The 230,686-nt window shown below is 40.8% G+C and carries 221 protein-coding genes, 16 tRNA genes and 2 pseudogenes (1 of these 239 cut by a window edge); 167 read left to right on the forward strand and 72 right to left on the reverse strand.

Translation table 11 applies throughout. The annotated features are described in order from the left end of the window. Positions 1 to 129: 129 nt before the first annotated feature. The 12 genes from O3640_RS06970 to O3640_RS07025 all read left to right on the forward strand — a co-directional run bounded on the left by O3640_RS06970 (position 130) and on the right by O3640_RS07025 (position 1,184). Positions 130 to 202: transfer RNA gene (locus O3640_RS06970), tRNA-Val, on the forward strand. A 7-nt stretch (positions 203 to 209) separates the two neighbouring features. Further along, positions 210 to 280 (forward strand) — tRNA-Gly (locus O3640_RS06975). A 36-nt stretch (positions 281 to 316) separates the two neighbouring features. Then, a tRNA-Ile gene (locus O3640_RS06980) sits at positions 317 to 390 on the forward strand. 15 nt (positions 391 to 405) lie between these two features. Then, positions 406 to 477: transfer RNA gene (locus tag O3640_RS06985), tRNA-Glu, on the forward strand. 8 nt (positions 478 to 485) lie between these two features. Further along, positions 486 to 575, forward strand: a tRNA-Ser gene (locus O3640_RS06990). A 19-nt stretch (positions 576 to 594) separates the two neighbouring features. After that, a tRNA-Met gene (locus O3640_RS06995) sits at positions 595 to 668 on the forward strand. Positions 669 to 671: 3 nt separating this feature from the next. Then, positions 672 to 744, forward strand: a tRNA-Phe gene (locus tag O3640_RS07000). 16 nt (positions 745 to 760) lie between these two features. Further along, positions 761 to 841, forward strand: a tRNA-Tyr gene (locus tag O3640_RS07005). A gap of 8 nt (positions 842 to 849) precedes the next feature. Next, a tRNA-Trp gene (locus O3640_RS07010) sits at positions 850 to 920 on the forward strand. A gap of 12 nt (positions 921 to 932) precedes the next feature. After that, a tRNA-His gene (locus O3640_RS07015) sits at positions 933 to 1,005 on the forward strand. Between the two features lie 13 nt (positions 1,006 to 1,018). Beyond that, positions 1,019 to 1,090 (forward strand) — tRNA-Gln (locus tag O3640_RS07020). A gap of 10 nt (positions 1,091 to 1,100) precedes the next feature. After that, a tRNA-Leu gene (locus O3640_RS07025) sits at positions 1,101 to 1,184 on the forward strand. A 96-nt stretch (positions 1,185 to 1,280) separates the two neighbouring features. Here O3640_RS07025 and O3640_RS07030 read toward each other — a convergent pair. Genes O3640_RS07030 through O3640_RS07050 form a run of 5 tightly spaced genes read right to left on the reverse strand, consistent with a single transcriptional unit; the run spans position 1,281 to position 4,771 of the window. Continuing rightward, positions 1,281 to 2,414 (reverse strand): site-specific integrase, encoded by a 1,134-nt coding sequence (locus O3640_RS07030; RefSeq protein WP_061599442.1) that lies wholly within the window; start codon positions 2,412 to 2,414, stop codon positions 1,281 to 1,283. Positions 2,415 to 2,417: 3 nt separating this feature from the next. Beyond that, positions 2,418 to 2,612 carry a DUF3173 domain-containing protein gene (locus tag O3640_RS07035; RefSeq protein ID WP_000598356.1) on the reverse strand — a complete coding sequence of 65 codons (195 nt, stop codon included), beginning with the start codon at positions 2,610 to 2,612 and terminating at the stop codon, positions 2,418 to 2,420. Positions 2,613 to 2,671: 59 nt separating this feature from the next. After that, positions 2,672 to 3,058, reverse strand: coding sequence for a hypothetical protein (locus tag O3640_RS07040; RefSeq protein WP_061599443.1), 387 nt, complete (start codon positions 3,056 to 3,058; stop codon positions 2,672 to 2,674). A gap of 2 nt (positions 3,059 to 3,060) precedes the next feature. Then, on the reverse strand, positions 3,061 to 4,257 hold the full coding sequence (locus tag O3640_RS07045; RefSeq protein ID WP_111724188.1) for a replication initiation factor domain-containing protein: 1,197 nt from the start codon (positions 4,255 to 4,257) through the stop codon (positions 3,061 to 3,063). Between the two features lie 40 nt (positions 4,258 to 4,297). Then, positions 4,298 to 4,771: a hypothetical protein gene (locus tag O3640_RS07050; RefSeq protein WP_000182279.1), complete on the reverse strand. Its 474-nt coding sequence runs from the start codon at positions 4,769 to 4,771 to the stop codon at positions 4,298 to 4,300. 319 nt (positions 4,772 to 5,090) lie between these two features. Between O3640_RS07050 and O3640_RS07055 the strand changes: the two genes are divergently transcribed. Continuing rightward, positions 5,091 to 5,537 (forward strand): helix-turn-helix transcriptional regulator, encoded by a 447-nt coding sequence (locus O3640_RS07055; RefSeq protein WP_000287814.1) that lies wholly within the window; start codon positions 5,091 to 5,093, stop codon positions 5,535 to 5,537. Positions 5,538 to 5,700: 163 nt separating this feature from the next. Here the strand turns inward: O3640_RS07055 and O3640_RS07060 are convergent, their stop codons facing one another. After that, positions 5,701 to 6,027, reverse strand: coding sequence for a multidrug efflux SMR transporter (locus tag O3640_RS07060; RefSeq protein ID WP_049518302.1), 327 nt, complete (start codon positions 6,025 to 6,027; stop codon positions 5,701 to 5,703). 172 nt (positions 6,028 to 6,199) lie between these two features. Between O3640_RS07060 and O3640_RS07065 the strand changes: the two genes are divergently transcribed. From O3640_RS07065 to O3640_RS07110, 10 genes are all read left to right on the forward strand, one after another. Next, positions 6,200 to 6,598, forward strand: a complete 399-nt coding sequence (locus O3640_RS07065; RefSeq protein ID WP_049496811.1) for a hypothetical protein — start codon at positions 6,200 to 6,202, stop codon at positions 6,596 to 6,598. A gap of 844 nt (positions 6,599 to 7,442) precedes the next feature. Beyond that, on the forward strand, positions 7,443 to 7,886 hold the full coding sequence (locus O3640_RS07070) for a zinc-dependent MarR family transcriptional regulator (protein ID WP_060553784.1): 444 nt from the start codon (positions 7,443 to 7,445) through the stop codon (positions 7,884 to 7,886). Next, the gene (locus tag O3640_RS07075; RefSeq protein ID WP_371586805.1) at positions 7,883 to 8,593 is read left to right on the forward strand and encodes a metal ABC transporter ATP-binding protein; all 711 of its coding nucleotides are present in this window, start codon (positions 7,883 to 7,885) and stop codon (positions 8,591 to 8,593) included. The genes O3640_RS07070 and O3640_RS07075 overlap by 4 nt, the downstream gene beginning before the upstream one ends. Further along, positions 8,586 to 9,392 carry a metal ABC transporter permease gene (locus O3640_RS07080; RefSeq protein ID WP_371586806.1) on the forward strand — a complete coding sequence of 269 codons (807 nt, stop codon included), beginning with the start codon at positions 8,586 to 8,588 and terminating at the stop codon, positions 9,390 to 9,392. Before O3640_RS07075 ends, O3640_RS07080 begins: the two co-directional genes overlap by 8 nt. 9 nt (positions 9,393 to 9,401) lie before the next feature. Further along, the gene (locus O3640_RS07085; RefSeq protein WP_371586807.1) at positions 9,402 to 10,904 is read left to right on the forward strand and encodes a zinc ABC transporter substrate-binding protein AdcA; all 1,503 of its coding nucleotides are present in this window, start codon (positions 9,402 to 9,404) and stop codon (positions 10,902 to 10,904) included. 148 nt (positions 10,905 to 11,052) lie between these two features. Further along, positions 11,053 to 11,484: a CopY/TcrY family copper transport repressor gene (locus O3640_RS07090; RefSeq protein WP_008810077.1), complete on the forward strand. Its 432-nt coding sequence runs from the start codon at positions 11,053 to 11,055 to the stop codon at positions 11,482 to 11,484. A gap of 7 nt (positions 11,485 to 11,491) precedes the next feature. Continuing rightward, a complete protein-coding gene (locus O3640_RS07095; RefSeq protein WP_371586809.1) occupies positions 11,492 to 13,738 on the forward strand; it encodes a heavy metal translocating P-type ATPase in 2,247 nt (748 codons plus the stop codon). A 20-nt stretch (positions 13,739 to 13,758) separates the two neighbouring features. Beyond that, positions 13,759 to 13,968, forward strand: coding sequence for a heavy-metal-associated domain-containing protein (locus tag O3640_RS07100; protein ID WP_008810075.1), 210 nt, complete (start codon positions 13,759 to 13,761; stop codon positions 13,966 to 13,968). Between the two features lie 136 nt (positions 13,969 to 14,104). Next, entirely contained in the window at positions 14,105 to 14,716 is a 612-nt protein-coding gene (locus O3640_RS07105; protein WP_008810074.1) for a DUF6287 domain-containing protein, read from the forward strand. Between the two features lie 95 nt (positions 14,717 to 14,811). Continuing rightward, the gene (locus O3640_RS07110) at positions 14,812 to 15,357 is read left to right on the forward strand and encodes a DUF6287 domain-containing protein (RefSeq protein ID WP_371586810.1); all 546 of its coding nucleotides are present in this window, start codon (positions 14,812 to 14,814) and stop codon (positions 15,355 to 15,357) included. 25 nt (positions 15,358 to 15,382) lie between these two features. On the opposite strand, the gene O3640_RS07115 is transcribed toward O3640_RS07110, so the two are convergent. Then, positions 15,383 to 16,243 carry a putative RNA methyltransferase gene (locus O3640_RS07115; protein ID WP_008810072.1) on the reverse strand — a complete coding sequence of 287 codons (861 nt, stop codon included), beginning with the start codon at positions 16,241 to 16,243 and terminating at the stop codon, positions 15,383 to 15,385. A gap of 82 nt (positions 16,244 to 16,325) precedes the next feature. Further along, positions 16,326 to 16,634, reverse strand: coding sequence for a YciI family protein (locus O3640_RS07120; RefSeq protein WP_008810071.1), 309 nt, complete (start codon positions 16,632 to 16,634; stop codon positions 16,326 to 16,328). Positions 16,635 to 16,721: 87 nt separating this feature from the next. Between O3640_RS07120 and O3640_RS07125 the strand changes: the two genes are divergently transcribed. Next, entirely contained in the window at positions 16,722 to 17,036 is a 315-nt protein-coding gene (locus tag O3640_RS07125) for a helix-turn-helix domain-containing protein (RefSeq protein WP_020992694.1), read from the forward strand. Positions 17,037 to 17,130: 94 nt separating this feature from the next. On the opposite strand, the gene tyrS is transcribed toward O3640_RS07125, so the two are convergent. Beyond that, the gene (gene tyrS, locus O3640_RS07130; RefSeq protein WP_008810069.1) at positions 17,131 to 18,387 is read right to left on the reverse strand and encodes a tyrosine--tRNA ligase; all 1,257 of its coding nucleotides are present in this window, start codon (positions 18,385 to 18,387) and stop codon (positions 17,131 to 17,133) included. Positions 18,388 to 18,564: 177 nt separating this feature from the next. Here tyrS and pbp1b point away from each other — a divergent pair, with 177 nt between their 5' ends. The 24 genes from pbp1b to O3640_RS07250 all read left to right on the forward strand — a co-directional run bounded on the left by pbp1b (position 18,565) and on the right by O3640_RS07250 (position 43,836). After that, positions 18,565 to 21,105: a penicillin-binding protein PBP1B gene (gene pbp1b / locus O3640_RS07135; protein WP_020992695.1), complete on the forward strand. Its 2,541-nt coding sequence runs from the start codon at positions 18,565 to 18,567 to the stop codon at positions 21,103 to 21,105. 422 nt (positions 21,106 to 21,527) lie between these two features. Continuing rightward, on the forward strand, positions 21,528 to 25,094 hold the full coding sequence (gene rpoB, locus O3640_RS07140; protein WP_045634166.1) for a DNA-directed RNA polymerase subunit beta: 3,567 nt from the start codon (positions 21,528 to 21,530) through the stop codon (positions 25,092 to 25,094). A gap of 40 nt (positions 25,095 to 25,134) precedes the next feature. Next, positions 25,135 to 28,782 (forward strand): DNA-directed RNA polymerase subunit beta', encoded by a 3,648-nt coding sequence (gene rpoC / locus O3640_RS07145; RefSeq protein ID WP_227221512.1) that lies wholly within the window; start codon positions 25,135 to 25,137, stop codon positions 28,780 to 28,782. Positions 28,783 to 29,033: 251 nt separating this feature from the next. Continuing rightward, positions 29,034 to 29,393 (forward strand): DUF1033 family protein, encoded by a 360-nt coding sequence (locus tag O3640_RS07150; RefSeq protein WP_223344597.1) that lies wholly within the window; start codon positions 29,034 to 29,036, stop codon positions 29,391 to 29,393. 112 nt (positions 29,394 to 29,505) lie between these two features. Continuing rightward, the gene (gene comGA / locus O3640_RS07155; protein ID WP_223344595.1) at positions 29,506 to 30,444 is read left to right on the forward strand and encodes a competence type IV pilus ATPase ComGA; all 939 of its coding nucleotides are present in this window, start codon (positions 29,506 to 29,508) and stop codon (positions 30,442 to 30,444) included. Next, the gene (gene comGB, locus O3640_RS07160) at positions 30,377 to 31,411 is read left to right on the forward strand and encodes a competence type IV pilus assembly protein ComGB (RefSeq protein WP_223344610.1); all 1,035 of its coding nucleotides are present in this window, start codon (positions 30,377 to 30,379) and stop codon (positions 31,409 to 31,411) included. Before comGA ends, comGB begins: the two co-directional genes overlap by 68 nt. Then, positions 31,408 to 31,725, forward strand: a complete 318-nt coding sequence (gene comGC, locus O3640_RS07165) for a competence type IV pilus major pilin ComGC (protein ID WP_012130940.1) — start codon at positions 31,408 to 31,410, stop codon at positions 31,723 to 31,725. The genes comGB and comGC overlap by 4 nt, the downstream gene beginning before the upstream one ends. Next, positions 31,685 to 32,113 (forward strand): competence type IV pilus minor pilin ComGD, encoded by a 429-nt coding sequence (comGD, locus tag O3640_RS07170; RefSeq protein WP_045634161.1) that lies wholly within the window; start codon positions 31,685 to 31,687, stop codon positions 32,111 to 32,113. Before comGC ends, comGD begins: the two co-directional genes overlap by 41 nt. Beyond that, positions 32,085 to 32,378: a competence type IV pilus minor pilin ComGE gene (comGE, locus tag O3640_RS07175; protein ID WP_045504498.1), complete on the forward strand. Its 294-nt coding sequence runs from the start codon at positions 32,085 to 32,087 to the stop codon at positions 32,376 to 32,378. The genes comGD and comGE overlap by 29 nt, the downstream gene beginning before the upstream one ends. Further along, complete coding sequence (gene comGF / locus O3640_RS07180; RefSeq protein ID WP_125365539.1) at positions 32,362 to 32,799, forward strand: competence type IV pilus minor pilin ComGF; 438 nt, start codon at positions 32,362 to 32,364, stop codon at positions 32,797 to 32,799. Before comGE ends, comGF begins: the two co-directional genes overlap by 17 nt. Next, entirely contained in the window at positions 32,780 to 33,211 is a 432-nt protein-coding gene (gene comGG, locus O3640_RS07185) for a competence type IV pilus minor pilin ComGG (RefSeq protein ID WP_037622427.1), read from the forward strand. Before comGF ends, comGG begins: the two co-directional genes overlap by 20 nt. 30 nt (positions 33,212 to 33,241) lie before the next feature. Continuing rightward, entirely contained in the window at positions 33,242 to 34,195 is a 954-nt protein-coding gene (locus O3640_RS07190; protein ID WP_125365541.1) for a class I SAM-dependent methyltransferase, read from the forward strand. 49 nt (positions 34,196 to 34,244) lie between these two features. Then, entirely contained in the window at positions 34,245 to 35,435 is a 1,191-nt protein-coding gene (locus O3640_RS07195; protein ID WP_045634156.1) for an acetate kinase, read from the forward strand. 171 nt (positions 35,436 to 35,606) lie between these two features. Then, a complete protein-coding gene (gene folP / locus O3640_RS07200; RefSeq protein WP_371586811.1) occupies positions 35,607 to 36,572 on the forward strand; it encodes a dihydropteroate synthase in 966 nt (321 codons plus the stop codon). 4 nt (positions 36,573 to 36,576) lie between these two features. After that, complete coding sequence (locus O3640_RS07205) at positions 36,577 to 37,908, forward strand: folylpolyglutamate synthase/dihydrofolate synthase family protein (protein ID WP_371586839.1); 1,332 nt, start codon at positions 36,577 to 36,579, stop codon at positions 37,906 to 37,908. Next, on the forward strand, positions 37,889 to 38,701 hold the full coding sequence (gene folK, locus O3640_RS07210) for a 2-amino-4-hydroxy-6-hydroxymethyldihydropteridine diphosphokinase (RefSeq protein ID WP_223344592.1): 813 nt from the start codon (positions 37,889 to 37,891) through the stop codon (positions 38,699 to 38,701). Before O3640_RS07205 ends, folK begins: the two co-directional genes overlap by 20 nt. A gap of 93 nt (positions 38,702 to 38,794) precedes the next feature. Beyond that, a complete protein-coding gene (locus O3640_RS07215) occupies positions 38,795 to 39,502 on the forward strand; it encodes an ABC transporter ATP-binding protein (RefSeq protein ID WP_223344591.1) in 708 nt (235 codons plus the stop codon). A gap of 1 nt (position 39,503) precedes the next feature. After that, entirely contained in the window at positions 39,504 to 40,292 is a 789-nt protein-coding gene (locus tag O3640_RS07220) for a lantibiotic ABC transporter permease (RefSeq protein ID WP_227955554.1), read from the forward strand. After that, positions 40,292 to 41,014 carry an ABC transporter permease gene (locus O3640_RS07225; RefSeq protein WP_125365552.1) on the forward strand — a complete coding sequence of 241 codons (723 nt, stop codon included), beginning with the start codon at positions 40,292 to 40,294 and terminating at the stop codon, positions 41,012 to 41,014. The genes O3640_RS07220 and O3640_RS07225 overlap by 1 nt, the downstream gene beginning before the upstream one ends. 12 nt (positions 41,015 to 41,026) lie before the next feature. Continuing rightward, a complete protein-coding gene (locus tag O3640_RS07230; protein WP_125365554.1) occupies positions 41,027 to 41,725 on the forward strand; it encodes a response regulator transcription factor in 699 nt (232 codons plus the stop codon). Continuing rightward, positions 41,692 to 42,729, forward strand: coding sequence for a sensor histidine kinase KdpD (locus O3640_RS07235; protein ID WP_125365556.1), 1,038 nt, complete (start codon positions 41,692 to 41,694; stop codon positions 42,727 to 42,729). The genes O3640_RS07230 and O3640_RS07235 overlap by 34 nt, the downstream gene beginning before the upstream one ends. Positions 42,730 to 43,027: 298 nt before the next feature. After that, positions 43,028 to 43,231: a helix-turn-helix transcriptional regulator gene (locus tag O3640_RS07240; protein ID WP_125365558.1), complete on the forward strand. Its 204-nt coding sequence runs from the start codon at positions 43,028 to 43,030 to the stop codon at positions 43,229 to 43,231. After that, on the forward strand, positions 43,228 to 43,392 hold the full coding sequence (locus O3640_RS07245) for a hypothetical protein (protein ID WP_169791776.1): 165 nt from the start codon (positions 43,228 to 43,230) through the stop codon (positions 43,390 to 43,392). The genes O3640_RS07240 and O3640_RS07245 overlap by 4 nt, the downstream gene beginning before the upstream one ends. Before the next feature lie 9 nt (positions 43,393 to 43,401). Beyond that, positions 43,402 to 43,836, forward strand: coding sequence for a hypothetical protein (locus O3640_RS07250; protein WP_223344587.1), 435 nt, complete (start codon positions 43,402 to 43,404; stop codon positions 43,834 to 43,836). A 53-nt stretch (positions 43,837 to 43,889) separates the two neighbouring features. Here the strand turns inward: O3640_RS07250 and O3640_RS07255 are convergent, their stop codons facing one another. The 5 genes from O3640_RS07255 to O3640_RS07275 all read right to left on the reverse strand — a co-directional run bounded on the left by O3640_RS07255 (position 43,890) and on the right by O3640_RS07275 (position 47,255). Further along, positions 43,890 to 45,374, reverse strand: a complete 1,485-nt coding sequence (locus O3640_RS07255; RefSeq protein WP_223344608.1) for a DUF1846 domain-containing protein — start codon at positions 45,372 to 45,374, stop codon at positions 43,890 to 43,892. 178 nt (positions 45,375 to 45,552) lie between these two features. Beyond that, positions 45,553 to 45,948, reverse strand: a complete 396-nt coding sequence (locus O3640_RS07260; RefSeq protein WP_012130920.1) for a single-stranded DNA-binding protein — start codon at positions 45,946 to 45,948, stop codon at positions 45,553 to 45,555. Between the two features lie 62 nt (positions 45,949 to 46,010). Then, entirely contained in the window at positions 46,011 to 46,637 is a 627-nt protein-coding gene (ytpR, locus tag O3640_RS07265; RefSeq protein WP_125365562.1) for a YtpR family tRNA-binding protein, read from the reverse strand. Positions 46,638 to 46,653: 16 nt separating this feature from the next. After that, positions 46,654 to 46,971 carry a thioredoxin family protein gene (locus O3640_RS07270; protein WP_061597042.1) on the reverse strand — a complete coding sequence of 106 codons (318 nt, stop codon included), beginning with the start codon at positions 46,969 to 46,971 and terminating at the stop codon, positions 46,654 to 46,656. Continuing rightward, positions 46,971 to 47,255, reverse strand: coding sequence for a DUF4651 domain-containing protein (locus O3640_RS07275; protein WP_111724166.1), 285 nt, complete (start codon positions 47,253 to 47,255; stop codon positions 46,971 to 46,973). Before O3640_RS07275 ends, O3640_RS07270 begins: the two co-directional genes overlap by 1 nt. Before the next feature lie 180 nt (positions 47,256 to 47,435). On the opposite strand from O3640_RS07275, the gene pepA reads away from it, so the two are divergent. From pepA to O3640_RS07350, 15 genes are all read left to right on the forward strand, one after another. Further along, the gene (gene pepA / locus O3640_RS07280) at positions 47,436 to 48,503 is read left to right on the forward strand and encodes a glutamyl aminopeptidase (RefSeq protein WP_223344584.1); all 1,068 of its coding nucleotides are present in this window, start codon (positions 47,436 to 47,438) and stop codon (positions 48,501 to 48,503) included. A gap of 279 nt (positions 48,504 to 48,782) precedes the next feature. Then, the gene (locus tag O3640_RS07285) at positions 48,783 to 49,736 is read left to right on the forward strand and encodes a sugar ABC transporter substrate-binding protein (protein ID WP_371586812.1); all 954 of its coding nucleotides are present in this window, start codon (positions 48,783 to 48,785) and stop codon (positions 49,734 to 49,736) included. Further along, positions 49,736 to 51,052, forward strand: a complete 1,317-nt coding sequence (locus O3640_RS07290) for a sensor histidine kinase (protein ID WP_223344581.1) — start codon at positions 49,736 to 49,738, stop codon at positions 51,050 to 51,052. Before O3640_RS07285 ends, O3640_RS07290 begins: the two co-directional genes overlap by 1 nt. Next, complete coding sequence (locus O3640_RS07295) at positions 51,045 to 51,728, forward strand: response regulator transcription factor (RefSeq protein ID WP_012130913.1); 684 nt, start codon at positions 51,045 to 51,047, stop codon at positions 51,726 to 51,728. Before O3640_RS07290 ends, O3640_RS07295 begins: the two co-directional genes overlap by 8 nt. After that, a complete protein-coding gene (locus tag O3640_RS07300; RefSeq protein WP_223344579.1) occupies positions 51,725 to 53,008 on the forward strand; it encodes an ABC transporter substrate-binding protein in 1,284 nt (427 codons plus the stop codon). Before O3640_RS07295 ends, O3640_RS07300 begins: the two co-directional genes overlap by 4 nt. Positions 53,009 to 53,224: 216 nt before the next feature. After that, on the forward strand, positions 53,225 to 53,662 hold the full coding sequence (locus tag O3640_RS07305) for a PTS sugar transporter subunit IIA (protein ID WP_008810036.1): 438 nt from the start codon (positions 53,225 to 53,227) through the stop codon (positions 53,660 to 53,662). Between the two features lie 20 nt (positions 53,663 to 53,682). Then, entirely contained in the window at positions 53,683 to 54,177 is a 495-nt protein-coding gene (locus O3640_RS07310; RefSeq protein WP_008810035.1) for a PTS sugar transporter subunit IIB, read from the forward strand. Positions 54,178 to 54,207: 30 nt separating this feature from the next. After that, positions 54,208 to 55,059, forward strand: a complete 852-nt coding sequence (locus tag O3640_RS07315) for a PTS sugar transporter subunit IIC (protein WP_008810034.1) — start codon at positions 54,208 to 54,210, stop codon at positions 55,057 to 55,059. A gap of 1 nt (position 55,060) precedes the next feature. Then, a complete protein-coding gene (locus O3640_RS07320; protein ID WP_048777245.1) occupies positions 55,061 to 55,891 on the forward strand; it encodes a PTS system mannose/fructose/sorbose family transporter subunit IID in 831 nt (276 codons plus the stop codon). 11 nt (positions 55,892 to 55,902) lie between these two features. Continuing rightward, positions 55,903 to 56,193: a hypothetical protein gene (locus O3640_RS07325; protein WP_012130909.1), complete on the forward strand. Its 291-nt coding sequence runs from the start codon at positions 55,903 to 55,905 to the stop codon at positions 56,191 to 56,193. Between the two features lie 403 nt (positions 56,194 to 56,596). Next, entirely contained in the window at positions 56,597 to 58,570 is a 1,974-nt protein-coding gene (locus tag O3640_RS07330; protein WP_223344578.1) for an ABC transporter substrate binding protein, read from the forward strand. After that, the gene (locus O3640_RS07335) at positions 58,570 to 59,373 is read left to right on the forward strand and encodes an ABC transporter ATP-binding protein (RefSeq protein ID WP_008810030.1); all 804 of its coding nucleotides are present in this window, start codon (positions 58,570 to 58,572) and stop codon (positions 59,371 to 59,373) included. Before O3640_RS07330 ends, O3640_RS07335 begins: the two co-directional genes overlap by 1 nt. A 159-nt stretch (positions 59,374 to 59,532) precedes the next feature. Beyond that, complete coding sequence (gene groES, locus O3640_RS07340; RefSeq protein WP_020992701.1) at positions 59,533 to 59,814, forward strand: co-chaperone GroES; 282 nt, start codon at positions 59,533 to 59,535, stop codon at positions 59,812 to 59,814. Between the two features lie 22 nt (positions 59,815 to 59,836). Beyond that, a complete protein-coding gene (gene groL, locus O3640_RS07345; RefSeq protein ID WP_008810028.1) occupies positions 59,837 to 61,459 on the forward strand; it encodes a chaperonin GroEL in 1,623 nt (540 codons plus the stop codon). A gap of 137 nt (positions 61,460 to 61,596) precedes the next feature. Further along, positions 61,597 to 62,355: an epoxyqueuosine reductase QueH gene (locus tag O3640_RS07350; RefSeq protein ID WP_020992702.1), complete on the forward strand. Its 759-nt coding sequence runs from the start codon at positions 61,597 to 61,599 to the stop codon at positions 62,353 to 62,355. A 93-nt stretch (positions 62,356 to 62,448) separates the two neighbouring features. Here the strand turns inward: O3640_RS07350 and O3640_RS07355 are convergent, their stop codons facing one another. Together O3640_RS07355 and folE are read right to left on the reverse strand one after the other, a co-directional pair. After that, positions 62,449 to 63,270: a PrsW family glutamic-type intramembrane protease gene (locus tag O3640_RS07355; RefSeq protein WP_008810026.1), complete on the reverse strand. Its 822-nt coding sequence runs from the start codon at positions 63,268 to 63,270 to the stop codon at positions 62,449 to 62,451. Between the two features lie 47 nt (positions 63,271 to 63,317). Beyond that, positions 63,318 to 63,881, reverse strand: coding sequence for a GTP cyclohydrolase I FolE (gene folE / locus O3640_RS07360; protein WP_008810025.1), 564 nt, complete (start codon positions 63,879 to 63,881; stop codon positions 63,318 to 63,320). Between the two features lie 212 nt (positions 63,882 to 64,093). Between folE and rpsF the strand changes: the two genes are divergently transcribed. From rpsF to O3640_RS07395, 7 genes are all read left to right on the forward strand, one after another. Beyond that, on the forward strand, positions 64,094 to 64,384 hold the full coding sequence (gene rpsF, locus O3640_RS07365; protein ID WP_002896497.1) for a 30S ribosomal protein S6: 291 nt from the start codon (positions 64,094 to 64,096) through the stop codon (positions 64,382 to 64,384). A 16-nt stretch (positions 64,385 to 64,400) separates the two neighbouring features. Continuing rightward, complete coding sequence (locus tag O3640_RS07370) at positions 64,401 to 64,892, forward strand: single-stranded DNA-binding protein (RefSeq protein ID WP_008809864.1); 492 nt, start codon at positions 64,401 to 64,403, stop codon at positions 64,890 to 64,892. Between the two features lie 38 nt (positions 64,893 to 64,930). After that, complete coding sequence (rpsR, locus tag O3640_RS07375; RefSeq protein WP_000068664.1) at positions 64,931 to 65,170, forward strand: 30S ribosomal protein S18; 240 nt, start codon at positions 64,931 to 64,933, stop codon at positions 65,168 to 65,170. A gap of 53 nt (positions 65,171 to 65,223) precedes the next feature. After that, a complete protein-coding gene (locus O3640_RS07380; protein ID WP_084624310.1) occupies positions 65,224 to 65,880 on the forward strand; it encodes a TetR/AcrR family transcriptional regulator in 657 nt (218 codons plus the stop codon). A gap of 140 nt (positions 65,881 to 66,020) precedes the next feature. Next, on the forward strand, positions 66,021 to 66,734 hold the full coding sequence (locus O3640_RS07385) for an ABC transporter ATP-binding protein (protein ID WP_008809862.1): 714 nt from the start codon (positions 66,021 to 66,023) through the stop codon (positions 66,732 to 66,734). Further along, the gene (locus O3640_RS07390) at positions 66,661 to 68,271 is read left to right on the forward strand and encodes a hypothetical protein (RefSeq protein ID WP_051312038.1); all 1,611 of its coding nucleotides are present in this window, start codon (positions 66,661 to 66,663) and stop codon (positions 68,269 to 68,271) included. The genes O3640_RS07385 and O3640_RS07390 overlap by 74 nt, the downstream gene beginning before the upstream one ends. Then, the gene (locus O3640_RS07395; protein ID WP_008809860.1) at positions 68,271 to 68,465 is read left to right on the forward strand and encodes a DUF1648 domain-containing protein; all 195 of its coding nucleotides are present in this window, start codon (positions 68,271 to 68,273) and stop codon (positions 68,463 to 68,465) included. Before O3640_RS07390 ends, O3640_RS07395 begins: the two co-directional genes overlap by 1 nt. A gap of 121 nt (positions 68,466 to 68,586) precedes the next feature. Here the strand turns inward: O3640_RS07395 and O3640_RS07400 are convergent, their stop codons facing one another. Genes O3640_RS07400 through O3640_RS07410 form a run of 3 tightly spaced genes read right to left on the reverse strand, consistent with a single transcriptional unit; the run spans position 68,587 to position 70,842 of the window. Next, a complete protein-coding gene (locus tag O3640_RS07400; protein ID WP_008809859.1) occupies positions 68,587 to 69,054 on the reverse strand; it encodes a hypothetical protein in 468 nt (155 codons plus the stop codon). 2 nt (positions 69,055 to 69,056) lie between these two features. Continuing rightward, positions 69,057 to 69,872 carry a hypothetical protein gene (locus tag O3640_RS07405; protein ID WP_008809858.1) on the reverse strand — a complete coding sequence of 272 codons (816 nt, stop codon included), beginning with the start codon at positions 69,870 to 69,872 and terminating at the stop codon, positions 69,057 to 69,059. Then, the gene (locus tag O3640_RS07410) at positions 69,844 to 70,842 is read right to left on the reverse strand and encodes a hypothetical protein (protein ID WP_371586813.1); all 999 of its coding nucleotides are present in this window, start codon (positions 70,840 to 70,842) and stop codon (positions 69,844 to 69,846) included. The genes O3640_RS07405 and O3640_RS07410 overlap by 29 nt, the downstream gene beginning before the upstream one ends. Positions 70,843 to 70,961: 119 nt before the next feature. On the opposite strand from O3640_RS07410, the gene O3640_RS07415 reads away from it, so the two are divergent. The 3 genes from O3640_RS07415 (at position 70,962) to O3640_RS07425 (ending at position 74,359) form a co-directional block, all read left to right on the forward strand. Continuing rightward, a complete protein-coding gene (locus O3640_RS07415; RefSeq protein WP_371586814.1) occupies positions 70,962 to 72,632 on the forward strand; it encodes a hypothetical protein in 1,671 nt (556 codons plus the stop codon). After that, complete coding sequence (locus O3640_RS07420; protein ID WP_371586815.1) at positions 72,633 to 73,652, forward strand: hypothetical protein; 1,020 nt, start codon at positions 72,633 to 72,635, stop codon at positions 73,650 to 73,652. Between the two features lie 197 nt (positions 73,653 to 73,849). Then, a complete protein-coding gene (locus tag O3640_RS07425; RefSeq protein WP_270654622.1) occupies positions 73,850 to 74,359 on the forward strand; it encodes a GNAT family N-acetyltransferase in 510 nt (169 codons plus the stop codon). 38 nt (positions 74,360 to 74,397) lie between these two features. On the opposite strand, the gene O3640_RS07430 is transcribed toward O3640_RS07425, so the two are convergent. Genes O3640_RS07430 through O3640_RS07445 form a run of 4 tightly spaced genes read right to left on the reverse strand, consistent with a single transcriptional unit; the run spans position 74,398 to position 76,988 of the window. Next, positions 74,398 to 75,072, reverse strand: coding sequence for a DUF1129 domain-containing protein (locus O3640_RS07430; RefSeq protein ID WP_270654623.1), 675 nt, complete (start codon positions 75,070 to 75,072; stop codon positions 74,398 to 74,400). Positions 75,073 to 75,092: 20 nt separating this feature from the next. Then, positions 75,093 to 75,521, reverse strand: a complete 429-nt coding sequence (locus O3640_RS07435) for a hypothetical protein (RefSeq protein ID WP_118106169.1) — start codon at positions 75,519 to 75,521, stop codon at positions 75,093 to 75,095. A 1-nt stretch (position 75,522) separates the two neighbouring features. Further along, on the reverse strand, positions 75,523 to 75,996 hold the full coding sequence (locus O3640_RS07440) for a hypothetical protein (RefSeq protein WP_125444537.1): 474 nt from the start codon (positions 75,994 to 75,996) through the stop codon (positions 75,523 to 75,525). Between the two features lie 47 nt (positions 75,997 to 76,043). Beyond that, positions 76,044 to 76,988 carry a magnesium transporter CorA family protein gene (locus tag O3640_RS07445; RefSeq protein WP_008809852.1) on the reverse strand — a complete coding sequence of 315 codons (945 nt, stop codon included), beginning with the start codon at positions 76,986 to 76,988 and terminating at the stop codon, positions 76,044 to 76,046. A 129-nt stretch (positions 76,989 to 77,117) separates the two neighbouring features. Here O3640_RS07445 and uvrA point away from each other — a divergent pair, with 129 nt between their 5' ends. After that, on the forward strand, positions 77,118 to 79,943 hold the full coding sequence (uvrA, locus tag O3640_RS07450; protein WP_270654624.1) for an excinuclease ABC subunit UvrA: 2,826 nt from the start codon (positions 77,118 to 77,120) through the stop codon (positions 79,941 to 79,943). 37 nt (positions 79,944 to 79,980) lie between these two features. On the opposite strand, the gene O3640_RS07455 is transcribed toward uvrA, so the two are convergent. Next, positions 79,981 to 80,736, reverse strand: coding sequence for a hypothetical protein (locus O3640_RS07455; RefSeq protein WP_223350270.1), 756 nt, complete (start codon positions 80,734 to 80,736; stop codon positions 79,981 to 79,983). A gap of 146 nt (positions 80,737 to 80,882) precedes the next feature. Here O3640_RS07455 and O3640_RS07460 point away from each other — a divergent pair, with 146 nt between their 5' ends. The 5 genes from O3640_RS07460 to O3640_RS07480 all read left to right on the forward strand — a co-directional run bounded on the left by O3640_RS07460 (position 80,883) and on the right by O3640_RS07480 (position 84,469). After that, a complete protein-coding gene (locus tag O3640_RS07460; RefSeq protein ID WP_371586816.1) occupies positions 80,883 to 81,944 on the forward strand; it encodes a M24 family metallopeptidase in 1,062 nt (353 codons plus the stop codon). 61 nt (positions 81,945 to 82,005) lie between these two features. Beyond that, positions 82,006 to 82,566, forward strand: a complete 561-nt coding sequence (gene efp / locus O3640_RS07465; RefSeq protein WP_008809846.1) for an elongation factor P — start codon at positions 82,006 to 82,008, stop codon at positions 82,564 to 82,566. Between the two features lie 19 nt (positions 82,567 to 82,585). After that, positions 82,586 to 82,975 (forward strand): Asp23/Gls24 family envelope stress response protein, encoded by a 390-nt coding sequence (locus O3640_RS07470; RefSeq protein WP_008809845.1) that lies wholly within the window; start codon positions 82,586 to 82,588, stop codon positions 82,973 to 82,975. Then, complete coding sequence (gene nusB, locus O3640_RS07475) at positions 82,968 to 83,393, forward strand: transcription antitermination factor NusB (RefSeq protein ID WP_045504424.1); 426 nt, start codon at positions 82,968 to 82,970, stop codon at positions 83,391 to 83,393. Before O3640_RS07470 ends, nusB begins: the two co-directional genes overlap by 8 nt. A 218-nt stretch (positions 83,394 to 83,611) precedes the next feature. Continuing rightward, positions 83,612 to 84,469 (forward strand): 5'-nucleotidase, lipoprotein e(P4) family, encoded by an 858-nt coding sequence (locus O3640_RS07480; protein ID WP_008809843.1) that lies wholly within the window; start codon positions 83,612 to 83,614, stop codon positions 84,467 to 84,469. Between the two features lie 75 nt (positions 84,470 to 84,544). On the opposite strand, the gene O3640_RS07485 is transcribed toward O3640_RS07480, so the two are convergent. Further along, positions 84,545 to 85,510 carry a LacI family DNA-binding transcriptional regulator gene (locus O3640_RS07485; protein ID WP_223350268.1) on the reverse strand — a complete coding sequence of 322 codons (966 nt, stop codon included), beginning with the start codon at positions 85,508 to 85,510 and terminating at the stop codon, positions 84,545 to 84,547. Further along, positions 85,491 to 86,945, reverse strand: a complete 1,455-nt coding sequence (locus O3640_RS07490; protein ID WP_371586840.1) for a sucrose-6-phosphate hydrolase — start codon at positions 86,943 to 86,945, stop codon at positions 85,491 to 85,493. Before O3640_RS07490 ends, O3640_RS07485 begins: the two co-directional genes overlap by 20 nt. 197 nt (positions 86,946 to 87,142) lie before the next feature. Between O3640_RS07490 and O3640_RS07495 the strand changes: the two genes are divergently transcribed. The 8 genes from O3640_RS07495 (at position 87,143) to O3640_RS07530 (ending at position 97,556) form a co-directional block, all read left to right on the forward strand. Continuing rightward, a complete protein-coding gene (locus O3640_RS07495; RefSeq protein ID WP_061593964.1) occupies positions 87,143 to 89,053 on the forward strand; it encodes a sucrose-specific PTS transporter subunit IIBC in 1,911 nt (636 codons plus the stop codon). A gap of 251 nt (positions 89,054 to 89,304) precedes the next feature. Then, positions 89,305 to 91,419: an ATP-dependent Clp protease ATP-binding subunit gene (locus O3640_RS07500; RefSeq protein ID WP_061593963.1), complete on the forward strand. Its 2,115-nt coding sequence runs from the start codon at positions 89,305 to 89,307 to the stop codon at positions 91,417 to 91,419. A 173-nt stretch (positions 91,420 to 91,592) separates the two neighbouring features. Continuing rightward, complete coding sequence (gene yajC / locus O3640_RS07505) at positions 91,593 to 91,925, forward strand: preprotein translocase subunit YajC (RefSeq protein ID WP_012130881.1); 333 nt, start codon at positions 91,593 to 91,595, stop codon at positions 91,923 to 91,925. 259 nt (positions 91,926 to 92,184) lie between these two features. Then, entirely contained in the window at positions 92,185 to 92,934 is a 750-nt protein-coding gene (locus O3640_RS07510) for an isoprenyl transferase (protein WP_048777228.1), read from the forward strand. A gap of 8 nt (positions 92,935 to 92,942) precedes the next feature. After that, positions 92,943 to 93,746, forward strand: coding sequence for a phosphatidate cytidylyltransferase (locus tag O3640_RS07515; RefSeq protein ID WP_061593962.1), 804 nt, complete (start codon positions 92,943 to 92,945; stop codon positions 93,744 to 93,746). Between the two features lie 156 nt (positions 93,747 to 93,902). Beyond that, a complete protein-coding gene (gene rseP, locus O3640_RS07520; RefSeq protein ID WP_268723150.1) occupies positions 93,903 to 95,159 on the forward strand; it encodes an RIP metalloprotease RseP in 1,257 nt (418 codons plus the stop codon). Positions 95,160 to 95,234: 75 nt separating this feature from the next. After that, on the forward strand, positions 95,235 to 97,085 hold the full coding sequence (locus tag O3640_RS07525) for a proline--tRNA ligase (RefSeq protein ID WP_268723138.1): 1,851 nt from the start codon (positions 95,235 to 95,237) through the stop codon (positions 97,083 to 97,085). A 90-nt stretch (positions 97,086 to 97,175) separates the two neighbouring features. Next, positions 97,176 to 97,556: a PH domain-containing protein gene (locus O3640_RS07530; protein ID WP_045773451.1), complete on the forward strand. Its 381-nt coding sequence runs from the start codon at positions 97,176 to 97,178 to the stop codon at positions 97,554 to 97,556. A gap of 103 nt (positions 97,557 to 97,659) precedes the next feature. Here O3640_RS07530 and O3640_RS07535 read toward each other — a convergent pair whose 3' ends face one another. Both O3640_RS07535 and O3640_RS07540 read right to left on the reverse strand, forming a co-directional pair. Continuing rightward, positions 97,660 to 98,127 (reverse strand): hypothetical protein, encoded by a 468-nt coding sequence (locus tag O3640_RS07535; protein WP_268723137.1) that lies wholly within the window; start codon positions 98,125 to 98,127, stop codon positions 97,660 to 97,662. 112 nt (positions 98,128 to 98,239) lie between these two features. Continuing rightward, positions 98,240 to 98,794: a hypothetical protein gene (locus O3640_RS07540; RefSeq protein ID WP_061599115.1), complete on the reverse strand. Its 555-nt coding sequence runs from the start codon at positions 98,792 to 98,794 to the stop codon at positions 98,240 to 98,242. 166 nt (positions 98,795 to 98,960) lie between these two features. Here O3640_RS07540 and O3640_RS07545 point away from each other — a divergent pair, with 166 nt between their 5' ends. The 7 genes from O3640_RS07545 (at position 98,961) to O3640_RS07575 (ending at position 110,336) form a co-directional block, all read left to right on the forward strand. Continuing rightward, entirely contained in the window at positions 98,961 to 103,349 is a 4,389-nt protein-coding gene (locus tag O3640_RS07545; protein ID WP_268723136.1) for a PolC-type DNA polymerase III, read from the forward strand. A 151-nt stretch (positions 103,350 to 103,500) separates the two neighbouring features. Continuing rightward, a complete protein-coding gene (locus tag O3640_RS07550; protein ID WP_008809826.1) occupies positions 103,501 to 103,650 on the forward strand; it encodes a hypothetical protein in 150 nt (49 codons plus the stop codon). 174 nt (positions 103,651 to 103,824) lie between these two features. Beyond that, positions 103,825 to 106,674, forward strand: coding sequence for an AAA family ATPase (locus O3640_RS07555; RefSeq protein ID WP_227955531.1), 2,850 nt, complete (start codon positions 103,825 to 103,827; stop codon positions 106,672 to 106,674). Positions 106,675 to 106,900: 226 nt separating this feature from the next. Further along, positions 106,901 to 108,142, forward strand: coding sequence for an aminopeptidase (locus O3640_RS07560; protein WP_008809824.1), 1,242 nt, complete (start codon positions 106,901 to 106,903; stop codon positions 108,140 to 108,142). Position 108,143: 1 nt separating this feature from the next. After that, entirely contained in the window at positions 108,144 to 108,392 is a 249-nt protein-coding gene (locus O3640_RS07565; RefSeq protein WP_020992713.1) for a hypothetical protein, read from the forward strand. Positions 108,393 to 108,395: 3 nt separating this feature from the next. Then, positions 108,396 to 108,626 carry a GlsB/YeaQ/YmgE family stress response membrane protein gene (locus tag O3640_RS07570; RefSeq protein ID WP_008809822.1) on the forward strand — a complete coding sequence of 77 codons (231 nt, stop codon included), beginning with the start codon at positions 108,396 to 108,398 and terminating at the stop codon, positions 108,624 to 108,626. Positions 108,627 to 109,286: 660 nt separating this feature from the next. Next, entirely contained in the window at positions 109,287 to 110,336 is a 1,050-nt protein-coding gene (locus O3640_RS07575; protein WP_008809821.1) for a TIGR00341 family protein, read from the forward strand. 108 nt (positions 110,337 to 110,444) lie between these two features. Here O3640_RS07575 and O3640_RS07580 read toward each other — a convergent pair whose 3' ends face one another. The 5 genes from O3640_RS07580 to O3640_RS07600 all read right to left on the reverse strand — a co-directional run bounded on the left by O3640_RS07580 (position 110,445) and on the right by O3640_RS07600 (position 112,398). After that, positions 110,445 to 110,648: a CsbD family protein gene (locus tag O3640_RS07580; protein WP_008809820.1), complete on the reverse strand. Its 204-nt coding sequence runs from the start codon at positions 110,646 to 110,648 to the stop codon at positions 110,445 to 110,447. An 83-nt stretch (positions 110,649 to 110,731) separates the two neighbouring features. Then, positions 110,732 to 111,322, reverse strand: coding sequence for an Asp23/Gls24 family envelope stress response protein (locus tag O3640_RS07585; RefSeq protein WP_008809819.1), 591 nt, complete (start codon positions 111,320 to 111,322; stop codon positions 110,732 to 110,734). Between the two features lie 17 nt (positions 111,323 to 111,339). Next, positions 111,340 to 111,510 (reverse strand): DUF2273 domain-containing protein, encoded by a 171-nt coding sequence (locus O3640_RS07590; RefSeq protein ID WP_002899156.1) that lies wholly within the window; start codon positions 111,508 to 111,510, stop codon positions 111,340 to 111,342. An 11-nt stretch (positions 111,511 to 111,521) separates the two neighbouring features. Then, positions 111,522 to 112,103: an alkaline shock response membrane anchor protein AmaP gene (gene amaP / locus O3640_RS07595; RefSeq protein WP_371586817.1), complete on the reverse strand. Its 582-nt coding sequence runs from the start codon at positions 112,101 to 112,103 to the stop codon at positions 111,522 to 111,524. A gap of 55 nt (positions 112,104 to 112,158) precedes the next feature. After that, positions 112,159 to 112,398: a GlsB/YeaQ/YmgE family stress response membrane protein gene (locus O3640_RS07600; protein WP_045773459.1), complete on the reverse strand. Its 240-nt coding sequence runs from the start codon at positions 112,396 to 112,398 to the stop codon at positions 112,159 to 112,161. Positions 112,399 to 112,669: 271 nt separating this feature from the next. Between O3640_RS07600 and O3640_RS07605 the strand changes: the two genes are divergently transcribed. Continuing rightward, positions 112,670 to 114,151: a M protein trans-acting positive regulator PRD domain-containing protein gene (locus tag O3640_RS07605; protein ID WP_371586841.1), complete on the forward strand. Its 1,482-nt coding sequence runs from the start codon at positions 112,670 to 112,672 to the stop codon at positions 114,149 to 114,151. Between the two features lie 457 nt (positions 114,152 to 114,608). Here O3640_RS07605 and O3640_RS07610 read toward each other — a convergent pair whose 3' ends face one another. After that, the gene (locus O3640_RS07610) at positions 114,609 to 115,754 is read right to left on the reverse strand and encodes a low temperature requirement protein A (RefSeq protein ID WP_371586818.1); all 1,146 of its coding nucleotides are present in this window, start codon (positions 115,752 to 115,754) and stop codon (positions 114,609 to 114,611) included. Positions 115,755 to 116,558: 804 nt separating this feature from the next. Between O3640_RS07610 and O3640_RS07615 the strand changes: the two genes are divergently transcribed. Then, on the forward strand, positions 116,559 to 117,848 hold the full coding sequence (locus O3640_RS07615) for a membrane protein (RefSeq protein WP_032915016.1): 1,290 nt from the start codon (positions 116,559 to 116,561) through the stop codon (positions 117,846 to 117,848). Between the two features lie 9 nt (positions 117,849 to 117,857). Beyond that, positions 117,858 to 118,946, forward strand: a complete 1,089-nt coding sequence (locus tag O3640_RS07620; RefSeq protein ID WP_001055021.1) for an AI-2E family transporter — start codon at positions 117,858 to 117,860, stop codon at positions 118,944 to 118,946. Between the two features lie 140 nt (positions 118,947 to 119,086). On the opposite strand, the gene O3640_RS07625 is transcribed toward O3640_RS07620, so the two are convergent. From O3640_RS07625 to O3640_RS07640, 4 genes are all read right to left on the reverse strand, one after another. After that, positions 119,087 to 119,159 (reverse strand) — tRNA-Lys (locus O3640_RS07625). Positions 119,160 to 119,221: 62 nt separating this feature from the next. Beyond that, positions 119,222 to 119,737, reverse strand: coding sequence for a DUF308 domain-containing protein (locus O3640_RS07630; RefSeq protein WP_000672740.1), 516 nt, complete (start codon positions 119,735 to 119,737; stop codon positions 119,222 to 119,224). A gap of 334 nt (positions 119,738 to 120,071) precedes the next feature. Further along, a tRNA-Lys gene (locus O3640_RS07635) sits at positions 120,072 to 120,144 on the reverse strand. 265 nt (positions 120,145 to 120,409) lie between these two features. Beyond that, on the reverse strand, positions 120,410 to 121,678 hold the full coding sequence (locus O3640_RS07640; protein WP_371586819.1) for a replication-associated recombination protein A: 1,269 nt from the start codon (positions 121,676 to 121,678) through the stop codon (positions 120,410 to 120,412). An 87-nt stretch (positions 121,679 to 121,765) separates the two neighbouring features. Between O3640_RS07640 and O3640_RS07645 the strand changes: the two genes are divergently transcribed. From O3640_RS07645 to dtd, 7 genes are all read left to right on the forward strand, one after another. Continuing rightward, on the forward strand, positions 121,766 to 122,236 hold the full coding sequence (locus O3640_RS07645) for a DUF3013 family protein (RefSeq protein WP_371586820.1): 471 nt from the start codon (positions 121,766 to 121,768) through the stop codon (positions 122,234 to 122,236). A gap of 9 nt (positions 122,237 to 122,245) precedes the next feature. After that, positions 122,246 to 122,698, forward strand: coding sequence for an NUDIX hydrolase (locus O3640_RS07650; protein ID WP_060970775.1), 453 nt, complete (start codon positions 122,246 to 122,248; stop codon positions 122,696 to 122,698). After that, entirely contained in the window at positions 122,695 to 123,165 is a 471-nt protein-coding gene (locus O3640_RS07655; protein ID WP_247938380.1) for a GNAT family N-acetyltransferase, read from the forward strand. Before O3640_RS07650 ends, O3640_RS07655 begins: the two co-directional genes overlap by 4 nt. A gap of 142 nt (positions 123,166 to 123,307) precedes the next feature. Further along, complete coding sequence (gene prmA / locus O3640_RS07660; RefSeq protein ID WP_060970773.1) at positions 123,308 to 124,261, forward strand: 50S ribosomal protein L11 methyltransferase; 954 nt, start codon at positions 123,308 to 123,310, stop codon at positions 124,259 to 124,261. Beyond that, entirely contained in the window at positions 124,262 to 125,005 is a 744-nt protein-coding gene (locus O3640_RS07665) for a 16S rRNA (uracil(1498)-N(3))-methyltransferase (RefSeq protein ID WP_371586821.1), read from the forward strand. A gap of 142 nt (positions 125,006 to 125,147) precedes the next feature. Then, the gene (locus tag O3640_RS07670; protein WP_125376270.1) at positions 125,148 to 127,364 is read left to right on the forward strand and encodes a bifunctional (p)ppGpp synthetase/guanosine-3',5'-bis(diphosphate) 3'-pyrophosphohydrolase; all 2,217 of its coding nucleotides are present in this window, start codon (positions 125,148 to 125,150) and stop codon (positions 127,362 to 127,364) included. 67 nt (positions 127,365 to 127,431) lie between these two features. Beyond that, the gene (gene dtd / locus O3640_RS07675) at positions 127,432 to 127,875 is read left to right on the forward strand and encodes a D-aminoacyl-tRNA deacylase (RefSeq protein WP_061601755.1); all 444 of its coding nucleotides are present in this window, start codon (positions 127,432 to 127,434) and stop codon (positions 127,873 to 127,875) included. Positions 127,876 to 127,968: 93 nt separating this feature from the next. Here the strand turns inward: dtd and O3640_RS07680 are convergent, their stop codons facing one another. After that, complete coding sequence (locus O3640_RS07680) at positions 127,969 to 128,766, reverse strand: DUF4037 domain-containing protein (RefSeq protein WP_371586822.1); 798 nt, start codon at positions 128,764 to 128,766, stop codon at positions 127,969 to 127,971. Positions 128,767 to 128,965: 199 nt separating this feature from the next. Here O3640_RS07680 and O3640_RS07685 point away from each other — a divergent pair, with 199 nt between their 5' ends. Continuing rightward, on the forward strand, positions 128,966 to 129,580 hold the full coding sequence (locus O3640_RS07685; RefSeq protein WP_227221492.1) for a CPBP family intramembrane glutamic endopeptidase: 615 nt from the start codon (positions 128,966 to 128,968) through the stop codon (positions 129,578 to 129,580). Between the two features lie 120 nt (positions 129,581 to 129,700). Here O3640_RS07685 and O3640_RS07690 read toward each other — a convergent pair whose 3' ends face one another. The 3 genes from O3640_RS07690 to O3640_RS07700 form a co-directional block, all read right to left on the reverse strand. Further along, on the reverse strand, positions 129,701 to 130,126 hold the full coding sequence (locus tag O3640_RS07690) for an EVE domain-containing protein (RefSeq protein WP_227221491.1): 426 nt from the start codon (positions 130,124 to 130,126) through the stop codon (positions 129,701 to 129,703). Continuing rightward, entirely contained in the window at positions 130,119 to 130,580 is a 462-nt protein-coding gene (locus O3640_RS07695) for a MarR family winged helix-turn-helix transcriptional regulator (protein ID WP_227221490.1), read from the reverse strand. The genes O3640_RS07690 and O3640_RS07695 overlap by 8 nt, the downstream gene beginning before the upstream one ends. Positions 130,581 to 130,670: 90 nt before the next feature. Beyond that, complete coding sequence (locus O3640_RS07700; protein WP_008809799.1) at positions 130,671 to 131,318, reverse strand: metal-dependent transcriptional regulator; 648 nt, start codon at positions 131,316 to 131,318, stop codon at positions 130,671 to 130,673. Positions 131,319 to 131,508: 190 nt separating this feature from the next. Between O3640_RS07700 and O3640_RS07705 the strand changes: the two genes are divergently transcribed. Both O3640_RS07705 and O3640_RS07710 read left to right on the forward strand, forming a co-directional pair. Then, entirely contained in the window at positions 131,509 to 132,573 is a 1,065-nt protein-coding gene (locus O3640_RS07705) for a DUF3114 domain-containing protein (RefSeq protein ID WP_061600930.1), read from the forward strand. A 221-nt stretch (positions 132,574 to 132,794) separates the two neighbouring features. Beyond that, positions 132,795 to 135,836: an AAA family ATPase gene (locus O3640_RS07710; RefSeq protein ID WP_268709858.1), complete on the forward strand. Its 3,042-nt coding sequence runs from the start codon at positions 132,795 to 132,797 to the stop codon at positions 135,834 to 135,836. Between the two features lie 64 nt (positions 135,837 to 135,900). On the opposite strand, the gene O3640_RS07715 is transcribed toward O3640_RS07710, so the two are convergent. The 9 genes from O3640_RS07715 to O3640_RS07755 all read right to left on the reverse strand — a co-directional run bounded on the left by O3640_RS07715 (position 135,901) and on the right by O3640_RS07755 (position 146,814). Next, positions 135,901 to 136,890, reverse strand: coding sequence for a formimidoylglutamase (locus tag O3640_RS07715; RefSeq protein ID WP_020992718.1), 990 nt, complete (start codon positions 136,888 to 136,890; stop codon positions 135,901 to 135,903). Positions 136,891 to 136,996: 106 nt separating this feature from the next. Further along, positions 136,997 to 137,500, reverse strand: a complete 504-nt coding sequence (locus O3640_RS07720; protein WP_045504357.1) for a hypothetical protein — start codon at positions 137,498 to 137,500, stop codon at positions 136,997 to 136,999. 295 nt (positions 137,501 to 137,795) lie between these two features. Further along, positions 137,796 to 139,337, reverse strand: coding sequence for a histidine ammonia-lyase (gene hutH / locus O3640_RS07725; RefSeq protein ID WP_061603366.1), 1,542 nt, complete (start codon positions 139,335 to 139,337; stop codon positions 137,796 to 137,798). Positions 139,338 to 139,353: 16 nt separating this feature from the next. Continuing rightward, positions 139,354 to 140,688, reverse strand: coding sequence for an APC family permease (locus tag O3640_RS07730; protein WP_046164658.1), 1,335 nt, complete (start codon positions 140,686 to 140,688; stop codon positions 139,354 to 139,356). Between the two features lie 87 nt (positions 140,689 to 140,775). Further along, positions 140,776 to 141,375, reverse strand: coding sequence for a HutD family protein (locus tag O3640_RS07735; protein WP_371586823.1), 600 nt, complete (start codon positions 141,373 to 141,375; stop codon positions 140,776 to 140,778). A 12-nt stretch (positions 141,376 to 141,387) separates the two neighbouring features. Further along, entirely contained in the window at positions 141,388 to 143,061 is a 1,674-nt protein-coding gene (locus O3640_RS07740; RefSeq protein ID WP_371586824.1) for a formate--tetrahydrofolate ligase, read from the reverse strand. Positions 143,062 to 143,127: 66 nt separating this feature from the next. Further along, positions 143,128 to 143,754 carry a cyclodeaminase/cyclohydrolase family protein gene (locus tag O3640_RS07745; protein ID WP_221738312.1) on the reverse strand — a complete coding sequence of 209 codons (627 nt, stop codon included), beginning with the start codon at positions 143,752 to 143,754 and terminating at the stop codon, positions 143,128 to 143,130. A gap of 14 nt (positions 143,755 to 143,768) precedes the next feature. Next, entirely contained in the window at positions 143,769 to 144,668 is a 900-nt protein-coding gene (gene ftcD / locus O3640_RS07750; RefSeq protein WP_012130840.1) for a glutamate formimidoyltransferase, read from the reverse strand. A 115-nt stretch (positions 144,669 to 144,783) separates the two neighbouring features. After that, on the reverse strand, positions 144,784 to 146,814 hold the full coding sequence (locus tag O3640_RS07755) for a urocanate hydratase (protein WP_048775499.1): 2,031 nt from the start codon (positions 146,812 to 146,814) through the stop codon (positions 144,784 to 144,786). 203 nt (positions 146,815 to 147,017) lie between these two features. Between O3640_RS07755 and hutI the strand changes: the two genes are divergently transcribed. Further along, the gene (gene hutI / locus O3640_RS07760; protein WP_061599523.1) at positions 147,018 to 148,283 is read left to right on the forward strand and encodes an imidazolonepropionase; all 1,266 of its coding nucleotides are present in this window, start codon (positions 147,018 to 147,020) and stop codon (positions 148,281 to 148,283) included. A 200-nt stretch (positions 148,284 to 148,483) separates the two neighbouring features. Here hutI and tpx read toward each other — a convergent pair whose 3' ends face one another. The 4 genes from tpx to O3640_RS07780 form a co-directional block, all read right to left on the reverse strand. Then, on the reverse strand, positions 148,484 to 148,975 hold the full coding sequence (gene tpx, locus O3640_RS07765; RefSeq protein ID WP_012130838.1) for a thiol peroxidase: 492 nt from the start codon (positions 148,973 to 148,975) through the stop codon (positions 148,484 to 148,486). A gap of 149 nt (positions 148,976 to 149,124) precedes the next feature. Further along, positions 149,125 to 150,057 (reverse strand): metal ABC transporter substrate-binding lipoprotein/adhesin ScaA, encoded by a 933-nt coding sequence (gene scaA / locus O3640_RS07770; RefSeq protein ID WP_105026629.1) that lies wholly within the window; start codon positions 150,055 to 150,057, stop codon positions 149,125 to 149,127. A 26-nt stretch (positions 150,058 to 150,083) separates the two neighbouring features. Next, positions 150,084 to 150,920 carry a metal ABC transporter permease gene (locus tag O3640_RS07775; RefSeq protein ID WP_061582746.1) on the reverse strand — a complete coding sequence of 279 codons (837 nt, stop codon included), beginning with the start codon at positions 150,918 to 150,920 and terminating at the stop codon, positions 150,084 to 150,086. 1 nt (position 150,921) lies between these two features. Beyond that, the gene (locus O3640_RS07780; RefSeq protein WP_012130835.1) at positions 150,922 to 151,641 is read right to left on the reverse strand and encodes a metal ABC transporter ATP-binding protein; all 720 of its coding nucleotides are present in this window, start codon (positions 151,639 to 151,641) and stop codon (positions 150,922 to 150,924) included. A gap of 147 nt (positions 151,642 to 151,788) precedes the next feature. Between O3640_RS07780 and O3640_RS07785 the strand changes: the two genes are divergently transcribed. From O3640_RS07785 to O3640_RS07820, 8 genes are all read left to right on the forward strand, one after another. Next, positions 151,789 to 153,681 (forward strand): M13-type metalloendopeptidase, encoded by a 1,893-nt coding sequence (locus O3640_RS07785; RefSeq protein ID WP_371586825.1) that lies wholly within the window; start codon positions 151,789 to 151,791, stop codon positions 153,679 to 153,681. Between the two features lie 222 nt (positions 153,682 to 153,903). After that, positions 153,904 to 154,506, forward strand: coding sequence for a hypothetical protein (locus tag O3640_RS07790; RefSeq protein WP_061584963.1), 603 nt, complete (start codon positions 153,904 to 153,906; stop codon positions 154,504 to 154,506). Next, positions 154,496 to 154,759 (forward strand): hypothetical protein, encoded by a 264-nt coding sequence (locus O3640_RS07795; protein WP_061584962.1) that lies wholly within the window; start codon positions 154,496 to 154,498, stop codon positions 154,757 to 154,759. Before O3640_RS07790 ends, O3640_RS07795 begins: the two co-directional genes overlap by 11 nt. Continuing rightward, positions 154,759 to 155,214 carry a protein-export chaperone SecB gene (locus O3640_RS07800; RefSeq protein ID WP_061584961.1) on the forward strand — a complete coding sequence of 152 codons (456 nt, stop codon included), beginning with the start codon at positions 154,759 to 154,761 and terminating at the stop codon, positions 155,212 to 155,214. Before O3640_RS07795 ends, O3640_RS07800 begins: the two co-directional genes overlap by 1 nt. A 255-nt stretch (positions 155,215 to 155,469) precedes the next feature. Beyond that, entirely contained in the window at positions 155,470 to 155,694 is a 225-nt protein-coding gene (locus tag O3640_RS07805) for a hypothetical protein (protein WP_061584960.1), read from the forward strand. A gap of 347 nt (positions 155,695 to 156,041) precedes the next feature. After that, the gene (locus O3640_RS07810; RefSeq protein WP_227221484.1) at positions 156,042 to 156,959 is read left to right on the forward strand and encodes an XRE family transcriptional regulator; all 918 of its coding nucleotides are present in this window, start codon (positions 156,042 to 156,044) and stop codon (positions 156,957 to 156,959) included. A 144-nt stretch (positions 156,960 to 157,103) separates the two neighbouring features. Continuing rightward, positions 157,104 to 158,033 carry an ABC transporter ATP-binding protein gene (locus O3640_RS07815; protein WP_227221483.1) on the forward strand — a complete coding sequence of 310 codons (930 nt, stop codon included), beginning with the start codon at positions 157,104 to 157,106 and terminating at the stop codon, positions 158,031 to 158,033. Further along, positions 158,026 to 158,904, forward strand: coding sequence for an ABC transporter permease (locus O3640_RS07820; RefSeq protein ID WP_227221482.1), 879 nt, complete (start codon positions 158,026 to 158,028; stop codon positions 158,902 to 158,904). Before O3640_RS07815 ends, O3640_RS07820 begins: the two co-directional genes overlap by 8 nt. Positions 158,905 to 158,978: 74 nt before the next feature. On the opposite strand, the gene O3640_RS07825 is transcribed toward O3640_RS07820, so the two are convergent. Together O3640_RS07825 and O3640_RS07830 are read right to left on the reverse strand one after the other, a co-directional pair. Beyond that, a complete protein-coding gene (locus tag O3640_RS07825) occupies positions 158,979 to 159,677 on the reverse strand; it encodes an ion transporter (protein WP_060970757.1) in 699 nt (232 codons plus the stop codon). 306 nt (positions 159,678 to 159,983) lie between these two features. Continuing rightward, a complete protein-coding gene (locus O3640_RS07830) occupies positions 159,984 to 160,760 on the reverse strand; it encodes a glycyl-radical enzyme activating protein (RefSeq protein WP_045504320.1) in 777 nt (258 codons plus the stop codon). Between the two features lie 124 nt (positions 160,761 to 160,884). Between O3640_RS07830 and O3640_RS07835 the strand changes: the two genes are divergently transcribed. The 8 genes from O3640_RS07835 to O3640_RS07870 all read left to right on the forward strand — a co-directional run bounded on the left by O3640_RS07835 (position 160,885) and on the right by O3640_RS07870 (position 169,245). Beyond that, entirely contained in the window at positions 160,885 to 161,628 is a 744-nt protein-coding gene (locus O3640_RS07835) for a DeoR/GlpR family DNA-binding transcription regulator (protein WP_041789904.1), read from the forward strand. A gap of 17 nt (positions 161,629 to 161,645) precedes the next feature. Next, entirely contained in the window at positions 161,646 to 162,611 is a 966-nt protein-coding gene (locus tag O3640_RS07840) for a sugar-binding transcriptional regulator (RefSeq protein ID WP_045773485.1), read from the forward strand. A gap of 225 nt (positions 162,612 to 162,836) precedes the next feature. Then, entirely contained in the window at positions 162,837 to 163,160 is a 324-nt protein-coding gene (locus O3640_RS07845; protein ID WP_045504315.1) for a PTS lactose/cellobiose transporter subunit IIA, read from the forward strand. Between the two features lie 20 nt (positions 163,161 to 163,180). Then, on the forward strand, positions 163,181 to 163,507 hold the full coding sequence (locus O3640_RS07850; RefSeq protein WP_045773626.1) for a PTS sugar transporter subunit IIB: 327 nt from the start codon (positions 163,181 to 163,183) through the stop codon (positions 163,505 to 163,507). A 2-nt stretch (positions 163,508 to 163,509) separates the two neighbouring features. Continuing rightward, positions 163,510 to 164,811 (forward strand): PTS sugar transporter subunit IIC, encoded by a 1,302-nt coding sequence (locus tag O3640_RS07855; protein ID WP_045773486.1) that lies wholly within the window; start codon positions 163,510 to 163,512, stop codon positions 164,809 to 164,811. 169 nt (positions 164,812 to 164,980) lie between these two features. Further along, the gene (locus O3640_RS07860; RefSeq protein ID WP_061582751.1) at positions 164,981 to 167,422 is read left to right on the forward strand and encodes a glycyl radical protein; all 2,442 of its coding nucleotides are present in this window, start codon (positions 164,981 to 164,983) and stop codon (positions 167,420 to 167,422) included. A gap of 14 nt (positions 167,423 to 167,436) precedes the next feature. After that, a complete protein-coding gene (locus tag O3640_RS07865; RefSeq protein WP_045773488.1) occupies positions 167,437 to 168,105 on the forward strand; it encodes a fructose-6-phosphate aldolase in 669 nt (222 codons plus the stop codon). A 45-nt stretch (positions 168,106 to 168,150) separates the two neighbouring features. Further along, positions 168,151 to 169,245, forward strand: coding sequence for a glycerol dehydrogenase (locus O3640_RS07870; RefSeq protein ID WP_045773489.1), 1,095 nt, complete (start codon positions 168,151 to 168,153; stop codon positions 169,243 to 169,245). A 67-nt stretch (positions 169,246 to 169,312) separates the two neighbouring features. Here the strand turns inward: O3640_RS07870 and O3640_RS07875 are convergent, their stop codons facing one another. Then, on the reverse strand, positions 169,313 to 169,876 hold the full coding sequence (locus O3640_RS07875) for an isoprenylcysteine carboxylmethyltransferase family protein (RefSeq protein ID WP_048775486.1): 564 nt from the start codon (positions 169,874 to 169,876) through the stop codon (positions 169,313 to 169,315). A gap of 164 nt (positions 169,877 to 170,040) precedes the next feature. Between O3640_RS07875 and leuS the strand changes: the two genes are divergently transcribed. The 13 genes and pseudogenes from leuS to O3640_RS07940 all read left to right on the forward strand — a co-directional run bounded on the left by leuS (position 170,041) and on the right by O3640_RS07940 (position 183,612). Further along, positions 170,041 to 172,542: a leucine--tRNA ligase gene (gene leuS, locus O3640_RS07880; protein WP_048775484.1), complete on the forward strand. Its 2,502-nt coding sequence runs from the start codon at positions 170,041 to 170,043 to the stop codon at positions 172,540 to 172,542. A gap of 195 nt (positions 172,543 to 172,737) precedes the next feature. Beyond that, complete coding sequence (locus O3640_RS07885) at positions 172,738 to 173,364, forward strand: hypothetical protein (protein ID WP_227955505.1); 627 nt, start codon at positions 172,738 to 172,740, stop codon at positions 173,362 to 173,364. Further along, the gene (locus tag O3640_RS07890; protein WP_223350260.1) at positions 173,361 to 173,978 is read left to right on the forward strand and encodes a hypothetical protein; all 618 of its coding nucleotides are present in this window, start codon (positions 173,361 to 173,363) and stop codon (positions 173,976 to 173,978) included. The genes O3640_RS07885 and O3640_RS07890 overlap by 4 nt, the downstream gene beginning before the upstream one ends. Beyond that, positions 173,975 to 174,604 carry a hypothetical protein gene (locus O3640_RS07895; RefSeq protein WP_223350259.1) on the forward strand — a complete coding sequence of 210 codons (630 nt, stop codon included), beginning with the start codon at positions 173,975 to 173,977 and terminating at the stop codon, positions 174,602 to 174,604. Before O3640_RS07890 ends, O3640_RS07895 begins: the two co-directional genes overlap by 4 nt. A 281-nt stretch (positions 174,605 to 174,885) precedes the next feature. Further along, on the forward strand, positions 174,886 to 175,923 hold the full coding sequence (locus O3640_RS07900) for a zinc-binding dehydrogenase (RefSeq protein ID WP_223350258.1): 1,038 nt from the start codon (positions 174,886 to 174,888) through the stop codon (positions 175,921 to 175,923). A 411-nt stretch (positions 175,924 to 176,334) separates the two neighbouring features. Beyond that, the gene (locus O3640_RS07905) at positions 176,335 to 176,934 is read left to right on the forward strand and encodes a nitroreductase family protein (RefSeq protein WP_223350257.1); all 600 of its coding nucleotides are present in this window, start codon (positions 176,335 to 176,337) and stop codon (positions 176,932 to 176,934) included. A 158-nt stretch (positions 176,935 to 177,092) separates the two neighbouring features. After that, positions 177,093 to 177,263 (forward strand): annotated as a pseudogene (locus O3640_RS07910) (short-chain dehydrogenase/reductase); the annotation flags it as partial. A gap of 18 nt (positions 177,264 to 177,281) precedes the next feature. Beyond that, positions 177,282 to 178,262 carry an AraC family transcriptional regulator gene (locus O3640_RS07915; protein WP_045773504.1) on the forward strand — a complete coding sequence of 327 codons (981 nt, stop codon included), beginning with the start codon at positions 177,282 to 177,284 and terminating at the stop codon, positions 178,260 to 178,262. A gap of 154 nt (positions 178,263 to 178,416) precedes the next feature. Continuing rightward, complete coding sequence (locus O3640_RS07920) at positions 178,417 to 179,133, forward strand: ABC transporter ATP-binding protein (RefSeq protein ID WP_002901579.1); 717 nt, start codon at positions 178,417 to 178,419, stop codon at positions 179,131 to 179,133. 1 nt (position 179,134) lies between these two features. Further along, positions 179,135 to 180,217 carry an ABC transporter permease gene (locus O3640_RS07925; RefSeq protein WP_371586826.1) on the forward strand — a complete coding sequence of 361 codons (1,083 nt, stop codon included), beginning with the start codon at positions 179,135 to 179,137 and terminating at the stop codon, positions 180,215 to 180,217. A gap of 39 nt (positions 180,218 to 180,256) precedes the next feature. Then, entirely contained in the window at positions 180,257 to 180,880 is a 624-nt protein-coding gene (locus O3640_RS07930; protein WP_268724782.1) for a TetR/AcrR family transcriptional regulator, read from the forward strand. 168 nt (positions 180,881 to 181,048) lie between these two features. After that, on the forward strand, positions 181,049 to 181,738 hold the full coding sequence (locus O3640_RS07935; protein WP_061585734.1) for a VIT family protein: 690 nt from the start codon (positions 181,049 to 181,051) through the stop codon (positions 181,736 to 181,738). A gap of 173 nt (positions 181,739 to 181,911) precedes the next feature. After that, a complete protein-coding gene (locus O3640_RS07940) occupies positions 181,912 to 183,612 on the forward strand; it encodes an alpha-L-fucosidase (protein ID WP_371586842.1) in 1,701 nt (566 codons plus the stop codon). Positions 183,613 to 183,647: 35 nt separating this feature from the next. On the opposite strand, the gene O3640_RS07945 is transcribed toward O3640_RS07940, so the two are convergent. Further along, entirely contained in the window at positions 183,648 to 185,741 is a 2,094-nt protein-coding gene (locus O3640_RS07945; RefSeq protein WP_082307395.1) for a GH92 family glycosyl hydrolase, read from the reverse strand. Between the two features lie 169 nt (positions 185,742 to 185,910). On the opposite strand from O3640_RS07945, the gene O3640_RS07950 reads away from it, so the two are divergent. From O3640_RS07950 to O3640_RS08095, 30 genes are all read left to right on the forward strand, one after another. Then, on the forward strand, positions 185,911 to 187,200 hold the full coding sequence (locus O3640_RS07950; RefSeq protein ID WP_012130805.1) for a glycoside hydrolase family 125 protein: 1,290 nt from the start codon (positions 185,911 to 185,913) through the stop codon (positions 187,198 to 187,200). A 23-nt stretch (positions 187,201 to 187,223) separates the two neighbouring features. Next, a complete protein-coding gene (locus O3640_RS07955) occupies positions 187,224 to 189,857 on the forward strand; it encodes an alpha-mannosidase (protein WP_227955499.1) in 2,634 nt (877 codons plus the stop codon). 67 nt (positions 189,858 to 189,924) lie between these two features. Continuing rightward, positions 189,925 to 190,803 carry an ROK family protein gene (locus tag O3640_RS07960; protein ID WP_070493424.1) on the forward strand — a complete coding sequence of 293 codons (879 nt, stop codon included), beginning with the start codon at positions 189,925 to 189,927 and terminating at the stop codon, positions 190,801 to 190,803. Further along, positions 190,788 to 192,671, forward strand: coding sequence for a beta-N-acetylhexosaminidase (locus O3640_RS07965; RefSeq protein ID WP_061603340.1), 1,884 nt, complete (start codon positions 190,788 to 190,790; stop codon positions 192,669 to 192,671). Before O3640_RS07960 ends, O3640_RS07965 begins: the two co-directional genes overlap by 16 nt. Before the next feature lie 167 nt (positions 192,672 to 192,838). After that, on the forward strand, positions 192,839 to 193,774 hold the full coding sequence (locus O3640_RS07970; protein ID WP_008809751.1) for a sugar ABC transporter permease: 936 nt from the start codon (positions 192,839 to 192,841) through the stop codon (positions 193,772 to 193,774). A 13-nt stretch (positions 193,775 to 193,787) separates the two neighbouring features. Continuing rightward, the gene (locus tag O3640_RS07975) at positions 193,788 to 194,723 is read left to right on the forward strand and encodes a carbohydrate ABC transporter permease (RefSeq protein ID WP_061603339.1); all 936 of its coding nucleotides are present in this window, start codon (positions 193,788 to 193,790) and stop codon (positions 194,721 to 194,723) included. Positions 194,724 to 194,834: 111 nt separating this feature from the next. Then, the gene (locus tag O3640_RS07980; protein ID WP_012130800.1) at positions 194,835 to 196,295 is read left to right on the forward strand and encodes an ABC transporter substrate-binding protein; all 1,461 of its coding nucleotides are present in this window, start codon (positions 194,835 to 194,837) and stop codon (positions 196,293 to 196,295) included. 152 nt (positions 196,296 to 196,447) lie between these two features. Beyond that, positions 196,448 to 197,062 carry a YesL family protein gene (locus O3640_RS07985; RefSeq protein WP_061603338.1) on the forward strand — a complete coding sequence of 205 codons (615 nt, stop codon included), beginning with the start codon at positions 196,448 to 196,450 and terminating at the stop codon, positions 197,060 to 197,062. Further along, positions 197,059 to 198,693 (forward strand): sensor histidine kinase, encoded by a 1,635-nt coding sequence (locus tag O3640_RS07990; RefSeq protein WP_227221473.1) that lies wholly within the window; start codon positions 197,059 to 197,061, stop codon positions 198,691 to 198,693. The genes O3640_RS07985 and O3640_RS07990 overlap by 4 nt, the downstream gene beginning before the upstream one ends. Before the next feature lie 9 nt (positions 198,694 to 198,702). Next, on the forward strand, positions 198,703 to 199,986 hold the full coding sequence (locus O3640_RS07995; protein ID WP_227221472.1) for a response regulator transcription factor: 1,284 nt from the start codon (positions 198,703 to 198,705) through the stop codon (positions 199,984 to 199,986). 134 nt (positions 199,987 to 200,120) lie between these two features. Then, entirely contained in the window at positions 200,121 to 201,506 is a 1,386-nt protein-coding gene (locus O3640_RS08000; protein WP_227221471.1) for a glycoside hydrolase family 1 protein, read from the forward strand. 103 nt (positions 201,507 to 201,609) lie between these two features. Further along, positions 201,610 to 202,533, forward strand: a complete 924-nt coding sequence (locus tag O3640_RS08005) for an XRE family transcriptional regulator (RefSeq protein WP_268709864.1) — start codon at positions 201,610 to 201,612, stop codon at positions 202,531 to 202,533. Positions 202,534 to 202,859: 326 nt separating this feature from the next. Next, positions 202,860 to 204,671 (forward strand): glutamine--fructose-6-phosphate transaminase (isomerizing), encoded by a 1,812-nt coding sequence (gene glmS, locus O3640_RS08010; protein WP_061598903.1) that lies wholly within the window; start codon positions 202,860 to 202,862, stop codon positions 204,669 to 204,671. A gap of 115 nt (positions 204,672 to 204,786) precedes the next feature. Continuing rightward, positions 204,787 to 205,311 (forward strand): hypothetical protein, encoded by a 525-nt coding sequence (locus O3640_RS08015; protein WP_061596801.1) that lies wholly within the window; start codon positions 204,787 to 204,789, stop codon positions 205,309 to 205,311. A gap of 240 nt (positions 205,312 to 205,551) precedes the next feature. Beyond that, the gene (scrK, locus tag O3640_RS08020) at positions 205,552 to 206,451 is read left to right on the forward strand and encodes a fructokinase ScrK (RefSeq protein WP_045773521.1); all 900 of its coding nucleotides are present in this window, start codon (positions 205,552 to 205,554) and stop codon (positions 206,449 to 206,451) included. A gap of 48 nt (positions 206,452 to 206,499) precedes the next feature. Continuing rightward, the gene (locus O3640_RS08025; protein ID WP_118106262.1) at positions 206,500 to 206,910 is read left to right on the forward strand and encodes a peptide deformylase; all 411 of its coding nucleotides are present in this window, start codon (positions 206,500 to 206,502) and stop codon (positions 206,908 to 206,910) included. A 9-nt stretch (positions 206,911 to 206,919) separates the two neighbouring features. Then, positions 206,920 to 207,489, forward strand: coding sequence for a hypothetical protein (locus O3640_RS08030; RefSeq protein WP_371586827.1), 570 nt, complete (start codon positions 206,920 to 206,922; stop codon positions 207,487 to 207,489). Between the two features lie 270 nt (positions 207,490 to 207,759). Further along, positions 207,760 to 208,218 carry a MarR family winged helix-turn-helix transcriptional regulator gene (locus tag O3640_RS08035; protein ID WP_012130789.1) on the forward strand — a complete coding sequence of 153 codons (459 nt, stop codon included), beginning with the start codon at positions 207,760 to 207,762 and terminating at the stop codon, positions 208,216 to 208,218. After that, the gene (locus O3640_RS08040) at positions 208,211 to 209,977 is read left to right on the forward strand and encodes an ABC transporter ATP-binding protein (RefSeq protein WP_371586828.1); all 1,767 of its coding nucleotides are present in this window, start codon (positions 208,211 to 208,213) and stop codon (positions 209,975 to 209,977) included. The genes O3640_RS08035 and O3640_RS08040 overlap by 8 nt, the downstream gene beginning before the upstream one ends. Further along, positions 209,967 to 211,724 (forward strand): ABC transporter ATP-binding protein, encoded by a 1,758-nt coding sequence (locus O3640_RS08045; RefSeq protein WP_371586829.1) that lies wholly within the window; start codon positions 209,967 to 209,969, stop codon positions 211,722 to 211,724. The genes O3640_RS08040 and O3640_RS08045 overlap by 11 nt, the downstream gene beginning before the upstream one ends. Positions 211,725 to 211,884: 160 nt before the next feature. Beyond that, positions 211,885 to 212,829: a mannose-6-phosphate isomerase, class I gene (gene manA, locus O3640_RS08050; protein WP_227221467.1), complete on the forward strand. Its 945-nt coding sequence runs from the start codon at positions 211,885 to 211,887 to the stop codon at positions 212,827 to 212,829. A gap of 440 nt (positions 212,830 to 213,269) precedes the next feature. Continuing rightward, complete coding sequence (locus O3640_RS08055; RefSeq protein ID WP_227221466.1) at positions 213,270 to 214,883, forward strand: CTP synthase; 1,614 nt, start codon at positions 213,270 to 213,272, stop codon at positions 214,881 to 214,883. A 70-nt stretch (positions 214,884 to 214,953) separates the two neighbouring features. Continuing rightward, entirely contained in the window at positions 214,954 to 215,364 is a 411-nt protein-coding gene (locus O3640_RS08060; protein WP_227221465.1) for a GyrI-like domain-containing protein, read from the forward strand. 144 nt (positions 215,365 to 215,508) lie between these two features. After that, positions 215,509 to 215,594 (forward strand) — tRNA-Leu (locus O3640_RS08065). A 176-nt stretch (positions 215,595 to 215,770) separates the two neighbouring features. Beyond that, positions 215,771 to 216,652, forward strand: a complete 882-nt coding sequence (locus O3640_RS08070) for a class II fructose-bisphosphate aldolase (protein ID WP_008809690.1) — start codon at positions 215,771 to 215,773, stop codon at positions 216,650 to 216,652. Positions 216,653 to 216,937: 285 nt separating this feature from the next. After that, a complete protein-coding gene (locus O3640_RS08075; RefSeq protein ID WP_012130783.1) occupies positions 216,938 to 217,930 on the forward strand; it encodes an ATP-binding cassette domain-containing protein in 993 nt (330 codons plus the stop codon). Between the two features lies 1 nt (position 217,931). Next, positions 217,932 to 218,750: an ABC-2 family transporter protein gene (locus tag O3640_RS08080; RefSeq protein ID WP_125385608.1), complete on the forward strand. Its 819-nt coding sequence runs from the start codon at positions 217,932 to 217,934 to the stop codon at positions 218,748 to 218,750. Between the two features lies 1 nt (position 218,751). After that, on the forward strand, positions 218,752 to 219,537 hold the full coding sequence (locus tag O3640_RS08085) for an ABC transporter permease (RefSeq protein WP_045504209.1): 786 nt from the start codon (positions 218,752 to 218,754) through the stop codon (positions 219,535 to 219,537). A 50-nt stretch (positions 219,538 to 219,587) separates the two neighbouring features. Beyond that, complete coding sequence (locus O3640_RS08090) at positions 219,588 to 220,046, forward strand: GNAT family N-acetyltransferase (RefSeq protein WP_002902392.1); 459 nt, start codon at positions 219,588 to 219,590, stop codon at positions 220,044 to 220,046. A gap of 51 nt (positions 220,047 to 220,097) precedes the next feature. Then, a tRNA-Thr gene (locus O3640_RS08095) sits at positions 220,098 to 220,170 on the forward strand. A gap of 83 nt (positions 220,171 to 220,253) precedes the next feature. Here the strand turns inward: O3640_RS08095 and O3640_RS08100 are convergent. From O3640_RS08100 to O3640_RS08160, 13 genes and pseudogenes are all read right to left on the reverse strand, one after another. Further along, positions 220,254 to 221,384, reverse strand: coding sequence for a site-specific integrase (locus tag O3640_RS08100; protein WP_008809686.1), 1,131 nt, complete (start codon positions 221,382 to 221,384; stop codon positions 220,254 to 220,256). A 1-nt stretch (position 221,385) separates the two neighbouring features. Continuing rightward, entirely contained in the window at positions 221,386 to 221,571 is a 186-nt protein-coding gene (locus O3640_RS08105) for a DUF3173 domain-containing protein (RefSeq protein ID WP_002908784.1), read from the reverse strand. Between the two features lie 15 nt (positions 221,572 to 221,586). After that, on the reverse strand, positions 221,587 to 222,648 hold the full coding sequence (locus tag O3640_RS08110; protein ID WP_371586830.1) for a phage tail tip lysozyme: 1,062 nt from the start codon (positions 222,646 to 222,648) through the stop codon (positions 221,587 to 221,589). 8 nt (positions 222,649 to 222,656) lie between these two features. Further along, positions 222,657 to 222,881: a hypothetical protein gene (locus tag O3640_RS08115; protein WP_223344502.1), complete on the reverse strand. Its 225-nt coding sequence runs from the start codon at positions 222,879 to 222,881 to the stop codon at positions 222,657 to 222,659. A gap of 2 nt (positions 222,882 to 222,883) precedes the next feature. Then, positions 222,884 to 224,777, reverse strand: a pseudogene (locus O3640_RS08120) (conjugal transfer protein). A gap of 12 nt (positions 224,778 to 224,789) precedes the next feature. Next, positions 224,790 to 227,312: an ATP-binding protein gene (locus tag O3640_RS08125; RefSeq protein WP_371586831.1), complete on the reverse strand. Its 2,523-nt coding sequence runs from the start codon at positions 227,310 to 227,312 to the stop codon at positions 224,790 to 224,792. 11 nt (positions 227,313 to 227,323) lie between these two features. Further along, positions 227,324 to 227,740 carry a conjugal transfer protein gene (locus O3640_RS08130; protein ID WP_223344500.1) on the reverse strand — a complete coding sequence of 139 codons (417 nt, stop codon included), beginning with the start codon at positions 227,738 to 227,740 and terminating at the stop codon, positions 227,324 to 227,326. 1 nt (position 227,741) lies between these two features. Further along, complete coding sequence (locus tag O3640_RS08135; RefSeq protein ID WP_223344498.1) at positions 227,742 to 227,969, reverse strand: hypothetical protein; 228 nt, start codon at positions 227,967 to 227,969, stop codon at positions 227,742 to 227,744. A 17-nt stretch (positions 227,970 to 227,986) separates the two neighbouring features. Then, positions 227,987 to 228,979, reverse strand: a complete 993-nt coding sequence (locus O3640_RS08140; protein WP_223344497.1) for a conjugal transfer protein — start codon at positions 228,977 to 228,979, stop codon at positions 227,987 to 227,989. 9 nt (positions 228,980 to 228,988) lie between these two features. Further along, positions 228,989 to 229,540, reverse strand: a complete 552-nt coding sequence (locus tag O3640_RS08145) for a hypothetical protein (protein ID WP_008809678.1) — start codon at positions 229,538 to 229,540, stop codon at positions 228,989 to 228,991. A 6-nt stretch (positions 229,541 to 229,546) separates the two neighbouring features. Next, positions 229,547 to 229,999, reverse strand: coding sequence for an LPD11 domain-containing protein (locus O3640_RS08150; RefSeq protein WP_223344496.1), 453 nt, complete (start codon positions 229,997 to 229,999; stop codon positions 229,547 to 229,549). Between the two features lie 9 nt (positions 230,000 to 230,008). Continuing rightward, entirely contained in the window at positions 230,009 to 230,395 is a 387-nt protein-coding gene (locus O3640_RS08155; protein WP_061596963.1) for a hypothetical protein, read from the reverse strand. Next, positions 230,373 to 230,686, reverse strand: partial view of a replication initiation factor domain-containing protein gene (locus tag O3640_RS08160; RefSeq protein ID WP_371586832.1) — the end only. Its footprint extends 919 nt past the window's final position; only the last 314 of its 1,233 coding nucleotides appear in the window; the start codon falls outside the window, past its right edge — the gene reads right to left on this strand; its stop codon occupies positions 230,373 to 230,375. The genes O3640_RS08155 and O3640_RS08160 overlap by 23 nt, the downstream gene beginning before the upstream one ends.

The following is a 230,686-nucleotide window of genomic DNA, read 5'->3' on the forward strand; positions in this document are numbered from 1 at the left end:
GGATAGGAAGTTAGGATTAACTTCCTTTTTGGGAGTTTAGCTTAGTTGGAATTGAGAGGCATTCGAGATTCCAATCGGCGGATAAGAGAAACGCAGTTTCTCACCGTTGGCTGAGTTAAACGACCTCTTGGGAGTTTAGCTCAGCTGGGAGAGCATCTGCCTTACAAGCAGAGGGTCAGCGGTTCGATCCCGTTAACTCCCATATTCAAGCGGGTGTAGTTTAGTGGTAAAACTACAGCCTTCCAAGCTGTTGTCGCGAGTTCGATTCTCGTCACCCGCTTTGAACGAAAGGTTCATGCCAAGTTTTTTATAACTTGGGCGCGTAGCTCAGGTGGTTAGAGCGCACGCCTGATAAGCGTGAGGTCGGTGGTTCGAGTCCACTCGTGCCCATTTGAATATTATTATGGTCCGTTGGTCAAGGGGTTAAGACACCGCCTTTTCACGGCGGTAACACGGGTTCGAATCCCGTACGGACTATATTTATTGGAGGATTACCCAAGTCCGGCTGAAGGGAACGGTCTTGAAAACCGTCAGGCGTGTAAAAGCGTGCGTGGGTTCGAATCCCACATCCTCCTTTTTGTTGAATAATACTATCGCGGGATGGAGCAGCTAGGTAGCTCGTCGGGCTCATAACCCGAAGGTCGTAGGTTCAAATCCTGCTCCCGCAATAAGGCTCGGTAGCTCAGTTGGTAGAGCAATGGATTGAAGCTCCATGTGTCGGCGGTTCGATTCCGTCTCGCGCCATTTTACTTATATTTTTGGAAGGGTAGCGAAGAGGCTAAACGCGGCGGACTGTAAATCCGCTCCTTCGGGTTCGGGGGTTCGAATCCCTCCCCTTCCATAACCTTTACGGGCATAGTTTAAAGGTAGAACTAAGGTCTCCAAAACCTTCAGTGTGGGTTCAATTCCTACTGCCCGTGTTTGATAATATGGCGGGTGTGGTGAAGTGGTTAACACACCAGATTGTGGCTCTGGCATGCGTGGGTTCGATCCCCATCACTCGCCTATTTATTGATATTGGGGTATAGCCAAGCGGTAAGGCAAGGGACTTTGACTCCCTCATGCGTTGGTTCGAATCCAGCTACCCCAGTTAAACTTGAGCCGGCGTGGCGGAATTGGCAGACGCGCTGGACTCAAAATCCAGTGTCCTCACGGACGTGCCGGTTCGACCCCGGCCGCCGGTATAGCTTAAGTTTACTGAAGAGACAAGGTTTGTGGACCTTGTCTTTTTACTTTTATTCGTTTAATTTCTAATGCTGAGTTACTAGAAATTACTAATTTTATAACAAATCATCTAATTTATCCGCTAATTTTTGTTGTTTGCTTGGATACAAATGAGAGTATGTATCTATTGTGGTAGTTATAGAAGCATGGCCTAATCTTTCTTTTACGACAAGATAATCTTCTCCTTGATTTATTAGCAGTGAAGCATGTGAATGCCTGAAGTCATGAATTCTTATTTTTTTTAAAGAACTATCTCTTTGCAATATTTTTTTATATTGTTTTTCGATTGAATCTTTAGTTATCGTAATAGGGCTATTTTGAAATATCTGTAGATCATCTAGGTTAGTTGTGAATTCTTTTAATCTTTCATGCTGTGTTTGCCTCCATTCTTCTAGTGTCTCCACTAGTTTGGTGTTCATGATGATTCTTCGGGTTCCAGCTTTTGTCTTTGTACTACTAATGTGTTCTTCACCTTTTTTAACGTATATTGATTTACTTACATGGATTGTATTTGTAGAAAACTCTATGTCCTTCCACGTTAGAGCAAGAGCTTCTCCGAGTCTTAGACCAGTAAAAAATAGAACTGTGAATAGTAATTTTATATTGTATTCATCGTTGGTAAATAGTGTTAAGAAGTGCTTAAATTCTTTTACTGTCCAGTAATTTAATTTTGCTTTTTCTATTGGTAGTTTTTTCAGTAATCCTACGGGATGTTCCTTGTAAAATCCCTTTCTTAATCCAACATCCAGAATTTTCTTTAGTAAAATAATAATTTTATTAATAGTATTTGGACTTAGCTTTTTTTCTGAGTTTTGAGCATTTTTATCTCTTAGATGTTCTCTGAATTGATAGATATCTTCATAAGTTAATTTAGCTACATCATCAACTTTTTCAAAATAGTTTTTTATATGCCTGTTATAGTTGTTTTCTTGTGTATCTATATAGCTTTGTTTTCTGTTGTTTATTTTATCCTCTTCTTTTAAGAGATCATAAAGGATATCAATTGATATTTTTGAGTTGAAACTTTTTTCTTTAAGTTCGACACTTCGTAAGTATTGTTCGGCCTCCAATGCTTCTTTTTTAGTTTTGAATCCTTTTCTTACAATTCTACGTTGTTTTAGAGATATTGGATTTATACCATTGGAAACATCGACAATCCAAGTTCCGTCTCTACTTTTACGTAAAGCCATAAGCTACGCTTCTTTCTGGAGTTCAATTCCTAATAGTTCTTCTGCGACACTGGCTGGAATTGTACCAATCCGTTTGTTATCGTAGATGTTAAAACCACGATTCACTAATAGTAATTTGCCGGTATGGATAATCTTTCTTGCAGTTCCTGGAGCAAATCCAAGTTCGATAAGGTCATCTTTTGTTACAGTTTTAATCATGTGATCTCCTTTTCTAATTAGATTAAGTAAGGGGAGGATTAACTCCCCATGTCTGATACTTATTTTTGTTTTACATCTACTAAATGGATAGCATCCGCCTTGTAGTACATTGTCGTACTAATCATAGTAGCTTGTAAATTGTCAAATGTAACTGGTACTTCATCCATTGCTTGGATATAGTCATTATCAACTAATGCTTCTGGATTATCTACAGAGACTTGGGTTGATTTCTTTTTGAATTGTCCATCCTTGATCGTTACATTGTATTTCCAACCAATGATTTTATCGGTATTAAAACGTCTTTCGCTACCATCTCGGTTTTTGATAATTTCTCCGTTTGCATCTGCTCGGACTTCCGTTTCAAATTTTGGAATGACTTCATCCAATTCAAATTTTGTTCCAATGTTATTAAAATTCCAGTCATTTTGTGAGAGCATTTTTGCCATAGTTAATTTCTCCTTTTGATATTTTCTTTGATTGTAGGGATCAAATCCTCTCTTTTAAAGAGTATTGCCCTTTCTATTAATCCACTTGCTAAATCTGGTGGATATTCCATATTGTTGAGTGCGAGATAGTTAGATTTCTCATACTCATGCAGTAAATTATTGTCGTATAGAAATTTATAAGCTTTTAGAATAGCCCCTGAACCTTTATAGGTAAACCATTCTAATTTTTGTTCTAGTTCTGTTTTTGGTTTTGAAATAATGATAGAGACAGGTTTTGAGTGACCTAAAAACTTTTCCCAAGATCTCAAAGGTTTTGAGAAATGGCTATCACTATAGAATCTCACTTTTTCTTTGAGATATCCCTTGGTAAAGTTGAGAAGATCTATTTCTGAATGCAACCATTCTTGAATGAAGTAGTGAGCTTTTTCTTTCCTAAGTTCTAACTCAGTTCTTATCCAATTTTCTATATACCGCTTGCTGATACCGAGCTTTTCAGCTCGTTCTAAGCGCTTATCGTAAATTCTAAGTCTTTCATCATCATTGGGTTTTCTTAAATATAAGGTCTGGCCGATTGTTTCATCTCCGTAGGTATTGTAGTAGGTGCTTTTTCCATATATAAAGCGTTTCTTCTGACAAACCTTTAGAAGCTGATTAGGAGTGAAATAGGGTGTCTCATTAAAATCATCTATAGCAATATCAATTCGTCTGATTGAAAAACGATTGTAATTGTAGTAGAGATTGTTTAGAAACTGTCTTTCGGACAGACTATTTGGATCTAATATCATATCTCTAAAGAACTCGAGTGCCTGTCCTGACATGACAAGCATGTAAGACGACTCTTTCGCTCCATAGTAGATACGGATATTCCCATAATGAAGCTGGCTATCATAGTTATAGTATTTAAGGCTCCCTTTATTCTCAATAAATAGGTCATAGTCAAGAAATAGAATGTCTTCGATTATTTCTCTTGGCGAAAATTCAGTCTTATCAAACTGAATTTGAATCCAGTCAAATACAGAACGTAAATGTTCATTTTTTGCCATAGATTTTGATTCAACTTTTTGCCTAATTTTGCCATCCTTAAAATCTGCGAAACCCTTGGCAATACTGAATTCTTTCGATGGTACACCTGACTTGCAGAGGGTGGTGTTACTACACACCCTATCGGTCAAAAATGGTCCGTCCGCATCTACGCTCATTTTCGGCTTTCTGCCTCATGGCTCAGCCGAAAACTCGCTATTAGCCGAACCTATTTTTTGACCTCTTGTTAACAAACCCTAGTAAGCCGGTTTGCATCGACTCTTCAATATCTTGGATTTTCTTTTTTAGGTTGGAATTCTCAATTTTTATCAGTCGCATTTCTCGCTTAAATTCCTGTTTTAAGGCGCTCAGTTCATCGTAGAGCTCATCTATTACTTGGTTTAGGGATTCATGTTCATTGTCTGCTAGACTCCCAAATACGGCTTGTATAGCCTCTTTTAGACCTATTTCAAGTTTTAGTTTAGCTAACTTTTGAAATTGTCTAAGGTCTTCGTCTGTAAAATCATAGGCAACTGTATAACTTAATTGATGAGTTCTGGGATTTCTACTGATAGGAACTTTAATTTTCTTAAATTCCTTGCCACTTATCTCTTTAATCAGTTGAATCCAATTTTTAAGAGTAGAGGTAGAGTTTAGGCCAGAAATTTGATTGACTAACTCTTTATTGGTCATCTTTTTGTGAAACCTCCGAAATTTTCTTGTGCAACTGAAGAGTTTTCTGTGGTATAATTGTTACATAATATGTTTTGATCTTGGAACGAACGGCACATTTGTTTCAAGATTTTTTATTTTGTCGAATCCTACCTCCTTTATTAAAATTTTTTAAATCGACTACTAGTTACATACGCTTTTACCTCCTTTTATGCTATAATATTCTCAATGGAATATTCAATCTCAAAATAAATATTCCTTATGGAATAATTCTATTTTATACCGTTTAGAATATTTTGTCAAGCTAAAATATACGAATAAGAATATCTATAGGAGAATTATGTATACAGAGGATTATAAATTTTCAGAGAGGTTAAAAACTCTCAGAAAATCAAAAAAGTTAACTCAAGTACAAATATCGGAATTAATTGGAGTTCAACAAGGGACATATTCTCGGTGGGAGAATGGAACGTTAGAACCAGGATTAGAATTCGTTGTGAAATTAGCAAATATCTTTGGGACTACTACAGATTATTTGCTGGGACAAAAACCTTATTCAATTATCAGTAGTTTACCTCTAGAACAATTAGATCTTACCAATATTGCAAACTTTTCAAAGGATGAGTTTGATATTTTGAAACATTCAATAGCAGTTTCGGTGGCAAGAAATAAAATAAAGGCAACAGAACTAAAAGATAGAGTTATAGAAAAAAATCAGTTGTCAGAAAAAGATGCAGAACTTTTGAATAAGATTTTTGAAGAAGTTAAAACTTATTGGGAAAATTAGGAGGACGCTAGTCTTCAAAATTCCCTCCCAAAATGTGTCCAAAATATTGACAGAATTCTAGCTTTTCATTATAGTTCTTATGGAACTTTTTTTCTACAACAAAATAGGCTCCATAATATCCATAGGGGATTTACCCACTACAAATAGTATAGAGCCGGTTTTATTAATGTCCTGCATTTCCTAATAAGTTAACCATGACAACACCAATGATAATCAAAATTAAACCGATAATGCTATAAACATTTAGTGTTTCTTTGAAAATCATTACTGCGATAGAGGCTATCAAAACTAAACCGACAGCTGACCATGTTGCATAAGCTATTCCTACAGGAATTTTTTGCATTGCTAGTGATAAGAAATAGAAACAAACGCCATAGCTAAGTAGGGCAGAAACGGTTGGAATAGGCTTTGTAAAACCGTCTGATAATTTCAAAAGGTTAGTTCCCAATATCTCTCCTACAATGGCGATAAAAAGATAAAAGTATGACATGTCTTTAACCTCCTATATGTCATGTTTTTGCTCTAAGAGCTATTATAGCTATCCGTTTTTTATAAATCTTGGCACAAGTCATGAGAATTTGTAGTAAAACTGTGGCAGACACTTTTTCAGAACCAATAGCTGATAAGTTTAGTATATCATAAGATAAATTTTAAATAAAGTCTTGATTTATTTCAATGTCTTGCGTGGTCTCGATTTTACTGGTAAAATTACTTTTAAGAACTTTAAAAAAGAGGCTTCTATATTTGACAAAACAATGACTTGTTGTCCCGAATGTGGGCATCCTTTGGAGAAAAAATTTTTAAAAGATGAGGGAGATATTCCTTATTGTTCACAATGTGCGAGTTTTCGTTTTCCAGTCTTTAATACAGCAATTAGTGCGATTTTATTTAATGAAAAACATGATAAGATTCTCTTGATTAAGCAATATGACATGGCTGAGCATATTTTGCTAGCTGGTTATGTGTCTAATGATATTCACAACCAATTTCTACAATCATTAAAGGCAATTAATTTAGCCTCTCTTATTACGGATATGGGTAATAAAATTGCACAAAACTAGTCCAAAACTCTTTTTAATAAGGAGTATACTTTCTAGCATTTTATAGTTACTAAAAAGTATCTAAACTTTGGAAGTGATACTAAGTTTTAAAAAATATTATGGAAAAAAAGCTTATAAAATCAATATTTCTGAGATTTAAAACTAATAATATTAGACTCAAAATCCAGTGTCCTCACGGACGTGCCGGTTCGACCCCGGCCGCCGGTATAGCTTAAGTTTACTGAAGAGACAAGGTTTGTTGACCTTGTCTTTTTTTATTTTGATCTTTTTAACTTTGCATTCTTTTAAATAACTTATACTTTAAAACTTATTTATTTAATCTGTAAATTTTTTATTATTTGGATATATGTGCGAGGGGAAATTTGTAGTTCCATTTATAGAGGCGTGATTTTTTCAAGTTGATTATTTGTTGCTTGATTTAATATTAGTGAATTGTTTGAATCCCTGAGATCATAATTTCTTTTTTAAGAATCATTAGACGATGTTAGTATTTGAAAGATAAGAATGAGTTACTAGAAAGATCCTAGATGCTGAAAAAAGCCTTTTTTTGTGAATAACCAAAAGTTCTAGAAGTGTATTAAATCAACATGCTGCTACTTAGCAAGAATAGAGCTTGAAATCTATTGTCTTCATGGATGTGCCTTCGTTTGTCAGTATAGCTTAAGTTTATTCGAGTTTCTAGCTCTTTTTTACTGTGTTTACTTTGTTGGCTTTGAAGTAAATGATTCGGTTTGTAATAATTTTTTTGATTCTAGTTTGAACTTTTTATTTGCTTCTTTTTTTAATTGTGTTATAATTAACCAGTGAAACATTAACTGGTTAAGTAAAGAGAGGGAGGGAAATCATGTCACAGTTAGCTCATAAGATTGATTCTTTTTTAAATGAGATTATTTTGAAGGCTGAGAATCAGCATGAGATTCTAGTTGGTTCATGTACGAGTAATGTTGCTTTAACGAATACACAAGAACATATTTTGATGTTGTTAGCTGAAGAGATGTTGACCAACTCTGATTTAGCTAAAAAATTAAATGTAAGTCAGGCCGCTGTAACGAAGGCTGTTAAGTCTTTAATCAATCAAGGGATGTTGGAGACTTTCAAAGATAAGAAGGATGCTAGAGTAACTTTTTATCGCTTAACTGAATTAGCACAGCCAATTGCTTATGAACATGAGCATCATCACGCTCATACCTTGGAAACTTATCAAAGTTTACTGGATAGATTTTCTCAAGATGAACAGCAAGCAATTGAAAAATTTTTGGAGGCCTTAGTGGGAGAAATTGGGAAATGAGATATATAACAGTGGAAAATTTATCTTTCTACTATGATAAAGAACCTGTTCTAGAGCATATTCATTATTTTTTGGATAGTGGAGAGTTTGTTACGCTGACGGGGGAGAATGGTGCTGCTAAGACGACACTTATCAAGGCTAGTTTGGGAATTTTACGACCTAAGAATGGAGAGGTTAAGATTTCTAAGACAAATACTCAAGGAAAGAAATTACGTATTGCTTATCTACCTCAGCAGATAGCTAGTTTTAATGCTGGTTTTCCTAGTACGGTATATGAATTTGTCAAGTCAGGTCGTTATCCGCGTAAAGGTTGGTTTCGTCGTTTGAATGAGCATGATGAAGAACATATCAAGGCAAGTCTTGAATCTGTAGGGATGTGGGAACATAGGGACAAGCGGCTTGGCTCTCTTTCTGGCGGGCAAAAGCAGAGGGCTGTGATTGCTCGGATGTTTGCTTCAGACCCAGATATATTTGTCCTAGATGAGCCAACAACAGGGATGGATGCAGGCAGTAAAGATGATTTTTACAAGCTCATGCACCATAGTGCTCATAAGCATGGGAAAGCTGTCTTGATGATTACGCACGATCCGGAGGAAGTCCGTAAGTATGCTGACCGTAATATTCATTTGGTTCGGAATCAGGACTCACCTTGGCGCTGTTTCAATGTGCATGAAAGCGATAATGGACAGGAGGTGAGTCATGCTTAATCTATTTTCTTATGATTTTATGCAACGAGCCTTTTTGGCAGTTATTGCCATGAGCCTCTTCTCACCAATTCTGGGGACCTTCCTGATTTTACGTCGGCAGAGTCTTATGAGTGATACGCTTAGTCACGTTTCACTGGCAGGTGTTGCTTTTGGCTTGGTTCTGGGCTTGTCACCGACTCTCACAACGGTGATTGTGGTCATGATAGCAGCAGTCTTTTTAGAGTACTTGCGGACTATTTATAAGAATTTTATGGAAATCGGTACGGCTATTCTCATGTCTACTGGCTTAGCTATTTCTCTGATTGTTATGAGTAAGGGGAAGAGTTCTAGCTCGATGAGTTTGGATCAGTATCTATTTGGCTCCATTGTGACGATTAGTACGGAGCAGGTGATTTCTCTTTTTGTTATTGCCACTGTGGTACTTGTCTTAACCTTCCTCTTCATTCGGCCTATGTACATCTTGACCTTTGATGAGGATACGGCATTTGTGGATGGGCTGCCGGTGCGGACTATGTCTATTCTCTTTAATATTGTGACGGGAGTTGCAATAGCCCTCATGATTCCGGCTGCGGGAGCTTTGCTGGTTTCGACCATTATGGTCTTGCCGGCCAGTATTGCTCTGCGGATTGGGAAAAACTTTAAATCGGTTATTTTGCTAGCAAATATCATCGGTTTCTTTGGTATGATTGCTGGTCTGTATATTTCTTACTATGCAGAGATGCCAGCAAGCGCTAGTATAACAATTATTTTCGTCAGTTTGTTTTTACTGGTCAATTTGATCAAAAAATTTGTGAAATAGGAGTGAAAAATGAAGAAAATTAGCTTACTATTAGCAGGTCTACTGAGTATTTTCTTAGTCGCTTGTTCTAATCAGAAAAAAGCAGATGGCAAGCTAAATATTGTCACGACTTTTTATCCCGTTTATGAGTTTACCAAGCAGGTGGCTGGAGATGAAGCCAACGTTAATCTTTTAATTGGTGCTGGAACAGAGCCACATGATTATGAACCTTCTGCAAAGGCAGTTGCGACGATTCAGGACGCGGATGCTTTTGTTTATGAAAATGAAAATATGGAGACTTGGGTTCCAGATTTGCTAAAAACATTGAAGAATAAGAAGGAAACTGTAATCAAGGCGACTGGAAAGATGCTCTTACTTCCTGGAGGAGAAGAGGAAGACGACCATGATCATGGTGAAGAGGGACACCATCATGAGTACGATCCTCATGTTTGGCTGTCTCCAAAGCGGGCCATTCAAATGGTGGAGCACATCCGAGATAGCTTGAGCAAAGCTTATCCTGACAAGAAAGCTGCTTTTGAGAAAAATGCTGCAGCTTATATCAAGAAGCTAGAAGCCTTGGATAAGGAATATGAAGCTGGTTTGGCTAATGCCAAGCAAAAGAGCTTTGTTACTCAACACGCTGCCTTTAACTATCTAGCATTGGACTATGGTTTGAAGCAGGTTCCAATTTCTGGACTTTCACCAGACAGTGAACCATCGGCTTCACGCTTGGCTGAATTGACCGAGTACATCAAGAAGAATAAAATCAAGTATATCTACTTTGAAGAAAATGCTTCTCAGGCCTTAGCTTCCACTTTGGCTAAGGAAACAGGAGTAGAATTAGATGTCTTGAATCCACTGGAAAGCTTGACCGAAGAGCAGACAAAGGATGGGGCAGACTATATTTCGATCATGCAGGCTAATCTAAAGGCACTTAAGAAAACGACTGATCAAGAGGGAGCAGAGATTGCAGCTGAGAAAGAAGAAGATACTAAGACTGTTCAAAATGGCTACTTTGAAGACAGTGCCGTCAAGGATCGGTCCTTGTCTGACTATGCGGGCGAATGGCAGTCTGTATATCCTTATCTGAAGGACGGTACCTTGGACCAAGTCTTTGACTATAAAGCGAAGTTGACTGGAAAAATGACAGCTACTGAATACAAGGACTACTATGATAAAGGCTACAAGACAGATGTTTCCAATATCAATATCACAGATAAAACTATGGAATTTGTGGTAGATGGAAAATCCAAGAAATATACTTATAAATACGTTGGTAAGCACACTCTGACATACTCTAAGGGAAATCGTGGAGTTCGATTTATGTTTGAAGCGACAGATAAAGATGCTGGCCAGTACAAGTATGTTCAGTTTAGCGATCATAATATTGCACCGACCAAGGCGGCTCATTTCCATATCTTCTATGGTGGTGAAAGCCAGGAGGCCCTCTTTGATGAGCTGGAAAACTGGCCAACCTACTATCCAAGTAAGTTGACAGGTCAAGAAATTGCCCAAGAGATGTTGGCACACTAATATAGAAAAAGTTGAGAAGACGGGATTATCCCGCCTTCTTTTTTGTATCTCGGAAGGTATCGATAAAAATACTTGACAAATCTCGATTACAAATGTAAACTAATAAAGTATTGAATTACAAATGTAAATAATAAGGAAGTGTTAAACAATGGAACAGCAAAATATTAGCCAAGCAGAATGGCAAGTTATGCGCGTGTTATGGGCATATCCGCATAGCCGTAGCACAGAGATTATAGCGCGTTTGGAGGCAGACTTCTCATGGAAGCCGGCAACCATCAAGACCCTTTTGAATCGCCTCAAGACAAAAGAATTTATTGCCATGGAAAAGATAGAGGGTAAGTTCTACTATGATGCTCGTATTTTAGAATCAGATCATCTGGAAAGTACTTTGCAGGCTCTCTTTGATAATATCTGTAACACCAAGCATGGAGAACTTTTGATTTCGATGATTGAGAGAAGTCAGTTCAGCCAAGGAGATTTGCAGTTGCTTAGTCAGGCCATTGATAAGAAAAGGGCTTCAGCCCCACTAGAAATTGAATGCCATTGTCCGCAAGGTCAGTGTCGCTGTGGTCGTAGATAAGGAGATTATGATGGAGAAAAAAGAATACAAGCTATCAGGAATGACCTGTGCAGCTTGTGCTATGACAGTTGAGATGGCGGTCAAGGATTTAGAAACGGTCGAGGATGTTAATGTCAATCTAGCCACAGAACGTCTCAGTTTAGTTCCTAAGGCGGGATTTGATAGTCAGCAAGTTCTAGATGCGGTAGCTGAGGCCGGTTATCAGGCTGAAGAAAAAGGCATAGCCAAACCGTCTGATGTAAACGAAGAGGCTGTAGCCAGAGCGCAAGCATTACGAAGAAAGAAACAAGAGCTACTGATTCTTTTGCTTACGGCTCTGCCTTTGCTTTATATCTCTATGGGAAGTATGGTTGGCCTTCCCATGCCTAGCTTCTTTGATCATATGGCGCATCCCTTGGTCTTCGTTCTGTCACAACTGCTTTTAACGTTGCCAGCTGTGTGGATCGGTCGTGGCTTTTATCAGAGAGGATTTCGCAATCTTATCAAGCGCCATCCTAATATGGATAGTTTGATTGCGGTGGGGACCAGCGCAGCGTTTCTTTACAGTCTCTACTCGGTCAGTCAGGTTTTTCTAGGTCATCATCCCTTTGTCCATCAGCTTTACTTTGAGTCTGTTGCAGTGATTATTACCTTGGTTCTTCTGGGCAAATATCTGGAAAGTTCAGCTAAGGGGAGAACGTCTCAGGCAATTCAGTCTCTGCTTGAGTTGGTGCCTAGTCAGGCGACAGTGATTCGCTATGGTGAGGCTGTGACCATTGATACAGAGGATATCCGAGTTGGAGACATTATCCGTATCAAACCAGGAGAGCGTATGCCAGTAGATGGCCTTGTGACGGAGGGGCAGACCTTTGTGGATGAGTCCATGATGACTGGTGAAAGTGTCCCAATTGAGAAAAAGGTTGGCGATACCATTACCAGTGCAACGATCAATCAGAATGGAAGTATTGACTACCAAGCAACTAGGGTGGGTTCGGATACGACCTTAGCTCAGATTGTCAGATTGGTGGAGGAAGCGCAGGGGTCTAAGGCACCGATAGCGGCTTTAGCCGATAAGATTTCGCTCTATTTTGTTCCAATCGTGCTGAGCTTAGCTACTTTGTCTGCGCTTGGCTGGTATTTTCTAGCTGGTGAGAGTCTTAGCTTTTCTCTGTCAATCTTTATCGCAGTCTTGGTCATTGCCTGCCCTTGTGCGCTAGGATTAGCCACTCCGACAGCTATAATGGTTGGGACTGGTAAAGGGGCTGAAAATGGAATTCTGATTAAGTCTGGACAAGCTTTGGAAGCAGCATATCAACTGGATACTATTATTCTTGATAAGACTGGGACGATTACGGTTGGTAAGCCTAGTCTGACAGATCTACTACCCTTGGGCGATTTGAATCGGTCTGACTTGTTGCAGCTAATAGCTAGTGCTGAGCAGCATTCTGAGCATCCTTTGGCTCAGGCTATCTTGGAATCGGCTGAAGAGGAAGAGCTTAACTTACTGCCAGTCAGCCATTTTGAGGCCATAGTTGGACGAGGCTTGGCAGCTCAGGTCGAGGGCAGACGGCTTCTGGTGGGAAATGAGTCTTTGATGAAAGAAAAGAACATTGACTGCGGTGCTTTTCAAGAACAGTTGTTAGAGCTTTCCCAAGAAGGAAAGACAGCTATGTTTGTCGCAATAGATGGACAGCTGGCTGGTATTCTAGCGGTAGCAGATGAGATGAAGTCCAGCAGCCTGTCGGCGGTGAGTGAACTCCAGTCTATGGGGCTGGAAGTTATCATGCTGACAGGGGATCGTGAGGAAACAGCGAAAGCTATTGCCCAGAAAGCTGGCATCCAAAAAGTTATCGCAGGTGTATTGCCAGATGGTAAGGCCACTGCTATTAAGAGCTTGCAGGAAGCTGGGAAAAAACTGGCTATGGTCGGAGACGGTATCAATGACGCACCTGCTCTGGTTCAGGCAGATGTTGGGATTGCTATCGGATCAGGCGCTGATGTAGCTATCGAATCAGCAGATGTAGTGCTCATGCATAGTGACTTGCAGGATGTGGTCAAGGCTATCAAGCTTAGCCAGGCGACCATTCGCAATATCAAGGAAAATCTTTTCTGGGCCTTTGCTTATAATACATTAGGCATCCCGATAGCAATGGGTCTATTACATCTTTTTGGTGGTCCCTTACTCAATCCTATGTTGGCTGGTCTAGCCATGAGCTTGAGCTCAGTATCGGTTGTCGTCAATGCTCTGCGTCTAGGACGCTTTAAAATGAACTAAGTATACGGAGGAATAAATCTATGAAACAAACAGTCCAATTAGAAAACTTATCTTGTCAAAACTGTGTCAAACACGTCACCCAGCATTTCCTATCTATGGAGGGAGTGTCAGATGTGGCTGTGGACATAGAAAAACAGACAGCTCAAGTGACAACGGATAAACTTTATAGTGTATCTGACTATGAAGCGGCTTTAGCTAAAACGATTTATAAGGTCTTATCAGTTGATTAATGCTTAATTTAAGATAAGATCTCACTTTCTTTTGAACCTGCTTGGTCTCTCATTGTAATATTTTGTAAAACATCTTGACTTAATATTACAATTCTATTACAATGAAATAAAGAACCGGTTAAGGGGAGGAAATTATATGAGTAAGAAGCTACTTATTGGCTTAATCACAGCATTGTTTATCGTTATAGCAGTCGTGTTTATTTATTTTAAATTTTTTACCATTTCTGAAAATAAACCTTCCTCAACAACTTCACAGTCCAGAATTAGCACAAGTCAGTCTAGCCAAAGCTCAACCAAGAAGGAATCAAGTGAGGATTCTAGTAGCGTAACAACTAATTCGACCTCAGAGAAACCTTCAAATGAGACTGGAAAACCGAGTGACCAAGCAGAAGGTAAGGAGCAAATAAAGGCTCGTTCAACTGTATTTGATTTTAATGCGATGACTCATGGGAATTTTACAAGCGTAAAAGGGACATGGAAGAATGCTGAAGGTCAGACAATTACCTTTGATGAGAAGGGCATAGTGGCTGATGAAACTAGCATTTCTTCTTTCAACTATGATGCTGCAGGCAATTTGATCGTAAATGTTCAAACGGGATTAACAGGTTATTCAATCTGGTTTGTGATGAAGGGAAATGCCATTGTACCAGAAGGAGATACTTCTGATACAAATCGTGATAGAATTTTTGCAGGTCAAGGAATGCCAGAAGATATCGCAAGTGCAGCTTACTACCGAGTTGATCAGTAAGACGGTTGCTAAATTAATAGAAAAAAGATACAATAAGTCCTATACTAGAAAATAGAAAAGGGCTTATTTTTTAAGCCTGACAAATGAGGAAAAATATGAAAAAAAGAATATTGTTAACAACTATTTTAATAGCTTTAGGAGGAGGACTAGTCTTGTCAGGATGTTCTGGAAAAGGAGAAACAAAAGAGAGTTCAGCTTCTTCAAGTCAAATAGCATCTTCGAAGAGTTCAGTAACTTCGACCAGCTCTGAATCCAGTAAGACTTCAGAAAGTTCTACAAGCCCTAGTCAGGAAACGGAGAAAAAAATGAACATTAGTGAATTGGCTGATGGAAATTTTGCAAGTATCCAAGGGACTTGGCAAAATGATAAAGGGGAACAACTTGTATTTGATGAAAATGGTCTAGTTTCAGCTGAATATGAATTTGGCGGTGCTTCCTTAACCGACTACGGAACAGCAGCTGGCGGTGTATATGGTGGCCAAACAGGAGGTTTCTTGCTAGAATTTATTCCAAGTGGTGTCAAGCTTGCTGATACAGAAAACTTTAAAGATAGCTCTGATACTAGTCGTGACCGCCTTTGGACTGGGGTTGGTATCCAGTCCTTTGGTGAACAAGGTAGTTTTTACTATCGTATTAAATAAACGAAGATATTAAAAAGACAAGCTTTTAAAGCTTGTCTTTTTTGCTTTTTCCAATCAGAATGGTAGCAGAAATGGTAATTTCTGTGAGATCAGACCAATCAATTTCTTCCTGCTTAATATGAAAGAGGAGGGGGGTCATGCCAATGAGAGCTTCCTTTTGGATTTCATTGATTGGATAGGTGACAGTAACCTCTTTTTGTTCAAGAATTTCAAATGAAGTCTTAAAATGGTCTAGTATATCCTGGTTAGAATAATCTTGCTTTTGCAGTTGCCCAGCAACTTTTTTGCGGATTTCCTGAACATGCTGACTGGTAGGAATGACCTTGAGCAGGAGTCCTTGTTTAGTCAATACACGTTGGAATTCCTGGTAGTTTGCAGGAGAAAAAATATCTAAAATAAGATCAATACTATGATGTTTGATAGGAAGTTTGGCCAAATCTCCCACAAACCAATTGATAGAAAGGCTAGTATCAGTCTTGCTAGCTAGCTGGATGGAGTCTTTGGAAATATCAAAAGCATAGAAATCTTTGTCTGGGAAAACTTTTTGCAATTCCATACTATAGTATCCTTGGCCACAACCAACATCTAAAATAGTTTGAGTATCAGGTGATTGTTGCAAAAAAACTTCAATTTCCTGTAAAATATGTTGGTAAAAGCCAGCCTCTAAGATGATTTGGCGCTGAATAAAGTTGTCTTTATCATAGTCTTTTGATTGTCTTATCTGGGGTGCTAAGTTTACGTAACCGTATTTTGCAATGTCAAAAGAATGGCGGTTGCTACACTTGAGACTAGTCTCGACCAATCTCAGATTTTCTTGGCAGATGGGGCAGGCAAAGGCACTAGCAGAAGTAAAGCGCTGGAGTTTAGGTTTGAGGTTTGTATTCATACTAGTAGTGTAACAAAAGAGCATCTATATAGCAAACAATCTGACGATTTTGGATTTCTTTAATTGCGCTAGTTTATCAAATTTATTTATTTCCATCGACTTGATTGGTTAGTAAAGTTTTCAATTCAGGACAATATTTACTTGCCTCAAATTCAATGATATCATATTGGGCAATCTTATTTTTGTAGAATGGGTCTTGCCTAATGATTTCTTGAACAACTTCTTTATTCTTACCTTGCATAAGGATAATTCCTCCAGTTCTTGGATTTTTTCTACCAGATGCAATAAACAAACCTTCCGCATAATAATGGTTCAGAAAATTTATGTGTTCTTGTAAATATTTTTCAACTGCCTCAAGTGGCTCAATATAGGTAAGATTTATAATAAACATAAATAACTCCTTTAAAATAAATGATAAAAAGATTATAATGCTTTATAAATAAGTTGTAAAGTAGGCACATTTTTGTAAGGAGAAAAAATGTTAACAAATAAAAATTGGAACTGTAGTATGTCTCGGGTTTTAGATGTTGTTGGTGGAAAATGGAGGCTGAATATATTATGGGTTATAAACAAGAATAAGAAAGTCCGCTTCAATCAATTGAGAAGAGAAGTTGAAGGGATTACAACTATCAGTCTAACACGTGGACTAGATGTTTTGATAGAGAACCAATTGGTTGAGAAATTTGATTTTGAGACTATGCCACTCCATACAGAATATCAGCTAACAGAAAAAGGTAAATCACTGATGCCGATTTTAAAGGACTTAAATCAATGGGGAAAAGAATGGCTGTAATAACTTTTTAGCTGGGGAGTGACCTTACATAATTCTAGGGAAAAGTATATAAGAAAACCACGAAGTTCATACGAAACTTCGTGGTTTTACTTTCTTAATAAGTCAAGACAAAGTATTTTTTCTTACCACGGCGGATGACGGTCAATTCATTTTCTAATTTGTCTGCATCGCTCAAAGTATAGTCAAGGTCTTGGATGCGGTCTCCATTGACGTAGATAGCTCCGTTTTGGACATCTTCACGCGCCTGACGTTTGGAATTAACAACTCCAGCAGTAACAAGTAAATCAACAATGTTGAGGTTGTCTTCTGCTTGGACTTGATAATTTGGAACACCACGGAGTCCTTGTTTCAGCTCTTTAACAGAAAGGTTCTTAATATTTCCTGCAAATAGCTGTTCTGTAATATTTAAGGCTTCTTGGTAAGCTTTTTCGCCATGAACTAGAGTGACCACTTCACGTGCTAAGATTTTCTGAGCCAAACGTTCATGTGGTGCTGCCTCAAACTGCTTGCGGATCTCCTCAATCTCATCTAAGCTTAGGAAGGTGAAAATTTTAAGGAAACGAACGGCATCATCGTCCATGACATTCATCCAGAATTGGTACATTTCATATGGGCTTGTCTTGTCAGCGTTCAGCCAAACAGCATTTCCTTCTGATTTACCAAATTTCTTACCGCTAGCATCGGTGATAAGAGGAACAGTAATGACGTGTCCAGTCTTGTCAGCTTTACGACGCAAGAGTTCTGTTCCAGCAGTCATATTTCCCCATTGATCAGAACCACCAATTTGCAGAGTAACATTGTGTTTTTGATTTAAGATGAAAAAGTCGTATCCTTGCATGATTTGGTAGGCAAATTCAGTATATGAAATCCCTGTTTCAATCCGTTTTTTAACAGATTCTTTACTCATCATGTAGTTGACTGTGAAGTATTTTCCAACGTCACGTAGGAAATCGATAAAACTGATATCTGAAAACCAGTCGTAGTTATTAACCATTTCAGCTTTGTTCTGGCCGTTTTCAAAGTCAAGCAAGCCTGCAAGCTGCCCTTGGATGCTTTTAACCCAGCCTTCTACGGTTTCTTTGGTTTGTAAACTACGTTCAGCATCCTTAAAAGATGGGTCGCCAATAAGACCAGTTGCTCCTCCAACTAAGGCGTAAGGTTTGTGTCCAGCCAACTGTAGGCGACGGCTTGTTAAGATGGCTACAAGGTGACCAAGGTGCAGGCTGTCTGCTGTTGGGTCATATCCAGTATAATAAGAGACTTGACCTTCTTCTAGTTCTTGGCGCAGGGCTTCTTCATCAGTAGTTTGAAAAATCAACCCACGTTCTTTGAGCTCATCAAAAATGTGCATGTCTGTCTCTCCTTTTCAAAGTTTTAAATTCATTCTCCCATTGTATCACAAACCAGGAAAAGAGTGTAATAAAATTGCAAAAAAACTAGTAAAAAATCTTCCCAAGCTCTTGTAAATCGCGCTGTTCTTGTCATATGGACGAAGATTTTGATATAATAGGCAATACGAGGATATAATATGTTGGAACAAAAAGTAAAAAAGTTTCTTGAAATTTTAAAACCATTTATTAAAAAAATTCAGATCCTATGGAAAAAAGTGGCTGAAAAATCTCGCCTTTTCTTTGGGAAAATTTGGAAGTGGCTGGGGTCTAAGCTACAAACTGATGGAGAGCCTTGGTCTCCTATGGATATTGGGGCTACTGTCTTGCGAACAATCAAGCTTCTTTCGAATACCCTGTTCGTCCTTTTGTTTCTGGGATTTTTATTTGGTGCAGGGATTGCGACTGGCTATGCCTTAAATTTATTTAATAATGTAGCAGTACCCGAAAAAGATACTTTGATCCAGAAAGTTCAAGATATATCAGCTATTTCAGAATTAACGTATGCTGATGGTAGCCTGATTTCGACAATAGATAGTGACCTGATAAGGGTTACGGTGGGTAGCTCGGCGATTTCTGAAAATGTTAAGAAGGCTGTAATTGCAACAGAAGATGAGAACTTTATGAGCCATAAGGGAGTCGTTCCTAAGGCTGTTTTACGGGCCACTCTGGGGTCAGTAGTTGGAATTGGTTCTGCTAGTGGTGGTTCCACTATTACGCAGCAGGTTATCAAACAGCAAGTTGTTGGAGATGCTCCTACCTTTAATCGTAAAGCAACAGAAATCATTGACTCCTTAGCATTAGAGCGCTATATGAGTAAGGATGAAATTCTGACAACCTATCTCAATGTATCACCTTTTGGTAGAAATAATAAAGGCCAAAATATAGCTGGTGTTGAAGAGGCTGCTAAGGGAATTTTTGGTGTTAGCGCAAGTAAATTAACAGTGCCTCAAGCAGCTTTTATTGCGGGATTGCCTCAAAGTCCAATTGTATACTCTCCCTACACGGCAAAGGGGACTTTGAAAGATTCAAAGGACATGGCCTATGGTTTGGAGAGGGCTAAGGACGTTCTTTATAATATGTACCGGACAGGTGCTTTAAGCCAAGATGAGTACAATCTTTATAAAGATTATGATTTGACCAAAGATTTTTTACCTGCTGGAAATGTTGAAACGGCATCACGTGGCTATCTATATTATCAAGCCAAGTCTGAAGCTGAGGATGCCATGTATCAGTATCTCATCAAGAGAGATAATGTTTCCCAACAAGATCTGAAAAATACAGCCACTGTTAAGGCCTATAAGGAATTAGCAGCAAAAGAACTAAGTGAAGGTGGCTATACCGTTAAAACCACAATTAATAAGGCGGTTCATAACGCCATGCAAAATGCTGTTGCTGCATATGGTGGAATCTTAGATGATGGAACTGGACAGGTTCAAGTTGGGAATGTTCTTTTAAATAACCAGACTGGTGCTGTCCTAGGGTTTATCGGTGGAAGGAATTATGCCGAGAATCAAAATAATCACGCTTTTGATACGGAGCGTTCACCTGGTTCGACCATCAAGCCGATTTTAGCCTACGGGATTGCAATTGACCAAGGTCTGATGGGAAGTGCAAGTGTCCTATCAAATTATCCGACAACCTTCTCAAGTGGAGATCCTATCATGCATGCGGACAGTCGAGGGACGGGGATGATGGATTTGCAAGAAGCCCTGAATACTTCTTGGAATATTCCTGCCTATTGGACCTATAAGCTCCTGCGTGAAAAAGGAGTTAATGTCAAAGGTTACATGGATAAAATGGGTTATTCAATTCCTGACTATACAATTGAAAGTCTACCATTGGGAGGAGGGATTGAAGTCTCTGTTGCCCAGCATACCAATGGTTTCCAGGCGCTAGCTAATAATGGGACTTATCAGAAGCGCTATATGATTGAAAAGATCAGTGATAGATCAGGTAAAGTTATTTATGAACATAAGGCTAGCCCTGTCCAGGTCTATACACCAGCGACAGCGACTATTATGCAAAGCTTGATGCGAGGAGTCTTGGAATCTGGGTCTACAACGACTTTTAAATCACGACTAGCGCAAGTAAATGGTGGTTTGTTGAGTGCTGACTGGATTGGGAAAACAGGAACTACCAATGTCAATGGTGATATGTGGCTGATGCTTTCAACGCCAAAGGTAACTTTGGGAGGTTGGATAGGACACGATGACAATACTTCGATGGGGGCTCTAACTGGCTATAATAATAACGCAAGCTACATGGCCAATCTTGTAAATGCCATCTATCAAGCAGATCCAAACGTCTTTGGTATTAGCGATCGTTTTAACCTAGATTCTAGTGTTATCAGTTCAGAAGTTTTAAAAGCTACTGGAACAAAACCTGGTCGTACGACCGTTAATGGCCGTGATATTTCATTGGGCGGTCAAACAGTTACTAGCTACTGGGCTAAGAATGGAGCACCAGCTTTATCTTATCGTTTTGCTATCGGTGGCACAGATAGCGATTTACAGCAGGCTTGGGCGGCACTTGCTGGAAACCAAACTTCTGACCGTCGGGGCAAAGAAGAGAAAGAAAAAGAGAGCGAGACAAGAAACGAAAAAGAAACGAGCAGTTCGAGTAAAAAACAAGAAGATTCCTCTACAGATAAAAATTCTAGTCAAAGCCAGACAAATTAAAATAAAAAGGCTTTCATAATGCCGATAATCTTGCATTTTCAGGCAGAATAAGGTACAATATTATTAATAATTTGTCGTCTGCTTTTTTGAAATATTGTCCAAAAGAGCTTACAGCAGTTAAATCAAACTTTCATAAGTCAGATTTAGCTGCTCTTTTTGTGCCTATTTTTAGGAAAAACGAGTTATGTAACCATAATTTAATTTTTCTGAAAATTAAACAAGAGGGACTGATTGTAGCTGTTTTGCAGTTTGACAAAACAGAATAGGGGAATTGCCTCTGAAAAGATTTAATTGAACTCGCCCTAAAAGAGCCGGTAAGAAGTTCCTGGTTAGAACAAAATCATTTTCTTCTGAATCTAAAATCTGGAATTTCTTTAAGCTTTGTTGATGGGCTGCGTATCTTACTATAAAGGAGTAAAAACTTGGCAGGACATGACGTTCAATACGGGAAACATCGTACCCGTCGTAGTTTTTCAAGAATTAAGGAAGTTCTTGATTTACCTAACTTAATTGAGATTCAAACAGATTCTTTTAAAGACTTCTTGGATCATGGTTTGAAGGAAGTTTTTGAAGATGTGCTTCCAATTTCAAACTTTACCGACACTATGGAGCTGGAGTTTGTCGGTTATGAAATTAGGGAACCAAAATATACGCTGGAAGAAGCACGGATTCATGATGCCAGCTACTCAGCGCCAATTTTTGTGACTTTCCGTCTGATTAACAAGGAAACTGGTGAAATCAAGACTCAGGAAGTCTTCTTTGGTGATTTCCCTATTATGACTGAAATGGGAACCTTCATCATCAATGGTGGTGAACGGATTATCGTATCCCAGTTGGTACGTTCTCCAGGGGTTTACTTCAACGATAAAGTCGATAAAAACGGTAAAATCGGCTATGGATCAACTGTTATTCCTAACCGTGGAGCATGGTTGGAACTGGAAACAGATTCAAAAGACATTGCCTATACTCGTATTGACCGGACGCGTAAGATTCCATTTACAACTTTGGTTCGTGCGCTTGGTTTCTCAGGTGATGATGAAATCTTTGACATTTTTGGTGATAGCGACTTAGTGCGCAATACTATCGAAAAAGATATTCACAAAAACCCTATGGATTCCCGTACAGATGAAGCTCTGAAAGAAATCTATGAGCGTCTCCGTCCAGGTGAACCTAAGACAGCTGAAAGTTCTCGTTCACTTCTTGTCGCTCGCTTCTTTGATCCACATCGCTATGATTTGGCAGCTGTTGGACGCTACAAGATCAATAAGAAGCTTAACATCAAGACTCGTTTGCTGAACCAAACAATTGCTGAGCCTCTTGTGGATGCTGAAACAGGTGAAATCCTTGTTGAAGCGGGAACTCTTATGACTCGCAGTGTGATTGACAGTATTGCAGAGCAGTTGGACAATGGTTTGAACAAAATCACATATATTCCAAATGATTCAGCTGTTTTGACAGAGCCTGTAGAGCTTCAAAAGTTCAAAGTTGTGGCACCAAATGACCCAGACCGTGTTGTGACCATTATTGGGAACGCGAATCCATCTGATAAGGTTCGGACTGTAACCCCTGCTGACATTTTGGCTGAGATGAGCTACTTCCTCAACTTGGCAGAAGGTATCGGTCGTGTGGACGATATTGACCATTTGGGGAACCGTCGTATTCGTGCGGTTGGTGAGCTTTTGGCTAACCAAGTTCGTCTGGGACTTTCTCGAATGGAGCGTAACGTTCGTGAACGGATGTCTGTTCAGGATAATGAAGTTCTCACACCGCAACAAATCATTAATATTCGTCCAGTAACTGCGGCAATTAAAGAATTCTTTGGTTCTTCACAGTTGTCACAGTTCATGGACCAACACAATCCGCTGTCTGAGCTTTCTCACAAACGTCGTCTATCTGCCTTAGGACCTGGTGGTTTGACACGTGACCGCGCTGGTTATGAAGTGCGGGACGTGCACTATACTCACTATGGTCGTATGTGTCCGATTGAAACACCTGAAGGACCAAACATTGGTTTGATCAATAACCTGTCTTCTTATGGACACCTTAATAAATACGGATTTATCCAAACGCCTTACCGCAAGGTAGATCGTGAAGCTGGTGTGGTAACTAACGAAATCGTTTGGTTGACAGCTGATGAAGAAGATGAGTTTATCGTAGCGCAGGCCAACTCTAAGCTTAATGAAGAAGGTGGTTTTGCAGAGCCTATCGTTATGGGACGCCACCAAGGTAACAACCAAGAATTCCCATCAGATCAAGTAGATTACATGGATGTATCGCCTAAGCAGGTAGTTGCCGTAGCGACAGCATGTATTCCATTCTTGGAAAATGACGACTCCAACCGTGCCCTCATGGGTGCCAACATGCAACGTCAGGCCGTGCCTTTGATTGATCCAAAAGCGCCTTATGTTGGTACTGGTATGGAATACCAAGCGGCTCACGATTCTGGTGCTGCAGTCATTGCCCAGCATGATGGTAAGGTCACTTATGCAGATGCAGATAAGGTTGAAGTTCGTCGTGAAGATGGATCACTTGATGTTTATCATATTCAAAAATTCCGTCGTTCTAACTCAGGAACTGCATATAACCAACGTACCCTTGTTAAAGTTGGCGATGTCGTAGAAAAAGGTGACTTTATCGCCGACGGACCTTCTATGGAAAATGGAGAAATGGCCTTGGGACAAAACCCAATCGTTGCCTACATGACATGGGAAGGTTACAACTTCGAGGATGCGGTTATCATGAGCGAGCGTCTGGTGAAAGACGATGTCTACACCTCTGTTCACTTGGAAGAATACGAATCAGAAACACGTGATACAAAGCTTGGGCCTGAAGAAATTACCCGTGAAATTCCAAACGTAGGGGAAGATGCCCTACGCAATTTGGACGAAATGGGTATTATCCGTATCGGAGCGGAAGTTAAAGAAGGCGACATCCTAGTCGGAAAAGTAACTCCGAAGGGTGAAAAAGATCTTTCTGCTGAAGAGCGCCTCTTGCACGCTATCTTCGGAGACAAGTCTCGCGAAGTTCGTGATACGTCTCTCCGTGTACCTCACGGGGCTGATGGTGTCGTTCGTGATGTGAAAATCTTTACCCGTGCAAATGGTGATGAGCTACAATCTGGTGTTAATATGCTGGTTCGTGTCTACATCGCTCAAAAACGTAAGATCAAGGTCGGAGATAAGATGGCCGGTCGTCACGGAAACAAAGGGGTTGTATCCCGTATCGTTCCTGTGGAAGACATGCCATACTTGCCAGATGGAACACCAGTAGATATCATGTTGAACCCACTCGGGGTACCATCTCGTATGAACATTGGTCAGGTTATGGAGCTCCACCTTGGTATGGCGGCACGTAATTTGGGTATTCACATTGCAACTCCAGTCTTTGACGGAGCTAGCTCAGATGATCTTTGGGATACTGTTCGTGAAGCTGGTATGGATAGTGATGCTAAGACCGTTCTTTATGATGGTCGTACAGGTGAGCCATTTGACAACCGTGTCTCTGTTGGTGTTATGTACATGATCAAGCTCCACCACATGGTAGATGACAAACTCCACGCCCGCTCAGTAGGACCTTACTCAATGGTTACCCAACAACCACTCGGAGGTAAAGCTCAGTTTGGTGGACAACGTTTTGGTGAGATGGAAGTTTGGGCCTTGGAAGCTTATGGTGCTTCTAACGTTCTGCAAGAAATCTTGACTTACAAGTCAGATGATGTCAACGGACGTTTGAAGGCTTATGAAGCTATTACTAAAGGGAAACCAATTCCAAAACCAGGTGTGCCAGAATCCTTCCGCGTTCTTGTCAAAGAATTGCAATCTCTTGGTCTGGACATGCGCGTCCTCGACGAAGATGACAATGAAGTAGAATTGCGTGACCTAGATGAAGGAGAAGACGATGACGTGATTCACGTTGACGATCTTGAAAAAGCGCGTGAAAAAGCAGCTCAAGAAGCAAAAGCAGCTTTTGAGGCTGAAGGAAAAGAATAAGAATTCACACTGACTAGAAAATGAAGAAAGGTAAGAAATAGTGGTTGATGTAAATCGTTTTAAAAGTATGCAAATCACCCTAGCTTCTCCCAATAAGGTCCGTTCATGGTCTTATGGGGAAGTGAAGAAACCTGAAACAATCAATTACCGCACACTTAAACCAGAACGCGAAGGCCTCTTTGACGAAGTTATTTTTGGCCCAACCAAGGATTGGGAATGTGCTTGTGGTAAGTACAAACGGATTCGTTACAAGGGAATTATTTGTGACCGCTGTGGTGTTGAAGTAACCCGCGCTAAAGTTCGTCGTGAACGTATGGGGCACATCGAATTGAAGGCACCTGTTTCACATATTTGGTACTTTAAAGGAATTCCAAGCCGCATGGGACTCACTTTGGATATGAGTCCTCGTGCTTTGGAAGAAGTCATTTATTTTGCGGCTTATGTGGTCATTGATCCTAAGGATACACCGCTAGAGCACAAGTCAATTATGACTGAACGTGAGTATCGTGAACGTTTGCGTGAGTACGGTGCAGGCTCATTTGTAGCGAAAATGGGAGCGGAGGCTATTCAAGATCTCTTGAAACAAGTAGATTTGGAAGCTGAAATTGCTGTTCTCAAAGAAGAATTAAAAACTGCGACTGGACAAAAACGTGTGAAGGCAGTTCGTCGCTTGGACGTTTTGGACGCCTTCTACAAGTCTGGTAATAAACCAGAATGGATGGTTCTCAATATCCTGCCAGTTATTCCGCCAGATTTGCGTCCGATGGTTCAGCTGGATGGTGGTCGTTTTGCGGCTTCTGACCTTAATGACCTTTATCGCCGTGTTATAAACCGGAACAATCGTTTGGCGCGCTTGCTTGAGTTGAATGCACCTGGTATCATCGTGCAAAATGAGAAGCGGATGCTTCAAGAAGCAGTTGACGCTCTGATTGACAATGGTCGTCGTGGTCGTCCGATCACAGGACCAGGTAGCCGTCCACTTAAATCATTGAGCCACATGCTTAAAGGGAAACAAGGACGCTTCCGTCAAAACTTGCTCGGTAAACGGGTTGACTTCTCAGGACGTTCTGTTATCGCCGTTGGACCAACTCTAAAGATGTACCAATGTGGTGTGCCACGTGAAATGGCGATCGAGCTCTTTAAACCATTTGTGATGCGTGAAATCGTTGCGCGTGATATCGTTCAAAACGTAAAAGCTGCTAAACGCTTGGTAGAACGTGGAGATGAGCGTATCTGGGATATCCTGGAAGAAGTAATCAAGGAACACCCAGTGCTTCTTAACCGCGCACCGACCCTTCACCGTTTGGGAATTCAGGCTTTTGAGCCGGTTCTGATTGACGGTAAGGCTTTGCGTCTGCATCCATTGGTCTGTGAAGCCTACAATGCCGACTTTGACGGTGACCAAATGGCTATCCACGTACCGCTTTCAGAAGAAGCGCAAGCAGAAGCTCGTATCCTCATGCTAGCTGCTGAACATATCTTGAACCCTAAAGATGGTAAACCAGTTGTAACGCCATCTCAGGATATGGTTTTGGGGAACTACTACTTGACCATGGAAGAAGCTGGCCGCGAAGGCGAAGGTATGGTCTTCAAAGATATGGATGAGGCCGTTATGGCACTCCGCAACGGTTATGTTCACTTGCATACTCGTGTAGGTATTACAACCGATAGCCTGGCGAAACCGTGGACCGAGTCACAAAGACATAAAATTTTGATGACGACAGTTGGTAAAATTCTCTTTAACGCGATTATGCCGGAAGAATTGCCATATCTGCAAGAGCCAACCAATGCTAACTTGACTGAAGGTGTTCCAGATAAGTATTTCTTAGAATCAGGAAAAGATATCAAAGAAGCCATCCAAGCTCTTGAATTGAATGTACCATTTAAGAAGAAAAATCTTGGGAATATTATCGCTGAAATCTTCAAACGCTTCCGTACAACAGAAACATCTGCCCTGCTTGACCGCTTGAAGAACTTGGGTTACCACCATTCTACTCTGGCTGGTTTGACAGTGGGTATTGCTGATATTCCAGTTGTTGAAGACAAGGCTGAGATTATTGAAGAATCACACAAACGTGTAGAACAAATCACTAAACAATTCCGTCGTGGTATGATCACAGACGACGAGCGCTACAATGCTGTCACTGCTGAATGGCGTGCAGCCCGTGAAAAACTTGAAAAATGTTTGGTTGCCAACCAAGATCCGAAGAACCCTATCGTTATGATGATGGACTCTGGAGCGCGTGGTAACATCTCAAACTTCTCACAGCTTGCCGGTATGCGTGGTTTGATGGCTGCACCAAACGGACGTATCATGGAATTGCCAATCTTGTCTAACTTCCGTGAAGGTTTGTCAGTACTCGAAATGTTCTTCTCAACTCACGGAGCTCGTAAAGGTATGACGGATACGGCCCTTAAGACTGCCGACTCAGGTTACCTGACTCGTCGTTTGGTTGACGTTGCTCAAGACGTTATCATCCGTGAAGACGACTGTGGAACAGATCGTGGACTCCTGATCACTTCTATCACAGATGGTAAGGAAATGATCGAACCTCTTGAAGAACGTTTGGTTGGTCGTTATACTAAGAAATCTATTAAACATCCTGAGACAGGAGAAGTCCTAGTTCCTGCTGATGTTCTTGTAACTGAGGATATGGCACGTCAAGTTGTTAATGCTGGTGTGACGGAAGTCACAATCCGTAGCGTTCTAACATGTAACACTCGTCACGGTGTCTGCCGTCACTGTTATGGTATTAACTTGGCAACAGGTGATGCTGTAGAAGTGGGTGAAGCAGTCGGAACCATCGCTGCTCAATCTATCGGGGAACCTGGTACACAGTTGACCATGCGTACCTTCCACACGGGTGGTGTTGCTTCAAGCTCAGATATCACGCAAGGTCTTCCTCGTGTCCAAGAAATCTTTGAAGCCCGCAATCCAAAAGGGGAAGCGGTCATCACTGAAGTTAAAGGTGAAGTCACAGCTATCGAAGAAGATGCATCTACTCGTACCAAGAAGGTCTTTGTTAAGGGTCAAACTGGTGAAGGTGAGTATGTGGTGCCATTTACAGCTCGTATGAAAGTTGAAGTAGGCGACCAAGTGTCTCGCGGTGCTGCTTTGACAGAAGGTTCTATCCAACCTAAGCACTTGCTAGCTGTTCGTGATGTCTTGTCCGTTGAAACTTACCTGCTTGCTGAAGTACAAAAAGTTTACCGTAGCCAAGGGGTAGAAATCGGTGACAAGCACATCGAAGTAATGGTTCGTCAAATGATCCGTAAAGTACGTGTCATGGATCCAGGTGATACAGATCTCCTTATGGGAACTCTTATGGATATTACAGACTTTACAGATGCTAACCGTGATGTAGTTATCTCAGGTGGTGTACCTGCGACAGCTCGTCCAGTCCTCATGGGGATCACCAAAGCTTCCCTTGAGACAAACAGCTTCCTGTCTGCAGCTTCCTTCCAGGAAACAACTCGTGTCTTGACTGATGCGGCTATCCGTGGTAAGAAAGACCATCTGCTTGGACTTAAGGAAAATGTTATCATCGGTAAGATTATTCCAGCTGGTACAGGTATGGCTCGCTACCGTAACTTGGAACCACAAGCTATCAATGAAGTTGAAATCATTGATGAAGTTGTGGTGACTCCAGAAGATGTAGAGTCTACTGAAACACTAGTAACAGAGTAAGATGAAAGAAACTCGTTTTAAAAACGGGTTTCTTTTTTATCGGAGATAAGCTTGGTTGAGCCCTAAAAATATCAGGCTTTGGTATTTGCAAGGATGAGAGAAAATTCTCCATTTTAGCTGAATTGCTTGATTATAGAGTATAAAATAAAGCATCTCCATTGATTTTGTCTAAAATATAGAACTAACCATGAGCAAATTAGTTTCATTATCAAAGGATTTTGTATATAATATACGGTACAAAGGAAGAAAATATGTACCGAGTAGTAGAAATGTATGGGGACTTTGAACCCTGGTGGTTTTTAGACGGTTGGGAAAATGATATTATTCAAGAACAACGGTTTGAAAAGTACTATGATGCTTTGAAATTCTATAAAATTCAATGGCTAAAATTAGAAACAGAATTTAAAGAATATAAGAGTCGCAGTGATTTGATGACTGTCTTTTGGAATGAAAAAGATCAGAGATGGTGTGAAGAATGTGACGACTACATTCAGCAATATAGGTCAATTATATTGTTGGAAGATGAAAAGGTTATTCCAAAAAGCAAATACCGTCCGGGTTATGCTAAACAAAATGGGCTTGAGAAGCATCGATCATGCCGAATCAAATAAAATAAAGAAGAAAACCGATAAATTTAATCGGTTTTTTTGTTGTGTTTACGAATAAATAGTTGAAGAAAGGCTTGAAAAAACTTTTCAACAAAATTTATTTGAGGGAGGTCTTATGGTTCAAAAAATTGCCCAGGCGATTGTCCGGCAGGCTAAGGAAGAGTGTGCTCAGGATATTTATTTTGTACCCAAGGATGATTGCTATGAACTTTATATGCGGATTGGTGATGAACGGCGCTTTATACAAACTTATGATTTTGACCAATTAGCTGCTGTAATTAGTCATTTTAAATTTTTAGCTGGGATGAATGTAGGAGAAAAACGTCGCAGTCAGCTGGGGTCCTGTGATTATCGTTATGATGATAAGGAAACGTCGATTCGTCTGTCGACAGTAGGCGATTATCGTGGTTATGAAAGTTTGGTCATTCGACTTTTGCACGATGAAGAGACAGAATTGAAGTTTTGGTTTACTCATTTTCCTGAATTGAGAGAGAAGTTTAAGGACCGAGGGCTGTATCTTTTTTCGGGACCAGTAGGGAGTGGCAAGACCGCTCTCATGCATCAATTAGCTCAACTAAAATTTAAGGGTCAGCAGGTTATGTCCATTGAAGATCCTGTTGAAATCAAGCAAGAGGATATGCTTCAGCTTCAGCTGAATGAAACGATTGGTCTGACTTACGAAAGTCTGATTAAGCTTTCCCTGCGTCACCGTCCGGACTTGCTGATTATTGGAGAAATTCGAGATAGTGAAACTGCTAGAGCGGTGGTTCGAGCTAGCTTGACGGGAGCTACAGTTTTTTCAACGATTCACGCTAAGAGCATTCCTGGTGTTTACGAGCGTTTGTTGGAGCTGGGAGTCAGTGAAGAGGAGCTAAAAATTGTTTTACAGGGTATATGCTATCAGCGCTTGATTGGGGGAGGAGGTGTGATAGACTTTGCCAGCGACGACTACCAAGAACACGAGCCGACCATCTGGAATCAGCAGATTGATCACCTTCTTGCAGCAGGACATATCCATCCTGAGCAAGCAGAATCAGAAAAAATTAGGAACTAGCAAGCAAAAGCAGGTCATTGAACTGTTTAATAATTTATTCTCTAGCGGTTTTCATTTGGCTGAGACTGTAGATTTTTTAGGACGAAGCGCTCTTTTGGAGCAAAACTATGTTCAGCAAATGCGTCATGGCCTAGCTAATGGACAAGCATTTTCAGAGATTATGACTAGTCTAGGTTTTTCTGATGCGGTAGTAACCCAGCTGTCATTGGCTGAGCTACATGGGAATTTATCGCTTGCCTTGCTAAAAATAGAGGAGTATCTGGATAATCTTGCGAAGGTAAAAAAGAAGTTAATTGAAGTAGCAACCTATCCCATGATGCTTCTTGGCTTTTTGGTATTGATTATGATGGGCTTGAGAAATTACCTATTACCCCAACTCAGCAGTCAAAATTTTGCAACTCAACTCATTGGTCATTTGCCTACTATTTTTCTACTAACCGTCTTAATGTTACTTGGATTAACAGGAACGATTTATCTGATCTTCAAAGGTCAGAAACGGATCCCTGTATACTCTTTCTTAGCTCGCCTGCCTTTTGTTGGATCCTTTGTAAAGATTTACCTAACCGCCTATTATGCGCGTGAATGGGGCAATATGATTGGGCAAGGCTTGGAGCTCAGTCAGATTTTTCAGATTATGCAAGAGCAGCGCTCGGTTTTATTTCAGGAAATTGGTCAAGATTTAGGTCAAGCTTTACAAAACGGTCAAGAATTTTCAGATAAAATTGCTTCTTATTCTTTTTTCAAAAAGGAATTGTCTCTAATCATCGAATACGGGGAAGTCAAATCTAAGCTGGGAAGCGAACTAGAAATCTATGCTCTTAAGACTTGGGAAGAATTTTTTGGTAGGGTCAATCGGACCATGAATCTGATTCAGCCCCTAGTCTTTGTCTTTGTAGCCTTGATGATTGTCTTATTGTATGCGGCAATGCTATTGCCCCTTTATCAAAATATGGAGGTTCATCTATGAACAAATTAAAAAAATTACGTGTGAAAGCTTTTACTTTGGTGGAAATGTTAGTCGTTCTTCTGATCATCAGTGTCCTTATGCTCTTATTTGTTCCTAATTTAACCAAGCAAAAAGAGGCTGTTTCGGATACTGGAAATGCTGCGGTGGTTAAGGTAGTTGAGAGCCAGGCTGAGCTCTATGAACTCAAAAATACAGGAGATCAAGCAACCCTTAGCAAACTAGTCGCAGCTGGGAACATTAGTCAAAAGCAAGCAGACTCTTACAAGGCTTATTATGGTAAGAACAATAGTGAGACTCAGGCAGTTGCCAATTAAGGCCTTTACAGTTTTGGAAAGCCTCTTGGTCCTGATGATTAGCAGTTTTATCTTGCTGGCTTTATCAAGCTCTGTTCAAGCTACTTTTGAGCAGATTCAGGCAAAGATCTTCTTTTTAGAATTTGAGCATTTTTATCAGGAAAGTCAGAAGCTTAGCGTATCTTCTCAGAGAAAGCTGGTGCTAGAAATCTCAAACCAAGAGATTTCAAACGGCTATGCTCGTCTTCCAATTCCTAAAGGAATCCAAGCACCTGAATCTACACAGATCTATTTTGATAAGGCTGGAGGTAATTCTTCACTCAGTAAAGTTCAGTTTCAAACCAAGGAAGGACTGGTGACCTATCAACTCTATATTGGAAATGGCAAATTTAAGAAAACGACAAATTAAAGGGACCATCTTACTGGAAGCCTTACTAGCTTTGGGAGTTTTTGCTGTAATTGCAAGTTTGCTACTAGGTCAAATCACGCAATCACGCAAAGAAGCAGCTGTCATTTTACAAAAAGAAGAGGTCCTGCGGGTGGCCCAAATGGCCCTCCAAACAGGGCAGGACCATCTTTCCTTAAATGGCATTGAAATTCGGATTCAGAGAACAAAGGATCAGATTCGAGTGTTCCATCAGGGGGAGGAATTGATTGATGTTGAAAAAAGGTAAACTAGCAGCCTTTACCCTGCTGGAAGCCTTAGTGGCCCTCTTGGTCATCAGTGGAGGTCTCTTGGTTTTTCAAGCTATGACCAAGCTTCTAGCCAGCGAAATTCAGTATCAAGAGCAGACTAAGGCTAAGGAATGGCTCTTGTTTGCGGACCAGCTAGATGTAGAACTATCTCGTAGCCATTTTGAAAAGGTTGAGCAAAACAAGCTTTATGTTAAACAAGATGGTAAGTCGATTGCCTTTGGTAAGTCTAAAAGCGATGATTTTCGAAAGACGGATGCGAATGGCCGTGGTTATCAACCCATGATTTATGGCTTAGAAGCTGCTCAAATACATAAAGAAGGTCAGATAGTTCATTTGCTTTTGCAGTTTAAGGATGGCCTAGAAAGAGAGTACATCTATCGTGTTGAAGAAGAACATTAGGGCTGGGGTCATGCTTTATGCCCTGCTTATGGCTGCCGTTTTTAGTCTGCTGTTGCAGTTTTATCTCAATCGTCAGACGGCCCATCAGCGTAATCTTTTAGCCCAGCAAGAAAGACAGGAAGCTTACGCTATAGCCTTGCTGACAAAAGACCAGAAGCTAGCTGATAGTGGACAATTTTCTTTTAATAAAGGCCAAAGTCAATACCAGAAAGAAAAGGACCAGTTGGTTGTCAATGTAGTGATCTCTGACCGGACTTACGATTTTACCTTTGCTATCAAGGAGCCATCAGTCAGGTTGGATAAGGATCAGGATAAAGATAAAAAGTCTAAACTGGAAAAAGAAGAAAAGAAAGAAGCAGAGCCTGCCCGTGAAAAAGAGGAAGCCAAAGACGATAATGGCAAAAAAGATTAAATTTTGATAAGATAAGGAGCGGAGGAAACTATGAATTTTGAAAAAATCGAAGAAGCCTATACGCTCCTTTTAGAAAATGTCCAAGTCATTCAAAACAAGCTTTCAACTAATTTTTATGATGCCTTAATCGAGCAAAACGGTATCTATTTGGATGGGCAAACGGACTTAGAAATTGTCAAAAAAAATCATCAGACCTTGAAGAGCTTAAAGCTAAGCAGAGAAGAATGGCGGAGAGTCTATCAGTTCATTCTGATGAAGGCTTCTCAGACAGAACCTTTGCAAGCCAATCATCAGTTTACACCAGATGCCATTGGTTTTCTGCTGATTTTCATCATTGACCAGCTGATGGTAGCATCAGATATTACTCTTCTTGAGATGGGGAGCGGAACCGGAAATCTTGCAGAGACAATCTTGAACAATAGTCGGAAAGAGATTGATTATCTAGGATTAGAGATTGATGATTTACTGATTGACCTATCTGCCAGTATTGCAGAAGTGATGGGATCAAAAGCCCATTTTGCCCAGGGAGATGCTGTGCGCCCTCAAGTTCTAAAAGAGAGCGACTTGATTATTAGTGATCTGCCTGTCGGTTACTATCCGGATGATCAGATTGCCAGTCGCTACCAGGTAGCCAGTCAGATGGAGCACACCTATGCTCATCATCTATTGATGGAGCAGGCTTTAAAGTATTTGAAGGCCGATGGCTATGCTATCTTCTTAGCTCCTAATCACCTCTTAACCAGCCCGCAGAGCGACTTACTTAAATCCTGGCTCAAAGACAATGCCAGCTTGGTTGCGATGATTGCTTTGCCAGAAAAACTCTTTGCATCAGCCTCTCAGGCTAAGACGGTTTTTGTTTTGCAAAAACAAAAAAATATAAAAGCAGAACCTTTTGCCTATGCATTGACAGATCTACAAAATCATGATGAAATTACTCGCTTTCGCGAAAGTTTTCAAAAATGGCGCAAAGTTAGTGAAAACTGATCAAAATTCTGGTATAATGAGAACTGAAAACGCTTAAAAGAGGTAAATTATGTCTAAAACAATCGCAATAAATGCAGGAAGTTCTAGTTTAAAATGGCAGCTCTACTTGATGCCAGAAGAAAAAGTATTAGCTAAAGGTTTGATTGAGCGGATTGGACTCAAAGATTCTATTTCAACGGTGAAATTTGATGGTCGTACTGAAAAACAGGTGCTTGATATTACTGACCACACTCAAGCTGTAAAGATTTTGTTAGACGATTTGATGCGTTTTAATATCATAGCGTCTTTCGATGAGATTACAGGAGTAGGTCACCGTGTTGTTGCGGGCGGTGAGTATTTCAAAGATTCTGCTCTAGTTGATGAAGAGGTTATTCAAAAAGTTGAAGAACTTTCTCTCTTGGCACCTCTTCACAATCCAGCAAATGCTGCAGGGATTCGTGCTTTTAAGGAACTTTTGCCTGACATTACAAGTGTGGTAGTGTTTGATACTTCTTTCCATACGACTATGCCAGAAAAAGCTTATCGTTATCCATTGCCGACGAAATATTATACGGAAAACAAGGTACGTAAATATGGAGCACATGGTACTAGCCATGAGTATGTAGCGCATGAAGCAGCTAAACTTTTGGGCAAACCGATTGAGGAGTTGAAACTTATCACCTGTCATATTGGTAATGGTGCTTCTATTACGGCTGTTGATAAAGGTTTGTCTGTTGATACTTCTATGGGCTTCACACCTCTGGGTGGTGTCATGATGGGAACGCGGACTGGTGACATTGATCCTGCAATAATTCCTTATCTGATGCAACATACAGATGATTTTAAAACTCCCGAAGATATCAGCCGAATTTTGAATCGTGAATCTGGTTTACTTGGGGTTTCCGAGAAATCAAGCGATATGCGTGATATTCATGAAGCGATGCGGGCAGGTGATGCCAAGGCTCAATTAGCTAACGACATTTTTGTAGACCGGATTCAAAAATACATTGGTCAGTATCTTGCCGTTTTGAATGGAGCGGATGCCATTATCTTTACTGCAGGAATTGGCGAAAATTCTGTGACTATTCGTAGACTGGTCATTGAAGGAATTTCTTGGTTTGGTTGTGATATTGATCCAGAAAAGAATGTCTTTGGGCAATATGGGGATATCTCGACACCAGAAGCAAAGGTCAGAGTGTTAGTTATTCCAACAGACGAAGAGTTAGTCATTGCGCGTGATGTAGAACGTTTTAAAAAATAATAGGGGGCAAGGCGTTAGCCCCCCTTTTTTATAGATTGGGGAAGAAATGGAATTTGATTATTTTTTATGATATTTAGTAAATAATCAAGCTTAACGAGAAATTTTCTCGTCTTTTTTTCTGAGGAAAATATGATAAAATGTTAGTAATTAAGAATTAGTGAGAGAAATAAAATGGCTCAAAAAAAGATTGATGTTCGAAGACTCGTCCCAGACGGTAAGACAGGCTTGTGCGGGATTCTTAATGTAACCCCAGATTCTTTTTCGGATGGTGGCAAATATAACACTGTAGAATTTGCTTTAGAGCAAGCGCAGTATCTGATTCAAGAAGGTGCCCAGATGTTGGACATTGGTGGGGAGTCTACGAGACCCGGTAGCCATTATATTGAGGTTGAAGAAGAAATCGAGCGAGTGGTTCCAGTGATTGAGGCTATTCGCAAGCAAAGTGATGTCTTGATTTCAGTCGATACTTGGAAAGCGTCCGTAGCAAAAGCAGCCCTAGCAGCCGGTGCAGATATTGTTAATGATATCACTGGATTTTTAGGAGATGAAGGAATGGCGCAAGTGGTGGCTGAGTCTTCTGCTGGAGCTATTCTGATGTTCAATCCAGTTATGGCTCGACCTCACCATGCTAGCTCATTGATCTTTCCCAAGTTTGGCTTTCAAGATGTTTTTACAGACCAGGAATTATCAAGATTTGCTCATTCAGATATTGTAGATTTAATGTGGGCCTTTTTTGATAAGTCCTTGGCTAGAGCAAAAGCGGCAGGAATAGAGAAGAACAGTCTTATGTTGGATCCAGGTATCGGTTTTGGTCTTACCAAGCGGGAAAACCTAATTCTATTACAGCATCTGGAAGATATTCATCGGGCTGGTTTTCCAATCTTTCTTGGCGTTTCTCGCAAGCGCTTTGTTGTGAATATACTGGAAGATGCAGGCATTGAGGTTGATCCAAAGACAGATTTGGGTTACCAAAATCGTGATATAGCTTCCAGTCATTTGACCAGTATTGCGGCCAGTCAAGGGGTAGAAATGCTACGTGTTCACGATATTCCTTATCATAAAATGGCGGTGGAGATTGGTGATGCAATTCGTTTAGCCAATCGCGCTGAAGATTTAACCTTGGGGCAATACAAATAAGATGATAGATAGAAACGAAAAACCAGATTTGAGTTGGATTGCAAACTATCGGACGGATACTCCGAACTTTGGCTTAGAACGAATGGAAGCCATGCTGGCTCATAGAGGAAATCCTCATAAGCAACTTTCAGTCATTCATATAGCAGGAACCAATGGCAAGGGGTCAACGATTGCGACTCTTCGAGAACTTCTTCAGTTAAGAGGATTACGAGTTGGAACCTTTACCTCTCCGTATATTGTTTCTTATAATGAGCAAATTGCTATAAACGGACAGGCTATTTCCAATCAAAAATTGAACCAGCTCTTGCAGATTTATAAAGATTTATTTGTCCATCAGGGGCATCATTCGACATTCAAGGGAGTGACTGAGTTTGAAATCATCACGGCCCTGGCCTATGATTATTTTGCTCAGGAAGAAGTGGATGTGGCGATCATTGAGGTCGGTATGGGCGGGCTTCTAGACTCGACAAATGTTTGCCAGCCAGACCTTACTGCGATTAGTACGATTGGTTTGGATCATATGGCTCTTTTGGGGTCCACCCTTGGGGAAATAGCAGAGCAGAAAGCTGGAATCATCAAGACTTCAATTCCAATAGTCACTGGTAAGATTGATATAGAAGCCCTGAAAGTTATCCAGCGCGTGGCAACAAGTAAACAGGCTCCAACATATTTGTATGGACAGTCTTATCAGGTTGATTGGCTCAGAAGCGAAGAAGCTGGCGAAGTCTTTTCATTGGAAAATGAATGGCGAGAATCCAGTATTTACCAAACATCACTCCTAGGATCTTATCAAACAGATAATGCGGCCTTGGCTATTGAGATTTGTGATTTGTACTGTCAACAAAAGGGCTTGCCTCTTCTGACAAAAGAAGAAATCGACCGTGGACTTCTAGCAGTTGCTTGGCCAGCTAGGATGGAAAAAATTCTGGAGCAACCTTTGATTTTTTTGGATGGGGCACATAATCCGCATGCTTTAAGTCCTCTACTAGCTTCCTTCCAAGAACGCTTTGCTTCAAAAGATAAGAAGATTTTATTTACCTGTATTCGGACCAAAGCACTAGATGAGATGTTGCAGTTGTTTGCTCAAGCAGATGTATCTGTCACATTGACATCTTTTGCGGATGAGCGAGCAGTTTCTGAAGAGGAAATGAAGAGACAAGCCTTCCAAACGGGGCTAACCTATCAACCTTGGAAGCAGTATGTAGATAGCTATTTACAAGATGCGCATAAGGATCAAGAGGTGCTTCTGATTACTGGCTCCTTGTATTTTTTAGCTCAAGTTAGAGCCTATATATTGACAAAGAAAGAGGAAATAGATGGATCAGTTAAGGATTAAAGATTTGGAAGTCTATGCTTATCATGGGGTTTTTGCGGCTGAAAAAGAATTGGGTCAGCGTTTTGTGCTGGATCTGATTTTGGATTATGATATGACTCGGGCTGCTAAAACTGGTGATCTGACAGCTTCTATCCACTATGGTGAGCTGGCTCAGGAGCTAGTTAAGTGGTGTCAGGAAAGCAAGGAAGATTTGATTGAAACGCTGGCTTATCAGCTGATTGGCAAGATTTTTCAATCCTATGACCTGGTTGAGAAAGTCAGTTTAGAGGTCAAGAAACCTTGGGCTCCTGTTCCTCTACCTTTGGACACATGCTCAGTCAAGCTAGTTCGTCAAAAGCGGAAAGCTTTTATCGCTTTGGGAAGCAACCAGGGCAGTCCATCTGCCAATCTGGATGCTGCTTTAGAAAAAATGGCTGAGCAAAATATAAGGATTTTGCAGGCATCAAGTCGTATTGAGACAGAGCCCTGGGGTGGGGTTGAGCAGGATCCGTTTCTCAATCAAGTTGTTGAAGTTGAAACCTGGCTCAATCCTGAGGAGTTGATGCAGATGCTCTTGGCTATCGAAGCGGATTTAGGGCGCGTGCGAGAGATCAAATGGGGACCGCGCGTGATTGATCTGGATATCCTTTACATAGGGCAGGAGGAGATATACAGTCCAGATTTGATTGTTCCTCATCCTTATGTGGCTGAGCGAGCTTTTGTCTTGCAATCTTTGGTGGAAATCGCTCCACACTTTGTCGATCCGGTGCAGAAAAAAAGCATCTGCCAGCTCTGGGATGCGGTCGAAAAATGAGAAAAGAAACTTGTCGCAAGGCAAGTTTTTTATTGTCTGAACTTTCTCTGAACTTGCCCCTGTATACTAAAGAAAAATCAAAAGGAGTTCAATATGGAACATATGGTGAAAATAGAAGAAGTCTGCAAAAAGCATGGCAGCAAGCAGATTTTAGAAGATATTTCTTTTACAGCTAGAAGCGGTCGGATTACAGCTTTTCTGGGCCCAAATGGTGCTGGTAAAAGTTCGACCTTGAGGATTCTCTTGGGATTAGATCGGGCGACGTCTGGGATTGCGACTTTTGATGGGCAAACCTATCAGTCAATGACCTATCCGCTCAGAACGGTAGGTGCAGCCTTTGACGGCATTGGCGGTCTGCCAAATCGAAAGGTCTATGACCACTTGAGGATTATTGCGGCGAGTAATGCTATTTCCAAGTCTCGAATCGATGAGGTTTTAGAGATGACTGGAATTGCTCATAAGAGGAAGGACCTTTTGTCAAGCCTGTCTCTGGGGGAAGGTCAGCGGCTGGGTTTGGCAGCAGCTTTGCTGGGTGATCCTCAGTTTCTTATATTAGATGAGCCGACCAATGGACTGGATCCAAGCGGGATTAAGTGGTTTAGAAAGTTCATCCGTCAGCAGGCTGATTTAGGGAAAACGGTACTTCTATCCTCTCATATCCTGTCTGAGGTACAAATGGTAACAGATGATGTAGTCTTGATTCATCATGGGCAAATTATCGAACAGGGAACTCTAGAAGATGTATTACAAGGAACAGATAGTTTAGAAGAGCTCTTCTTCGACTTAACAGAGGAGGTTTAAGATGAAAGAGACGATGTCCTTATTGCATTCAGAGTGGTTGAAAATCCAATCAACCAAGGCTTTCAGGGTAAGCATGGTCTTTATGCTGTTATTGGTACCTGCCGTATCTTGGCTAGAGGGACGCCAGTATCTGTCTATCGGTTTAGATGCGGCCCCTGAGACGGTTCCCGGTCTGGCAGAAGCTATTGATCCTCTGGAATATCTAGGTCTTAATGGCGCTTCTATGGGTGGTATGGTTTTAGTCATCTTAGCTGGAATTTTGGGAGCAATGGAATTTCAGTCTCATAGCTTGCGAACCAGTCTATTGGCTTGTAATAACCGCTTGAAGCTACTTATGGGGAAAATATTGACCTTTGGCTTGTTTTCACTCATCATTAGCTTGTTGTCCATTTATTTGAGCTATATTGTCATGCACTTTGCTTTAGGAAAAGAAGGGCTACATCCAATTTTACTTAATCAAGCTGCCTGGAGTCATCTTTTATGGAAGGCACTAGCTACTGCATTGCTAGGTCTCCTGTCATTTTTATTGGGATTGCTTGGGCGGACGATGTTGCTTCCCTTACTCTTTCTTGTTCCCCAGATCTATAATTTGGGAAACTACCTGGCAGCTCACACAAGTTGGGGAGCTTATCTGCCACAGCCTGCTGGAGAGTTGTTTGTTGCAACGCCAACTTCCCAATATGCCAACAATCCCTTGCAAGGGCTGTTGATACTTGGTGCATGGTTGCTAGTCATCGGCGGCATGACCTCTCTGCGCTTTTTGAAGACGGATTTAGGAGGGCGGTACTAATGATAAAAGCTCTGCTTAGAAGTGAATGGATTAAGTTCCGTTCTTACTATCTCGCTCTTGGTGCCGCCTTGGTGGCTCTGGTAGTCGTTCCTTTTTTTCTGATGAATCTTGACTACAGTCAAACAGCAGTTGGCCAGACAAAGGCTCTGAGTGAGGCTTTGCATGCCCTCTATCTGGCACAGCCTGTCATTGTCATCTTTACTTCCCTCTATTTTGCCCAGGAGTTTGTCAAATCAGGGATGCGAACGAATTTTCTAACCGTATCAAATAGAAGGGCTTGGTTGGCTGGGAAATTCCTTTTTCTGGTCCTGCTGCTCTTGGTTCTCTATAGTGTCATTATAAGTAGCTGTTTCCTTGTTATGCTGGCTCGTTTTGACCTAGACTTTAGCTGGTCCTTACTGGGGAAATTCCTTTATTACAGCTCTTTTGGTCTTCTTAGCAATCTTTTTCTGGCTCTTTTAGCTGCCGGCCTCGCTTTGCTATTTCAATCTTGGGTTGTGCCGGTGTCGGTGCTCTTTCCTCTCTTGATTGGTCTTAGCCGTTTGTTGGCAACTTTCATCAAAGAAGCAAAATACTTGCCCGATCTGGCTACGCTCAATCTTTTTGAGTATGAAGGGCTTCAGCATTCAATAGATCTGTCAGGTCTGGGAATACAGCTGTTATGGTTAGCTTTGGTTTGGAGCTCTGCTATATTCTTAACCTTGAAACGAGACGTTCGCTAGAGGTATGCTATAATGGAACTCATGAGACAGTATCGTATTTTGGTGGTTGATGATGACCGGAGCATTTTGAAGCTGGTGAAAAACATCCTAGAGCTTGATGCTTATGATGTGATGACACTTGATCGGATAGAAGAGCTAGAGCTGACGCATTTTGTCGGATATGACTTGATTCTGCTGGATGTGATGATGGAGCCTGTTAATGGTTTTGAGTTGTGCTCCTACATTCGTCCTCATATTTCGTGTCCAATCATCTTTCTGACGGCCAAGGAGTTGGAGGCGGACAAAGTGGAAGGGCTCTTTCGTGGTGCAGATGACTATATTGTCAAACCTTTTGGGACCAAAGAATTGCTGGCGCGTGTCAGAGCTCATCTTCGGCGTGAGGAGAGGCGTGAGGAGCGCTATTCTGAGATTGCTTCTTGTCAATTTTATCCAGAGCGCTATGAAGTTGCCTGTTTTGGTAAAGTCTTGAAATTTTCAGAGCGAGAGTTTAAGTTGCTGCATTTACTAGCTAGTAATCCCAAGCAGACCTTTTCAGCTGAACGCCTGCATACCTTGCTTTACCCAGAAAGCTCAGAAACACAGCTTCGCTCCATCTCAGAATATGTCTATCAGATTCGTCAAAAATCTAAACAAGAAGGGCTGCAAGCAATCGCAACAGTGAGAGGAGTAGGCTATAGATGGCAATTAGAACCCGAAATTTCAAAAGTCTAGTCTGGACAACCAGTTTAAAAATCGTCTTTTTTCATGTTTTGATTTTTGTGCTTATAGGTTATGAATTTACGCAAGGAAGTGATCACGTTCTTTTCACCTTGTTCTTTTGGGCGGGGAGCTTGCTGCTGATTACTTTTTATCATATTTTGAAATTGCTCCGAAAAATCGACAGGGAAATAAAAATGCTAAAGAGCAAGAAGCTTTTAGAAGAAAATAAAAGTCGTCTTTTTCGGATTGAGGAAATGCTAGAAGTCTATAGCGATTTACGGAGCAGCCACCAAGAAAATGCTCGTCTTCTAGAAAGAGAGCAGCAGCATAATCAGGAGTTGATTTTACAGCTATCAGCGACATCGCACGATTTGAAGACGCCCCTAACTGTGATTAAAGGGAATGCTGAGCTCTTGGAGTTGGCGCAGTTAGACCAGCCACAGGCAGACTATGCTGCTGAGATTTTGCAGGCCAGTCACAAGATGGAAGAGTATTGCGGCTCTTTGATTGATTACGCTAAGACTTTTCAGATTGATTCTAATCAGTTCAGTCTGCTTTCCTTGGAGGATTTTTTGGCTGATCTCCAGGACGATTGGGCACTGTTCAGCAAACAAGAAAGCCATCGTTTTTCTCTCCAAGAAGATTGTGATCCTAGCTTAAGCTTGTCTATTCATTTGGACTATCTCAAGCGGGCCCTGCTGAATATCTTACTAAATGAGCTTGAACATGCTGACCAGGATCAAAAGGAAGTCAAGCTAACGGTATCAGTGCAGCAGGACCAGTTGGTTTTTTCTATCTGGAACAACGGCCCTGCATTTTCAGAGGAGATGCTGCTGGGAGCGGAACAGCTCTTTTATCAGAGTGACCAAAGCCGCAATTCAGCTAATCCCCATCATGGTATCGGCTTAGCCTTTTCTAAGCAGGTAGCTCTCTTGCATGGTGGCCGTCTGACCCTGCTCAATCCAGACCAAGGAGGAGCCTGTGTCGAGTTGACTGTTGCTTTAAAAGGCAAATAACAAAGGAAATCAATCAAGATGATAAAAGAGAGTGGGACAGAAATCGGTAATTCGTTAGAATTCGATTTCGTCGTCCCACCTCCGCACAGTTGAGTAGGGCTGTAAAAGCTGATGGAATCAGCGTAGTAGAGCCCACTCAACCACTGCGTCTTGCTCGACGATCCAAAGACAATTGAGAGGCTAGGACTTTTGTCCCAGCCTCTTTTTTTACCGCATTCTTCTTGACAAAAGATGTAAAGGAGACTATACTATACTTAAAAAAGTAAAGTTTGTTTTACATTATGTAAAGGAGGCAGCCTTGGAAAATCGAATTCAAGAATTACGAAAAAGAAAAAATATCAGCCAGGAGGAGCTGGCTGAGAAGCTAGAAGTTACGAGACAAACGATTATTTCTTTGGAAAAGGGCCGCTACAATGCTTCGCTCCTTTTGGCTCATAAAATTGCATCCTTTTTCAATTTAAGGATTGAAGAAGTGTTTCTCTTTGAGGAGGATGAATCATGAAATGGACTTATATGCTCAAATGGGGACTAGGTTTCTTAGTAGTCCTTGTCTTGATCTTTCTTCATTTACAGTTCGATTTTATCCCTAAGGAAATCCTGCCTATTGTGGGAATGATCTTGATTGTGCTGATCTTGAAAATTTTTCAAGCGTATGAAAAATAGGAGGCCGACATGGAAACATTAACTAAACAAGAATTTCGGAAAAAACTTCAAAGGAAAGTTATCGTGGGACGTATCTTAACCCTTATCATCTTGGTAGGATTGGCCTGGAGCCACTTTCATTCTCTGGATGATCTGCAGGAAGGAGTCATGGTCGGCATACTGCTGGGGCTTTCTTTGATGACTATTCGGTATAATCTTGCCCTAAGACGGGAGGAAAATTTTGAACGGCTCTACATTCTGGTGACTGATGAGCGCAATCGCATGATTGACGAAAAGACTCGCACTCTACTTTTTAATATTCTTTTGCTACTGGTAGCATGCTTGAGTGTCCTGTCCATGATTTTCCCAATCATCTTAAGTCTCAATCAGTTTCTGACCGTGACCATTATTCTGGTTTTGGGACTTTACTATCTCTTGCGTTTTATCCTGTCCAAGCGTTATTAAGAAAAAAGCTGGCGACGCCAGCTTTCTAAACAAGCTTTTAACAGAGCTTGTTTTTATTTTCTATAAAGTCGATCATACTGGTAAACGGGGTCCATGGTCACATGGATGCCTAGTTTGCGCAGGACGTTTTTGTCTTCATCAGTCAGAGTGACAGTGGAGTGGGCCTCGCTACCTTTGAGATTACCGAGTTGCTGCATAGCATTTGCTGCATCTTGATTTTCCATGGCTGTGATTGCTAGAGCCATCAAGATTTCGTTGGAGTGGAGGCGCGGATTGCGGCTGCCCAGATGGTTGATTTTTAAGCCTTGGATTGGCTTGACATACTCAGGCTCGATCAGCTTAGTCTCTTTGGCAATATTGGCTAATTTCTTAATGGCATTAATCAATACAGCAGCCGTAGGGCCAAAGAGTTCAGAGGTTTTACCAGTTACGATTTCACCGTTTGGCAATTCCAAGGCCAGAGCTGGTTCGCCAGTGCTTTCAGCCTTATCGCGTGCTACAACTGTTACCTTACGGTCCAGCGGTGTGATGACCAGATCGTTCATCAAAAGCTCGATTTTCTTGATAGCAGATTCAGAAACGCGCTCCGCCTTGAAGTCCAGAATAGTCTGGTAGTAGCGACGGATGATTTCCTGCTGAGATGCCTCGATAGCTGCATCATTATCTACAATAGCAAAGCCGACCATGTTGACGCCCATGTCCGTTGGAGAAGCATAAGGTGATTTGCCTAGGATGCGCTCCAGCATACGCTTGAGGACTGGGAAAATTTCGATATCACGGTTGTAGTTGACAGTGGTTTCGCCGTAGGTTTGCAAGTGGAAAGGATCGATCATGTTGACATCGTCCAAGTCTGCTGTCGCTGCCTCATAAGCTAAATTGACTGGATGGTGCAGGGGCAGATTCCAAACTGGGAAGGTTTCAAACTTGGCGTAGCCTGACTTGATGCCATTGATTTGGTCATGATACATATTGGATAGGCAAGTAGCTAATTTACCAGAACCAGGACCGGGTGCGGTCACTACGACTAGATTACGGCTGGTTTTGATGTAATCGTTTTTCCCCATACCTTCAGGTGAGATGATATGGTCCATGTCGGTCGGGTAGCCCTTGATTGGGTAGTGGATGTAGGATGCGATGCCATTCTTTTCCAGCTGGCTACGGAAGAGGTCAGCTGCTGGCTGGCCAGAATACTGGGTGATGACCACGGAGCCTACATAAATATCTAGCTCGTTAAAGGTATCGATTAGTCGTAGCACTTCCTGGTCATAGGAAATGCCCAAATCACCACGTGCCTTAGAGTGCTCAATGTTGTTGGCGTTGATAGCAATGACAATCTCCACTTGGTCCTTGAGCTCTTTGAGCAGTCTGATTTTATTGTCCGGCTCATAGCCTGGCAGGACACGGGCAGCATGGAAGTCTTCCAGCATTTTACCACCGAATTCCATGTAAAGTTTGCCCTCAAATTGATTAATGCGCTCCAAGATATGGTCGCGCTGCAGGTTTAAGTATTGTTCAGAATCAAAAGCAATTTTTTTCATTTTCATTTTTACCTCTGCTAAGCATTATAACAAAAAAGAGACATTTTTGGGAGCAAAAGTAGTATTTGAATATAAATAAAAACAAGCAATCAGAAGAAAAATTTTAAAATAGAACAATAAAAAAACCAAGGCTTTTCAGCCAAGGTTCTTAGTAGAAAAGAAAGGAAAAGTGGGAGTTTTAGAAAGGAAGTTCCTCTTCTTCCAAGACTAGGTCAGCCAAATCGGCTCCAGAATTATTTTCACGAATAGCACGCTGGGCACGACTTTCAAGAAGTTGGAAACCATGACCAAGCACTTCTGTGACATAGTGGGTTACGCCATCTTTCTCATAACGACGGGTCCGTAATTCGCCGTCCAGAGAAATTAAGCTTCCTTTGCTGGCATAACTAGCTAGAGTCTCAGCTGATTTGCCCCAAAGGACGATATTAATGAAGTCTGCCTCGCGCTCACCATTTTGATCCTTGTAACGGCGATTGACAGCAATCGTTGCGCGTGTGACAGATTTTTCATTGCTTGTTTTGTGCAATTCTGGTGTGGCCGTCAAGCGACCGATAATAATGACTTTATTGTACATGTAATTTCCTCCTACTTATTTATTCGTAAGAGAAAGAAAAAAATCGTGAAAATCACGATTTTTTATCCCTGCCAATGTTTTGCTGGATCAAACGCAGTTCCGACAACTTCAGAGTCGGCTAATTCGATAATACCCCGTTTTTGAGGAGCGTTTGGTAATTGCAATTCACGTGGACTGCACATCATGCCAAAACTTTTCTCACCCCGTAGTTCACCAGGGAAGATAAGGTTCCCCTTAGGCATCATAGCGCCAGGAAGGGCAACGATAGTTTTGAGACCTACTCGAGCATTGGGGGCGCCGGCTACGATTTGAAGAGTCTCATCTTCTGCGACCTGTACTTGACAGATGTTGAGGTGGTCGCTATCTGGATGAGCAATCATTTCGACGATTTCGCCGACGACAAATTTCGGTTGGAGATCATTGATCAGAGTTTCAGAGAAGCCTTCTTTAGCCAACTCTTGGTTGAGCAGGGCAACCTCTTCGTCAGTAAGAAAGATTTGGCCACTTTGTTGGATGTCTACAATATCTGATACTTGGAAAATGTTCCAAGCTACGGTTTCGGCTGTATCTTGTCGGAAAATACGAGCAACATTTCCTTTACGTTCAACAGAAAGTTTTGCATCTTCGTTGTTGGCAACAATCACCATCAAAACATCGCCAACAAATTCTTTGTTATAAGTAAAAATCATTCTTTTCTCCATTTGATTAGTTTAATGACGCTAAAAAATCATTGATTTCAGACTTGGTTTTTCGATTGCGATTGACCAACCGACCTATTTCGTGTCCTTTTTCCAGTACAACCAAACTAGGAATCCCATAGACATTCCAGCGTTTAGCAAGATCGAGATAGGCATCGCGGTCTACTTGGATGAAGGTGAAATTTGGATTCCTTGCCTCAATCTCTGGTAGGGAGGGCTGGATGAAACGACAGTCTCCACACCAGTCTGCTGTGAAAAAGAAGACAGTCCTCCCCTCTGACTGAACGTAAGTTGCCAATTCTTCTATATTTTCAGGAATAATCATCATTCTTCCTCATAAGTTAGCTGGCCGTTTTCGTAGACAAAGGTAAAGTGGCGGTCATCTTCAAGGACTACTCCACCAACCAGTGTATCTTCGCTGGACTCATAGAGTTGCACATAGACCGTGGCAATCTGTCCTTGACTAGCAAAGAAGCTACGGACCAGTTGAATAATCTCTTCTCTCTTTTTGGCTAGCTGTTGTTCTTTGACGACTTTTCGCGCGCCCAAGGCAAGACTTCCTGCTCCAAGAAGAGCAGCTGTTGTTAAAATGATTTTTTTAGCTTTCATGACAATATTTTAACACAAAAAAGAAGGGGGAACAATGGCCAAGATAGAAAAGAAAAAATTGACAAGCGAGAGGACTTAACTGAAATTTTTTTACTTGGATATTTCTCCTGTAGAGAGTTAGGCTTTTGCTACCTATCTTTCCCAAAAAGTGATAAAATAGGGGGCAGAAAGAAGGTAAATATGACAGACTTATTTTCAAAAATCAAAGAAGTAACTGAGATTTCTGCAATCTCAGCTCATGAAGGTCCTGTAAGGACTTATTTGCGGGAGAAAATGACTCCGCATGTGGATGAAATGGTGACGGATGGCTTGGGTGGCCTCTTTGGTATCAAGCATTCGAACCTAGCAGATGCGCCTCGAGTTTTAGTGGCCTCTCATATGGATGAAGTTGGTTTCTTGGTCAGTGAGATTAAAGCAGACGGTACTTTTCGTGTAGTTGAAATCGGTGGCTGGAATCCTCTTGTAGTCAGCAGTCAGCGCTTCAAATTGTTTACTAGAGAAGGTCGGGAAATTCCAGTGATTTCTGGCTCTGTTCCACCTCATTTCCTACGTGGAGCTGGTGGGACACCAACCCTGCCACAAGCAAGCGATATTGTCTTCGACGGTGGATTTGCCAATAAGGAAGAAGCAGAAAGTTTTGGAATTCGTCCAGGAGATGCTATTGTGCCAGATAGCTCAGCTATTTTAACAGCTAATGGTAAAAATGTTATTTCCAAATCTTGGGATAACCGTTACGGGGTTCTCATGGTCAGCGAACTGGCTCAGGCCTTATCAGGTCAAGCTTTAGGCAATGAGCTATATGTCGGTGCTAATGTCCAAGAAGAAGTTGGTTTGCGTGGAGCTCACGCTTCAACAACTAAATTTGAGCCTGAATTGTTCTTTGCTGTAGACTGTTCTCCAGCTGGTGATGTATATGGTGGTCAAGGTGCTATTGGTGACGGAACGCTAATTCGTTTCTTCGACCCTGGTCATCTCATGCTGCCTAATATGAAAGACTTCCTGCTAACTACAGCTGAAGAAGCTGGTATTAAGTACCAATACTATTGTGCAAAAGGTGGAACAGATGCTGGTGCAGCCCATCTCCAAAACGGTGGTGTGCCATCTACAACTATCGGAGTTTGTGCTCGGTATATCCACTCCCATCAGACACTTTATGCAATGGATGACTTCTTACAAGCTCAGGCATTCTTGCAAGCAATTGTGAAGAAGTTAGATCGTTCAACAGTCGATTTGATTAAAAATTACTAAACTGATAATTGTCTTTTGTGATACTGCAATCAGTCAATAAAACCGCTCCGCAGTTACCTGAAGCTCCATGATTCTATTTGGTCATGGGGCTCTTTTAGTGGGGAAGACTAGATTGGAAGTATAGAAAAATTTTGATTTTAGCGATGAAAGGATAGTTGGCTTTTTAGAGTAATTTTGATTTTTTCTCGCTTTGTAATATAATAATTCTGTATATAAGTGTAGCCTACTAGAAAGATTGGGGTATGGATGATAGCGAAAACAGAAATGCAAAGAAGTCGTATGCATTATAGAAATACTTTGTGGCCCCTCTTAGTTCTACTTGTAATGGCTTTATCTTTTGTGTATTTTAAAGGGATCCTTCCGGATCCAAAACAGGTCAAGATTGGGGTGACCTACATGACCATGAATAACGACTTTTACAAGACCTTAAATGCGGAGTTGGAGAAGAAAACTAACCAGCAGGGCAGCCGACTTTACGTTAGGGATCCTGAATTGGATGAGGGCAAGCAGAGCCAACAGATTGATTTTTTCGTTCGAGAAAAGGTAAATGTCATTGTGATTAATCCAGTGAAAAGCAATAGTCCAAGTATCATTTCCTCTCTTCAGAAGGCCAAGAAAGCTGGGATTAAAATCATCGTAGTGGATACGCCAGTCAGCAAGGAAGTGGCAGTCGATACGACAATTGTTTCAGATAATTACCAAGCTGGTGTTTTAATTGCTAAAGATATGATGAAACGTTTGCCAGCTGCGAATATCCTTCTGCTAGAACATCGAAATGCAGTTTCTGCTATGGACCGTATTCGAGGTTTTGTAGAGACAATAAAAAATCAACCTCAGTACAAGATTATTTCCCAAAAAGAGACGCTTGGACAGACTGAAGAAGCAATGCCTCAAGTAAAAAGTGCCTTAGATGAAGGAATGGACTTTAATGTGGTCATGGCTCTCAATGATCGGGCAGCGATTGGTGCCCTAGCGGCTATTAAAAATAACGGCTTGAACCGAAAGCTTTCTATTTATGGCGTGGATGGTTCGCCGGATATCAAAAACTTTTTGGCTACAACAAGCGATATAGAGGGAACTGTAGCTCAATCGCCCATTCAGATGGGACGCAAGGTGGCACAGGTAATTGAGCTGATGCAGGAGGGGAAATCCTACGAAAGCCAATATCTGATTCCAGTTCATCTGGTTAATAGGGATAATATTAGTCAATACACAGTTACAGGGTGGCAATAATGAGACCTCAAAAAAGTATATTTTACAGCAAAATAGCCCTGATGGTCATCAATCTGGTTGCCATTGTCTATAATGCCTCTATCTATCTCTTTGCGACCAACTATGTAGCGGCTAAGGGCTTCAGTCACTCGCTCTTGGAGCGTTTGGATGCCATTCCGGGCTCTCCCAGCTTGATTTTTTGGGTATCAATTAGCTTGTATGCCTGCCTGCTCTTGGTCATGTACTATCGCGAGCGCCACCCTAATCAGCTGTCCGTCTATGACAAGGCGACTATTATTGAAATCCTGCTCATGCTTGTCATCTTTTCTGTCTTGCACTCATCTTACAATGGCTTGATTCTTTTGGTGTTTGCGGATATTTTCTATGGCTCTAAAGAGTTCAATGCTTCTAAAGACAAGAAGTACTGGTTTTCTTTCATTATTTTGAGCTTTGGCATGCTGCTCTTGTCCAACTATGACCTCATGTCGCTCTTTATCAAGCTACCTTCGCTGGATACTTATATTCGTTTTTACCCAGAGTCCGTTCGTCTGTTACTGCTTTTTGGTAAGAACTTTCTCTACTCCCTCAATATCGTTGTCTTTATGATTTCCTTGCTCTTCTATATCTTGTCGGCTATTACAGAGCGTCATCGGATTGAGGAAGAGCTGCGCATGGCTTCTCAGGCCAATCGCGAGTTGAACTCATATCTAGCTTTGTCCGAAAAGATAGCAGAAGACCGAGAGCGGAAGCGGATTGCCAGAGAGATTCACGATACATTGGGCCATGCCCTAACGGGAATTTCAGCGGGTATTGATGCGGTCAAGGTCTTGGTTGATATTGATACCAATCGGGCTAAGGAGCAGCTCAATAATGTTTCAGTCGTCGTTCGGGATGGTATCCGTGATGTCCGAGGCTCGCTCAATAAGATGCGGCCGGGAGCTCTGGAAAATAACACTTTGAAGGAAGCTCTGATTAAGATTATTCGTGAGTATGAAGCCATCTCCAATTTGGAGATTCATCTCCGCTACGAATGGGATAATATTGACTTGGATATTGCAAAGGAAGACATTGTCTTCCGGGTGATTCAGGAGTCTATTACCAACTCTGTCCGCCACGGCCATGCCAAGACCATCTGGATTGAGCTACTGGAGGAAGAAGAAGCTTATGTAATGACCATTCAGGATGATGGTATTGGCTTTGATGAACTCCACTATGGCTATGGCCTCAAGCAGATGCAGGAGCGCCTAATGATTATTGGCGGAAGCGTCCGCTTTGAAAATCGGGACGGTTTCTACACGCATATCGAAATCCCAAAAATAGGAGGAAGACATGATTAAGGTTTTAATAGCAGACGATCAGGCCTTGATTCGCGAGTCTCTGCAAATCATCCTGTCAGCCCACGCAGATATTGAGGTGGTCGGGACAGTTGGAGACGGCAAGGAAGTGCTGGAAAAGCTTCATCGGGTACGCCCAGATGTGATTCTGATGGACATTCGCATGCCAGTCATGGACGGTGTTCTCTGTACCAAGGCTGTCAAGGAGCAGTATCCAGATGTTAAGATTATTATTCTGACGACCTTTGATGACGATGAATTTATCTTCTCCGCTCTTAAATACGGCGCGTCTGGTTATATTCTCAAAGGGGTTTCGACAGAAGAGCTTCACGAAGCCATTCAGACAGTCTATCGAGGCGGAGCTATGATCAATCCCAATATTGCCACCAAGGTCTTCAAAATCTTTTCACAGATGGCCCAGTCCAACTTTGCTATCACGGTGACTGAGGAAAATGTTGAGGATATGAGCCGGACAGAGTGGAAGATTATCCAGCAGATTGGCTTTGGGATTTCTAATAAAGAAATTGCAGCTAAGCTCTTTCTATCAGAAGGGACAGTTCGTAATTACCTGTCAGGTATCCTAGCCAAGCTCAACTTGCGCGACCGAACCCAGCTGGCTATCTGGGCTGTGCAGACCGGAGTCACCCAGAGAGATTTTAGTAAGGAAAGCGACAAATGAAGTGGAGATTGAGACATTTGGCCCTGCTGGTTGTCCTGATCATATCTGTTGCCCTAGCTTTTGTATTTTGGGCTTCAGCTCAGGAAAAAGTCCTGCGTATCGGCGTCTATGCTGGCTCCAGCTGGGATGTACCTAACAGCCGCGAAAACAGGGTCTTGGACAGCCTGATTAAAAAATATGAAAAGACGCATCCTCATGTCAAGGTCGTCTATGAAAGCGGGATTCCCAAGGATGATTATGCTGACTGGCTGGCAGAGCAAGTCCTGAAAGGCGAGCAACCAGATCTCTTTATGGTACCAGAAAACGATTTTAGCATGTTGGCTTCGACGGGCGCGCTTAAATCCTTGGATACCCTCTTAAAGGATGATGAACGAAGGGCCTTTTATCCGGTGGCTTATGAAGCCGGGCAATATCAGGGAGTCAGCTATGCTCTTCCTGTTGAGAGCAATCCTATCATGATGTGTGTCAATAAAGACTTGCTTGAAAAAGAAGGAATTAGCATTCCTGAGTCAGGCTGGACTTTAGAGGATTTCTATGAGATTTGCAAGAAAGTAACCAAAGACACCAATGGCGATGGTGTGGTGGATCAGTACGGTATAACAGATTACACTTGGCAGCAGGCTCTGGTAGCTTATGGAGGCCATCTTACCGATAAATCCGGTATCAATGTAGACAGCTCAGAGATGCACCAAGCCCTGTCCTTTATGAGCAAATTAGATATGCTCAGTCGGCACTATAAGGTGACTTCTAATGACTTTGATGAGGGACGGGTGGCCTTCTATCCTATGAGTCTGGCCCAGTATCGGACCTACAAACCCTATCCTTATCATGTTTCCAAATATTCTAGCTTTTCTTGGACCTGTATCCCAATGCCTACAGCCAACAATCAGGTGATGGGAACTCAGGTCAAGACCTCGCTCTTTGCCATGTCTTCTAATACCAGTCAAGAAAAACTGGCATGGGAATTTATGCTTTTGTTGTCGCAGGATAAAGAAAGCCAACAGGCTCTATTTGAGAAATCTCAAGGGACTTCGGTCTTGCCATCTGTAGTGAAAAGTCAGCAGTCTAGAGCAATCCTACAAGCAGATGATTTTGGCTTGGATTCTTTGACTTCTGAGAGGTTGGATCGCATGATGAATCGCTCTATCATTGATATCAGCCTAGAAGTAGATCAACATACGATGGAGCGGATGGACTATCTGATTCAAAAAGCGATGCAGAATCAAGAGATTGATAGTTCCCTACCTAGTATTCAAAAGGAAATAGAAAGCGGAAAATAATCTGCTTTCTTTTTTTACATTTCAATCACAAAATAAACAAAGTTGACTAGACCAATATGACAATTGTCATATTCTTATTAACAAATGTCATCTGACTTACGTGACATTTGACAATATGAAACCGGTTCCATATCTTGTACAATAAAGTCATAAAGAAACCTTCATCATTTAAAGTCTGAATTGGCTAAGAGGTAGAAGGGTAAGGAGGCAGGAAAGATGAAATATCTTGTATTGGTCAGCCACGGTGGCTTGGCCGAAGGGGTGCAAAGTTCTTTGGGAATGTTTGCCGGCGACAAGACAGATCAAGTGATTGCTGTTGGTCTAAAAGCAGGTAAGTCAGTAGACGATTTTGCCTTGGAGTTTCGCCAAGCTTTAGCGGGCTTAGCTGAGGAAGATCAGGTTCTTGTGTTGGCAGATATTGTTGGGGGAAGCCCTCTTACTACTGCCTGCAATGTCTTGGCTGAACTTGGGAAACTAGACACAGCAGTTGTCCTAGGTGGTCTAAACCTGACTATGGCTTTAACAGGGCTAGTTATGAAAGATATGTTAGAAGGCAAAGAACTAGCTAGAACCATTCTTTCAGAAGCTTCAGCAGCTCTTCAAGAATTCGAAGTCGCAACCGATAGCGACGAAGAAGATGACGACGATATTTAAATACTTAAAGGAGATTTATCATGACAATTTCATTTGTACGGATTGATGACCGCATGATCCACGGTCAGACAGTTACTCGCTGGGCTAAGGAATATCCTTGTGATGGCTTAATTGCGGTCAATGATGCAGCTGCAGGGAATGCCGTGTTAAAACAGGCTTATAAAGCTGCTTCAGATAAGAAAACTTTTGTTTGGACTAAGGAAGCTTTCAAAGAAAAATCACAAAAGGTCTTGGATTCAGATAGTCGCTATTTCTTAATCACAAAGAATCCAATTGATATGAAAGAAATTTTAGTAGACCAAGGCTTTGTTCCAGCTGATGTCAAAGAAATTATCGTCGGCCCTGCTAATGATCGCCCAGGAGCAACGAAATTAGGAAATAATCAGTCCATTACTCAGGAAGAAGCAGAGGCAATTGAAGCAATTGAAAAGGCTGGTTATAAGGTGAAATTCCAATTGTTGCCAGATGTTTCCATCGGCTACTGGAGTGATTTCAAGTCTAAATTTGGTTTTTAATAATACTATAAGCGTTAAAGGAGGCTTATTATGACAATTTCTTGGTTACAGGCCGCTTTGCTAGGATTGTTTGCGTGTTTGTCATCCATGCCTGGTCTAGGTGGTACATCAATTGGTAACTATACTCTGGGACGCCCGCTTGTTGGTGGACTTGTTTCAGGGCTTATCTTAGGGGATATTAAACTAGGGATAGTCTGTGGGGTTGCCATGCAATTGGTTTATATTGCCCTGGTTACTCCTGGTGGTACTGTTTCAGCAGACGTTCGTGCGGTTTCTTATATCGGTATTCCGCTAGCGATGGTAGCTATTACGACACAAGGCTTAGCCTTAGATTCTTCAGATGCGGCGAACTTGGCTAAATCAATGGGAACTTTAGTAGGAACAGTTGGTACCGTTCTATTTTATGGTACAGCTACAATGAACTTGCTCTGGCAACACATTGGTTGGAAAGCAGTCGAAAAAGGAGAATTTAAGCGTTTGTACGCAGTAGACTGGGGCTTCCCATGGATTTCACACATTGTCTTCTCCTTCTTGCCAACTCTGATCATGTGTAAATTAGGGGCAGATGCAGTTACAGCTTTGAAATCAGCCCTTCCTTTGGATGGAATTCCAATGAAAACCCTCTTTACAGTGGGCTCACTCCTTCCATGTGTCGGAATCGCTATTTTGTTAAAACAAATTGTTGAAAAAGCTGTCGACTTTATTCCTTTCTTTGTCGGTTTTACTCTTGCAGCTTCTCTAGGATTAAATCTAGTCTCTTGTGCAGTCATTTCATTGATTTTCGCTGTTCTATTCTATGAAATTCAAATGGCTAAAAATGTCAGAGCTCAAGCAGTAGCAAGTACAGGCGTGATTGATGACGATGATGAGGAGGATATCTAAAATGGCAAAATTAACGAAAAAAACATTAGGAAAATCTTTCCATCATTGGTACTATGGTAACTTGACCTGCTTCTCACAAGAGCACATGCAGACTTTTGGTTATCTTGCGTCTATGCTACCAATTGTGGAAGAACTTTATCCGAAAAAAGAAGATCAAGCAAAGGCAATGCATACTTATACAGCCTTCTTCAATACTGAACCTCAGCTAGGTGCCTTGATTGTCGGGATTACAGCAGGGCTCGAAGAAGCGCGTGCAAATGGTGCTGACGGAGTGGATGATGAAACAATCAATGGACTTCGTGCTGGTTTGATGGGACCTGTTGCAGGTATTGGAGACTCGCTGATTGTTGGGACACTGATCCCGATTATCTTGGGGATTGCCCTTGGCTTATCAAACGGAGGATCTCCACTAGGTGCTATCTTCTATATCGTTGTCTGGAACTTGCTAGCTTACTTCGGTATGAAATTTGCCTATTTTAAAGGCTATGAACTGGGCGACAAAGCGGTTGAATTTCTTGTTGGTCCTCAAGGACAAGCTATCCGTAAATCTGTATCTATCATTGGTGGTATGGTTATTGGTGCGGTAGCAGCTACTTGGGTGCCTGTTAAAACGGCTTTCCAATTAAAAGACTCATCTGGAAAAGCATTCTTGGTTCTGCAAGATCAGTTAGACGGAGTTTATCCTGGACTTTTGACTGCATTATTTATCGTCTTTTGCTGGTGGTTAATGGCTAAGAAAAATCTATCTCCAATCAAAGTGATGCTGCTTCTTGTAGTTGTTGCATTTATTGGTGTATTACTTGGCTTCTTTAATCCAGGTTTGAAATATTAAAAGGAGAAATCATGACAGAACAAGAATTGATTCAAGGCTATGAAACAGAAATTCACTATCAAAAACATATGATTGAAAATCTAGGACGTTGGTTTAGTCTCTTCTTTACCATTGCGAGTATCGGTCTTGTTCTGATTTATTTCTTCCGCCAAACCAATATGATTCTTTTCATTGTTGGAATTATCCTAGCAGTGATAGGCATTCTTGCCATGTTAGTATTTGGTTATGGTATCTACAAAGGCCGACTCAATCTTCAAAAAGTCATTGATGATTTTGAAGCTAAAATCCAAATAAAATATTAAGCTAGATGCCCCTGATAAAAGATTATCGGGGGTTGATTATTAAAAATTTTCAGAAATTTTCTAAAAAAGTCTTGACATTGTATGAAATTAAGGGTATAGTATTAAACAATAAAAACAAGGAGAAATAAAATGGTTAAACAAACGTCATCACAGACAATTAAATTAAATACCTACTTTTACTTTAGTTTCTTTAGATAGACGTTTGTAGCCGAAAGGATACAAACGTTCCCCCGTTTGTATCTATGAAGCTAAAGCATTTTATGATGAATCCAGCTGATTAGATATCTTTTCTAACTGACTGGATAAAAGTGGATGATTGATCTCATCTATATCAGCACTTAAAAGCCAGTTAGAATGTAATCTAATTGGCTTTTTGTTTTTGAAAAAAGTTAAGGAGCATGATATGAAAAAAACACTACTTTCCTTGGTTAGTTTGGCGATGGCCCTACTTCTTGTAGCAGGATGCAGTTCTTCAAAGAAGTCGGAAAAACAGGTCCACATCGGGATTCTTCAATACGTGGAGCACGAGTCCCTGACAGCTGCTCGAAAAGGCTTTGAGAATGAGTTGAAAGACCAAGGGTATATTGATGGTAAGAATATCAAGATTGACTACCAGAATGCCCAAGGGGACCAGTCCAATCTCCAAACGATTTCTACGAGCCTACTTTCTAAGAATGACTTGGTTCTAGGGATTGCAACACCAGCAGCCCAATCATTAGTTAATCTATCGACTGATACCCCTATTCTCTTTACGGCGATTACAGATCCTGTCTCTGCAAAGCTCGTGAAGTCTATGGACAAGGTTGGCGGTCTAGCAACTGGTACCAGTGACCGAGTTTCTGCAAAGAAACAAGTGGCTCTACTGAAAAAAGTCATGCCCAATCTGAAAAAAGTTGGGATTATGTATACGACTAATGAACGAAATTCAGAGATTCAGGTGCAAGAGGCAGAAGCAGCGTTTAAAGAAGCTGGTATTGAGACAGTTGTCAAGGGGATTTCCTCCACTAATGATGTGCAAGATACTACAAAAAGCCTGATGAGTCAGACGGAAGCACTCTTTATCCCCGCTGATAATACCATCGTTTCAGCGATCACCTTGGTGACAGACTTATCTAAAGAAATGAAGGTGCCCGTAGTGGGAGGTTCTGTTGACGTGGTAGATGATGGGGTGCTCTTTACCTACGGGGCTGATTTTGAAGCTTTGGGTCGCCAAACTGCTAAAATGGCTATTCGAATTATGAATGGAGAAAAGGTCGATGATATTTCAGCCGAAGATCCTGAGACGCTAAAGGCAGTCGCTAATAAAGAAATGGCTCAGCTTCTAGGAATCGACATCAGTGCCATTGAGCAGGAGGAGCAGGCAAATGCTCAAGCAAAAAAAACAACTCAGAAAAGCGCTTCTACTAAAAATACTGCGAATCTGAAAGTGAATTCTCTTTCTAAATCTAAGCCGTCTGGTTCATCTGGTGGTCTTCTAGATATTGTACTCTCCGCTCTATCTCAAGGTTTGCTCTGGTCTATTATGGCTATTGGAGTCTTCATTACCTTCCGGATTTTAGATATTGCAGACCTGACTGCAGAAGGATCCTTCCCACTTGGTGCAGCAACTACAGCCATTTTAATTATGAAAGGCCTGAATCCTCTTCTAGCCACCATTGGCGGTTTCATTGCTGGAATGCTGGCGGGGGCAGTGTCTGGTTTTCTACATACCAAGATGAAGATTCCAGCTCTTCTGACTGGGATTATCACCCTGACTGCCCTTTACTCTGTTAACTTACTTGTACTAGGAAGTTCTAATCTTTCTCTTTCTGGGCAAAAGACCCTGGTAACTATGATGACAAGTTTACTTAGTCTATCCAAGACTGCTTCTGTCATTGTATTAGGGCTTGCTTTCGTTGCCTTTGTTATCTTACTTTTAATTGTCCTACTCAATACCCAGCTTGGCTTAGCTTTGCGGGCGACCGGAGATAATTTGACTATGGGGGCAGCCAATGGAATTAAAGTTGACCGTATCAAAATTTTAGGTTATATGCTTTCAAATGGTCTAATCGCTCTTGCTGGTTCCCTTTTAGCTCAAAATAATGGCTACGCGGATATGAATATGGGAACAGGAACCATTGTAAACGGCTTAGCATCGATTATCTTGGCCGAAGTCATTGTTAAATACCTTCCGCTTGGAAAACGTCTCTGGTCCATTGTGGTCGGATCCATCCTATATCGTTTAGTTCTAGTAGTTATTCTGGCTATGAATGTGGATGCTCAAATGCTTAAATTAGCCTCAGCTATTCTTCTTGCTCTCATTCTTTACGTTCCAGAAATTCGTCAAAAATTGCAGATTAAAGCAAACAAAACCTTAACACCAGGAGGTGACAGCTAATGCCTTTATTAACATTAACCAATATTCATAAGACCTTTGAAAAAGGAACAATCAATGAGAATCCTGTTCTCCGAGGCTTGGATCTCGAAATCGAACAGGGAGACTTTATTTCCGTAATTGGTGGGAATGGAGCAGGGAAATCAACCTTGATGAACTCTATCGCAGGTGTCGTAGAGATTGATGATGGAGATATCTTGCTTGATGGTCAGTCTATTAGAAAGTCTTCAGTAGCTGATCGATCGAAAAGTATTAGTCGAGTTTTTCAAGACCCGCGGATGGGGACAGCCACCAATTTAACGATAGAAGAAAACATGGCCATTGCCTACCGTCGTGGGAAGAAGCGGAGTTTTTTCAAACGCTCAATTACGGAAGAAGAACGCCAAATCTTTAAGGGTGCACTGGAACATCTCGGCCTAGGTCTCGAAAATAGGATGAAGACGGATGCTAATTTCTTGTCTGGTGGTCAAAGACAGGCTTTGACTCTTTCGATGGCGACCCTAGTTCGACCTAAGGTTCTCTTGCTGGACGAACATACCGCAGCTCTCGATCCTAAAACAAGTGATATGGTGATGAACTTAACGAAAAAAGTAGTAGAAGAGCAGAAACTAACAACCCTCATGGTCACTCATAACATGGAACACGCCATTGAGTATGGTAATCGCTTGATTATGCTCTATCATGGGAAGATTGTCGTGGATGTGAAGGGTGAAGAAAAGGAAAATCTAACGGTAGCTCAGCTCATGGATCTCTTCCATAAAAACAGTGGTCAAGTACTGAATGATGATGCTCTAGTCCTAGGGTAAGACAAAAAAACTGATTGGTTTTTCTGATCAGTTTTTTTAAGTTCTTTGAAGAAAAATAGTATTTTTTTCTTGACTATTTTTGATCAAGTGATAAAATAATAACTATAGATTAGCACTTGATAGACGAGAGTGCTAAAATTCAATCTCAGGAGGGATACTATGTTAAAACCATTAGGTGACCGAGTGGTCCTAAAAATAGAAGAAAAAGAAGAGAAAGTTGGCGGTTTTGTTATTGCAGGTAACAGTCATGCAGCGACTAAGACAGCCACAGTTGTAGCGGTTGGCCAAGGAGTTCGTACGCTGACTGGTGAATTGGTAGCACCATCTGTCAAAGCTGGAGACAAGGTTCTTGTTGAAAGCCACGCAGGAGTAGAAGTGAAAGACGGTGAAGAAACCCACCTTCTAGTCAGCGAAGCCAATATTCTAGCAATAGTTGAGTAAGATTAGAAAAGAGGGATAAAAAATGGCAAAAGACATTAAATTTTCAGCTGATGCAAGAAGTGCAATGGTACGCGGAGTCGATATTTTAGCAGATACAGTCAAAGTAACCTTGGGACCTAAAGGTCGCAATGTTGTTTTGGAAAAATCTTTTGGCTCTCCCCTTATCACCAATGACGGTGTGACCATCGCTAAAGAAATTGAATTGGAAGACCACTTTGAAAATATGGGTGCTAAGTTGGTGTCAGAAGTTGCTTCCAAAACCAACGATATCGCAGGTGACGGAACAACAACAGCAACTGTTTTAACGCAGGCTATCGTCCGCGAAGGAATCAAAAACGTAACTGCCGGAGCCAATCCAATCGGTATCCGTCGTGGGATTGAAGCAGCTGTTGCAACAGCTGTCAGCGCTCTGAAAGAAACTGCTATTCCAGTTTCTAACAAGGAAGCGATCGCTCAGGTTGCTGCCGTTTCTTCTCGTAGTGAGAAAGTCGGTGAATACATTTCTGAGGCTATGGAAAAAGTTGGCAACGACGGAGTTATCACTATCGAAGAGTCCAAAGGGATGGAAACTGAGCTGGATGTTGTAGAAGGAATGCAGTTTGACCGTGGCTACTTGTCTCAATACATGGTGACAGATAGTGAAAAAATGGTGGCTGATCTGGACAATCCTTATATTTTGATTACAGACAAGAAAATTTCTAACATTCAAGAAATCCTGCCATTGTTGGAAAGCATCTTGAAAACCAACCGTCCGCTTTTGATCATTGCAGATGATGTGGATGGCGAAGCCTTGCCAACACTGGTTCTTAACAAGATTCGTGGAACTTTCAACGTTGTTGCTGTTAAAGCACCAGGTTTTGGTGATCGTCGTAAGGCTATGTTGGAAGATATTGCCATCTTGACAGGTGGAACAGTCATTACAGAAGATCTTGGTTTGGACCTCAAGGATGCGACTATTGAAGCACTTGGACAAGCATCTAAAGTCACTGTTGACAAGGACAGCACCGTGATTGTCGAAGGTTCTGGCAATCCAGAAGCTATTGCTAACCGTGTAGCTGTTATTAAGTCTCAAATTGAAAGTGCAACTTCAGAATTTGACAAGGAAAAACTGCAAGAACGTTTGGCTAAATTGTCTGGTGGTGTAGCTGTGATTAAGGTTGGAGCTGCAACCGAAACAGAACTCAAGGAAATGAAACTCCGCATTGAAGATGCCCTTAACGCAACCCGTGCCGCTGTAGAAGAAGGAATTGTATCCGGTGGCGGTACAGCCTTTGTTAGCGTTTTAGATGCAGTTGCTGCTCTCGAATTAACAGGAGATGAAGCTACTGGTCGTAATATTGTACTTCGTGCCTTGGAAGAGCCAGTTCGCCAAATCGCTCTCAATGCAGGCTTTGAAGGTTCAATCGTCATTGACCGTTTGAAAAACTCTGAAGCTGGTACAGGTTTCAATGCAGCGACTGGTGAATGGGTTAACATGATTGAGGCTGGAATCATTGACCCAGTCAAGGTGACTCGTTCAGCCTTGCAAAATGCAGCTTCTGTTGCTAGCCTGATCTTGACTACCGAAGCAGTGGTAGCGAATCAGCCAGAGCCAGCTAGTCCAGCACCAGCCATGGATCCAAGCATGATGGGTGGCATGATGTAGTCATTAGCTAAAAGCTTAAATAACAAAAGGAGGAAAGATTTTTCCTCTTTTTTTACTGTTGAAACATAATTATTTCCTTGAAGATTTGAGCTCAGGCTTCCTATATGATAAAATAACGATAGAAAAAGGAGAAAATGATGATTGATGTAGAAGAAATTCTGAGCAAGATGAATCTCAACCAGAAAATCAATTATGACCGTGTCATGCAGAAAATGGTCCAGGTTTGGGAAAAGGATCAGAAACGTCCAACTATTCTTATGCATACGTGTTGCGCCCCTTGCTCGACCTATACCTTGGAATATCTCAGCCAATATGCGGATGTGACAATTTATTTTGCCAACTCCAATATTCATCCTAAGGCGGAGTATCAGAGGAGGGCTTATGTGACTCAAAAGTTTGTCAGCGACTTCAATGAGAAAACAGGCTATACAGTTCAGTATTTGGAAGCACCCTATGCACCTCAGGAATTTTTCCGAAAAGTTCATGGCCTGGAGGATGAACCTGAAGGGGGCGATCGTTGCAAGGTCTGTTATGACTATCGATTGGACCAGACGGCAGAAGTTGCGGTTGAACTTGGTTTTGATTATTTCGGTAGTGCCCTGACTATCAGCCCACATAAGAATTCACAAACCATCAACAGTGTTGGTATTGAGGTTCAAAAGGTCTATGCTACTCACTATTTACCGAGTGATTTCAAGAAAAATCAAGGCTACAAGCGCTCGGTGGAGATGTGCGAGGAATATGATATTTATCGTCAGTGTTATTGTGGCTGTATTTTTGGTGCCCAAGACCAGGGAATCGACTTAGTAAAAGTAAAGAAAGAAGCTACAGCCTTTATGGCGGGCAAGGATTTAGAAAAGGACCACTCTCATATCAAGTTCACAGTGATAGATTAGTTCTTGATAGACTCATAGTCTGTGGACAATAAAAAGAACTGCTCTAAGATAGATTGTTCTGTCTTGGGGCAGTTCTTTTTATTATATAAGTGTTTAAAAATGTAAACTTGGCTGATCATTATCCAATCGCGCAGCTGTTTGGTAGGCTAGGAAGAAGGTAAAAATAGCTAGGGCAGATAGGATGGGTCTTACAAGCGGTATTTCGGTTTCAATAGCTGAAAGCGGTGAGTTCCAGATGAAATGTAGGATGAAAGCCGCTAGGAAGTAGATAAGTCCTGTTTTGAAGTTGCTAGCATTCTTTTTGCGATAGCGAATCATGAGGGTCAAACCGAAAGCAGTCAAGCCTGTGTAGAGCCAATGTGAGGCGATTGAGCCAACCACGCGTCCCAAAATTCCTGAGATAGCGAAAGAGAAGCCTTCTGACATATCAGATAAGATATAAGAGAAGTCCTCACTGATTTGGAAACCAAATCCCGCTACAATTCCTAGAAGTAAGATAGACTTCAAGTTTTTTACAGGAACTAAGTAGAGAGCAAAGGCTACACCGATCAATTTGAGAGGCTCTTCGACAAGTGGCGCTACGATAGCACTTTCTAAATCATTAATAAAAGAAATAGATAAAGTAGAAACACCGTCATGGATATAAGTGTTGGCAAGACCAGAAGTCCATCCCGCGATGAATAGCCCGCCCAAGAAGGCGATGATTAAGCTGGCAAGTGGAGTCTTCCATTTTTTTTGAACGTGTAAAATGATTAAGCTAGCTGGAACGATATAAAGCAAGGCTAATAAGGCAGCCAGTCCAATAATGCCGTAGGCTTTGCCGGATAATTCGCCTAGAGTATAGGTCTTTGTTTCGTACTCGATTCCAATACAGATTAGAGCCAGAAATAGGAGAAATACTAATTTTTTCTTCATAAACTTCTTTCTAAGGTGAGCATAATGTGTTGAGTGATAAGAGGGAATTAGTCGTGATGAATCATGGACAAAATTTCCTGTCTCTGATGAACATTTTCTTTGTAAATTCCTTTTGCAACAGTCGTGACAGTCTTACTACCAGGTTTTTTGATTCCTCGCATAGTCATGCACATATGTTCGGCTTCAACCATGACAAATACACCCTCGGGTGACAAAGCTTCATCTAAGGCTGTCGCAATTTGGGCAGTAAGGCGTTCTTGTAGTTGAGGACGTTTGCTAGCCACTTCAACTGCACGGGCTAATTTGCTCAGCCCGGTGACTTTGCCATTGCTTGGTAGGTAGGCGACATGAGCAACACCATAAAAAGGTAAGAGATGATGTTCACACATGGAATGAAATGGAATATCTTTTACAAGAACGACTTCTTCATGACCTTCCGAAAATACAGCAGTAAATTCATCCTTAGGATCTCGACCAAGTCCAGAAAATACTTCCTGATACATTTTAGCTACTCGCTTTGGTGTGTCGAGCAACCCCTCACGGTCAGGATTTTCCCCAACCAATTTTAATAGTTGGTAAACAGTCTCTTGCAATTTTTCAAAATCAGACATAAAAAACTCCTCATCAGTCAAACTAGTCCTATTATATCGGAAAGGAACAGGGCCGTCAAATACTTGAGCAGTATCAGAATATCTCGTTCATGAAGTTTTAAAGAATTCTCTTGCTATTTCATGGAGAATCTAGTATAATAGTTATTCGTGAGAAAACCTCACTTACCCCTTGCAAAGTCTTGGGGTCATTAGACCAAAAGGAGGAAAAATCAATGGCTAAATACGAAATTCTTTATATTATTCGTCCAAACATTGAAGAAGAAGCTAAAAACGCTTTGGTAGCACGCTTTGACTCTATCTTGACTGACAACGGTGCAACTGTTGTTGAATCAAAAGATTGGGAAAAACGTCGTCTTGCATACGAAATCCAAGATTTCCGTGAAGGACTTTACCACATCGTTAACGTTGAAGCAAACGACGATGCAGCTCTTAAAGAGTTTGACCGTCTTTCAAAAATCAACGCTGACATTCTTCGTCACATGATCGTCAAACTTGACGCTTAATTAAGAAGGTAGATTCATGATAAATAACGTTGTACTTGTAGGTCGCATGACCCGCGATGCTGAACTACGCTATACACCGCAAAACCAAGCGGTTGCAACATTTACATTAGCTGTTAATCGTAATTTTAAAAACCATAATGGTGAAAGAGAAGCAGACTTTATCAATGTTGTCATCTGGCGTCAGCAGGCAGAAAATCTTGCAAACTGGGCTAAAAAAGGTGCTCTAGTCGGAATTACAGGTCGTATTCAGACTCGTAATTATGAAAATCAGCAAGGTCAACGTGTCTACGTCACTGAGGTCGTTGCAGATAACTTCCAACTATTGGAAAGTCGTACAAGCCGTGAAGGACAGTCTGGAGGCTATGCTCCAAATAACTTTGGCGGTAATGCAGCACCAAGCTTCGGAGGCGCTGACTCGTCTCACCAAGTACCGAATTTTTCTCGTGATGAGAATCCATTTGGTAACTCAAATCCAATGGATATCTCAGATGATGATCTGCCATTCTAATTGGACAAACTAGAACTATAATATAAAGGAGAAAACACATGGCTCAACAACGTCGTGGCGGATTCAAACGCCGTAAAAAAGTTGATTATATCGCAGCGAACAAAATTGAATATGTTGATTACAAAGATACTGAGCTTCTTAGCCGTTTCGTTTCAGAACGTGGGAAAATCCTTCCTCGTCGTGTAACAGGAACTTCAGCTAAAAACCAACGTAAAGTAACAACAGCTATCAAACGCGCTCGCGTAATGGCTTTGATGCCTTTCGTAAATGAAGACTAATTTGATTAATAGCAGGCTCTGACCTGCTGTTTTTTTATTATATCATTGACAAAATGTCAGTTAGGTGCTATACTGACCACAAGGAGGCAGAAATCATGCGTGATGTCAAGGAAGTAGAGGTACGGAGAGCAGAGATTATGTCTGCAGCCTTACAGCTCTTTGCCCAAAAAGGCTATCTAAAGACTAGAACTCAAGATATTATTGATAAGCTTGGAATCTCACGAGGTCTGCTTTACTATCATTTTAAGGATAAGGAAGACATTCTCTATTGTCTGATTGAAAAGAATTCTGAGCCCTTGCTGAGAAAGCTAGAAAAGATTAGCTATCAGCCAAATGTTGGGGCCAAGGAAAAAATCAGAGCCTTTATTGAGGCGACCCTTATCCCAGAGGAAAGCAGAACACAGGAAAATCAGGTCTTGCAGGAAACCGTCAATTTGGAGACCAATCGCTATGTTTTAGATCGCTTTTATCATAGACTCTGTGAACGGATGATTGTTTTCTTCACTCATATCTTGGAGGAAGGACAGAAATCCGGAGATTTTCATTTAAAATATCCACATGAAACGGCTTCTTTTCTCATGACTGCCTACGTCTTTGTGTCAAATGATATTAAGATGAGTAATGAAAAACCAGAGACTTTGCAGGATTATCTCACCAGTTTCCAGGTAATCCTAGAAAAAACCTTAGGATTAGAAGAATCTATTTTTTAGAATAATCGGCAGTTTTCTGCCTTTTATTTAGAAATTGCACTGACAAAATGTCAGTTTGAGCCTTCAATCTCTTAATCTAAATTATAAAAAATTTTACGCCAAAACTGACAAAATGTCAGTTTAAATAAAAGGAGAAATTCATGTTAAAAATAGAACATTTAACAAAAGTATATAGCAACGGTAAAAAGGCTGTGGATGATCTTAGTCTGATGGTGGAGCCTGGGGATATTTATGGATTCATCGGTGCCAATGGAGCAGGTAAAACATCCACCATTAAGGCGATTGTGGGGATTCATGATTTTGATAAAGGAGATATTTATATCTGCGGGCACTCTATCAGGAAGGAGTCCTTGCTTTGTAAGAAAAAGATGGCGTTTTTGCCGGATAATCCAGACCTCTATAAAAATCTAGTAGCAAGGCAGTTTTTGGACTTTGTAGCAGACATTTATAGGGTTTCTTTGGAAAAAAGGCAAGCGGCTATAGAAAAGTATTCTAAAATGTTTGAGCTGGATACGTCTTTGGATCAGTTGATATCAGCTTATTCACATGGAATGAAGCAACGATTGGCACTAATAGCGGCCCTTTTGCATGAGCCAGAATTGTTGATTTTAGATGAACCTTTTGTCGGTTTGGATCCGAAAGGCGCATATTATTTTAAGCAGATCATGAGAGAGCTAGCCAGTCAAGGGCATGCGATTTTCTTTTCTACTCACGTTTTAGAGGTTGCGGAAGAACTCTGCAATAAGGTAGCAATTCTGCAGAAGGGTCGTTTGGTGGCTAATGGAAGGGCCTCTGAAGTTAAGGGGGCATCCAGTTTGGAACAAGTATTTATGGAGTTACAGGATGATGACTAATATTCTTTTGCTTTTAAAAGTACAATTATACAGCACATTTTCGCTTAATGATTTAAGGAAAGGACGAGGGTTGGGCAGGTATTTTAAGCTTGGTCTGCTCTTCTTGCTTGTTTTGCTATTTTCAGGCTATAACTTTTTGACGGCTTTGAGTTTGGTCAAGTTGGGGCAGGCAAATTTGATTCCAGCCTATATGATTGCCTTGGTTAGTTTTATTATTTTCTTTTTCAGTCTGATGCAATCAAATGGCATCTTGTTTGACCAAGAGGAACTTGACAGGCTCATCGTATTGCCGCTCAGTATTAGAGAGATTGTCTGTGAGAAATATGCTTTTCTTTATCTTTTGAACAGTGTGTTTGCCGTCCTTCTCATGCTCCCAGCAGGCCTCGTTTGTTTTAGATATGGTGCGTCCTTGTTGGAGTTGATTCTTTATCTGCTTTTAATGGGATTTGTTCCTCTTTTACCTCTCTGTTTAGCATCTTTACTTGGCTTGTGCGTTGCCTACATAGCCTCAAAGGCCCCTCATAAAAATCCAGTTGCCTTCCTTTTTTCTATTCTCTTGCTTTTGGGCCTAGCAACAGGCAGTATGTGGGCTATGAGAGCCGGATTATCAGTAGAAAATGTTGGTCTCTTGCTTACCAAGCAGCTGACTTCTCTTTATCCTCCGGCAAGCTTGTTTTTTAACCCTCAGCATTTTTGGTGGGCTAGCCTTTTGTTGATGTTTGTCTCGTTTGCGCTGACAGGACTTTTTCTAAGGTATTTAAGTAGAAATTATTTAAAAATGAATCAGATGATAACAGGAGTGAAGTCAGAAAGCAAAGTCTATAGAAGCTGGCAGAAGTCTCCCTTTATGGCTCTTTATAGGAGAGAATTTGCGAATTTTGTGAGTTCCTATCTTTATATGCTCAATAGTGGACTAGGAACCATTTTAATCATCGTTTTAGCCATCTCGCTTTGTTTTATGGGTCCTGATGTCCTCTTTTCTTCGATTGGACTCAGAGATAGCCGAGAATTTTTACCCCTATTACTGGCTGGCTGTCTCAGTATTTCCAATCCTGCAGCTGTCAGTATTTCCTTAGAGGGGGAAGAGATTTGGCTGCTTCAGACGCTCCCGGTTTCTATGAGGCAGATAATGATGGCAAAGCTGGCCTTGACGGTGTCTTTACATTTCGTGGCCTTGCTGCTGGGCTTGCCTGTTCTGACTTGGCGTTTCTCGCTAGGAGGATTGCAAGTAGTGGATTTGGTCCTTATTTCACTGGCTTATTCACTGTTTACAGCTCTTCAGGGACTTGTGGTCAATTTTCATTATCCTAAGTTCATCTGGGACAATGAAATGATTGTTATTAAGCAAAGTTTTTCGGCTATCTTGTCTGGAGGAATTGGCATCTTGGTTCTTGTGTTCCCTCTTTGCTTATCCTTACTATTTGGTATGGACTTGGAGATGTCGCTGCGAATCTCAGCTCTTGGACTTTTGCTTTTGGCTGCCGTCCTTTATAGGCATTTAATAAAACAAGGATATTTTAAGGAGGTCCATGGCTAATGAAAAAGAAAGATTTATTCGTTTTGTTTATCTTAGCAGTAATCATATTTTTGCTTATCTGCCTGATACCAGAGCAGGTTCTCATTCATTTTAACAGCGCAGGAAAGGCGGACATTGTTGTCAACCGCTTTTGGTTGATTCTCAGTTTGCCCATTCCCTGCTCTCTTTATTGGAAATATTTTCGAAGCAAATAAAAAAGAGGTCAGTGAACAATTTCTAAGAGAAGCTAGGTGTGACCATCAAAAAACCACTTATGAACTGAATATAGCTTTCTATACGGTTCATAAATGGTTCTTTTTCTTTTATTCTTTGCAATTAAGGTGATGGTATCTTTTTTATCCATGCTCTTAGAAAGCTTAGATCATTAAAGATAAAAATTAGAAAAATTATTTGGCAGAAGTAATATCCCCAATCAAGCTTATAAATGTCTCTTTGGATGGTGATGGAGAACATTGTGTAAACCATTAAGACAAAACTAGCTATAAAAAATAGAAAAGATTGTAAACTTGCTAGAAAAGGATAGCCTTTGTTTTTTAAAATGAATTTCAATAAAACGGCTAGGGCAGGAAGAACAGATAGAAAAATAAAGGAATTCTTAAAATAGGAATTGTTCAGATCTGCAAATTCTTTTCCACCAAAAATAGGATTATTATTTTGGAATAGATAAATTTGTGATGTTTTATCGTGTAAAAAAGGCATACTAGCAATAACTAAGTAAAGTGCAACTAATAATCCGATTTGCCAAGGGAAACTTACTTTAACCTTTTCTTTATTCTCTGACATCCCTATCTCCTTTCTCTAATTTTTCCTTGCTCAACGACGACAAAATCACCTTCTGCTTCATCAATCGTCCCTAGGACGTAGGCTCCATCTGGCAGGCTTAATTGTTCTAACAACTGTTGGATTTGGTCTCTTAGGTGGATATCTTCTCTGTCGACTCCTTTGGGCAAGATAATTTGGACATAGACAGCTCCTTGTGACAAGGCATGATTTAATGAAAAATCGTACAATTCCTCAAGGATAGAATGTTTATTTTTAGTAGCATCTTCAATGCGATCGCTATACCAAGTTTCACCTCTAACAAAATTAGCTTGATCAGATAGGGTGCTTCTTAACTTAGCTGATGCTCCACTTAGATCTGGAGTTTGATTTAATTTTCTTGTTAAAGACTCTTCTAACTTGGTCCGTTCGGGATTGATTTCCAGCATTTTTTCAATCATTGGTAAATAAACTCTGATAGATTCATCATAAGTCGTCCCTAACTCAGATATAGGGTTGTATCTATCAGATAAATCTATTTTGTCATAATAAGGCATGACTAATTGTTTAAAGCGTACGGATTTTTTCAAGGGCAGAGAAATATTCTTGCCGTTAATTTTTTCAGTATAAGTAAAATTAACATCAATGCCCGTTCTTTTTTCAGCCCAGGAAAAGCCTGTAATCTTAATCTCTCCAGGGAAATTCCGATTAGCATAAAAACCCTTGAGATTGGCCTCTAGATTCTTATAGAAAAACAGGAACAAGAGTGCTAGAAAGCACACGAGGACAAGCATACTTTTCCACTTGTCAGAATTAATCTTCAATATCTTTTTCAATAGCATCCTCCTTAATTACTTGCTTGAACTCTTGATCTGTTTCTACATACTCTTCCCGGCCAGTTTTTGTATATCTGCTCCTAATGGTCCAGTGAAAATAGGAGGCATCAGGATATAAAATCTTTGTCAGAGTTTCACTATCATCTAAGGTCATATTTTCTTTTAAAACTAATAAATAACCATACTTCTTAAGTGTTGCAAGTGTTACGTTATCCTCAGTTTTAACATTACTGCTACTATGATTCTTGTCGGAAGAATTGCCAGTTGAAATTGAGTCTTTATCGTCTTTTTTGTACTCAAACCAAGGTCCGTAACTATGTATATTACTCTCGTCATCACTATATGCCTCAGTAATAAATGATGGATCTGAGAGTGCACGATAGATTCCTCCATAGCCGAATTGGATCGTCTCTTTGGGGCGTTTTTTTGTTGCCTTTTTATTAGTCAGATTGATATAAATTTCGTTATTGTAGTCTATCTGGATTTTTACATAGTCATTTTTTCCATCAGAATACATCTGATTATCTAATTCGCCATTTATAGATACATATCCCATATCTTGAACAATCTTTAAGGCATCAATCGTATGACCTTCTCCTTTTTCTTGTCCTATTTGGTAATAACGAATTCGGAAGTATTCTTCCTTATCCTTCTTTTTCAGTGTGCCATCATATTGCTTGGAATCTTGAACTGCTAGATATTTCCGACCTACGGCAAAAACAGATGAGCTCCGATCGTTATCATCTTCCTTAAAAGAGAGGGCTATCATAGGGAATTCAGGCTCATTCTCTCCAATTGTTACATAATTCGTTAAACGTAGATTCTTCCCTTTATAAACATAATTTCGTTCTTTCACTACATAAGTAGCTTCTTTTACAAAAAAGAAAGAACAAGCACCACCGACAATAAAAACGACCAGCGCTGCTAAAGCATAAATTTGCCACATTTGCCAAGAGAAATTCTCTAGCTTCTTCATCTTATACTCCTTTAAGATAGATTATGCACTATTATATCATTTTTGGGTAAGAATTCTGCTAAAAGTGGAAGAAAAGTATGATAGAATGGTATTATTATATTTTTATTAGGGAAGCGAATATGGATCAAACACGTTTCAAAAAAATCATTAAAATATCTAGTTTCTTTTTTCTAGCGCTAGTAACCTATCTGATCTATTACCCAACGATTAGTCCTGAACCTGCAAAAAGGGAAGGGATTAGCAAGAATCATAGTCGGACTGAGTCAGAAGAACGGTATCGAATAGGTGTTAGTCAGGTAAATGACTTTCAGAAAATCGGAAATATTGCCCTGGCTATCGACAAGTTTGGGGAAGTCCAGGAAAAAGATGGCTATCTAGTTGCACAGAATTACAAGCTCCCCGAGGATCCGTATCCTGACGAGGGGAAGGCTTTTTATGACAAAAAAAACACGGAATATTTTTATCAGATTGATATTTACAAAGAGGACGAAGGGATTCAGTCATTAAAGAAGGTCGATGTACGAGCCCTTCTTCTTAAAGAAAAGAAAAAATATAACATTAAGAGTACCGCGAGATTAGATGTGCTTGACTCGTCTCCAGATGCTCCTTATATAGAAATAGCGCTGGAAGAGATTGATGGTGGCCTTCAAAAAGCATCTCTGATTATTGACTTAAAGACGGCAAAGAGTCGGATTGCTCACTACATAGGAGCTGCACAAGAAGAAGTCTTAACTGCTAGCGATAATAGTGAATTTAAAATTGCTCAAAGCAATCCTATTTTTGCTGACCGTTTAAAGAGCTTAAGCTTTATTCTTGATGCTAAAAAAGACACAAATTCCTATGATAACCAAGAAAAGCAAAATCAAGACAAGGTTATCATGATGAGACCATATCAGGGTGGAGACCTGATCAATCTCTATCAAGAATATCCTCATGTCCTCGAAATGGCTAAGAAAGCTAGTTTCGCTATCTATCCACTGTTTAAATACACTAAGGATTCCACTCAACAAGCCTCTGATTTTGCTAGACTATTTAATTATCCAGGAGAAGCTCCTTTTTGGTCTGCTCAAAAGAAACAAGAGTATGAAGCGGAACAAATCGTAAAACAGAAGAAAAGTCCTGAAACTCCACTTCCTTATGACTTGTTTATAAAGAAGGTACAGGAGGAAGGCAAAATCAATTGGGCGGAAGGGATTGTCCCAATTGGACTTGATATCGATAGTGAAGAAGTAGTTACCGTTGACTTCAAAAAAGGTCCGGTTTACACGCAGCATTTCGATCTATATGACCACATAAGTGCCTTAGGAAGCCTGACTGATCTTAGCTCTACCAATACGATGCTAAATCAAGTTAGTTTCGATAAAACCAGACGCTATGGAATAAAAACTGTAAAAGACGTCAGCACTCTTATTGATGAATCTAAGCGGTCTAATCCAGCCGGCCCGCAATATATTAATTGGCTTCAATATAATCCTAGCAACCCTTTGTCTGAATCGTATATGAATACCGTTAAGGAGATTGTGGAGCAAGGACCTCTGTATAGAATTTTCTCCATATTTAGTCTTGAGGTAGGACAGATGACGGTTAGTCAAGCCGAAACTAATGACAATCTTGTGGCAGGATCAATTTCTGTAATGGTTCAAAACGGTAACCAGGCTTTAGTTCCTCTGCAGTTTAAGATAAATAATTTTCATGATTTAACCCCTGATAAAATGATAAAATCGGGACGAATTATCTATGTCCTTATAGATGGTCAGCTTCGTCGAGTAAAAGTTCCGGAGGAAAGATAAGTGAGTCAGATCATTATAAAGATAAAAAAACTATTTCAAAATAAAATCTTTTTGAATATTTGTGGCTATACTTTAGCATTTGCAATTGGTCTATTTTTGGCTTCTTATGTTGCTGAAAAACAAAAAAACACTATACACTCTGAGCAAAATCAGACTGAGCAGCAAGAGGTTGGTAAAAATAGACCAGATAAGGATGCGACTTTTAAGATAGAAAAGCTGGGTGATAATCTCTATATGGTAGAGAATCCTAATTTGGCCATCTTGTCTGACAAGTATATCTTGCAGCAAGAGATGAATTACCCCAACAAAACTTTTTACTACGATAGTTACCAGCAATTTAGTAAAGATAAGAACAAAAATAACCATGTAAAAATTAGCCTTCTAAACCAGGCTGAAGGGACTTACAAAGATTATGACCTACTCCAGTTGGCTCAAAACCTACATCCTCAAGCTATTCCAGGGAAAGTGAGTCACCAACTGTACCAAGATCCTCAAGACAGTCAACTCTATTTTGCTTTTGAGGTATATCTACCAGGTGGATCAAATGCAAGCTACTATTCTAGTTCAAGTAGTGGCTCCTTTACCCAGACTCTCTATACGAATATTGAAAATGGTCAGACTTTTTCTCTGGATCGCTATTTCGAACCTCTAACAGCCCATGCTAAGCAACCAATCTATTCAGCTACTGACCTGGATGATAAATTGAATCGTTATGGACTAGTCTTGGCTAATAAAACACAGAATATTACTCTCATCGAGGGAGGAGAGGATTTAAATATTAAGAGTTTGAAATTAAGTAAAGAATTGCCTGGTATAGAAAAGAAATTTAGTGCCGGATGGAGCTTAATGATAACTGGCGATGATTCTTATGAAAAAAGTCTAAAGCTTTTAGCTGCTGAAGGGGAAATCGATCTCTATACTAACATCAAACTAGATGGTTGGTATTCGTCTGATAAGAAGGATCATCTATTAAAATCTTATCAAGATTTTCTAAACCTCTACCAAAAAGATAAAAACTAGCTTACTTCTTTTCTAGCAAAGTTGGTCGGACATGGTTGAGAGAAGCTTATACACTTGATAACACTTAAAGAATGTATTCATAGCGATCAAGAACGGCTTTCGTAAAAGAAGACCAAGTAAATCCCTGCTTTTGCAGGGTTTTTTATTTCTCTTTAAAGTGTTAAAATGAGATAAGAATCTGTTATAAGGAGTATGATATGGGTGAAGAGCGAATCGTCAGAAAAATGCTTTTTGAGGATATTGAAGGATTATCAAATGCTTTTGTTGAGCAGGGATGGTCTGAGCGAAAAGATATTCTGAACAAATATTTTCTTGAGCAAGAGGTAGGAGAACGCCAAGTTTTGGTGGCTCTTGTTGGCAGATTTCTGGCAGGTTATATAACAGTCATTCCATTAGCAAATCACGGTCCTTTTGCAGGTCTTTATCCGGAGTTAACTGATTTTAATGTTTTTGAAAGCTTTCAAAGGCAGGGGATTGGCACGGCTCTAATCGAAAAAGCAGAGCAAGAAGCCCTGAAATATTCAGATGTGGTTACCTTGGGAGTGGGATTACATAAGGGATATGGGCCGGCACAGCGCTTATATATTAAAAGAGGATATATTCCAGATGGTTCGGGACTTTGGTTTAACAATGAAGCCCTTGCCCCATATGCTCCTTGTGAAAATAGTGATGACCTAGTACTTTATTTTTCGAAAAAAAGGAAATAAAAAAAATTCCTAAGCAAGTCAGCTTAGGAATCAAAAAATTAGTAGCGTCTCGGGTTAGCTGTGGCGCTTTTAATGTTGAATTTTTTCTTGAGGTACCAGCGTCCTACTAGGGCAAGACCACCAATCATTATGACAAGGAGGTTTGGCAATTGCGGATTAAGGAAGCTTGGTAGGAAGGCGCTAAGAGTGAAGGCGACCAACCAAAGTAGGACAGCACCACTCATAACAATGGCTGATTTCCAAAAAGGTGGTTTAGTACCGTACTCTTGGTCCAGTTCATAGTAGCGATAAATGAAATGGTAGAGTGAATAGAAAACCAAACCTCCTGTTAAACTACCCAGAACTAGGGTAGTAAATCCGTAAGGATTCGGTGTTTTTGCAAAGTAGTTAACTGCTCCTTGGAAAATGGATAAAAGTCCGAAAATCAAAAGAGCAGAATCCAAAATCATGAGGCGCGGATCGTCATTTTGTGCAGGATTTTCAGCTGCTTTTTTCTCTGCAGCGGTTAATTGCTGAACCCAAGCAGTTGGGGATCCGTAGAGACCACGGGCAGTGATTCCTTTGGATTGGTTTTCAAGGATGGTAGGAATAATCTCTTCTAGGAGGACTTTGATTTCCTCATCGGTTTTCCCAGCTTCAATCAACTGGTGAGTTGCAATGCGAATAAATTCTTGGTTCTTCTTGCTAAGTTTGTCTATAGATACTTGTGACATAGGCTTTCCTTCTAAGTTCATTATTTCTTAGCACCTTTCTCGATATAAATAACATTACCTTTAATAAAAGGCCCGAATGGTGATTGTGATTGGAACTCTGTTGTCTTGACATACAATACGTCGCCTGTACGAATTTTCATGTTAGGGTCTGCATTAAGAACAGTAAGACCTGCATAAATAGGGTCATTACTACCTTCAAGGTCAACCTTACCTAGGAACCCATATGCCTTTTTATCGGGGTCATATCCGCCAATAGGGTGTGCATCGCGTACTTCCCATCGCACAACCTTGTCGATAAAATCATCTTCGCTTTTAACCTTATCTTTAAGTTCTTGTAGCGTAGTAATATCGGCTTTAGGCGGGTGTGGTACTCCGAAATACCAGACACCAGTTCCGGCAACAAACAATACCATCAATACCATAATTGTAAGTAATATAGTTCTTTTCATTTTATTCTTCCTCCGTTTCCTCTTGTTCGTTGATTTGGTTATCTATAACCTTATTGGCATTTAAGATGCACTCCTCAATATAATACTTATGGTCAACTGCTAATTGTGCAAAGTTGTGGCTACAATATATCTTATCGAAGTTATAACTACACCAATCCGCCCATTCCTCAGCGATTTCAAACATGTAGTTAGTTAGATATTGCGTTACAACGCCTTCAACAACCATATATCGTATAAACGCGTCAACGTCCATTTCTTTAAGACGCGTTTGTATATCTTCAGTAAACTTAGGCTGTCCTGTAACGATAGCCATGTAATACTTGCCGTCTTGGTCATCGAATTGTAGTTTCTTAGGCCCATCTGGACAATCCAGCGCCCGTGCTAATTTAGTACGAAGTGCTAGAAAGTCTACAGGCCCTCCGGACTTGGTTCCTTCAATGGTTATAGGATTATGCCCCGTGTACCAGAAACCCAAGTCTTACCAAAACGACCAGTACTGGCAGAATATGTATGTTCCTGCAATTAAAATAGTTTTTTGTGCATGAGGTAAACGGTGAGGGAACCGCTGATGGCAAAGGCGATAAACATGATAATCCAAAAGGCATGCGGTTCGCCATTGAGAGGGATGTCGTTGTTTTTAAAGTTCATACCATAGGCAGAGAAAATCATAGTTGGAATGGACATAACGACCGTTACCAAAGCCAGAGTTTTCATAATGTTGTTCTGGTTATTGGAAATAATGGACGCAAAGGTATCTGTCATCCCACGCAGGATATTTCCGTAAATATCTGCCATCTCGATGGCCTGCTGGGTCTCAATTAAGGTGTCTTCCAGCAAGTCTTCATCCTCTAGATATTTTTTGATATTACTAGTGGCGCTGGTCAGTTTTTTAATCACGCGCTCATTGGTTTTGAGAGAGGCCTTGAAGTAGACAATGGTTTTTTCCAACTCCATGAGTTCAATCAACTCTTCGTTTCGCGTAGACTGGTGTAGCTGGCTTTCAATCTGCTCGCTCTTGCGGTCAATAGAACGTAGGGCTGTTAGATATAGCTCGGCATTACGATAGAGAATCTGAAAGATAAAGCGTGACTTCATAAAGGTGTAGAAGTTGCGCAGGCGACGGTGGATGAAGATATCCAACAAGGGGAGTTTTTCCAAACAGGTGGTGATAATAGCATCCTCTGTCAGAATGATACCAAGCGGAATAGTGACATAATAGGTCTTGTTGTTTCTTTCTTCAGTGATGGGAACGTCCACGATAATCAAAGTATAGTCATCTTCGATGGTTACCCGGGACATTTCTTCCGCATCGAGTGGCGCCCGTAAGTCGGTGATATCAATGCCGAAAGCATTAGCAATTTCAACTGATTCGCTCTGGGAAGGATTGACAAGATTGATCCAAGTGCCCGATTCGAGGGAGTCGATCTCTTTGAATTCGGTCGTAGTTGATAAAAAGACTTGTTTCATGCTCTTTTTCCTTTCCAGATTGTTTTTTTAGACACCGTACTATTATACTATAAATTCACGATTTTTGGGGCAAAAGAATAGAGAAAATTTTGATATAATAGAGAATGTTCAAAGTGAAGTGAGGTTAAGATGCAAGATAAAATTGTGATCCATGGAGCGCGAGCTCATAATCTAAAAAATATTGATGTAGAAATTCCTAGAGACAAGCTAGTTGTGGTAACAGGGCTGTCCGGTTCAGGCAAGTCCAGTCTGGCCTTTGATACTCTTTATGCTGAGGGGCAACGTCGTTATGTGGAGAGTTTGTCAGCCTATGCTCGGCAGTTCTTAGGTAATATGGAAAAGCCGGATGTAGACTCAATTGATGGTCTTAGCCCGGCTATTTCCATCGATCAAAAGACGACTAGTAAAAATCCCCGCTCAACTGTAGGGACTGTTACTGAGATCAATGATTACTTGCGCTTGCTCTATGCCCGTGTTGGAACGCCTTACTGTGTTAATGGTCACGGAGCTATTACGGCTTCGTCTGTTGAGCAGATTGTAGACCAAGTCTTGGAACTTCCAGAGCGCCAGCGCTTGCAGATTTTGGCTCCGGTTATCCGTAAGAAAAAGGGCCAGCATAAGACTGTTTTTGATAAGATTCAGAAAGACGGCTACGTCCGAGTGCGCGTGGATGGTGAAATTTACGATGTGACAGAAGTTCCTGAGTTATCAAAGAGCAAGCAACATGACATTGAGGTTGTGGTAGACAGAATTGTCATCAAGGAAGGGGTGAGGAGTCGCCTCTTTGATTCGGTCGAAGCTGCTTTACGGATTGCAGAGGGCTATGTAGTTATTGATACCATGGATGGGAAAGAATTGCTCTTTTCTGAGCATTATGCCTGTCCGGTTTGTGGCTTTACGGTGCCAGAACTTGAGCCACGTCTTTTCTCTTTCAATGCGCCTTTTGGCTCTTGTCCGGACTGTGATGGCTTGGGCGTGAAACTAGAAGTAGACCTAGATCTTGTGGTACCAGATTCTAGTATGACTTTACGAGAAGGTGCACTGGCGCCCTGGAATCCGATCTCTTCCAACTACTATCCGCAGATGCTAGAACAGGCGATGACCTCCTTTGGCATTGATATGGACAAGCCTTTTGAAGAGCTAAGTGAAGAAGAAAAGCAATTGATTTTCTTTGGCTCAGATGGACGAGAATTCCATTTCCACTATGAGAATGAATTCGGAGGTGTGCGAGATATTGACATTCCTTTTGAGGGAGTAGTTACCAATATCAACCGTCGCTACCATGAGACCAATAGTGACTATACTCGGACCCAGATGCGAACCTATATGAATGAGTTGTCCTGTGTAGCTTGTCATGGCTATCGTCTTAGTCCTCAGGCCTTGTCGGTCAAGGTTGGAGGCGAAGCTGGTTTGCATATCGGTCAGATTTCAGATCTGTCTATTGCAGATCATTTAAATCAATTGGACAAGCTTAGCTTGACTGAGAATGAAGCTACTATCGCGCGTCCTATTCTCAAAGAAATTCATGACCGGCTAACCTTCCTGAATAATGTTGGCCTTAATTACCTGACTCTATCTCGTTCTGCCGGAACTTTATCAGGAGGCGAAAGTCAGCGGATTCGTTTGGCGACTCAAATTGGTTCTAATTTGAGCGGCGTCCTCTATATTCTTGATGAACCATCGATTGGCTTGCACCAACGTGACAATGACCGCCTGATCGCCAGCCTCAAGAAGATGCGTGATCTAGGAAATACCCTCATTGTGGTTGAGCACGATGAGGACACCATGCGGGAGGCTGACTGGCTGATTGATGTTGGGCCAGGAGCGGGAGTCTTTGGTGGTGAAATTGTAGCAGCTGGTACTCCTGCACAAGTGGCTAAGAATAAAAAGTCTATTACTGGACAGTACCTATCAGGCAAGCGTGAAATTCCAGTACCACTGGAACGTCGTGTAGGAAATGGGCGTTTTATCGAAATTACAGGTGCGGCTGAAAATAATTTACAGAACATTACAGCTCGTTTCCCACTTGGGAAGTTTATCGCTGTGACGGGAGTTTCGGGATCCGGCAAATCGACCTTGGTCAACTCTATTCTAAAAAAGACCTTGGCTCAAAGACTCAATCGTAATTCGGATAAGCCTGGAAAATTTAAAACGATCTCTGGAGTAGATTATATAGATCGTTTAATCGATATTGATCAAAGTCCAATTGGTCGGACACCGCGCTCCAACCCTGCTACTTACACTGGAGTTTTCGATGATATTCGGGATCTTTTTGCTCAAACCAATGAAGCCAAGATTCGTGGCTATAAGAAGGGTCGTTTTAGTTTTAACGTGAAGGGTGGCCGTTGTGAGGCCTGCTCGGGCGACGGTATCATCAAAATCGAAATGCATTTCTTACCGGATGTTTATGTTCCTTGCGAAGTCTGTCATGGAAGACGCTATAACAGTGAGACCTTAGAAGTACACTATAAGGAAAAGAATATCTCACAAATCTTAGATATGACAGTCAATGATGCAGTTGATTTCTTCAAACATATTCCAAAGATCAATCGGAAGCTACAAACAATTAAAGATGTGGGCCTAGGGTATGTTACTTTAGGACAGCCAGCGACTACTCTATCGGGTGGTGAAGCCCAGCGGATGAAGCTGGCTAGTGAGCTTCATAAGAGATCGACCGGCAAGTCTCTCTATATCTTGGATGAACCGACGACAGGTCTGCATACAGAGGATATCTCTCGTCTGCTAAAAGTTCTGGATCGTTTCGTTGATGATGGAAATACTGTCCTAGTTATTGAGCACAATCTAGATGTGATTAAGACAGCTGACCATATTATTGATTTAGGCCCAGAAGGTGGTGTCGGTGGTGGAACCATCATCGCAACAGGAACTCCAGAAGAAGTAGCGGCCAATGAAGCCAGCTACACAGGACACTATTTGAAAGGAAAGTTAAAATAAGATTTTAAAAACTCTGCTTTTTTAGGCAGAGTCTTTTTTATAATAAATTACGAATTTTTTCTTTTATAAATGGGTTAAGAGAATAGTGTTTATCAAGATATTCTAGGAGTTCCTGAGCAGATTCAGAAATTCGTTCGTAACCTTGCAAAAAGTGAGGCAATTGTTTGGCCTCGTTTGGATAACCTTTTTCAAATCTTCTGTTGCTGTTAAAAATATCTATAAAATCAGATTTAGAAGTTTTTTCCAAATTGATTAGTTCGGTCCAAAGCTTGACGGATCTGTTTTGGATGAAATCATAAGCAGCCAATTTTTCGCCTCGTTGATAGCGACCTAGTCCTATATATAGATTGCATAAAATCTCTCCCAACAGCCATTCACGGTCTCTATTTTCTTTTGATTGCAATCTTTGTGGCTGGCAGATTGTTCCATCAAAACCGACCTCCTTCCAGATAATCTTGCCTTCAGCGAAGGAAATGTTTACTAGTTCATGAGCTTCAAAGACAGCAAATTCACAAAAAACATCATCTTCAAATAGAACTTTATGTCCGTCCACTGTATTTTGGTAGTGAAATGCAATTGGTTCTAGATTACTTAACCAAGTTAGATCCTGTATATAGGCCTGCTTGTAGCCATCTTTTACAATAACAAAAAAATCCAAATCTGAGTATTGATCCAATCGGTCTCTTTCTACTCCGCAAGAACCAAGTGCCAGCAAAGCTAGTGCTTGTCTAGAATCTTTTAGAGACTGACCAATATCATCTAGTCTTTGTAATAGTAATTCTGTTTTATTCATATCGTTACCTCATTCTTTCTTGTTTACAGAAATTATATATTTAGCGCTTTCAAATGTCAATTTTATCTAATCCTAACTATATAGATTGTATTGTTTTCGGTTTTTTTTTGCTATAATAAATTGAATCATTTTACGGAGGTTTTCTCATGTTATCAAGAGTTGAAAAATTTGAAGCAGCATTGACTCAGACAGAATGTGATGCTGTCTTAGTAACCAATTTAAAAAATATATACTATCTGACTGGCTTTAGCGGAACAGAGGCGACAGTTTTCATCAGTAAGACACGTCGTATTTTCCTGACGGATGCCCGTTATACACTGATTGCCAAGGGAGTAGTTCAAGGATTTGATATTGTTGAAACGCGAGACGCACTTGGTGAGATTGCTAAAATCATAGCGGACGACAAGCTGGAAAAAATTGGCTTTGATGACGAGATTTCCTACGCTTACTTCAAGATGCTAGAAAGTCTTTTCTCAGGGTATGAACTGGTGCCAATGACTGGTTTTATCGAGAATTTGCGCATGATTAAAGATGAGCAAGAAATCGCGACCATTCGCAAGGCCTGCCAAATTTCAGATCAAGCCTTCCTAGATGTACTGGACTTTATCAAGCCAGGTGAGACGACAGAGCTAGCGGTTATGAACTTTTTAGATGCCCGGATGCGTCAGCTAGGTGCTTCAGGTGCCTCTTTTGACTTTATCATCGCTTCAGGCTACCGCTCTGCTATGCCTCACGGTGTGGCTAGTGAAAAGGTCATTCAAAATGGCGAAACCCTGACCATGGACTTTGGCTGCTACTACAATCACTATGTCAGCGATATGACACGGACAATTCATGTGGGGCAGGTGACAGACGAAGAGCGGGAGATTTATGATATTGTCCTGCGCAGCAATCAAGCTCTGATAGAAGCTGCTAAGGCTGGGCTTAGTCGGATTGATTTTGACCGAATTCCGCGGCATATTATTAACGATGCTGGATATGGTCCTTACTTTAGCCACGGGATTGGCCACGGTATCGGTCTGGATATCCATGAGATTCCTTACTTTGGCAAGTCAGAAGAGCCGATTGAGGCGGGCATGGTCTTGACTGATGAGCCGGGTATTTATCTGGACGGCAAATACGGCGTCCGCATCGAAGACGATCTCCTCATCACAGAAACAGGCTGTCAAGTCCTAACTCTTGCGCCGAAAGAGTTGATTGTTATTTGAGAATTATCAGGCTTTATGGTACAATAAAGAGTAAATTATTTATTAAAGAGGTAAAAATCACATGATTGAAGCAAGTAAATTGAAAGCTGGTATGACTTTTGAAACAGCTGATGGTAAATTGATCCGCGTTTTGGAAGCAAGCCACCATAAACCAGGTAAAGGAAATACGATCATGCGTATGAAATTGCGTGACGTCCGTACTGGTTCAACTTTTGATACAAGCTACCGTCCAGAAGAAAAATTTGAGCAAGCTATTATTGAAACTGTTCCAGCTCAATACTTGTACCAAATGGATGACACTGCTTACTTCATGAATACTGAAACCTATGACCAATATGAAATTCCAGTAGTCAATGTTGAAGATGAATTGAAATACATCCTTGAAAACTCTGACGTAAAAATCCAGTTCTATGGAAATGAAGTGATTGGTGTGACAGTGCCAACAACCGTTGAATTAGTTGTAACTGAAACTCAACCATCAATCAAGGGTGCTACTGTAACTGGTTCTGGTAAACCAGCTACTCTTGAAACTGGTCTTGTCGTTAACGTTCCAGACTTTATTGAAGTTGGACAAAAATTGATCATCAACACTGCAGAAGGAACTTACGTTTCTCGCGCATAATATAGAAGAGGTAATCACTATGGCAACTGAACAATTAGGTGAAATTGTTATTGCGCCACGCGTTTTGGAAAAAATCATTGCGATTGCAACTGCAAAAGTAGACGGAGTTCACTCTTTTGCAAACAAGAGTATGTCAGATAGCTTAGCTAAGCGTTCTTTGAGTCGTGGGGTCTATCTTCATACTGCGGATAATGGCGATGTGACAGTGGATATTTATCTTTACTTGGAATATGGTGTAGGGGTTCCTACCGTTGCTATGGCCATTCAAAAGGCTGTGAAAAGTGCTGTCCATGATATGGCAGATGTAAGTTTGTCAGCTGTTAATGTCCATGTTGCAGGTATTGTTCCAGAAAAATCTCCAAAACCAGATATGGCTGATTTATTTGACGAGGATTTCCTCAATGAGTAAGGTAATGGTAGACTCAAGACGTGATTTACGTGAGCGCGCATTTCAGGCATTGATGAGTCTGGAGTATGATGGAGACATAGTTGAAGCTTGTCGCTTTGCTTATCTACATGATAAGGAAGAAGAGGAACAAGTTGAACTTCCGATCTTCTTGCTCAATCTAGTTAATGGCGTTATGCAATCCAAAAGTGAGCTCGATGATAAGATTACTCAGTATTTGAAGGCTGGTTGGACCTTGGATCGTTTGACTCTGGTAGAGAAAAATATTCTGCGTTTAGGTTTGTATGAGCTACTAGAATATGACGAGACACCACAGCTTGTTGCAGTTAACGAGGCTATTGAGCTGGCGAAAAAATTCTCAGATGAAAAATCAAGTAAGTTTATCAATGGGATTTTGAGTCAATTTGTTACAGAAGAATAAAAAAGCTGAGATTCTTATCTCGGCTTTTTTGCGGTAAGGAATCTAAAAAGAATGCAGATGGAGCTAGTGGTGAAGTAATACAAAAGATCAAAACCCTTACGTGAAGCTAGTCCTTCAAAAAATAGCAAATTATTAGATGCTAAGCTAGGAGTCTTTCTTGACAATCATTATGAAAACGTTATAATTTTATTAGATTAATATTAGGAGGATGTTTTTTTATGAAAGCAACGAAAGCTACCGTAACCATTTTTTCTGCATTGGCATCAGTTATTATTCTGACGAGCTGTGCTCCGAAACCAACAGAAAATAAGACAACAGAGAGCAGTACATCGGATAATAAGATTTCGATGACCTATGAACAGCTTCGTTCGAGAGAAAATACCATGTCTACTCTTTGGTATCAAAAGGCGGCTGAAACCAAGGCTTTGTATTTACAAGGCTATAATGTTGCAACGAATCGTCTGAAAGAATTATTAAAAACACCGACAGAAAAACCTTATTCCATCGTCTTAGACTTGGATGAGACTGTACTGGATAACAGCCCTTACCAAGTGAAAAATGTAAAAGATGGCACAGCATTTACACCTGAAAATTGGGATGTTTGGGTCCAAAAGGCGGAGGCTAAAGCCGTTCCAGGAGCAAAGGAATTCCTCCAATTTGCTAATGAAAATGGTGTACAAATTTACTATGTTTCTGACCGTGCGGCTAGTCAGGTAGATGCAACCATTAAGAACCTAGAAAAAGAAGGCATTCCTGTTCAGGGACGTGACCATTTGATGTTCTTGGAAGAAGGCGTCAAGTCAAAAGAAGGACGTCGCCAAAAAGTTCAAGAGACAACAAATCTAGTTATGTTATTTGGGGATAATTTAGTTGACTTTGCAGACTTCTCCAAAAAGTCTTCTGAAGAGCGTGACAAGAAATTGGACGAACTTCAAAAAGAATTTGGTGAAAAATTCATCATCTTCCCTAACCCAATGTATGGATCATGGGAATCCACAGTTTACAAGGGCGAAAAATTAGACGCTAAGGGTCAAGTTGAAGAGCGTGAAAAAGCCTTAGAAAGCTTTGATAAATAGTCTGAGAGTTTTTTGAAAGATTAGACATAAAAAAGACAACCTCCTTTTTTGAGGTTGTCTTTTTTGGGATAAAAATTAAATGCTTTTGCCAGGTAATAGACTAACTGGTAGGAAATAACCAGTCGTTTGAACTTCTTGACCAGCAATCTTTTTGAGGAGTAGGTCCACAGATAGATGAGCAATATCTTTCAGTGGTTGCTTGATAGTGGCCAGCTGTGGGTAGTAGTTCTCCACAAAGTAGGTGCCATCGTAGCCAATGATTTTTAAATCTTCGGGAATCTTGATGTCCAGCTCTTGAGCGACCTTCATAATTAAAATTGCTGTCAAATCATCTGAAGCAAAGATAGCATCTGGCTTCTCATGGGTCAAAATGTGCTTGATTTCCATTTCCTTTCGGACGGGAGAATAATCACTAGATACATTGATGATTGGGGCGTCTGGAAGAATAGAGGCGAAGCCAGCATGGCGCAGGCCAGTCGGAGAATTAGAGTTGTCATTGCCAGTAATCATGATGATGTTTTGGGCTCCAGCCTTGACCAAGGTCTGAGCTGCCAGCACTCCGCCACCATAGTTGTCTGAAGAGACAACTGGGATATCCGGAGAAAGATTGCGGTCGAAGGCAATGATTGGAGCAGTCACGCGATTGTAGTCCTCAATGCCTAGATTGTGGCTACCAGAAATGATGCCGTCCACCTGATTGGCTTCCAGCATCTCAAGGTATTCACGCTCCTTATCAGAGTCATGCTCACTATTGCAGATGATGGTTTTATAGCCCTGTTTAAAGAGCTCGTGCTCCAATTTACCAATTAATTCTGCATAAAAGACATTGCTGATATTAGGGAAAATGAGTCCGATTAGCTTGGCTGATTTACCTTGGAGGCTGCGCGCCAGATTGTTGGGCTTGTAAGCCAACTCTCGCATGGCTGCCTCAACCTTAGAAATCGTTTTGTCGGATAAGTAGCCTTTTCTGTTGATGACGCGGGAAACAGTTGTGGGGCTGACTCCTGCTAGTTTTGCTACATCAGTTAGCTTTGCGACCATAATCTAATTCATAGTAAGTACCGGTTGGATTGCCCTTGGTAATAGCAATGCCTGTTTGGTCTTCTCTCGGGAAGACACGGCCGGAAAATACTTTCTCTCCTTCATTGATGAAAATTTCAAAAATCGATTTATCTATAAATATACTAGCATTTGTTACTTTTTTGTCAATGTTACAGCTTCGGCTGGTTCCAAAGTCTAGAGCGAATGGCTCACCCGCCTGACTACGATCAACCGTTACTAGACCTGCTTTGAGGTCAAAATTGATGCGTAGGCCCTTGCCATTCTTGTCTGCAAAGAGGACGATTTCGTGTTCAGCGTCTGCAGCGAGATTCAGTTCTAGTTCGTAGCTGTTCTTGCTTTCTGCCAGAGCAGTGAAAGGCTGTTCCTCTGCTCGCAAATCCTTGATAGCAGGCACTGGGTACTGGTAGAGCTTGCCGTCTTTCAAAGTCAATTCTTTGACGAGAGAGAAAACACCTTGATGGTCGAAGCGGTCAGAAGGGTATTCCACATCAGGCAAGCCCAGCCAGCTGACAGCCAGTGCACGACCGTCAGGTGCGTTGAAGGCTTGGGTCGCGTAGCAGTCGAAGCCGTAGTCCAGATTTTGGATAGGGCTAGGATCAATCATAGCAGACTTACTTATGTCAAACGATTGACCTATTTTATACATGTTTGGATAAATATTGCCATAATCTTGCACATCCTTAGACAAACCTTGAGGGCAATAGAGCAGGACTGGCTGATCATTAATAAATACTAGGTTAGGACACTCCATCATATAGGCCGTTTTGTCATTGGCGAAGTCTAGATCACCGACGACTTCCCAGTTGGTATAGTCGTTATCAACTGCCTTGTAAAGTTTGATATAGCCTTGCTTGTCTAGATTTTGTCCACCAACAATAGCATAGAATTGCCCTTTATAGTTGAAAATCTGAGGATCGCGAAAATGATCAGTCGCTTCAGCAGGTTGTTCAATCAAGACCTTGTTAATTTTTTCCAGCTTGCCTGATTTGTCTAACAAGGCACCAATCTGATAGGGGTGACGCACCCAGTTCTCATCACGGACATTTCCAGTGTAGAAGAGAAAGAGCTTGTTATCAAACTGCATGGCAGAACCCGAGTAGGCACCGTGGCTGTCTAGTGCGGTATCCGGTAGCACACGGAGACCAGTTTCCGTGAAGTGAACTAGGTCATCGCTTTCCAGTTGTACCCAGCATTTGAGGCCGTGTGCTGCTCCGAAAGGGAAGTTTTGGTAAAAAACCACCCACTTGCCATCAAAGTAAGAAAAGCCGTTGGGGTCATTGAGAAGTCCAGTCTGTGGTTCCACATGGTAGTTGGCCCTCCAGGGGGATTTTGCAATATTCTCTTTAATCTGCTGCACTTCATCCTGAGTCCAGTCTTCGTAGCGTCTGTAGCGTTTTTCAGTTGTCCAAGCCAAACCATATTCCTCCGTCATGTATTTTTTCTTACTACTATAGTAAACGTTTTCTGCCTAAAAATCAACTTTAAACACATAAAAAATAAAATTTCTGCAAAACGCTTGACATATTTTTAGATCATGGTAAAATAATATTCGTAAAGGTGATTAAATCGCTTTCAAAAAAGTTTAACAAATTAATAAGGAGATTTTTGCAAATGGACAATCAGGATATTGCAAAAAAGGTCGTCGAAGCCTTGGGTGGACGCGAAAATGTCAACAGTGTAGCCCACTGTGCGACTCGTCTACGCGTTATGGTCAAAGATGAAGGAAAAATTAATAAAGAAGTGATTGAGAACTTGGATAAGGTTCAAGGAGCTTTCTTTAATTCAGGTCAATACCAAATTATCTTTGGTACTGGTACAGTCAATAAAATGTATGATGAAGTTGTTGCACTTGGTTTGCCAACATCATCTAAAGAAGATATGAAAGAAGAAGCTGGCAAACAGGGAAACTGGTTCCAACGAGCTATCCGTACTTTCGGTGACGTCTTCGTTCCACTTTTACCAGCTATTGTTGCAACAGGGTTATTTATGGGTATCCGTGGTGCGATTGCACAAGACCAAGTATTATCTTTGTTTGGTACAACTGCAGAAGCTTTTAAAGCAACAAACTTCTATACCTATACAGTTGTTCTAACAGATACAGCTTTTGCATTCTTTCCAGCCTTAATTTGTTGGTCAGCCTTCCGTGTTTTCGGTGGTAATCCATTGATTGGTTTGGTTCTAGGATTGATGATGGTTAACTCAGCTTTGCCAAATGCTTGGGATGTAGCTTCTGGAGACGCTAAGCCAATTTTGTTCTTCGGATTTATTAAAGTCGTCGGTTATCAAAACTCAGTTTTACCAGCATTTTTCGTTGGTTTGATTGGTGCAAAACTTGAAAAGTGGCTCCATAAGCGAATTCCTGATGTATTAGATTTACTAGTTGTACCATTTTTGACCTTCCTAGTGATGTCAATTTTAGCTTTGTTTGTCATTGGACCTGTTTTTCACGAGGTTGAGTCATATGTTAAAATCGCTACAACTTGGTTACTTAGCCTACCACTTGGTTTGGGTGGTTTAGTTCTTGGTGGAGTTCACCAAGTTATTGTTGTGACAGGTGTCCATCATATTTTCAATCTACTTGAGTCTAATTTGGTAACTTCTACAGGAGCAGATCCACTTAATGCTATTATCACAGCTGCTATGACTGCTCAACTTGGAGCAACACTTGCGGTTGGTGTTAAAACGAAGAATCCAAAGCTCAAAGCTCTTGCTTTCCCAGCAGCTCTTTCTGCGGGACTTGGTATCACTGAACCTGCTATTTTTGGGGTTAACCTTCGTTACGGAAAACCATTTATCATGGGTCTGATTGCTGGTGCTGCAGGTGGTTGGTTCGCAAACACTTTAGGGTTGGCAGGAACTAGCTTTGGTATCACAATTGTTCCTGGTACCCTTCTTTACCTAAATGGTCAAATTCTTCAGTACATTTTTATGGTATTAGTAACGACTGGTCTTGGTTTTGGATTGACATATGCTTTTGGATATAAAGACGAAGAAGAAGTAGCTACTGAAGTAGAGACAGAACGTTTGGTTGAGGAAGAAACAACAGGTAACATTCCAGTATCTCTCCAAGATGAAACAATTCTTGCTCCAGTTGCTGGGGAAGTTGTCGCTCTTGCAGATGTTAATGATCCAGTATTTTCAAGCGGAGCTATGGGGCAAGGTTTAGCAATCAAGCCAAGCGAGGGAGTTGTCTATGCTCCAGCTGATGCAGAGGTTACGATTGCTTTTGCGACGGGACATGCATATGGTCTTAAAACTTCTAATGGTGCAGAAATCTTGATTCACGTTGGTATTGATACGGTATCAATGAATGGCGAAGGCTTTAATCACACTGTAGCTCAAGGTGATAAAGTCAAAGCCGGTGATGTCCTAGGAACATTTGATTCAGCTAAGATCGCTGCAGCAGGTCTCGAAGACACTACTATGGTTATCGTGACGAATACTGCTGACTATGCTTCTGTAACTCCAGTAGGTCAAGGGACAGTAAGCAAAGGTGATGCTGTTATTGAAGTAAAAGCCTAAAAATTTAAGTATAATATAGAAAAACAGATATTCAAATTTGGATGTCTGTTTTTTTGTATTTTTCTTTAAAAAATACAACCTTGTAGAAAAAAATAAGGATAGAAACTCAAGTGATTACACTTGTAAATTTTTTTAAAAAATTGAGCATAATTTATTGACAATCCTTTTGTACCATGTTACAATTACAAATGTAAACGAAAAACACAAAACAAAATATCGTTTGCAATTCTTGAAAATGAAGAGGTATAAATATGAATAACAATTACAACAATTTTAATAATATGGATGACTTATTTAATCAATTAATGGCTGGGATGCGTGGTTACAATAGTGAAAACCGTCGTTACCTAATTAACGGCCGTGAAGTGACGCCAGAGGAATTTGCACAATATCGTGCTACTGGTAAACTACCTGGTCAAGGAACGGGTGAACAGGATTTACAAACTGCTGGTCATGGACCTAAGCAAGATGGCATCCTGGCTAAGCTGGGTCGTAATCTGACTCAGGAAGCTCGTGATGGTAAATTAGATCCAGTCATTGGGCGTAATAAGGAAATCCAAGAAACAGCTGAAATCCTTTCTCGCCGGACTAAGAACAATCCAGTTCTGGTCGGAGATGCCGGAGTTGGTAAGACAGCTGTCGTAGAAGGTTTGGCTCAAGCTATTGTCAATGGTGATGTACCAGCAGCTATCAAGAATAAGGAAATCATTTCTGTTGATATTTCTGGTCTGGAAGCTGGTACCCAGTATCGTGGTAGCTTTGAAGAAAATATCCAAAACTTGGTCAATGAAGTCAAGGAAGCCGGCAACATCATCCTATTCTTTGATGAAATCCATCAAATCCTAGGAGCAGGATCTATCGGTGGAGATAGTGGCTCTAAGGGACTAGCGGATATTCTCAAACCAGCACTTTCACGTGGTGAGTTGACAGTTATCGGGGCTACTACTCAGGATGAGTACCGTAACACTATTCTCAAAAATGCGGCTCTAGCTCGTCGTTTCAATGAGGTTAAAGTCAATGCACCCTCTGCAGAAGATACCTATAAAATCCTTCAAGGTATTCGTGACTTGTACGAAAAGCACCACAATGTCATTCTACCAGATGAAGTGCTGAAAGCTGCTGTAGATTACTCTGTTCAGTATATTCCACAAAGGAGCTTGCCAGATAAGGCGATTGACCTTGTTGATGTAACGGCAGCCCACTTGGCAGCTCAACATCCAGTGACTGATGTCCATGCGGTTGAACATGAGATTGCTGAGCAAAAAGACAAGCAGGAAGCCGCTGTTGAAAAAGAAGATTTCGAAGCAGCTCTGAATGCCAAGACTCGTATCGAAGAACTAGAAAAGAAAATTCAAAACCATACTGAGGATATGAAGGTGACGGCAACAGTCAACGATGTAGCAGAATCTGTTGAACGTATGACGGGCGTACCAGTATCTCAAATGGGTGCTAGCGACATTGAGCGCCTCAAGGGCATGAATGACCGTCTCAAAGCTAAAGTAATCGGCCAAGACAAGGCTGTAGAAGCTGTAGCTAGAGCTATCCGCCGTAACCGTGCAGGCTTTGATGAAGGCAACCGTCCAATCGGAAGCTTCCTCTTTGTTGGTCCAACTGGTGTTGGTAAGACTGAGCTTGCTAAGCAACTGGCTCTAGATATGTTCGGTACTAAAGAGGCCATCATTCGTCTGGATATGTCTGAATACTCTGATCGGACTGCTGTGTCCAAGCTGATTGGTACGACTGCAGGATATGTTGGTTATGATGACAATAACAATACTTTGACCGAGCGTGTACGTCGCAATCCATATTCTATCATTCTCTTGGATGAGATTGAAAAGGCTGATCCGCAAGTAATTACCCTTCTCCTTCAAGTTCTGGATGACGGTCGTTTGACAGATGGTCAAGGGAATACAGTTAACTTCAAGAACACGGTTATCATTGCAACTTCTAATGCAGGCTTTGGCTACGAAGCTGGCTTAGAAGAAGATGCTGAAAAGCCTGATCTGATGGACCGCCTCAAAGCTTACTTCCGTCCAGAATTCCTCAATCGTTTCAATGCGGTTATTGAGTTCTCTCATCTTAAGAAAGAAGACTTGATGGAAATTGTCAATCTCATGCTGATTGAAGTAAATCAAACCTTGAGCAAAAAAGAAATTGATCTTGCAGTATCTGATGCAGCTAAGGAATTCCTACGTGACGCTGGTTATGACCAAGTCATGGGTGTTCGTCCACTCCGTAGAGTTATCGAGCAACAAATTCGTGACAAGGTGACTGACTTCCACTTGGATAATCTAGATGCTAAGCATTTGACAGCTGATTTAGAAGATGGTGTCTTGGTTATTAAGGAAAAGGAGGGGGCTAAGTAAGTCCCTTTCTCTTGAACTTTTAAAAGATAGACCAGCTATTAGTGATGTTAAAAAAGTCTTTTAAAATCGTCTTTAAAGCCTTTTGTAGTCAGGTCGAAAGAACAGTCCTCTCTTGTAAAAAAAAGAGAAATTTGTTATAGTAATGAAGACATGAAAAACGAAAGGAGACGACTATGGGATACCAAATGATTATCATGTTTGTGGTCATGGCTGGATTGATTTTCTACATGAACCGCACACAGAAAAAACAAGCGGAAAAACGCATGGAAAGCTTGAATAAGCTCCAAAAGGGTTATGAGGTCATCACAATTGGCGGTTTGTATGGAACTGTTGATGAAGTGGATACTGAAAAACGGACCGTTGTTTTGGATGTTGATGGCGTTTATTTGACTTTTGAATTAACAGCGATCAAGACAGTCTTACCACAAGCTGAAGCAGAAGTTGATCCTGAAGCAAAAGTAGCGATTGAGGCTGCTGGCGTGGAAGAATCTGCTATCGAAGAATAAGAAAAAGAATCTGAGGATCTCGGATTCTTTTTTTACCTTTTTATCAGAGTCTGTAGTTTGGGGACATTTCTTGAAAATTAAAAGAGGAAAGCCTATAATATAAGAAGGTAAGGCCTTTCAAAGGGGTAAGAGGTTAGAATGAGGAGTTTTACGAAGCTTCTTAGCCTAGTTTTGGGAGACTGATGTCAAAAAACTTGCTAAAACAACACTTTTATTAGATTTATGATATAATAAAATGATTAAAATTTAGGATAAAGCTATGTTTCACTTAAAAAAGAAGGAAAAAGTAACCATCCCCCTACAGGTGCCAAAGCATATTGGGATTATTATGGATGGAAATGGCCGTTGGGCTAAGAAGAGACTGCAACCACGCGTGTTTGGACATAAGGCGGGTATGGAGGCTTTGCAGAATGTCACCATTGCAGCCAAAGAGATGGGCGTCCAGGTTTTGACGGTCTATGCTTTTTCAACAGAAAACTGGTCTCGACCAGAAAAAGAAGTTAAATTTATCATGAACCTGCCTGTTGAATTCTATGAACGCTATGTGCCAGAATTGCACAAAAACAATGTAAAGATTCAAATGATTGGCGATGTGGCTAGATTACCTAAAGCTACATATGATGCCTTGGTTAAAGCAGAAGAGCTAACCAAGCTCAATACTGGCTTGATTTTGAACTTTGCCTTAAACTATGGTGGACGGGCAGAATTAACTCAAGCCATTCGAAATATTGCTCAAGAAGTTTTGGATGCCAAGTTTAACCCAGGTGATATCAGCGAGGAAATGATTGGGGATTATTTACAGACAAGTAACCTGCCTCGTATTTTGCGGGATCCTGATTTGATCATCAGGACTAGCGGAGAATTACGTCTTAGTAATTTCCTTCCTTGGCAAAGTGCCTATAGCGAATTGTACTTTACAAAGACTTTGTGGCCGGATTTTAATGAAAAATCTTTAAAAGAAGCTATCGAAGAATATAGTAAGCGTCAGAGACGCTTTGGTGGTGTTTAGGAGAATATATGGATAAGGATTTACAGACGAGATTGATTTTTGCGGGAGTGGCTCTTGCAATTTTCCTTCCTTTGGTCGTATTAGGAGGAGTCGCTTTTCAGATTGTTGTAGGCATTTTAGCCATGTTGGCAGTACATGAATTGCTCCGAATGAAGGGTCTAGCGACGACAACTCTTGAAGGTATGTTGGCTATGTTAGCAGCCTTTGTCTTAGCAGTTCCGATTGAGTATTATTTTACCTTTTTGCCGATTGATGGCAATGTGATTGCTTATACTCTAGTCGTCTTTTGCTTATTGGGTTCTATCGTCGTTGGTAGCAATTATACTTTTGATGATGTGGTCTACCCGATTGCAGTTAGTTTCTATGTGGGATCAGGTTTTAATGCCCTTTTAGATGCTCGAGTTGCAGGCCTAAACAGGGTGCTTTTGGCTCTTCTAATTGTTTGGGCAACAGATAGTGGTGCTTATCTCTTTGGTCGCCGTTTTGGGATGAAAAAGCTAGCTCCAACAATTTCACCCAATAAAACTGTTGCAGGTGCCCTCGGTGGTATCGCGTCTGCGATGGTAGTCACCTTCATTTTTGTTTTGATTGATGGAAGTGTGGCTGCTCCGCATAATCGCTGGCTTTTGGTTTTATATGCTATTTTCTTTAGTATAGCTGGACAGTTTGGAGACTTGGTGGAAAGCGCCATTAAACGTCATTATGGTGTCAAAGATTCTGGTAAGTTTATACCTGGCCATGGTGGTGTTTTGGATCGCTTTGACAGTTTGCTCTTTGTCTTCCCTCTGATGCGGATTTTAGGTTTATTCTAATTTGTTTAAGATGTGCAGAGTTGGAGATAAGTGGCTTCTTCTGCCTGGAATAAAATTTAATGAAAAACAGAGTACTGGGAGACACTCCCAGCCTCTTTGATTTAGACTCCAGTAGTCAAGATTTAGAAAGGAATGTGTGGTAAGGAAAGTATGGGAATTATGGGACTCCTCACCTTTATCATTGTTTTTGGCATTATTGTAGTGGTCCATGAGTATGGGCATTTCTACTTTGCCAAAAAGTCAGGCATTCTCGTTCGAGAATTTGCCATTGGAATGGGACCGAAAATCTTTTCTCATATTGGAAAAGATGGAACAGCCTATACCATTCGGATTCTTCCTCTAGGTGGCTATGTTCGCATGGCTGGCTGGAGTGACGATACAACCGAAATCAAAACTGGAACACCTGTCAGTCTGACTCTGAATGAAGAAGGCAAGGTTATTCGAGTAAATCTATCTGGCAAGAAGATTGACCAGACAGCCCTGCCAATGAATGTGACAAGTTTTGATTTTGAAGATAAATTAGAAATCACTGGTTTGGTTCTTGAAGAAAGTAGAACCTACTCAGTTGATCACGATGCAACTATCGTTGAAGCAGATGGGACAGAAGTTCGGATTGCGCCTTTAGATGTTCAGTACCAAAATGCAACAATCTGGGGCCGTTTAATCACAAACTTTGCTGGCCCTATGAATAACTTTATTTTGGGTATCGTGGCCTTTTGGATCCTAATTGCTCTGCAAGGTGGGGTTCAAAATTTGGACACAAACCATGTACAGGTTGCTCCAAACGGCGCCTTAGCTCAAGCTGGTGTAAAAAATAACGACCAGATTCTAAAGGTTGGTCAGACAGAAATTTCAAACTGGGATGATTTGACTCAGGCAGTTGAAAAGGAAACGAAAGGTCAAAAGAATCCCAAACTTAACTTGACAGTTAAAAGCGGAAACGAGACCAAAGATGTGACAGTCAGTCCTAAAAAAGAAGGGGACCGTTACTTATTAGGTGTCACGCCAGGCATGAAGTCGGATCTGATGTCCATGATGGTAGGTGGTCTGACCATGGCCTGGGATGCGGCCTTCCGTATTTTGAATGCTTTGAAAAACTTGATTTTCCATCCTAGTCTTAATCAACTGGGAGGACCGGTTGCTATCTTCCGTGTCAGCAGTCAAGCGGCACAAGCTGGTCTGGATCAGGTGATTAGTCTATTGGCTCTGTTATCAATCAATATTGGTATTTTCAATTTGATTCCGATTCCAGCTCTTGATGGTGGAAAGATTGTTCTCAACATTATTGAAGCAATTCGCAGAAAACCGCTCAAGCGCGAAACAGAGACTTATGTAACTTTAGCAAGTGTAGCTATTATGGTTGTGCTGATGATTGCTGTTACCTGGAATGATATTATGCGTACATTCTTTTAAGTAAGGGCAAGTGAAGATAAAACGTAGATTGCTAAAGGGCCTTCACTGCCTTCAAATGTAATTAAAGGAGTTTTTATGAAACAAAGTAAAATGCTAATTCCAACCTTGCGTGAAATGCCAAGTGATGCGCAGGTTATCAGTCATGCCTTGCTTTTGCGGGCGGGCTATGTTCGCCAAGTGTCAGCGGGAGTTTATTCTTATCTGCCATTGGCCAATAGAGTTATTGAAAAAGCTAAGAATATCATGCGCCAAGAATTTGAAAAAATTGGTGCAGTAGAAATGTTGGCGCCAGCTTTGCTAAGTGCAGATCTTTGGCGTGAATCAGGGCGTTACGAGACTTATGGTGATGACCTCTTCAAGTTAAAGAACCGTGAGGGATCAGACTTCATTTTGGGACCAACCCATGAAGAAACCTTTACTGCCCTAGTGCGTGATTCAGTGAAATCTTACAAACAATTACCGCTGAATCTTTATCAAATCCAGCCAAAATATCGTGATGAAAAACGTCCTCGTAACGGTCTTTTGCGGACGCGAGAGTTCATCATGAAAGATGCTTATAGCTTCCATGCAAACTATGATAGTTTGCATGTAACGTATGATGAATACAAGTCTGCCTATGAAAAGATCTTTACTCGTAGCGAGATTGACTTTAAAGCTATCATTGGAGATGGCGGAGCTATGGGAGGAAAGGATAGCCAAGAATTTATGGCGATTACTCCTGATCGGACAGACTTGGATCGTTGGTTGGTATTGGATAAATCCGTTGCAAGCTTGGACGAAATCCCTGCAGATGTTTTGGAAGCCATTAAGGCTGAGCTAAGCAACTGGATGGTTTCTGGTGAGGATACTATCGCTTACTCTAGTGAGTCAAGCTATGCAGCCAACCTTGAGATGGCAACAAATGAATACAAGCCGATCAATCGTGTAGCAGCTGAAAGCGAACTAGTTCGTGTGGAAACACCAAACTGTAAGACTATTGATGAAGTTGCAGCCTTCCTACAAGTTTCTGAGGAGCAAACCATCAAGACCTTGGTCTACATCGCAGATGAAAAGCCTGTAGTGGCTTTGCTTGTAGGGAACGACCAGCTCAATGAAGTCAAATTGAAAAACCACTTGGGAGCTGACTTCTTTGAAGCAGCAACAGAAGCAGAAGTCCAAGAATTGTTCAGAGCAAACTTTGGTTCTCTTGGACCAGTTAATTTGCCAGAAGATGTAACTATTATCGCTGATCGTAAGGTTCAAGACTTGTCCAACGCTGTTGCTGGAGCTAATGAAGATGGTTACCACCTGACAGGGGTAAATCCTGGTCGTGACTTTACTGCTGAATATGTCGATATCCGTGAAGTTCGCGAAGGAGAAATTTCTCCAGATGGTAATGGTGTTCTGAAGTTTGCGCGTGGGATTGAGATTGGGCACATCTTTAAACTGGGGACTCGATACTCTGACAGCATGAATGCGACAGTTCTAGATGAAAATGGCCGAGCAGTTCCCCTTGTGATGGGTTGCTATGGTATCGGTGTTAGTCGTCTGCTTTCAGCTGTCATGGAACAGCATGCCCGCCTCTTTGTTAATAAAACCCCTAAAGGTGAGTATCGTTATGCTTGGGGAATTAACTTCCCTAAAGAATTGGCACCATTTGATGTTCATTTGATTCCAGTCAATGTCAAAGATGAAGAAAGCTTGGCTTTGACCGACAAGATTGAAGAAAGTTTAGTTGGAGCTGGCTATGAAGTCTTAGTTGATGACCGCAATGAGCGGGTTGGTGTTAAGTTTAGCGATAGCGACTTGATTGGTCTGCCAATCCGAGTAACCGTTGGTAAGAAAGCTGCTGAAGGCATTGTAGAAGTCAAAATTAAAGCAAGTGGCGATACCATTGAAGTCCATGCAGACAACTTGATTGAAACCTTGTCTATTTTAACGAAATAAGATAAACTGCCAGTTTGACCTGGCAGTTTTCTTTTGCTTATTGGACTTGAAAATGCTATAGTAAGAAAAAATGAATCGGAGGACGAAATCATGGGATTATTTAGTGGTTTGCTGGGCAATGCTTCTCAAAAAGATATTGATAAAGTTGAAAGAGAACTAGAGAATATTCTAACACCAACGGAAAATGTGGAACTGGCCTTTAGTCTTATTCGAGATTTGATTGTGTTTACAGATGGGCGCTTGATTTTGGTTGATAAGCAAGGGATGACGGGCAAGAAAACGGCTTATAAGTCTTATCCTTATCGCTCGATCAGTCGCTTTTCAGTGGAAACGGCTGGACACTTTGACCTTGACGCTGAGTTGAAAATCTGGGTATCCAGTGCTGAAGAACCAGCCGAAACCTTAACTTTCCGAAGTGATAAAAGTGTCATTGCTATTCAGAAGGCTTTGGCGGAAGCAGTATTAAGATAAATAAAGGCGGTTTCAACCGCTTTTTTTGCAAACAAAAACTAACCACAGCCTAATAGCTTGGTTAGTTGATAGTTAAAGACTGCCAGTCTAGAGAAGTAGCAATCTAGTTGTCTTCACTAGGGAAAGATTCACCAAAATGCAGTTCAGAGTATGGGGTTTCAAAATTACCTCCGTCATAAGTTACCTTTACAGAAGTCATTCCGAAGTCAACGATTATTGGTTTTGCAGCTGTTATGAAGACGTAGCTATTACCGTTTTGTTTTATATCATAGAGATTTACTGCTCCGTAAATGGAATCGGCAGAATAGCTATCTCCATTTTTAGTCGATTTGGTTATTTCAATGGTCTTCTTAGAAGGAGAGTAGGATAAATTATAGACTTCTTTTTTTCCGATGCCTTGAGTAATAAAAGTTTCGTGATCGTCACTTTTTGCTTGATAGTGAATAAAATTTTTATCAAAACTTTGCTGAGCGTTGTGCTTAACGAGAAATAAATTTACTCCCCATGCACCTAAGCCTAAAATAAGAAGAGAAGCGACACCAATAAGAACAGTTTTTTTAGTTAAGCGCATAAAAACTCCTTGAAATTTATAGTAAAATAGAACAAAAGTTAATAACTGGTATTAGAAAATATACTAAAATTTATGAACAGGTATAAGTTTAAAAATTAATCAGAAAGCTTTTTTATTCTTCTTTGAGTCCTTGCCCCTTCAAATAATCAAAGACAACTTCTGGTTTATCTTGAAGTTTCCTGAAGAAAGTCTGACTACTTTCAGAGTCACTTGCTGACTGAATCAGTTGTTCTTGATCTATTTTGCTGAGGTCAAAATCAAAAATGGCAATAGCGTTTTTCTTGTCTTCAGAAATTTTAAGATGAATTTTAAGTCCTTTTAGCTTTTCTTGATTTTCAATCATGGGACTTTTCTTAAGATCTTCACTATAGGATTTCTTTAATTCTTCAACACTCATTTTTTGACTTTCTTCAGGGATGGCCTGGCTGGAAATGAGCTGGAAAGATAGGATCTTGTCTTTAGTATAGAAAAGTTTGACTGAATTAGTATAATACTCATCGATTTTATTAGAAAAAGTTTTCGTCTGTGTCTTTTCTTCTTTGGTTTTACTTTGACTTTGACTCTGACTCTGACTTTGCTTGGGTGTATTTTCTTGCTTATTCTGACTGGTCGTGCTACAAGCAGTTAGGGTCAGTAGACAGATGCTAGCTAGTAAGATTTTCTTCACAGTTAAGACTCCTTTAGGTAAATGTTTTTTCTATTATATCATAACTTAGGATCAAGAAAAAAGTCTTGATAATTATATGGGGAGCTGAGCATTGCTCAGTCCTTTTTCTGTCGAAAAAAGTGCTGATTTATGGTAAAATAAGGTCACTACTGTACGAGGAAATGTCATGTCAAACAAGTTTGAAATTTTAATGAATCAGCTAGATATGCCACTGGAGATGAGAAATTCAGAGGCCTTTTTGAATGCAGAAATCGAGAAGGTTTTGGTCCACAAGGTCAGTCGGGTCTGGGAATTTCATTTTTCTTTTACGGATATTCTGCCCATTGAGATTTTTAGGGAATTGCAGAAGCGCTTAGATCAAGAGTTTTCGAAGACAGGCAACCAAGCTATTTTTGAAATTCATTGTCAGGCGCCTCAGATATCGGATGAGCTCTTGCAGGCTTATTACCAGCTGGCCTTTGAGGAAGGTCCATGTGCCAGCCATGGATTTAAGAGCCTTTATCAGGATTTGCAGGTTCATTTGGATGGGGACAAGTTGCTAATTGAAGGACCATCAACCATTGATACGGAGCATTTTCGCAAGAATCACCTACCAAATCTCAGTCGCCAGCTAGTCAAGTATGGCTTTCCTCAGCTGGCCTGTCAGGTTCAGCACAGCGATGAGTTAACCCAGCAACAGGCAGAGAATTTCCAGGCAGAGAATGACAAGATTGTTCAAGAAGCTAATGAAGAAGCTCTCAAAGCCATGGAATCCCTCCAGCAGATGGCGCCACCACCAGAAGAAAAGCCAGCCTATGACTTCCAAGCTCGTAAGGCTGCGGCAAAACCAAAGCTGGATAAGGCAGAGATTACTCCTATGATTGAAGTTCAGACTGAGGAAAACCGTCTGGTCTTTGAGGGGATGGTCTTTGATCTGGAGCAGAAGGTTACTCGGACCGGCCGGGTCTTGCTCAATTTCAAGATGACAGACTATACTTCCAGCTTCTCCTTGCAGAAATGGATGAAAAATGAAGAAGAAGCCAAGAAGTTTGACATGATTAAGAAGGGGGCTTGGCTGCGTGTGCGGGGAAATGTGGAGATGAACAACTTCACTCGTGACCTGACCATGAATGTACAGGATGTGCAGGAAGTTACCCACTATGAGCGTAAGGACTTGATGCCTGAAGGGCAGAAGCGGGTCGAGTTTCACGCCCATACCAATATGTCTACTATGGATGCTCTGCCTGAGGTAGAGGAAATCGTTGCAACGGCTGCTAAGTGGGGCCACAAGGCTGTCGCCATTACTGATCATGGAAATGTGCAGAGCTTTCCCCATGGCTACAAGGCTGCTAAGAAAGCTGGTATCCAGCTGATTTACGGTATGGAGGCAAATATTGTAGAAGACCGGGTGCCCATCGTCTACAACGAAGTGGACATGGAGCTTAGCGATGCGACCTATGTAGTCTTTGACGTGGAAACAACGGGACTTTCAGCCGTCTACAATGACTTGATTCAAGTCGCTGCCAGCAAGATGCACAAGGGCAATATCATCGCTGAGTTTGATGAGTTTATCAATCCTGGGCATCCTCTTTCGGCCTTTACGACGGATCTGACGGGGATTACAGATGAGCATGTCCGCAATGCCAACCCCCTGGAGCAGGTGCTCAAAGAATTTCAGGAATTTTGCCAGGACAGTGTCCTCGTTGCCCATAATGCTACTTTTGACGTAGGCTTTATGAATGTCAACTATGAGCGTCATAGCCTGCCAAAAATTACCCAGCCGGTCATTGACACGCTGGAATTTGCCCGCAATCTCTATCCAGAGTACAAGCGTCATGGTCTGGGGCCTTTGACCAAGCGTTTCCAGATTGCTCTGGAGCATCACCACATGGCCAACTATGACGCGGAAGCGACGGGCCGTCTCCTCTTTATCTTTATCAAGGATGTGGCTGAAAAGCATGGTGTGACCAATCTCAAGGATTTGAATACGGATCTGGTCGATGAGAATTCTTACAAGAAGGCTCGGGTCAAGCATGCGACCATTTATGTGAAAAATCAGACGGGACTCAAGAATATTTTCAAGTTAGTCAGTCTGTCCAATACCAAGTATTTCGAAGGTGTCCCGCGGATTCCACGGACCGTATTAGATGCCCATCGTGAAGGCCTGATTCTGGGCTCAGCCTGCTCAGAAGGCGAAGTCTATGATGCTGTTGTCTCTCAGGGGGTGGATGCGGCTGTCGAAGTAGCCAAGTATTATGACTTTATCGAGGTCATGCCACCAGCTATCTATGAGCCACTGATTGCCAAGGAGCAGATCAAGGATCAAGAAGAACTGCAGACCATTATTCGCAATCTGATTGAGGTCGGAGATCGCTTGGGCAAGCCTGTCCTTGCAACGGGGAACGTCCACTATATCGAGCCGGAAGAAGAGATCTATCGTGAGATTATCGTACGGAGTCTCGGTCAGGGAGCCATGATTAACCGGACCATTGGTCACGGTGAAAATGCCCAGCCGGCTCCGCTTCCTAAAGCTCACTTCCGGACCACCAATGAGATGCTGGACGAATTTGCCTTCCTGGGTGAGGACTTAGCTAAGAAGCTGGTCATCACCAATCCGAATCAGCTGGCGGAGACCTTTGAGCCGGTAGAGGTGGTCAAGGGCGACCTCTATACGCCTTTCATTGATAAGGCTGAGGAGACAGTTGCTGAGCTGACCTATCAAAAAGCCTTTGAGATTTATGGCAATCCGCTGCCAGATATTGTGGACTTACGGATTGAAAAAGAGCTGACCTCTATCTTGGGGAATGGCTTTGCCGTGATTTACCTGGCTTCGCAGATGCTGGTGCAACGCTCCAATGAGAGGGGCTATCTGGTAGGTTCACGGGGGTCTGTCGGATCCAGCTTTGTTGCGACCATGATCGGGATTACCGAGGTTAATCCTTTGTCGCCCCACTATGTCTGTGGCAAATGCCAATACAGCGAGTTCATTACGGACGGCTCCTATGGTTCTGGTTTTGATATGCCGGATAAGGACTGTCCAGAGTGTGGCCACAAGCTGAGCAAGAACGGTCAGGATATTCCTTTTGAGACCTTCCTTGGATTTGACGGGGACAAGGTACCCGATATTGACTTGAACTTCTCGGGAGAAGATCAGCCTAGCGCTCACTTGGATGTGCGGGATATCTTTGGTGAGGAATATGCCTTTCGTGCAGGAACGGTTGGTACTGTGGCTGCTAAGACTGCCTATGGATTTGTCAAGGGCTACGAGCGCGACTACGGGAAGTTCTACCGGGACGCCGAAGTTGAGCGTTTGGCGCAGGGAGCTGCCGGAGTCAAGCGGACGACTGGACAACACCCGGGAGGAATCGTTGTTATCCCTAACTACATGGATGTTTATGACTTTACACCGGTCCAATATCCAGCTGATGATGTGACGGCCGAGTGGCAGACCACCCACTTCAACTTCCATGATATCGATGAAAATGTCCTCAAGCTAGACGTTCTGGGGCACGATGATCCGACCATGATTCGGAAGCTTCAGGACTTGTCTGGTATTGATCCTACTGATATTCCTATGGATGATCCTGGTGTCATGGCCCTCTTTTCTGGGACAGACATTCTGGGAGTGACTCGGGAGCAGATTGGCACGCCGACTGGTATGCTGGGAATTCCGGAGTTTGGGACCAATTTTGTACGGGGTATGGTTGATGAGACCCATCCGACGACCTTTGCCGAGCTCTTACAGCTATCTGGCCTCTCTCATGGTACGGACGTATGGCTGGGAAATGCTCAGGACTTGATCAAGCAAGGGATTGCTGACCTGTCCACTGTTATCGGCTGTCGGGACGACATCATGGTTTACCTCATGCACAAGGGCTTGGATCCTAAGATGGCCTTTACGATCATGGAGCGCGTGCGGAAGGGCCTCTGGCTGAAGATTTCTGAAGAAGAGCGCAATGGCTACATCGCAGCTATGAAGGAAAACAATGTGCCAGAATGGTACATCGAGTCCTGTGGAAAGATCAAGTACATGTTCCCCAAGGCCCATGCGGCAGCCTATGTTATGATGGCCCTGCGGGTGGCCTACTTCAAGGTACATCATCCGATTTATTACTACTGTGCTTATTTCTCCATCCGGGCTAAGGCCTTTGATATTAAGACCATGAGTGGCGGACTTGATACCGTCAAGCGCCGGATGAGCGAAATCGCTGAAAAGCGCAAGAACAACGAAGCTTCCAATGTAGAAATTGACCTTTATACGACTTTGGAAATCGTCAATGAAATGCTGGAGCGAGGCTTCAAATTCGGAAAGCTAGATCTTTACAAGAGCCACGCGACCGAGTTTCTCATCGAAGGAGATACCCTTATCCCGCCATTCTCTGCTATGGACGGTCTGGGTGACAACGTTGCCCGCCAAGTGGTCAGAGCACGGGAAGAAGGCGAATTTCTCTCTAAGACAGAGCTCCGCAAACGCGGTGGCCTCTCTAGCACCCTAGTTGAAAAAATGGACGATATGGGAATCCTGGGCAATATGCCTGAGGATAACCAGTTGAGTCTGTTTGATGAGTTTTTCTAAAATAATTCAAAATGATTTTAAGTTGTCTATGAAACGTGGACTTAAGACAAACTTGTCAGAAGAAGATTTGAGTTTCTGATTGTGGTTCTTCTAACTCATAGCCCGGAAGCGCAAATCTTGTATCTGGATCAGGAGTAAGAAAGGAGAAAAAATGAGATTTAGTATTGTAGCAGAAGATAAACCAGCTCAAAAATCGTTTAGTTATCAATTAGAGCTAGACACGGATACGATTATAAAAGTGACCGGATTGGTTTGCTCCACTGTAGTTATGGTAACTCTCTTGTCTCTCTTTAAAGATTAGATCAAAACCTCTATTTTCAATAAAGGAAAATAGAGGTTTTTAAGGTTTATAACCGCTTCTAGATGTTTTCATTGAACCTGGATTGTGTTACAATTTTTAGTGTATAGAGTATTGTAAATGAGCTGATAAATCAGTGAGTTTTTATTGGTAATCAGAAGAAAAGAGGAGAAGAGTGTGGCGAAATATTTAGTAGGTCCTTACAACAATAGTTGGAATTTTATGGACGCTTATAACAAAGCTCAGAATGGGGACATCATCGAGTTTGAAGATGGATACGCTTTTCAATGGCCGACCAATCAGGAAATTGTAATTGATAAGGAGCTACATTTTGTAGGGCAAGTGGTTTCTAATCCAAATGGCAATGGCCAAATTTTTAAGAATACCATTGAAGCGGCTTTCCGATTTGTAGCAGGAGCAAAGGTGACCTTTGAAAATCTGTGTTTTAAAGTCACAGGGAATTATTCTACCCTTCTGTTATGGAGTGGATCTGAAGTCACTTGTAAGCAGGTTTATTTTGAAATTAGCACTCAAAATAATCAGAACTTTTTTCTATATGCAGACACGCATTCTAAACTAATATTAAATGATATAGAAATGAAGGTTCCCGAAAAACACGATGCTTCAATCGGTATTGTGGCTTCAGAATTATCAATCAGTAATTCAAGGATTTTGTCTAGAATCGATCTATCAGATGGAGCTAGGTTAACCTTAGAAACCGTCGACCTTGAAAAATATGATATTAATACGATCAGTGCGACTAACTCAGAAGTGACTCTCAAGAACTCTACTGTTAAAGGCGGGAATCTCGAAATGGACTATCCACCAGTTTGGTTAGATAATGTAGTCTGGAAATCTGAGAACTGCAAAATCGAATTGCCTGGTGGGACTGCGGTTTGCCTCAATAATAATGTCCAATTCAACTCTGATTCGGACTGCATTACGTCCTTAAATTCGTACGGAAGTATGCTTCGAGCTCATCAAGCCACTTTTACAGAATTTCTATGCATCTATGACCAATCGTTCGCTGCTTTGACAGGAGAGACTACTTTCCTTGCTGAAAATGCTCAAAGAATTTCATTCGGGGCTTTTTCGGATAGTGTAGTAATGGCAGACCAGATGATTTTCCATAAAATCGCTGATCCAAATATTCGACTTCAAAGTTCTGCCTATGTAAAGGCAGACGCCGTTACTTATACACAGGGAGATGCGCGTGATCTGATAACTGAGATTGAGGATGGTTGTGACTATCTTGTGGGTAGAGAAGTGGCTATATCTAATCCGCAAGTATCTTCAAGCACTGCAGCTGATACAACTGTTCCAACTACTACAGCAACTGGATCTGAACAAGAAAAGAAACGCGATGCACTGGAAGAACTCAATAGCCTGATTGGTCTTGAGAAGGTCAAACATGAGATCAAAAAAATGATCAACATGGTAGAATTTAACAAAAAGCGGATCGCAAATGGCAAGGCTCCTGAAAAGCAAACGCTACACGCGGCCTTTATGGGAAATCCTGGTACAGGGAAGACGACCGTTGCCCGTCTCTTGGGAGAAGTTCTCTTTGAGGCTGGTGTCCTTTCCGGTAAGGAATTTCGTTTTGTCGAAGCGACTGAGTCAGACTTAATCTCCTCTAATGTTGGAGGGACAGCTGAGCAGACCCAGGCTCTTCTTGAAAAAGCTCGTGGTGGGATTCTCTTTATTGATGAAGCCTATAGCTTGGATAAAAAAGACAGTGATGTCGACTTTGGGATCGAAGCCATCAATACCATTCTCAAATTCATGGAGGACAATCGTGATGAGATCATGATTATTTTTGCCGGCTATACCAAAGAAATGGAGGAGTTCTTAAAGACTAATCCAGGACTCCGTTCGCGTGTCCCTAATAACTTCATCTTTGAGGATTTCACAGGAGATGAAATTGTCCAACTGGGTGAAATGATCTTGAACAAGGGAGACTATAAGCTCGAAGACCGCGATTACTATGCTCGTCATGTCAAGCGGGCCTACGATGGATCATTGGATAAGAGCAATGGTCGCTGGATTCGTAATCTAGATGAGCAATTGACCAAGACTATGGCAGACCGAGTGGTGGCTCAAGGTTCAGATGATATCGAGACCATCCTTAATATTGACATTGATGCTGTTCTCAATCAAGGCAAGTACCAGGCGGGGGCGGACAAAGAAGAAGATGGTATGGTAGCTCTCAACCGCTTGGTTGGAATTGCAAAAGTGAAAGAGCAAGTCGAACAGTTTGTAGCTATGGCTGAGTTCAACCAAAAACGGGCAGAGCAAGGTGGTCTTGTGGAAGATACAACGCTGCACTCGCTCTTTCTTGGAAACCCTGGTACAGGGAAGACGACTGTTGCTCGTATTTTGGGGAATATTCTCTTTCAAAAAGGAGTCATCAAGCAGAAGAAATTCATTGAAGTATCTAGAAGCAATCTGGTTGGTGGCTACCAAGGCCAAACAGCCTTAAAGACGCGTGAAGTCTTAGAAAGTGCGCTAGGTGGAGTCCTCTTCATCGATGAAGCCTACACGCTCTACACTGGTCAAAATGATGATTTCGGGAGGGAAGCCTTGGATGAAGTACTCAAATTTATGGAGGATCACCGTCGAGACATCGTCATTATCTTCGCTGGTTATACTAGGGAGATGCATGACTTCTTGCAAGTCAATTCGGGATTGCAAAGTCGGATTCCAAATGTCTTTGACTTTGAGGACTATAATCCAGATGAGATTGTAGAGATCGGTCTCATGGGATTACGCAAGCAAGGCTACCAAGTCAATGAAGCTCTCTATGGAGAAATTGTGAAAGGAAATTATTTGCGTGCCAATGACCACAGTAACGGTCGCTGGGTCCGCAATCTCAACGAAAAACTTTTACGACAAGTATCGACTCGTGTAACACGTGAAGGAAGTACAGACTACAATTCCATTTTGGATCAAGATTTGGAAGCCTTGAGGGAGAATGGAAATTCAGAACATCCTCATATGGTAGATGACCAAGGCTATGTTATTCCCTAATTCTCAGCTTTCAAAATTCCAAGCGTCTGAAACATTCTTGTTTCAGGCGTTTTTCTCACGGTAGAAAGTCTTGGTTTATGTTTAAATAATGGACTTGTTTTTAATATTCTAGTAGAGAAAAAAGTATTCCAGACGGAAGGAAAGGCATTTTCTGTTGTAAGGATTCTGCAGGAGGCGTGTACTTATGGTATACTAGGAAGAGAATATTGCTTATTAAGGAGAAAAAATGGTTTTACCAAATTTTAAAGAAAACTTAGAAAAATACGCTAAATTATTGGTGGCTAATGGTATCAATGTGCAGCCGGGGCACACGGTAGCGCTCAATATCGATGTGGAGCAACGTGAATTGGCCCACTTGATCGTGAAGGAAGCCTATGCCTTGGGGGCACATGAAGTGATCATCCAATGGGCAGATGATTTTACTACCCGGGAAAAATTCCTCCATGCACCGATGGATCGCTTGGACAATGTGCCTGACTACAAGATTGCAGAGATGAACTACCTCTTGGAACACAAGGCTAGTCGCTTAGGTGTGCGCTCGTCTGATCCAGGTGCCTTAAATGGTGTTGAGGCAGAAAAGCTTTCGGCTTCTGCTAAGGCCTTGGGACTAGCTATGAAGCCGATGCGAATCGCAACCCAATCTAATAAAGTCAGCTGGACAGTCGCTGCAGCAGCGGGTACTGAGTGGGCGAAGAAGGTCTTTCCAAATGCAGCTAGCGATGAGGAAGCAGTAGATCTTCTCTGGGATCAGATTTTCAAAACCTGCCGGGTCTATGAGGATGATCCAGTTGCAGCTTGGAAGGCTCATGAAGAAAAACTCAGCTCAAAAGCGAAGATTCTAAATGAAGAGCAATTTTCTGCTCTCCACTACACAGCGCCGGGAACTGACTTGACATTGGGCTTGCCCAAGAACCATCACTGGGAGTCAGCTGGTAGTCTCAACGCTCAGGGCGAGTATTTCATTGCCAACATGCCGACAGAAGAGGTCTTTACAGCACCGGATTTCCGCCGGGCAGAAGGTTATGTGACCAGCACCAAACCTCTCAGCTATAATGGCAACATCATCGAAGGCATCAAGGTGACCTTCAAGGATGGCCAGATTGTGGACATTACTGCTGAAAAGGGAGACCAGGTTATGAAGGATCTTGTCTTTGAAAATGCTGGTGCGCGTGCTTTGGGTGAATGTGCCTTGGTACCAGATCCAAGTCCGATTTCCCAGTCAGGCATTACTTTCTTTAACACCCTTTTTGATGAAAATGCGTCTAACCACTTGGCTATTGGAGCTGCTTATGCGACTAGTGTAGTGGGCGGAGAGAATTTCTCCGAAGAAGAGCTGGAAGCAGCGGGTCTCAACCGCTCGGATGTCCATGTGGACTTTATGATTGGCTCTAATCAGATGGATATTGACGGTATCCGCGAAGACGGCAGCCGTGTAGCAATCTTTAGAAATGGAGACTGGGCAATTTAAGATGACAGGACTAATTTTTGTATTGATTTTTACTTTGCCAGCTTGTTTACTGACGACAGCTGTGGCAGTCATATTGACGCCGTATGAAAAGCCCAAACAATGGAAATTAAAATTATTGGTCAGCTTAATCGGTGCCCTGCTTGGCTTGGTTGTCTTTTTCCCTATCTTTAAAATTTTTGCTTCCTTTGTTGGCTCAGTAATTTCCTTGGCCATCCTTTGGTTGGTTCAACGATTTAAAAAGGAGGATTAGGTCATGCTTGGAAGTATGTTAGTTGGTTTTATCATTGGTCTAATAGCTGCCGCAATTACCAATAGAGGCGAGCGGATGGGTTGCATCGGCAAGATGATCTTAGGCTTACTTGGAGCATGGATAGGCCAAAGTCTTTTTGGGACCTGGGGGCCTCTTCTCCATGACACAGCTGTAGTACCCTCTATCTTAGGCGCAGTGATTTTATTAGCAATTTTTTGGAGACGAGAAAGCTAAAGTCTGAAAAAATACCCCTGAGAATTTTTTCAGGGGTATTTATGATGGTAGTGGAATGAAAGTGGTTTTGACCAAATGCACGTATGGATTTCTTTGCGTATAAATATCTTGGAAATCAACTAGCTAATGAGAAAGAACTAGAACAGTTCTAGGTTATGGAAGATTTCTAGCCGGAGCATAATGGGAAATAGCTTGAACGTAAAAATTTCGTCTTTAGTTAATTTTTATAGGTTAACTTTAACTTCTTTTCTAGCTAATAGATAAATGATAAACAAGAGCCCTGAAAATCAAAGTTATTTATTTTTGTTTGGCGGGAAATAAAGAATAAAACCTGTTATCCAATGATTTGATTTTGAATTTTTTCGAAAAAAAGGTAATACGTAAAAAATTTGTTTATCTAGCAGGGACATTTATATAATAGCTATTTATTGTATCTAATTTAGTCATTCGGACTGTATTGTTTCCTAAACCGAAACCTTTATAAAGTACTACTTTAAACAGTTGATCTTGTCAATCGACTGAGAATTTAATTGTAATATTCTGTGTTAAAATAAATACTAGTATAAACCACTTTCTATATTTTTGGTCAATATTGCAAATTTCATTCATTAATTAGAGTGGATTTATACTTTGGAAAACATTAATATGAGGAATGCTGTTTTGAGAAAAATTTTACAGGATGACAAGCTTTATTCTTTAACAGAATTTAGAGATAAGGTCTATGATGATCTAGATTTAACAAGAAGTGATTTAGCTATTTTGTTATGCGCAATGTTGATTGCATCTATTGGCTTAAACATGGATTCTACTCCAGTTATCATTGGGGCAATGTTAATTTCTCCGCTAATGACACCCATTCTTGGGATTGGTTTTTCGCTAGCAATATTGGATATGAATCTGCTCAGAAAGTCGTTTAAAATTTTGTTTATTCAAGTTTCGTTGAGTCTTATAGCATCAACAGTTTATTTTCTAATTTCTCCTATTTCTTATGCAAGTACAGAAATTATTGCTAGAACGTCTCCAACAATTTGGGATGTAGTTATAGCTTTTGTGGGTGGGGTAGCTGGAGTTATTGGAGCACGAAAAAAAGAAGCAAATAATATTGTCCCTGGAGTGGCAATTGCAACGGCTCTTATGCCACCTGTGTGTACAGTTGGTTATTCTATAGCAACAGGAAACTTTAAGTTTATGGTAGGAGCCTTGTATTTGTTTTTCATCAATTGTAGTTATATTATGATAGCTACTTATATAGGGACAAGCTTAACTATGGTGAAAAGTCATTACATTAAACACAATCAAGAAGCTTATAAAATGAGAAAAATATTAATTCTAGTTTCGCTTATTCTTATTATTCCCAGTTTGGTTTCAGCAGCTACATTAGTTAGAGAAACACTAATTAATGAATCTATAAATAAATACTTATCTGATCAGTTTAAAGAGCAGACAGTACTAAAAAAGAACTTTATCAAAGAGAATAATACACTAAAGTTAACTATTTCAGGAAAACATCTTTCTGACGAGGAGTTAAAAAAAATTATTGGTAAGCAAAATGACTATGGTTTGCAAAATATTTCAATTCAAATTTCACAATTATCCAATGATAGATTGACTGAAAAAGAAGTAGTAGAATTTATTATTCAATATAAGAATGATCAGGATCTTCAAAAGATTGATAAGGAAAAGAGTGAAACGAAGACTAAAAATGAGTAATCAAATTACCTTTCGTTGCAAGAGAAATGAAAAAGAGAACATTAATTGTTCTCTTTTTTACTATTATTAATTACAAAGATATTTTGCAAGAGAAATTAACTCTTAGCTTTATTTGTCATCTTTATTAATCATATTTTTAACGCCTTCGATTGCGCCTTCGACAGCATCTTTGGCATCTTCAGCGACTTCTTTAACTTTAGAAACTACTTTTTCAGCAGCTCCTTCTTTTTCTGTTTTTTTATCACCAGTTAATTTTCCTAGTCCTTCTTTAACAGAACCTTTAGCTTGGTTGAATTTTTCTTCTGTAGACATAATCTTTACCTCCATTATGAGTTTTTAAGTATTTTATTTATAGAAAAGAAATAAAATAATAATCTCTTTTCGTAGTTAGAGTATTAATGAACGCGAGTTTTTTCCTTAGAAGTAGCTTCTTTAACAGCATCTACCCCTTCACCAACTTTTTCTTGAACAGCTGAGAAGCCACCGCTAAGTCCAGATTTTGCTTTTTCAAATTGCTCTGAAGCAAATTCGCCTGTTGATTCTGCAATATCTGTTACTCGGTCTTGAAGACTAACTGAATCAGCTTCATGCTGTTCTTTAGTTTTGATATCAACAACATTAACATTGACTTCAACAACTTCTAAGTCAGTCATCTTAGAAACTTCTTCCACAACAACTTTCTTGATTTCGTCGTATAATGCAGGAACATTCTTTTGATATTCAACTACTACATTCAAGTCAACAGCTACTTGTTCTTTACCAACTTCGACATTAACACCGTTAGTGACATTATCAGTGTTAATCAATTTATCTGCTAAGTTAGAGAAGAAGCCACCGTCAACAGCCAGCAAACCTGAAACTTTCTCTAAAGAAAGGCCAATAATTTTTTGAATGACCTTATCATCATAAGTCAATTCACCTTTTACTTCGTGAGCTGCTTGAGCAACTTCTTTTTTTGCAACATCTTTAACATCTTTATTTGACATGTTAAACTCCTTTATTCTTATTTAAATATATTTTTGTTTTGAATATAATATCCGATTCCTGCCCCTAGAGTAGCGCAAATCAAGACAAATAGAGTCTTAAAGAAGCCAAAGGATAGGATAAAACACGCTAGAATAATGCCTGCTAATCCAGACAAGATTGGATATTGATATTTTTTAAACCATTCCATTTTTTACTTCCTTACTTTACACGACTAGTAGTTTTTTTAGCCACTTCTTTTGGCTTGAAGTCTGAGACAGAGATTTTAAGCTTGACATTATGATTGATTCCGAAGAATTCTGTCAATCCAGACGCAATTTCTTCTTGAATCAACTGACTTCTCTTGATAATGTTTTCCGAAGGAACGATTGCCCCTTTAACGGACACCATGCATTTGTTTTTACGGCTATTTACTGAAACTGTAGGATCTTTAATTAAATCGTGATCTGTTACCAGACTACGAACAAATCCTTCAATCGCTGAATTTTTCAGCATCAGTTTCCCATCCGCATCAGCTAGCTGAATTTCTAAACGTCTCTTAGGATAAAAAACTATCACTAACATCAGTAGTAAGATTAAGCTTGCTAAAACCACAGTGCCCCAAAAGACATATCTAGAAAGATAGTATCCTACAAAAGGAATTTGCTTCCAAGTGAATAACTTCCAGCTAAATAACTGGAGCCCCAGACCGCTAACTTTATGAAAATCTAGCAAAACAGGAATCAAAATCGTCAAGATTAAAATACATAGTATGAGAAAAAGTATTTTTCTTGATTTTGACATATTGAATCCTCACATCATTAAATTTTAAATTGTATTTTGAAAGTAAAAAGACAATTTATGCCTTTTTACCTACAAAAAATGATACAACAGCTACTACAATAACTGCACCAATGATAGAAGGAAGCAAGGCCATACCAGCCAAACTAGGACCCCAAGTTCCCAAAAGTGATTGACCGACAGTTGAACCGATTAAACCTGCAACAATATTTGCAATAACACCCATAGAGCCACCTTTTTTAGTGATTGATCCAGCAATAAGACCAATAACACCTCCGACAATAATAGACCAAAGCATATCGATTCTCCTTTCTAAATTTACTAAATCAAAATTCAAATCTTTTGATTAATATGATTATATAATTTTCCAACTTTGAAACATAATAATTCAGCTTGGTTTTCTTTCCGTTTATCTGCACCATAGATACGCAAAGATAATAATTCCTTGTTCTACAGGCTTTTATCAGCGTTTTTAGATATATTTTAAAGTTGTTAAACAAGGTTAAATGCATAAAATATGGTATAATTGCCTGATAATAAAACACTATATAAAGAAAGATAATATTTTAATGCGAGAATTACTGTCTAAAAAAAGTCACAGACAATTAGAATTATTAGAAATACTATTTGAAAATAAGCGCTGGTTTCATATTTCTGAACTAGCGGAATTATTGCATTGTACAGAACGTTCAGTAAAAGATGACTTGTCCCATGTCAGGTCTTCTTTTCCTGACTTGATATTTCATTCCTCAACAAATGGTATCCGTATCATAAATACTGACGATAGTGATATTGAAATGGTCTATCACCATTTTTTTAAGCATTCAACTCACTTTTCAATTTTAGAATTTATCTTCTTTAATGAAGGATGTGATACTGATAGTATTTGCAAAGAGTTTTATATCAGTTCTTCCTCTCTTTACCGCATCATCCGTCACATTAATAAAATTATTAAGAAACAATATCGTTTTGAAATCAGCCTCAATCCAGTTCGAATTACTGGAAATGAGATCGATATCCGTTACTTTTTTGCCCAGTATTTTTCAGAGAAATATTATTTCCTTGAATGGCCCTTTGAAGATTTTTCAGTAGAACCTTTGTGTAAGCTTTTAGCACTGGTCTATAAAGAAACTGCCTTTCCAGTCAATTTCGCAACTCAACGAATGTTAAAGTTGCTCCTTGTTACGAATTTATACCGAATAAAGTTTGGTCATTTCTTGGAAGTTGAGAAAATTTTTTTTAACAACCAATTGTTGGAATCTTTCATGCAGGCAGAAGGAATTGACAAGATTGTAGCGAGCTTTGACTCTGAATATCATATCTCTCTGAATAAAGAAGTGATAGGTCAACTATTTGTATCCTATTTTCAAAAAATGTTTTTCATAGATGAAGAAGTTTTCTTGAACTATGCAAAAACAGACAGCTATGTAAAAAAATCGTATCAGTTATTGGGAGATTTAGTGGATCAGGTATCAAGAGAGTATAATCTTCAAGTAGACAATAAGGACAATCTGATCTGGCATCTGCATAATACGGCACATCTGCATCGCCAGGAATTATCAACAGAGTTTATCCTATTTGATCAAAAAGGCAATACAATCAAGAACTTTCAAAATATTTTCCCTCGATTCGTTTCAGAGGTGAAGGAAGGGATTGAACACTATCTAGAGGCTTTGGATATGGATCGTAGTTCAATGAAGGTCAATCATTTGACCTATACTTTTATCACCCATAGCAAACACTTGGTGCTAAATCTTTTACAAAATCAACCTAAATTAAAGGTTTTGGTCATGAGTAATTTTGATCAGTATCATGCAAAATCAATAGCAGAGACACTTTCTTACTATTGTAGTAACAATTTTGAACTGGAAGTTTGGAGTGAATTAGAGTTATCACTTGAGTCTCTAAAAGAATCACCATACGACATCATTATTTCTAATTTTATTATTCCTCCTATTGAAAATAAGAGACTGATCTATTCCAATAATATTAATACAGTCGCACTCATCTCCTTACTTAATGCAATGATGTTTATTCGACTAGATGAGTAACTAAGAAGAATAAAAAAACGCTACATAGCGTTTTTTTGTTATGAGAAAAGAATTTCATCTATATTAGACTCAGAATATCCTAAAAATTTAAGCAAAAAAGCCTTGAAAATCAAGGCTTTTTTTCTATTTCTATGCCCCCTGCATGAATTTGTAAGAACTTTTCATATTGAAAATAAACAAAAATGTTGAAATATAGCTGATTTTAGGGAAATACTTTTAGGTATTTTCAATGTCAGGATTTAAAAATGGGGCAAAAGTGGGGCAAAAACAAATTAACGAAAAAAATATCGAGTTCGTGCATCAAGTAAATGATAAATTGCAAGAATAAGTGCAACATTTACTCGAACTCATCCTCTAGAGCTTCACTAGCAGTTCTGTAAGCTAAACATTTTCGTGGTCGGTGATTGATATCATATAAAGCCTTGGTTCCCAAAGCTTTTTTAATGCTATAAACTCATTAAAAGAACCCCCAGTTAGATTTGGAATATTTTTTATTCTGTGTCACATAAAAATAAATAAAATGAATGGCTATAGCTAGAGTAAAAATGGTTGCAATACTCAACACTGTTATAGGATTAGAAGCGAAAAGCAAAGAGAGAATCAAGGCAGCCAGATAGAGTGTCGCTTGAGCACAGTAGTAACTTCTCGGATAGCGAAGATAGTTTTTGTTATAGGGCCCATTTGCTAGGACAGCAGCTTGGAAGAGGCCAATTCCGATATAAAAGAAGCTGATTGCAACGAGAAGATTAGCCTCGGGATTCAGGAGATAACCCATCGAAACTGTCATCAACATAAGCCCGATGAAAATAGGATAGTGACTATAAATTACAAATAATCCCTTTTGACTAGATCCTTCATCAATAGCATGGTCAAATTCGCCAAAATAAAACAAGAACAGGGAAAGCATGATAACGAAATTGAGAACCGAATAAATCGAGAAATTCTCGACTGTAAAGAAGCCAGCTAGCCCAACAACCATCTCTCCAAACGTAATAATCACAAGAAGGGAGACGCGCTCGATTAAATGGGGAAGATTTACCTGGAAATGCTCATCTTTAGTAATCAAGAAAATTGGCACAATAAATGTTAGCAGAATACTAGCAATAAAGATATAGACTCCAACGTAAATAGGAAAAAGAGCTGCCAGATAGACTCCTAAACTTCCTAGACCTGTTAACCATAGAAAACCTTTGATACTTTCCCGATCAGTATTATCGGTTGATTTTCTAAAAAATTCAACCAAATATTGAAAAAATAAGGTAAGGGTCAATGTACCAACAGCCCAACAGGTATAATAGAACCATTGTTGCCAATTGTATCCAATCATATTGGACATAAAGAGCATAAGTCCCATGTTGATAAACATGATTACTATGTTAAATAAAGAGTTCTTTCCATAGCGATTGGTATAATCGGTTTGAATCATCCAGGAATCGATGAGAATCAAAGTAGCAATGAGAAAATCAAGGAAAGAATTCCAAGTCAAAATACCGTTATGAAGATGGTGAATTAAAGCAGTTACTTTTGAAATCGCAAAAACAAAAACTAGATCATAAAAAAGTTCTGAATAATTTACACGTTTATGTTTAACAAGAGTTGTCATCTTAAGACCTTTCTATTTTAGAAGTACAATTTATTATAACAGAAAATGGTAATAAAAAAAAAAGGAGATGCTTAAATAACTTCATGTGACGCGAATGAACTGCGCCACAAAAGTTAGGTTTTTTCTGTCTAACTTTTGGGGTGCAGTTCAGAAGGGGTGTTTTTTCTATCGTTTTTTAGTGCTAAGACTACACAAAAAAGCCTTGATTCCAAGGCTTTTTCCTGTTGATTTAGATGCCCCCTACAGGGATTTGGAAAGGACTTTCATATTGAGAGCAATTAAAAATATTGAAATATAAGTGATTTTAGGTATTTTCAATGTCATGATTTAAAAATGGGACAAAAGTGGGGCAAAAACCATACAGATTCTAAACTGTATGGTTCTTTTTTTATCTAACCAAGAAAGGTTAAAACTTATTAAAACAAATGCAATCAACTGTTGAAAACTTTTTAGTCCGTGTAATATAAAAACAAGTAAAAAGTTGAACTATAGGGAATATTGTGTCATAATAGGTAATAGATGAATAATTAATAGATTGGAAATAATGCTTTCTTACCTTAACAAGTTGAATTGGTTATACATTTTTTCGTCGCAATTGTGTCTATCTCTCGAGTTTAGCTAGTTTTTATAAGCTCTGGTTTCTAATCAATATAACAAATTTTAGAAGTGCATAAGACAAGATGGTGACATTATTACAGTCATTTCTAGTCACCATATGTTGCTGGCACAGGCTGTTTGTAGTGTTGGCTATTTACTAGTCAGTTTAATCGGAGTGTTTAATTTTTATTGTTGAAAGGTTTTTATATGGCGAAAATTCTATCTTTAGGTCTGACAGGTAAGAAATTACTTGCTCAGGGGTTCTTGTTTGTTCTGCTAGGTCTCATCTTGATGGTCACGGGGACTTGGTTGCCAGTAACAGTTATTCGCCTGGTTCTGTTTTTAGCTTGGATAGCAACGGTCGTAGATTTGCTATTAAGAGTTTTCAAAAAAAGCCAGTCAACGGATACCTTGGGAGTTGCACTGGTTAAATTGTTAGTGCTGGGATATTTGCTAGGTTCTAATCTTGCGACTGATATACCGATTTATGTTCTGGCTCTTGTGATTGGAGTTTATCAGATTTTTCATGCTAGTATTAACCTTGTCACCTATGTTCTCTACCGCAAAAACAAAATTCGACCTCGTTTTCGTCTCTTACTAGATGGACTCGTACTAGTTTTTCTTGGTGGGACTAGTCTTTTGTCCTCTACAGGAAATTCTGTCTTTCAACTCTTTGTATTAGGGGCTTATTTTTTCCTTTATGGTGTGTCCAATATCCGTGATGGTTTCTTATTTGAGGAGGAAATTGGGAAAAACCATCTCAAACGTCGTGTAAGAATGAGCTTACCTATTGTCCTAGCCGCTCTCATCCCTGCAAGTACTTTAGCAAAAATCAACAAATTCATGCAGGAAAATGCTGATGAGAGAGAGGATATCCATCTTGGAATGGTGAAGTCTGGTAAGACAGCGGAGCTTGAAATTTTTGTTCATACAGCTGAGACCTCTCTGTTTTCGGCAATTGGTCATGTGGATATCTGCTATCAAGGCCGTGTTATTTCTTATGGCAACTATGATCCGTCTTCTGAGACCTTATTTGGCATGGTAGGAGATGGTGTCTTATATTTCTGTGATCGTGACAAGTACATTGACCTATGTAAACGTGAGAGTCAAAAAACGCTTTTTGGTTATGGGATAGATTTGACGCCTGAAATGGAAAAAGCAGTTCAGAAAAAGTTGGCTGAATTGAAACAACTGACGATTCCATGGGAGCCAAGTGCAGATAAAATCATGACAGGTGATGGTAAGGAAGACTACACCTACGCTTATAAAATCAGACATGAGACAGATGGGGAACTTTATAAATTTATCAAATCTAAGTTTAAATCCTACTTTGTCTTATCTACAAACTGTGTGCTCTTGGCTGATACCATAGTCGGTCAGGCTGGCACCGATATCCTCTCACCCAAAGGATTTATCGCTCCAGGAACTTACCAAGCCTACCTTAATCGAGAGTTTGAAAAACCAAATAGTATAGTCGTATCTAAACATGTTTATTAAGAAGAATTTATGAACTTAGTAAAAAAATACACCCCGTTAATACTTTTTATAGGGCTGGTTGCTCTTGTAATTCTGAATGCATCGAGCTTTATATCAGGAGCAATCTCTCTCTTTGATGTAATATCAACCTTGATTTATGGTGCTGTTATTGCTTTTGTGCTTAATGTTCCTATGAAAAAAATTGAACAGTACTTAGTTAAATTGAAGGTAAAGGCAGAGTTGCGTCGTCCGATTGCCATGGTACTTGTTTTCCTAGCTCTTATCTTAATCGTGATTGCTCTTTTGGTTTTGGTGCTGCCAACCCTAGCCCAGACTATTAGTCAGCTGGGAACAGTCCTTTCAACAGTCCTTACTCAACTTGGGAAATTGCTAGGCAGCTCGGAATTTGTAACCAAAGACATGTTGTCAACTATCGTATCAGGCATACAGGGACAATCTAGTTCTATTAGCCAAGCTTTGATAGGTTTTTTATCAGGTCTGACTAGTAATATCGGCAATATTTTTTCAAGTTTGATGAATGCCTTTTTGATTATAGTCTTCACCTTTTCATTTTTATCCAGTAAGGAACATTTGGCAGCGATGACGAGTCGACTTCTAAAAGTTTTTCTTCCAGAGAAGGTGGTGATAAAGTTGACTTACATTGGACAAGTAGCACTAGAGACTTATGACCAATTTTTGATGAGTCAGCTGATTGAAGCAGTTATCATAGGAGTTATGATAGCGGTTGGTTACAGCGTGTTTGGGATACCCTATGGAGTAATGACAGGTATCTTTGCAGGAGTGCTATCGTTCATTCCTTATGTAGGGCCTATGATTGCTTGTGTTGTGGGAGCGATTTTTATCTTCACAGTGAGTCCTACTCAAGCCTTACTTTCTCTTCTTCTATATCAAGTTATACAGCTGATTGAAGGAAACCTTATTTATCCTAGAGTTGTAGGTCAGTCTATTGGTTTGCCAGCTATTTTCACGCTTGCGGCTGCTAGTATTGGAGGCAATCTCTTTGGCTTACTTGGGATGATATTCTTTACACCGATATTTGCTGTTATCTATCGATTGGTTAAGGAATTTGTCGTTGCAAAGGAAAATCAGCTAGATTAAGAAAAACTAAATTTAATAAGATATACTGAGAAGAGAGTGAGAGATTCTCTTCTCTTTTATTTTTAAATACTTTTCTACAAAAAGCTATTAGACGTTAAAAAAAGCCTTGGTTTCAAGGCTTATTTCTGTTGATTTAGATGTGCCCCCTGCAGGGCTCGAACCTGCGCCCCATAGCTTAAGAGTCTACTGCTCTACCAACTGAGCTAAGGAGGCAACAGAAAAAGCTGAGAATGTAACTTCCCAGCTATTTTAATATGCCCAAAATGGCAGCTAGATTATTTACGAAAGGCATCAAGGATATAGGTGAAACCAACAATTAAAAATGCAAAGGCAACGACATAAACGACAAAGACACTTGTAGCTACTGGATTGAACAAAATCACTAGACCTAGTAAAAATGCAAGCAACGCTATCCACATGATATGGTTGCCAATAATAGGGAAAATCAATCCCAGACGATTGCCTTTAAAGAAAACTATAATGGCTTCTACAATTAACCAAATTCCTAAAATAGTTGGAATGACAACTGGCAGCGTCACAAAGCCATAGGCAACGAGGTAAAGAGCTAAGAGAAGATTAACAATCCCTTGGAAAAGATGAGCTGGTGAGCGAAGCTCTTTTGGTACAGAGAAATAGCCTAAAATAGCTGCTATAGAAGAAACCAGTAAACCAAATGCAATCCACCAGCTGTAAGCAACAAGATTAGCTACTGGGTTTGTAAATAGGAAAAGTCCTAAAAGGACAAAAACAACTCCTGCAAGGAATAGCAGTAAACGATTAGAAAATTTCATTTCAATACCCCCTATATAGTATAGTTTGTTAATAAAACTATTATACTTATTTTTATAGAAAATGTCAATAAAATAAATAAACAATTTGGAAGTTTCAGTCTGATTCATGAAAAGAAAATCAGTTTTTATCATTTTGAAAATAAAAAGAGAAGATAAAATTTGTCTTCTCTACATGAAAATATTGTATGGCATCAAAGCAAAAGTAACTGGCTTTACACTATTTGTTAAGATGTAATTTGATTCAAAAAGAAAAGATAGATTTAAATGTAGGGCAAATCAGTTATAGACAAGCAAAAAAGCCTTTTAAATCAAGGCTTTTTCCTGTTGATTTAGATGCCCCCTGCAGGGCTCGAACCTGCGACCCATAGATTAAGAGTCTACTGCTCTACCAACTGAGCTAAGGAGGCAACAGAAAAAGCTGTATTGGTGCCGGACCTTCACGATTTGTATTGAACCCGCGCAATTAAGCAGGTGGGCAACTCGCTCTAACTGAAGCTGCTTCCGCGTGATACGGCCTGCATGCTGTTAGAAGTCTTTTGTTTCCCTAATAATACAAAAAATAGTCGGTCAACACTTAAGTGTGAAGTCGTACACCACAGCGTTTCTATAATTATAATACCATAAATTTTGAAAAATTCAAGAGAAAAACATGATTTTTTGCAAACGATACCATCATTTTTTGAGCTGATCAATCTTATCCTTTGTCATTCCAAGGGCTCGCTCGTATTTGCCGTTTTCGTTAGGCGTGAAATAATTGGCGTCTTTTATCTTATCGGGCAGGTAGTCCTGCTTGACCCAATTGCCGGGATAGGAATGAGGATAGAGATAATCCTGTGCGTTACCTAATTCCTTGCTTCCGGCATAGTGGCCATCACGTAAGTGGCGTGGGATGGGCAGATTTCCATTCTTTCTTAGGTCGGCCAAGGCCTTGTCCATAGCCGCATAGGCTGAGTTGGACTTAGGAGAAAGTGCCAAATCAATGACAATATTGGCAATAAGGATACGGGCTTCAGGAAAGCTAATTCGTTGAGCTGCTTCCAGAGCTGTAACGGTATGGACTTGAGCGTCAGGATTTGCCAGACCAATATCCTCGTAAGCGATAACGGTCAAGCGTCGAGCTAGGCTAGGGAGGTCTCCTGCCTCAACGAGGCGAGCTGCGTAGTGGAGGCTGGCATTGACATCGGAGCCACGTATGGACTTCTGCAGGGCGGAGAGGACATCGTAATGGCCGTCCCCATCCTTATCCATGGTGATGTAGCTCTTTTGTAGGCTGTTTTCCATGACATCAAGCGTGATGTGGCGAATGCCCTTGTCATCTTCTGGGGTAGAGAGCACGGCTAAATCCAGCGAATTATAAGCGGAGCGCAGGTCTCCGTTGGTAGAGATGGCAATGAAATCCAGAGCTTCTTTGTCTAGCTCCACTGGAAAATCAAATCCTCTTTCCTTATCCGTCAAGGCTAGCTGAATGGCTGTTCGGATGTCTTCGTTGCTAAGAGGTTCAAGCTCAAATATCTGGACCCGGCTTCGGATGGCCGGGGTGACAGAAAAGAAAGGATTTTCTGTAGTCGCTCCAATCATGATGACCAGGCCACTTTCTAATAGCGGTAGAAGAAAGTCTTGCTTGGTCTTGTCCAAGCGGTGAATCTCGTCCAGTAGGAGCACCAGTCCGCCGGAAAATTTCGCTTCTTCAGCGATCTCTTGCAGGCGCTTCTTGCTATCTACCGTGGCGTTAAAGGTCCGAAAGGCGAACTTGGTTGTGCCGGCAATAGCTGAGGCGATAGAGGTTTTGCCGATGCCGGGTGGCCCGTAGAGAATCATCGAGGACAGGCGGTTGGCTTCAACCATGCGGCGGATGATTTTTCCAGGTCCGACCAGATGTTGCTGGCCGATGATCTGATCGATGTCGGTCGGCCGCATGCGCAGGGCGAGGTTTTCTGGCATAAGATTTCCTTTCTGCAAGTGTTTTTCTTGGCTTTTTGTGTTACTATTGTAGATAGTAATATTTTATCACAATGAAAAGAGGAAATCATGGCTAAGTACGGTTTTTTGGAGATATTGGACGAGGAAATAGGGAAGAGCTTTCCTTTTGACTATGAGATAAACTGGGACAGGAAGAATCACGCGGTGGAAGTAGTCTTTCTCCTTGAGGTGCAAAATCCAGGCGGGATTGAGACGATTGATGCTGAGGGCAATGCTTCGGCTGAGGATATTTACTTTGAGGAAGCCGTGCTTTTCTATAATCCGACCAAGTCTCGTTTTGAGGCAGAGGACTATCTGGCTGCCCTGCCCTATGAGCCGAAGAAGGGGCTGTCTCGGGAGTTTCTGGCTTATTTCGTGGATTTCCTGACCCAAACGGCTGAGTCTGGTCTCGATGCACTCATGGACTTCTTAGCAGATCCAGAGGCAGCAGAGTTTGAGATAGCTTGGAATGCTGAGGCTTTTGAAAATGGCAGGGCGGATTTGATTGAGACCGACTTTTATTCCTATCCGAGGTATTAGGAGGCGCTGATGGCGGATGAAGAAGGACTAGATTTACTGCACAAACAGATGGAGTTTTCTGGCTGCAAGATTGCCTTGATTTGTGATAACAAGCTACTGACTATCTTGCGAGACGATATTCCAATCATTCCTTGGCCCAATATGTGGGAGCTGCCAGGCGGTGGCCGCGAGGGCGAGGAGACACCTTTTGAATGCGTCCAAAGAGAAGTTTTTGAAGAGCTTGGTTTGAAGCTTGAAGAAGAGGATATTCTCTGGGTTAAGGACTATCAAGGAATGCTTGATCCTGACAAAACCTCTATTTTTATGGCGGGAACCATCACTCAGGAAGAATGTGCCAGCATTGTCTTTGGCTACGAGGGACAGGCTTATCAGATGATGGATGTAAGCCAGTTTTTAGCAGATGAAAAGGTTATTCCACAGCTGCAGGACAGGTTGAGAGATTATTTGGAGGTGCGAGCTTGATTCATATTGATCGGGCGGGAGCTGAGGATCTAGAGACTATTATTGCCATTCAGCGAGCAAGTTTTAAGGCCGTTTATGAGAAATATCAGGATCAATATGATCCTTATCTGGAGGAGCGAGAGCGAATTCGCTGGAAGCTGGTTGAGTGGCCCAATAGTTTTTATTATTTTGTCAAAGATGATGAGAAGATTCTTGGCTTTATTCGCTTGAATACAAATGATGAACAGACAGCGGGCTGGATTGGGACAGTGGCGATTTTGCCAGAGCACCAGAATAAAGGATATGGCTCCGAGGGGCTCTCTCTGATTGAAGAGACATTCTCTACCATTATAAAATGGGATTTGTGTACGGTTTTCCAGGACAAAGGTATGGTGGCTTTTTATGAGAAAAACGGCTACCATCAGACTCATACTGAGCCCGAAAAAGAGGGCATGGATATGGTCTACATGACGAAGACATTGAAATAAACAAAGAAAGGATTGTTCAGTTGAATTTCTAAACTGAACCCGCCCTAAACACTGTGGCAAAAAGCTAAAGTTCTCTTAGACGCAAACGTCGTCAGAGAATTTCCTATTTTGGCTTTGTGTTTTACGGGCTTGGTATTTAATGATGGACACTTGGCAGGAATTAACGATTGAAGTGAAGCGGGAGGCGGAGGAAGCGGCCTCTAATATTCTGATTGAGCTGGGCAGTCAGGGTGTGGCTATCGATGATAGCGCAGATTATCTGGGGCAGGTTGACCAATATGGTGAGCTTTTTCCAGAAGTTGAGCAGAGCGAGCGGGTCAAGATTACTGGCTACTACCCGGATTCGGTGGATATAGAGGCCATTGCGGCCCAGGCCAATGAGCGACTAGCTGAGCTGGATGGCTTTGGCTTGGAGACGGGAGATATTCAGCTGACTCGGCAGGAACTGGCTGAGGAAGACTGGGCGGACAACTGGAAGAAATACTTTGAGCCGGCTCGTATTACTCATGACTTGACCATTGTGCCGTCATGGACGGAGTATGAGGCGACTGCGGGAGAAAAGATTATCAAACTGGATCCTGGTATGGCCTTTGGTACAGGCACTCATCCGACGACCAAGATGAGTCTCTTTGCGCTGGAGCAGGTCTTGCGAGGCGGTGAAACGGTGCTGGATGTGGGCACAGGCAGCGGTGTCCTCTCCATTGCTAGCTCTCTCTTAGGTGCTAAGGAGATCTACGCCTATGATTTAGACGAGGTGGCAGTGCGCGTGGCTCAGGAAAATATTGAGCTCAATCCTGGTATGGAGAACATCCATGTGGCGCCAGGGGATCTTCTCCGAGGCGTAGAAATCGAGGCGGATGTCATCGTTGCCAATATCTTGGCGGATATTCTCATCCATCTAACAGAGGATGCCTATCGTCTGGTCAAGGATGAGGGCTATCTGATTATGAGTGGGATCATTTCTGAGAAGTGGGAAATGGTGCTCGAGTCAGCGGAAGCGGCAGGATTTTTCCTGGAAACGCATATGATTCAGGGCGAATGGAATGCCTGTGTCTTTAAGAAAACGCAAGACATTTCAGGCGTGATAGGTGGTTAGATGCAGCAATATTTTATAAAAGGAAGTCCTCAGTCTCCTCTGATTGTCACGGATAAGGACACGGTCAAACATATGTTTTCAGTCATGCGGCTCAAAGAGGGCGACCAAGTCACACTGGTTTTTGATGATGGCGTGAAACGGCTGGCTCGGGTATTGGATCCCAACCAGCAGAGCTTGGAAATCTTGGAGGAGCTAGCAGACAATACCGAGCTGCCAGTTCGAGTAACCATTGCTTCAGGCTTTCCCAAAGGAGATAAATTAGAGTTTATCACCCAAAAGGTAACGGAGCTAGGAGCTTGTGCTATCTGGGCCTTTCCAGCGGACTGGTCGGTGGCCAAGTGGGATGGCAAAAAGCTGGCTAAAAAGAGTGAAAAACTAGAGAAAATTGCTCAGGGAGCAGCAGAGCAGAGCAAGCGCAATCTAATTCCAGAAGTTCGGCTCTTTGATAAAAAGGCAGATTTTCTGGCTCAGCTGACTCAATTCGACACCATCGTTGTGGCCTATGAAGAATCGGCCAAAGAAGGAGAAACTGCGGCTCTAGTCCGAGCGCTGTCAGGCTTGGGAGCCGGAGCAAAAATTCTCTTTATCTTCGGACCGGAGGGCGGTCTGTCTCCAGATGAAATAGACGCCTTTCATCAAGCAGGTGCTGTATCGGCTGGTCTAGGCCCACGTATCTTGCGAGCTGAAACAGCTCCGCTTTATGCCTTGACCGCAGTCAGTGTTTTGTCTGAACTAATGAACTAAATGATACTGTACCTCATCGGATGAGGTACAGTTTTTTTGGCTTCTGCTGTCTTTTTATTAAAACAGGCCAGGCTCTTTGCATAAGTGTTTTCTTATTGCCCTAAAAATGATAAAATAATAGGCAAGAAATTGGAGATAATGAATGCCAAAAGAAGTGAATTTAACGGGCGATCAGGTCGTCGCTTTAACAAGGAAATATTTAGCAGCTGAGGATGTGGCTTTTGTTCAGAAAGCTTTGGTATATGCAGTGGACTGTCATAGCGGGCAATTTCGCAAGTCAGGAGAGCCTTATATTGTTCATCCTATTCAAGTAGCTGGGATTTTGGCCAAGCTTAAGCTTGATGCAGTCACAGTTGCCTGTGGTTTTTTGCATGATGTGGTAGAAGATACAGATGCTGGCCTAGATGATTTAGAGCGTGAATTTGGTCCAGATGTCCGGACGATTGTAGACGGTGTGACCAAACTGGGGAAGGTTAAGTACAAATCCCACGAGGAGCAGCTTGCTGAGAACCACCGTAAGATGCTTATGGCTATGTCGGAGGATATTCGGGTTATCTTGGTTAAGCTGGCGGACCGCCTTCACAATATGCGGACGCTCAAGCATTTACGCAAGGATAAGCAGGAGCGGATTTCGCGCGAAACCATGGAGATCTATGCGCCCTTGGCTCATCGCCTGGGGATTTCCAGTGTCAAGTGGGAGTTGGAGGACTTGTCTTTCCGCTATCTTAATGAAGTCGAGTTTTATAAGATTTCTCACATGATGAAGGAAAAACGCCGTGAAAGAGAAGCCTTGGTCGAAGAAGTCGTGAGTAAGATTGAGACTTATGCAGCTGAACGCCATCTACATGGAAAGATTTATGGGCGACCTAAGCATATCTACTCGATCTATCGTAAGATGCAGGACAAGAAAAAGCGATTTGATGAAATCTATGACTTGATTGCTATTCGTTGCATTTTGGAGACACCAAGTGATGTCTATGCTATGCTGGGCTATATTCATGAGCTCTGGAAACCAATGCCGGGCCGCTTTAAGGACTATATCGCCAACCGCAAGGCCAACGGTTACCAATCCATCCATACGACGGTTTATGGGCCTAAGGGACCAATCGAGTTTCAGATTCGGACCAAGGAAATGCACGAAGTCGCTGAATACGGGGTTGCAGCTCACTGGGCCTATAAGAAGGGCATCAAAGGCAAGGTCGATAGCAAAGAATCTGCAATCGGAATGAACTGGATTCAAGAATTGATGGAATTGCAGGCAGAGTCTGGCGATGCCAAAGAATTTGTGGATTCGGTCAAAGAAAACTATCTGGCTGAAGAAATCTATGTCTTTACGCCTGATGGCTCTGTACGTGCCTTACCTAAGGATTCAGGGCCAATCGACTTTGCCTATGAGATTCATACCAAGGTTGGGGAAAGGGCAACGGGTGCCAAGGTCAATGGGCGCATGGTTCCATTGACGACCAAGCTTAAGACAGGTGACCAGGTTGAGATCATTACCAGTGCTAATTCTTTTGGTCCCAGTCGGGACTGGATTGGCCTGGTTAAGACCAGTAAGGCCCGCAATAAAATTCGTCAATTCTTTAAAAACCAAGACAAGGAATTATCCATCTCTAAAGGTCGGGAACTTCTGCAGGCTCAATTCCAGGAAAATGGCTATGTCGCCAATAAGTACATGGACAAGAAGCATATGGAAGAGGTTCTGCAAAAGACCAGCTACAAGACAGAAGAAGCTCTGTTTGCGGCTATTGGTTTTGGTGAGATAGGAGCCATTTCAATTTTCAATCGTCTGACGGAAAAAGAGCGCCGTGAAGAGGAACGGGCCAAGGCTAGAGCTGAGGCTGAGGAATTAGTCAAAGGTGGCGAGGTCAAGGTTGAAAACAAAGAAACCCTCAAGGTCAGACATGAGGGTGGTGTGGTCATTCAGGGGGCATCTGGTCTACTGATTCGGATTGCCAAATGTTGTAACCCTGTTCCAGGTGATCATATTGTTGGCTACATTACCAAGGGTCGTGGTGTGGCTATCCATCGCTTGGACTGTATGAACCTTAAGGCTCAGGAAAATTATGAGCAGCGCCTGATTGATGTCGAGTGGGAAGAAAATAATACGACCAAAGAATATACAGCCCACATCGATATCTATGGATTAAATCGGACTGGCCTTCTCAATGATGTGCTGCAGGTTTTATCAAATACAACTAAAAACATCTCTACCGTTAATGCCCAGCCGACCAAGGATATGAAATTCGCCAATATCCACGTTTCTTTTGGTATTGCTAATCTATCTATGCTAACGACGGTGGTGGATAAGATTAAGAGCGTGCCGGAGGTCTACTCAGTTAAGCGGACCAATGGATAAGTATGCGGACTAAAGTTGCTGTGTAGGATAGAGGATATCCAGATGGAAAGGGAATAGAAGCAGAGAAATGAAAATTGTCATTCAACGTGTAAAACAAGCTCAGGTGTCGATCGAGAACCAAGTACACAACAAGATTTCGTCTGGCTTGCTTCTCTTGGTAGGAGTCGGGCCTGATGATGGTCCAGATGACTTGGACTATGCTGTTCGTAAAATCGTCAATATGCGGATTTTTTCCGATGATGAGGGCAAGATGAACCTGTCTGTTAAAGACATTGAAGGGGAGATTCTTTCTATTTCTCAGTTCACTCTACATGCGGATACTAAGAAGGGAAATCGGCCGGCTTTCGTCAAGGCGGCGCCACCCGAATTAGCCAGTCGTCTCTATGACGAATTTAATCAGCTACTGGCGCAAGAAGTACCAACCAAAACGGGTATTTTTGGAGCAGATATGCAGGTAGAGCTAATCAATGATGGCCCAGTGACTATTATTCTGGATACGAAGAATCGCTGAGAATAAATATGAAAAGGAGTTTGAACACTAGTGTTCAAACTCCTAATTTTTTTTGCTTCTGTAGCAATGAATGTATAATTTCCGACAACATTACTAAAAACCATCAATCATTTCTTGAGGAATGACTTCTTTGATGGTCGTCACTAGCTGATTGATAAGTTTCATTGCTTCAGCGGGCTCAGTGTAGAGTTTTTCAAAATAGGTCTGTATATTTTCTTCAAAATGCTGAGGTAATAGCGGGCAGTTGGTTTTTGCATACTCCAGCATTCTCTTTTCTCCAGGATGCGTCTGTTCGTTTAGGGCAAAGAGCAAGTCAAAATAGGAAGCAAAAAATTCACTGCTACGGTGATTGATGCTGAGCAGGTCCTGACGCTTGAGCGCTTTTTCAATTTGTTTGGAGAAAGCTGGCATGGCTTGATCGAGTAAGAGGAGCTGCTTCTTAATAATATTCTTTTTCAGCTCAGCTGGATAAGGTCGTCTGTACTTGTTCTGAAGTGTCTCATAGTGACCATTTCGGTCGTAGATGATTTTGCTGTGGAGCAGATTGTGCCACATACAGGTAGTATAGGCATTCTGAGCTTGGTGGTCTAGGACTACAGTCTGCAGGTCTTTATCGAAACTGTCCAGTGTACGGTAAATGAGCTCAATTTCGATGTCGCTCTTCAGCACACAGTCATCCTCGAGTTCCCAAAACTGATTGCCGATTTCCATGTAGGAACAGTACTTGCTGAGAATGTCATGTCGAGTCGTGGGAGCGATGGAATCTGTCAAGTAGATATAAACATCATAGTCTGAGTCTTTGTCAAAATACTGTCCAGCACGAGATCCACCGAGAACGATAGCTTCCACTTGGTCTAGCTGGGCGAATTCTTTAAAAAGTTCTTGTGGCATGATTTTTCCTCACTGATTTTTGACATCATTTTAGCAAAATGTAAGTGGAAAGGCAAGAAAATGCAAGCAGTAAAAATCTTTGGTTTTATACCTTTAAAATCTCTTTTTTCTTTAGAAACAATTTAGAATTACTTAATAAATAATTGAAGTTTGTTTTATATAATGATGGTAAAGAAATGAGAGAAAGGAGTTTTTAATAATGGTAAGTCTTATTCAACAAATGACAAATGCTCTGATTCAAATTGTTTTGTTTATGTTGCTTCCTTTTATTTGGTGGTTTGTGACAGCTAGAAGAAAAAGTTCATTTTTAGATTGGATAGGCTTTAAGCCACTAAAAGATACCGGCAACCATAAGATGTGGCTCTGGATATTTATTGGTTTGCTAAGCTTCACTATCTTTTCATATTTAGTACTGTATACTATTGTAAAAGATCTTAAAACTGCAACTTCAAGTTTTTCTGGCCTCGGCTTCCAAGCCTTGCCAGCTGTTCTGATTTATAGTCTTTTTCAAACTTCCCTGCCAGAAGAGCTACTATTCAGAGGTTTTCTTTTAAAAAGATTTTCTGTTCGCTTGCCTTTTGGAGTAGCCAATACCATACAAGCTGCTCTTTTTGGGCTCCTTCATGGTCTTATGTTTATAACAGAGGTTTCTTGGTTGCAAACCCTAGTCATTATTTTGTGTACTGGTAGCATTGCAGCTTATCTAGGTTTTGTCAATGAAAAGAAATCAGGCGGTTCTATTTTAGCCAGCTGGATCATGCATGCCTTAGCCAATGTGGTTACAGGTATGCTATCGGCTTTCTTGTTAATTTAATTGGCTAAGAATTTCACCACAAATCAAAAGTTCCGATTTATTTCATGAATCGGAACTTCATTATTTTAAGAAAAGCGAGTGCAGGCTTTTGAGGGAAAAGTCAATTAAGTATAGTTGTTTCTAGTTATTTGTAGGACGGTCGACCTTCATTTGCTCAAAAACATAAAGGAAGAAGTCCTTCGAAACTTCGAAATGTCCGTATCTTAGCTGGGAGGCGTATTGACGCCACTGAGGATGCTGGCGGATTTGCTCAATGGGGCAGTCTTTGACCGGCTGGTAGTAGCTAACATCTCGCCGAAATGGGAAGAAATCTTCGAACATCTCTACTTGGTAGGCAGTATCATCTAGGATCTTACCAACTGCTGTAAAGGCCTGCAGCTTTTCTTGATCATTCATCTGATATTTAGGACTGTAGTAGAGAAGATAGTCCCCTTTTTTCATTCGGTTTAGTGGTGCTTTTTTTCCATGGCAGACTTGACAAAAACCACCTTCTACCCCTCTTAGTACATGTTCTTTTGATACGACGCCAATCCAAAATCTAGTCATTTTCGGCCTCCAGTTTGATTAAGAGCTGATTCAGTATTTCCGTTTTGTTTTTTAATTTCCCAAAGAATGCCTGATCAATACCTTCAACTAGAGGAAGGGCTTGATTGACTTTTTGTAGCCCCTGTTCTGTCAGAAGTATGATGTTGGCACGACTGTCCTTGGGATGGACTTCCCGCATTATCAAACCTTTCTTGACCAAGAGACGGATGATTTGGGATACGGTCATGACATCCATGTCAGAAAAGCGGGCGATATCGGTTTGACTCACCCATTCTTGCTGACGCAGGAGCGCTGCAAGAGTAGTCAAAAGGACAAACTGAGGATGGGTCAGATCAATTGTTTTCAGTTGGCTTTTAATCAGCCCATGCCACTTGTGGTAGGCGCGGATAAAGAGCAGACCGGTCGACTGTTGGGAATCATTTTTATAAATTGAATTAAAATCAAGTTGCTTCATTTTTATACCACTTCCAAAATAGTAAGTATACTTATTATATATCTTTTCTATTATCTTGTCAAAAAAAGCCCTTTGAATTTCAAAGAACTTTTAAATCTTTTCTACATAAATCTGTTGGGCAATAGGTTGGGCTAGTTGGATTTCTTGCTCATCCACTTCAAGAGAATAGAGGTGGCTAAAGTCATCGTAGCCTAGAAAACGAATAGTTTTGCCTACTTGAAGGCCATTTCTTTCCAGGTAGGTCAAGAGATCGAAGTTGTCATGGACACGGGCCAGTATATAATCGCCTTTTTCTTTAGCCTTTTCTAAAGTAAGTTTATGTTTTTCAACTAGGAGTTCTCCCTTAGCTGGAATGGTTCCTCCATGAGGGCAAGCTTTGGGATAATCCAGCAACTGATCCAGTCTTTCAACAAAATGGTCAGAAACAGTATGTTCTAAAACCTCAGCCTCCTCATGGATTTCCTCTGTCGTATAGCCCAGATGGTGGACTAGAAAAACTTCAATTAGCCGGTGTTTACGATAGAGGTCTGAAACTAATTTTAGCCCCAAATCGGTTAAGAGGTAACCAGCTTTTTTGTCCTTAATGAGTAGTTCTTCAGCTAGTAGCTTCTTCATCATCTCTGTTACAGCTGGCGGAGAGACTTGCATGAGCTGGGCGATTTCTTTATTAGTGATTTTATTATGTCTAGTTCCAAGTTCATAGAGACATTTCAGATAATCTTCTTTATTAGGTGTCATGTTGTACCTCGAGTTTTCTTATTATTAGTATAGCAAAAAATAGGCCAAGAATACAGTCAAGTGGTTCTTAGGCAAAAAAGGATCAACTTTAGAAAAAATTCTGCTATCCTATAGAAAGGCAGTCTTCTAGTTTGACGGAAGAAATAAAAAATGCATATAATAGATAAAAAAGACGGGAAGGAACTTGCCAGTGGCAAATAAAGTAGAGAATCAAAAAAAGTGGCTGGAAGAGCTGGGCTGGTCACATGAGGCAGTGGAAGAGATCTGCCGAAACATTGGGACAGTAAATGTTCAAGTGCCTTGGCAAGAAGCTCAACTTTTTGGCAGTGAGCTCTTTAAAGAGTTATGGAAGTTAGATAGTCGTCAGGCTTCCCCTCTCAAAGCTCAGAAATTACTGGTGCTTGCCCTAGCCTGTGTGGAAATGCCCAAAGAGTTAGAAGGGGGACAGGATGAAGTTGTTTCGCTTCTAGAGAAGTTCAGTCCGGATTTGGCACCTCACGACAGTTTTTGGCGAACTTTTGCTAAAACGGTACAGACGGCCTTTCCAGCTGATGATTTCAGTCAAACTGATGGCAATCAGGAATTGAAAAGCCAGGTCCATCAATTTCGCTATCTGATTTCCAGTCAACAAGCCCAGTGGGTCCGAGAGCATTTTAGAGCAGAGGGGATGACAGATGCAGAAGCCTTAGCCAGCTATTTTAAGTCTCAGCCAAGTATGCCTTATAGTTTCAATGAGTCCTCTCGTTTGCATAATAAAGCTTATATAGATAAGCTTTCAAGCCAGGTGTTTTATCCAGATGGTCAAAGAAGCCAAGTTAATATCAAAATTTTACTTGATTTCCATACAGAATTCATTTTAGATCAGCAAGGTCGCTTACTCAATATTATGGATCCAGAAGGGACTAGCCAAAATGGTCTTGTTAATGGTGCTAGCTTTAACTATGGTGACCGCAATCGTCCAGGGAATCGGGCTTCCCATACTCGCTATGATGTTAAAACACCAGCCGTTTGGGACCCTCTTTTTCGCAGAAGAGCGATGGCTAATGGAGGCAAAAAATTTAAGGCACCACAAAATAATCGTGGATCAATGGGGTATCTCTCAGCTAAAAGTGTCTATGTTCCAGGGAAAGAAAGTATTCAAAAGGAAGTCAAAAAGGAACTTGCCCGTTTTAAAAGCCTCTTAAATCGACCAGCCTTCTTTGTCCGTTGTTGGGCTTGGCTACGCCAGTTTTGGAAAAATATTTTCAGGTCATAAAAACCAAACGTTAGAAAAGTTTATAGAGGTATAAAGAAGAGCTATTTTCAAAAGAAAATTCTTTGGTTAATCACTAACGATAGGGCTTCTTAAATCAACTTACTCTAGGGACAGGAAATCCTTTTTAAAATAAGCATACCAAAGCTTGGTGAACTTCCTTACTTGCGAAACTTTCTATTTTTGTTTATAGTAGTTCTATAAGCTTTCTTGGAGGCGTTTGCATGAACAAAAAACTTTTGAGCTTGAAACTATTGGGAAGCCCCAGTGTTTTTCTTGATCAGGAGGAAGTATTCTTCCCTTTTGCTAAAATAAATGCCTTGATTTACTATCTTCATATCAATGGAGCGGTTAATCGAGAAGAAATTGCAGGAATCCTCTGGGAAAATAAGGACAATCAGTCTGCTAAAAAAAATCTACGTAATACCATCTACCAGGCCAATAAACTCTTAGGTGGGGATTGGATTATTGCGCCCAACAGGACAGTTTTGTCTCTTAATCCAAACTTCAAAATTGAAAGTGATGTGGAGACTTTTATAGCTAAACCAGCAGAGCATTTGTCTCTCTATCAAGGAGATTTTTTGCAGGGGTTCTATCTTAAGGATAGCGAAGCTTTTGATTACTGGGTTTCCAAAATGCGGACCCAGTATGAGCAACTTTATGTCCAAGCTTGCTACCATCAGCTTGAAAAAGAAAAGGATCAGCTAAATCTAGAAGAAGCCGAGCAAAATCTGCGTCGTTTGATTAGCTTGGACGAGTTTGATGAAAAGAATTATCATTTGCTCATGAAGTTCTACCGGGATAATGATCGACCAGGGAAGGTTATTGAGACTTACTATAAACTAGTGAATCTCTTGGACAAAGAACTGGGAATTAGTCCCAATGAGTCTATTCAACAACTTTATCATGAAGTTCTTGCTAAAGATCGGAGTGAAAGAAAAACCAAGCAATTTCTTCGGAATACGGACCATTTCTTTGGTCGAGTGAGTGAAATTCAGCGCTTAGAGTCTTATTTTTCTAAGATTTTAGGAGAACAGGAGTCGCGTGCTCTAGTTTTAGTGGGGGGCACTGGCATAGGGAAGCGGACAGTGACTCGTCAGGTGCTAGCCAATCAGACCAAGTACTTTCAAATTGTTATGGCTGAGTGTTTCAAGGAAGAAATGAAGTCGGAGCTTCAGCCTTGGCGTGGTCTACTGGATGGTTTGGGTGATTTGGTCATTCAGCACAAGATTCTTACAATTAGTCAGTGGCAAGTCATTTTGGAAAGCTATTTTCCAATCTTAACAGGAGGAATTTCTGGAGCTGAGCTAGATGCAGACAAATTAGCCCAGTTTGTAGTCGATATTCTGCAGAAAATTTCTAAGAAAAAAGCTCTGGTAATTTTAATTGAGGATTGTCACTGGATGGATGCAGCTAGTACTGCGGTCTTGGAACAGGTCATGAACCATATGTATGATTACCCAGTAGCCTTTGTGCTGACCAAACATCTCAGTACTCCTTCTTATTTGGAGCATTTTTTCAATCATTTGCTGGTTCGTGATAAGATTGATTTTATTGAGCTGCAGCCCCTCAATTTTCAAGATAGTGTAGCTTATCTACAAGCTCAAAAGGGCATAGAAGCTCTTTCTGAGGAAAAAGTCAAAGACATTTATCGAGTTAGCCAAGGGATTCCATTCTTCCTGTCAGAATATGCTGAGCAACTCTTGAGAGGAGAAAAGTTTCAGCCATTGACACCAGCTATCAAGGCTAAGCTATCTTTAAAATTGGATCATCTAAGTAGTGGGGAAGAGGAGCTACTGGACTATTTAGCTTGCTTCAGAGAACCTGCGTCACTTTCCTTTTTGACCAAGTTACTTGCTTTGCCTGTGGAAGACTTGGTTGAAATTATTGAGGCTTTGAGACAAAAGCGACTCTTAATTGAGGTGGAAGAGGAGGACAAGCTGGTAGTGAATTTTAGCCAGGAGCTCCTACAAATCTATGCTTATGAGCGTCTGTCAATAGCCAAGCGCCGGATGTTGCATCATCAGATTGCCCAGAGCATGGAAGAATGTTTGGGAGACCCCCTTTATCATTCCCAGTTGCTCAATGAAATTGCCTATCATTATAAGATGTCTAAGCAACCGATCAAGTCTTTGGAATACGAGTTGCATTATTTGGAAGCTACTTTACAGTTTCATCATGAACTCTTTCCAATTTACTCACGTGAGTTTGGTTTTATTGAAAAGACAGAGGATAACAACCAGACTGCTGTTCTGGAGCAATTTGATCGAATTCGTCAGGAAATAAAGGACTTAGAAAGCAAACATCAAAATCATAAGGATTTTCAATTGCTGGTACTTCGTTTCCTCTATCTGGAAGGGCGCTATGCTATTCGGACAGGAAATTACCAGCAGGGGATGGACAATATCCAGCAGGTGATTGCTTCGGCCAAGGAACTGCAGCAGATGGAGTTCCTTCTGGAAGGTTATCGGCAGATGATCTATTACTGTATTCAGACGGAGAATATTCCTGAAATGCGTTATTATACGGAGAGGGCTCTGGATGCTTCAGTCCAGGCCAATAACCACGAAGCCATTGCCGTCAATCTTCGTCTGAAGGGGCTATATCATCTCATGATCGGAGATGAAGAACAGTCGCTTCACCATCTCTATCAGTCTATTGATTGTTTCAGCCTAACAGACTCGCTTCGCTCCAAATATTCGATTCAGATTGCAGCAGCTTTAGATTATCTGGCAGAGATTGAGCAGATTCGTGGGAATTTTACAACAGCCTTGGCCCACCAGAAAGAAGCAATTGATCTAACAGAAAACAAAATAGCAGAGCCATCAATATTTGCCTTCTATATTGGATTAGGCATGACCTATTATCAGCTGAGAGATTATCAACAGGCAGAGGCGATTCTCTTGAAGGCTAAAAAAGCTATGGAATCTCTTAGTTTTCCTTGGAAGGAGACTCAGTTGGAAGTCTATCTAGGATTGATTAGTTGTGAAAAAGGAGACTATCAGCCAGTCTTGGATCTGCTGAGAAAGAAAGAAGAATTGATTAGCCGATATGGCAACCCGCGAGACAAGGGCTTAATTTACTACCTGATGGCAGTGATTAAGTATCAACTTCAGGTAGGAGATTTGAAAGAAAGTAGTTTTGAAGAGCTACTGACTCGGGATTTTGATTATTACTATGATACGGCTAAAAGCCATCTTAATTTCTATCGGGACCGCCATCAGTTAAAAGAACTGGAAAACTTGCACTTGAGACTGTCTCAATAATCAAATGCAAAATAAAAGGGGATGAAAATGAATTTCATCCTCTCTTTTTATTCTGACAAAAAGATTAATCATGTATTTGGGCCCAGACCTGGGTCAGATAAAAGATAAAGCTGGCAGCTAGGTTGGCTGTATGGTTGTCAATATCGTGGGGTGGAGAAACCTCTACCACGTCAAAACCAATTAGTTTTCCTGAAGCTGCGATATGCTGGAAGACCAGAACGGCTAAATTTGGATCTACGCCCAGCGACTGAATAGCACTGACACCAGGAGCGGCACCAGCAGCAAAGCAGTCAATGTCAATGGTCAAATAGACTTGTTCCTTGTCTGCAAGAAAGGCATCAACAACCTTACAGACTTCCTTGTGGCCCATTTGATAGATATCCAGTCCAGTTAAGAACTGGATGGCTTTAGACTTGGCTACAAAATCAAAGAGAAAGAGGTTATTATTGTGTTCTTGGATACCTAAAATGAGATAGTTAAAGACTTGTTTCTGAGCCAAAGTTTCATCAAACATCTGGCGGAAGCCAGTACCGGAATTGGGACCAGTCTGGTCATAGGGACGAAGATCAAAATGGGCATCCATGTTGATGACGGCTAATTCTTGCTCGGGTTTTAGTGAAGACTTGAGTCCGAGATAGTTTCCATAGGCTGTTTCGTGTCCACCTCCCAGTACGATGGGGCGAAGATTGAGCTCCCGCAGGCGCTTGACAGCTTTCGCTAGACTGCTTTGGAGTTGTTCCAGAGACCGATTGGGACCATCGATATCACCGACATCAAAGACACGGACGTTTCGACCTAGATGCCAAGGCAGTTTGGCCAACTGAGTACGGATAGATTGTGGTCCTTCAACTGCCCCAACCCGACCGTGGTTGATATAGACTCCTTTGTCGCTCTTGAAACCAATTAAGGCAAAGTTGACTCCCTCAAAAGGTTTTAAGTTTGGGTCATTTAAATTCAAGAATTCGATAACCATACCCCATTTGGCAGCGTATAAATTATCCTCGACCCCCCGTTGATAATAGCTGTTATCTAATTGATAATAATCTTCTAACATAATCTTTTCCTTTTCCATAACGATATTGCGATTTTATTATAAGAGTTTCCGCTAAGCCTGTCAATGACTTTCTGCGGGGAAAGAAGCTTAGTGGAGAGGGAATTGTTTACAAGAAAGCCACTATAATGGCGAGAATCAATGCAGTCCATGTAGCGTAGCGTATCTTAGAGTTGGACCGGTAGCCCTCTCTAACCTTTGGCCTTTTCGAAAAGAGATAAGCAATATAGGCTGCAATTGAAAGAAAATAAGCATATGGTGTCCATCCAGAGCTAAGGATTCGGCCATTTTCAACCGTTGGTACAAGTAGAATTAAAGCTGTAAGCATGCACCAAACAGGTAAAAGGGTGCTCTCTTTGCTATTGCAAATATGGAGCATCAGTTGTGCTAAAAAGCCGACTGAATAAAGGATAAAAACAGCGATACATATATAAAAAAATACAATGAGAAAGCTATCGTCCTGTTTAACAATAGGCTTGCCTATTAGGAGATTTAAAAAAGTAAATAAAATGGTTTTTAACATATGCCAAATGAGGTAGGCCATTGCTGGTAAAATGATTAAGACAAGTGGATGTAGAATTGCAAAATAGTCTACTTTAGAGGCTTTTTTCATTGTTACTTTTCTCCTTAATCAAACTCTTTCTAGCTTCTAAGATTTGCCCTTGAGATTTTCATTTTATTTGACCTTGCTTAATGGCACTAGCGACTTTATTATAAGAGTTTCCACTATGGCTGTCAATGACTTTTAGCTGAAAAAAGAAAGCCCAGCTGAACAAGCACGGGCTTCTTTGATTCGCTTTTCTTACTCAAAAAAATCCAAATTTGATAAGGTGAGCCACTGCTGATAGAACCGAAGTTCATCAAAAGAGCTTAAGACCTTCAAAAGTTAATTTCAAAGAGTATCAGATTTAGAATTGAATGCATAGATCCACAGCTTTTTCGACTGCTGCTAGGAATTCATCGCTTTCAATCAGCTCAGAGGCCTTGTTGAGCTCTTCATAGATTTCGATGTCCTTATCAAATTCGATAAAGCGGACATGTTGACGGAAGAGGTCGTAGGCTGGTTTGGTTCCTTTACCCAGTTCATGGTTTTCTGGTTTCAGATCCAGAGCTTGGCAGGCTGCCATGATTTCTGTTGCCACAATACGGCGGGAATTCTTGAGAATCTCAGCTGCCTTGCGTGCTGCAGTAGTTCCCATGCTGACAAAGTCTTCTTGGTTTTCACAAGATGGGATAGAGTCTACGCTGGCTGGATGAGCCAGAACCTTGTTTTCAGATGCAAGCGAAGCACAAGCATATTGGGTAATCATAAAGCCAGAGTTGAGTCCTGGGTGTTTGACCAAGAAGGATGGTAGCTTGCTCAGTTGGCTGTTAACTAGACGTTCTACACGGCGCTCGGATACATTTCCGATTTCAGAAATAGCGATACCGAGGAAGTCGAATGGCTGAGCCATTGGTTCACCGTGGAAGTTACCGCCTGAGATAACATGGCCTTCTTTGGTGATGATAGGGTTGTCTGTAACGGAGTTGATTTCAATCTCAACTTTGGTTTTGACATAAGCGATAGAGTCCTTGCTAGCGCCATGAATCTGCGGGATACAACGCAGTGTGTATGGGTCTTGGACCCGTTGTTGAGTAGCTACGGTCGTATTGCCACTGCCCTCTAGAAGGTTGCGGATATTCCGGGCTGTAGCTAGCTGACCGCTCTGAGGTCGAATGGTATGTAAGTCTTCTTCAAATGGACTAGTAATACCATTGTGAACTTCCATAGAAAGAGCGCCGGCGACATCTGATAATTTAAGCAATTGGATGGCATCATAGGTAGCCAGAGCTCCGATACCTGTTAGGACAGTCGTACCGTTAATCAGCGCCAACCCTTCCTTGGCAGCTAGAGCAATTTTTTCAATCCCAGCCTTGTCCAAAGCTTCTTGGCCAGAGAGCAATTGGCCTTGATAGTATGCGTGGCCCAGTCCTAGCATAGGAAGAACCATGTGAGCCAATGGAGCTAAGTCACCAGAAGCGCCCAAAGAGCCTTTTTCTGGAATGAATGGAACGACGCCTTTATTGAGCAGTTCCAGAAGCTTTTCGACAGTGGACAGGCGAATACCAGAGTAGCCTTTTACCAGAGAATTAATCCGGATTAACATGATAGCACGGACTGCATCTTCTGGTAGGGGATCACCAAAGCCTGAAGCGTGGGTACGGATCAGATTTTCCTGTAGTTGAGTCGTATCTTCTGGTGAGATACTAACGTTGCAGAGAGATCCAAATCCAGTTGTAACACCATAGACCACCCGTTTTTCCCGGACGATGTCGTCCACGATTTTACGGGAAGCTTCTACAGCTTTCTTAGCTTCTTGGTCGATTTCGCAGGTAGCTCCATGACGGGCTACTGCGATCACATCTTCTAAAGTAAGGTGTTCGCCATCCAAATTTATTACATGTGTCATACGATTTATTCTCCTTTTATTCAAGAACTTTATTTTCACAAATCAGTACAATATAGATATAGTATACTGCACTTGCGATAAGGACACCTATGAGACCATAGATATAGTTCATTGGGTTTTCACCCCAAATCATGACAAGGCTGACTAAGACTGCTAGGATTGGGATTACTGGACCAAATGGAACGCGGAAGACTACTTTTTTATCAGGATATTTCTTTCTCAATACCAATACGGCTAGAGCAGTCGGGATGTATTGGAAGAAACGGAAAACTACGCTGAGAGCTGCTAGTACTTCAAAAGTTCCTGTAAAGAGCAATGCGATAGCTAAAACACCTGAGATGATGATGGCAAAAATAGGTGCGTTTTTAGAATTTGTTTCAGCGATTTTTTTAGGTAACATACCTTCATTGGCGATAGCTGCCCCAAAACGCGGTACCATGATAGATTCACCGATGTTGAGTCCGGCAATAGAAATAAGGGCTCCGATAGAAACGATCCATGCCCCAGCAGGGCCAATCATTTCAACAAAAGCGTCTTGTACAGAAGCATCTGTTTGTAGGATACGGCTACCTAGCATAGCAATGGTTCCTGCGATAATCAGCATATAGAGAACAGAAACAATACTGATAGATCCTAGAATGGCACGAGGGACATTCTTTTCTGGATCGCGCATTTCACCAGCAACGATAGACATAGTTTCAAAGCCGATAAAACCATAGAAGATATAAATAGCTGTACTTGAGATAGCCTTCATGATATCTGCGCCAGGTTCTAGCTGAAGGAAGGGAGTAAAGTTTCCTTTGTCAATTCCACCTTTGATGAAGAAGATGGCACATGCTGCAAATGCAATGATTGGAATCAACTTAGCTACGGTTGCAGCTAGTGTGAAAAACTTAGAGGTCTTTAAACCAGCAATATTCATCAAGCTGAGCAAGACAATTAAAGTGATACTAAGGACTAGTTCATAAGGGGTAAAAGCTGGGAAGGTAATGACAAAGAGTCTTGCAAATCCTGCAGCCATAGCGGACCAAGCGATGATGGTAACCGCCCAACCCAGAAAGCCTACGTTAAATCCGACAAAGTTACCAAATGCTTCCTTGGCATATTGGAAGGCTCCACCATTTTTATTGAAATAACCTGCAGTTTCTGCCAAGCAGACTGCTAGCAGAATAACAAGGAGAGCAGTCCCTAGCATGACAGCCAGAGAAGCAGGGCCAAGTCCTTTGTAAATTTTTTGAGGTAGAAGGAAGATACCAGAGCCGATAACGGCATTAATACCATAAAGAGTTGCACCGGCAAAGCTGAATTTCGCTTTTTCCTGCTCTTGTGTGTTGAGTTTGTTTGCATCCATAATAATGTTTCTCCTTTAGAGATATGAGGATCCCTTCCAAGTAAAGATAGGGTGGTGGCAGACCAATCTTGGAGCATCACTGTATCTTTACTTAGCGGGGATGTGGTTTAAACCAGCCCAAATGGCAAGAGGAGAGCCTTTAGATTGGTTACATGAAAACATTATATGCAACTCAGTTTCCTGAGTCTCTTTTTCCACTATCAGAAAATTTCCTTCCTCTATATCAAGTGGTGGAAAGTTATCTCCAATCACTGTTAGATTTGTCAAAGCATAGATAAATTGAATCTCTTCGTCTCGTATGAGAACTTGCTTATTGGAGACGGCAATCATCTGTCCCTGATAGTGGTCGCTGTAGATTAAGTTAAAGTCGGTACAAGTCCCGCGACTTGTGATAGAATCACTCCCTTCGAAGAAATAGGGGGTAAAGGGAGCTAGAACCGTTTCCTCTTGCCGACTATCATTGAGAAGGCGCAGAGGATGGTCTAGGCTCATAAGAATACGGTGAAAGCCACTCAAGTCAGAAAACTCACTTTCAGCTGCTTCCACAGTTGCTGTTGAGAGTCGATAGTCAAATTCCCGCCGGCCATAGTGGCCAGTTGGAGGGAAAAGATAAAGTTGTTTTGTCTTTCCTCCCGACCAATCGGAAACTTGAAAATCGTTTGATTTTAGAAGGGTTACATTTGTCATTTTTGATATTTATTAGAACAAACCACTGATATTGCCGTCTTTGTCAACATCAATCTTTTCGCTGGCTGGCGCTTTAGGTAGTCCTGGCATGGTCATGATCGCACCAGTTAGAGCTACGATGAAGCCTGCACCAGCAGAAACTTTGAGCTGGCTGATAGTCACGATAAAGTCTTTAGGTGCGCCCAGTTTCTTAGCATCGTCTGAGAAGGAGTACTGCGTCTTGGCCATACAGATAGGATAGTTGGAGAAGCCCAGCTCTTCTAATTCTTTCAGTTCACGTTTAGCGGCAGGAGTCAGGCGAACTCCCTTGCCTCCATAGACCTTGGTAACGATCTTGTTTAACTTGGTTTCAATGGAGTCCTCTTCATTATATACAAATTGGAAGTGATTGTCTCCTTCGGCCAATTCAACAACTTTTTCAGCCAACTCTTTACCGCCGGCTCCGCCATTTGCCCAAACGTCGGAAATCACTACGTCAACGCCACGTTTTTGGCAGGCGTCATAAACTGCTTGCAATTCTGCTTCGGTATCCAGCGGGAATTTATTGATAGCAACGACTGCTGGCAATCCATAAACATCTTGAATGTTTTCCAGATGTTTTTCCAAGTTTGGCAGACCATCTACAACGGCTTGGACATTTTCTTCAGCTAGGTCGCTCTTAGCCACACCACCGTGCATCTTGAGAGCGCGGATAGTAGCAACCAGAACTACAGCCGATGGGCGAAGACCAGATGTACGACACTTGATATCGATGAATTTTTCAGCACCCAGGTCAGCACCGAAACCAGCTTCTGTGACAGCATAGTCGCCATATTTGAGAGCCAGCTTGGTAGCTAGGACACTGTTACAGCCGTGAGCAATGTTGGCGAAGGGTCCGCCGTGAATCAAGGCTGGTGTGTGTTCCAGAGTTTGAACCAGGTTTGGATGGATAGCGTCTTTGAGCACAGCAGCCATAGCGCCACCAGCTTTCAGATCCTTAGCAGTTATTGGCTTACCTTCAAAGCTGTAGCCAATGATGATTTTTTCCAAACGGTTCTTGAGGTCAGTGATATTTTCTGACAGACAGAGGATAGCCATAACCTCAGAAGCAACTGTGATGTCAAATCCATCCTCACGTGGAACACCATTGACCTTGCCTTGCAAGCCGTCCACGATGTGGCGTAGTTGCCGGTCATTCATATCCACTGCCCGCTTCCAAGTGATGCGGCGAGAGTCAATGCCTAAGGCATTGCCATGGTGGATGTGGTTGTCAATGAGGGCCGCCAGCAGGTTGTTGGCAACACCGATGGCATGGAAGTCACCAGTGAAGTGGAGGTTGATATCCTCCATAGGTACAACCTGAGCGTGCCCACCGCCAGCAGCTCCGCCCTTGATACCAAAGACAGGTCCGAGTGAAGGTTCCCGTAGAGCGATAACGGCTTTTTTACCGATTGCAGCCAAAGCATCGACCAATCCGACAGAAGTCGTGGTCTTACCTTCTCCGGCTGGTGTCGGAGAAATAGCTGTCACGAGAATCAGTTTACCGTCTGGCTTGTCTTTTAAGGCTTCTAGTTGGCCGGCACTGATTTTTGCCTTGTAATTTCCATAAAGAGACAAGGCATCCTCAGCAATTCCTAGCTTTTCTGCCACCTCTTTGATGGGCTTCATTTGAACCGAATTAGCAATTTCAATATCTGATAAAACCATATTGTTACCTCTTGAGAAAAGGAAGTCCATTCATGGAAAAGAGCGGACTTCTCTTCCGTTTATTTATTAGACAACTTTCAAAATTTCTTGATAAATTTCATCGGCTAGAGCGCAGCCTTTTTGTAGGAGCTCTTCACCCTTGCTGCGGTAATCAGCGACAAATGCTTCATCCTTGACACCTGACAGGTTGATGAGGACATTGAGCCAAGCACCTTGCAGGCCAGCCTTTAGATTCAGGGCTGCCACGCCTAAGTCGCTAGCAGCATTGGTATTGGATTTGCCGACGGCCTTTTGAGTTGTTTGCAGGGCAGCCAAGATGTCTTCCATCATGCCATAAGGTGACTTGGTCGCTTCCTTGAGGGCTTGTTGCATAGCTTCCCGACGGGCAGCCTTATCTTCCTCTGTTTCCTTAGGCATATCAAAGACAGCGGAGACCAGATTAAAGGCTTCAGTGTCCTTGTCGATAGCTGCGAGCAAGCCTTCTTGCAGGCGAGCACTTTCTGCATGCACTTGAGCAATTTCTGCTTCAAATTCTGCGTATTTTTTCTTTCCAAGGGTTAATTCGCAAACCATCTTAGTCAGGGAAATACCGTTCGCTGCGGAAAGAGCAGCAGCAGAGCCACCTCCTGGTGCAGGAGCATCTGAGCCTAGGACCTGGGCAAATTCTGTCAAACTTAAATCTACTAATTTCATAGCTTTCTGTCCTCCTAGCCCAGCAAATGGTTTTCCAGAACTTGCTTGCCGTAGTCAAAGTCTTCGATTTGCAGATAGTATTCTGCTGCGTCAATCAAAGCCTTGGCTGGAGCCAAACCGATGACTTCTGAGCCGAGGATTCCAACTCCGTAGCGCTTAGCTTCAAAGCGAACAGTTTCAAAGACACGATAGAGTGGGAATTTTTCCAGATTGACCATGTTAATAGAAACCTGAGCAATGTTGCGGTCTTCCAGCATAACGCCGATCGCTTTACAGTACTTGTAACCACCGCTTGATCCACGGATGATTTTGGCAATGTTGTTGGCAATTTCTAGATTGTCTGTATCCAAGTTGATGTTGTAGGCGATGAGCGGCATTCTAGCACCAACAGCAGTGACACCAGCAGTTGGGTGAATCTTTCTTTCACCATAGTCAGGCGCCCAGTCAGCTTCCAAGAGTTTTTCAGGCATGCCTTCAAATTGTCCCTTACGAACCTTAGCCAAGTTCTTACGCTCAGGACGAGTCGCTGCATCTTCATAGAGGAAGATTGGAATACCGAGCTCACGGTTGATCCGCTCAGATACAGTCTTCGCAATTTCTACGCATTCCTCACTTGTGATGTCCTTGATAGGTACAAAAGGCAGGACATCAGTTGCGCCCATACGAGGGTGTTCCCCCTGGTGCTTGGTCAAGTCAATATTTTCAGAAGCGTATTTAACCAAACGGAAAGCAACTTCCTGAATGTTTTGATCATCACCGACCAAGGTAAAGACGCTGCGGTTGTGGCTGGCATCAGAAGAGTGGTCCAGAAGTGTTACACCTGGCACGCTCTTAGCTACTTCCACTAGACCGTCAATGACCGCTTGGTTGCGGCCTTCAGAAAAGTTAGGAATACATTCAACAATTTTTGCCATAAGATATTACCTCGTGTTATATGTTATTAAAATTTACAAAGTAGATAAAGTGGAACTTCCGTCTGAGCTAGGTGTGAGGCCTAGCTCAGTTTAGAAGTTGGGGGACAAGTTTTTCCTATTCGAACAATTTCTTAACAGATTCTTTGACCAAATCTTCGTCAGTTAAGTATGGAATAGTGATGTGGTCAGTTCCTTGGTGGAGACGGTTGTATTCGATAGCTGTCTCAATAGCATGCTCATTACGTGCCCAGTTACGACGAGCAACTCCTCCGATTGTATCCCAAGCGATAGCAGATTTGATGATTTCATCAATGCGTTCGCTGCCGTCTAGAACCAAGCCAAAACCACCGTTGATTGCTTTCCCGATACCAGTTCCGCCACCGTTGTGGAGAGCTACCAGACTCATACCACGAGCTGCATTACCAGCGTAACATTGCACGGCCATGTCGCAAGTAACATTAGAACCGTCCTTTATATTAGAAGTTTCACGGAATGGAGAGTCAGTACCAGATACGTCGTGGTGGTCACGGCCGATCATGACAGGACCAATCTTGCCTTCGCGTACTAATTCATTGAACTTGAGGGCGATATTGACGCGTCCCATACAGTCTTGGTAGAGAATCCGAGCCTGAGTTCCAACAACCAACTGGTTCTTCTCAGCATCACGGATCCAGTTATAGTTATCGCGGTCTTGGTAGCGACGGTTAGGGTCAATCACTTCCATAGCTGCATGGTCAGTAGCGACTAGATCTTCGTGTTTACCGCTCAGACATACCCAACGGAAAGGACCATAACCATAGTCAAAGAGCATTGGCCCCATGATATCTTCTACATAAGAAGGCCAGATGAAGCCGTCTTTGTCGTCAAAGCCATTCTTAGAAATTTCCTTGATGCCAGAGTCATAGACTGCCTTCATAAAGGCATTACCGTAGTCAAAGAAGTAGGTGCCGTTGTTAGTCAAGGTCTTGATTGCCTTGAAGTGACGTTCCAAGGTTTGGTCAACCAACTTAACAAAGGTTTCCTTGTCTTCAGCTAGGAGGCGAGTCCGTTCTTCAAAGCTGATACCAGCCGGACAGTAGCCGCCGTCATAGACATTGTGGCAAGAGGTTTGGTCAGATAGTAGATCGACATGGATATTGTTCTCGTTGACATATTCTAAGAGATCTACGATGTTACCATGATAGGCGATAGAAGTTGATTCACCAGCTTCTAGAGCTTTTTGAGCCAAGTCAATTGCTTCTTTCGGACTTTCAGCTAATTGGCTAATCCAGCCTTGGGAGTGGCGAGTTTCAATCCGAGATTGGTCTACTTCAGCTACGATTGCCACAGCTTTAGCAATTTCGGCCGCTTTCCCTTGAGCTCCACTCATGCCACCCAGACCAGAAGAGATAAAGAGTTTACCAGTTAGGTCACCGTCATCAGCTACACCCAGTTTCAAGCGCCCAGCATTGAGAAGGGTGTTGAAAGTACCATGGACGATACCTTGAGGACCGATGTACATCCAGCCACCGGCTGTCATTTGACCGTAGTTGGTGACACCCATTTCTTCGGCAATTTCCCAGTCTTTCATATTGTCGTATTCACCGACTAAGAGACCATTGGTGATGATGACACGCGGAGCTTCTGGTTTAGATTTGAAGAGGCCAACAGGGTGACCAGATTCTACAACCAAAGTTTGATGGTCGGTCATCACTTCCAGATATTTTTTAATCAAATTATACTGCATCCAGTTAGCGCAGACAGATCCAGTTTCCCCGTAAGTAACCAATTCATAAGGATAGAGGGCGATTTCAAAGCTCAGGTTGTTGTCAATCATGACCTGCATAGCCTTAGCTGCGGTACAGTTTCCTTTATACTCATCAATTGGTTTACCATAGATACGTTCTTTTGGACGCCAGCGATAGCCATAAATCCGTCCGCGAGTTTTTAATTCTTCTAAAAATTCTGGAATCACTTCTTCGTGGAATTTTTTTGGAATATAGCGAAGAGCATTTTTTAGAGCGATTTCTGTTTGTGCCTGAGTGAGACGGAAGCCCCGGTCAGGTGCACGACGGATGCCTTCTTGGAAAACCGTTTTTTCAGGTAATACATCGTCTAATTTGACGGTCATTGCTGCTGCAATTTCATTTTCACTAAAGTATGACATGAAGATTCCTCCTTATTAAGTCAAGTATAAAATATGTTTCGACCTTATTTTATAAGACCCCCGTCCATAAAAAGTCAAGAAAAAAACATAAAATAGAAAAAAGAATTTTTCCTATTTTTTAAAAGCTTTTGACTATAATTTGACGATAGTGTATTATGATGAAAAGCAAGTAAAAATGTTAGAAATAAAATGGAGGAAGAAACATGACTGCTGATTTACTATTAACTCACTTTAATCAAGTCTTTTGTCCTAACGATCTTGGACATCCGCTTTTCGGAGCGGAGATGAAGGAAGCTCGAGTGTTAGAAGACGGCTACATTGCAGTCAAAGACGGCAAAATCTTAGCTGTTGGCAGCGGAGAACCAGATGCTAGTCTGATTGGACCAGATACTAGGATTCAGTCTTATGAGGGTAAGATTGCTACGCCCGGCTTAATCGACTGCCACACTCACTTGGTCTACGGTGGCAGCCGGGAGCATGAATTTGCTAAGAAATTAGCCGGTGTTCCTTATCTGGAAATTCTTGCTCAAGGTGGCGGAATTCTCAGTACAGTTCGAGCAACGCGAGAAGCTTCTTTTGAAAATCTTTACGATAAATCTAAGAAGTTATTGGACTATATGTTGCTTCATGGAGTGACAACGGTTGAGGCCAAGAGTGGCTATGGTTTGGACTGGGAAACAGAGAAGCGTCAGCTAGATGTTGTTGGAGCTTTGGATCGTGACCATGATATTGATCTAGTTTCAACCTTTATGGCTGCCCACGCTGTTCCACCAGAATACAAGGGACGTTCTCAGGAATATCTGGAACTCATCGTCGAGGAAATGCTGCCTCGGGTAAAAGCAGAAAATCTAGCTGAGTTCTGTGATATTTTCTGTGAAAAAGGCGTCTTTACAGCTGACGAGTCACGCTACTTACTTTCTAAAGCTAAGGAGATGGGCTTCAAGCTTCGTATCCATGCTGATGAAATCGAGTCTATCGGCGGGGTAGATGTAGCGGCTGAGCTAGGAGCAACCAGTGCGGAACACTTGATGATGGCGACAGACGAAGGTATTCGCAAGATGGCAGAAGCTAAGGTTATCGGGAATCTTCTGCCGGCAACTACCTTCAGTCTGATGGAAGATACCTATGCACCAGCCCGCAAGATGCTGGAAGCTGGTATGGCTATTACCCTGACCACCGACAGCAATCCAGGCTCTTGTCCGACAGCTAACCTGCAGTTCGTTATGCAGCTGGGCTGCTTTATGATGCGTCTGACGCCAGTGGAAGTCCTCAACGCTGTAACCATCAATGCGGCCTACTCAGTTAACCGTCAAGATAAGATTGGTAGCTTTGATACTGGCAAGCAGGCTGACATTACCATCCTAGATGCTAAGAATATTGACTATCCACTTTATTTCTTTGCGACTAACCTGACCCATCAGGTCTACAAGGCAGGAAAACTAGTTGTCGATCAAGGAAGAATTGTTTAAGCTTTCTAAAAACGAATCGTATTTTTCAGACTCTCTCTGGTGACAGGGAGAGTTTTCTTTTGTAGTGTGTCAGATCTTAAGAAGCTTTGTTTCGTAAGTGAGAAAGAAATAATCTTAGGATCAGTTCTAACAAAAGTTTCAGACTCTCTTTTTTCAAAATTAGACATAAAAAGACCACTCAGTTTGAGTGGTCGTGATGATTATAAGTTTTTTACTGCTGCTATTGCCGCATCATAGTCAGGTTCAGTGTTGATATTGTCGACATATTCGGCATAGGTCACAGTGTTGTTCTCATCCAGAACGAGAACTGCGCGGGCCAAAAGGTGCCATTCATTGATGAGGACAGCGTAGTCGCGACCGAAAGAATGGTCGAAGTAGTCAGATAGCATAACAGCATTCTCAATGCCTTCAGCAGCGCACCACTTGCCTTGTGCAAAAGGCAAATCAACTGAAACTGTGATAACAACGGTATTGTCCAAGTCAGAGAGTTCTTGGTTGAAGCGGCGAGTCTGAGTTGAGCAGACACCAGTATCGATAGATGGGATGATGCTCAGGACTTTCTTTTTGCCAGCAAAGTCAGCCAGAGTTTTCTTTGATAGATCCGTTGCAGTCAGGCTAAAATCATGGGCTGTGTCGCCTACTTGCAGTTGTTTTCCAGTAAAGGTTACAGGATTTCCAAGAAAAGTTGTCATAAAAGTCTCCATTCATGTTTGATAGCTTCATTGTACTCCGAATAAGTATTTTTTTCGAATAATTTGACTGGAAATTTGAGAACGCCTACATTTCAGCCCAATTTTTTCTTTGCATAAAAAGGTTAGGATTGCTTCCTAACCTTTTGTTATTATTTGGCCAATCCTTCAGAAATTTTATCCAGATTGTATTTCATCATGCTGTAGTAGCTGTCTCCATCTTCGCCTTTTTCAGCGATTGAGTCGGTGAAGATTTTAGCGTAGATTGGGATGTTAGTGTCTTTAGAAACGGTCTTCATCGGACGGTCGTCTACACTTGATTCGACAAAGAGAGATGGGACTTTGGTCTTGCGCAGTTTTTCAACTAAGCTTTTAATTTGGTCTGGAGTCCCTTCTTCTTCAGTGTTGATTTCCCAGATGTAGGCCGATGGCACATTGTATGCCTTAGAGAAGTATTTGAAGCAACCTTCACTGGTCACAATCATTTTCTTTTCTTCTGGGATGTTGTTGAATTTCTCTTTGGCTTCCTTGTCCAAAGCAGTTAGCTTCTCTACATAAGCTTTGAGATTTTTCTCGTAAGTAGCCTTATTGTCAGGGTCTTTTTCAATCAAGCGTTTGGCAATATTTTGCGCATAGATGATCCCATTTTCCAAGTTTAGCCAAGCATGAGGATCTTCTTTTCCTTTTTCATTTTGGCCTTCTAGGTAAATGACATCAACGCCTTCACTGACAGCATAGTAGTCCTTGTTTTCTTTCTTCTGGGCATTTTCTACTAATTTAGTGAACCAAGCATTACCACCTGTTTCAAGGTTGATACCGTTGTAGAAAATGAGGTCAGCCTTAGAAGTCTTTTTGACATCTTCGGGCAGAGGCTCATATTCATGCGGATCTTGACCGACAGGGACAATACTGTGCAGATTGATTTTATCGCCAGCGATATTTTTTGTGATATCTGCGATAATTGAATTGGTTGCAACGACATTTAGCTTGGAAGAGCTAGAGTCAGAACTGCTTTTTTGACTAGAGCAGGCCGCTAGCCCTACAATAGCCACTAAAAGCAAAACTAAATAACGACATTTTTTCATCAGAAAAAATCCTCCATAAATTAATTTTATTTACTTTTTCTTTTTAAATACCGCTGTTTAGGAGCGATAAAAAAGGAAACCAAAAAGATCAGAGCAGAGGTTAGCACAATGCTGGAGCCAGCTGCAACATTAAAACTATAACCGATGAAGAGGCCTAAAACAGATGCACCAGCCCCCAAGGTAGATGACAATAAAATCATGGTCTTGAGACTCTTGGCATAGAGATAGGCTGTCGCAGCTGGTGTAATCAGCATGGCCACAATCAGAATCGTTCCGACACTTTGCATAGCTGTGACAGAAACCAAAGTCAAGAGAATCATCAGCAAATAGTGGTAAAAATTAACCTTCATTCCCATAGCTTGGGCCAAAAGCGGGTCAAAGGACGTCAGCAAAAGTTGCTTGAAGAAAATACTAATGACCAGCAGCACCAAAATACCCACGCCAATACTAATCCACATATCAAGGTCTTGTACCGCCAAGATATTCCCAAAGAGAATATGGAAGAGGTCGGTCGAACTCTTGGCAACGCTAATCAAAATGATCCCCAGAGCCAGGAAGGAAGAAAAAGTAATTCCGATAGCCGTGTCACTTTTGATAATAGAATTGCCCTTGATATAAGTGATAATAATGGAAGCTAGTAAGCCAAAGGTAATGGCACCGATGAAGAAATTAATCCCCAAAATAAAAGACAGGGCCACACCGGGCAGCACCGCGTGAGAGATGGCATCCCCCATGAGTGACATGCCCCGCAGAATGATAAAGCAGCCAACGGCACCGGCCACCACTCCAATCACAATGGCTGTAATCAAAGCATTTTGCAGGAAATGAAAGTCATGTAAGCCTTGAATAAATTCCTGAATCATCCTAGGCACCTCCATTCATAAAGAGCTGAGAGCCGTAGGTCTGCTGCATATTTTCTTTGGTGAAGGTACTCTCGGTTGATCCGAAAGCGACGACTTTTTTGTTAAGTAGCAAGACCTGATCAAAATAAGCGACCACCTTGCTCAAGTCATGGTGGACAATCAAAATCGTCTTCCCGTCTTTTCTTAGCTGACGGAGTGTTTTCATAATAATCTCTTCGCTGACCGAGTCAATCCCAACAAAAGGCTCATCAAGGAAAATATAATCCGCTTCTTGGACTAGGCAGCGCGCAATCAAGACCCGTTGGAATTGACCGCCAGACAGTTGACTGATTTGACGTTCAGCAAAATCCTCTAAACCAACGATTTTTAGAGCCTGGTTGACCTTGTCCCAGTCAGAAGTCTTTAATCTTTGGAAAAGCTTTATCTTAGGATAAAGCCCAAGAGAAACACACTCTTTTACCTTGATAGGAAAGTTATAGTCAATATTGATTTTTTGTTCTACATAGGCAATTCGTTTTAGTTCTTTGTCTAAGGGCTGACCATCCAGTAAAGCTTGGCCTTGGTGGTCGACGATTCCCAATAAACCTTTAATAAGGGTGGATTTTCCAGCTCCGTTTGGGCCGATAATCCCTGTAATAGTAGGGCCTTTTATAGTTACGTTTGCCTTATCTAATGCCAGCTGGCCCTGATAGCTGACACTTAGGTTTTGTATCTCAATCATGTATATCACCCCCCACTGTATTAATATACCTTAACATAAAAATTAAGTCAAGTTAATTTTGCAAAATATGGGAAATATTTAACAAAGATTTGAAAATCAAAGCTATTTTTGATAAGGTTATATCAAAAGTATGAAAGTGAGAAAAAGATGACACGACTGCAAGATGATTTTTATGATGCAATAAATGGCGAATGGGCCAAGACAGCTGTTATTCCCGACGATAAACCAGTTACAGGTGGCTTTATGGACTTGGCTGAGGAAATTGAAGATCTCATGCTCTCTACGACTGACAAATGGTTGGCTGGCGATGGAGTACCAGAAGATGCTATTCTGCAGAACTTCGTTGCTTACCATCGCCTAGCAGCGGATTATGACAAGCGGGAAGCAGCAGGAACTGAGCCTGCGCGTGCTTATATTGATGAGATTCGCAACCTAGCGTCTTTTGAAGACTATGCTTCTAAGATTGCTGATTTTGAGCTGGCTGGCAAGCCGACTTATTTCCCCTTTGGTGTAGCGCCTGACTTTATGGATGCCCGTATTAATGTCCTTTGGGCTGACGGACCGGGAACGATTTTGCCAGATACGACCTACTACGCGGAAGACCATCCTCAGAAGGCAGAGTTGCTTGCAAAATGGCGCAAGGCCCAGGAAGATTTACTAGCAAAATTTGATTTTACTGAAGAGGAAATCAAGGATCTTTTAGACAAGGTTTTGGACTTGGATGCTGTTTTTGCCCAGTATGTTCTCTCTAACGAGGAGAGCTCTGAGTATGCTAAGCTCTACCATCCTTATAAGTGGAACGATTTCAAGGCCTTTGTGCCGGAATTGCCTTTGGCAGATATCTTCACCAAGTTAATCGGTCAAGAACCCGACCAAGTCATTGTGCCTGAGGAACGCTTCTGGAAAGCAGCCAAGGATATCTATACAGCCGCAAACTGGGATAAACTCCACGCTTTACTGATTCTCTCTGCGGTTCGCAATACAACCCCATATCTAACGGATGACATCCGTGTCTTAGCAGGTGCTTATCAACGTGCTCTATCGGGAACTCCCCAAGCCCAGGACAAGAAAAAAGCTGCTTATTACCTAGCTCAGGGACCTTTTAATCAAGCAATCGGTCTTTGGTATGCGGGTCAAAAGTTCTCTCCAGAAGCCAAGGCTGATGTAGAGCAGAAAGTAGCGACCATGATTGAAGTTTACAAAAACCGCCTAGCTCAGAATGACTGGTTAACACCAGAAACTCGTGACAAAGCCATTGTCAAACTTAATGTCATCAAGCCTTATATTGGTTATCCAGACGAGCTCCCTGAGCGTTATTCTCGCAAGATCGTGGATGAAAAGCTGACGCTCCTTGAAAATGCTCAGAAGCTGAGCCAGATTGATATTGCGTACAGCTGGAGCAAGTGGAATCAACCGGTGGATTACAAGGAATGGGGCATGCCAGCCCACATGGTCAATGCCTACTATAATCCGCAGAAAAACCTGATTGTCTTTCCAGCGGCGATCCTGCAGGCGCCTTTCTATGACCTGCACCAATCCTCATCAGCCAATTACGGTGGTATCGGAGCGGTCATCGCCCATGAGATTTCTCATGCTTTTGATACCAATGGCGCTTCCTTTGATGAAAATGGTAGCCTCAACAACTGGTGGACGGAGCATGACTACCAAGCCTTTACCGAGCGGACTCAAAAGGTCATTGACCAGTTTGAAGGACAGGATTCCTATGGAGCTAAGGTCAATGGCAAGCTGACCGTTTCAGAAAACGTGGCAGATTTGGGCGGTATTGCAGCAGCCCTAGAAGCAGCAAAGAAAGAAGCTGATTTCTCTGCAGAGGAATTCTTTACCAACTTTGCCCGCATTTGGCGGATGAAGGGACGCGAAGAGTATATGAAACTCCTAGCAAGCGTTGATGTTCATGCTCCAGCCAAGCTTCGGACCAATGTGCAGTTGCCTAACTTTGACGATTTCTTTACAACCTTTGATGTCCAAGAAGGGGACGGCATGTGGCGGAGCCCAGAAGAGCGGGTGATTATTTGGTAACAAACAAGTCATAAGACGACATAAAAACCTGACTGGAGAATTTTAATAAAGAATTGTATATCTTTAATTAATTATAAGAAAAAGAGAAAAGTCTCAAATAAATAGTGAAAAATGCGAACATATAATTGACATGTGTTGCTAAATATAATAGAATGTTTTTGATACGTTAGGTACCCCTAACGATTCATATTGTATCAGAATGTTAAAAATAGGAGGCATTCTTTGGAAGGATACCATGGAACAAGGCCCTCTTCAGTAAAAAGTATTTTAGAAACAAAGTCTTTTACAATTTCTCAATTTATAATTGGGAAAGATTTCGACATACAAGCCAATCAAAGTTTACCGAATGATTTGGGACAAGGTTTGTATTTGTTTATCGATGATGGAGTTGCGGGATATAGTGGTTTAGAGAGTGCAAAAAATTACGCACGTATTTATAGATCTAATTCAAACAAAATAGGCGTAATAAGTTTCGAAGTCGATTCGCAAAAATTAAAAGTCTTAGACCTAAGTGAACCTGAGTCAAAAAAATTTTTCAACTTATATAAGCAACAGAGTTATGATCAAATAAAATGTATGTTGGGTAGATTAAGACAGAACCGTTCCTTTAAAAGATTTAACCTTGACGGTATATTTTTAGAACATATTCTACAATATCATCCTTCATTTCAAAAGATGAATGCTGTTACCTATGAGAGTTATGTTCCCACGGTTTCTGAACATCCGAGACCACTATCTGGTGTTGAAAATTCAAGAGAATTTTGTTTAAGAGATATGAATTTAATTGACTGGACGAAAACAAAGGAGGTATATCATGGATTTTGAAAAATTTGTTTTAGATGAGTCAATTCTTGATACAGATGCTTGGCTCCCTAAGGAAGCATTAGAAGAAATTGTTCAAGCTATACTACGCCAAGAAAAAATGGAGCTTAACAGTCTAATAGAATGCAATCCACAGTATTTCACAGAGAGCTCATTGGAAAATGTTAGAGCTGAGTCTCGCGGTTTTGTAGGATATGTAGAGAGTGACAAGAATAATAGCACTTATAAAGTGCAAGTGAAGGATATGGCAGCGTAATGGCAATTATTTCGTTTGAAGAATATGTAATTGATAAGTCAGTTTATCAGAATAATCCTGAATTTGAAAATAACAGAGAAGACGGGAAATTACTTGTCCCAATTAGATTTTCTGCAGAAATTGGGATTGATAAAGAAGAAGAAAAATCATATGTTATCATTAACGTAAATTTAGGGCAATCAACAGATCCTGAGGAGATACCTAATATTCCATTTATATGTGAAGTATCTATTAGGGGGTTATATAGTTATTCCTCTTCTGATTTTGAAAACGAAGAAGAATTAAAACAAGTTTTAGGAAGTAATGCTGTAGCTATACTTTATCCGTATGTACGTGCATATATTTCTACTTTAACTAATCTCTCAAATCAATTTCCGGCATACACTCTACCTGTAATGAATTTTGCAGAAACAATTAAGGAAAATGATTTGATTACCTATATTGGATTTGATTAATTTTTTGTAAAAAGATAGGTATTAACTAATATCTATCTTTTTATATAGTTAAAAACCACATTTTAAGGCGCTAGTTTCTTGAATACGCCCTTTTTAGTTTTTTTGTGAACATTTTAAGAACTTTTAATGATTTATAATAACCTATAATAAGCTGTGATCTTTGAGAGATCACCAAACTAGGTTTTTTGATTGTAAAAGCGATAAAACATTACTTTGGTATATTTTATGCCAGTATAAGAATAGGAAGGTGTATCAATGAAAAATAATAAAGTAGTCGACCAAAATAGACTTGGAAACTATTTAATTCTGTACTTAGATCCAGAATTAGAAAAGGGACTTAATGAAACCATAGCCTGTCGGGAAATAAGGCTAAAAGGTTTTGAATATGATACTGTCCCTTCGTTTGATTCTAAGTGTATGATCGCTTTTGAAAGTGATTCTGATGAGAATTATATTGGTGAAATAATTGAATATGAATAAGGTGTGGAATTTGGTTAAGGAATGGTAAAATAGTTTCCTGCTAAATAGGAATAAAAAAGCACTTTTGAATAGTGCCAGTTTCTTGCCTGCTGAACTCATTAAAAGTATAGTTTTATGTTCAGTGATTTGTGGAGTAAGGAAGATACTCCAAAACATTTAAAAGAAACATGGAAACAAAGAACCGTTTTAATACCAATACATAGAGATATATAATAAAACGTACTAATCACCCCAAAAAGTAATAATACAAAGTTCTTTGGTCAGGTTTTTATTTGTAGCTACAGAGATAAATTTTGATGATCAAATTATGCTATAATAGGAGATATCTGGAAGAAGGAGATCCTGATGTGGAATTCAAGGAAGAGCTAGGACAGAAAATTCAATCTCTAAGAGAAGAAAAAGGCTTGAGTCGTCAGGCCATTTGTGGGGAAGAAGACATTTTGACAACACGGCAATTACAGCGAATTGAAAAAGGCCAGTCTCTGCCTACCATCGCAACAGCTCTCTATATTGCTGAGCAACTGGAAGTATCACTAGATAGGCTAGCAAATAGAGAGCGATTCGAATTGCCATCAGGCTATCTTGAATTGAAGTATCGCTTGGAAAAGCTATATCACTATGGCGATGGAGAGCGTCTTCAACAGAGAGAAGAGCTGATCGAGGAAATCTATCGGAAGTATTTCGATCAGCTCCCTGAGGAAGAACAACTTTATCTTCAGATTAAGCAGGCCAAGAATGATATGGTTTTAACGGAAAATATTGCCTATGATCAAGGCTTAATAGATGAATATCTGGATCAGGCTTTGGCCAAAGAAAAATTGACGGAAATGGATCTAGAAATCATTGATTTACGCCTGTTGGCGCTTGGTTTGAAAGATTTTGATAAGAAGGAGTTTACTTATTTGCTAAACAAGTTGCTTGAGGCGGTAGCTGATTATCCTACCAGCGGCTTGGAAAAAATCCAGACCAGAATCATTTTTGCGGCGGGGGTCTTGTCTCATTATCAAGAATATGATTTACTACCTAAAATATTACGAGCCCTGGAAGAGCTGATGTTGAGGCGAAACGACTTTCAAGATCGTGTCTTTAGCTATGCGCTTCAGTGGAAAATCGCCCTCTTCTTAGAAAACAATCTCGAAAAAGCTGAGGATAACTATCAAAAGGTCAAGTTAATGCTAGAGCTATTGCCAGAAGATGTCCTTAAGGAGAACATGAGACTGGATTGGGAGCAGGATATAAGCCGCTATAGTAAAATTGACGAATAAGCAACAGAACTCTGTGAGTCTAGGAACTCATAGAGTTTTTTAAATAGGACATGAATGTCCTCACACTTCGGTTTAATGATCTCTTATAATAGTGGGAGTAGAAAAAAAGAAGTTACTTCTTCTTGAGGAAGGAATTTGGGAAAAATGGAAATTAGATTAAAAAATATTAAGAAAAACTATGGCTCTTTTGAAGCCTTAAAGGGAATTGATTTAGTTTTGGAAGAAGGCAAGTTCTATGGACTTCTTGGGCCCAATGGTGCGGGTAAAACGACTCTCTTTAATCTCCTTATTCAAAATTTCAAGCAAAGCTCAGGAGATATTAGATGGGAAGTTGACGGACGGCCTCTATCCACAAAAGATTTTTATCGCCATATCGGAATCGTTTTTCAAAGCAATCGTTTGGATGAAAATTTAACAGTAGAGGAAAATTTGGTATCTAGAGGTGCCTTGTATGGCTTATCTAAGACCAAGGTCTTGGAGAGAATGAAGGATTTACAAAACTATCTAGATGTTGCATCTATTAAAAATAAAAAATACGGGAGCTTGTCAGGGGGGCAGAAACGCAAAGTAGATATTGCTCGTGCTCTGCTGCCTAAACCATCACTTTTGTTGCTGGATGAGCCAACCACTGGTTTAGATCCACAATCTCGACATGATTTATGGGATGCCATCTATCAGTTGAATAAGAAAGATAATATGACGGTAGTTCTCATTACTCACTATTTAGAAGAGATGGCTGGATGTGATATTCTACATGTTTTAATTTCTGGTAATCTTTATTACTCAGGAGATATTGCTACTTTTATTGAAAAGCATTCGACAACTAACTTGAATTTGCGCTTAAAAGAAGGTCAGTCTGTAACATCACTATCGATATCACAATTTATGAACAAAAGTCAAGTTTTGTCAGAAAGAGAGATTGTTTTTAAAGATGTTTCTGTTGAAGAAATGATGGAAATTATTTCTGAAAACCAAGATAAGTCTATCATTGAAGCATTTAATGTGGAATATTCAAACTTGGAAGCAGCTTATTTAAATTTATTAAAAGGAACAGGAGGAGAAATGAATGTTTGAGCTAATTTCTAGAAATAGGAAAGTATACACGCGAGATCGTTTGGCGTTTCTCATGTCATTCTTGTCAGTTATTATTTTAATTTTAGTCTATCAAGTCTTTCTAGGACAAATCCAGATTGATGCCATTAAGGAAGCGTTAGGTAGCGACACTGCTTCGAGCGATACAATTAAGATGGTAAACTATTGGTTGATATCAGGTTTGACGACGATTATTTCTATGACCAGTACTTTAGGAGCGTTTGGAGTAATGGTCTCAGATAAAGAAAAGAAACTGAGTGAAGATTTCAAGGTTAGTCCCATTTCTAATTTCAAGGTTGAATTATCCTATGCTATTTTTGCAATCCTATTTGGGATTATCCTCACCATGTTCTCTTGTGTCTTTGCGATTGGGATTTTCAACGGTTTTAGTTCCCTTCTAGATTATTCGGTTATGGACTATCTAAAGATTTTTGGAATTGTTAGCTTGTCAACAGTCTTGTCAGCTACTATTGTTCTTCCTGTATTAGCCTTTATACGAACAAGTTCAGCTTTTACCACTTTAAGTACGATCGTTGGTACCTTTATCGGATTTATTTCAGGAGTTTATCTTTCTATCGGTTCAGTCGGGGAAACTTTGCAGCAGGTTATGACTTGGTTTCCTATGACACAAGTGAATGCACTTTTAAAACAAGTTTTGATGAAAGACTCAATTGCTCAAGTATTTGATAGTGCCCCATCTTCGGTGGTAAATGAATACAAGGAATCTTATGGAGTAGTATTGCAGAATGCTAGTGGGGATCATCTTTCTAATCAATTCATGCTAATTTATATTTCACTTATTATTGTTGCTCTATTAACACTCCACTTTTTTATTAAAAAGGTTAAGAAATGAAAGGGACCTCAGCTAAAGTTGTATAAAAGTGAATGCATATACAAAAAACCTGTTTAGGGTTCCCTAAACAGGTTTTATAGTTCTTTGATCTCTTTCATATAACCAGCTGTAATGATACCAGCGGGGAGTGCAACAATTGCAATTCCTAAAAATGAAGAGATCATTGTAATGATTTTTCCGGTAGTTGATATCGCGTAAATGTCCCCATATCCAACCGTAGTCAGGGAAATCGTTGCCCAATAGAGGGCGTCAAAGAAGGTAGGGAAAGTACTAGGCTCTACGTTGAAAATGACAAGGGCGGAAACAAAGATATATCCAAGTGCTAAAACCCCTACAATAATCAGACTGTCTTTCTGTTTTTTTAAGACATTTGTCAAGATCTGAATGTTTTTGGAATAGCGGAAAAATTTAAAGATACGCAGGGTACGAAGCATACGTAAAATCTTAAATAGACGCAGACTGTCATTTAACAAAAAGAGTGATGGCAATATGCAGAGCAAATCAGCCATAGCCAAGAAAGTAAAAGGATAGAGGAGGAAAGAAATCCGTCCTTTCTGTAATTTATAATCGGCAGTAACAAGCCTAAGAATATAGTCAATGATAAAAATAATCGTTGTTATTAGATCGAGCCAAATGAAGATTCCTGAATGACTTTTTGAAGTTAGAGGAATTAAACTGACAATGATGGCCAAGATCATGAAAATATCGTAGGCTTCTTCAATAAAACTTTCCTGCTGATGGGGCTCAATAATCTGAAACAAAGTCTTTCTCATAATCATAGCTCTCCCTTATTCATATGAATTTAATTTTAATTCTATCTGTTTTTAAAGATAAGTCAAGGTAAATCAACAAAGATTTTCCCCATTCTCCATTTTTAGCGTCTTTCAAAATCCTTTGAGAAAGTTACTATAAAAATAAAATCCAAGCTGAAGAAATAGCAAAGTAGAGGTTTTCTTCAAACTTGGATTCAGCGAATAAATTTAGAAGCCTTTGATTAAGGATAAAAATCAGTTCAAGATGTGAGGTATAATCAGAGAAGGTTTATAATATAAAAAATAGTTAGGAAAAGGAATTTTTGCTTAGAAATAACAATTGATGTTATGGTTTAGAAAAACCTGCTGATAATCGTATAAATCCTCTGGATGTAGGGCTTTAGTACCCTCCATTTCATACCGCCGTCCTAGTAGTTTATACTTGTTTTCTCCAAATTGATGGAAAGGTAGCAGTTGGACTTGATCGATGGATAATTCATTGAAAAGAGTTGCAAACTGTTCCGCATCTTCTAGAGAGTTATTAAAGTCAGGAATTACTGGAATTCGCAGGACAATTGTCTTTTGATGAGTAAATGCGTAATGTATATTCTTAACAATCAACTCATTTTTAACACCAGTAATCTTACGGTGATTGACTGAGTTATAGTGCTTCAAATCGGTATAAATGAAATCAACATATTGGATGAGATCAACAAATTTTTCGTGTTCTACAAAAGCCGTTGTTTCTATTGCGGTATGAATACCTTTCTCCTTAGCTGCTTTAAGGATAGCTTTGGCAAATTCAAATTGAGCAAAAATTTCCCCGCCAGATAAGGTCAATCCACCGCCGGATTCTTCATAAAAATCACGGTCTTTTAAGACTTCATCTATAATCTCAATAACACTTCTTTCTTCTCCCATAGTGATGTTTTTTTGGGTAGTAGCATCAAGCATAGGCTCAGGTTGCATCCTCTGTGATTCTGGGTTTGAACACCAAGGGCAGCGTAGTGGGCAACCCTTTAGGAAAACTGTTGTTCGGATTCCGGGGCCATCATGAATACTGAAATGTTGGATATTGAAAATAATTCCTTTTGTTGTTTCCATACGCAACCCTCCTTTTAATACAACTATTATAACTTATTTACGCAACAAATACAATTACGAACGAAACTATTTTTTATTTTATTTTTATAAAATCTTTTGTTAAAATATAGGTGAGGTAATGAAAATGGAACGTTTAGATAAAATCGTGAAATTAGTCTCTGAATATGAAAAGATTGATGTTAATACACTTTCTGAGAAGCTACAAGTTTCTAAAGTAACGATTAGGAAAGACTTAGATAAATTGGAATTAAAAGGTTTGTTGCGTCGTGAACATGGGTATGCTGTTTTGAATAGTGGGGACGACCTTAATGTCAGATTGTCTTTTAATTACGATACAAAGCGAAGAATTGCCCAGAAAACCGCTGAACTAATTAGTGATAATGAAACAATTTTGATTGAATCAGGATCAACTTGTGCCCTTTTAGCAGAAGAAATTTGCCGTAGCAAGAGGAATGTAAAAATCGTTACCAATTCCTACTTTATAGCTGACTATGTTAGGAATTATGATTCGTGCAAAATCATTCTTTTAGGTGGAGAATTCCAAAAAGACTCTCAAGTGACTGTTGGTCCGCTTCTTAAAGAAATGATCCACTACTTTCATGTTAAATATGCTTTTGTAGGAACAGATGGCTATGATGAAGAACTTGGGTTTACAGGGAAAGATTTGATGCGTAGTGAAGTCGTTCAATATATGTCTGAAGTGGCCGACCAAGTTGTAATTCTTACTGATTCAAGTAAATTTGGGAAAAAAGGGATTGTTAAGCGTTTCGGACTTAAGCAGGTGTCTCAAGTTGTAACAGATACCGGAATTTCAAATGTCGCTGTTGAGCAATTAGAAAAGGCAAGTATTAGAGTTGTTAAAGTTTAGGCTTGAAGGAGCGGATGATGAGAAATGAAAGAAAAAAGCTTCTGGCTAAATTAGCCTATCTTTATTTCATAGAAGAGAAGAGCCAGGCAGAAATTGCAGCAGAAACAGGAATCTATCGCACAACTGTTAGTCGAATGCTGGCTGAAGCAAAGAAAAAAGGGATTGTCAAGATTGAAATAAATAATTTCGATACTCGCTTGTTTCAGTTAGAAAAGTATGTCAAAGAGAAATATAGATTAAAAGGTATAGATATAGTTGCGAATGTGCCTGATGAATCAACTGCTGAATTAGAAGAAAGGCTAGGTCAAAGTGCAGCAAATCTACTTCGAGCTCTATTAGATGATCATATGAATGTAGGCTTTTCGTGGGGAAAAAGTCTCAGCCTGTTGGTAGAACATTTAAATCCACGACATTTGAAAGATATTCATTTTGTTCCACTAGCTGGTGGTCCCAGTCACATCCATGCCCGATATCATGTCAATACTCTGATTTATAACATGGCAAGCAAATGTCATGGAGATTGTAACTTTATCAATGCGACCATTATTCAGGAAAAGGAAAATTTAGCAAAAGGAATTTTATCATCAAAATATTTTGAAGATCTCAAAAAGAGTTGGCAGGATTTGGATATTGCTGTCGTAGGAATCGGTGGTTTTGCAGATGAGAACAATCGTCAGTGGTTGGATATGTTAACAGAACGAGATTTTTCTGTTTTAAAAAGTGAAGGAGAGGTCGGAGAAATTTGTTGCCGTTTTTTTGATAAAAATGGAAAACCGGTATATGAGGAATTACAGGAAAGGACAATTGCTATTTCCTTATCTGAACTTAAAAAAATACCAAATACTTTGGGATTTGCTTATGGATATACCAAGGCGACAGCTATTCTATCTGTTTTGCGGGCTGGTTATATTAATCATTTAGTAACAGATGAAGAAACAATATTAAAGGTGTTATCCTTAGATGGAGATGGTAGTTTTATCTAGTAGGTTAAAGAAAAATAGGATAGTAAAAAAAGAAAGAACTTAGTTCTTTCTTTTTTTAGCATCATTTTGCACAAGTGTGCAAAATATTTTAAATAAGAGTAAATGTGCAGAAATTTATTGACGAATATGTTCAAAGGTGATAGATTTAAGTTACAAACATAATAAAAGCGCTTTCATATGAAAAGAGAAAACTTTATTAAAAGTTGACTGGAAAAGGAGCAAGTTATGGAAGTTATTGTGGCAGATCAAATTATCATGGGACTTATTCTAGATGCCGGTGATGCCAAGCAACATATTTATCAGGCTTTATCACTAGCTAAAGATGGTAAGTTTTTAGAGTGTGATGAACAAGTTAAGTTGGCAGACAAGGCGTTGCTTGAGGCTCACAATTTACAGACTCAATTTTTAGCACAGGAAGCAGGGGGGACAAAAACAGAGATCACAGCACTATTTGTCCATTCTCAAGATCATTTGATGACCAGTATTACAGAGATTAATCTCATTAAGGAAATCATTGATTTGAGAAAAGAACTACAAGAAAAAGCTTAACTTATTAGGAGGATATAATGATGATCAAAATTGGTTTGTTTTGTGCAGCAGGTTTCTCAACAGGAATGTTGGTTAATAATATGAAAATAGCTGCAGCTGAAAAAGGGTTAGAAGCTGAGATTGAGGCGTACTCACAGGCAAAGCTAGCTGATTATGCTGCTGATTTGGATATCGCCTTATTAGGACCTCAGGTTGCTTATACTCTAGACAAATCGAAAGCTATCTGCGATAGTTGCCATACTCCAATTGCAGTGATACCGATGGCTGATTATGGTATGCTAGATGGCAAAAAAGTGTTAGATCTCGCTTTGGGTTTGTTAGACAAGTATCAAGATCAAGGAGCTTAGTTATGTCTAAGATAAATACACAAAAAATAATTGCACCCATAATGAAGTTTGTTAATATGCGTGGAATTATCGCGCTAAAAGATGGTATGTTGGCAATTCTGCCTCTTACGGTTGTTGGGAGCCTATTCTTGATTGTAGGTCAATTACCGTTTGAAGGCCTAAATCAAGCCATCGCTGGTGTGTTTGGGCCAGACTGGACTGAACCGTTTATGCAGGTTTATTCAGGAACCTTTGCTATTATGGGGCTGATTTCTTGTTTTTCAATCGGTTATTCTTATGCCAAGAACAGTGGCGTGGAGCCTCTTCCTGCAGGAGTATTGGCTCTGTCTTCCTTCTTTATTCTTTTGAAGTCCTCCTATATTCCTGAAAAAGGTGAGGCAATTGCAGATGCGATTGGCAAGGTTTGGTTTGGAGGACAAGGAATAATAGGAGCTATTCTCATTGGTCTAGCAGCTGGTAGCATCTATACTGTTTTCATTAAAAAACATATTGTTATTAAAATGCCAGAGCAAGTTCCACAAGCGATCGCCAAGCAGTTTGAAGCCATGATTCCAGCTTTCGTTATTTTCTTGCTTTCCATGATAGTTTATATAGTTGCCAAGCTAGCGACTGGTGGCGGTACCTTTATTGAGATGATTTACGATGTTATTCAGGTGCCTCTACAAGGTTTGACGGGCTCTTTGTATGGAGCTATCGGTATTGCATTCTTCATTTCTTTTCTGTGGTGGTTTGGTGTTCATGGGCAATCCGTTGTCAATGGTGTCGTAACAGCCTTGTTGCTGTCAAATCTGGATGCAAATAAGGCTTTACTTGCTGCAGATAAGTTGTCCGTTAGTCAGGGCGCTCATATTGTGACCCAGCAATTTTTGGATAGCTTCCTTATCTTATCGGGATCTGGTATCACTTTTGGAGTAGTCGTAGCGATGCTTTTTGCTGCTAAGTCTAAGCAGTATAAGGCTCTGGGAAAAGTTGCTGCTTTTCCGGCTATCTTCAATGTCAATGAACCCGTTGTCTTTGGTTTTCCGATTGTAATGAATCCGGTCATGTTCTTACCCTTTGTTTTGGTTCCAGTTTTAGCTGCTTTAATTGTATACATGGCGATTGCAGTTGGATTTATGCAACCATTCGCAGGTGTGACTTTGCCTTGGAGTACACCGGCTATCATTTCAGGTTTTATGGTTGCTGGTTGGCAAGGAGCAGTCATTCAAATTGTCATTCTAGCCATGTCCGCCTTTGTTTACTTCCCATTTGTGAAGTTTCAGGATAAGATTGCCTACAATAACGAATTGAAAAATGAAGAGTAATCTGATTTTGATGAATAAAAAACACAAAAGTTTCTTAGCTCAGATGGCACAAATGTGCAAATAATCTTTAATTTAATTATAGCCTATAAATGATTGAATTCTTGGATATTGCATGTTACAATACTTACGAAAGAAATAAAAATAATTTCATAAGAAAGGATGCAGCAAAATGATCCAAGTAAAAGAAGTAGAAAGAACAACAATAAAAACAGACTATTTTGGTAGTTTGACAGAGAGAATGAATAAATATCGTGAAGATGTTTTAAATAAAAAGCCCTACATTGATGCAGAGCGCGCTGTCCTGGCTACCAAAGCTTACGATGAGCATAAGGAAAAGCCAAATGTGTTGAAACGTGCTTACATGCTCAAAGAGATTTTGGAAAATATGACGCTTTACATCGAAGATGAAACGATGATTGTCGGTAATCAGGCTTCATCTAATAAAGATGCGCCTATTTTCCCAGAGTATACTTTAGAGTTTGTACTTAATGAACTAGATCTTTTTGAGAAACGGGATGGAGACGTATTCTACATCACGGAAGAAACCAAAGAGCAGCTCCGTGGTATTGCTCCTTTCTGGGAAAATAATAACCTCCGTGCTAGAGCTGGCGCTTTACTTCCAGAGGAAGTTCAGGTTTATATGGAAACCGGCTTCTTTGGCATGGAAGGAAAGATGAACTCTGGGGATGCCCACTTGGCGGTCAACTATCAAAAACTCTTGGCTTATGGACTGAAAGGTTTTGAAGAAAAAGCTCGCGCAGCTAAGGAAGCTTTGGATTTGACCGACCCGGCTAGTATTGACAAATACCATTTTTATGATTCGATTTTCATCGTAGTCAATGCGGTGAAAGCTTATGCGGAGCGTTTTGTAGCCTTAGCCAAACAACTGGCTGAAAAAGCAGAGCCTAAGCGTCGTCAGGAGCTATTAGAAATCGCTAGAATCTGTTCTAAAGTGCCATATGAGCCAGCATCAACCTTTGCTGAAGCTGTTCAGTCTGTCTGGTTTATCCAGTGTATTCTTCAGATTGAGTCCAACGGACATTCACTCTCTTATGGACGCTTTGACCAGTACATGTATCCTTATGTCAAGGCAGACTTGGAAGCTGGACGTGAGACAGAAGCTAGCATTGTAGAACGCTTAACCAATCTCTGGATTAAGACGATCACTATTAATAAAGTGCGTAGTCAGGCTCATACATTCTCATCTGCGGGTAGTCCCCTTTATCAAAATGTGACAATCGGGGGCCAAACGAGAGATAAGAGAGATGCAGTCAACCCACTTTCCTACCTCGTGTTGAAATCTGTAGCCCAAACTCATCTTCCTCAGCCGAATCTGACCGTTCGCTATCATGCTGGCTTGGATGCTCGCTTTATGAATGAGTGTATCGAAGTCATGAAGCTTGGTTTCGGTATGCCGGCTTTCAATAATGATGAAATCATCATTCCGTCCTTTATCGCAAAAGGCGTTTTAGAAGAAGATGCTTACGACTACAGCGCTATCGGCTGTGTGGAAACCGCTGTGCCTGGTAAATGGGGATACCGTTGTACAGGTATGAGCTACATGAACTTCCCTAAGGTACTCCTGATTACTATGAACGATGGGATTGATCCAGCATCTGGCAAGCGCTTTGCACCAAGCTTCGGTCACTTTAAAGATATGAAGAGCTTTGCTGAGCTGCAAACTGCTTGGGACAAGACCTTGCGCCATTTGACCCGCATGAGTGTCATCGTGGAAAATTCTATCGACCTATCTCTTGAGAGAGAAGTACCGGATATTCTCTGCTCAGCTTTGACAGATGATTGTATCGGACGCGGTAAGCATTTGAAAGAGGGTGGAGCTGTCTATGACTATATTTCTGGTCTTCAAGTCGGTATTGCCAATCTATCAGACTCACTGGCGGCTATCAAGAAGCTGGTCTTTGAGGAAGGCAGGCTGACTCCAGCTGAACTATGGCATGCACTTGAAACGGACTATGCAGGTGAGCGTGGTAAAGAAATCCAAGAGATGCTGATTCATGATGCACCGAAATATGGTAATGATGATGATTACGCAGATAAGCTAGTGACAGATGCTTATGATATTTATGTGGATGAAATCGCTAAGTATCCAAATACTCGTTATGGCCGTGGTCCAATTGGCGGTATCCGCTACTCAGGAACATCTTCTATTTCAGCCAATGTCGGTCAAGGTCGTGGTACTTTGGCGACGCCAGATGGCCGCAATGCCGGAACACCGCTTGCTGAAGGATGCTCACCATCTCACAATATGGATAAGAACGGTCCAACCTCTGTATTGAAATCCGTTTCTAAATTGCCGACGGATGAAATCGTTGGTGGCGTTCTGCTTAATCAAAAAGTAAATCCTCAGACTTTGTCTAAAGAGGAAGATAAACTGAAACTAATTGCCTTGCTTCGTACATTCTTTAACCGTCTGCATGGCTATCATATCCAATACAATGTCGTTTCTAGGGAAACCTTGATTGATGCGCAGAAGCATCCTGAAAAGCACCGCGATTTGATTGTTCGCGTTGCAGGCTACTCTGCTTTCTTCAATGTGCTTTCCAAGGCGACACAAGATGATATTATCGGACGTACGGAGCACACATTGTAAAAGAGGTCCAATTTATGGAATTCATGCTTGATACCTTAAATTTAGAGGAGATAAAAAAATGGTCGGAAGTCCTCCCCTTGGCGGGAGTGACTTCTAATCCGACCATCGCAAAAAAAGAAGGAAAAATAGATTTCTTTGAACGGATTCGCGCTGTTCGAGAAATTATAGGAGAAGGCCCGTCTATTCATGTGCAGGTTGTTGCCAAGGATTATGAGGGCATCTTGAAAGATGCTGCTGAAATTCGAAAAAGATGTGGTGATGCTGTCTACATTAAAGTTCCGGTCACACCAGATGGGTTAGCGGCTATCAAAACTCTCAAGGCAGAAGGTTATAAGATTACAGCGACAGCTATTTATACAACCTTTCAAGGTCTCTTAGCCATTGAAGCGGGGGCTGACTATCTTGCTCCTTACTATAACCGCATGGAAAATCTCAATATTGATTCAGATGCTGTCATTAGCCAGCTGGCTAAGGCTATTGAGCGAGATCATTCCGCCAGTAAAATATTGGCGGCCTCCTTTAAAAATGTTGCCCAAGTCAATCGAGCTTTTGATGATGGTGCCCAAGCTGTTACAGCAGGTCCGGATGTTTTTGCAGCAGCCTTTGCTATGCCGTCCATTGCTAAGGCGGTAGACGACTTTGCAACAGATTGGTCTGACATTCATAGTCAGGAATATGTTTAACAAAGAATAAATTGTTTACCCATAACAAATTGAAAGAGGTGCCTTATGAGAATATTTGCAAGTCCGTCTCGTTATATTCAAGGAGAAAATGCTCTGTTTGAGAATGCCAAGCAGATATTGAAGTTGGGGAATCGCCCAGTTCTTCTCTGTGATGATGTGGTATATGGTATTGTTGGTGAAGCTTTCTCGAAATATTTAACACGTTATGGATTCCATGTTTTTAGAGTTGCATTTAATGGAGAAGCCTCCGATAATGAGATTAATCGAGTAGTTTCTCTAGCAGAAAAAGATGGGGCTGATTTGGTGATTGGTCTCGGCGGTGGTAAGACCATTGATAGTGCGAAAGCTATTGCAGACCTGTTAGAAGTGCCAGTAGTTATTGCGCCGACCATTGCTTCTACAGATGCACCAACCTCTGCTTTATCAGTTATTTACACTGATGAGGGAGCATTTGAGAAATATATTTTTTACAGTAAGAATCCAGATTTAGTTTTAGTTGACTCAGCTGTCATTGCTAAAGCTCCTAAACGTTTATTAGCCTCTGGAATTGCAGATGGCTTAGCAACTTGGGTTGAAGCTAGAGCGGTTATGCAGGCTAATGGTGTTACCATGTTGGGGGACAGGCAGACTTTAGCAGGAAATGCAATTGCGAAGAAATGTGAAGAGATTTTGTTTGCAGATGGCTTGCAGGCTATCGCAGCCTGTGAAGCACAAGTTGTCACGCCTGCTTTAGAGAATATCATTGAAGCAAATACATTACTTAGTGGATTAGGCTTCGAGAGTGCTGGTTTGGCAGCAGCCCATGCTATTCACAATGGTTTTACAGCTCTTTCAGGCGATATTCACCACTTGACCCACGGCGAAAAGGTTGCCTATGGAACCTTGACCCAGCTCTTCCTTGAAAATCGGCCGAAAGAGGAATTGGAGAAATATATCCGTTTCTATCAAAGAATTGGTATGCCGACAAGTTTAGAAGAAATGCATTTAGAAAATGTTAGCTATGAGGATCTACTGAAAGTTGGAAAACAGGCGACGATTGAGGGTGAAACAATTCATCAGATGCCGTTTGCTATTTCTGCTTCTGATGTGGCACAAGCTATCCTAGCAGTCGACCGATATGTCAAGGATTTGGATAAATAAAAGCAAAATAGAAAACAAGCCACCTTTCAACCATAAGGCTGACGAGGCGGCTTGTTTTTTAATGAGATTACCAGATATAAGGGAAAACTCGGTATCTAACCTTTTGGCAATATGTTTCGTAATTTTTTCCAAAGTGGTTACCTAAGGCTTTTTCTTCTACTTTAAGTCGAATGCCATATCCTACTACTAGTAAAATAAGACAGATAATGATTGTAAAAGGATTTAGTGAAGTGATTGATAGGCCAAGGATAGACAAGATACTGCCAGTATAGGCAGGATTTCTCACAATAGCATAAGGGCCATGGTCTACTAATTGTTGATTATCAGTTGTTTGAACGGCCAGTGTGAAGTTTTTTCCGAGATAATTGACTGCATAGATTCGCAATACGAACCCTGCTAGGGAGATGAGGATTCCAACATAGGTCAAAAAAGGTGGCAATTGAGCTATAGAAGGTAGAAGTTGTTCATTCATTAATAGAAGACAACAAACAACACTACCAATAATGATGTAGCGACTTCCTTTGTCTGCAGAATCATTTACATTGTTTGACTTAGTTTTATTTTTAATCCACATTTCTGTGCTAATAAAAATAACAAAGAAAACATAAGTGAAAATAGTTTGTAAATTCATGATTATTCCTCCTGTCAGAATTATACACCTTTTAATTTTGGAGGTCAATCAAAGATTAACGCTTTAGAAATGGCTTATAGTTTTTATCGGTGAAAACTGGATTCCATCTTTCAAAATCCTTTGAAAATGGTATAATAGTAACATCACAAAAGTTGGAGATAAATATGAGTACTTACAATCATAGAGAAATCGAGCCTAAGTGGCAAAAATACTGGGCAGAGCACCATACATTTAAGACAGGTACGGACAAGGACAAGCCTAACTTTTATGCGCTGGACATGTTTCCTTACCCATCAGGAGCGGGGCTCCATGTAGGGCATCCAGAGGGCTACACAGCGACAGATATCCTTAGCCGCTACAAGCGAGCTCAGGGCTATAACGTCCTTCATCCTATGGGCTGGGATGCCTTTGGTTTGCCAGCTGAGCAATATGCCATGGATACAGGCAATGACCCGGCTGACTTTACAGCGGAAAACATTGCCAACTTCAAGCGTCAAATCAATGCTCTGGGCTTCTCTTATGACTGGGATCGGGAGGTCAATACTACTGACCCTAACTATTACAAGTGGACTCAGTGGATTTTCACCAAACTTTACGAAAAAGGTCTGGCTTATGAAGCAGAAGTACCAGTAAACTGGGTGGAAGAGCTGGGAACGGCTATCGCTAATGAGGAAGTTCTGCCAGATGGCACTTCTGAGCGCGGTGGTTATCCAGTTGTCCGCAAGCCCATGCGTCAGTGGATGCTGAAAATCACGGTCTACGCAGAGCGTTTGCTCAATGACTTGGAGGAACTGGACTGGCCTGAGTCTATCAAGGATATGCAGCGCAACTGGATTGGTAAGTCAACCGGTGCCAATGTAACCTTCAAAATTAAGGATACAGATAAGGACTTTACTGTCTTTACGACTCGTCCGGACACCCTTTTTGGTGCAACCTATGCTGTTTTGGCTCCAGAGCATGCTCTCGTTGATGCCATTACAAGTGCCGAACAAGCCCAAGCAGTAGCAGACTACAAACATGCAGCCAGCCTCAAATCTGACCTGGCTCGGACTGATCTAGCTAAGGAGAAGACCGGTGTCTGGACAGGAGCTTATGCTATCAATCCTGTCAATGGCAAGGAAATCCCAATCTGGATTGCCGACTATGTGCTTGCAAGCTATGGAACAGGGGCTATCATGGCCGTTCCTGCCCACGATGAGCGCGACTGGGAGTTTGCTAAGCAGTTTGATTTAGAGATTATTCCGGTTCTAGAGGGGGGCAATGTTGCTGACGCTGCTTACACAGAAGACGGTCCGCATATTAACTCTGGCTTCTTAGATGGCTTGGACAAGGCTACCGCTATTGAAAAGATGGTTGCTTGGCTGGAAGCAGAAGGTGTCGGAAACGAAAAAGTCACCTATCGCCTGCGCGATTGGCTCTTTAGCCGTCAGCGCTACTGGGGTGAGCCGATTCCAATTATTCATTGGGAAGACGGGACTTCAACGGCTGTTCCAGAAAGTGAATTGCCGCTTGTCTTGCCTGTAACCAAGGATATCCGCCCATCTGGTACCGGTGAAAGCCCTCTGGCTAATCTGACTGACTGGCTAGAAGTGACTCGGGAAGATGGTGTTAAAGGACGCCGTGAAACCAACACTATGCCTCAATGGGCTGGTTCTAGCTGGTATTACCTGCGTTATATTGACCCGCACAACAATGAGAAATTAGCAGACGAAGACCTGCTCAAGGCTTGGCTTCCAGTTGACATTTACATCGGTGGTGCAGAGCACGCCGTGCTTCACCTCCTCTACGCTCGCTTCTGGCACAAGTTCCTCTATGATCTTGGAGTGGTACCGACCAAAGAGCCTTTCCAAAAACTCTTTAACCAAGGAATGATTTTGGGGACTAGCTACCGTGATCACCGTGGAGCACTTGTGGCGACTGACAAGGTGGAAAAACGTGATGGTTCATTCTTCAACATCGAAACGGGAGAAGAATTAGAGCAAGCACCTGCTAAGATGTCTAAATCTCTGAAGAATGTAGTCAACCCAGACGATGTAGTAGAGCAATATGGTGCTGATACCCTTCGTGTCTATGAAATGTTCATGGGGCCACTGGATGCGTCCATTGCTTGGAGCGAGGAAGGTCTGGAAGGCAGCCGCAAGTTCCTTGATCGTGTTTACCGTTTGATGACAAGCAAAGAAATCGTTGCGGAAAATAGCGGAGCTCTTGACAAGGTATACAACGAAACAGTCAAGTCTGTCACAGAGCAGCTTGAGGAGCTCAAGTTTAACACGGCCATTGCCCAACTCATGATCTTTGTCAATGCAGCCAACAAGGAAGAAAAACTCTATGTCGAATATGCCAAAGGTTTCATTCAATTGCTGGCGCCTTTCGCACCACACTTGGCTGAAGAACTCTGGCAGTCACTAGCTCAAACTGGCGAGAGTATCTCCTACGTAGCTTGGCCAACTTATGATGAAAGCAAGCTTGTCGAAGCAGAGGTCGAAATCGTAGTTCAAATCAAGGGTAAAGTTCGTGCTAAGCTAGTCGTAGCTAAGGACTTGAGCCGTGAGGAATTGCAGGAAATCGCTTTAGCAGATGAGAAAATCAAGTCTGAAATCGCCGACAAAGAAGTCGTGAAAGTGATTAGTGTACCGAATAAACTTGTTAATATCGTTGTGAAATAAACTTCTTAACCTCAGAATTTCGTTTCTGAGGTTATTTTTTTATCGTTCACTTTTATTGAGGCTAACAGCTGTAGAAATTTATCGAACTGGTACCTGTCCACGCTTCTTCTTTCGCCTTGGATGTGGTATAATAGCTGAAAAAATTGTGTAAAGGAAAGAATACATGCTTGCACATGGAGGCGATATATCAGATTTATGAGACTATATATCAAAGGCAACTATACTAGAAAAGTGTCATTTGGCTACAGAGAACTTGCATGGAAAATGTGGTTTAAAGAAAGAAATGGTCAAAAAATAAGTTTCTCAAATGTTGGGGATGATGAGATGCTACAAGATGATTTTTATTTTGGAGTAGAGCTACGCAAATGGGTTTCAGTTGATGAAAGATGGGATAAGGCTCCTTTTATAATTCCGAGCAATCCTTGGTTGTCCCTGCAATATGAAGATATTGAACTTGAATTTGAACATGCCTTTATTTCCGACGACCGTGAAAAGGGGGAATTTCTTCGAATTGCTTCAACTCATGTAGATATTTTGACGGTTGACAAACGTGCCTTATACATTATGGCAGTCGAGGTTGCGGGTGCAATTGATGGGCAGATTAGCGAGGATGACAAAGAGACCTGGGTGGATGTAGAGACTTTTAAGGAGTTGCACAAGGATGTTCTTTCACTAACTTATGATGAAGCGGTTGAAATTAGTTTGGAAGAATTAAAGAAAATGGTACCGGTAAGAGATCCTCTATGGGAAGAAGAACGGCTTCGCGAAGAATACATCAAAATCCACGGTGAACGTGTTTATGACGATGAGGAAGAGGATTGAAACTATATCTTAAAGGCAACTACGAAACTAGTATATACCAAAACTGTATGGAATATCCTTGGAAAATGTGGTTCAAAGAACGTAAGGGAGTGAAAGTTGGTTTTTCTTATGCATTTGATGAAAATTTTTATTTGAGTTTAACTCTAGATAAATTTTCTTCAAATGATGAGCGTTGGGGAATGGCTGATTTTAGAATAGGAAAAGACTCTTGGGCGACTTTTAAGCGTGAAAATTTAAATTTAAATTTTGAAAATTCTTATGAAAGTGATGGGCGAGAAAAAGGAGACTGTCTTCGAATAATCACGACTCATAAGGATATTCTAACGGTTGACAAGCGAGCTCTCTATATCATGGCGATTGAGGTAGCATCTGTCATTGACGGTCAAATCAGCGAAGACGACAAAGAAACATGGCTGAGTGTTGAAGAATTCAAAACGAAACATAAAGACCTACTGAATTTGATCTACGACGAAGCAGTCGATATTAGTTTAGAAGAGATAAAGGTTATGAAAGCCATCGACGAGCCCCTTTGGGATGAATTGGATAGGAAGCGTGAGGAGTATATCCGAATCCATGGAGAAGTGGAGTTGGATGACGACGAGGAAGACGAGTGAGAATTTATATCAAAAGTGATTTTAAGCAAAAAATAACCTTCACGACAAGAGAGTTGCTCTGGAAAATGTGGTTTAAGGAGTGGCATGGCCATCCTATTACATACTCAAACGTCGGTGATGATGAGATGCTACAAGACGATTTCTTTTTTGGAGTTCAATTTGATAAATGGCGATTTAATGATAAACGATGGAATCATATACCATACGACAAGAGCGATCCTTGGAATTCGTTTTCTGATGAAAATATTCAATTGGAATTTGAAAAAACTTTCATTACAGAGTGGAGAGAACGTGGAGATTATCTACGTATCGCAACATCTCATATAGATGTTTTAACAGTAGATAAACGTGCTTTATACATTATGTCGGTCGAGGTAGCTTCTGCTATTGATGGGCAGATTAGTGAGGATGACAAGCTGACTTGGATAGATTTAGAGACTTTTAAGGAGTTGCACAAGGATGTTCTTTCACTGACTTATGATGAAGCGGTTGAAATTAGTTTGGAAGAATTAAAGACAATGATACCAGTAAGAGATCCGCTATGGGAAGAGGAAGAACGGCTTCGCGAAGAATATATTATAATCCATGGTGAACGTGTTTATGACGATGAGGAAGATGATTTTTAAACGGTACCTACGATACGAGAGCCTGATTAACACAGAAGCCCATCATGTCCAGTATTTCAACTGTATATTATGAACAAAACCTTGAGAAAATTTTCTCAAGGTCTTTTGTTAGATTTTTAAAACATTTATTAAGCCAATCAAATTGATTACTTAATTAAGAGCAAGCAAATGGCGCAAAAGAGGAAATTTTCATTAGAAGTTTCAAGTCCATATTCTACTTACAAAATAGATAATAAAGGTGTATACTAAAAGCAAGTAAGAATAGAAAGCAGGTATGTTCTATGAAGAAAACAGTCTATACAAAAGCTGGTCAGGTTGGTCTTGTTGAAGTGGATCGTCCGCAAATAGAGGCACCGGATGATGCTATCATTCGTATCGTTCGGACCTGTGTCTGTGGCTCTGACTTATGGAGCTACCGCAATCCAGACATCGAAAAGGGCCATCAAAATAGTGGGCATGAAGCTATCGGGATTGTCGAAGAAATCGGTGAGGCCATTACAACGGTTAAGCCAGGTGACTTTGTTATTGCTCCCTTTACTCATGGGTGCGGGGAATGTGATGCTTGTCGAGCAGGATATGACGGTACCTGTGACCGCCATATTGGCACCAACTGGTCTGATGGGGTTCAAGCGGAGTACATCCGTTTCCACTTTGCCAATTGGGCCCTTATCAAAGTTCCAGGTCAACCTTCTGATTACACAGAAGGCATGCTCAAGTCTCTCTTGACATTGGCGGATGTTATGCCGACAGGTTACCATGCAGCGCGTGTTGCTGACGTCAAGCCTGGTGATAAGGTAGTTGTCATCGGTGATGGAGCGGTTGGACAATGTGCAGTGATTGCTGCTAAAATGCGTGGGGCTTCCCAAATCGTCCTCATGAGCCGTCACGAAGACAGACAAAAAATGGCGCTAGAGTCAGGAGCGACAGCTGTTGTAGCTGAACGTGGTCAAGAAGGAATTGCCAAGGTGCGTGATATTCTAGGTGGTGGTGCAGATGTGGCTCTAGAATGTGTTGGGACAGAAGCTGCCGTTGACCAGGCGCTGGGAGTTCTTCATAATGGTGGTCGGATGGGTTTTGTTGGGGTTCCTCACTATAACAACCGTGCTCTTGGATCGACCTTCGCTCAAAACATTACGGTGGCAGGTGGAGCAGCCTCTGTTACCACCTACGACAAGCAAATCTTGCTGAAAGCTGTCCTGGATGGGGACATTAATCCAGGACGTGTCTTCACTTCAAGTTATAAACTTGAAGATATTGATCAAGCCTATAAAGACATGGATGAACGCAAGACCATTAAGGCTATGATTGTGATTGATTAGAAAAGAGTCTAGTAGGATTGTTGTCTACTAGGCTTTTTGTTAGAGTCATTCTTAAATAGCTGTTGAACTTTTCTGTCTGTTTCCCATGAAAATGAATTTACGGGCCAATAAAAGCTGAGCTTATATGCGAAAAGAAGTTCTATGTAGTGTTGTTATTCGTGTGCAAACGATAAAAGTAAACTTATCAACTTGCTGGCCTTTACTGTGTGAGATTTGTAGATAAGTAAGGTTTTTTGGCATGGGTAGATTTAGGAGAATAAAAAATATCAAAAAAATTATCACTAATTATTGACAATGTTTCAAAAAGCTGTATAATAGATATTGTAATAAAAATCATTACAACAAAGAAAGGATGCTATGAAGATCTTTAACGGATTCAAACAACTTTTTAAACAGAAAGAGGAAAAAATAATGACAAACTTTTCAGATTTACAAGCAAAACGCCGCTCCATCTATGCTTTGGGCAAAGATGTAGAACTTACAAACCAAGAATTGATTGATACTATTCAAGGAGCAATTCTCCAAACACCAACAGCTTTCAACTCACAAACATCACGAGTTGTGATTCTGTTGGATGAAGAGTCAGATGCTTTCTGGAATGAGATTGCTTACTCAGAACTTGAAAAAGTGACTCCAGCTGAAGCTTTTGAAGGAACAAAGGAACGCTTGGCAGGTTTTGCTCAAGCCAAAGGAACCATTCTTTTCTATGAAGATCAAGACGTTGTCAAAGGTCTTCAAGAGCAATTCCCGCTTTACGCTGAAAATTTCCCAATTTGGTCAGAGCAAGGCCACGGAATTGCTCTTTATGCGACATGGTTGGCTTTAGCTGAGCAAAATATTGGTCTCAATGTGCAACACTATAATCCCTTAGTAGATGCACAATTGACTGAAAAATATGATATCCCGACCAACTGGAAACTCCGTGCTCAAGCACCATTTGGAGCAATCAAGGCACCAGCCGCTGACAAAGAGGTTCAGACAGAAAACCGCTTCAAGGTATTTGGAAATTAATCAATATAAAAAATCCCATCTGGAACTAGATGGGATTTTTAGTTTGATTAGAATAACTCCCAATTAGGTGTTGAGAATTTCTTGGTCTGTGCCATATAAAAATGTGTGAAATGAATTTCCATTGCTAAAGTCATCAAGGTTGCAATTGTGATAACGATGGTAGGATGATGTCAAATCCAAAAGTGATTTCAAATGCCATTTCAAAAGCAGTTAACAGCCGTTGTCCTAAAACCCGCTACTTAGTTGGTATGGGAGCTAAACCATTGGTATTCTTGCATGCTATCTTACCAGACCGTTGGTTTGATGCCCTCATGAAACGTGCTTCGTAATAGAAATGGAAAAACCCTATGCGTCTGAGTCTTAGTCAGCAGTATATTGACAATTTAAAATTGATTGGCTTAGATCTGAATATGATTCTAGAACTGGCCAATCTTCCAGATACCACCTGGAAGGAAGAACTGAACCTCTCAACCCTTGATTACTACCATCTTTTGACGGCTTTTGACAAAGTAGCCACTGATGAGCAGATTATCGCTATGAGCCGTATCAAGGATATTCAGATGTTCATGCCTCCTTTCTTTGCGGCTCTTTCATCGAAAACCGGCCTCGCAGCGATGGAGCATTTTGCCAAATACAAGAAAATCACAGGTCCCATTGTCGTTAGTATTGAAACCTTTGAGGACCTTGTCCGTGTGAGCTATTGTTATGATTATCCAGGTCTTGACTTGCCTCGTTTCGCCCTTCTCAATGAACAGCTGTTACTGGTGGATTTGATTCGAACAGGGACTGGAGAAACTATCACGCCAGTACATGTCGGGACTCCCTATACTTATGAAGAAGCCAGTCTTACGGTATTTGGTTGTCACGTCGAACAAATGGAGGGAAATGAAGTTGTCTTTAAAAAGGCAGACTTGGAGAAACCATTCCTGACTGCCAATAATGTCATGTTGGACTATTTAGAGCCACAGCTCAAGGAGCGCTTGGCAGAAGCTACAACAAGTGAAAGTTTTACAGGTCTCGTCCAGCAAAAACTCTACCAGGCCATCCCAAGCGGTGCCTTTGGTATCGAAGATATCGCAGCGACGCTAGGGATTAGTAGCCGAACCTTGCAACGAAATCTGACGGCAGAAGGCACTAAGTTTAACCAAGAATTGCAAAATGTGCAGAAGATTCTAGCCTTTGGTTACTTCAAGAATCCTGACATGACAACGGATGACGTAGCCTACTTGCTTGGTTATTCGGAAGTTTCTTCTTTCTCACGAGCCTTTAAAAAGTGGACAGGAAAGACCATTTCAGAGTATCGAGAAGAGATTCAGAAACACTCCTAAAATCAGAGATATCGATTATAAGCATCAGATAATATCATCTGGTGTTTTTATTTTTTAAAGAATTTCAACTTTTTTCTTGACAAGTGAGTAAACACTCACTATAATAGCTCTTGTGATTTAAAAAGTAAGCATACACTCACCTAGGAGGAAGTAAATGAAAACATTACTACATTTACAAGATTTAGTAAAATCTTTTGACCATCAAATAGTTCTGAATCATGTCAGCTTTGAATTGCAGACAGGAGAAATTATAGGATTAATTGGTCCGTCTGGTGCTGGTAAATCAACTATGATTAAGACTACGTTAGGAATGGAAAAGGCTGATGGAGGCGTAGCTTTAGTGTTAAATCACACTATGCCCAATCGCCATATTTTAGGAGATATTGGTTATATGGCCCAGTCAGATGCCTTATATGAGGCTTTGTCAGGTCAAGAAAATCTAGAATTTTTTGGTCAGCTAAAAGGGCTATCCAAAAGAGATCTGACAGCTGAAATTTCCCATGTGGCTCAAGTTGTGGATCTGACAGAGCATTTGAATAAAACGGTATCCGGTTATTCTGGAGGAATGAAACGGCGTTTGTCTCTTGCTATCGCGCTGTTAGGAAATCCTCAACTCTTGATTTTGGACGAACCGACAGTTGGAATCGACCCTTCTCTTCGAAAGAAAATCTGGAAAGAATTATTCGCGCTTAGAGACAATGGGGTAGGGATATTAGTTACTACCCATGTTATGGATGAAGCAGAGTTGACGGATAAGGTCGGTTTATTATTAGGCGGAAAAATCATTGCTTTTGATACACCGCAACACTTAAAAGAAAGTTATCAAGTTTCAAGTATTGAAGAAGTATTTTTAAAAGCAGAAGGTGAGTAAAATGAGAACAATAGCGATTGCAAAAAAAGTCATCAAAGAATTACTTCGTGACAAACGAACTCTAGCCCTGATGTTTATAGCACCTGTTTTTATCATGTGGTTGATGAACCTCATGTTTTCAGCTAGTACAACCGTGAATGTCAAGTTGGCAACACAAGATCTACCAACTGGTTTGGTAACGAAAATGGATGAGCTCGATCATGTAGACGTCGAGACTTATCAAGGCTTAGATCAAGCCAAAGAAGCGCTAGCAAATGAAAAAGTCGATGCTGTGATTTCTTATAAAGACGGTGAGTATCAGGTCGACTACGCAAACACAGATGCCTCCAAGACCTCTATGATACGACAAGTGTTACGGACAAGTATCGCCAGTGAAGGCACCGATCAGTTACTATCTCGTGTTAAAAAAGCTCTTCCACAATTGGACTCGGACGCAAAAACACCAGAAATCAAGGAGTCTTACCAGTATGGAGATGAAAATACAAGCTTCTTTACCAATATGATTCCGGTTTTGATAGGTTTTGTAGTTTTCTTTTTTGTCTTTTTGATTTCAGGTATGGCGCTTTTGAAAGAACGCACCAGTGGAACACTAGAACGTTTGTTAGCAACACCAGTGAAACGATCTGAAATCGTCTATGGCTATATGTTGTCTTACGGTATTATTGCGATTTTTCAAACGGCAGTTGTCGTTTTAGCAGCAATTTGGCTACTAGATGTAGAAGTTGTAGGAAGTATTTTAAATGTTATAATAGTTAATGTGGTACTGGCTCTTGTAGCACTAGCTTTTGGAATTCTCTTGTCTACTCTAGCAAAATCAGAATTCCAAATGATGCAATTTATTCCTCTCGTCATTATGCCCCAACTTTTTTTCTCAGGGATTATTCCTTTGGAATCAATGGGATCTTGGGCTCAAACGATTGGAAAATTCTTACCATTGACCTATTCTGGTGATGCAATAAGCCAGATTATTCTTTACGGGCACAATCTTGGTGATATTTTGTCAAATCTTGGTGTTTTAATGATTTTCTTGATCATTTTAACAATTCTCAATATTGTTGGATTGCGTCGTTATCGTAAAGTTTAGAAATCAACATAAATAATGCTAAAAAGGTGTGAAGATTAGATGGATAAGACTGTTTTTGAATCGTTTGAAGATTACTTAGAAGAAGCGAATTACCCTCAAGGAAAGAAAAAAATCATGCAGGCAGCAGTGGATCTCATATCAACCAGGAGTTACCATGGGACCTCAACTCTTCACATAGCTAAGCGTGCTGGACTAAGCCAGGCAACTTTGTTTAAGTATTTTAAGACGAAGGATGATTTACTGACGGCTATTTTACATCCTGTAGTCCCAGGCATTTTCGGTAGTTTTTTTGAGGAACTCTTAGCTTTTGAAACGACAGAAGAGAGGGTTCGTTATCTCGTCCATGATCGTATGAGCTATCTCAAAAAAAATCGTGCTTTGATGAAAATCATTCTGCAGGAGAGTTTTTCAAATAAAAAACTAAAAAATGAACAGATTTTTATCTGGAATGCTATTCAAGATAAACTTCGAGTACTTCATAAGGAATTGCTAGCAGATCCACGTGTAAATCCAGAGTTAACGATTCCTCAAATGGTTCGTATTTGTGTTGGTCCATTGTTGGCTTACTTCGCTCAGCTTTATATCGTTAGCGATAATGGAGAAATAAAAGAGGAAGACTTAGACTTATTAGAAAAACAGATCTTAGGTGGCTTGTGGAGATAATGCTTGCATTGTATTAATGAAGTTTAAAATTTAGCTTTGAGAAATATTTTAATAATCTCTTTCTTCTATTAAATAGTAGAACTTTTCTCATTTTCCTATTTTTCCTTGTATTAGTTTAGAACTTTATTTATAATGATTATAAATAAAAGACAAGAGAGAATAATATAGATGGAAGAGCATAAAATTGATAAGAACTTTAGTGGTCGGCTGAATATCTTGCGAGCTGGGGTTTTAGGAGCAAATGATGGTATTATTTCCATCGCAGGAGTAGTAATCGGGGTGGCCAGTGCGACGGACAATGTCTGGATAATCTTTTTGTCTGGTTTGGCAGCTGTCTTTGCAGGTGCCTTTTCTATGGCAGGCGGGGAGTACGTGTCTGTTTCTACTCAAAAGGATACAGAGGAGGCTGCTGTTGCCAGAGAGCGGGAGCTTTTAGAGAAGAATCCAGATATTGCAAGGCAGTCTCTCTATGCTGCCTATGTCCAAAATGGTGAGTGTGAGACTTCTGCTCAGCTTATGACCAACCGGGCCTTTCTACAAGATCCGCTGGAGGCCCTAGTGGCGGAAAAGTATGGCATCGAGATCGAGGAGTTCACTAATCCTTGGCATGCGGCCATCTCTAGTTTTTTAGCTTTTGCAGTTGGTGCGCTTTTTCCTATGATTACCATTATCCTGCTTCCTGCCCATATCCGTATCTGGTCAACGGTTGTGATTGTGGCCTTGGCGCTTTTGGGAACGGGCTATACCAGTGCTAGGTTAGGCAAAGCACCGATCAAAAATGCTATGCTTCGAAACCTCGTGATTGGTCTTCTAACCATGGCGGTCACTTATCTGGTCGGACAGATTTTTGCGATTTAATTTGTGAGAAAAATTAAAACGAGGTTCCCTCTTCAACAAATTATAGAAGAAAGAGTGGCTTTTTAGGAAGTTATATGGAAGGTGTTGTTAGCGCCTTCTTTTTTTGTTATAGTGGAGCTAGCAAAGAGATTTACTAGAAAAGAATGAGGCAGATAGATATATTTATGAAAAAAATGGACGAAATTGCGGACTTTGCTCCCTTACCTTCAGCAGCCCAGCTGGCTTATCATCAAGATGAATTGGCGGCTTTTATTCATTTTGGCATCAATACCTTTTATGAGCAGGAATGGGGCAATGGTCAGGAAGACCCTCGTCTTTTTAATCCAACGAAACTGGATACAGATCAGTGGATTAGGATTTTGAAAGAGTCTGGATTTAAAAGAGTAGTTGTCGTAGTCAAGCACCATGACGGTTTTGTCCTTTATCCGAGTCGCTACACAGACTATACGGTGGCAGCTAGTCCCTGGAGGGATGGGCAGGGTGATCTATTAGCAGAAATTTCTCGCTCAGCTAGCAGATATGATATGGATCTGGGCCTTTACTTGTCTCCTTGGGATGCTCATAGTCCGCTCTATCATATTAAGACTCAAAAAGCCTATAATGAATATTATCAGAAGCAACTGGAAGAAATTCTGAGTAATTCGCTTTATGGCAATAAAGGGAAATTTGTAGAAATCTGGATGGATGGGGCGCGTGGTGAGGGTGCACAAAAGCTTACCTATGATTTTGGATCTTGGTTTGAGACCATTCGTCATTACCAAAAAGACGCTCTGATCTTTTCGACAGAAGCGACTGAATTGCGTTGGATAGGAAATGAAAGAGGTCGGGCCGGAGATCCCTTGTGGCAGAAAATTCGACCAGAAAAACTAAGTGAGAATACTCCATCGGCCTATCTCTGCCATGGGGATCCGCAAGGGACACAGTATTCTTTAGGAGAAGCTGATGTATCCTTGCGCTCGGGCTGGTTTTATCATGCTAGTCAGCAACCCAAATCTTTGGCTGATCTGCTGGATATCTATATGGATTCCGTTGGGCGTGGGACACCCCTCTTACTCAACGTCCCGCCAACTAAGGAAGGGCTATTAGCGGAAGAAGATGTCCAGCGCTTGCAGGAATTTCACCGGGTCGTTTCAGATTTATATATGGATAATCTAGCCTACCAGGCCATGGTGAGCTGTAGTAATGAAAAAGAAGGCTTTCCATCTAGTCATTTGACGGATAGACGGGAAGATACTTTCTGGGCGCCAGCTTCAGACGAGTCAGCCTATGTCTTAGAAATTGACTTGGGCCAGACTCGTAGCTTTAATCTCGTTGAAATTCGAGAACCCATTACTAAAGGTCAACGAATCGCAGGCTTTACCTTAGAAGTGAAGCAAGAGAATGGCTGGACTGTCTTTGCTCGTGGTCAGACCATTGGCTACAAGCGCCTTCTCTTAGGACAAATGGTTGAAGCTCGCTATTTAAGATTGACCTTGACGGATTTTCAAGTTCTTCCTCTTTTGAACAAGTTTGCAGTCTATAAGACACCGGCTGTGCTGGAAAAGAAAAATACGATTGCTGGTTTAGAATTTTCAAAAATAAGCTCTCCTCTTGTCGGAGGGCAAAACCTTTCCATCAGCCTCAGCCGTTTGGACAATGTGGAGGATAGAGAGAAAATTCAGATAGTCACGGAGCCCGGTACTGGAACGCATGGGACGGCTTATCTAGATCAGGTTTGGGAAATCACATTTGACTCTGGGGAGCAGACGAAAGAAATTAAGCTATCGACTTTAGCTTTTACAGGTCAGGAAGACTTAGATTTTTATCTTTGTGCTTGTCGAGAGGACGGTCGACAAAATCGGGTCAAAATCATGGTCAAGCCAAGCTCAGAATAAAAACGCGGAACTTTTGTTCTGCGTTTTTTTGTTTATTATTCTTTTGAAGAATTTGGTAGCCAAGATAAGTGGAAGTCTAGGCGCTTGGCAACTAGCAGTTCTTCATGGGAAATGTGTTGCAATGCCTGCCCATCTAACTCGGTTTTAGTCACAAACTGGAAGTGAGGGTAGTTGTCATGAGCATAAATGTCTAGCCATGTTTGACTTTGTGGTAGATACAAACGTAGATGATTGAAGAGAGGAATACCTAGGTCGTAAAATGGTTTTCCAGGACAGGTCGGATAGAGCCCGATGGCGCTCCAGATGTACCAAGCAGAGAGGCTACCATTGTCTTCGTCACCAGGGAAAGCTTGCCAGCCAGGTCGGAAGCCTTGCTCTCTCAGGCTTTTAATAAGTAGACTTGTATACTCCGGTTTGTCGCTGTAGCGGAAGAGATAGGGGATGTGAAAGCTAGGCTGATTCGAAATGGCTAGTTGACCAAAGTGTGCTGTCGCCATTTCACTCATTTCGTGAATTTCATAGCCATAGCCTGTTACGTCAAAGAAAGGCTGGTCCTGACAGAGCCTGGTTAGATAATCAGTGAAAGCTGTTTGTCCTCCCATTAGATTTTTCAATCCTTCAATATCATGGAAGACACTGAGTGTATTTTGAATAGCTGAGCATTCTGCATAATCTCTACCCCAAGTATATGGAGAAAAGTCTGGCCTGAATTGACCTTTCCGATCTTTGGCTCTCATATAGCCTGTTTCTGGATCGAATAGATGCTGGTAATTAAGAGACTGCTGTGAGTATCGTTGAGCAACTTGTTCTTGTTGGAGTTTATTGGCAAGACTGGCAATGCAAAAATCACTATAGCTATAGTCTAGGCTATGACTGACACTTTCATGGTAGTCAAATGGCAGGTATCCTAGAGTTTGATAGTCCCAAGCTCCTTGCCTGCCGTATCGTTTAGAAGGGTCTTCCTTCTCTGCTGTCTCTAACATGGCTTGGAAAAGATCTTTTTCTAAATCAGGTATGAGATTTTTAGCGGCAGCATCTGCAATGACACCGTCTATCAAGGTACCTGGCATCATGCCCCGTTCGTCAGGAGCAAGCCACTTTGGTAAAAATCCTGTTTCTTTGTAGAAATTCAGAAAGCCTTCTAGAAAGTCATGATAGGTATCTGGAGCCATAAGGGCTAATAGAGGAAAGCTAGTACGAAATACATCCCAAAAACCGATATTGGTAAAGAGTTTCCCTGGCTGAACAGTCTGGTGGCTAAAATCCCAATGGATTTCTTGACCTTCTGCATCAAGCTCATAAAAGGTTTGAGGAAAGAGAAAGAGCCGGTAGAGAGCTTGGTCAAACATCCGACGGTCTATTTTGCCTTGGTCTACAATATCAAAACGATGGAGAAAGTATTCCCAGTCCCTCTTTGTTTCTTCTTTGAGTTCGTCAAAGGAAGACTGGGGTAGATTGATCAGGGCTTGTTCTTCTGATATAAAAGATGTGGCTAAGGAAAATTGCAGTTGGCTTTGCTCGAAGTCTAGGACAAGGTCTTGGTCTAAGAAACTCTGTTTTTTGATAGGTTGGTCAAAGCGCAGGCAGACATGCATGACTAAGGACTGCTTGGCTGGCTTGGTTTCTTCCTTGAGGCTACCTAAGAGAGTGTTGGCATCTACTTGCTGGAAAACCATCTTTGCTTCACTATGGAGGATGAGACTGATAGGTTGCCCTCTCTGGTTGGTCAGCCGAAAACGAGCTCCGTAGCGACTAGGAGTCAGCTCAGTGCTGATCTGGTAGCGGTTGGAGTTGATTTTTAGATAATGAGGCTGGAAGATACTCTCGTCTGGTCGATAAGAAGACTGGCGGTGGTAAATATCTGAATGCAGTATCTTTTCTGAGACAGGAGTTATGAGAAGCCATGAGTAGTCACCAATCCAAGGACTGGGTTGGTGGGTCAGACGGATGCCTTGGAAAATAGGTGAGTCTGGATTAAAAAACCAAGATCCGTCTGTATGGCTACTTTGAGGTACAAAGTAGTTCATACCAAATGGTGCCCCTGTATAGGGTAGGGTATTGCCATGTGAAATGCTATGGGAATTGTCCGTTCCATAACGGGTGTCAATTGTTTCTAGTATTGGTTTCATATAAAATCTCCTTGCAATGAGGCCTGTTTTTTCTAGATTATAACATGAAAAACATTCCAATGGATAAGGCAAAAATATAATATCGAAAGGTCTTTAGTTTGTGTATATATTTTGAAAACGGTTTGGCCTATACTAGAGGATGTAAAGGACTATGAAAAAGGAGAAAATAATGGTTTATTCAAAAGAAATCGTCGGGAAATGGCTGGAGTCTGTTGCCCAGTTAGCCCACGAACATCCAGCTTGGGTATCCGTTTTTGAGCGTTGTTATACAGACACTTTAGATAATACAGTAGAAATATTAGAAGATGGCTCAACCTTTGTTTTAACGGGAGATATACCAGCTATGTGGCTGAGGGATTCGACAGCTCAGCTCAAGCCCTATCTCTTTGTAGCTAAGGAAGATCCGAAAACACGCAAAACAATTGCTGGTCTGGTCAAACGTCAGATGACACTGATTTTAAAAGATCCCTATGCCAACGCTTTTAATATCGCGGATAACTGGAAGGGACATCATGAGACAGACCATACAGACTTGTCTGGTTGGATTTGGGAACGCAAGTATGAAGTGGATTCCCTCTGCTATCCTCTACAATTAGCCTACCTCTTGTGGAAAGAGACAGGTGAGACGAGCCATCTCGATGCTACTTTTGTTGCTGGTGTTAGAGAAATTCTTCGGGTTTGGACGGTAGAACAAGACCACAGTCGCTCTTCTTATCGTTTTGTACGTGATACGGACCGCAAGGAAGACACACTAGTTAATAATGGGCAAGGACCTGAATTTGCTGTGACAGGGATGACTTGGTCAGCCTTTCGTCCAAGTGATGACGCTTGTATTTACAGCTATTTAGTGCCTTCGAATATGTTTGCAACAGTTGTCTTAGGTTATGTGGCAGAAATCTTTGAAAAATTGAATCTGGATGGCGCTGAGGAGATTGTCCCTCATGCACAGCGCCTGCAAAAGGAAATCAAAGAAGGAATTGAGAATTACGCCTATACCAAAAATGCCAAAGGTGAAAAGATTTACGCTTTTGAAGTAGATGGTTTGGGGCATGCTAGCATTATGGATGATCCAAATGTACCGAGTCTTTTGGCAGCGCCTTATTTAGGCTTTTGCTCGATAGATGACGAAGTCTACCAAAATACACGTCGCACCACTCTTAGCCCTGAAAATCCTTACTACTATGAAGGAGAGCGAGCTGCAGGAATAGGAAGTTCACACACCTTTTATCGTTATATTTGGCCGATTGCCTTGGCAATTCAAGGTTTGACCACGCACGATAAGGAAGAAAAACGCCGGATCTTAGACCTCTTGGTGGATTGTGACGGAGGGACAGGTGTCATGCATGAGAGCTTCCATGTGGACGATCCGACAAAGTATTCTCGTGAATGGTTCAGCTGGGCAAATATGATGTTCTGCGAATTAGTATTAGACTATTACGATTTAAGAATTGACGTATAAAATTTTAAAAATAGAGGTATAAAATGGAAAATATTACCGTACATATTATTTCTCACAGCCATTGGGATCGAGAATGGTATCTCCCTTTTGAGTCCCACCGTATGCAGCTGGTAGAGCTTTTTGATAACCTTTTTGATCTTTTTGAAAATGATCCAGATTTCAAGAGTTTCCACCTAGATGGGCAAACCATTGTTTTGGATGATTATTTGGAAATCCGCCCTGAAAATCGAGACAAGCTACAGCGCTACATTGACGAAGGCAAACTAAAAATCGGACCTTTCTATATCTTACAGGATGACTATCTGATTTCCAGCGAAGCCAATGTCCGCAATACCTTGATTGGTCAGCAGGAGTGCAAGAAGTGGGGCAAGTCCACTCAGATTGGTTATTTCCCAGATACTTTTGGGAATATGGGGCAAGCGCCTCAGCTTTTGCAGCAATCTGGTATTCAAGTAGCTGCTTTCGGCCGAGGAGTGAAGCCGATCGGATTTGACAACCAAGTTTTAGAGGACGAGCAGTTTACTTCTCAGTATTCTGAAATGTACTGGCAAGGTGCAGATGGCAGTAAAGTCCTAGGGATTCTCTTTGCCAACTGGTATAGCAATGGGAATGAAATCCCAGTCGACCCTGAGGAAGCGAAGATTTTTTGGGAGCAAAAATTAGCAGATGTGAAGAGCTACGCCTCTACCAACCAATGGCTGATGATGAACGGATGTGACCACCAGCCAGTTCAGCGCAACCTCAGCCAAGCCATTCGAGTAGCCAATGAGCTTTATCCAGATATCAACTTTGTGCATAGTTCTTTTGATGACTATATGCAGGCTGTGGAGGCAGCTCTTCCTGAGGAATTGTCTACAGTTCAGGGCGAATTGACCAGCCAAGAAACAGACGGTTGGTACACTTTAGCTAACACTTCCTCAGCCCGTATCTATCTAAAACAAGCTTTCCAAGAAAATAGTAATTTGCTAGAGCAGGTGGTTGAGCCTCTGACTGTTATCACAGGCGGTCACAATCACAAAGACCAGCTGACTTATGCTTGGAAGACTCTCTTGCAAAACGCTCCGCACGATAGTATTTGTGGCTGTAGTGTAGACGAAGTTCACCGTGAAATGGAGACCCGCTTTGCCAAAGTTAATCAAGTGGGAGAATTCGTCAAAGGCAACCTGCTGGGAGAATGGAAGCAAAAGCTAGATAGTCGTCAAGCTGAGAGCGACCTGCTCTTCACTGTTGTCAATACGGGGCTCCATGATAAGGTCGATACTGTTTCTGTAGATGTGACCTTTGCGACTTGTGATTTCAAGGAAGCGCATCCGACAGAAGCCTACCGGAGAATGGCGGAGCTGACGATTCCAGACTTGATTGTTAAGGATTTGGATGGTCGTCCTGTCGAAGCCAAAATCGAAGATTTGGGAGCTCATTTCCAATATGATCTTCCGAAAGATCGTTTCCGTCAGGCTTATATTGCTCGTCAGTTGCGCGTAACTTTGCCGGTTCACCTGGCTGCTTTGTCTTGGAAAACCTTCCAATTGCTTCCTGGTGCAAAAGAAGAGCATGAAGGCCTCTACCGCAATGGCGTGATTGATACCCCGTTTGTGACTGTTAGCTTTGATGAAGACTTGACCGTTTACGATAAGTCAACTCATGAAGCCTATGAAGATTTCCTCCGATTTGAAGATCGTGGCGATATTGGAAATGAGTATATCTACTTCCAGCCAAAAAATACAGAACCGATCTATGCAAAACTGGCTGGCGTTAAGGTTTTGGAAAATAATGCCCGCTATACTAAAGTAGAGTTGAGCCATGAATTGACCTTGCCAGTAAGCGCTGATGATGTGCTTGAGCAAGAGCAAAAAGGCATCGTAGAATTTATGACTCGCTCAGCAGGTCGTTCGTCAGAAGTGACAACCATGATCTTGACGACTGAGTTGACAGTCTTTGTGGACAGTCCGCAACTGCGCTTTAAGACCCGCTTTACTAATACTGCTAAGGATCACCGCATCCGTGTTCTTTTCAGAACCCACAACAGCAGTAAAACTAACGATTCAGACAGCATTTATGAGGTCGTTCGTCGTAATAACCAGCCAGCTGCTTCATGGGAAAATCCGGAAAATCCACAGCACCAGCAAGCATTCGTCAGTCTTTATGATGACCAAAAAGCAGTAACAGTAGCTAATAAAGGTCTAAATGAATATGAGATTTTAGGCGATGATACGATTGCCGTAACTATTCTACGTGCAACAGGTGAGCTAGGCGACTGGGGCTATTTCCTAACACCAGAAGCTCAATGTCTACGTGACTTCCAAGTTGAGTACACAGTAGAATGTCATCAACCACAAGAGCGCTTTAGCGCTTATCGTCGGGCTAAAGGCTTCCAAACGCCGTTTACAGCTCTGCAAATTTCCAAACAAGAAGGAAGTGTTGTAGCAACTGGACAAGCCCTGGATCACCCAGCTCTCAATTTGCCTGAAATCTGTCCAACGGCTTTGAAAGTGGCTGAAAACGAGTCAGGAATTGTACTTCGTTACTACAATATGACCCAAGAAGAGCAAGAAGTGATGACTGGTTCACAAACGCTAGTTAACCTTTTAGAAGAAGTAGTATCTGAAAAGTCAGGAGTTTTAGGACCTCAGGAAATTCGTACAGAACTATTGAAATAAGATTAAACTGAGACTGGGGTGTCTTACCCCAGCCTTAGAATTAATAAAAGAAGTAAAGGAGAAAAACATGGTCATTGCAACAGTCGATATAGGCGGCACAGGTATCAAGTTTGCGGCTATGTCTAAAGAAGGAGAAATACTGGAAAAGCAAGACATTGCTACGCCAGACAATTTAGATGCCTTGCTGGCTTGGCTGGATTCTTGTCTTTCTAAGCGAGCTTACCAAGGCATTGCTATGAGTGTGCCTGGGGCAGTTGATCGAGAAACAGGCATCATTGGTGGTATTAGTGCAGTTCCTTATATTCATGGCTTCTCATGGTATGATAAGCTGGCTTCTTACGGTTTACCGATTCATTTAGAAAATGATGCCAACTGTGTTGGTTTAAGCGAGCTTTTGGCTCACCCTGAGCTAGAAAATGCAGCCTGCGTGGTCGTTGGCACTGGTATTGGTGGCGCCATGATTCTCAATGGCAGATTGCACCGTGGCAAGCACCATCTGGGTGGAGAGTTTGGTTATATGCTCTTGTCTGAACCAGCTGAGACGCTAGGGAATTGGTCACTTCTTGCTTCGACAGGTAGTCTTGTTCGCTCTGTTCAAGCTAGTACCGGCTCGCAAGACTGGAATGGTAAGAAGATCTATGAAGCTGCGGCTGCAGGAGATAAAATTTGCCAAGCTGCAATTGAGCAGATGAACCGAAACCTTGCCAAGGGGCTGCTCAATATCCAATATTTATTTGATCCGGATGTGATTAGTTTGGGTGGCTCTATCAGCCAAAATCCTGACTTTATTCAAGGTGTCCGCTCAGCGATTGCTTATTATGTTGATCGCTATGAAGAATATTCGGTTGTACCAGAGATTCTGGCTTGTACCTACCAAGGAGAGGCTAATTTGTATGGTGCTTTAGTAAACTGGTTACAGGAGGAAGGCCAATGGCCACATTCTTAGGATTATCTAGTAAACAAGAGAAAGCTCTTTCCCGTTTAGAAAAGTATTTGAACTTGGGGGAGATTGAAGTCAGTCTTGTCACTGATTCAGCTAGATCGATCAAGGTTGAAGGACGTCAGGGGCGTTATCAAGTTAGTTTTAAGCAACCTCATCAGCTCTATCGAGCTTTGGCGCTTTTATCTGCTGCGCTTAGATCAGGTCGAGACGAAGTGCAGATTGAGGAAGAAGCGGCCTATGAGGATTTGGCCTATATGGCTGACTGTTCCCGCAATGCCGTCTTAAACCTAAGCTCAGCTAAGCAGATGATTGAGGTCTTGGCTTTGATGGGGTATTCCACCTTTGAACTCTATATGGAAGACACCTACGAGATAGAAAATCAGCCTTATTTTGGCTATTTCAGAGGACGCTACACCGTTGCAGAATTGCAAGAGATTGAAAACTATGCAGCAGATTTTGATATGAGCTTTGTTCCTTGTATTCAGACCTTGGCTCACTTGTCAGCTTTTGTCAAATGGGGTGTCAAGGAAGTGCAAGAACTGCGAGATGTTGAGGATATCCTGCTGATTGGTGAAGAAAAAGTTTATGATCTAATTGAGGGCATGTTCCAGACGATGGCCCATCTGCGTACACGCAAGATTAATATCGGCATGGACGAAGCCCACTTGGTCGGTCTCGGACGTTATTTGATTCAACATGGTTTCCAAAATCGCAGTCTTCTTATGTGCCAACACCTTGAGCGAGTCTTAGATATTGCAGATAAGTATGGTTTCCACTGTCAGATGTGGAGCGATATGTTCTTCAAGCTTATGTCAGCGGATGGTCAGTACGACCGTGATGTGGAAATTCCAGAAGAAACCCGAGTTTATCTGGATCGTCTAAAAGAGAGAGTGACCTTGGTTTATTGGGATTATTATCAGGATAGCGAGGAAAAATACAATCGTAACTTCCAAAATCATCATAAGATCAGCCAAGACATTGCCTTTGCTGGTGGCGCTTGGAAGTGGATCGGCTTTACACCACACAACCATTTCAGTCGCTTGGTAGCCATCGAAGCCAATAAAGCTTGCCGGAAAAATCAAGTCAAGGAAGTGATTGTGACAGGCTGGGGAGATAATGGTGGAGAAACTTCTCAATTCTCTATTCTACCTGCTCTGCAGATTTGGGCAGAGCTAGCCTATCGGAATGATTTAGATCAGTTAGCAGCACATTTTAGGGTGAGCACAGGTCTTGATATTGACGACTTTATGAAAGTGGATTTAGCCAATCTCTTACCAGGTTTACCAGAAAACCTCAGTGGTATTAATCCAAATCGCTATGTCCTTTACCAAGACATCCTCTGTCCCCTGCTGGAACGCCATATCCGATCGGAAGAAGACAAGCAGCATTTTGAAGCATCTGCTCAGCAGTTAAAGGAAGTCAGCAAAAGAGCGGGCGATTATTCCTACATTTTTGAGACCCAGGCCCAGTTAAATGCACTCTTAGCTTTGAAGATTTCCATAACATCTGGTATTCAGAAAGCTTATCGTGAAGGGGATAAGGAAGGTTTGGCAGACTTGGCCGAAAAAGATTTGCCTCAGCTTTACCAAATGGTTGAAGACTTTTCGGACCAATTTAGTCGCCAATGGCAGCAGGAAAATAAGATTTTTGGCTTGGACACAATTGACATCCGTTTTGGAGGTTTACTCAAACGGATCAAACGAGCACAAGAACGCTTAGAGCAATACATTAGCGGTCAAATCGATCGTGTCGAAGAATTAGAACAAGAAATCTTGCCTTTTAATGATTTCTATAAGGACCAAGGTTTGACAGCGACAACGGCCAACCAATGGCACTTGATTGCAACGGCTTCAACGATTTATACGACTTAGCAAAAAGCCGACCTTTTGGGGGTCGGCTTTTTCATCTCATTTTTATCTATAAATTGGATAAATAATTTGTATAGTTTTTTCTATAATTTGGAGTTTAAAATTATTTTTAAAAAAGCATATAATAGAAATGTGAAAACGGTATCAACTAAATAGAAAGGGAGATTTGCATGAATAAGTTGATAAAAACATTAAAAGAAAATTTCGTTTTCTTGCTCATGGTTCTGCCAGGAGTTATTTGGTTGATTTTATTCTTCTACATTCCGGTTTTCGGAAACGTAGTTGCCTTTCAGGATTTCCATATTCACCCTGATGGTTTCATTGCCAGTATCTTAAATAGTAAATGGGTGGGATGGGATAACTTCAAATTCCTATTTAGCTCAAGGGACGCATTTATCATCACCCGTAATACCCTGCTTTACAACTTCGGATTTATCATTCTAGGTTTGATTGCTGCAGTGGCGATTGCGATTATCTTTAGTGAAATGCGATCTAAGAAGTTAGTGAAAGTGTACCAAACTTCGATGCTCTTCCCTTATTTCTTGTCTTGGGTTATTATCAGTTACTTTGTAGATGCTTTCTTAAACATTGATAAAGGACTGATTAATCACTTGCTTCAAGGTTTTGGAAAGGAAGCCATTAACTTCTATACAACTTTAGGAATTTGGCCGGCTCTTTTGCTCTTCTTGGGTATTTGGAAGGGGCTTGGATATAGTAGTGTTATCTACTATGCAACCATTATGGGGATTGACCCGACCTACTATGAAGCTGCAACAGTGGATGGTGCGACTAAGTGGCAACGCATTCGCAACATTACCTTGCCTCAGCTGACACCTCTGATTACGGTTTTGACCATTCTAGCAGTCGGAAATATCTTCCGCGCGGATTTCGGTCTCTTCTATACAGTAACCCGTAACGGAGGAGGAGGATCTCTCTATAGCGTTACCAACGTTTTGGACGTATATGTCTACAACGGACTTTCAGGAACTGGAGACATCACAATGGCCGCAGCTGCAGGATTGTACCAATCCGTTGTCGGTTTAATACTCGTTTTAGTATCTAACTTGATTGTTCGCCGCATAGATAAAGATTCTGCGCTATTCTAGAAAGGAGGAACCAATGAAAAAATCGGAAAAAATCAAAAAAGAAAAAATCGATAACGTTGGTATCCATGCCTTCAGTAAGCCAGCTAACTTATTTTTCAGTATTTTAATTGGGATTATTGCCCTATCTTGTATCTTGCCATTTATCTTCGTTATTATGATTTCTATTACAAATGAGTCTGTGATAGCGACAAATGGTTTCAGCTTCTGGCCTTCTAAATTTGGCTTTGACGGTTATCTTTTCCTGGTACAGTTTAAGGATAAAATTTTAAACTCCCTTTTTATCACTCTGTTTGTGACAGCAGTCGGTACCAGCGTCAATGTCTTCATGACAACGACATACGCATATGCAATTTCTAGAAGAACATTTAAATACAAACGCTTCTTTACAGTATTTGCTTTGATTACCATGCTCTTTAATGCAGGTATGATTCCAGGTTACATCGTGGTAACTCAGTTGCTACGAATCGGAGATACCATTGCAGCCTTAATTATACCAATGTTGCTTTCTCCATTTAACATCATCTTGATGCGTACCTTCTTTAAACGGACGATTCCAGAAGCAATTCTTGAATCAGCTAAGATTGATGGTGCAAGTGAAACACGGATTTTCTTCCAAATTTGTTTACCACTTGCTCTACCAGGTATTGCCACGATCAGTCTCTTCACAGCTCTAGCTTATTGGAATGACTGGTTCAATGCCTTGCTTTATATCAAAAATCCAGATTTCTATCCTTTGCAATACTTGCTGATGCAAATCCAATCAAATATGGACTACATTGCAAAATCAACAGGTCTGTCATCACAAGTTGTTGGGGCAGCTAGTGGACTGCCTAAAGAAACTGGTCGTATGGCCATGGTGGTTGTGGCAACCTTGCCAATTGCAATGCTCTACCCATTCTTCCAACGTTATTTCGTAAAAGGTTTAACGATTGGTGGGGTCAAGGAATAAAAGTCCTAAACCTGCCTGTCATGTTTGGACTTCCTTGAAGTCAGCTTCGTAACTGAGCTTATCAGTTCATTAAATTGTTTATCAAAAAATAAAAATAAAGGAGTTTTTCTTATGAAAAAGTGGCAAAAAGTCGCACTCTTCTCAGCCAGCGCACTCTTGATTACAGCTTTGGCTGCCTGCGGTAGCAGTAAATCATCTAGTTCAGAAAATGGTCCAACAACCATTAAGATGTACCAAATTGGTGATAAACCAGACAACTTGGACAAATTGTTGGAAAATGCTAACAAGATCTTGGAAAAGAAAGTTAATGCTAAATTAGAAATGCAATACCTTGGTTGGGGTGACTACAGCAAGAAAATGTCTGTAATTACTTCATCTGGTGAAAACTATGATATCGCTTTTGCTGATAACTATGTTGTAACTGCTCAAAAAGGTGCTTATGCTGACTTGACAGACCTTTATAAGAAAGAAGGGAAAGAACTTTACAAAGCTCTCGACCCTGCTTACATCAAAGGTAACACTGTAAATGGTAAGATCTATGCTGTTCCAGTAGCTGCTAACGTTGCATCATCACAAAACTTTGCCTTCAACGGTCCTCTTTTGGAAAAATATGGAATTGACATTTCAAACGTGAATTCATATGAAACACTTGAACCTGTTTTGAAAGCAATCAAAGAAAAAGATCCAAACGTTGTACCATTTGCAATTGGTAAAAACTTCATTCCATCAGAAAACTTTGACTACCCAGTAGCAAACGGCCTTCCATTTGTTATCGATATGGAAGGTGACACTACTAAGATCGTCAACCGTTATGAAGTTCCTCGCTTCGTAGAACACTTGAAGACTCTTCACAAATTCTACAATGCTGGATACATTCCTAAAGATGTAGCAACAAGTGATACCACTTACGAACACAACAGCGATACATGGCTTGTTCGTGAAGAAACAGTAGGTCCTGCTGACTATGGTAACAGCTTGCTTTCACGTGTAGCAAACCGTAAGATCGAAATCAAACCAATTACTAAATTCATCAAGAAAAACCAAACAACTCAAGTTGCTAACTTTGTCATCTCAAACAACTCTAAGAACAAAGAAAAAGCAATGCAAGTATTGAACGAATTGAACACTAACCCAGAACTTCTTAATGGACTTGTTTATGGACCAGAAGGAGAAAACTGGGAAAAAGTTAAAGGTTCAGAAAACCGCGTAAAAGTCTTGGATGGCTATAACGGAAACACTCACATGTCTGGATGGAACACTGGTAACAACTGGATCCTTTACATCAACGAAAATGTAACTGACCAACAAATCGAAGATTCTAAGAAAGAATTGGCTGAAGCAAAAGAATCACCAGCTCTTGGATTTATCTTCAACACAGAACCAGTTAAATCTGATATCACAGCTGTTACAAACACAATGCAACAATTTGATACAGCTATTAACACTGGTACAGTAGACCCAGAAAAAGCTATTCCAGAATTGATGGAAAAACTAAAATCTGAAGGTGCTTACGACAGAGTACTGAAAGAAATGCAAAAACAATACGATGAATTTTTGGCTGCTAAAAAATAAGCCGAGGTAAACATTGAGGTTGGGACGTAGATCCCGACCTCCTTGTTTTTTTCTTGTTCGATTGTTCAATTTTGAAAAGAGCAAGGAACTAAAATATGGTATAATTTGTTTATATGAACTTTAGATTGAAGATGAAATAGAAGAGGTAGGATATGGGAAAATTTATTGAATTTATTTTTCAAAAAATTTATATGGCTATGCTGGCATCAGGGATTTTTTTAGTCCTGACTCTCTGTGGTGGTGTCTTGTTTGGCCTAGCACCTGCTAGTACGGTTTTAATGACTCTTTTTGCTCAGTACCGATATGATTATAAAGCTTATAAGTGGCAAGAGGCTTGGTCCTTATTTAAAGAGAACTTTTTTCGTTCTAATCAGGTTTTTTATACCCTACTTTCAATTGAGGCAATTTTCTTGTATGGCCTCTATCTTCTTGTCCAGCTTCCTCAGTCTATTTTAACTGTGATTATCAGTATTTTAAACCTGCTTTTAGCTCTTCTGTTGCCATTAGCTTATGCGGTTTATTTGAAATTGCAGGTTTATTTCGAGTTATCTTATGTTAATTCAATGAAGCTTTCCTTTATTGGCATGTTTTTGAATATTGGAGCAATGTTTAAGATTGCATTTGGAACGGCCATGATTATGGCAATCTTTTATTACATGCCAGCCTTGGTTTTCTTTGTCTTTCTGGGCGCTTGGCATTTCTTTATCAGTGATTTATTAGAACCAGTCTATCAGTTGATTGCTTCTAGATTAGTGGACAAACCATGAAAAAATTTTGGCTAAATTCCTTGCTAAGAGTCTATGCAATGACCATGTTTGTCATTGTTGGCTTTGTAGCTTTGTTAATCTCTTATGCCAGCTGGCAGTCCAAGGTTCAAGAAGTAACAGAAACTTCTCAGCGTATTTCAACAAGACTTGTTGACGAAGTTGAATCCTACTATCAGCGTGGTGTTCAAATCACTAAAAACCTTGTAGGTAACCAGGCCAAGTTAGAAGGTGTCTATAATTATTTCACCATGTCGCCCTCTGAATACATTTATTGGCGTTTAAATAATGGCCTTCTTGGGATTGTTGAAGTTTCGCTACACGAGAATATTGCCGATATTTATCTGCAGAATGATTTTGTGGCAGGTTTTGATATTGCATTGCAGGATTATAAGACAGTCTTTGTTTCAACTCGTCAAAAACAAGGAGGAATGCAAGTTGAAGCTAGTAAATATAAGCCCGCTAAGAATGCTTTTCCCATTCCTATTTATGACAGTGTCACCAGCAACCATATCGGGGTCGTTTATCTAACGATTGATTCTCAAGTTTTTGAACAAACGATTGACAATATTCGAAATACAACCCCTGTACTGGTTAAAATTATCTCACCCTTTCAAAAAAATATGCTGACTTTTGGGGAAGGAAAAAGTAAGAATTGGCTGGTCAAGGAGACACCTCATGGCTATGGTGTTCAAGTGGCTGTCCCAGAACATTATGTTTTAGAGAGAAGTTTAGTAAATGCCATTGTCATAGTGGCTATTAGTGCAATTCTAACAGGTAGTCTTTATCTGATTTTGCAACGAGTATTCCGTAACTATCAGCGCCAGGTTATTGATTTGGTGGATACGATCCAAGCAATAGGACAAGGAGACAGTCACTTAAGAATTGAGACTGCAACCAAGGAGCAGGAATTGCTCTTAATTGCTGATAACACCAACACCATGTTGGATAATCTTGACCGCAATATTCATGACATCTACCAGCTACAGCTGAGTCAAAAAGATGCCAATATGCGGGCTCTGCAGGCCCAAATTAATCCGCATTTTATGTATAACACTCTGGAGTTTATCCGTATGTATGCGGTTATGAAGAGCCAAGAAGAACTTGCGGATATTATTTATGAATTTAGCAGCTTGCTGAGAAACAATATTTCTGATGAGACGCAGGTAACCTTGGAAAGCGAATTGGAGTTCTGTCGTAAATACAGTTATCTCTGTATGGTGCGCCATCCAAATTCGGTTGCTTATGGCTTTACCATTGCTGAGGAGCTTAAAGGCATGATTATTCCTAAGTTTACCATTCAGCCTTTGGTGGAGAACTATTTTGCCCACGGCATAGACTATCGCCGAAAGGACAATGTAATCAGTGTCAAAGTCTTGAAAAAATCTGATGCAGTTCAAATCATTGTTCAAGACAATGGCTGTGGAATAAAGGCTGATAAGCTTGCAGAAATCCAGCAAATTTTAGCCAAGCGTCAATTGGAAAATTCGGAAAATAAGGAGAAAAGGACCTCGATTGGGATTATCAATATCCACGAACGTTTCTTGCTTTTCTTTGGGGACCGCTATAGCATTGCTGTAGAGTCGGGAGAAAATAAGGGTGTTCGCTATATTATAGAAATCAAGGATGAATAAGAAAACACCATGCATAAAGTATTACTAGTTGATGATGAATACATGATTACCGAAGGTCTGAAAGTTCTCATCCCTTTTGAAAAATGGAATATGGAGGTTGTGGCAACAGCCAATGATGCTGAAGAAGCTCTGGACTATGTTAAAAACCACCCTGTTGATTTGGTCATCACCGATGTCAATATGCCAGGTATGAATGGTCTAGAAATGATTGCCCAGATGAAAGAAAGCCTACCTAAACTTGCCTTTATCATCTTGTCAGGCTATCAGGAGTTTGAATATGTCAAAAAGGCCCTAAATTTGCAGGTGGCTGATTATTTGGTCAAACCTGTCAATAAGGTTGAGCTTGCAGCTATTTTAGAGAAACTTTCCCAGCAATTTGACCAATCTTCTCACCATCAAATGGAAGCAATTTTCCAAGATGGTCTATCAGAGGGAGATTTGACTAGACTGTTAGAAAAGGAAGGAACAATTTGGCTAGGAGCTAGCCGAGTACCTCAAGGTATCGCTTCTACTTCGTATTCCGTATCTGGTCAGAACCTATATCTTTTCCTATCACGTACGAAAGAAGAGAGCCTCTACCAGATAGAGCTGGAGCCTCCTTACAAAGATAATTTGCAACAATTCAAATCCAATCTCGAGAAAGTTGTCTTTTATGGAATGGTTGGCTTGCAACAGGCGGATCCCCTTTTTCAATACTATGAACCCATGTATCGCGTGATTATCCAGGGGAATATCAATCAGATTTTGGATGAGTTAGACTTGCTAAAAGGTGTTGTCTTGAGCCACACACCAAGAATATCGATTACCAAACAGCTCTTTATTCAATTTATGATGGATGTTTATCATTTGTTCGAGCATTTGAAACCAGATGATATGACCAGCATTATCAAGGAAATTGAAGGCATGACGTCCTTTGAGGACCTGCTAGACTATATCAAGCAAAAGCTAACTCATTTATTTGCTCAGTATCGTATGAATGAAAATGTTGCCAGTGTTCTAGAAGTCATTGGTCGCGATTATCAAAAGGATCTGTCTTTAAAGGATATCAGTAAAGACCTCTTTATCAATCCGGTCTACCTAGGACAGTTGATTAAGCGTGAGACCAATTCGACCTTTGCTGAGCTTCTGAATAAGCAGAGGATTAAGGCAGCCCAACAGTTGCTTTTGTCAACCAATGACAGTATTGAAGATGTCTGTTATGCAGTGGGCTACAGCAATGTTGGATATTTTTACAAGGTGTTTAGAAAACTCTGTGGCAAGTCGCCAAAGGCCTACCGCCAGCAAGTAGACTAATGAATCAGATAAAGCTAGAGATCTATTTAGAATTTTTCTCTTTAAAAAGCAGAAAAATTGGAATAAATAGGTCCTGTTTTTATACCATCAGAAAGAGTATAATGAAGGTGACTTTTATAAAGTGAGGTAACCATATGCTTACATTTCCAAAAGACTTTGTTTGGGGTTCTTCCACATCTGGTCCGCAAACTGAAGGTCGCGTGCCTGGTGACGGCAAGGGTGACAATCTCTGGGATTACTGGTACCAAGTGGAGCCCAATCGTTACTACAATGAAATCGGTCCAGAACAAACATCTACTTTTTATCAACATTGGGAGCAAGATATTGATCTTCTAGTCGAGACAGGTCATACAGCCTTCCGAACTTCTATCCAGTGGTCACGGATTTTCCCACAAGGCCGAGGCGAAGTTAATCCTCAAGGAGTGGCTTTCTACCGTCAGGTATTTGAAGCCATTAAGGCTAAGGGAATCCGTCTTTTAGTCAATCTCTACCACTTTGACCTGCCTTTTGCCCTTCAAGAAGATGGCGATGGTTGGGAAAATAAGGCAACCATCAAGGCCTATGAGGACTATGCTCGCTTCTGTTTTGAGACTTACGGAGACTTGGTGGACCAATGGATTACCTTTAATGAACCTATCGTTCCGGTGGAGTTTGGCTATTTTTATGATGCCCATTATCCTCACAAGGTGGATGCAAAAGCAGCAGTTCAGGTTGCTTATCACACACAACTAGCGAGTACCCTTGCAGTCAAGGCTTGTCATGAAATCTTGCCTGACTCTAAGATTGGGATTGTCCTAAACTTGACGCCAGCTTATCCACGTAGCCAGCATCCTGCTGATTTCAAGGCTGCGCATATTGCGGACCTTTTCCAAGCCCAATCTTTCTTAGATCCATCTGTTTTAGGGACTTATCCAGATGAGTTAGTGGAGATTTTGTCTGAGCATGATTTGCTGCCAGATTATACAGCGGAGGAGTTGGAACTCATTCGCGAGCACACCGTGGACTTCGTTGGAGTCAATTACTACCAGCCTTTGCGGGTTATGGCACCGCGTTTTGCCAAGCATCCAGACAGTCCACTCCTGCCAGAGCATTTTTATGAGCCATATGTCATGCCTGGTCGTAAAATCAACCCCCACCGTGGCTGGGAAATATACGAGCAAGGGATTTATGATATCGCTCAAAATATCAAAGAAAATTATGGCAATATCGAATGGATGCTGACGGAAAATGGAATGGGAGTTGAAGGTGAAGAAAGATTCCGTGAAGATGGCTTTATCCAAGATGATTATCGTATTGACTTTGTCAAAGGCCATCTGCGCCAGCTCCACCGTGCCATTCAAGACGGGGCCAACTGTACTGGCTATCTCATGTGGACCTTTATCGATTGCTGGTCTTGGCTAAATAGCTATAAAAACCGTTATGGTTTGATTGAATTGAATTTGGAAACTCAAGAACGGATTATTAAGAAATCAGGTTATTGGTTCCGTAAGCTTAGTCAGCAGAATGGATTTGAAGAATAAATAAGATGGCCTATCAACAAAAAGTTGGTAGGCCTGTGCTATGATTTGAATATCAAAATATGTTATAATAGCACCAATATTTTTGAAAAATGGAGAATAAAAGGTGGATTTCAAGACAGAATTGGGACAAAGGATTCAAAATCTCCGTGAAAGCAAAGGATTAAGTAGACAGGCAATCTGTGATTTAGAAGATGTGTTAACGACACGTCAGCTCCAACGGATTGAGAAAGGACAGTCTCTGCCCACGATTGCAACAGCAAAGTATATTGCTGACAAGCTTGATGTTTCTTTAGATGTCTTGGCTAACAATAATAGTTTAGAATTACCTCCTGAATACATTGATTTGAAATATCAACTACGAACCTTGTATCATTATGGAGATCCAGAACGTCTTTGTTTGCTCGAAAAAATTATTGATGAAATTTATGAAAACTATTTTGAGAATTTACCAGAAGAGGAGCAAATATCTATTCAGGTAGCTCAGGCAACTGTTGACATGGTCAGTGCTAAAGATCCTTCCTTTGATCAAGGTTTATTAGATGAGTACCTAGAGCAGGCAATGAAGAAAAAGGAATTAAGCTTCAATGATGTGGAGATTATTCAATTGCGCTTGCTTTCCTTAGCATTAGGAGACTTTAATCAGGAAGAATTTGTAGACTTACTCGGTAAAGTGATCTTGGCTGCAGACTACTTTCCATTATCGGATCTGGAAAAGGTTCAAAATACGATTGTTTCAGCAGCAGGTGTATTGGCCCATTATGGGATATACGATATATTACCTGATATTGTAAACGTACTAAATGATATTATGACAAAAAGACGTGATTTTCAGGACAACATTTTTGTTCATGCCCTAAATTGGAAGGTTGCTTTATTTGTAGAAGATAATCTAGAGAAAGCAAAAAATGATTATCAAAAGGTATGCATGATGGCAGATTTATTATCTGAGGATTTAGTGAAAAGAAATATGCAAGAAGAATGGATTGAAGATCTTGGGAAAAAGGGTCTTAAATATACTAATATTTAAAGAATTTAGGCTATCCAGAAGAAACTTGCCAGAAGTTTTTTCTGAGAAGAGTTGCTAATTGATTAAGTTGCCTCAAGGAAATATCAACTATTCAAATTCAGGAAGTTATCATGTGTTAGTTTATTCAACAAATAACCTATCAACTAGAATGTTGATAGGTTTTTCTTAAGCTTATCTTAACTAGACCAATTTTTGAAGATTTGTAGCTTGACAAACATAAAGAAACATTGTATACTGACTTCGCTAATGATTTTTCTATAAAATCAGACTATACCAATTTTAAAGGAGAGTAGTGATGTCCTTGGAACATCACTCAATTAGTAAGTATGTGTGGAATTGTCGGAGTTGTCGGAAATCGCAACGCAACTGATATCTTGATGCAGGGTTTGGAAAAATTGGAATACCGTGGTTACGACTCAGCTGGAATTTTTGTAACAACAGGAAAAAATTCTAACCTGGTCAAATCTGTCGGCCGTATTGCAGACCTGCGTTCTAAAATTGGAATCGACGTAGCAGGTTCGACTGGTATTGGTCATACCCGCTGGGCTACTCACGGGAAACCAAGCGAGAGCAATGCCCACCCTCATCGCTCTGAGACAGGACGTTTTGTGCTGGTTCACAATGGTGTGATTGAAAACTACCTTGAAATCAAAGAAGAATACCTTTCAGGTCACCACTTCAAAGGACAAACAGATACTGAAATTGCAGTGCATTTGATTGGGAAATTTGTTGAAGAAGACGGTTTATCAGTCCTAGAGGCCTTTAAAAAAGCCCTTCATATTATTCGTGGATCATACGCCTTTGCCTTGGTTGATTCAGAAGATTCTGAGGTCATTTACGTTGCAAAAAATAAATCTCCACTTCTAGTTGGTCTCGGAGAAGGCTATAATATGGTCTGCTCAGATGCCATGGCCATGATTCGGGAAACCAATCAATTTATGGAAATCCATGACCAAGAGTTAGTTATTGTTCGTAAAGATAGTGTAGAGGTTCAGGACTATGACGGCAACCTTCAGGAACGCGAAAGTTATACTGCTGAGTTAGACTTGTCTGATATTGGTAAAGGAACCTATCCTTACTATATGCTCAAGGAAATCGATGAGCAGCCAACTGTCATGCGTAAACTCATCCAAGCTTATACGGATGAAAACGGCCAAGTAGTTGTAGATCCAGCTATCGTCAAGGCTGTACAAGAAGCTGATCGTATTTACATTCTTGCAGCAGGGACTTCTTACCATGCTGGCTTTGCCTCTAAGAAAATGCTTGAAGAATTAACAGATACGCCAGTTGAGCTAGGAATTTCATCTGAATGGGGCTACGGTATGCCACTTCTCAGTAAAAAACCACTCTTTATCTTTATTAGTCAGTCTGGTGAAACAGCTGATAGCCGCCAGGTCTTGGTCAAGGCCAATGAAATGGGGATTCCAAGCCTAACAGTTACAAACGTGCCAGGATCAACCTTGTCTCGTGAAGCCAATCATACCATGCTTCTTCATGCGGGGCCTGAAATCGCGGTTGCTTCTACCAAGGCCTATACTGCACAAATTGCTGCCTTGGCTTTCTTAGCTAAAGCAGTAGGAGACGCCAATGCTTCTGAAAAAGCTGCAGCCTTTGACCTAGTTCATGAACTATCCTTGGTAGCCCAGTCTATTGAATCAACCCTTTCTGAGAAAGAGCTAATTGAGAGCAAGGTTGACAATCTTTTGGGGACAACTCGTAATGCCTTCTATATCGGTCGTGGTCAAGATTACTATGTAGCCATGGAAGCCAGCCTCAAGCTTAAAGAAATTTCTTATATTCAGTGTGAAGGATTTGCAGCTGGTGAATTAAAACATGGTACGATTGCCTTGATTGAAGAAGGAACACCAGTTCTGGCCCTCTTATCAGATCCTGTCCTTGCCAACCACACGCGGGGAAATATCCAAGAAGTAGCAGCTCGTGGTGCCAATGTATTGACCATTGCTGAAGAAAATGTAGCCAAAGACAATGATGATATTGTACTCAGTCAAGTACATCCTTATCTGTCACCGATTTCTATGGTCGTTCCAACCCAGCTCGTTGCTTATTATGCAACCCTGCATCGTGGTCTGGATGTTGATAAGCCACGTAACTTGGCCAAGTCAGTAACCGTTGAATAAGATCATAAAACCTAGTTCTGCTAGGTTTTATTTGTTTTCTCAAAAATATTCTGTTATGCTATAGGTTATAAGGAAACATTTCTTATATACTACTTATAGATACATGGGGGATCGGATGAAGAAAAAAGGTAATGTCATTTCTCTGATTGTCGGCTTGGTTTTTGGGAGTTCATTTTTGGTGAGAACCTTCTTGATTTATCAGGCTAGAGAAGCCAAAAGACAGGAAGTTGCTAAGGTCAAAGATGTACAGAAAACAATTCAATCTATAGATGAGAAAAGAAGTGAAGAGGTGAAGAAACAATTGAGTAAAACTCTCAGTAGCGCCTTATCTTCCCACTCAGCTTATGAAAAGTACACTCAGATTGATAATCAGTATGCGCTAGGTGTTCGAGCGGGAGCTTACTATTTGGTAACCCTTAGTACGAAAGAGGAGCGCTTACTAGAGGGTGTGGATCAGGCATTTTCTACAACATATAAAGATGAAGATAGCGGAGAGAATGGTGTTGCTTTGTTAGGACATAAAGATGGTGCTTGGCATATATTGGATGAAAAAGGTGAAACGATTATAACACTAGAACAAACGGATATCTCACCAGAATCAAAAATGATCATAAAAAATAATACAGTCAGCTTCCAATGATTTATGAGTAAGAAGTGAATTGACAACTCCCCCGAGAAAACTTGGGGGATATTTTTTAGGAGCAGGATATTGGTTAAATGTCTTGAAAAAAGCATGAAAAAAATTTAGTTTGGTGAAATAGTTGCCGTGAGATATGCTATAATAAATTGAATGCAAAAAAGAAAAACTTGCAAATCAGATTAAAGGTGTCAGGGAAGTCTGATTAACTTAATTCTGATAGCATAAAAGAAGAGGAATTTTATGACAAAATTATATGGAAGTTTGGAAGCTGGCGGGACTAAGTTCGTCTGTGCGGTTGGTGATGAGAAGTTTGAAATTGTTGAAAAAACACAGTTTCCTACTACAACACCGATTGAAACTTTAGATAAAACGATTGAATTTTTCTCTCGTTTTGATAATTTAGCTGGTTTAGCTGTTGGCTCTTTCGGACCAATTGATATTGATCAAAATTCAAAAACTTACGGTTTCATTACGACAACTCCAAAGCCACATTGGGCGAATGTGGATATCGTTGGTGTCCTTCGTCGTGCTCTTAATGTACCCATTTACTTTACTACTGATGTCAATAGTTCCGCTTTTGGAGAAGTGGTAGCTCGCAACAACGCTGGTGGCCGTATTGAAAACCTGGTCTATTATACAATTGGGACAGGAATTGGAGCTGGAGCGATTCAGCGTGGAGAATTTATCGGTGGTGCTGGTCACCCAGAAATGGGTCACTACTATGTAGCTAAGCATCCGATGGATGTAGAAAAAGAATTTAATGGTGTCTGTCCTTTCCATAATGGCTGTTTGGAAGGTCTGGCAGCTGGTCCAAGCTTGGAAGCTCGTACCGGAATCCGTGGTGAAAATATCGAGCTTAACAGCTCTGTCTGGGATATTCAAGCTTACTACATTGCTCAAGCTGCGATTCAAGCTACTGTAACTTTCCGCCCAGACGTGATTGTCTTTGGTGGTGGAGTAATGGCGCAACAGCACATGTTGGACCGTGTTCGCGAGAAATTCACAGTGTTACTCAATGGCTATCTTCCTGTTCCAGATGTTCGTGATTATATTGTGACACCAGCTGTAGCTGGTAATGGTTCAGCAACGTTGGGTAACTTTGTACTGGCTAAAGAAATCAGCGAACGACATGCAAAATAAAGGAGTAAAGGTCTGACTTGATCAGGCCTTTATTATATGAGGTGTAACATGCAACAAGCTATTGTAAAAGATATTCTCTTTTTACAGCAAAAATCAGAAGTAGCTGTAAAATCAGATCTCTACCTTACTCAAGATCTGCAGGATACTCTGCTAGCCAATCAAGATAACTGTGTCGGTCTTGCGGCCAATATGATTGGGGTTAAGAAGCGCGTGATCATTTTCATGTATGGGATGGTTCCAATCATTATGTTTAACCCAGTCTTGCGCGCTAAGTCAGGTCCTTATCAGACAGAGGAAGCTTGCCTGTCTCTTGTTGGTAGTAGATCTACAACCCGTTATCAAGAAATTACTGTCGATTACCTAGATCGAAATTGGCAACCACAAACCATAACCCTGAAAGACTTTCCTGCTCAAATCTGTCAGCACGAGCTGGATCATTTGGAAGGGATTCTCATATAGGGGGATAGAATGAAAGTATATAAGCGCGATGGTTCAACTTTTTATTTCATAGGCTTTCTCTTGCTCTTGGGTATCTTTTTTACTATGGCTTTTGCCTCTTTAGATAAGCAGACTACTGCATTAGAAAGTCAGAATAGTGCTAATCAAATAATTTATCGTAATCCAATCAGCAAAGAGGATGAGAGAAGTGGTCAGACTACTGAAGGAAGCGATGTTATGTTAAATATAGTCTATTGGGGAGTGGGGATCATTGCTATTTTGATGTTTGTTTTAGGCTATATTTCCAATCATAGACCTCCGATTCTAGAGATGGATCAATCGGGAATGAGATTAAGAGGCCTATCTGATAAAAGCGAGAAGTTCTTCTTATGGCAGGAGATTGAGATGATTGAATATGATCTTTACCGGTCTCATAGGACGTCTGCAGATCCGGACATTCGAATTCTATATTTTTATCCTAAGGATCAAGACGCAAGTGCCATTTCTTTAAATTTGGACCATGTGAAAGATGTTAGTTTCAACGAACTCCATCAACAGATTTCCGAATTGGCTCCTCATATTAAGTGGTTATTTCCATAGAAAAGAAGAAAGTAAAGATGAGCCGAGGGAACTTCGTTTTTCTATTTAATAGATGTTTTTAGAACATTAAAAGAAGAGTTGATGAGGCGTAATGGGTGCAGGGCGAGATTTTTTGAATAGATAGAACTGGGACTTTGGTTCCCAGTTTCTTTTTTAAAAAAATATAGTTCTCACGGAAACTTTTTTCTTGACTTTCGCTTTTGAAGTGGTAGAATAGTTCTCACGGAAACTTATTTGTTCTCAAGAGAACTAAATGGAAAGGAGCATGTATTGGAAAAGCCTTTATTAGAATTCAAACGCTTTGGCCGAAAGACTCAACGGATCATAGAGAAACGCGCTAAGGTTTGTGGGATGGAATTTATGGGAGGTCCACAAGGTCAAGTTCTTCATATCGTATCTCACCGAGCGAAGAGAGGACTTTCGACCTTCATTAGGGATATTGAGCATGAGTTAGATATTTCTAAGTCGGTGGCCAGCAATCTAATCAAACGGATGGAAAAAAATGGATCCATCTTTCTTGAGGTAAGCGAGACAGATAAAAGGGCCAAGATGATTCATTTAACAGCCCAGTCTAAACAACAATTGAAAGAGTTACATGATTTTTTTAATGAAATTGATCGCTGTCTCCTCCAGGGTGTTTCAGAAGAAGAATTGGCAACCTTCACTCTGGTTATGGCGAAATTCCACCAAAATATTGAGAAGTTAGAAAGCGAGGATGCCAATGTTTAAATTATTTAAACGCTTGACGTCAAAAGAAATCGGACTGATTTTGATGACAGTTGTTTTTATCTGTCTGACCGTTTATTTAGAGTTAGAAGTTCCGACTTATATGTCAGAAATTACAACCTTACTACAGACACCGGGGACAACGACAGGAGATCTATGGGTACCAGGTTTGAAAATGCTAGGCCTATCCTTTGCCAGCTTATTCTCCTTGGTAATAGCTGGTTTTGTGTCCTCTCGGATGGCTTCTAGCTATACTACCCGCTTGCGTGAGGATATTTTTAATCGTGTTTTGGATTATTCTGATTCAGAGATTAAAAAATTCTCTATCCCTAGCCTTCTGACCAGAACAACCAACGATATTACCCAAATTCAGGTGTTTATCGCTATGGGATTACAAGTTGTTATTCGAGGAAGCATCATGGCTATTTGGGCTATGACGAAGGTTGTTGGCAAATCAGATGCTTGGTTGATCGCTGTTTTAGTCGCGGTTGCAGCCATTATATTAATGACGATTGTCTTAGTGACTTTGGCTTTTCCAAAGCAATCTATTGTACAAACCTTGACAGATAAATTAAATAGTGTGACACGTGAGAGTTTGACAGGGATTCGGGTTGTTCGGGCCTATAATGCAGAAGATTACCAGGATGCAAAATTTGGTGCAGCAAACGACGAGGTAACTAGCCTTAATATTTTTATTAACCGCTTCATGTCTTTGTTCAATCCGATTATGAGCGGAATTTCAAGTGGTTTAACCCTGGCTATTTACTGGATTGGAGCTTATTTGATTCATAGCGCAACATCTGCTGATAAGCTTGGTCTATTCAGTGATATGGTTGTTTTCATGTCTTATGGTATGCAGGTTGTAATTGGCTTCTTGCTGATGGGGGCTTTGTTTATTGTTTTACCACGTACCCTTGTTTCGGCTGGCCGGATTAACAAAGTGTTAGCACTGGATAGCAGTATCAAAGAAAAAGATCAAGCACAGACTGAGGGCCAAAGCAAAGGACAAGTAACTTTTGAAGATGTTTCTTTCCGTTATGCAAAAAATTCTGAAGCAGTAATTGAGCATGTTAGTTTCACTGCTAAAGCTGGTGAAACAGTTGCCTTTATTGGATCTACTGGTTCAGGTAAATCAACCCTTGTCAATTTGATACCTCGTTTCTATGATGTGACAGAAGGTAGGATTTTGATCGACGGCGTAGACGTCCGTGACTATGAGCTTAAAGCACTACGGAATAAGGTAGGATATATTCCGCAGAAAGCTGTACTTTTCTCAGGGACAATTGCTTCAAATTTGGACTTTGGAGAAAGCATGGAAACTCCACTAGATGAAGAGAAAATGTGGGAAGCCCTTGGACTAGCACAAGCCAAATCATTTGTAGAAGAAAAAGAGGCAGGACTTGAATCTGAAGTAGCCCAAGGAGGCACGAACTACTCTGGCGGTCAACGCCAACGCCTGGCTATTGCGCGTGCATTGGCCCGTAAGCCGGAAATTTTGATATTTGATGATTCTTTCTCTGCTTTGGACTATAAGACAGATCGTATTTTACGAAAAGAATTGGCAGAACAGACCCAACATATGACAAAACTGATTGTCGCCCAACGAATCTCCACTATTATGGATGCCGATCAAATCCTAGTTCTAGACAATGGTAAAGTCGTTGGACAAGGTACCCATAAAGAGTTGTTGGCTACGAATGAAGTGTACCAAGAAATTGCTTATTCACAATTATCAAAGGAGGAACTAGAAAATGGAAAATAAAAAAACATCTTTATTTACCCAGATGAAGCCCTATATTAAAGGCTTCCAGCTTCCTTTTGTCATTGCAGTAGCCGGTGCTATCATTTCTAGTATTATTACAGTGTTTGGTCCCTATAAGTTGCGTGAAATCACAAACTTAATTACAGAAGGTCTAGTAGGTGAGATGGACTTGGGAGCTATCTCAAATATAGGTTTCTTCCTGGCTTTCCTTTATGTTGTGGGTTCTCTTATCAATTATGCGCAGGGTTACGCTATTTCGGATATGATTCAGCACTTTTCAAAACGTTTGAGAACTGCGATTGCAGAGAAAATCAACCGCCTGCCATTAAGCTACTTTGATAGTCATTCCCAAGGGGATACCCTATCACGTGTGACAAATGATGTAGATACAGTTGGACAATCGTTGACACAGAGCTTGGGGACTCTGATTTCTTCGGTCTTACTTTTAATTGCTGTGCTCTTTATGATGTTTTATACTAATGTTGTACTTTCATTTGTGACGATTGGTTCGGTCTTATTGGGTTTCGTTTTCTCAGCAGTTCTGATGGCGAAATCTCAGAGATATTTCCAAGAACAGCAAAGTAACCTAGCAGCTATCAATGGTTATGTGGAAGAAATGTACTCCGGGCACAATGTTATCACTAGTTACAATGGTGCAGAAAAGACACGCTTGGCCTTCAATGCCCTCAATCAAAATCTGTATACTAGTATGTGGAAGTCACAATTTATTTCAGGAATTATGTTTCCTCTGATGAACTTTGTTGGCAATTTTGGATATGTGATGGTCGTGATTGTGGGTGCTACAATGGCTATTAATGGCTCCATCAGCATGGGTACGATTGTAGCTTTCATGGTCTATGTACGAATTTTTTCTCAACCTCTTTCTCAAATCGCTCAGGGGATCACAACACTCCAATCTGCTAGTGCAGCTATGGGACGTGTCTTTGAGTTTCTAGCAGAAGCAGATATGGAAGATGATTCTCACAAACTTCAACAATTAACAAGTGTAAAAGGACATGTCCAGTTTAAAGATGTCTTCTTTGGTTATAATCCTGATAAGACTATTATTCACGATTTCTCAGCAGAAGCAAAGGCTGGACAAAAAATTGCAATTGTTGGCCCTACTGGTGCTGGTAAGACAACAATTGTCAACCTACTCATGAAGTTCTATGATATTGAACGTGGGCAAATCATGATTGACGGTGTAGATATCAAGAATATGCAACGCTCAGAAGTTCACGATGCTTTCTCTATGGTTCTACAAGATACTTGGCTTTTTGAAGGGACTATTAAAGAAAACTTGATCTATAATCAGAAAAATATCACAGACCAAGCAGTTGTTGAAGCTGCAAAAGCGGTTGGTGTCCACCACTTTATCATGACCTTGCCGGACGGCTATGATACAGTTCTGGATGACACAGTCAGCCTTTCTGTTGGTCAAAAGCAGCTCCTGACTATTGCGAGAGCTCTGCTCAAAGATGCGCCACTCCTTATCTTAGATGAGGCGACTTCATCTGTCGATACACGGACGGAGGAATTGATTCAAAAAGCGATGGACAAGCTGATGGAAGGCAGGACTTCCTTTGTTATTGCTCACCGCCTATCCACTATTCGCAATGCTGATCTGATCTTAGTTATGCGTGATGGGAATATTATCGAGCAAGGAAGCCATGACCAGCTCATGGAGCAGGGAGGTTTCTACGCCGATCTTTACAACAGTCAGTTCGTCGAAGAAGAGCAAGAATAAAGAAGAAAGCACTGCAATTGCGGTGCTTTTGAATTTGTCCTAGAAATAAGAGTAATTACTAAATTTACTGTAATTTTTGATATAGAAAGGTGAAGGGAGATTATTTTAGCTTATCCATTTTTTGATATAATAGAGAAAAAGTACATTTTGGGGGTAAGACATGTCAGAACCATTATTTCTACAATCAGTCATGCACGAAAAAATTTGGGGTGGAACCAAGCTGAGAGACGAGTTTGGCTATGAGATTCCTAGTGATAAAGTCGGTGAATATTGGGCGATTTCAGCCCATCCAAATGGTGTATCCACTGTGAAAAATGGCCGTTTTGCTGGTCAAAAGTTAGACATTCTTTATGCTGAACACAGGGAACTTTTCGGGGACCGTTCTGAGCCTGTCTTTCCTCTCTTGACCAAGATTTTGGATGCCAATGACTGGCTTAGTGTTCAAGTCCATCCAGATGATGCATACGGCTTGAAGCACGAGGGTGAGTTAGGAAAAACTGAATGTTGGTATATTATTGCTGCAGACGAAGGTGCAGAGATTATCTATGGCCACAATGCCAAGAGTAAAGAAGAACTTCGCGAACAAATCGAATCCAAGAACTGGGATCAGCTCTTGACGAAGATAAAAGTCAAAGCAGGTGACTTCTTCTATGTACCAAGTGGAACCATGCACGCTATTGGTTCAGGTATCTTGATTTTAGAAACCCAACAGTCTAGTGACACAACTTACCGTGTGTACGACTTTGATCGTAAGGATGATGCAGGAAATCTCCGTGAATTGCACCTAGAAAAATCTATTGATGTTTTAAATATTGGAGAACCCGCAAATAGTCGCCCAGTCAAATTACAAGTGGATAATCTGTCTTCAACTTTACTGGTTGCCAATGATTTCTTTACTGTCTACAAGTGGGAACTGACTGGTCAGGCTGATTTCACTAAAACAGCTGACTATACGCTCAACAGCGTATTAAATGGACAAGGTCAGTTAACAGTAGATGGTCAAGTCTATCCAATTCATAAGGGAGACCATTTTATCCTACCGAGCGATGTGGCTAGCTGGAAGTTAGAAGGTCACGATCTAGAAATGATTGTTAGCCATCCATAAATCAAGCTAAGATAGGGAGAACTTGTGTTTTTGAAAAGTCTAAGCAGTACGCGGACTAATAATTCTCAAGTCCATCATTGCTCTCTGGCAGGAACAAGAAGTAGCTGTGGGTACCACTCACGATCTCGTTAATCAATGCTACAAAATATTAAAAAAATCAGAACGATCAAGCCCTATTTAGCAGAATCTATACTCGATGTAGCGCTTAAAATGCATGTCAGTAGTATTGGTGAAAATGGATGAAAACCGACTGAAAATATTTGACAATTTTTTAGGTTTGCGATATCATACTGTTCGGGCACCTCTTTTAGAGGTCAGAGCTTCCTGTTTCCAGGGAGCTATTTTTCTTTTTCAGACAGATTATGGAAAATCCTCCTATAGGTAAGATTCCAGTAGACTTGTAGTTGCTGGAACGAATTGTTTTATGAAAAGGAGCATGTATGTCAACTAAATATATTTTTGTCACCGGCGGTGTGGTTTCTTCTATCGGGAAAGGGATTGTAGCAGCTAGTCTGGGTCGGCTTTTAAAGAATCGCGGTCTCAAGGTTACGATTCAGAAATTTGACCCTTATATCAATATTGATCCCGGTACCATGAGCCCTTACCAGCATGGAGAGGTGTTTGTCACAGATGATGGAGCTGAGACGGATTTGGATCTGGGACATTATGAGCGTTTTATTGACATCAATCTCAATAAATACTCCAATGTCACCACTGGTAAAATCTATAGCGAAGTCCTACGCAAGGAGCGTAAAGGTGAGTATCTGGGAGCGACGGTCCAAGTCATTCCGCATATTACAGATGCTCTCAAGGACAAGATCAAGCGGGCAGCACGGACGACGGACTCGGATGTGATTATCACAGAGGTCGGAGGTACAGTGGGCGACATCGAGTCTCTTCCTTTCTTAGAAGCTTTGCGCCAGATGAAGGCGGATGTCGGAGCAGACAATGTCATGTATATCCATACGACCCTTCTTCCATATCTCAAGGCAGCAGGCGAAATGAAGACCAAGCCGACTCAGCATTCTGTAAAAGAATTGCGAGGTTTAGGTATTCAACCAAATATGCTGGTCATCCGCACAGAACAACCGGTTGGACAAAACATCAAAAACAAACTGGCTCAATTCTGTGATGTGGCGCCGGAAGCAGTTATTGAGTCACTGGATGTGGAGCATCTCTACCAAATTCCTCTCAATTTGCAGGCCCAAAAGATGGACCAAATCGTCTGTGATCATCTGAAGCTGGATGTGCCGACGGCAGATATGACAGAGTGGTCAGCTATGGTAGAAAAAGTGATGAACTTGAAAAAGCAGGTCCATATTGCTCTGGTCGGCAAGTATGTCGAGTTACCAGATGCCTATATTTCAGTTGTTGAAGCGCTCAAGCATGCCGGCTATGCTAATGATGCGGAAGTTAAGATTGATTGGATTGATGCGAATCAGGTGACTGCCGAAAATGCAACAGAGCTTCTTGGAAATGCGGATGGAATTATCGTTCCAGGTGGTTTTGGTCAAAGAGGAACTGAGGGTAAAATTCAGGCAATCTGCTATGCGCGTGAGCAGGATGTGCCTATGTTGGGGATTTGCTTGGGTATGCAGTTAACCTGTGTCGAATTTGCCCGTCACGTCCTAGGTCTGGCAGATGCTAACTCAGCGGAGCTCAATCCAGACACACCGTATCCAATCATTGACCTCATGCGTGATCAGATTGATGTAGAAGACTTGGGTGGAACGCTGAGGTTGGGGCTCTATCCTTCTAAGCTTAAGCGTGGCTCTAAGGCTGCAGCAGCTTACGACCATCAAGAAGTCGTACAGCGCCGTCACCGTCATCGCTATGAGTTTAACAATGCTTTTCGCGAGAAGTTTGAGGCGGCCGGATTTGTATTTTCTGGAGTTTCACCAGACAATCGCTTGGTCGAAATAGTGGAAATCCCAGAAAATAAATTCTTCGTTGCTTGTCAGTACCACCCAGAGCTTTCCAGTCGCCCGAACCGACCTGAAGGTCTTTATACGGCCTTTGTCACAGCAGCGGTAGAAAAGAGCCAGGAGAGATAGACCTGCTTTGTCTGACCTAAGCGACTTTTCTAGAGAAATGTTATAATGAAAAATAAAAGGAGGAAAGAAGATGTTTTTGCAAATTTTGGCCAGTATTCGTACTAATAATTTTCAAGATGAGTATTGTATAGAAAAAATCCAAAAGATCTGGAAAGAGCAGGAGCCAGCAGTGGCTGAGGCTTTTTCTGAAGGGGAACCGGTCTATGCTGTCTATCATGACTATGCCAGTGATTACAAAGGAGACTACAGTCTCTCTATCTGCCGTTTGACAGATGGGGAAGTCTATGATTTTGACACATCCGAGCATATCTATCAAGTGTTTGAAGCAGATAAGGAGGATCCTCAAGCGGTTCTTCATGCTTGGCAGAGGATTTGGCAGGCAGAAGAAACAGATGAGCTTCATCGGAGCTACACTTTTGACTTCGAAAAATACGATCCCGACCAAACGGTGGCTGTCTTTGTTGCGACTCAGCAGCACTGAGTTTTCTGTGTTCCTGCCTTAGCTTCATTTTCGTTTAGTTTTCCCAATTTTGCTGATTGAGTAGAAAGTTGATTTTTTGAAATAAAGTCAAAAATCTTCTTGACAAGCCTTAGCTGTCCTGTTATACTAGTAAGGTACTCAATCGCGGGGATGGCGGAATTGGCAGACGCGCAGGACTAAGGATCCTGTGACCGCTTTAGGTCGTGAGGGTTCAAGTCCCTCTCTCCGCATCAAGTAAGCTGGCTTTTGCCAGCTTTTTCTTTTTGCAATAGAGACGCTTAAAAAGGCTAAGGGTTTCCCTGCAATTCTTTAAAATTTCAGGAAAAACTAGCAATTTTAGTGAAAAAGTGATAAAATAAACAATGTAAGTGGTTTAACCACAAAAAATAAGAGGAGGCCGATTATAATGGCAATCGTTTCAGCAGAAAAATTTGTCCAAGCAGCTCGTGACAATGGTTATGCAGTTGGTGGATTTAACACAAACAACCTTGAATGGACTCAAGCTATTTTGCGTGCAGCAGAAGCTAAAAAAGCTCCAGTTTTGATCCAAACTTCAATGGGTGCTGCTAAATACATGGGTGGTTACAAAGTATGTAAAGCCCTTATCGAAAACCTTGTTGAGTCAATGGGTATCACTGTACCAGTTGCGATTCACTTGGACCATGGTCACTACGAAGATGCACTTGAGTGTATCGAAGTTGGTTATACTTCAATCATGTTTGACGGTTCACACCTTCCAGTAGAAGAAAACCTTAAATTAGCTAAAGAAGTTGTTGAAAAAGCACATGCTAAAGGTATCTCAGTAGAAGCTGAAGTTGGTACTATCGGTGGTGAAGAAGACGGAATCATCGGTAAAGGTGAATTGGCTCCAATCGAAGATGCTAAAGCAATGGTTGCTACTGGAATTGACTTCTTGGCTGCAGGTATCGGTAACATCCACGGACCATACCCAGCTAACTGGGAAGGTCTTGACCTTGACCACTTGAAGAAATTGACAGAAGCTCTTCCAGGTTTCCCAATCGTATTGCACGGTGGTTCAGGTATCCCTGACGATCAAATCCAAGCAGCTATCAAACTTGGTGTTGCGAAAGTTAACGTAAACACTGAGTGCCAAATCGCATTTGCAAACGCAACTCGTCAATTTGTACGTGAATACGATGCAAACGAAGCAGAATACGACAAGAAGAAACTCTTCGACCCACGTAAATTCTTGAAACCAGGTTTCGAAGCTATTACAGCAGCTGTTGAAGAACGTATTGACGTATTTGGTTCAGAAGGTAAAGCTTAATCTAGCTGAACATTACAAAACAGAAACCTGCCCGTAAGGGTAGGTTTTTTGTGTTTTAAGGAAACTATTAAACCAGAAGTTTGTATTAAAAGTATTATTTTAAGAGAGAAATTTTCAATTTCATGCTCTACAGGCAAACGCTTGCATTCTATTTTTTGTTGGACTATAATGAGTTGGTATAGAGCCTTCTGTAATAATAAAATTTAGAAAGTATAGAAAGTAAGGATTTAGAATACTTGTGTTTGAAAATACTATTTTCTATTCCTTACGATAGGGGAGATAGATATGGCAATGATAGAAGTGGAACATCTTCAGAAAAATTTTGTGAAGACAGTAAAGGAGCCGGGGTTAAAGGGGGCTTTGCGCTCCTTTATTCATCCCGAAAAGCAGATCTTTGAAGCGGTTAAAGATTTGACCTTTGAGGTTCCCAAAGGGCAGATTTTAGGCTTTATCGGGGCCAATGGTGCTGGGAAGTCGACAACTATTAAGATGCTGACAGGGATTTTGAAACCGACGTCTGGTTTTTGTCGGATTAACGGCAAGATTCCGCAGGACAATCGTCAAGATTATGTCAAGGATATTGGAGTAGTCTTTGGACAACGCACCCAGCTGTGGTGGGATTTGGCTCTGCAAGAGACTTACACGGTCTTGAAGGAGATTTACGATGTGCCAGACGCGCTCTTTCATAAGCGTATGGACTTTTTGAATGAAGTCTTGGATTTGAAGGACTTTATCAAAGACCCTGTGCGGACTCTTTCACTTGGTCAACGGATGCGGGCGGACATTGCGGCTTCCTTGCTCCACAATCCCAAGGTTCTCTTTTTAGATGAGCCGACTATTGGTTTGGACGTTTCGGTCAAGGATAACATTCGTCGGGCCATTACCCAAATTAATCGGGAGGAAGAAACAACTATTCTCTTGACTACTCACGACCTGAGTGATATTGAGCAACTTTGTGATCGGATTTTTATGATTGACAAGGGGCAGGAGATTTTTGATGGAACGGTGAGCCAGCTCAAGGAAACCTTTGGTAAGATGAAGACTCTTTCCTTTGAACTTCTACCAGGGCAAAGTCATCTCGTCTCTCACTATGAAGGCCTGCCTGATATGACTATTGATAGACAAGGAAATAGCCTCAACATTCAATATGATAGTTCCCGCTACCAGACGGCAGATATTATCAAACAAACCTTGTCTGATTTTGAGATTCGCGATTTGAAGATGGAGGATACGGATATTGAGGATATCATCCGTCGCTTCTACCGAAAGGAGCTCTAAGATGGTCAAATTGTGGAGACGTTATAAACCCTTTATCAATGCAGGGATTCAGGAGTTGATTACCTATCGAGTCAACTTTCTTCTCTATCGGATTGGCGATGTGATGGGGGCTTTTGTGGCCTTTTATCTCTGGAAGGCAGTCTTTGATTCTTCGCAAGAGTCTTTGATTCAGGGCTTCAGCATGGCAGATATCACCCTCTACATCATCATGAGTTTTGTGACCAATCTTTTGACCAAGTCAGATTCTTCCTTTATGATTGGGGAGGAGGTCAAGGATGGCTCCATTATCATGCGCTTGCTGAGACCGGTGCATTTTGCGGCCTCTTACCTCTTCACCGAGCTTGGCTCCAAGTGGTTGATTTTTATCAGCGTTGGACTGCCATTTTTAAGTGTCATTGTCTTGATGAAAGTCTTATCGGGGCAAGGCATTGTAGAAGTGCTGGGATTAACGGTCCTTTATCTTTTTAGCTTAACGCTGGCCTATCTGATTAACTTTTTCTTTAATATCTGCTTTGGTTTTTCAGCCTTTGTGTTTAAAAATCTATGGGGTTCCAATTTACTCAAGACTTCCATAGTGGCCTTTATGTCTGGAAGTTTGATTCCCTTGGCATTCTTTCCTAAGGTTGTTTCAGATATTCTGTCCTTCTTTCCTTTTTCATCTTTGATCTATACTCCGGTCATGATCATTGTTGGGAAATACGATGCTAGTCAGATTCTTCAAGCGCTTTTGCTCCAGTTTTTCTGGCTCTTAGTGATGGTGGGTCTGTCTCAGTTGATTTGGAAACGAGTCCAGTCTTTCATCACCATTCAAGGAGGTTAGTATGAAAAAATATCAACGCATGCATCTGATTTTTATCAGACAATATATCAAGCAAATCATGGAATACAAGGTCGATTTTGTGGTTGGTGTGCTAGGAGTTTTTCTGACCCAAGGTTTGAACCTCTTGTTTCTCAATGTCATCTTTCAACACATCCCCTCGCTAGAAGGTTGGACTTTCCAAGAAATCGCTTTTATCTATGGATTTTCCTTGATTCCCAAGGGACTGGACCATCTCTTTTTTGACAATCTCTGGGCACTGGGGCAACGATTGGTGAGAAAGGGAGAGTTTGATAAGTATCTGACTCGTCCTATCAATCCTCTCTTCCACATCCTCGTTGAGACCTTTCAGATTGATGCCTTGGGCGAACTTTTGGTTGGTGGAATTTTACTAGCGACAACGGTCTCTAGCATTGCTTGGACTCTACCGAAATTCCTGATTTTTCTAGTCTGCATTCCTTTTGCAACCTTGATTTATACTTCTTTGAAAATCGCGACAGCCAGTATCGCTTTTTGGACCAAGCAGTCAGGCGCCATGATTTACATTTTCTATATGTTCAATGATTTTGCTAAGTACCCGATTTCGATTTATAATTCGCTTCTTCGTTGGTTGATTAGTTTTATCGTTCCTTTTGCTTTTACAGCCTACTATCCTGCTAGCTATTTCTTGCAGGACAAAAATGGGCTCTTTAACATTGGTGGTTTGATTCTGATTTCCCTTGTTTTCTTTTTCATTTCGCTCAAACTCTGGGATAGGGGATTGGATGCCTACGAAAGTGCGGGCTCGTAAGATGGAAAATATGTTTAGTCCTAAAGCTTAAAACATGAAAGGATTTAAAGATGGTAGCGATTGAAGAAGTGAAGGAAGAAAAACAAAAGATGATAGCAGTCAGTGAAGTTTTAAAGGATCTACCAGAATGGTTTGGAATACCTGAAAGTACACAAGCTTACATTGAAGGAGCTAGGGATTTACAAGTTTGGGTTGCTTATCAGGAGAGTAAATTGGCTGGCTTTGTAAGCTTATCTTATTCTAGTGAAGATTGTGCAGAGATTGACTGCTTAGCTGTTAAGAAATTCTATCATAGAGCGGGAATTGGTAGTCAACTTCTAGAAGTTTTAGAAAAATCTGCTCGTCAAAAAGCATCCTATCTGCAAGTAAAAACGGTAGCACCAGGTTATTATCCTACCTATGACAGAACTAACGCTTTTTATCAGGCTCAGGGCTTTAAAAAGTTAGAAATTTTTCCTGAACTTTGGGATAAAAGCAACCCTTGTTTGATTTGGGTTAAGAAATTATGAAATTCTAACTTGACAAAAAAACTCAAGATGCTAAAATAAAGGGGAAAAGACGCCGATTTAGCTCAGTTGGTAGAGCAACGCACTCGTAACGCGTAGGTCACAGGTTCGATCCCTGCAATCGGCATCAAACTATACAAGAAAAAGCCTATTGTGACGGGCTTTTTTTGATGTTGAATCACTTTTTGTACCAAATTTTGTACCAAATAATTATAAAAGTTTTCGGATGGTTTCAAATTCATCGTTAATCTTCTCTTGTAATGTATGACCATATACTTCCACTAACATAGAAATATCTTTATGTCCTAATATTTTAGCAATCACACCTAAATCTATTTGATTATGCCATAGATAACTACCGTAAGTATGACGTGCCCCTTTGGTAGTAATGATAGGTGAGATATTTAGTCTCATTAAAACATTCTTTAATTCTTTATTAACAGTAGCATTATTTGGAATATCTTGGACATATCCATAATGTTGAAAAATAAAGTTGTTCTGATTAATGATTTCAAGTTCTTTATTCAATCCTATTTGCGATCTTTTTAGATTCACCAGCATATCTATTTCTTCGTCAGAAATAGGAATAGTTCGTATTGATGTTTTATTCTTTGGTGGAACAAATTTATGAGTAGACGTGTTGTACCGTCTGTATGTCTTGATTACTTTTTCTTCAAAATTTACATCTTCCCAAGTTAAAGCAATGAGTTCACCGAAGCGCATTCCAGTTTTGAAGAGTAAATAAATAACATAAGGTACAACAGATCTTCTATAATCCACCTTTTGTTTTAAATGTTTTAGGATATCGTTTAGGTCTTTTTCGCTATGAATATATTTTTCTTCAACAGGTTGAGACTCTTTTGACGAAAATAGTTCAGTAAAAAAAGTAAAATCATCAATAAAAACTTTATCAGCTTGAGCCGTTTTAATACATTCCTTAATACTTGTATGTAGCCTTGATAATGTATCCCTGGTTACTGTTTTACCATACTCGTTCATTATTCGCTGATATTTACTAGGCTTTATTTGAGATACAGGTGTATTTCCAAATAATTTTTTAATAACCTTCTTTCTAATGATGTACTTGTTTTTTGTGGTTTGACTTCGTTTACTAGGAATTATTTTTAGATTAAGCCACTCTTGATATAGTTGATGTAACGTCATTTTGCTATCAAGACTGTATCCACGATTCAACTTTCTTAACAATTTTTCTGCTTCTATTTGAGCTTTTTTCTTTGTTTCAAAACCACTTTTATAAGCAATTGTCTTACTTGTTTCATCCCTTATAGTATAGGTCCAAAGATTCTTTTTACCTCGTTTTAAATATCTAATACTTGCCATACTACAACTCCACTCCCAACACTTCTGAGACTGCACTTTTAGGCACAACCATCAAACGTTTTCGATCGTAAAAACTATAACCTTTGTTAACCATCAATTTCCTTGCTTGGTGGATAATCTGCATAGCTGTGTATTGCTTATACCCCATTTCAATCAAATCTTTTTGTGATATCGTATTATTTATCATTGTGAATTCTCCTTTCTAGTGTCCTATTATATAGGTAAATTGTTTTGCTGTTTGTGCGTCAAAGGTTCGGTAACTAATCACTCCAAGTCCTTTCACATTACATTCTGAGATCAGAATAGACCCGTCTGATTTGACCTGCTCCACAAAGGCAACATGACCATAAGTAGGGTCTGCGTTTGCTTGCCCGGGAGAGAAGGATAGGGCGCTATGTTCGGTTGGTGTATTTGTGGTTTGATAGCCTGCTTTATTTTTCCAGTCTCCACCATTTCCCATATAGGGGTCAAAGGTTACACCAAGCTCCTTTCCCCTGTTATAGACAAACCATGTGCATTGTCCCCAAGGATAAGTTGCAGAAGTATAAGCCGATGATTCTATTTCCTTCGTTAAGCTGTAGCCTGCGGGTATATCTGCCGAAGTGACCCCTCCGTCGTCTCGTGTTTGAGTGATGGTCTCACCTTTTAAGCTATCCTTGAAAATATCATGCCATTTTTTCGCATTTTTCTTTAGCTCACTTGCTTTTGTTTGACCGTCCGATAAAGCAACGCCTTCATAATGTTCTGACCAGTAAAGGGCGGCTTGTTCTGGGTCAGTGGCCTTTTGCATTTCTATTTTTACTTTACTATAAGCTCCATTTAGCTCGGTTGATAATAAGCCTAGTTCTACATCAGAATCTAGTTTCTTTTGCTTCGCTTGTGCCCAACGCTTACCGTTGATAGTTGACGACCAGCCTGACCATTGAAAATAGCCTGCGACCCCACCGCTTGCGTTCACTGCTTCAGGGTCAAAGCCACTTTCTCGCTCTGCTACAGCTAAGCTTCCAGAAACTCCTGCAATCGTGAATTGTTCTTGGGAGAGTTCATAATTGAGAATTTTAATCACATCAGCAGCTCTTTCTTCAGAAATATTGGCTTTTTGAGCCACCTCTTGAGCTGTTAGCGTTGTCTGCAACCCCGTTTGGCTGTTTGTGTTAGTACCCCCTCCCCCAGTTCCTGTTATTGCCCCCATTACAACCACAACTAAAAGCAGGGGGAAAAGAAACATACCTAAACCGCCAAAAAGTAATAGTTTTTTCTTCATAGGTTCTCCTAAGTTTTGACATAAGCCGTAAATAGCACTGTTCCAAATTTCCATTGCGCCGATAAGACAAGGGGATTTTCTTTTACCATTGTCAACAGCTTTTCTTTCTCTGTTTTCTTCACAGAAAATAAAAGGAGAAAGTCAACTGAGCGCTCTCTCCTTTCATAGGCTTGACTGATGGCATTATCAATCAGTCGGTTTGCTCCTTTTGGGGAATAAATTCTTGCATTCATTTTTAATTGTTTCCTCTCAATCTAGCCAGTTCGTCCACAATTTGATTTCGGCGATTGATTGGTTTTCAATTTATCATCTTTTGGCAAGGTCTTACGATAATTCCTGATAAAAGCATTTGAGCCTTGCGCTTGGTACAATGCTTCATCATCTTTGTAAGGTTCTAACTCTTTTTCCAGTTTATTGATTTTATGTTTTTGTCTCCAAGATAAGCGATTTTGACGGCGTTCTTCAAATTCTTCTTGGTTTGTATCTATCAGAGGAGGAGAATCAAGGTTAAAGAGGTTCTTCTTTCTTGGTTCTTCCGTAATCGCTGATTCTTGGAATGAAGTATCAGAAGTTCCGTTGTGGTCACTTATTTCTTCAAGCGATTGACCATCTGGATTTGCTTCTTCTGTATTGCTAGGGGGAACGGGAGTTTCAGAAACATCTGATGTGGGTGGATTTTTTGAAAAGAAATCTTTTACATATTTGCCAGAGTTCATGAATAGTCCTGCCCCAAATCCTGTTCCTGCAAGGATAAAGTTAGCTGATTTTTGAGCTCTTTCAAAAGCATTGGTAGCTGATGTTGGAAGTTGCTGAATAGTTTCTTGTCCATTTGATACGGTTTGACGAATATTGGTATCCATATCATCAAATGTGATACGAGCTCTTGACCCAAGCAATAACTCAATCAGTTCTCCTTTGTATTTCCAAAGAAGCCAGTAAATTACTGCCTTGGCAAAAACAGAGACCATTAGCTTAAAGAGAGCACTGAAAGTAGATAGAGAAGAAAAGCTCCCAATGACTTTATCAAAGCCAGTACCAATCAAGCCTTCAATGATTTTTTCAAGGTATAAAATAGATAGCGTTAATAAGCCAGTAATAACAGGAAAGGCAAGTCCGCCGAACATGACTTTAAAAACACCAAAAAGAATATCCTGCATTTTGGGGAGAAAAGAGACCAAAAGAGCAATCGGAAAGAGTAAAATCATAATCAGTACAAGAGATTGTGCAATGACATTTAAGAGTTGAATTAAAACAATTGGAATGGCAATGACAATTGCTTCAATGATTTTAAAGAAAACATAGAAAATTTTTACAAAAAGGTAATCAGCAACTGCTGAAACCCAACGGTCATGTTCTTTATCATTATCAGCGTCATTCCCAAGTTTGTCTAAGTAGTCTTTTCTCTCCCCATTGGAAACGGCTTTAAACTTTTCTGATTTATCCGTAGTTCCTAATACTTTTGAATCCTCAAAGGTTTCTTCTTTTCCTGTTTGTCGGTCTTTGTATTTACCGTTTTCTTGCCCCGTATTGACAAAAAGGTAAGCCTCGTAAGAAGTTTCTGCTATATAACTATCTGCCATGGAAGAACCGATTTTCAGTTGTTGCTTATCACCATAGGCTACAGAAATACTAGAAATTTTACTAATCGCTGTATTCGCAACATTATTGACGGTATTTAGAATATAAAGCCCACCAGAAGTTTCAGAAACTGTTCCAAACCAACCAAACCCAAGAACGATTACTAAAAGAACATGAAGCAAGCGTTGAGGGAAGTTTCCTTTAGAAAAAAGGAATTGATAAAACAGGTAAAAAGCAAGGCAAAGGAAGATGAGGAAAACAAGCGAATTTTGAGCAAAGCCAGAAGTAGCTCCTGTAAAACCTTGCCAAATGGATTGAGCCCCATTAAAAACGTATTGTTTGTAGGTATCATAGAGATTGATATTTTCTAAAATACGAATAAATACAGAGAAAAAACCAACTACTAAATTAAGAAGAAAGAAAAGGCAATTAACGAATAATTCAGTAAGCATTGCCCATACTCCGCTCATATTAGGGAAGTTCGTTGGCTCAATATAAGACTTTAAAGAAAAAATATCTATGCCTTTTAGTTTTTCAAATGCTTCTTGCACATACTCACCTCCTTATGCTGCATATTTGTTTTCAAGATTAGAAGAAACAGTGGCTTTCATTGGTTTTAAGAGTGGGTCAATGCTTTCAAAAATGTTATAAACAGAAATCATATTGAGATTTCCGTACACATCTTTATAGAGACATTGCCCAGAAATCATATTTTTGAGCCACTCCAAGTTTTCTTCGTTGGCATTCAGCCCGACATGTTCTAAAATATCGGGTAGTTCATTATCTTCCCTGAAAGCAAAGAGCGTTCCAAAGCCAGTGGTATCGTCATCTCCTTCAGCATCATGTACCGACTGGGTAATGAGGCAGAGGATATTATTATAAAAGCGCCCGACACGGCGCATAGACTGGATAACCGCTCGCCCTTCAGCCGATTTCATCAATACCCATGCTTCATCGAAGAATTCTATTGTGTCTTCATTGCGGTTCAGTTCACCGAAACGACTACAGAAAGCACCCAAGGCAAACATGAGAGCTGTAGAATTGATTTCCTTGTCCTCTAGGGTCACTTCCTGCTGATTTTTCTTATTGTCAGGTAAAGATAGGTCTGCGACTTCTAAAACGGTTACTCGCTTGTCATAAGAGAGCCCTTCGACATCGCCATAAGAAAAAGCAAGCTCTAAAATGGAGTTTTTTACCACGGAATGTAAATATTTTCCGACAGAGCGAATTTCTTTTTCTTCATCCTCTAAGAGCAGGTCAATAACATGTTTTAATCCTACCGTCTCACCTTTTTGGCGTCTTTCTACAATCGTATCAATGGCTTCTTTAATCGCCGTCATTTGGTCCATAGTGACCTTGATATTCTTATTAGAAAAGATAAGATAGTTGAGCATGTTTTTTGAAACAGAAACAGCGTCATCTTTATCTAGCATGACAATTGGGTCAAGTGCTCCGTGATTGGATTTGACCTTACTATCTAGGGTGACAAAATTCATCTCCTTGATATGCTGGGCAAGAAGTGGGAATTGTTCTTGAAATGCTGGTTGATGGATAATCTCTTCAAAGTGTTTACGTATAGAACGTTTTGGGTCAACATACAAACATTTGACATCTTGAAGGGATGTAAGAATAAAAATCAATTCTGCAAGAAAGGATTTCCCTTCACCAGTTGCTCCTGTAATGAGGATATGCGGATTCTTGGTCAATTTTCCTGCAATCCCCTCTTTGTTCCCGATTGTCGCATTAAAAAGAACCATATTTTTAGAAGATTCCTGAGCTTTTTCGATACTTTCCCAGCGACCTATCCAGTTATCCACTCGACCGATATGCCAGCCAACATGATTTCCTGATGAAGTATTGGTAAAAGGCATGAGTTCCGCAAAGCCTCTTGGCGTGACATAGTGTGTCCAAGTTCGGGTTTTGTTTTCAAGCGGTTGACCATAGAGCAAAGATTGGAACAGATAAGGTGTATCATGGCTCGCTTCGCTGACTTCCACGTGCATATCTTCAAAATAGCTTAGAACAACTTGGCGTCTGCGTCGTAGTTGGGATAAACTAGAGGCAGTCACAATCAGATAGGCTCCATACTCAATGACTTCTTCTTTTCCGCCTACCTTTTTCATCAAATCTTTGAGAGACATAGCCCCGAGGATAATATCATCTTGTTGGGCAGTATCTGTACTTTCTGCCTCATTCATGATATTTCGATAGCGAATGTTGGAACGCCCCATCCGACCTTTGAGGGAATTTTTTTCCATAAACTCGGCTTTAATTCGTAATTCTACAGGGAAATTAAAGCGTTGGGTAAATTCTCCAAGGTGGAAGCCATTAAAAATAATGGGTGTTTTGGCGATAGGAAGAATGGTTAAGAAAGAAGAACCATAAGGACTATCTAATTTGATAAATCCTCCAGCCATTGGTTTGATAACCGTATCTGTTACATTCAATAAGGAACGATTGGCGGTTACCTCCTGCTTCAAGTGTGGAATATAGCGTAGATATTGCATGCGCTGATAATAAAAGAGTTCTTCATTGGTCAAGCGTTGAGCACGCAAGGAAGAAAGAAGTTGATAAATGGCGTCTTCATTCACTAAATAGTCTTGATACCAATTTTCAGAAATATCATATTGAAAGCCCAGACCATTGGCGACCATTTCAGAGACTTCAGAAAAGCGCTCTAAAGCCATTCCTTGAACCGTTGTATCCTCACTGTCTTTTAGGACATTTACGCCGACTAACCAATCAAACTGATAGGGAATTTCCATTTCCTGTGTCATCTTGTCGGTAGAATAGTTTAACATTTCTTCTCCAAGTTCTCGGCTATCAGGAGAGAGAGCGTCCGAAAAGTCTTTCATCTTTTCTTCTAGTAAATAGTCTTTGGGGATGAGAGATATTTCAAAGGTTTTGTTTTTAACGAGTTTCTTAATTAGTTGAGCGATGGATAGTTTGTGCTCTTGTTTCTTTGTCCGATTAGTAATCGTAATATGGGTATTGGGAATACGATAGAAACCCATGACGGATTTATCTGTTTTTAAAGCTAAGTTTTCATGTGTTTTGAGAATGGGATAAACTAGTTTGATAGTCATGTAACCTCCTTCTATAAATCTGTTTTTTCAAAGACAATTTCTTCCTCCTCATAGGTCTTCACTCTATCTTTATGGTAAATAGCATTGCGATTTAAACGAAAATCAATCACGTATCGGATATAATCAATTAAGAAAATGTGCATTTTCTTGCCTTGTGGCTCGTATTCGGTGTAAAATCTAGCCAGTTTGTAAGGAATATACCAGTACAGATAAAGTGAGATAGAATGGGTTAATTTGACTAAAGGAAGAAAAAGGGAGCTAAAAACAGTCAACATTAAGATGAGTACAAGAATAAAGACAATAAAAAAGGAAAGTTGCATTGGCGTTGCAAAATACCAAATGCGTTTTCCCTTTTGTGTTTTTATCTCTTGAATCCAGTAGGGAGCATTTATCCCCCTAGCGTAATCATACAGTTTTTCATCTTCCATATCAGAGCCCCGTTTCAATACCAAAGAGACGAAGGAACCAACCAAAGAAGCTAAGTAATTGTCGTCCTCCTCCTGTGAGAGAAGCAATCACGGCATAGAAGACTAACGTAGTAAAGAGTTTACCCCAAGAGCTGTTTCTCCATGCAATGATAATCAAAATAATAGCACCAAAAGTAATAAACCAGAATCCATCACCTTGTAGCCATGTTTGTAAATTTGATGAAGTCATATATTAAAATCTCCTTTTTATTTTTTTGTTTCTGTATAGTTAGCAGGAATGGTATGATTTAATTTTTCAACGTAATAAGACTTTCCTTTTTCGGACAGGGTGAAAGTGAAGTTTTCAGCATGCGTTGTGCCTGCTACTTCAAAAGTAGCTTGAACATAGGCAATGATATTCTTATCTGTTGAGGTATAATAAGAAAAATCCAAGGTTTTAAAGGTTGTCTCTTTTACAACCGTTAGTTGATGAGCGACTAAGTCCAAGTTGTCTTGGTCAGTAGTATAGTTAGTGAAGAAGACATGGAGAAACTTGTCTAGTTTTTTCTTTGTCTTATCCGAAACATTATCTGACTGATTGAGTTTGAGTTGATTATCCTTGTTTATCTTGTCTGCTTGGTCGTCCGCAAGACTAGAAAACCAAGGCAAGCCCGTTACATAATATCCCTTATCTGTTTTGGCATAAGGGATATTAAAAGCGGTGATTACTTCTTGTTCTTCCGTCTTATCGCCATTTTTAACGGTTTGTTTATAATGCACTTCATAGGTCGCAACATTATCTTGAATCATCAGCAAACGTGACCAATCAAGTTGACTAGGATTTTTGACTTGACCCTGTGCTTGAATATCTGGCTCTGTACCATAAAAACTATTTAGCTTCTTGGCTTGTTCAGCTTGACCGTCCGAATCACTAGGAATAGTGAAATAACAAGCTACAAAGTCATTTAGATAATATTGCAAGCGATTGTCTATTTCAGAAGTAGTAGCTTTACTAGTGGAACTGGACTTATTAGATGAGATTGTTTTTTCAAGGTTTGTCACCTTACTGGATAAAGTCATGGCTCGAATACCTCCTAGCAAACCAACAAACAAAATAAAAGCCAATCCTGACAGAACGGCAAGGTTGACTGTTTTCTTATTGACCGTAGCTAGCTTAGGTTTTCCTTTCTTTTTAGGGCGTTTAGAAAACTGTCCGAGATAGCTTTTTAATTGATGATAAATAGATTTTAGTTTATCCATATTTCCTCCTTACTGATTTGCCAGCTCAATCAATTTATTTGCTTTAGCATATAATTGCTTGTGAAGTTTATTGATTTCACCGTTGACATAATAGTAACCTGAAAGCTCTTTGCGGACAGGTTCCACAAAGCCGGCAGTCAAGTTTTGGGCTTCTTCTGTTTTTAAAAGTCCATTTAATTCACCAGCTTTTGTCCATGCTTCCTTGTCTTTGTGGGCTTTCATTAGCTCTCCCAGCTCAACTAAAACTGCTTTGATTTTCTTTTCAAGTGTTGCTTGTGTTGCCATTTGTATTTCCTCCATAAATTGATTGTTATTTTCTTGGAATAATTGGTGGAATAGCAGAATTAAGTCTGATTTCATTTTACAATCAAAATCTACTACCTCACCTTTTAGATTAAAATAAGCATATTCATAGGTTCGCTTATCTCCCTCATCAGAAATATTTCTAGCAAAAGTGCTATAGAAGTAGTCTTTTTCTTTCATCAAGCTAACAAAGACTTTCCAAATTTCGTTGCGATTAGGAAGATAAGTAAATCCTTCATACATTTTTTTGATAAGCATAGGTCTTTAGAGATATTTTCTTTGTTCCATCTTTTTTTCGTATTCGAGAATTTCTTCCCAAGTCAGCCATTCAGGTTTTTCTCCTTGGGGAAACTTTTTCCATATTTTTTTCATTTCTGCGATTTGGGCTTCGACATTATCTGCCCACAGCCTATTTTCATCCCCATTCCCATTTCCTAAATAATAATTACAGTCTTCTTGTAGTCTGCCTAACATCATATAGTCAAAATGAAAGGGGTTCTGTCTATTTTGATAACTCCGAAGGAAGTCTTTTAGTTCGTAGAATGTCAAATACCCGTCCAGTCCATAACCAAAAGTATCTACTCCGTCTACAAAGACTTCTTTTTCAAACGTTTCATCTACTCCAATTTTAGATAGAGACATAGGATTGAAAGGCGGTGGGAATTGTGCTTTTTGTCCCGTTACGGTATTGGTAATGGTAATCGTTGCTTGTGTCATGGTTCCTCCTTATAAAACAAATTGTGCATAGCCTGTCTGTACGAGTATTTCTGCTACCCACCTGACATTTTCACTCATCTTTTTAAGTGGCTTGGTGGTCAATTCATCAAAAAAAGGCTGTCTAGCCTCTTGTCTAGTCGCCTTTTTAATTGCATTTTTACGGTGGTCTTCGTCTTGAAAGTTTCTATCTCGGAATAAGTCAATGTATTTCAATTCAGAATCTTTCTTTGGTTCTCTATACAAGAGCCCCCAAAAGTCTATCAAATCTTTTACCAAGTCAACATCATAGAAAGACAAGTGAAGTTCCTCATAATCGATTGGAAAAGACTTAGTTTGAATGGGACGATTGAATTTGTCAGGGATATTGATAGGCTTATATCTGTCCAATGATGACATTAAAATCTACTCCGTTTCGTTCGCAAATTTCTTCAGCTAGTTTGGTATGATTGTTACTCAAATAAGCTTCCGAAATGATTTCAGAAAGTTCATCTGTTTGATAAACCATATCTACTATTTTCAGCAGTTTTAAAGCACTGGAAACTTGCTTAGTGACCCAGTGCTTTGTCCTTGAATAGTCGATTTGACGGGGACGTGTGACAAATTTAAACCCTTCTTGTGTTCCTAGCAGGTTATCCCACTCGCTATCATAGTTACCCTGCCAATCTTTCACTTCAAAATAGTTATTTA

Origin of the sequence: Streptococcus sp. 27098_8_75 (assembly GCF_041432475.1) — a bacterium.
Lineage (GTDB): Bacteria > Bacillota > Bacilli > Lactobacillales > Streptococcaceae > Streptococcus > Streptococcus gordonii.

Excerpts from the sequence above, each read along its gene's own strand:
- O3640_RS07030 (WP_061599442.1), bottom strand. The coding sequence starts at position 2,414 with ATGGCTTTACGTAAAAGTAGAGACGGAACTTGGATTGTCGATGTTTCC.
- O3640_RS07035 (WP_000598356.1), bottom strand. The coding sequence starts at position 2,612 with ATGATTAAAACTGTAACAAAAGATGACCTTATCGAACTTGGATTTGCT.
- O3640_RS07040 (WP_061599443.1), bottom strand. The coding sequence starts at position 3,058 with ATGGCAAAAATGCTCTCACAAAATGACTGGAATTTTAATAACATTGGA.
- O3640_RS07045 (WP_111724188.1), bottom strand. The coding sequence starts at position 4,257 with ATGAGCGTAGATGCGGACGGACCATTTTTGACCGATAGGGTGTGTAGT.
- O3640_RS07050 (WP_000182279.1), bottom strand. The coding sequence starts at position 4,771 with ATGACCAATAAAGAGTTAGTCAATCAAATTTCTGGCCTAAACTCTACC.
- O3640_RS07055 (WP_000287814.1), top strand. The coding sequence starts at position 5,091 with ATGTATACAGAGGATTATAAATTTTCAGAGAGGTTAAAAACTCTCAGA.
- O3640_RS07060 (WP_049518302.1), bottom strand. The coding sequence starts at position 6,027 with ATGTCATACTTTTATCTTTTTATCGCCATTGTAGGAGAGATATTGGGA.
- O3640_RS07070 (WP_060553784.1), top strand. The coding sequence starts at position 7,443 with ATGTCACAGTTAGCTCATAAGATTGATTCTTTTTTAAATGAGATTATT.
- O3640_RS07075 (WP_371586805.1), top strand. The coding sequence starts at position 7,883 with ATGAGATATATAACAGTGGAAAATTTATCTTTCTACTATGATAAAGAA.
- O3640_RS07080 (WP_371586806.1), top strand. The coding sequence starts at position 8,586 with ATGCTTAATCTATTTTCTTATGATTTTATGCAACGAGCCTTTTTGGCA.
- O3640_RS07085 (WP_371586807.1), top strand. The coding sequence starts at position 9,402 with ATGAAGAAAATTAGCTTACTATTAGCAGGTCTACTGAGTATTTTCTTA.
- O3640_RS07090 (WP_008810077.1), top strand. The coding sequence starts at position 11,053 with ATGGAACAGCAAAATATTAGCCAAGCAGAATGGCAAGTTATGCGCGTG.
- O3640_RS07095 (WP_371586809.1), top strand. The coding sequence starts at position 11,492 with ATGATGGAGAAAAAAGAATACAAGCTATCAGGAATGACCTGTGCAGCT.
- O3640_RS07100 (WP_008810075.1), top strand. The coding sequence starts at position 13,759 with ATGAAACAAACAGTCCAATTAGAAAACTTATCTTGTCAAAACTGTGTC.
- O3640_RS07105 (WP_008810074.1), top strand. The coding sequence starts at position 14,105 with ATGAGTAAGAAGCTACTTATTGGCTTAATCACAGCATTGTTTATCGTT.
- O3640_RS07110 (WP_371586810.1), top strand. The coding sequence starts at position 14,812 with ATGAAAAAAAGAATATTGTTAACAACTATTTTAATAGCTTTAGGAGGA.
- O3640_RS07115 (WP_008810072.1), bottom strand. The coding sequence starts at position 16,243 with ATGAATACAAACCTCAAACCTAAACTCCAGCGCTTTACTTCTGCTAGT.
- O3640_RS07120 (WP_008810071.1), bottom strand. The coding sequence starts at position 16,634 with ATGTTTATTATAAATCTTACCTATATTGAGCCACTTGAGGCAGTTGAA.
- O3640_RS07125 (WP_020992694.1), top strand. The coding sequence starts at position 16,722 with ATGTTAACAAATAAAAATTGGAACTGTAGTATGTCTCGGGTTTTAGAT.
- tyrS (WP_008810069.1), bottom strand. The coding sequence starts at position 18,387 with ATGCACATTTTTGATGAGCTCAAAGAACGTGGGTTGATTTTTCAAACT.
- pbp1b (WP_020992695.1), top strand. The coding sequence starts at position 18,565 with ATGTTGGAACAAAAAGTAAAAAAGTTTCTTGAAATTTTAAAACCATTT.
- O3640_RS07150 (WP_223344597.1), top strand. The coding sequence starts at position 29,034 with ATGTACCGAGTAGTAGAAATGTATGGGGACTTTGAACCCTGGTGGTTT.
- comGA (WP_223344595.1), top strand. The coding sequence starts at position 29,506 with ATGGTTCAAAAAATTGCCCAGGCGATTGTCCGGCAGGCTAAGGAAGAG.
- comGC (WP_012130940.1), top strand. The coding sequence starts at position 31,408 with ATGAACAAATTAAAAAAATTACGTGTGAAAGCTTTTACTTTGGTGGAA.
- comGD (WP_045634161.1), top strand. The coding sequence starts at position 31,685 with ATGGTAAGAACAATAGTGAGACTCAGGCAGTTGCCAATTAAGGCCTTT.
- comGE (WP_045504498.1), top strand. The coding sequence starts at position 32,085 with ATGGCAAATTTAAGAAAACGACAAATTAAAGGGACCATCTTACTGGAA.
- comGF (WP_125365539.1), top strand. The coding sequence starts at position 32,362 with ATGTTGAAAAAAGGTAAACTAGCAGCCTTTACCCTGCTGGAAGCCTTA.
- O3640_RS07190 (WP_125365541.1), top strand. The coding sequence starts at position 33,242 with ATGAATTTTGAAAAAATCGAAGAAGCCTATACGCTCCTTTTAGAAAAT.
- O3640_RS07195 (WP_045634156.1), top strand. The coding sequence starts at position 34,245 with ATGTCTAAAACAATCGCAATAAATGCAGGAAGTTCTAGTTTAAAATGG.
- folP (WP_371586811.1), top strand. The coding sequence starts at position 35,607 with ATGGCTCAAAAAAAGATTGATGTTCGAAGACTCGTCCCAGACGGTAAG.
- folK (WP_223344592.1), top strand. The coding sequence starts at position 37,889 with ATGGATCAGTTAAGGATTAAAGATTTGGAAGTCTATGCTTATCATGGG.
- O3640_RS07215 (WP_223344591.1), top strand. The coding sequence starts at position 38,795 with ATGGAACATATGGTGAAAATAGAAGAAGTCTGCAAAAAGCATGGCAGC.
- O3640_RS07220 (WP_227955554.1), top strand. The coding sequence starts at position 39,504 with ATGAAAGAGACGATGTCCTTATTGCATTCAGAGTGGTTGAAAATCCAA.
- O3640_RS07225 (WP_125365552.1), top strand. The coding sequence starts at position 40,292 with ATGATAAAAGCTCTGCTTAGAAGTGAATGGATTAAGTTCCGTTCTTAC.
- O3640_RS07230 (WP_125365554.1), top strand. The coding sequence starts at position 41,027 with ATGGAACTCATGAGACAGTATCGTATTTTGGTGGTTGATGATGACCGG.
- O3640_RS07235 (WP_125365556.1), top strand. The coding sequence starts at position 41,692 with ATGGCAATTAGAACCCGAAATTTCAAAAGTCTAGTCTGGACAACCAGT.
- O3640_RS07245 (WP_169791776.1), top strand. The coding sequence starts at position 43,228 with ATGAAATGGACTTATATGCTCAAATGGGGACTAGGTTTCTTAGTAGTC.
- O3640_RS07250 (WP_223344587.1), top strand. The coding sequence starts at position 43,402 with ATGGAAACATTAACTAAACAAGAATTTCGGAAAAAACTTCAAAGGAAA.
- O3640_RS07255 (WP_223344608.1), bottom strand. The coding sequence starts at position 45,374 with ATGAAAAAAATTGCTTTTGATTCTGAACAATACTTAAACCTGCAGCGC.
- O3640_RS07260 (WP_012130920.1), bottom strand. The coding sequence starts at position 45,948 with ATGTACAATAAAGTCATTATTATCGGTCGCTTGACGGCCACACCAGAA.
- ytpR (WP_125365562.1), bottom strand. The coding sequence starts at position 46,637 with ATGATTTTTACTTATAACAAAGAATTTGTTGGCGATGTTTTGATGGTG.
- O3640_RS07270 (WP_061597042.1), bottom strand. The coding sequence starts at position 46,971 with ATGATTATTCCTGAAAATATAGAAGAATTGGCAACTTACGTTCAGTCA.
- O3640_RS07275 (WP_111724166.1), bottom strand. The coding sequence starts at position 47,255 with ATGAAAGCTAAAAAAATCATTTTAACAACAGCTGCTCTTCTTGGAGCA.
- pepA (WP_223344584.1), top strand. The coding sequence starts at position 47,436 with ATGACAGACTTATTTTCAAAAATCAAAGAAGTAACTGAGATTTCTGCA.
- O3640_RS07285 (WP_371586812.1), top strand. The coding sequence starts at position 48,783 with ATGCATTATAGAAATACTTTGTGGCCCCTCTTAGTTCTACTTGTAATG.
- O3640_RS07290 (WP_223344581.1), top strand. The coding sequence starts at position 49,736 with ATGAGACCTCAAAAAAGTATATTTTACAGCAAAATAGCCCTGATGGTC.
- O3640_RS07295 (WP_012130913.1), top strand. The coding sequence starts at position 51,045 with ATGATTAAGGTTTTAATAGCAGACGATCAGGCCTTGATTCGCGAGTCT.
- O3640_RS07300 (WP_223344579.1), top strand. The coding sequence starts at position 51,725 with ATGAAGTGGAGATTGAGACATTTGGCCCTGCTGGTTGTCCTGATCATA.
- O3640_RS07305 (WP_008810036.1), top strand. The coding sequence starts at position 53,225 with ATGAAATATCTTGTATTGGTCAGCCACGGTGGCTTGGCCGAAGGGGTG.
- O3640_RS07310 (WP_008810035.1), top strand. The coding sequence starts at position 53,683 with ATGACAATTTCATTTGTACGGATTGATGACCGCATGATCCACGGTCAG.
- O3640_RS07315 (WP_008810034.1), top strand. The coding sequence starts at position 54,208 with ATGACAATTTCTTGGTTACAGGCCGCTTTGCTAGGATTGTTTGCGTGT.
- O3640_RS07320 (WP_048777245.1), top strand. The coding sequence starts at position 55,061 with ATGGCAAAATTAACGAAAAAAACATTAGGAAAATCTTTCCATCATTGG.
- O3640_RS07325 (WP_012130909.1), top strand. The coding sequence starts at position 55,903 with ATGACAGAACAAGAATTGATTCAAGGCTATGAAACAGAAATTCACTAT.
- O3640_RS07330 (WP_223344578.1), top strand. The coding sequence starts at position 56,597 with ATGAAAAAAACACTACTTTCCTTGGTTAGTTTGGCGATGGCCCTACTT.
- O3640_RS07335 (WP_008810030.1), top strand. The coding sequence starts at position 58,570 with ATGCCTTTATTAACATTAACCAATATTCATAAGACCTTTGAAAAAGGA.
- groES (WP_020992701.1), top strand. The coding sequence starts at position 59,533 with ATGTTAAAACCATTAGGTGACCGAGTGGTCCTAAAAATAGAAGAAAAA.
- groL (WP_008810028.1), top strand. The coding sequence starts at position 59,837 with ATGGCAAAAGACATTAAATTTTCAGCTGATGCAAGAAGTGCAATGGTA.
- O3640_RS07350 (WP_020992702.1), top strand. The coding sequence starts at position 61,597 with ATGATTGATGTAGAAGAAATTCTGAGCAAGATGAATCTCAACCAGAAA.
- O3640_RS07355 (WP_008810026.1), bottom strand. The coding sequence starts at position 63,270 with ATGAAGAAAAAATTAGTATTTCTCCTATTTCTGGCTCTAATCTGTATT.
- folE (WP_008810025.1), bottom strand. The coding sequence starts at position 63,881 with ATGTCTGATTTTGAAAAATTGCAAGAGACTGTTTACCAACTATTAAAA.
- rpsF (WP_002896497.1), top strand. The coding sequence starts at position 64,094 with ATGGCTAAATACGAAATTCTTTATATTATTCGTCCAAACATTGAAGAA.
- O3640_RS07370 (WP_008809864.1), top strand. The coding sequence starts at position 64,401 with ATGATAAATAACGTTGTACTTGTAGGTCGCATGACCCGCGATGCTGAA.
- rpsR (WP_000068664.1), top strand. The coding sequence starts at position 64,931 with ATGGCTCAACAACGTCGTGGCGGATTCAAACGCCGTAAAAAAGTTGAT.
- O3640_RS07380 (WP_084624310.1), top strand. The coding sequence starts at position 65,224 with ATGTCAGTTAGGTGCTATACTGACCACAAGGAGGCAGAAATCATGCGT.
- O3640_RS07385 (WP_008809862.1), top strand. The coding sequence starts at position 66,021 with ATGTTAAAAATAGAACATTTAACAAAAGTATATAGCAACGGTAAAAAG.
- O3640_RS07390 (WP_051312038.1), top strand. The coding sequence starts at position 66,661 with ATGGAAGGGCCTCTGAAGTTAAGGGGGCATCCAGTTTGGAACAAGTAT.
- O3640_RS07395 (WP_008809860.1), top strand. The coding sequence starts at position 68,271 with ATGAAAAAGAAAGATTTATTCGTTTTGTTTATCTTAGCAGTAATCATA.
- O3640_RS07400 (WP_008809859.1), bottom strand. The coding sequence starts at position 69,054 with ATGTCAGAGAATAAAGAAAAGGTTAAAGTAAGTTTCCCTTGGCAAATC.
- O3640_RS07405 (WP_008809858.1), bottom strand. The coding sequence starts at position 69,872 with ATGCTATTGAAAAAGATATTGAAGATTAATTCTGACAAGTGGAAAAGT.
- O3640_RS07410 (WP_371586813.1), bottom strand. The coding sequence starts at position 70,842 with ATGAAGAAGCTAGAGAATTTCTCTTGGCAAATGTGGCAAATTTATGCT.
- O3640_RS07415 (WP_371586814.1), top strand. The coding sequence starts at position 70,962 with ATGGATCAAACACGTTTCAAAAAAATCATTAAAATATCTAGTTTCTTT.
- O3640_RS07425 (WP_270654622.1), top strand. The coding sequence starts at position 73,850 with ATGGGTGAAGAGCGAATCGTCAGAAAAATGCTTTTTGAGGATATTGAA.
- O3640_RS07430 (WP_270654623.1), bottom strand. The coding sequence starts at position 75,072 with ATGTCACAAGTATCTATAGACAAACTTAGCAAGAAGAACCAAGAATTT.
- O3640_RS07435 (WP_118106169.1), bottom strand. The coding sequence starts at position 75,521 with ATGAAAAGAACTATATTACTTACAATTATGGTATTGATGGTATTGTTT.
- O3640_RS07445 (WP_008809852.1), bottom strand. The coding sequence starts at position 76,988 with ATGAAACAAGTCTTTTTATCAACTACGACCGAATTCAAAGAGATCGAC.
- uvrA (WP_270654624.1), top strand. The coding sequence starts at position 77,118 with ATGCAAGATAAAATTGTGATCCATGGAGCGCGAGCTCATAATCTAAAA.
- O3640_RS07455 (WP_223350270.1), bottom strand. The coding sequence starts at position 80,736 with ATGAATAAAACAGAATTACTATTACAAAGACTAGATGATATTGGTCAG.
- O3640_RS07460 (WP_371586816.1), top strand. The coding sequence starts at position 80,883 with ATGTTATCAAGAGTTGAAAAATTTGAAGCAGCATTGACTCAGACAGAA.
- efp (WP_008809846.1), top strand. The coding sequence starts at position 82,006 with ATGATTGAAGCAAGTAAATTGAAAGCTGGTATGACTTTTGAAACAGCT.
- O3640_RS07470 (WP_008809845.1), top strand. The coding sequence starts at position 82,586 with ATGGCAACTGAACAATTAGGTGAAATTGTTATTGCGCCACGCGTTTTG.
- nusB (WP_045504424.1), top strand. The coding sequence starts at position 82,968 with ATGAGTAAGGTAATGGTAGACTCAAGACGTGATTTACGTGAGCGCGCA.
- O3640_RS07480 (WP_008809843.1), top strand. The coding sequence starts at position 83,612 with ATGAAAGCAACGAAAGCTACCGTAACCATTTTTTCTGCATTGGCATCA.
- O3640_RS07485 (WP_223350268.1), bottom strand. The coding sequence starts at position 85,510 with ATGGTCGCAAAGCTAACTGATGTAGCAAAACTAGCAGGAGTCAGCCCC.
- O3640_RS07495 (WP_061593964.1), top strand. The coding sequence starts at position 87,143 with ATGGACAATCAGGATATTGCAAAAAAGGTCGTCGAAGCCTTGGGTGGA.
- O3640_RS07500 (WP_061593963.1), top strand. The coding sequence starts at position 89,305 with ATGAATAACAATTACAACAATTTTAATAATATGGATGACTTATTTAAT.
- yajC (WP_012130881.1), top strand. The coding sequence starts at position 91,593 with ATGGGATACCAAATGATTATCATGTTTGTGGTCATGGCTGGATTGATT.
- O3640_RS07510 (WP_048777228.1), top strand. The coding sequence starts at position 92,185 with ATGTTTCACTTAAAAAAGAAGGAAAAAGTAACCATCCCCCTACAGGTG.
- O3640_RS07515 (WP_061593962.1), top strand. The coding sequence starts at position 92,943 with ATGGATAAGGATTTACAGACGAGATTGATTTTTGCGGGAGTGGCTCTT.
- O3640_RS07525 (WP_268723138.1), top strand. The coding sequence starts at position 95,235 with ATGAAACAAAGTAAAATGCTAATTCCAACCTTGCGTGAAATGCCAAGT.
- O3640_RS07530 (WP_045773451.1), top strand. The coding sequence starts at position 97,176 with ATGGGATTATTTAGTGGTTTGCTGGGCAATGCTTCTCAAAAAGATATT.
- O3640_RS07535 (WP_268723137.1), bottom strand. The coding sequence starts at position 98,127 with ATGCGCTTAACTAAAAAAACTGTTCTTATTGGTGTCGCTTCTCTTCTT.
- O3640_RS07545 (WP_268723136.1), top strand. The coding sequence starts at position 98,961 with ATGTCAAACAAGTTTGAAATTTTAATGAATCAGCTAGATATGCCACTG.
- O3640_RS07550 (WP_008809826.1), top strand. The coding sequence starts at position 103,501 with ATGAGATTTAGTATTGTAGCAGAAGATAAACCAGCTCAAAAATCGTTT.
- O3640_RS07560 (WP_008809824.1), top strand. The coding sequence starts at position 106,901 with ATGGTTTTACCAAATTTTAAAGAAAACTTAGAAAAATACGCTAAATTA.
- O3640_RS07565 (WP_020992713.1), top strand. The coding sequence starts at position 108,144 with ATGACAGGACTAATTTTTGTATTGATTTTTACTTTGCCAGCTTGTTTA.
- O3640_RS07570 (WP_008809822.1), top strand. The coding sequence starts at position 108,396 with ATGCTTGGAAGTATGTTAGTTGGTTTTATCATTGGTCTAATAGCTGCC.
- O3640_RS07580 (WP_008809820.1), bottom strand. The coding sequence starts at position 110,648 with ATGTCTACAGAAGAAAAATTCAACCAAGCTAAAGGTTCTGTTAAAGAA.
- O3640_RS07585 (WP_008809819.1), bottom strand. The coding sequence starts at position 111,322 with ATGTCAAATAAAGATGTTAAAGATGTTGCAAAAAAAGAAGTTGCTCAA.
- O3640_RS07590 (WP_002899156.1), bottom strand. The coding sequence starts at position 111,510 with ATGGAATGGTTTAAAAAATATCAATATCCAATCTTGTCTGGATTAGCA.
- amaP (WP_371586817.1), bottom strand. The coding sequence starts at position 112,103 with ATGTCAAAATCAAGAAAAATACTTTTTCTCATACTATGTATTTTAATC.
- O3640_RS07600 (WP_045773459.1), bottom strand. The coding sequence starts at position 112,398 with ATGCTTTGGTCTATTATTGTCGGAGGTGTTATTGGTCTTATTGCTGGA.
- O3640_RS07605 (WP_371586841.1), top strand. The coding sequence starts at position 112,670 with ATGCGAGAATTACTGTCTAAAAAAAGTCACAGACAATTAGAATTATTA.
- O3640_RS07610 (WP_371586818.1), bottom strand. The coding sequence starts at position 115,754 with ATGACAACTCTTGTTAAACATAAACGTGTAAATTATTCAGAACTTTTT.
- O3640_RS07615 (WP_032915016.1), top strand. The coding sequence starts at position 116,559 with ATGGCGAAAATTCTATCTTTAGGTCTGACAGGTAAGAAATTACTTGCT.
- O3640_RS07620 (WP_001055021.1), top strand. The coding sequence starts at position 117,858 with ATGAACTTAGTAAAAAAATACACCCCGTTAATACTTTTTATAGGGCTG.
- O3640_RS07630 (WP_000672740.1), bottom strand. The coding sequence starts at position 119,737 with ATGAAATTTTCTAATCGTTTACTGCTATTCCTTGCAGGAGTTGTTTTT.
- O3640_RS07640 (WP_371586819.1), bottom strand. The coding sequence starts at position 121,678 with ATGCCAGAAAACCTCGCCCTGCGCATGCGGCCGACCGACATCGATCAG.
- O3640_RS07645 (WP_371586820.1), top strand. The coding sequence starts at position 121,766 with ATGGCTAAGTACGGTTTTTTGGAGATATTGGACGAGGAAATAGGGAAG.
- O3640_RS07650 (WP_060970775.1), top strand. The coding sequence starts at position 122,246 with ATGGCGGATGAAGAAGGACTAGATTTACTGCACAAACAGATGGAGTTT.
- prmA (WP_060970773.1), top strand. The coding sequence starts at position 123,308 with ATGGACACTTGGCAGGAATTAACGATTGAAGTGAAGCGGGAGGCGGAG.
- O3640_RS07665 (WP_371586821.1), top strand. The coding sequence starts at position 124,262 with ATGCAGCAATATTTTATAAAAGGAAGTCCTCAGTCTCCTCTGATTGTC.
- O3640_RS07670 (WP_125376270.1), top strand. The coding sequence starts at position 125,148 with ATGCCAAAAGAAGTGAATTTAACGGGCGATCAGGTCGTCGCTTTAACA.
- dtd (WP_061601755.1), top strand. The coding sequence starts at position 127,432 with ATGAAAATTGTCATTCAACGTGTAAAACAAGCTCAGGTGTCGATCGAG.
- O3640_RS07680 (WP_371586822.1), bottom strand. The coding sequence starts at position 128,766 with ATGCCACAAGAACTTTTTAAAGAATTCGCCCAGCTAGACCAAGTGGAA.
- O3640_RS07685 (WP_227221492.1), top strand. The coding sequence starts at position 128,966 with ATGGTAAGTCTTATTCAACAAATGACAAATGCTCTGATTCAAATTGTT.
- O3640_RS07690 (WP_227221491.1), bottom strand. The coding sequence starts at position 130,126 with ATGACTAGATTTTGGATTGGCGTCGTATCAAAAGAACATGTACTAAGA.
- O3640_RS07695 (WP_227221490.1), bottom strand. The coding sequence starts at position 130,580 with ATGAAGCAACTTGATTTTAATTCAATTTATAAAAATGATTCCCAACAG.
- O3640_RS07700 (WP_008809799.1), bottom strand. The coding sequence starts at position 131,318 with ATGACACCTAATAAAGAAGATTATCTGAAATGTCTCTATGAACTTGGA.
- O3640_RS07710 (WP_268709858.1), top strand. The coding sequence starts at position 132,795 with ATGAACAAAAAACTTTTGAGCTTGAAACTATTGGGAAGCCCCAGTGTT.
- O3640_RS07715 (WP_020992718.1), bottom strand. The coding sequence starts at position 136,890 with ATGTTAGAAGATTATTATCAATTAGATAACAGCTATTATCAACGGGGG.
- O3640_RS07720 (WP_045504357.1), bottom strand. The coding sequence starts at position 137,500 with ATGAAAAAAGCCTCTAAAGTAGACTATTTTGCAATTCTACATCCACTT.
- hutH (WP_061603366.1), bottom strand. The coding sequence starts at position 139,337 with ATGACACATGTAATAAATTTGGATGGCGAACACCTTACTTTAGAAGAT.
- O3640_RS07730 (WP_046164658.1), bottom strand. The coding sequence starts at position 140,688 with ATGGATGCAAACAAACTCAACACACAAGAGCAGGAAAAAGCGAAATTC.
- O3640_RS07735 (WP_371586823.1), bottom strand. The coding sequence starts at position 141,375 with ATGACAAATGTAACCCTTCTAAAATCAAACGATTTTCAAGTTTCCGAT.
- O3640_RS07740 (WP_371586824.1), bottom strand. The coding sequence starts at position 143,061 with ATGGTTTTATCAGATATTGAAATTGCTAATTCGGTTCAAATGAAGCCC.
- O3640_RS07745 (WP_221738312.1), bottom strand. The coding sequence starts at position 143,754 with ATGAAATTAGTAGATTTAAGTTTGACAGAATTTGCCCAGGTCCTAGGC.
- ftcD (WP_012130840.1), bottom strand. The coding sequence starts at position 144,668 with ATGGCAAAAATTGTTGAATGTATTCCTAACTTTTCTGAAGGCCGCAAC.
- O3640_RS07755 (WP_048775499.1), bottom strand. The coding sequence starts at position 146,814 with ATGTCATACTTTAGTGAAAATGAAATTGCAGCAGCAATGACCGTCAAA.
- hutI (WP_061599523.1), top strand. The coding sequence starts at position 147,018 with ATGACTGCTGATTTACTATTAACTCACTTTAATCAAGTCTTTTGTCCT.
- tpx (WP_012130838.1), bottom strand. The coding sequence starts at position 148,975 with ATGACAACTTTTCTTGGAAATCCTGTAACCTTTACTGGAAAACAACTG.
- scaA (WP_105026629.1), bottom strand. The coding sequence starts at position 150,057 with ATGAAAAAATGTCGTTATTTAGTTTTGCTTTTAGTGGCTATTGTAGGG.
- O3640_RS07775 (WP_061582746.1), bottom strand. The coding sequence starts at position 150,920 with ATGATTCAGGAATTTATTCAAGGCTTACATGACTTTCATTTCCTGCAA.
- O3640_RS07780 (WP_012130835.1), bottom strand. The coding sequence starts at position 151,641 with ATGATTGAGATACAAAACCTAAGTGTCAGCTATCAGGGCCAGCTGGCA.
- O3640_RS07785 (WP_371586825.1), top strand. The coding sequence starts at position 151,789 with ATGACACGACTGCAAGATGATTTTTATGATGCAATAAATGGCGAATGG.
- O3640_RS07795 (WP_061584962.1), top strand. The coding sequence starts at position 154,496 with ATGGATTTTGAAAAATTTGTTTTAGATGAGTCAATTCTTGATACAGAT.
- O3640_RS07800 (WP_061584961.1), top strand. The coding sequence starts at position 154,759 with ATGGCAATTATTTCGTTTGAAGAATATGTAATTGATAAGTCAGTTTAT.
- O3640_RS07805 (WP_061584960.1), top strand. The coding sequence starts at position 155,470 with ATGAAAAATAATAAAGTAGTCGACCAAAATAGACTTGGAAACTATTTA.
- O3640_RS07815 (WP_227221483.1), top strand. The coding sequence starts at position 157,104 with ATGGAAATTAGATTAAAAAATATTAAGAAAAACTATGGCTCTTTTGAA.
- O3640_RS07820 (WP_227221482.1), top strand. The coding sequence starts at position 158,026 with ATGTTTGAGCTAATTTCTAGAAATAGGAAAGTATACACGCGAGATCGT.
- O3640_RS07825 (WP_060970757.1), bottom strand. The coding sequence starts at position 159,677 with ATGAGAAAGACTTTGTTTCAGATTATTGAGCCCCATCAGCAGGAAAGT.
- O3640_RS07830 (WP_045504320.1), bottom strand. The coding sequence starts at position 160,760 with ATGGAAACAACAAAAGGAATTATTTTCAATATCCAACATTTCAGTATT.
- O3640_RS07835 (WP_041789904.1), top strand. The coding sequence starts at position 160,885 with ATGGAACGTTTAGATAAAATCGTGAAATTAGTCTCTGAATATGAAAAG.
- O3640_RS07840 (WP_045773485.1), top strand. The coding sequence starts at position 161,646 with ATGAGAAATGAAAGAAAAAAGCTTCTGGCTAAATTAGCCTATCTTTAT.
- O3640_RS07845 (WP_045504315.1), top strand. The coding sequence starts at position 162,837 with ATGGAAGTTATTGTGGCAGATCAAATTATCATGGGACTTATTCTAGAT.
- O3640_RS07850 (WP_045773626.1), top strand. The coding sequence starts at position 163,181 with ATGATCAAAATTGGTTTGTTTTGTGCAGCAGGTTTCTCAACAGGAATG.
- O3640_RS07855 (WP_045773486.1), top strand. The coding sequence starts at position 163,510 with ATGTCTAAGATAAATACACAAAAAATAATTGCACCCATAATGAAGTTT.
- O3640_RS07860 (WP_061582751.1), top strand. The coding sequence starts at position 164,981 with ATGATCCAAGTAAAAGAAGTAGAAAGAACAACAATAAAAACAGACTAT.
- O3640_RS07865 (WP_045773488.1), top strand. The coding sequence starts at position 167,437 with ATGGAATTCATGCTTGATACCTTAAATTTAGAGGAGATAAAAAAATGG.
- O3640_RS07870 (WP_045773489.1), top strand. The coding sequence starts at position 168,151 with ATGAGAATATTTGCAAGTCCGTCTCGTTATATTCAAGGAGAAAATGCT.
- O3640_RS07875 (WP_048775486.1), bottom strand. The coding sequence starts at position 169,876 with ATGAATTTACAAACTATTTTCACTTATGTTTTCTTTGTTATTTTTATT.
- leuS (WP_048775484.1), top strand. The coding sequence starts at position 170,041 with ATGAGTACTTACAATCATAGAGAAATCGAGCCTAAGTGGCAAAAATAC.
- O3640_RS07885 (WP_227955505.1), top strand. The coding sequence starts at position 172,738 with ATGAGACTATATATCAAAGGCAACTATACTAGAAAAGTGTCATTTGGC.
- O3640_RS07900 (WP_223350258.1), top strand. The coding sequence starts at position 174,886 with ATGAAGAAAACAGTCTATACAAAAGCTGGTCAGGTTGGTCTTGTTGAA.
- O3640_RS07905 (WP_223350257.1), top strand. The coding sequence starts at position 176,335 with ATGACAAACTTTTCAGATTTACAAGCAAAACGCCGCTCCATCTATGCT.
- O3640_RS07915 (WP_045773504.1), top strand. The coding sequence starts at position 177,282 with ATGCGTCTGAGTCTTAGTCAGCAGTATATTGACAATTTAAAATTGATT.
- O3640_RS07920 (WP_002901579.1), top strand. The coding sequence starts at position 178,417 with ATGAAAACATTACTACATTTACAAGATTTAGTAAAATCTTTTGACCAT.
- O3640_RS07925 (WP_371586826.1), top strand. The coding sequence starts at position 179,135 with ATGAGAACAATAGCGATTGCAAAAAAAGTCATCAAAGAATTACTTCGT.
- O3640_RS07930 (WP_268724782.1), top strand. The coding sequence starts at position 180,257 with ATGGATAAGACTGTTTTTGAATCGTTTGAAGATTACTTAGAAGAAGCG.
- O3640_RS07935 (WP_061585734.1), top strand. The coding sequence starts at position 181,049 with ATGGAAGAGCATAAAATTGATAAGAACTTTAGTGGTCGGCTGAATATC.
- O3640_RS07940 (WP_371586842.1), top strand. The coding sequence starts at position 181,912 with ATGGACGAAATTGCGGACTTTGCTCCCTTACCTTCAGCAGCCCAGCTG.
- O3640_RS07945 (WP_082307395.1), bottom strand. The coding sequence starts at position 185,741 with ATGAAACCAATACTAGAAACAATTGACACCCGTTATGGAACGGACAAT.
- O3640_RS07950 (WP_012130805.1), top strand. The coding sequence starts at position 185,911 with ATGGTTTATTCAAAAGAAATCGTCGGGAAATGGCTGGAGTCTGTTGCC.
- O3640_RS07955 (WP_227955499.1), top strand. The coding sequence starts at position 187,224 with ATGGAAAATATTACCGTACATATTATTTCTCACAGCCATTGGGATCGA.
- O3640_RS07960 (WP_070493424.1), top strand. The coding sequence starts at position 189,925 with ATGGTCATTGCAACAGTCGATATAGGCGGCACAGGTATCAAGTTTGCG.
- O3640_RS07965 (WP_061603340.1), top strand. The coding sequence starts at position 190,788 with ATGGCCACATTCTTAGGATTATCTAGTAAACAAGAGAAAGCTCTTTCC.
- O3640_RS07970 (WP_008809751.1), top strand. The coding sequence starts at position 192,839 with ATGAATAAGTTGATAAAAACATTAAAAGAAAATTTCGTTTTCTTGCTC.
- O3640_RS07975 (WP_061603339.1), top strand. The coding sequence starts at position 193,788 with ATGAAAAAATCGGAAAAAATCAAAAAAGAAAAAATCGATAACGTTGGT.
- O3640_RS07980 (WP_012130800.1), top strand. The coding sequence starts at position 194,835 with ATGAAAAAGTGGCAAAAAGTCGCACTCTTCTCAGCCAGCGCACTCTTG.
- O3640_RS07985 (WP_061603338.1), top strand. The coding sequence starts at position 196,448 with ATGGGAAAATTTATTGAATTTATTTTTCAAAAAATTTATATGGCTATG.
- O3640_RS07990 (WP_227221473.1), top strand. The coding sequence starts at position 197,059 with ATGAAAAAATTTTGGCTAAATTCCTTGCTAAGAGTCTATGCAATGACC.
- O3640_RS07995 (WP_227221472.1), top strand. The coding sequence starts at position 198,703 with ATGCATAAAGTATTACTAGTTGATGATGAATACATGATTACCGAAGGT.
- O3640_RS08000 (WP_227221471.1), top strand. The coding sequence starts at position 200,121 with ATGCTTACATTTCCAAAAGACTTTGTTTGGGGTTCTTCCACATCTGGT.
- glmS (WP_061598903.1), top strand. The coding sequence starts at position 202,860 with ATGTGTGGAATTGTCGGAGTTGTCGGAAATCGCAACGCAACTGATATC.
- O3640_RS08015 (WP_061596801.1), top strand. The coding sequence starts at position 204,787 with ATGAAGAAAAAAGGTAATGTCATTTCTCTGATTGTCGGCTTGGTTTTT.
- scrK (WP_045773521.1), top strand. The coding sequence starts at position 205,552 with ATGACAAAATTATATGGAAGTTTGGAAGCTGGCGGGACTAAGTTCGTC.
- O3640_RS08025 (WP_118106262.1), top strand. The coding sequence starts at position 206,500 with ATGCAACAAGCTATTGTAAAAGATATTCTCTTTTTACAGCAAAAATCA.
- O3640_RS08030 (WP_371586827.1), top strand. The coding sequence starts at position 206,920 with ATGAAAGTATATAAGCGCGATGGTTCAACTTTTTATTTCATAGGCTTT.
- O3640_RS08040 (WP_371586828.1), top strand. The coding sequence starts at position 208,211 with ATGTTTAAATTATTTAAACGCTTGACGTCAAAAGAAATCGGACTGATT.
- O3640_RS08045 (WP_371586829.1), top strand. The coding sequence starts at position 209,967 with ATGGAAAATAAAAAAACATCTTTATTTACCCAGATGAAGCCCTATATT.
- manA (WP_227221467.1), top strand. The coding sequence starts at position 211,885 with ATGTCAGAACCATTATTTCTACAATCAGTCATGCACGAAAAAATTTGG.
- O3640_RS08055 (WP_227221466.1), top strand. The coding sequence starts at position 213,270 with ATGTCAACTAAATATATTTTTGTCACCGGCGGTGTGGTTTCTTCTATC.
- O3640_RS08060 (WP_227221465.1), top strand. The coding sequence starts at position 214,954 with ATGTTTTTGCAAATTTTGGCCAGTATTCGTACTAATAATTTTCAAGAT.
- O3640_RS08070 (WP_008809690.1), top strand. The coding sequence starts at position 215,771 with ATGGCAATCGTTTCAGCAGAAAAATTTGTCCAAGCAGCTCGTGACAAT.
- O3640_RS08075 (WP_012130783.1), top strand. The coding sequence starts at position 216,938 with ATGGCAATGATAGAAGTGGAACATCTTCAGAAAAATTTTGTGAAGACA.
- O3640_RS08080 (WP_125385608.1), top strand. The coding sequence starts at position 217,932 with ATGGTCAAATTGTGGAGACGTTATAAACCCTTTATCAATGCAGGGATT.
- O3640_RS08085 (WP_045504209.1), top strand. The coding sequence starts at position 218,752 with ATGAAAAAATATCAACGCATGCATCTGATTTTTATCAGACAATATATC.
- O3640_RS08090 (WP_002902392.1), top strand. The coding sequence starts at position 219,588 with ATGGTAGCGATTGAAGAAGTGAAGGAAGAAAAACAAAAGATGATAGCA.
- O3640_RS08100 (WP_008809686.1), bottom strand. The coding sequence starts at position 221,384 with ATGGCAAGTATTAGATATTTAAAACGAGGTAAAAAGAATCTTTGGACC.
- O3640_RS08105 (WP_002908784.1), bottom strand. The coding sequence starts at position 221,571 with ATGATAAATAATACGATATCACAAAAAGATTTGATTGAAATGGGGTAT.
- O3640_RS08110 (WP_371586830.1), bottom strand. The coding sequence starts at position 222,648 with ATGAAGAAAAAACTATTACTTTTTGGCGGTTTAGGTATGTTTCTTTTC.
- O3640_RS08115 (WP_223344502.1), bottom strand. The coding sequence starts at position 222,881 with ATGAATGCAAGAATTTATTCCCCAAAAGGAGCAAACCGACTGATTGAT.
- O3640_RS08125 (WP_371586831.1), bottom strand. The coding sequence starts at position 227,312 with ATGACTATCAAACTAGTTTATCCCATTCTCAAAACACATGAAAACTTA.
- O3640_RS08130 (WP_223344500.1), bottom strand. The coding sequence starts at position 227,740 with ATGGAAGATGAAAAACTGTATGATTACGCTAGGGGGATAAATGCTCCC.
- O3640_RS08135 (WP_223344498.1), bottom strand. The coding sequence starts at position 227,969 with ATGACTTCATCAAATTTACAAACATGGCTACAAGGTGATGGATTCTGG.
- O3640_RS08140 (WP_223344497.1), bottom strand. The coding sequence starts at position 228,979 with ATGGATAAACTAAAATCTATTTATCATCAATTAAAAAGCTATCTCGGA.
- O3640_RS08145 (WP_008809678.1), bottom strand. The coding sequence starts at position 229,540 with ATGCTTATCAAAAAAATGTATGAAGGATTTACTTATCTTCCTAATCGC.
- O3640_RS08150 (WP_223344496.1), bottom strand. The coding sequence starts at position 229,999 with ATGACACAAGCAACGATTACCATTACCAATACCGTAACGGGACAAAAA.
- O3640_RS08155 (WP_061596963.1), bottom strand. The coding sequence starts at position 230,395 with ATGTCATCATTGGACAGATATAAGCCTATCAATATCCCTGACAAATTC.